The sequence below is a fragment of the Streptomyces sp. NPDC036813 genome (genome assembly GCF_055609245.1).
The window spans coordinates 57,672-230,431 of the sequence record NZ_JBVJPV010000010.1; the positions used below are offsets into that span (position 1 = coordinate 57,672).

The window sequence follows — 172,760 nt, forward strand, 5'->3', positions numbered from 1 at the left end:
CCAGGACCCCGCCGCTGCCACCCCGTCGCCCGACCCCGCGCTGTCCTGGACCACGGGCGGACCGGCGCGGCCGCGGGTGTCGTTCGGGCAGCCCGAGTTCTTCGACGACCGGTCCGCCACCGGACCCGCGCGGATGCGGCGCCACACCGTCGCGGCCGCCGTATGTCTCGTCCTCGGCCTCGGGCTCATCGGCGGGGCCGTCACCGGGGCGTGGCTGACCGGCGACTCCGACGACTCCGGGAAAGCCGGCACGTTCACCGCGGCCGCCGGCCTGTGGCACAACGTGCCCGTCGACCAGCTCTTCCCGCCCGCCGTGTCCGGCCCGGGCGCCGGTCCCGGCGGCGCCGACCGCACCTGGACCCGGATCGCCGTCGCCCCCGACGGCGGCTGCGCCGACGCCTTCGACCCGCTGCTGCGCAAGGCCCTCGCCCCCGTCGGCTGCGCCCGCCTGCTGCGCGCCACGTACACCGACGCCACCCAGAGCTACGTCACCACCGTCGGCCTGCTGTTCACCAAGGCCGACCCGGCCGGCATGCGGGCGCTGAGCACCCGCTTCCGCACCGAGGGCCTCGGCACCCGCCCCGATCTGATGCCCCGCCCCTACGCCACCGCAGGCACCCCGGCCGCCCGCTTCGGCGACCGGCAGCGCGCCGCCTGGACGATCACCGTGCTCACCGACGCCCCCCTCGTCGTCTACGCCGTCTCCGGCTGGGCCGACGGCCGCACCGTGGACGCCCCGCAGCCCGCCCCGGCCACCACGTCCGGCGCCACCACCGCCCCCGTCCAGGCCGGCCTCGGCAACGAGGCGGAGGGCCTGGCCGGCCGCATCGAGAAGAACCTGCGCCGCAGCGCGAACTCGCCCACGGAGACGTCGTCATGAGCCCCCCCACCACCGTTGCGCGCGCGGGCCGCACGGGGCTGCTGGCCTGTCTGCTCGCCGGCTCCCTCGCGCTGCTGCCCGCCGCCCCCGCGCACGCGGACGGCATACGGGGCCAGCAGTGGGCCCTGGACGCCCTGCACGCCCAGCAGATCTGGCGCACCACCCGCGGCGAGGGCGTCACCGTCGCCGTCCTGGACACCGGCGTCGAGGCCGATCACCCCGACCTCGCCGGCAACGTCCTGACCGGCGCCGACCTCGTCGGCTTCGGCGCGAGGGAGGGCCAGCGGCCCTGGGCCCGGCACGGTACGGCGATGGCCTCGATCATCGCGGGGCACGGCCACGGCCCGGGCGGCGCCGACGGCGTCATGGGCATCGCGCCGAAGGCACGGATCCTGCCCGTCCGCGTGATCCTGGAGGACAGCGACCCCGACCGCGACCGGGCCCGCCGCACCCGCGGCAACGCCCTCGCCGACGGCATCCGCTGGGCCGCCGACCACGGCGCCGACGTCATCAACCTCTCCCTCGGCGACGACTCCGCCTCCGCGCACCCCGAGGCCGGTGAGGACGAGGCCGTCCAGTACGCACTGAAGAAGGGCGCCGTCGTCGTCGCCTCGGCCGGCAACGGCGGCGAGAAGGGCGACCACATCTCCTACCCGGCGGCCTATCCCGGCGTCATCGCCGCCACCGCCGTCGACCGCTTCGGCACCCGCGCCTCCTTCTCCACCCGCCGCTGGTACGCCACCGTCAGCGCCCCCGGCGTCGACATCGTCATCGCCGACCCCGACCACCGCTACTACCAGGGCTGGGGCACCTCCGCGGCCTCCGCGTTCGTCTCCGGCTGCGTCGCCCTGATCAAGGCCGCCCACCCGGGCCTCACCCCGGCGCAGATCAAGCAGCTGCTGGAGCAGACCGCCCGCAACGCGCCCGTCGGCGGCCACGACGACTCCCGCGGTTTCGGGTTCATCGACCCGGCCGCCGCGATCAAGGCGGCCGCCCGTCTCGCGCCGCAGGGCCTGCGCTCGGCGGCCTACGGCGAGAAGTACTTCGGCGACGGACCGGAGACCGCCCGCGACGACGACGACACCAGCGACTGGGCGGCCCCGCTCGCGGGCGGCGCCGGCGGAGTGCTGCTGGTCGCGGCCGTCGTCCTGTGGCGGGGGCGGCGCGAGCAGTACCACGGGCGCGGCCGGCGCGAGGAGCACGACGCCCTGTGAACGCCGCCCCGGCCCCACCGCGTAGGGTCGGGACCGTGGCGAACAAGAACATTCCCGACCCCGGCTTCTCCGACGACGACGGCTCCGCCGACCCCCGGCTGAGTGCCGCGCTCGCCGCCTGGGCCGAGGACCGCACGTCCGTCGGGCCCGTCCTGGCCGCACTCAAGGGCGCCCGGCTGCTCGTACCGGTGGTGGCCGTGCTGGGCGAGGTCGAGGAGGACGAGAACGGTCTGCGCCGCGAGAAGACCTCCGACATGGCCGTGCCGACCCTGAAGGCCGGTGACCGGACCGCGCTGCCCGCCTTCACCTCCACCGGCTCCCTGGCCCGCTGGGACCCGGCGGCCCGCCCCGTCGCCGTACCCCTGCACCAGGCGCTGCAGGCCGCCGCGCACGAGAAGGCCGACACGGTCGTGCTCGACCTGGCCGGGCCCGTGCCGTTCGAGCTGACCGGCCCCGCGCTGCTCGCGCTCGCCGAGGGCCGCACCAGCACCGACCCGCTCGCCGACCCGGCGGTGCTCGACGCCGTGCGCACGGCGGTGGCGGCGGAGCCGGCCGTGCTGCGCGCCCACCTCGGCCCCGGCCAGGCCGACGGCACCCTCGCCCTCGTCCTCGATCCGGCCGCCGCGGCCGCCGAGACCGCCCGCGCCGTCGCCGGGCGGCTGGCCGCCGACGAAACGCTGAGGGCCCGCCTGGTGCGCGGCCTCGACCTGGCACTCCTGCCGGCCGAGGTCACGCCTCCGGGCGAGCCCCTGTACGTACGCGAGTGAGCTGCTAGCCGTAGACCGGGCCGGTGTACTTCTCGCCCGGACCCTGGCCCGGCTCGTCCGGGACGATCGACGCCTCGCGGAAGGCCAGCTGCAGCGACTTCAGACCGTCGCGCAGCGGCGCCGCGTGGAAGGAGCTGATCTCGGTCGTGGACGCGTCGAGCAGACCGGCGAGGGCGTGCACCAGCTTGCGGGCCTCGTCCAGGTCCTTGTGCTTGTCACCCTCCTCCGTCAGGCCGAGCTTCACGGCGGCGGCGCTCATCAGGTTGACGGCGACCGTCACGATCACCTCGACGGCGGGGACCTCGGCGATGTCGCGGGTCATGGCGTCGAAGTCGGGAGCCTCGGACGGTTCGGTGGACTCAGGAGGGGTGTCACTCATGTCCCACACGATAGGCCCCGGACCACGGCGGTTCGCACCACCCCCGGGTAGCTGCTAACCTTGTGTGACGACCGGCCGGACACCCCAATGAGCAGCACCGGAGTGTACGGCCCACAAGTGGAGGCTCCGAACTCCCACCCGACCGTCCCCCGGGACGGCGGGTCATCCGGTCAGGCGGCCACCATCGTTCCGTACGGACGATGGAGCCGCCCGATAGTGCGCCCCGCGGTCACCGCGGCGGTGCTCCGGTAGTGCGAGGAGCTCCGCCTGTGATCGTCCGGGGCATTTTTTCTGCTTCGGCGCGGTTAGGTCTCACAAAAAGACATACGCGGCTGTCCGCCAGACCGCCGTGTGGTGCTACCGAGGAGGATCCATCAGCGCCGAGCCCCGCATCAACGACCGGATTCGCGTTCCCGAGGTGCGACTTGTCGGTCCCAGTGGCGAGCAGGTCGGCATCGTGCCGCTCGCGAAGGCACTGGAGCTTGCTCAGGAGTACGACCTCGACCTGGTTGAGGTAGCGGCGAACGCCCGTCCGCCCGTGTGCAAGCTCATGGACTACGGGAAGTTCAAGTACGAGTCGGCCATGAAGGCCCGTGAGGCGCGCAAGAACCAGGCGCACACGGTCATCAAGGAGATGAAGCTCCGGCCGAAGATCGACCCGCACGACTATGACACCAAGAAGGGTCACGTCGTTCGGTTCCTCAAGCAGGGCGACAAGGTCAAGATCACGATCATGTTCCGTGGTCGCGAGCAGTCCCGGCCCGAGCTGGGCTACCGGCTGCTGCAGCGCCTCGCGGAGGACGTCCAGGACCTCGGTTTCGTCGAGTCGAACCCGAAGCAGGACGGCCGCAACATGATCATGGTTCTCGGTCCGCACAAGAAGAAGACCGAGGCGATGGCCGAGGCCCGCCAGGCGCAGGAGGCCCGCAAGGCCGAGGCGAAGGCGAACCCGGGTAAGTCGCAGAATGCCGCGGACCCGGACGCTGTGAACGCCGAGGCCCACGGCGAGGACCTTGACGAGGCCCCTGCCGAGGCTTCCGCCGAGGCGTGATCCCGGGGGACACACGTCCCCGAGGATGTAACCGAAACAAGAGCGACGCTCCACCGTGCCCGGTTTTCGCAACCGGGCACCGGAGCGCCACCGACGAGGAGAGAACGGCGCTATGCCGAAGAACAAGTCGCACAGCGGTGCCAGCAAGCGCTTCAAGGTCACCGGCTCCGGCAAGGTGCTCCGTGAGCGCGCCGGCAAGCGCCACCTGCTCGAGCACAAGTCGTCCCGCGTGACGCGTCGCCTCACCGGCAACGCCGAGATGGCCCCGGGCGACGCCGCGAAGATCAAGAAGCTTCTCGGCAAGTGACGTACGGGCGCCACTGAGCGCCGTACGGCTCAACCGGGACCCAATCGATTCCGGGCCGTGTGAGGACACCCACGGCCCCGCTACAAGGAGTTAAACAAGTGGCACGCGTCAAGCGGGCAGTCAACGCCCACAAGAAGCGCCGGGCGATCCTCGAGCAGGCCTCCGGCTACCGCGGTCAGCGTTCGCGCCTGTACCGCAAGGCCAAGGAGCAGGTCACCCACTCGCTGGTCTACAACTACAACGACCGCAAGAAGCGCAAGGGTGACTTCCGCCAGCTGTGGATCCAGCGCATCAACGCCGCTGCCCGCGCCAACGGCATCACCTACAACCGCTTCATCCAGGGTCTGAAGGCCGCGAACGTCGAGGTCGACCGCAAGATCCTGGCCGAGCTGGCGGTCAACGACGCGAACGCGTTCGCGGCGCTGGTCGAGGTGGCGCAGAAGGCGCTGCCGTCGGACGTCAACGCGCCGAAGGCCGCGTGACGCTGCGCCGGCTTTAGCCGTCGTTCACTGCAGGACCCGCAGGCTGTGCAGCTTGCGGGTCCTGTTGTTGCGGTTCGTCTGCCGTCGTTCGGCTGCGGGCCCGTTGTGGCTGGTCGCGCAGTTCCCGCGCCCCTTTCGGGGGCGCTGCTGTGCCGGCGTTCGCAAGAACCAGACTCTCCTGAAAGCGAAGAAGAGCATGCCTCCCGTCAGCCCTGAGCTGATCTCTGCGCGGTCCCCCCGTGTCGTCGCCGCCCGGCGGTTGGCCAAGCGGAACTTCCGGGGGAAGGAGCGGCTGTTTCTCGCGGAGGGGCCGCAGGCCGTGCGGGAGGCTGCCGGGCACGCGGACACGCTGGTCGAGCTGTTCGCCACCGTCGAGGCCGCGGAACGCTACGCCGACATCATCGGCGAGGCCCGCACCGCCGGCGCCCGCATCCACCTCGCCGCCGAGCAGGTCATCGAGGACATCTCCACCACCGTGACCCCCCAGGGGCTCGTCGGCGTGTGCCGGTTCCTCGACACGCCCTTCGAGGAGATCCTCCGCAGCCGGCCCCGGCTCGTCGCCGTGCTGGCGCACGTGCGCGACCCCGGCAACGCCGGGACCGTGCTGCGCTGCGCCGACGCCGCCGGTGCCGAGGCCGTCGTGCTCACCGACGCCTCCGTCGACCTGTACAACCCCAAGGCCGTGCGCGCCTCCGTCGGCTCCCTCTTCCATCTGCCGGTCGCCGTCGGCGTCCCCGTCGAGCAGGCCATCGACGGGCTGAAGGCGGCCGGGGTGCGGATCCTCGCCGCCGACGGTGCCGGGGACCGCGACCTGGACGAGGAGCTCGACAAGGGCAGCATGGGCGGCCCGACCGCCTGGGTCTTCGGCAACGAGGCCTGGGGCCTGCCGGAGGAGACCCGGGCCCTCGCCGACGCCGTCGTCCGCGTCCCCATCCACGGCAAGGCCGAGAGCCTGAACCTCGCGACCGCCGCCGCCGTATGTCTGTATGCGTCGGCGCGTGCACAGCGCGCCTTCGGAGGGTGCCGCTCCGTCACCGGGAGCTAGTAGGGTGACCAGCTCGAGGGCCTGCTGCCCAGCTGCCTGAGAGGTGGGATACGGGGATGAGCGTCGGCACCAGCAGCGCACCGGGAGCACGGGATGTGCGGCGAGCGCCCGCGCCCCGGCCGCCCGGTGATCCCGCCGCGCCCGGCATCGACCCCGACGACCTGCCCGACGGCCTCGTCGTCGCCGACGAGCACGGCCGTGTCGTCTGCTTCAACGCGGCCGCCGAGCGGATCACGGCCACGCCCGCCGCGCAGGTTCTCGGGCAGACCCTGGAGAAGGCCCTGCCGTTAGAAGACCTGGAGGGGCGGCGCTGGTGGCAGCTGACCGACCCCTACGGCGGTCTCGCCATCCGCACCCGGCAGCCCGAGCGCAACCTGCTCCTGCCCGGCGGCCACGAGGTGCTCGTCACCGTGCGCTACGTGCGCGCCGAGCCCACCGGGCCCGTGCAGCGCGTCGTCGTCCAGCTGCGCGACACCGAGGCCCGCCGCCGTACCGAGCGCAGTCACGCCGAGCTGATCGCCACCGTCGCCCACGAGCTGCGCTCCCCGCTCACCTCGGTCAAGGGCTTCACCGCGACCCTGCTGGCCAAGTGGGAACGCTTCACCGACGACCAGAAGCGGCTGATGCTGGAAACCGTCGACGCCGACGCCGACCGGGTCACCCGCCTGATCGCCGAGCTGCTGGACATCTCCCGGATCGACTCCGGCCGGCTGGAGGTGCGGCGCCAGCCCGTCGACATCGGCGCCGCCGTCGGCCGCCACATCCAGGCGTACGTCGCCGCCGGCCAGCCCGCCGACCGCTTCCTGCTGCGCCTCGAGCAGCCGCTGCCCGCTCTGTGGGCCGACCCCGACAAGATCGACCAGGTGCTGAGCAACCTCATCGAAAATGCCGTGCGCCACGGCGAGGGAACCGTCACCATCGACATCACGGCCACGGAGTCCCCCCGCGAAGGGGAGGAGACCGGCACGTCGGTCACGGTGAGCGACGAGGGGCCCGGCATTCCGGAGGAGTCCATGAACCGCGTCTTCACCCGCTTCTGGCGGGGCAGCAAGCGCGGCGGCACGGGCCTCGGGCTGTACATCGTCAAGGGCATCGTCGAGGCCCACGGCGGCACGATCACGGTCGGCCGCGCCCAGCAGGGCGGCGCGCAATTCCGATTTACGCTGCCCGTGGCGGCGCCGGCGTATCTCGCCTGACGGCCCACGGGCTCTTCGTACACCTCCACCCCGTTAGACTCGGCCTTTGGCACCTTTGCGTCCTCACGTGGCCCACACGAGTCGGTGACGGGGACCTTCAGCCAGCCAACCGGAAGCACGGGAAGAGATGTCGGCACCGAATAAGTCGTACGACCCTGTCGAGGTCGAGGCGTTGAAACCGGAAGAGATCGAGCGCATGCGGGACGAGGCGCTCGCCGCCTTCGCCGCCGCGGACTCCCTCGACGCGCTCCAGGAGGCCAAGGTCGCGCACACCGGCGGCACCTCCCCGCTGGCTCTCGCCAACCGGGAGATCGGGGCGCTGCCCCCGCACGCCAAGGCGGCCGCCGGCAAGCTGGTCGGCCAGGCCCGGGGCGCCGTGAACAAGGCCCTCGCCGCCCGCCAGGTCGAGCTGGAGGCCGAGCGGGACGCGCGCGTACTGGTCGAGGAGGACGTGGACGTCACGCTGCCGTACGACCGCGTGCCGGCCGGTGCCCGCCACCCGCTCACCACGCTCTCGGAGCGCATCGAGGACATCTTCGTGGCCATGGGCTACGAGGTCGCCGAGGGCCCGCAGGCCGAGGCCGAGTGGTTCAACTTCGACGCGCTCAACATCGGCCCGGACCACCCGGCCCGCGGCGAGCACGACACGTTCTTCGTGGCCGGCCCCGAGGGCGGCACCGAGTCCGGCGTGGTGCTGCGCACGCACACCTCGCCCGTGCAGATCCGCTCCCTGCTCGAGCGTGATCTGCCGGTCTACGTGATCTGCCCCGGTGTGGTCTACCGCACCGACGAGCTGGACGCCACGCACACCCCGGTGTTCCGCCAGGTCGAGCTGCTCGCCGTGGACGAGGGCCTGACCATGGCCGACCTCAAGGGCACCCTGGACCACATGGTCCAGTCGCTGTTCGGCGAGGGCATGAAGACGCGGCTGCGGCCGAACTTCTTCCCCTTCACCGAGCCGTCCGCCGAGATGGACATGGTCTGTTACGTCTGCCGTGGCGAGTCCGTCGGCAACCCGGACCGCCCCTGCCGCACCTGCTCCTCCGAGGGCTGGATCGAGCTGGGCGGCTGCGGCATGGTCAACCCGCGGGTGCTGACCGCCTGCGGCGTCGACCCGGAGAAGTACAGCGGCTTCGCCTTCGGGTTCGGCATCGAGCGGATGCTGATGTTCCGCCACAACGTCGAAGACATGCGAGACATGGTCGAGGGTGACGTCCGGTTCACCCGGCCCTTCGGGATGGAGATCTGATGCGGGTCCCGCTTTCTTGGCTGCGGGAGTACGTCGACCTGCCGGCGACGGAAACCGGCCGTGACGTCCAGGAGAAGCTCGTCTCGGCCGGTCTGGAGGTCGAGACCGTCGAGCGGCTCGGCGCCGACCTCAAGGGCCCCCTGGTCGTCGGCCAGGTGCTGACCATCGAGGAGCTGACCGAGTTCAAGAAGCCGATCCGCTTCTGCACCGTCGACGTCGGCCAGGCCAACGGCACCGGCGAGCCGCAGGAGATCATCTGCGGCGCCCGCAACTTCCAGGCCGGCGACAAGGTCGTCGTCGCCCTCCCCGGCGCGGTGCTGCCCGGTGACTTCCAGATCGCCGAGCGCAAGACCTACGGCCGGATCTCCCGCGGCATGATCTGCTCCAGCGACGAGCTGAACATGGGCGACGACGGCACCAAGGGCATCATCGTGCTGCCGCCGGAGACCGAGATCGGCAAGGACGCCGTCGAGCTGCTGGAGCTGGTCGACGAGGTCCTCGACATCGCCGTCACCGCCAACCGTGGCGATTGCCTCTCCATCCGTGGTGTCGCCCGTGAGACCGCCATCGCCTACGGCCTGCCGCTGCGCGACCCGGCCCTGCTCGACGTGCCCGCCCCGAACGCCTTCGGCTACCCGGTGCAGGTCACCGACCCCATCGGCTGCGACCGCTTCACCGCGCGCACCGTCACCGGTCTGACGCCGGAGGCCCGCTCCCCGATCTGGCTGCAGCGCCGCCTGCAGAAGGTCGGCATGCGCCCGATCTCGCTCGCCGTCGACGTCACGAACTACGTGATGATGGAGCTGGGCCAGCCGCTGCACGCCTACGACCGCAACCTGGTCCAGGGCACCATCGGCGTGCGCCGCGCGGAGGCGGGCGAGAAGCTCGTCACCCTCGACGGCGTGACCCGCACCCTCGACGCCGAGGACCTCGTCATCATCGACGAGCGTGGTCCCATCGGCCTCGCCGGTGTGATGGGCGGTGCCAACACCGAGATCGCCGACCACGACGCCACCGAGGACGGGGCGAACGCGACGACCGACGTCGTGATCGAGGCCGCCCACTTCGACGCGGTCTCCATCGCGCGTACGGCACGCCGCCACAAGCTGTCCTCCGAGGCCTCCCGCCGCTTCGAGCGCGGCGTCGACCCGGCGGCCGCCGCCGCTGCCGCACAGCGCACGGTCGACCTGCTGGTGATCCTCGCGGGCGGTACCGCCGAGGCGGGTGTCACCGAGGTCGTCGCGCCCTCGGCGCCGCGCACGATCGCGGTCCCGGCCGACCACCCGGACAAGGTCGCGGGCGTCACCTACGGCCGCGAGACCGTCGTGCGCCGCCTCCAGGAGATCGGCTGCGACGTCTACGGGCAGGACGAGCTGATCGTCACCGTCCCGTCCTGGCGGCCCGACCTCACCGACCCGAACGACCTGGCCGAAGAGGTCATCCGCCTGGAGGGCTACGAGAACCTGCCCTCCACGCTGCCCAAGCCGCCGTCCGGGCGTGGCCTCACCCACCGCCAGCGTCTGCACCGCCGGGTCGGCCGCGCGCTGGCCGGGGCCGGCTACGTCGAGGCGCCGAACTACCCGTTCGTCTCGGAGCAGGTCTTCGACCAGCTCGGCCTGGAGGCCGACGACCCGGCCCGCCGTGTCGTCAAGCTCACCAACCCGCTCAACGACGAGGAGCCCGCCCTCCGCACGTCGCTGCTGCCGGGCCTGCTGAGCGCCCTGCGCCGCAACGACGGCCGGGGCTCGCACGACCTCGCGCTCTTCGAGACCGGCCTGGTCTTCCACCCGCGCGCGGAGCAGAAGACCGCCGCCGCGCTGCCGGTGGACCGGCGCCCCACCGAAGCGGAGATCGCCGAACTCGACGCCGCGCTGCCCGAGCAGCCGCGCCACGTCGCCGCCGTCCTCGCGGGCGCCCGCGAGCAGGCCGGCTGGTGGGGCGCGGGCCGCCCGGCCGGCTGGGCCGACGCGGTCGAGGCCGCACGGGCCGTCGCCCGTGAGGCCGGTGCCGAACTGATCGTCCGCAAGGGCGCGTACGGCCCCTGGCACCCCGGGCGCTGCGCCGAGCTCGCCGTCGTGGCCGACGGCGAGGAGCAGGTCATCGGTCACGCGGGTGAGCTGCACCCGCGCGTGCTGAAGACCCTCGGCCTGCCCGAGCGCACCTGCGCGATGGAGTTGAACCTCGACGCGCTGGAGCAGGTCGGCGACGACACCCCGCAGGCGCCGCGGATCTCCACCTTCCCGGTCGCCACGCAGGACGTCGCCCTCGTCGTCGACAAGCCGGTCCCGGCCGCCGAGGTCGAGGCCGCGCTGCGCGAGGGCGCGGGCGAACTCCTCGAGTACATCCGGCTGTTCGACGTGTACGAGAACGCGGAGCAGCTGGGTGACGGGAAGAAGTCGCTGGCGTATGCGCTCCGCTTCAGGGCGGGGGATCGGACGCTGACCGTCGATGAGGCGTCGGCGGCCCGGGACGCTGCGGTGGCGCTGGCCGCTGAGCGTACGGGGGCCGTGCTGCGCGGCTAGTCGCCGTGCGGGACTGTGTGGTTCGCCGGGCGCGGGTTGTGCCTGGCTGAGGGCGACCACGCGGCGGTAGCCGCGGATCGGCACAGTCCCGCACCCCTTCGGGGCGCGCCGTGGTCGGCCTCACTCATCTGGGTGAGGTATCCGGCGGACCCAGCCCTTCCGGACCATGCGGCGACAGAATCGGACCGGCCTTTCGGGGTCGGTCCGTCTGCGCTGTCAGGGCCTGATTGGGGGGCCAACGACATGTTCCGCATCAGGGTGCCGCTGCGCCGGGCCGCCGCGCTCGGGCTGCCCACGGCCTGGGGCGCCGTGGCGGTCACCTACAAGCTGGCCTGTCCGCTGGCCCAGCAGGACGGGTTCGGCGCGCGGATCGCCACCAGCGCCGTCTTCTTCGCCGTCGGCACGGGGATCGTCGCCCACGTCCGCGGCACACTGCTCAAGGAACTGCGGCAGATACGCCGTATCGCGCGCGCCGCCCAGCGCGTGCTGGTCCGGCCGCTGCCGCCCCGCATCGACGGCCTGCACGTCGCCGCGGCGCAGCTCGCCGCCGAGCGCGGGGCCTGTGTCGGTGGCGATCTGTACGAGGTCGTCGCCACCGAGCACGGCGTCCGTGCCGTCATCGGCGACGTGCGCGGCCACGGGCTCGCGGCGCTCGGCACGGTCGCCGCGGTCCTCGGCAGCTTCCGCGAGGCCGCGCACGACGAGCCCGACCTGGGCGGTGTCCTGCGCCGCCTGGACCGGGCGCTGGCCCGGCACCTGCGCGAGCGCGCCCGCGCCGAGCATCCCTCGGCAGGTCGGACGGCCCCGGACACCCCGGTCGCCGAGGAGTTCGTCACCGTCCTGCTCCTGGAGATCGCCCGCGACGGCCAGGTCCACGCCCTGAACTGCGGCCACCCCTGGCCGTACCGCCTCAGCGGCCCCTACGTCGAACCGCTGGCCCGTTCCGATCCACTGCCACCGCTGGGCCCGTTCCCGCTCCCGGCCGATCTGTCCGCGCTGTCCTGCGGTCCTCTGCGACCCCGCGAGATGCTCGTCCTCTTCACGGACGGCGCGGAGGACGCCCGCGACCGCCGGGGGCGCTTCTTCCCGTTACGGGCAGCTCTGGCCGGAGCGGTCAGGGCATCGCCGATCACCCCGGAGCGAGTCCTCAAGACTCTCCTCACGGCGCTCCTGCGCCACGCAGCGGGCACGCCGATGGACGACATCGCGCTGTTGATCCTGAGAAACGAACGGCTGCAGCAGCCGACCCCCAGGGGCGCGGGGAACTGCGCGACCCGCCACCACGCACCCGCACCCGACGAACCACCGGTGGCCCAGCGCCGCTGAATCGCACCGCCGATCCGCCTGAGGCAGCCGCCGGCCGGGCCACCGCTGAATCGAGGGGGAGCCGGCGGCCCGGCCGGTCCTCTTGCGAGGGGGTCAATTCAAGCCCGCCGGACACGCGCAGCGACACCGCGTGCACACCACGGATTCGCGCACTCCGTTCACACCCCGTGCGAAGCGGGACGCACTACTCTGTCGGGCACCGAGCCACCGGGGGGCCACCCATGCAGCCCAACACACTGCTCGACGCGATCCTCGACGAGGCGGGCATCTCGCACGCCGGTCTGGCCGCGCACGTCAACCAGGCCGGCCGGGCCCGCGGACTCGCCCTGCGCTACGAACACACCGCCGTGGCCCGCTGGTTGAAGGGGCAGCGGCCGCGCGGCCAGGTGCCGGACCTGATCTGCGAGGTGCTCGCCGGCCGTCTGCGGCGTCCCGTCACCCTCGACGACATCGGACTCGGCGTCCCGGGCGACCCCCACACCCCGCAGGGCACCTCCCTGTCCGGCTTCGTTGAGCGGGCCACCGCCCTGTGGCGGTCCGACGAGCAGCAACGCCCGCACCTGCTGGGCGCCCCCGCGGTCACCGGCACGCCTGCCGTGATGCCCGTGTGGGAGTGGGAGAACCCGCCGGAGGACGTCGACGTCTCGCGCGGTGGCCGGCACCGGGTGACCCCGGCCGACATCGAGATGCTGCGCGCCGCCCGCGCGCACTACGAGCAGATGTACCGCAAGACCGGTGGCGTCGCGACCCGCTCGCGGATCGTCGGGTTCCTCAACGCCGAGGCCGCGCCGCTGCTGCGCGGCGGGTACACCGACGCCACGGGCCGCCAACTGCACCGGGCCACCGGCGGGTTGGTGGCCGTCGCGGGCATCTGCGCCTACGACTCCGACGCGCACGGCCTGGCCCAGCGCTACTTCCACCAGGCGTTGCGGCTCGCCAAGGCCAGCGGCGACCGGGGGCTCGGCGCGTACGTGATAGCGCTGCTGGTCAACCAGTCGCTGTTCATGCGGGAGTTCCGGCAGGCCGTCGCCTTCGCCGAGGCCGCGCTGCGGACCGCCGACCGGCACATCACCCCGGCGCTCACCTCCGATCTCTACGCGATGCAGGCGAAGGCGTACGCGCACCTCGGGGACGGCAGCAGCGCGCTGTCCTGCATCCGGCGGGCCGAGCAGGCCGCCGAACGCATCCGGCGCGGTCACGAGCCCGACGAGACCGGCTATGTCCAGCCGGGCCTGGTCAATGTGCAGGTGGCGGAGGCGCTGCTGAGCCTCGGCGAGCTGCGGGCGGCCGCGGAACACGCGGCGGCGGCCGTGGACACCCCTGCCCACGACCGTGGCCGGGTGCACCGGCTGGCCATGCTCAGCACGATCGAGCTGCGTCAGGGCAACGCCGACAAGGCGGTGGCGACGGCCGTTCAGATGGCCGAGCGGGCCCGCGGGATGGAGTCCCAGCGGCTGCGCGACCGGCTCAGAGCGGTGCGCGAGCACCTGGTGAGCAGCGGCTGTGCGGGCACGGCAGAGGCGGCCGAACTGATCGACGGGGCCCTGCGCGTGCCGCTGTGAACCGCGGCGCGCGGTAGGCGGGACTCATCCCTGCTGCGATATTGCCACTTACCCGTCGGAAGGTGGCAGAACCGTGCAGTGGACGAAACAGACCGAACAGACTGTGTACTCGAATCGCTGGTTCAGCGTCAATCTTGCGGACGTCGTGCTGCCGGACGGCCGGCATCTCGACCACTTCCTGATACGGCTGCGGCCGGTCGCCGTCGCGACGGTCGTCAACGAGGCCAACGAGGTGCTGCTGCTCTGGCGCCACCGTTTCATCACCGACAGCTGGGGCTATGAGCTGGCCGCCGGCGTCGTCGAGGACGGCGAGGACATCGCCGCCGCGGCCGCCCGCGAACTTCAGGAGGAGACCGGCTGGCGGCCGGGGCCCCTGCACCACCTGATGAGCGTGGAGCCGTCCAACGGCCTCACCGACGCCCGGCACCACATCTACTGGTCCGAGACAGGCGAGTACGTCGGGCATCCCGTGGACGACTTCGAGTCGGACCGCCGGGAATGGGTCCCCCTCAAACTCGTCCCCGATCTGATCGCCCGTGGGGAGGTCCCGGCCGCCAACATGGCGGCCGCGTTACTCCTGCTGCACCACCTCAGGCTCGCCTGAGCCCGGACTGCGCCACCTCGGCCCGCCAGGACCGGTGGCTAGCGGGCCAGCACCTGCCAGACCGCCACGATCAACGCGCCCAGGGCGGTGACGGCGGCCACCGAGGGCAGCGGCCAGCGGGCGTGTTCCAGGCTGGCGAGACGGCTGTTCAGCTCGTCCAGCTCCTTGGCGGTCTCCTCGGTGCGATGACTGAGCAGGGCCAGCCCGCCCTCGACGCGGGCGTACGCCACGTCGAGCCGGCGTCGTAACTCTGCGAGTTCCCCTGGGGCGACGGGATGGCCGGAGTCGGCGCTCACGTGTCCACTCCTTTCCGTGGTCGAAGGGAGGCGTCGTGCGTCCCTTGCATGCGCATGAAGAGTGAACTCGCCTGGTCGGCGCCTGGGGAGAGTGTGCGACGGGCATATGCGTGCCCGGCGCGCACACGGTGTGTGAAACGGGCGGGCCCGGCACCTCGTGGGTGCCGGGCCCGCCCGGGGGTCGCGCTGCGTAATCAGCCGTAGGTGTAGAACCCGGAGCCGGTCTTGCGGCCGAGCCGGCCCGCCTCGACCATGCGCTGGAGCAGCGGGGGAGCGGCGTACAGCGGCTCCTTGTACTCGGCGTACATCGAGTTCGCGATCGACACGACGGTGTCCAGGCCGATGAGGTCCGCGAGCTTCAGCGGGCCCATGGGGTGGGCGCAGCCCATCTCCATGCCGTTGTCGATGTCCTCGCGCCCGGCGATGCCCGACTCGAACATGCGGATCGCGGAGAGCAGGTAGGGCACCAGCAGCGCGTTGACGATGAAGCCGGAGCGGTCCTGGGCGCGGATGGTGTGCTTGCCGAGCACCTTCTCGGCGAAGATCTGCGCGCGGCTCAGCGTGCCCTCGGACGTGGTCAGCGCCGGGACCAGCTCGACCAGGTTCTGCACCGGGGCCGGGTTGAAGAAGTGGATGCCGACGACGTGGTCGGGGCGCGCGGTGGCGACCGCGAGCTTCACCAGCGGGATCGAGGACGTGTTCGACGCCAGGATCGCGTCCGGGCGGGTCACCACCTGGTCGAGCACCTGGAAGATCTCGGTCTTCACCTGCTCGTTCTCCACGACCGCCTCGATCGTGAGGTCACGGTCGGCGAACTCGCCGAGGTCGGTGGTGAAGCTCAGCCGCGCCTGCGTCGCGTCGCGCTCCTCGTCGGTGATCTTGCCGCGCTCGGCGGCCTTGGCCAGGGAGTTGAACAGCCGGGTACGGCCGATCTCCAGGGCCTCGCCGTTGGTCTCGGCGACCTTCACGTCCAGACCGGCGCGTGCGCACACCTCGGCGATGCCGGCGCCCATCTGGCCGCAGCCCACGATTCCGACGCGCGCAATATCTCCCGTTGGGAAGCCCGTCACATCGATCCCTTCGCTGATCCACGGCACTGGCAGGACCTCCGGGTCGGACGGCCTGCTCCGATCGTGCACGTTACCGCGAAGTATCGATGATCGATCGACGGGGTGCGGCATCCTGAACTTCCGGTGACGGTCCGTGATCGGACGGATCCAGAACGTAGGAGGTTCCGCGATGGGACGACTGACGAGGCGGGCGTTCGCTGCGGCCGCGCTGTCGACGCTGGCGCTCGGCGCCGCACCGGCGCGGGGCCGCACCCGGGCCACCGCCGAGATGCGGGGCATGTGGCTGGCCACCGTGGAGAACCGCGACTGGCCCTCGCAGCCCGGGCTGAGCGCGGCGCGGCAGCGCTCCGAGCTGCTGGCCCACCTGGACGCGGCGGTCGAACGGCGTTTGAACACGGTGATCTTCCAGGTCCGGCCGACGGCCGACGCGCTGTGGCCCTCACCGTACGAACCGTGGTCGCAGTACCTCACCGGGATCCAGGGGAAGGACCCCGGCTGGGACCCGCTCGGCACGGCCGTCACCGAGGCACACGCCCGGGGCCTGCAACTGCACGCCTGGTTCAACCCGTTCCGCATCGCCAACCACACCGATCCGAGCCGGCTCGTGGCCGGGCATCCGGCCCGCAGGCATCCCGACTGGGTCGTGGCCTACGGCGGCAGGCTCTACTACAACCCCGGCCTGCCGGAGGTGCGGACCTTCGTGGAGGACGCGATGCTCGACGCGGTCCGCCGCTACCCGCTCGACGCGGTCCACTTCGACGACTACTTCTACCCGTACCCGGTGGCCGGGGAGACCTTCGACGACGACGAGGCCTACGACGTGTACGGCGGCGGCTTCCCGAGCCGCGCCGCCTGGCGCCGGCACAACATCGACACCCTGATCCGCGAGACGGGCGCCCGCACCCGGCAGGTCCGCCCCGCCACGCAGTTCGGGGTCAGCCCGTTCGGGGTGTGGCGCAACGCGTCCAGCGACCCGGCGGGCTCGGACACCCAGGGCGGTGTGCAGTCGTACGACGATCTGTTCGCGGACACCAGGAGGTGGGTGCGGGAGAACTGGATCGACTACATCGTGCCGCAGCTGTACTGGAACATCGGCCTGGCCGCCGCCGACTACGCCACGCTCGTGCCGTGGTGGGCCGGCGTCGCCAAGGGGACGGCGACGAAGCTGTACGCGGGGGAGGCGCTGTACAAGGTGGGGGACCCCGCCCAGCCCGCCGCCTGGCAGGACCCGGCGGAGCTCTCCCGCCATCTCACGCTCGCGAAGAAGTATCCGCAGGTGCGCGGGCACGTCTTCTTCGCCGCGAAGGAGGTCGCCGCGGACCCGCTCGGCGCGATGACGCGGGTGGTCGCCGACCACTACGGGCAGCCGGCGAGTCCCCCGCGCTGACCTGCGGCATCCGCGCCGCTACGGCATCTTGGGCATCTCGGGCATGCTGGTCGCCCGGTGGCGGATCTCGGTGTCCGGGCCGGGCGAGCACACGCCCTCGTGGCCGTCGTCGAAGCGGACGCGGTAGGGCGGGTTGCCCTCCGGGCCCAGCACCTCGACGATCTCGCCGACCTTGTCGTGTTGACCGACCACCCTGCCGTGCTGGACAAGCTGGTCACCCACGGTTGCGTGCATCGTGTGGGGCCTCCTCACCATGTGCGGGCGCGGCAGCACCGACCACACCAGTGTGGGCAGCGCCCGGGCCGACTGCAACCGGCCCGCCGGGCCCGCCGGAACTCCGTGGTGACCGGCCCTCGGCGTCCGCCGGGACCCCGCCGTGACCGGGCCCTGGCGTCCGCCGAAACTCCGTGGTGGGGTTCCCGGCCGCTCTGCCAGGATCCGGTCATGACCGACACCCCGCCGCTCGCCGACGGCTATGAGATCTCCACCGACCCCGCCCGCCTCGACGTCGCCCGCGTCCACCGCTGGCTGTCCACCGACGCCTACTGGGCGCTCGGCCGCGGGCGCGAGAAGCAGGAGAGCGCCATCGCCGGCTCGCTCAACTTCGGCGTCTACGGCGCCGCGTCGGGCGAACAGGTCGCGTACGCCCGCGTGGTCACCGACCGGTCCACCTTCGCCTGGCTGTGCGACGTGTACGTCGACCGCTCGGTGCGCGGCAAGGGCATCGGTACGGCGCTGGTGGCCGCCGTGCGCGAGCACCTGCGGCCGCACGGGCTGAAGCGGATCCTGCTCGCCACGCACGACGCGCACGGGGTCTACGAGAAGGCCGGTTTCCGGCCGCTGGACCGGCCGGACCAGTGGATGGCGCTCGGCTTCGAGTGACCCCCGGGCCGGCCCCCGCGTGTGTGACCCCGGGCCCCGCGTGCGCGATTCCGGGTCCCCCTCGAGCGCGATCCCGGGGCCCCCGCGCGTGTGATCCCGGGGCGCCCCCTCGCGAGTGTGGCCCCGGCGAACGGCCGCCGCGGGTGCGAGCCCGGTCAGTCCCCGCGGACGTGAGCCCCGGGCAAGGCCCCGCGGGTGTAGTCCGTCGTCAGCACCAGATCCTTGGCCGGGCCCCGCACCCGCCACACCGTCCGCCAGTGGTCGGCGTCGCGGACGGTGAACTCCCCCCGGTACAGGTCGGCCGCGCACGGGTGGTCGGCGATGTGCCGGCCGCCGGTGAGGTCCAGGTCGTGGAAGGGGCGGCCGTCGGCGAAGCACACGTCGGCCGTGCCGGGCGCCTGGCCCGGCAGGAAGCGCAGTGTGCGCTCGGCGGGGCGGGCGACGCCCTGCCAGACGAACGTGCCGGTCTCGGCGTGCAGCAGGCCGCCGCCGTCCAGCGGTTCGAAGGCCGTCGTGCCGGTGAACCGGCCCTCGTCGCCGCTCGCCAGGTCGCGCACCGACCGTTCGACCCGCCAGTCTCCTGCCAGGTAGGCCAGGACGTCCGGAACCGGCCAGAACTCACCCATCACGCCGTTCTGCGTGGTTGCTGCACGAGCCATTGACGCGTACGCGCCCCCTCCCTGTCTTGCCGTTCGAAGTGCTGACCATTGTTCTGGAACAACACCCAGTCCGCCGTCGAGCAGGCCTACGACGGCGGCAAGAGCGCGCTGCTGACCAAGGCCGGGTCGATCGAGACCGGCCGCGCCTACGGCATCGACATCAAGGTGCGCGGCCGCCAGGTCGCTCTCTTCCTGGACGGGCAGCAGTGGGGCGGCTTCACCGACGACAAGCCGGCCGAGCCGTTCCGCCAGGTCGTGACGCGGGACGCGGCCACCGGTGACGTGATCGTCAAGGTGGTCAACGCCCAGGACACGGCCGCACGCACCGCGCTCGACCTGGGCGGCGCGAAGGTCGCCACCCGGGCGAGGGCCGTGACGCCGGCGGCCGCGCCGGACGCGGTGAACAGCGAGACGAACACGCCGGTCACCCCGGTGACGTCGACGGTGACCGGGGTCGCCGCGACGTTCACGTACACCTTCCCGGCGAACTCGGTCACCTTCCTGAGGATCAGGCAGAGGCAGCCGGGGCCCTGGCCGTCACGCCGAGGCGGCAGGGGATTCCTGCGGGGGCTGCTGTCCGACGGGCAGCAGCCCCCGCTCCGCGAACACCTTCTTCGCGACGAACGTGGCGTTAAGGGCCCGGGGGAAGCCGCAGTACCCGGCGGAGTGCAGCATCGCCTCGACGATCTGCTCGGGCGTGAGGCCCACGTTGAGGGCCGCGTTGACGTGCACCTCCAGCTGCGGCTCGCAGCCGCCGAGGGCGGTCAGCATGCCGAGGGTCACCAGCTGGCGGTCACGGGGGGCGAGCTGGGGCCGGGCGTAGATCTCCCCGAACCCCCAGGCGACGATCTGGTGCCCCAGCTCGGGACTGATGTCGCCGAGCGAGTCGATGACCCGCTGCCCGGCCTCGCCGTCGACCTTCCGAAGAACCTCCAGGCCATGGGCGAAACGCTCGTCACGGGTGGTGCTGCGCTGATCGGTCATGACGAGAACCGTAGAAGTTAGAGCACACTCCAGGACAAGCCCCGCCGCATTCCGGTCCGGCCGGCTGATCAACGCTCGCGGTACCAGTCCAGGAGCATCAGGACGACGACGAGGGCGGCCACCGCTGCCACGATCACGGCGGCGGTCACGAGGCCGACGAGAGCGAACAGGCCTCCTACGGGGAGCAGGCCCACTCCGAGGAAGAAGAGCCAGCCCAGGCGGGCCGACTCCTCCTTGCGGCCTATGCGGCGGCAGAAGACCCCCGCGGCGATGACCCACAGGGGCACGAGGACCGGCGACAACCACAACACGGCCAGAATCATGGAGGTGCCTGCTCCTCGGCGGTCGGGACGGTCCTGCTGGGGAGAATAGTGGTCCCCTCCGGGCCTCCCTCCGGGTCCCCCACACGTCGCTGCGTCCCGCCGTCCGCATAGTGATTCATGGCGTTGCATAAACGTGCAGGGCTGCGTATAGTCATGCCATCCACGAGGGAGGATTCCATGGCAGTACGCGCGGCAGTCGCCGGAGCGAGCGGATACGCAGGCGGGGAGCTGCTGCGCCTGCTCCTGGCCCACCCCGAGGTCGAGATCGGTGCCCTCACCGGCAACTCCAACGCGGGCCAGAAGCTGGGCGCCCTGCAGCCGCACCTGCTGCCGCTGGCGGACCGCACCCTCGCCGAGACCAGCGCCGACACCCTCGCCGGTCACGACGTCGTCTTCCTCGCCCTGCCGCACGGCCAGTCCGCCGCCGTCGCCGAGCAGCTCGGTCCGGACGTCCTCGTCGTCGACATGGGCGCCGACTTCCGGCTGAAGGACGCCGCCGACTGGGAGACGTTCTACGGCTCCCCGCACGCCGGCACCTGGCCCTACGGCCTTCCCGAACTTCCGGGCGCCCGCGCCGCGCTGGAGGGGTCCAAGCGCATCGCGGTCCCCGGTTGCTACCCCACCGCCGTCTCCCTCGCCCTCTTCCCGGCCTACGCCGCCCAGCTGGCCGAGCCCGAGGCCGTGATCGTCGCCGCCTCCGGCACCTCCGGCGCGGGCAAGGCGCCCAAGCCGCACCTGCTGGGCAGCGAGGTCATGGGCTCCATGACGCCGTACGGCGTCGGCGGCGGTCACCGGCACACCCCGGAGATGATCCAGAACCTCAGCGGCGTGGCGGGCGAGCGGGTCGGCGTCTCCTTCACGCCGACCCTCGCGCCGATGCCCCGCGGCATCCTCGCCACGTGCAGCGCGAAGGCCGTCGCGGGCGTGACCGCGGAGTCCGTGCGCGCCGCCTACGCCAAGGCCTACGCCGACGAGCCCTTCGTACACCTGCTGCCCGAGGGCCAGTGGCCGGCGACCGCGTCCGTCCACGGCTCCAACGCCGTAGCGGTCCAGGTCGCGTACGACGAGGCCGCCGGGCGGATCATCGCGATCAGCGCCATCGACAACCTGACCAAGGGCACCGCCGGCGGTGCCGTCCAGAGCATGAACATCGCCCTCGGTCTCGACGAGACCACGGGATTGACGACGATCGGAGTTGCGCCGTGAGTGTGACGGCAGCGAAGGGATTCACGGCCGCGGGCATCGCCGCCGGGATCAAGGTGAACGGCAACCCCGACCTGGCCCTCGTGGTCAACACCGGCCCCCGCCGTGCCGCCGCCGGCGTCTTCACCTCCAACCGCGTCAAGGCCGCCCCCGTCCTGTGGTCCGAGCAGGTCCTCAGGAGCGGGCAGCTGACCGCCGTCGTCCTCAACTCCGGCGGCGCCAACGCCTGCACCGGCCCCAAGGGCTTCCAGGACACCCACGCCACCGCCGAGAAGGCCGCCGAGGTCCTCGGCTGCGGTGCCGGCGAGGTGGCCGTCGGCTCCACCGGCCTCATCGGCACGCTGCTGCCCATGGACAAGGTCCTGCCCGGCGTCGAGACCGCCGCCGCCCAGCTCTCCGAGCACGGCGGCGAGAAGGCGGCCATCGCCATCAAGACCACCGACACCGTCCACAAGACGTCCGTCGTGACCAAGGACGGCTGGACGGTGGGCGGCATGGCCAAGGGCGCCGGCATGCTCGCCCCCGGCCTCGCCACCATGCTCGTCGTCGTCACCACCGACGCCGACCTCGACAGCGAGACCCTGGACAACGCGCTGCGCGCCGCCACCAAGGTCACCTTCGACCGGGTCGACTCCGACGGCTGCATGTCCACCAACGACACCGTCCTTCTCCTCGCCTCCGGCGCCTCCGGCATCGCACCGGAGTACGCCGAGTTCGCCGAGGCCGTCCGCACCGTCTGCGACGACCTCGGGCGCCAGCTCATCGGCGACGCGGAGGGAGCCAGCAAGGACATCAAGGTCGAGGTGATCAACGCCGCGACCGAGGACGACGCCGTCGAGGTGGGCCGCTCCATCGCCCGCAACAACCTCCTCAAGTGCGCCATCCACGGCGAGGACCCCAACTGGGGCCGTGTCCTGTCCGCGATCGGCACCACGCAGGCCGCCTTCGAGCCGGACCGGCTCAACGTGGCGATCAACGGCGTCTGGGTCTGCAAGAACGGCTCCGTCGGCGAGGACCGCGAAAAGGTCGACATGCGCTACCGCGAGGTGCACATCGTCGCCGACCTCGCCGCCGGCTCCGAGACCGCGACGATCTGGACCAACGACCTCACCGCCGACTACGTCCACGAGAACAGCGCCTACTCGTCATGACATCCACCCGGAAGCACACCGCGCTGCCCAAGGCGCAGATCCTCATCGAGGCGCTGCCCTGGCTGACCCGGCACAACGGCAAGACCGTCGTCATCAAGTTCGGCGGCAACGCCATGGTCGACGAGGAGCTGAAGGCCGCCTTCGCCCAGGACGTCGTCTTCCTCCACCACGCCGGCCTCAAGCCGGTCGTCGTGCACGGCGGCGGCCCGCAGATCAGCGCCGCCCTCGACCGGCACGGCATCGTCAGCGAGTTCAAGGCCGGCCTGCGCGTCACCACCGAGGACGCCATGGACGTGGTCCGGATGGTGCTCGCCGGGCAGGTGCAGCGCGAGCTGGTCGGGCTGCTCAACCAGCACGGCCCGCTCGCCGTCGGCCTGACCGGCGAGGACGCGCACACCATCACCGCCACCAAGCACACCCCCGAGATCGACGGCGAGCTGGTCGACATCGGCCGTGTCGGCGAGATCACCGGCATCGACACCGGCGCGATCGAGGCGCTGCTCGCCGACGGCCGCATCCCGGTCGTCTCGTCGATCGCCCGCTCCCAGGACGACGGACATGTCTACAACGTCAATGCTGATACGGCGGCTGCGGCACTCGCTGCGGCACTGGGCGCCGAAACCCTCATGGTCCTCACCGACGTCGAGGGCCTCTACGAGGACTGGCCGAACTCCGACGAGGTGATCAGCCGCCTCACCGCTTCCCAACTGGAGAAGCTGCTGCCGGAACTGAGCTCCGGCATGGTCCCGAAGATGGAGGGCTGCCTGCACGCCGTGCGCAACGGCGTGACGACCGCCCGCGTCATCGACGGCCGCGTCCAGCACTCGATCCTGCTGGAGATCTTCACGGACGAGGGCATCGGCACCATGGTCGTGCCCGACCAGGACACCGAGGGGGAGTCATGAGCAACCAGGAGATGACCGCGCGGTGGCAGGGCGCGCTCATGAACAACTACGGCACCCCGCGGCTGCCCCTCGTCCGCGGCGAGGGCACGCAGGTCTGGGACGCCGACGGCAACCGCTACCTCGACTTCGTCGGCGGCATCGCCACCAACGCCCTCGGCCACGCGCACCCCGCGATCGTCGAGGCCGTCAGCCGGCAGATCGGCTCCCTCGGCCACATCTCCAACTTCTTCATGGCCGAGCCCACGCTCGCGCTCGCCGAACGGCTGCTCCAGCTCTTCGGCCGCGAGGGCCGGGTCTTCTTCTGCAACTCCGGCGCCGAGGCCAACGAGGCCGCCTTCAAGATCGGCCGACTGACCGGACGGACCCACGTCGTCGCCACCGACGGCGGCTTCCACGGTCGCACCATGGGCGCGCTGGCCCTCACCGGCCAGCCCGCCAAGCAGGACCCGTTCCGGCCGCTGCCCGGCGACGTCACGCACGTGCCGTACGGCGACGCGCAGGCGCTCGCGGCGGCGGTCACCGAGGAGACGGCCCTCGTCGTCATCGAGCCCATCCAGGGCGAGAACGGCGTCGTCGTGCCGCCCGCCGGTTATCTGAAGGCCGCCCGCGCGATCACGGCGGCCACCGGCGCGCTGCTCGTCCTCGACGAGGTGCAGACCGGCGTCGGCCGCACCGGGCACTGGTTCGCCTACCAGGCCCACGAGGGCGTCCTGCCCGACGTCGTCACCCTCGCCAAGCAGCTCGGCGGCGGCCTGCCGCTGGGCGCGACGGTCGCCTTCGGGCGGGCCGCGGAGCTGCTCCAGCCCGGTCAGCACGGCACGACCTTCGGCGGCAACCCCGTCGCCTGCGCCGCCGGCCTCGCCGTCCTGGACACCATCGCGAACGACGGCCTGCTGGAGAACGTCAAGCGGCAGAGCGAGAAGCTGCGCACCGGAATCGAGGCCCTCGGCCACCCCTTGATCGGCCATGTCCGGGGAGCGGGACTTCTCCTGGGTATCGTGCTCACCGGGCCGCACGCGCAGCAGGTGCAGCAGGCGGCCCAGGAGGCCGGGTTCCTGGTGAACGCGCCCGCCGCCGACGTCGTACGGCTGATGCCCGCGCTGAACCTGGGCGACGACGAGGCGGACGCGTTCCTCGAGGCGCTGCCCGGCATCCTGACGCAGGTGAACGGGGACGGACGAGCCGGAGAATGAGACGACGATGAGTCAGGCGCAGGAGCACGAGAACGGCACCGCGGGGCCTGCCGTGCCGCAGACCCGCACCGCCCGTCACCGCCGGATCGTGGACATCCTCAACCGGCAACCGGTGCGGTCGCAGAGCCAGTTGGCAAAGCTCCTCGCCGACGACGGGCTGAGCGTCACCCAGGCGACGCTCTCCCGGGACCTCGACGAGCTGAACGCGGTGAAGATCCGCAACACCGACGGCGACCTCATCTACGCGGTGCCCAGTGAGGGGGGTTTCCGCACCCCCCGGGCGCCCCTGGGCGGATCCGCCAAGGAGGAGCGGATGCGGAGGTTGTCGCAGGAGCTGCTGATCTCCGCGGAGGCCTCCGCGAATCTCGTGGTCCTGCGCACCCCTCCGGGGGCCGCGCAGTTCCTGGCCTCGGCCATCGACCAGGCCGAGCTGCACGACATCCTCGGCACGATCGCGGGGGACGACACGCTGCTGCTGATCAGCCGCGAACCCACCGGGGGCCAGGCGCTGGCCGACCACCTGCTGCGGCTGGCGCAGAACGGGCACTGATCCTCCTGCACCGCCCGGCCCGGCGACGGAGAATGGGTGTGTGATCTTCCCGGGCGGGAGGGCAATCCCCTGGCGGTCGGCGACCGTATACACAGATGTGTCGGGTTTCCGGTTCCCCCTGGGCCGTCTCCCGGACGAGGCTCTGCTGTCCGGGCTGGCCACCGGTGACCCGGAACTCGCCGTCACCTTCGTACGGAGGTTCCAGCACCGGGTCTTCGGGGTGGCCATGGCCGTCACCGGGGACCGCCAGCTCGCGGAGGACATCGCCCAGCAGACGTTCGAGCGTGCCTGGCGGCACGCACAGATCTACGACTCGCGTCGCGGTTCGGTCACGACCTGGCTGACGACCATCGCGCACAACCTCGCCATCGACGCCGTCCGCGCACGGCGGACGGAGCCGGTGCCACCCGAGGACCTCGACGCCCTCCTCGGCGTTGTCACCGAGACCCCCGAGCGCTGGGCCCTGGCCGACGAGGCCTCCTCCCAGCTCCGGGCCGCCGTGGCACGGCTGCCGCGGGGACAGGCCCGAGCCCTGGTGATGGCGGGCATCTACGGGATGACGGCCCAGCAGATCGCCGAGGCGGAGGCGATCCCGCTCGGCACGGCCAAGACGCGGATCAGAGCAGCGATGGCGAAGCTGCGCACCACACTTGCGTCTCCGGAGCGAGGCGGCCATGGCCAGTGATGTGACCTGCGAGAAGATGCGGGAGTACGGCGCCGAGCTGGCGCTCGGGGTGCTGCCCGGCCGGGAGCGGGCCGAGGCGGTCGGCCACCTGGAGCGGTGCGCGGACTGCCGGGAGTACGTCCGGCAGCTGACCCTCGTCGGCGACCGGCTGGTCGGCCTGCTCCCCGACTGCGAGCCGCCTCTCGGCTTCGAGACCAGGGTGGCGCGCAGGCTGCCCCAGGGCGCTGCGGCGTACGAGGGGCGCCCGAGCGCCCGCGGGCCCTCGCTCGCGCACCACGGTCTGCACGGCCGCGCCCGCCGGGCCCGGCTGCGGCTCGTGGCGGCGGCCGCAGGGCTGGCGGTCACGTTCGGGTTCGCCGGCTGGGCGGTGGGCACGACCGTGTACGGCAGCACGGCCTCGGCCCCGCCCGCCGTGGAGTCAGAGCCCATGCTGGTCGGGGACATGACCTCGCCCGCCGTGGACGGCGGGCAGCCCGTCGGCGAGATCTACGCCCATCCCGGCGCCCCCGGCTGGGTCTTCGTCTCCGTCGATCTCCCGGGTCGCGGCAGCGCCTACAACGGCAGGGTGGACTGCCTCCTCGAGCGCACGGACGGCACGACCGTCAGGGTGGGCGACTTCACCGTGCGGGACGGACACGGACACTGGGGCGTGGCCGCCCGCGTCGACCCCGTGGCGGTCTCGGGCGCCCGCCTGACCTCCCCGGACGGCACTGTCCTCGCCACGGCCCGGCTGCAGACGAGCCGCGTCGTGACCACCGCGGACTGACCACACCCCTGGCGCCCGGGTCCGGCACCCTCCGACGCCGCGGTCAGCCCTGTGCCGCCCCCGAAGCCGTGGTCGGCCCAGTGCCGCCTCCGGCGCCGCCGCAAGAGTCAGCCCGGAGCCGTCTCCGGCGCGGAAGTCAGCCCAGTGCCGCCTCCAGCGCACAAGCCAGCTCGGTGACCGTCGGCCGGGCGGCCGCCTCGTGCCGCAGGCAGGCGTCGACGGCGGCGGCGAGTGCGGCGGGCAGACGCCGCCGGGACCGGACCGGCGGGGCGCTCTGCTCCGCTTGCGGGAACCACTCGTCCGGGCCGTCGGTCCCCTGGTCGTCAGGTGTCTCCGCGGGCCTGCCGCAGTCGAACGGCAACTCACCGCAGGCGACCTCGAACAGCGTGATGCCGATGCCCCATACGTCGGCGGCGGCCGTGAGCGGCCCGCCGCGGGCCTGTTCCGGAGACAGATAGCAGCAGGTGCCCAGCCCGGCGGGGGCCGGCCCGGGCGGCCGGGCCACGCTCAGATCCAGCACCTTGGCGTGGCCGCGTTCCACCACCACGTTGGACGGCTTGAGGTCCAGGTGCAGCAGGTCCCGGCCGTGCAGATAGTGGATCGCCGAGCACAGCTGCACCCCGAGAAGCGCCACGTCGGCGGCGGCCGGCCGGCGCCGCAACCGGTCGAGCAGGTGGGACAGCGTCTCACCGGTCAGCGTCTCCAGGACGACCGTCGGCTCGGGCGACTCGAAGGTGTCGTAGGCGCGGGTCAGATGCGGATGGGTGAACTCCCTGAGCCACCGGCCCTCTTGCAGCAGCCGTGCGCGCAGCCGCTCCTCGCCCCGGCGGTCGGGACGCACCACCTTGATCACACACCGGCAGGCCCGCTCCTCGCTCCATGTGTCGTAGACGTCGAGCCAGCCCGTGCGCGTCAGGTGCGCCAGGATCCGGTAGCCCGGCACCGGCCGGGTGCCCGGAGCCAGGGGAGGGGCCGCCGGGGCCGCGGTGAGGCTCACCACAGCACCCTCCCCGCCGCCGGGGTGCCGGTCACGGTACCGAGCCGGTGCAGCCGTGCGTAGGTGCCGCCCCGGTGGAGGAGATCGTCGTGGCTGCCGTGCTCGACCACCCGGCCGTGGTCGAGCACCACGATGCGGGTGGCGTCGCGGACGGTCAGCAGGTTGTGGGAGATGACGACGGTCGTACGCCCGGCCATGAGCCGGCGCAGCGGGTCCATGATCCGCCGGCCCGAGCCGGCGTCGAGCCCAGTGGTCGGTTCGTCCAGCAGGAGCACGGGCGCGTCCCTGATCATCGCGCGGGCGATCGCCAGACGCTGGCACTGCCCGCCGGAGAGGGTGCGGCCGCGCTGGCCCACCAGCGTGTCGTAGCCCTCCGGGAGCCGCTCGACGAACTCGTGCGCGTCCGCGGCCCGCGCCGCTTCGACGATGTCCGCCTCCGTGGCCCCGGGCCGGCCGTAGGCGATGTTCTCCCGCACGGTGCCGTGGAAGACGAGCGTCTCCTGCAGCACCACCGCGACGCTCTCCCGCACGTCGGACAGGCGCAGTCGGCGCAGGTCCGCGCCGTCGAGGCGGACCGCGCCCCGGTCCGGGTCGTAGAAGCGCAGCTGGAGCTTGGCGATGGTCGACTTGCCGGCGCCGCTGGCCCCGACCAGTGCCAGCGTCTCCCCGGGCGCGACATGGAAGGACACCTCCGAAAGGGCCGGACGGGACGTGCCGGGGTAGCTGAAGCAGACGTCGTCGAACTCCACCTCGCCCCGCGCCCGCCGGATGCGCCGGGCCCCGGCCGCGTCGACGACCTGGGGCTTCTGGTCCAGCAGCTCGATGATCCGCTCGGCCGAGGCGGACGCCGTGTAGAAGGTCGTGCCCAGGCGGGACAGGCCGCGCACCGGGCTGTACATCTTGCCGATCAACGCGAGGAAGACCAGCAGTTCGCCGAGTGTCAGCTGTCCCTGGGCGAGCTTCCAGGTGCCCAGGCCCATGACCGCGAGGCCGCCGGACACCTCGATGATCTCGACCACGGGCCCGTAGACGGCGCGGATGCGTGCCGATGCCATCGCCGCCCGGAACCTGCCGAAGCTCTCCCGCTCGAACCGGTGCTGCTCCCAGCCCTGCCGGTTGTACGCCTGCACCAGGGCCACGTTGCCCAGCGACTCCTCGGCGATCGCGCTGATCGAGCCGGTGCGGCGCCTGCGTTCGCGCGACGCCTTCTTGATCAGCCGGGAGAAGTGCCGGGCCGCGCCCCAGAACAGCGGCACGATGACCAGGGCGAGCAGGGTCAGGTCCCAGCGCAGGTAGAACAGCAGGCCGAGGAATACGCCCAGGCGGATCACGTAGTACAGGGCGTCGGCGACGCCCGAGAGCAGGAAGGTCTCCACCGCGTCGACATCACCGGTGACCCGTGACAGCACGTCGCCGAGCCGCCGCCGTTCGAAGAAGCCGAGCGACAGCCCCTGGACGTGCCGGAAGACGTCGGAGCGCAGCGCGAGCAGGAACCGTTCGCTGACCCAGGTGGAGGTCACGTCGTCGGCGAACCCCAGGATGCCCGAGCAGATGATCAGCCCGAGATAGGCCGGGGCGATCCACAGGAAAGGGCTCAGATCACGCGGGACCAGCACGTCGTCCACGACGATCTTGAACAGCCAGATCTCCGCGGCGTCGACGACCGGGCCGGCCAGGCTGAACAGGACGACGGGCACGAGCCAGCGCCGGCCACCGCGGGTGTAGGGCCAGAACCGCCGGAACACCTCGAGCGGGGGCAGGGGCGGCGCGGCCGCGACCACGGCGTCGGAGGACTCGCTCACCGACAGCAGACGCCGCAGGAGATGCACCATGGCAGGGACACCCGTGGGCTCGAAGGCGGAGCGGACGGGCCCGTCGGGCCTGAGGGTCCGCTCAGCCTTCGTGAAGGATCGCTACTTGTTGCGGCTGTGGCCGTGACGACTGGTGTGGCCGTGGCGGCTGGTGCTGCTGTGACGGTGCCCATGCCGCGTGGAGTCGGTGCTGGATGTGTCCTTCCTGTGCTTGCGGTGCTTCGCCGGCATGAGAGCGGTGAAGATAGCCATACCGTGCCTCCTGAAATGTGCTCAGAGGGGATACGTGGCAGGGCCGCGGACGGATGGCGTTCCACGGTAAAAACGGCGCTCCACGGCAAAAGACGAAAAGAAGTCCGAGGCCGAGGGACGGCCGAGGAGGGGGCCGACGGGGAGCCGAGGAAGGCGCCTCAGCCCAGCCGCGCCGCGAGCCCCCCGGTACACCTGACTTCGTCGCCCGACGTGATCAGCAGCGCTTCCACCCCCGGCAGGGACTCCAGCCAGGGCAGGGCCGTGCGCGACCCCATCGCGAACGCCGCCGTCGCCCAGCAGTCCGCCCAGGTCAGGGAGGGGGCCGTCACCGTCACCGCCACCAGGTCCGTGACCGCGGGACGGCCCGTGCGGGGATCGATGATGTGGGCGCCGCGTTCCGCCGTGCCGGACGTGGCGACGGCCAGTTCGTCGGTGCCGGCCGCGGAGATCACCGCGGCCAGGCCGCCGGGGCGCAACGGGTCCGCGACCCCGACCCGCCAGGGGCGCTCGGGGCCGGGCGAGCCGTACATCTGCACGTCCCCGCCGCCGTTGACGCTCACCCCGCTCGCCCCGGCCTGCGCCAGTACGCGTGCCGCGCGCTCGGCCGCCCAGCCCTTGACGATGCCGGTCGGGTCGAGGCGGCCCCCGTAACGCGGGCTGAACCAGCCGTCGCTGACCAGTTCCGCCTGCGCCGCCAGCTCCAGCACCTCGGCCACCTCGGGATCACAGGCGTCCACGGTCAGTTCGTCGCGGGCCAGCCGGGAGAGCTGGCTGCCCTCGCGGTAGGTGCTGAACACCTCGTCGGCCCGGTGCAGCCCGGCCACGGCCTCGGCGAGCGCGGCCCGGACCGCCCGGGGGTCCCCGCCGCGGACGTCGAAGGAGAAGACCGTCCCCATGACCTCCTCCGTCCGGCGCACCGCGGCGGGAGTCGTCGCGTCCATGTGTTCAGCCACCTGCCTTGTCCAGGGCCGACTGGAGTGACTGCCGGTACCCGGCGCTGGTGTAGGTGGCACCGGAGACCGCGTCGATCCGCGCGCTGCCCGCCGCGACCGCCTCCTGGTCGAGCCGGGGCACGGCCATCGCCGTCTTCTGGTCGCTCAGACCGCCCTTGGGCGCCTGCACGGCCTCCGCCCTGGTGATGCGGCCACCGCTGACCGTGATCCGGACCTGCACCGGGCCGTACTGCGTCCTCGCCACCTCGCCGGTGACGGTCCGCGCCCCGGCGGCGGGGCCGGTCTTGCCGAGCTTGTCCAGGGCCGACTGGAGCGACTGCTTGTACCCGGCGCTCGTGTACGTCGCACCGGACACCGCGTCGATGTCCGCGCTGCCCGCCGCCACCGCCGCCCGGTTCAGCCGCGGCACCGCCATCGCCGTGACCTGGTCGCTGTGGCCGCCCTTGGGCGCCTGAACCGCCTCGGCCCCGGTGATCCGGCCGCCGGCCACGGTGAGGCGGACCTGCACGGCCCCGTACTGGGTGCGGGCCACGTCCCCGGTGACCGTGCCCGCCGCGGTGCCGCCCTGCGCGGACGGCTGCGCGGCGGCCGGCGGCCGGGCGACGGCGCCGGCCTGCGCCGACGCCGGGTCGGAGGCCGGTTTGAGGGTCAGCAGCAGGACGACACCGGACACGGTGGCGGCGGTCGCCAGCACGGCCCGCCGGACGGGGTGGTTCTTCCTCATCTGTGTGCAGCTCCCGCTCACATCTCGAACGACTCGTGGTGGATACGACGGGCGGGCACCCCGGCGCCCCGCAGCGCCTCGTAGACCGACTGCGCGAACCCGGGCGGCCCGCACAGGAAGACGTCGTGAGCGTCGACGTCCGGGATCTTGCGGCGCAGCGACTCGGGCGAGATGTCCGGGCGCTCCCCGTCGGGGCTGTTCACGGCGTACATCAGCCGCGCCCCGCGCTCGTCGGCGATCGTCGCCAGCTCGTCCCACAGGGCCAGGTCGTGCGTGCTGTTGGCCCGGTACAGCAGCGTGAGGTCGCCGGCCGCGCCGGGCAGCGTCTCGAACAGGGCCCGCATCGGCGTGATGCCGACACCGCCCGCCACCAGCAGCACCTTGCCCCGGCTGCGCCGCTGCGCGGTCAGCGCGCCGTACGGGCCCTCCGCCCACACCCGGGTGCCCGGCGTCAGCTCCCGCAGCCGGGAGCTGTGGTCGCCGATCGCCTTCACGGTGATCCGCAGCATGCCGGGGCGCGGCGCCGCCGACAGCGAGTACGGGTGGGAGCTGAACCGCATCCCCGGTGCCAGGAACCGCCAGCGGAAGAACTGCCCGGCCTCCGCGCCGATGCGGTGCAGCTTGGTGCCGCTGATGAGGACCGACACGATGCCCGGCGTCTCCTCGATCACCGCCTCGACCCGCATGCGGTGCCGCAGGTTGAGCCGGACCGGGGTGAGGACGCGGTACCAGAGCACCAGCGCGGTGACCGTGCCGTACAGCCCGTACCAGAAGCTCTTCGCGAGCGGTTCGACGGCGAAGTCGTTGCCGTCGCTGATCTGGTGCCAGAACGTCAGGAACACCGCCGCGTACGTCAGCAGATGGACGTGGTACCAGGTGTCGTAGCCCAGCCGGCGGCGCACGCCCCCCACCGACAGCAGCCCGATGAGCAGCAGCAGACCGGTGCCGATCGCGGCCTTGCCGAGGTCGGGGAGCTGGGTGACCGAGTCGACGGTCTGCCGGACGAGGTCGGTGACCGGCCTGCCCGCCTGGAGGGCGTAGCCCCACATGGTCAGGACGATGTGCGCCAGCACCAGGCTGAGCGTGTAACGGCCGCTCATCGCGTGCCAGCGGGCCACCCGGTCGGAGCCCACCCGCCGCTCCAGCGCGGGCACCCGCGCCATCTGCAGCACGACCAGCGCCATCAGATAGCCGGCGAGCAGGCCGGTGATCCGGCCCGCGCCCAGGATCCGTCCGGTGTCGTCCGCGATGGACGGCGTGTTGCGCCACCACAGCCACAACACGCCCGCCGCGCCCGCGCCTACGGCGAGCAGCAGCGCGGCGGCGGGGGAGCGGCGCGGGCGGATGCGGCGCATCGTCTGGCGGCGGGCGGCACGGCCGCCGGCGAGCGTGGTGCTCACGAATCCTCCGGGGGGACGGGACCCTTGGCCCACACATACGCGCCGTCCCACGGCAGCGTTCAGAGTCCCGCCGAGTCCAGCGCGGACTGCAGCGACTGCTTGTAGCCCGCGCTGGTGTAGGTGGCGCCGGAGACGGAGTCGATGTCCGCGCTCTGCGCGTCCAGTGCCTCACGCCTGAGTTGGGGGATGGCGTAGGTGTTGATCTCCTGGTCGCGGGGGTTCTCCGTCGGGTAGACGACCGCGGTGACGTCGGTCAGCCTGCCGCCGGTGACGGTGACACGCACCTGGACGGGGCCCCACCGGGTGTCGACCGAATCGCCCGTGGCGGTCTTGGTGCCGGTGGTGCCGGGCGCCGCGGTCGAAACCACGGCGGGCGTAGGTGAGTCGGCGGTCGGCAGGGCCGGCGTGGTGTGCGGCTTCAGCGACAGCAGCAGGACCATCCCGGAGACGGTGGCGGCGCTCGCCAGCAGGATCCGGCGCAGCGGACGGTTCTTCCTCAGTGCGTGCACTTTCGCGGGCCTCACAGCTCGAACGACTCGTGGTGGATACGCCGGTCCGGCACCCCGGCGGCGCGCAACTGCTCGTACAGGTAGGAGGCGAAGCCGTGCGGGCCGCACAGGTACACGTCGTACGCGGCCAGGTCCCCGAACGCCGCGCGCAGGGCGGCGGCCGACAGGTCGGGGCGTTCGCCGTGCGGGCCGTTGAGGGCGTACCGCACCCGGGCGCCGCGCCGACGGGCCAGCGCCTCCAGCTCCGCGCCCAGCGCCAGGTCCGCCGCCCGGCGCGCCCGGTACAGCAGGGTCACCTCGCCCGGCAGCGTCTCGAACAGCGCGCGCAGCGGGGTGATGCCCACACCGCCCGCGATCAGCAGCGACTTCGCCGCGGTGCGCCGGTCGGCGGTGAGCGAGCCGTACGGCCCCTCCGCCCACACCCGGGTGCCCGGCCGCAGCACGGCCACGGCGGCGCTGTGGCCGCCGAGCGCCTTGACGGTGATCCGTATCCGGTCCACGCGCGGCGGCGCCGACAGCGAGTACGGCGTCGACGTCCACGCCAGTCCCGGCGCGAGGAACCGCCACCGGAAGAACTGCCCGGGCCGCGCCCTCAGTTCGTCCAGCCGCTGTCCGCGGACGACGACGGAGTACACGCCCGGCGCCTCGGCGTGCACGGACTCCACGCGCAGCCGGTGCCGGGAGTTGAGCCGCCACGGCGTCAGCAGCCGGAACCACACCACCAGGGCGGCGGCCCCCAGGTACAGCGCGTACCAGAAGGCGCTCGCGACTGGCTTGCCGTTGAAGTCGTTGCCGAGGGTCAGCTGGTGGCCGAAGGCGAGGAAGACGGCCGCGTAGGTGAGCAGGTGGATGTAGTACCAGAACTCGTAGCCGGTGCGGCGGCGCACCGCGCGCGCGGAGGTGACGCCCACCGCGAGGAGGATGACCGTGCCGGCGGTGGCCTTCAGCATGTCCGGGTAGTCCAGGACCACCGTCAGCGTCTCGTGCAGCAGTGAGGCGTGGTCCTGCGCGGCGTATCCGGCGAGGATCAGCGCGATGTGCGCGAGCAGCAGGCAGACCGTGTACCGGCCGGCCATGGCGTGCCAGCGGGCCACCCGGTCGGAGCCGATCCGCCGCTCCAGCAGCGGCACCCGGGCCATCAGCGCGACGAGGACCGCGCAGGCGTACCCGCACAGCAGCCCCGCGATCCGGCCGGCCCCGGTCAGCCATCCCGCCGTACCGACCACGGAGGTGGTGTCCGACCACCACAGCGCGATCACCGCCGCGACCCCCACCCATATCGCGGTCAGCACGGCGGCCGCGGGGGAGGGCCGGGCGGGCGGCGCCACGGGTGGGGCGGTCCGCCGCTCGTCCACCGTCGTCATCAGTCGTCGTCCTTTCGCCTGTGGGAACGCCATGGTGCGGGGCGAACCTCTGAGGACCCTCTGAAAAGGCGCCCTCAGCGCGGACTCAAAGGAAACTCAGAGCCTGCGGCGACGCCCGCCGCCCGCGCGAGGGGCGATGCTGGAGGCAGCCATGAACACCACCACCCGCTCCGGCCGCCCCGCGCTCACCCGCCCCGACGGCACGCCCCTGCGCGTCCTCGTCGTCGACGACGACCCCGACCTCGCCGAGGTCCTCTCCGGCGCCCTGCGCTACGAGGGCTGGCGGATCCGCACGGCCGGCGACGGCGCGGCGGCACTGACCGCCGCCCGCGAGCTGCTGCCCGACGCGGTCGTCCTGGACGTGATGCTCCCCGACACCGACGGCTTCGCCGTGCTGCGCGGCCTGCGCACGGTCCGGCCGGACGTGTGCGTGCTGTTCCTCACCGCGCGCGACGCCGTGGAAGACCGCATCGCCGGCATCACCGCGGGCGGCGACGACTACGTCACCAAGCCGTTCAGCCTGGAGGAGGTCGTGGCCCGGCTGCGCGGCCTGCTGCGCCGCGCGGGCATGGCCCGCCAGAGCGAGGAGGGGGACCAGCTGGTCGTCGGCGACCTGGTCATGGACGAGGAGGCCCGCGAGGTCACCCGTGCCGGGCAGCTGGTCGAGCTGTCGCCGACCGAGTTCGAGCTGCTGCGCTTCCTCATGCGCAACCCGCGCCGGGTGCTCAGCAAGGCCCAGATCCTCGACCGGGTCTGGTCCTACGACTTCGGCGGCCGCGCCCATGTCGTCGAGCTGTACATCTCCTACCTGCGCAAGAAGGTCGACGCCGGCCGGGAACCGATGATCCACACCGTGCGCGGCGCCGGATACGTGCTCAAGCCGGTGACACCGTGACGCCGCGGCCGCCCTGGCCTCGACGGATCCGTCTGCCCTGGCCGCGCACCCTGCGGGCCCGGCTGACCGCGGGTCTGGTGGTACTGCTGGCGATCAGCTGCGCCGCGGTCGGCGTGGCCGCCGTCGTCGAACTGGACGGCTTCCTCACCAGCCGGGTCGATCAGCAGCTCACCGACGTCGGCAGCCGCTTCCCGGCCAGCCTGGAGCACGCCGGTCAGAAGCCCGACGATCACGACGGCGACGAGCACGGCGACACCCGCCGCCAGGCCACCGGCACCTTCGGCGCCCGTCTGCTGGACGGCACGGTCACCAACGCGGCCGTGGTCCGCCCCGGCGACGCGACGGCCGGCCTGGGCGTCACCCTCTCAGCCCGCGACGAGCGCATCCTGGCCGCCGTCCCGGTCGACGGCCACGGCCACGGCGTCCACCTGTCCGCGCTGGACGACTACCGGGTCGTGGCGAACCGCGGCCGGGACGGTGACGTGCTGATCACCGGGCTGCCGCTGGAGCCCGTGGAGGCCGCCGTGCACCGGCTGGAGGCGGTCGCCGCGATCGTCTTCGGCGTCGCGCTCGCCGCGACCGGGGTGGCGGGGGCGCTGTGGGTGCGCTGGTCGCTGCGGCCGCTCAGCCGGGTCGCGGCGACCGCCACCCGGGTCAGCGAGCTGCCCCTGGCCAGCGGAGAGGTCGCGCTGCCGCCCAGGGCGCCGGAGTCCGACCCGCGCGGCGAGGTGGGGCGGGTCGCCGCCGCCTTCAACCGCATGCTCGGGCACGTCGAGGACGCGCTGACGAAACGGCACGCCAGTGAGGAGCGGCTGCGCCGCTTCGCCGCCGACGCCAGCCACGAGCTGCGCACCCCCGTCGCCTCGGTGCGCGGGCACGCCGAGCTGGCGCTGCTGCACCCCGGGCCGGTGCCGCCGGAGATCAGCCGCGCCCTGGAGCGCATCGCCGCCGAGTCCTCCCGGATGGGCGAGATGGTCGACGAGATGCTGCTGCTGGCCCGCCTGGACGCGGGCCGCCCGCTGGAGAGCCGGCCGGTCGACCTCACCCGCCTGGTGCTGGACGCGGTCACCGACGCCCGCGCCGCCGGCCCCGGCCACCGTTGGACGCTGGACCTGCCGGAGGAGCCGGTGACGGTCACCGGCGACGCCCACCGGCTGCAGCAGGTGCTGGCGAACCTGCTGGCCAACGCCAGGGGCCACACCCCCGCCGGTACGAGGGTCACGGTGTCCCTGACGTCCGACGGCCCGGACGCGGTCCTCACGGTTCACGACGACGGGCCCGGCATCCCCGCGGCCCTCCAGCCGGACGTCTTCGAACGCTTCACCCGGGCCGACCACCGCCGCACCCGCACTGCCGGCGCAGGCGCGGGCCTGGGCCTGTCGATCGTCTCGGCGGTGGCGAAGGCACACGGGGGGAGCGTGGGCGTGGAGAGCAGGCCGGGCTCGACGGTGTTCCGGGTGCGGATCCCGACGGAAAGGGGCGCGGGGCCGTCTCGAAGTGCGGCTCCGCCGCGTGGGCGCACAGCACGCTAGTACCGCGTAACGGCGGTAACTCCGCCCACTGTCCCCACAGCGATGTGCGGCATCCGACTCGGCACCGCCCACCGCAGGATCTCCCGCATCGCGCCCTCGGGCACAGACACGCAACCAGCCGTTGCCGCAACACCGTTGACATGCAGAAAGATGCCGGCGCCGCGCCCCCGCACCGGCACCCGGTAGTTGAACCCCACGACGAGCGCGTAGGCGTACTGCGTCCGGTAGGACACCAGATGCTCGGCCTGCGAGGACCGGCAGTCGGAGGCGAGCGGCTCGCTCCACCGGTTGTACGCACGGGAGGCGTTGTCCTGACACCACCAGGAGTCCTGCCGAACGGGCCGGTACGGCATCCGCGTACCGCCCGGTGCCGCCTTCACGCCGAAGGCGAACGGCAGCTCGTACAGCCCCGTCGGCGTCGTGTTCGTCCCCTGCCGCCGAGCCGTGCCCTCGACCAGCCCCTTCGCCCCGAACCGGGCCGGCGCGGAGCCTGCCCGCACCCACCGCCCGTCGCGCAGGTCCCACCAGCTGACCGTGCCCGTCGTCGAGGAGGTGCTCGGCGCCTGGGCGACGAGCAGTTGCGTGCCGCCGCCGGTGTCCCGCATCCGCTCGGGCAGCGGGGCCTCGCCGCCGGGCGCGGCACCGAGGACGGGCAGGGCCGCGCAGGCGAGGGCGGTGGCGACGACACGGGAGCGCATGGCTCAGACCGTAGACGGAGGCAGCGGCAGCGGCAGCCCGGGCAGGCCGTCCAGGCTGGTCGCGATGTGCTCCTTCTTGGTGAAGTACGCGCTGAGCGAGGCGTCGTCCTCGCGGGCGAACCGCTTGGCGTGCAGATCGCGCTCGGCGTCGTAGGACATGAACGGCACCGCGTATCCGCAGGTGTCGCGGACGAGTTCGGCGTGCACGACGATGATCGCGCGCAGGCCGTGCGGGGCCGGGTCGATGTCCGGGAAGTGGGCGAGCAGCTCCGGGAAGCGGGGGTCGTCGCGGAAGACGGGCTCGCCGCGGCCGTGCACCCGCACGATGTTCGGCGGGCCCTGGAAGGCGGTCCACATCAGCGTGATGCGGCCGTTCTCCCGCAGGTGGGCGATGGTCTCGGCGTTGGACCCGGCGAAGTCCAGATAGGCCACGGTGTGCTCGTCGAGCACCGCGAAGGACCCCTTGAGCCCTTTGGGGGAGAGGTTGATCGTGCCGTCGCCGGCGAGAGGCGCGGTCGCCGTGAAGAAGAGGGGCTGCTCCTCGATGAAGGTGCGGAGCCTGCCCTCGATGCGCTCGTAAGTCTTTCCCATGTCTAAGGATTATTGATCACATTCGTTCGACTGTCTAAGGAATTCGTGGGTCCGCTTCACCTTTCCGGTGGGGGGTGGATTGACGAACCATGCAGAGTTCTGCATACTCATGCATGTCAGCGAATGCACTGTGAGGAGAAACCCGTGACCGAGCGCGTCGTACTCGCCTACTCAGGCGGTCTGGACACCTCCGTCGCCATCGGCTGGATCGCCGAGGAGACGGGCGCCGAGGTCATCGCCGTTGCGGTCGACGTCGGCCAGGGCGGCGAGGACCTGGACGTCATCCGCAAGCGCGCGCTCGCCTGCGGTGCCGTCGAGGCCGAGGTCGCCGATGCCAAGGACGAGTTCGCCGACGAGTACTGCCTCCCGGCGATCAAGGCCAACGCCCTCTACATGGACCGCTACCCGCTGGTCTCCGCCCTCTCCCGGCCGACGATCGTCAAGCACCTCGTCGCCGCCGCCCAGAAGCACGGCGCCACCACGGTCGCCCACGGCTGCACCGGCAAGGGCAACGACCAGGTCCGCTTCGAGGCCGGCATCGTCGCCCTCGCCCCCGACCTGAAGTGCATCGCCCCGGTCCGTGACTACGCGATGACCCGGGACAAGGCGATCGCGTTCTGCGAGGAGAAGAACCTCCCGATCGCGACCACCAAGAAGTCCCCGTACTCCATCGACCAGAACGTCTTCGGCCGTGCCGTCGAGACCGGCTTCCTCGAGGACATCTGGAACGCCCCGATCGAGGACATCTACGAGTACACCCAGAACCCGGCCGTCGCCCGCGAGGCCGACGAGGTGATCATCTCCTTCAAGGAGGGCGTCCCGGTCGCCATCGACGGCAAGCCCGTCACCGTCCTGCAGGCCATCCAGCAGCTCAACGAGCGCGCCGGCGCCCAGGGCATCGGCCGGATCGACATGGTCGAGGACCGTCTCGTCGGCATCAAGTCCCGCGAGGTCTACGAGGCTCCCGGCGCGATCGCCCTGATCACCGCCCACCAGGAGCTGGAGAACGTCACCGTCGAGCGTGAGCTGGCCCGCTACAAGCGCCAGGTCGAGCAGCGCTGGGGCGAGCTGGTCTACGACGGCCAGTGGTTCTCCCCGCTCAAGCGCGCCCTGGACGGCTTCATCAACGAGGCCAACCAGCACGTCACCGGCGACATCCGGATGACCCTGCACGGCGGCCGCGCGGTGGTCACCGGCCGGCGCTCGGCGGAGTCGCTGTACGACTTCAACCTCGCCACCTACGACACGGGCGACACGTTCGACCAGTCCGCGGCGAAGGGCTTCATCGACATCTACAGCCTGTCGTCGAAGATCGCCGCCAAGCGCGACCTGGCCTGACCCCGTACGGGTTCACCTGACCCGCATCCGGCTGACAGCCGCCTCCCCGCCTGCGAGTGTGGGGAGGCGGTGGCACATCCGTACCTCTCTAGGAGCAACGCAGTGAGCAGCAACAGCGGTGACGTACGGCTCTGGGGCGGCCGTTTCGCCGACGGCCCCGCCGACGCCCTGGCGAAGCTGTCCGCATCCGTCCACTTCGACTGGCGACTCGCGCCGTACGACATCGCCGGCTCGCGTGCCCACGCGCGCGTGCTGCACAAGGCGGGGCTCCTCACCGAGGACGAGCTGACCCGGATGCTCGACGGGCTCGACCGGCTCGAGGCCGACGTGGCCGCCGGCACCTTCGTCGGCACCATCGCCGACGAGGACGTGCACACCGCCCTGGAGCGCGGCCTGCTGGAGCGGCTCGGCCCCGACCTCGGCGGCAAGCTGCGCGCCGGCCGGTCCCGCAACGACCAGGTGGCGACCCTCTTCCGGATGTACCTGCGGGACCACGCCCGGATCATCGGCGGCCTGATCGCCGAGTTGCAGGAGGCGCTGATCGGCCTCGCCGAGGCCCACCCGGACGTGGCCATGCCCGGCCGCACCCACCTCCAGCACGCCCAGCCGGTGCTCTTCGCCCACCACGTCCTCGCGCACGTGCAGTCCCTGTCGAGGGACGCCGAGCGGTTGCGCCAGTGGGACGAGCGCACGGCCGTCTCGCCCTACGGCTCGGGCGCCCTGGCCGGCTCCTCCCTCGGCCTGGACCCGGAGGCGGTCGCCGCGGACCTCGGCTTCGAACACGGCAGCGTCGGCAACTCCATCGACGGCACGGCCTCCCGGGACTTCGTCGCCGAGTTCGCCTTCATCACCGCGATGATCGGCGTGAACCTCTCCCGGATCGCCGAGGAGATCATCATCTGGAACACGAAGGAGTTCTCCTTCGTGACCCTGCACGACGCGTTCTCCACCGGCTCGTCGATCATGCCGCAGAAGAAGAACCCGGACATCGCCGAGCTGGCGCGCGGCAAGTCCGGCCGTCTGATCGGCAACCTGACCGGCCTGATGGCCACCCTGAAGGCCCTCCCGCTCGCGTACAACCGCGACCTGCAGGAGGACAAGGAGCCCGTCTTCGACTCCTGCGACCAGCTGGAGGTGCTCCTCCCGGCCTTCACCGGCATGATCGCCACCCTCACGGTCAACCGCGAGCGGATGGAGGAACTGGCCCCGGCCGGCTTCTCCCTCGCCACCGACATCGCCGAGTGGCTGGTCAAGCAGGGCGTGCCCTTCCGGGTCGCGCACGAGGTCGCCGGCGAGTGCGTCAAGGTCGCCGAGGCCGAGGGCAAGGAACTGGACGGGCTCACGGACGAGCAGTTCGCGAAGATCTCCGCCCACCTCACCCCCGAGGTGCGCTCGGTCCTCAACGTCCCCGGCGCCCTCGCCTCCCGCAACGGCCGCGGCGGTACGGCGCCCAGCGCGGTCGCCGTCCAGCTGGCCGAGGTCAAGGCGGACGTGGCGCGTCAGCACGAGTGGGCGAACGCCAAGAAGTGACCGAGGGGCATCGCGGGTTACGTTGGTCGGCAGCCGCACCGGAGCCGACCGAACGGAGCCCGCGATGCCCTTCGCGCGACTGACCGCAGCAACCACCCCGACCTGCCACATCGGACTCGGTCTCGCCGCCGTCGGCCGCCCCGGTTACATCAACCTCGGCCGCGAAGACGACCTCGGAGAGGACCGCAGCGTCGACGCCCTGCGCGAGCGCACCCACGAACTCCTCGACGCCGCCTACGCCCAGGGCGTGCGCTACATCGACGCGGCCCGCTCCTACGGCCGCTCCGAGGAGTTCCTCGCCGACTGGCTGAAGGCCCGCCCCGGGATCGAGGACGTCGTCGTCGGCAGCAAGTGGGGCTACACCTACACCGCCGACTGGTCCACCGACGCCGCGCAGCACGAGGTCAAGGACCACAGCCTCGCCACCTACGAGCGGCAGCGCGCCGAGAGCGACGCCCTCCTCGGCGACCGGCTCGACCTCTACCAGATCCACTCCGTCACCCCGGACAGCCCGGCCCTGACCGACAAGGACCTGCACGCCCGGCTCGCCGAGGCCGCCGCGCAGGGCGTCACCATCGGGTTCTCCACCAGCGGCCCGGCTCAGGCGGAGGCCGTACGCGCCGCGCTCGCCGTGACCGTCGACGGCGATCCCCTCTTCCGGACCGTCCAGTCCACTTTCAACCTGCTGGAGACCTCCGCCGGCCCCGCCCTCGCCGAGGCGCACGCCGCGGGGCTCACGGTGATCGTCAAGGAGGGCATGGCCAACGGGCGCCTGGCCGATCCGCAGGCCCCGGACGCCCTGCGGGCCGTGGCCGCGTCCACCGGCCTCGGCTGCGACGCCGTGGCCCTGGCGTTCGTGTTGCGCCAGCCGTGGGCGGGCGTCGTCCTGTCCGGCGCGGCGACCACCCGGCAGCTCGCGTCCAACCTGCACGCGGCCGTCGTGGACCTGGACGAGGGGCAGCTCACCCGGCTCGCCACCCTGGCCGAGGACCCGCACGCCTACTGGGAGCAGCGCGGCCGGCTGCCCTGGCACTGAGATCCCCCTGAGACCCCTCCGGTGAGTCACGCACGCATTCAATGAGACATGAATGTCTCATGTGGTCTATTCTTGTCTCATGGCTGTCGATCGTGACCATGTGCTGCGCAGCGCCGCGGCCCTGCTGACCCGGAAATCCACCGCGACCATGGACGAGGTCGCCAAGGCCGCCGGGATCAGCCGCGCCACCCTGCACAGGCAGTTCGCCGGACGCGACGCGCTGGTCCGTGCGCTGGAGGCGCTCGGCATCGCCGAGTGCGAGGCGGCGCTGGAAGCGGCCCGGCTCGACGACGGCCCGGCCGCGGACGCCGTTCACCGGCTGGTGCGGGAGATCGAACCCGCCGCCGGCCTGATCGCCTTCCTCTACACGGAGAACCAGCTGTTCGAGGGCGAGGAGCAGAACGCCGGCTGGGCCCGCATCGACGAGCGCATGACGGCCCTGTTCCGGCGAGGTCAGGAGAGCGGCGAGTTCCGTATCGACCTGACCCCCGTCTGGCTCACCGAGGCGCTGTACGGCCTGCTCGCCTCCGGCGCCTGGGCGGTCACCGAGGGCCGCGTGGCCCCCAACGACTTCACCTACATGATCGTCGAGCTGCTGCTCGGCGGCGTACGACGCAACCACCCGATCACAAGAGAGGAATCATGACCAGCACCCTGCAGCCGGTCGGCACGACGGAGGCGGTGAAGCGTCCGGGCCGCTGGCTCGCGCTGTCCGTCCTCGTCCTGGCCGTGCTGCTGGTGGCCGTGGACGCCACCGTCCTCGGCCTCGCGACCCCCTACATCAGCGAAGACCTGAGGCCGTCCGGCACCCAGCTGCTCTGGATCGGCGACGTCTACTCCTTCGTCATCGCCGGCCTGCTGGTCTCCATGGGCAGCCTCGGCGACCGCATCGGCCGCAAGCGGATCCTGCTCGTCGGCGCCACCGCCTTCGGCGCGGTCTCCGTGCTCAACGCCTACGCCACCACACCCGAGCTGATGATCCTTGCCCGGGCGCTGCTCGGCGTCGCGGGCGCCACCCTGATGCCGGCCACCCTGGCCCTGATCCGCAACATCTTCCACGACCCGCGCGAGCGCAGCCTCGCCATCGGCATCTGGGGCGCCACCGCGTCCGCCGGCACCGCCGTCGGCCCGATCGCGGGCGGCTTCCTGCTGGAGCACTTCTGGTGGGGCTCGGTCTTTCTCATCAACCTGCCGGTGATGGCGGTGCTGGTGCTGGTCGGCGTCAAGATGCTGCCGGAGTCGCGCAACCCGAACCCGGGCCCCTGGGACCTGCGCAGTGTCCTGCTGTCGCTGCTCGGCATGATCGGCGTCGTCTACGCGGTCAAGGAAGCGGCCTCGCACGGCTTCAGCCTGCCCACCCTCGCCGTGGGCCTCCTCGGCGCGGCGGCCCTCTACGGCTTCGTCCACCGCCAGCTGACCATGCCGACCCCGCTGCTGGACATGCGGCTGTTTTGCAACCGCGGCTTCAGCGGCGCCGTGCTGGCCGACCTGCTGACCGTCCTCGGCATGTCGGGGCTGGTGTTCTTCCTGTCCCAGTACCTGCAGTTGGTGCAGGGCAGGCGGCCGTTCGAGGCGGGCCTGGCCGAAGTCCCGGCCGCCGTCGGCGCGGTGGCGGCCGGTCTGATCGCCGGCCGTGCGGCGCGCCGCTTCTCGGTCCGTACGGTGGTCTCCAGCGGTCTCGCCGCGGTCGGCCTCGCGCTGGCGGCGCTGACCCTGCTGGGCCGGTCGACGGGCTACCCCGTCCTCGGCACCGTGCTGCTGGTCGTCGGCATCGGCGCGGGCTTCTCGTTCACGGTGACCGCCGACGTGATCCTCTCCAGCGTCCCCAAGGACCAGGCGGGCGCGGCCTCCGCGGTCTCCGAGACGGCGTACGAACTCGGCGCCGCCCTCGGCATCGCCGTCCTCGGCTCGATCGTGACGGGCGTCTACCGCGACTTCCCGTCCCCGGCCGGCACCCCGGCCGAGGCGCACGAATCACTCGGCGGCGCGGTCGAGGCAGCCCAGGCCCTGCCGGCCGGCACGGCAGGGACGCTGCTGGACGCGGCCCGTCAGTCCTTCGTGGACGGACTCGCCCTGGCCTCGGGCGTCGGCGCAGCGGTGCTGCTGACAGCGGCCGCGGCAGCATGGTTCATGCTGCGAGGCCAACGGCTGGACAGCCAGTCCTGAGGGGCGCGGGAAGCCGCGTGACCGACGGGCCGGACGAGTTCGCCGGTGGACCAGCGGCTGAGGGGTCGTCGTCCTCGACGACCCTGTGAGGGCGGTGCGGGCACGGCGAGCGTGCTTCTTGGCATGTTCGCCGCCATCGCCTGGGAGGATGTGAGGATGCTTTTGGTGACTGGCGCGAGCGGGAACGTCGGAACGGCTCTGCTGACGCGTCTTCGGGACGCCGGCGTGGCCGCGCGGGCGGCTTACCGTGATCCGCACACCACGGCCGACGTCATCAAGTCGGGCGGGCAGGCAGTGACGCTCGATCTGGCCGTGCCGGACACGATCGGTCCCGCGCTCGACGGCATCGAGACCGTGTTCCTGATCGGCGCTACGGGCCCCGCCCAGACGACGCATGAACTCAACCTGCTGGAAGCCGCCCGTGAAGCGGGTGTCCGGGTGGTGAAGCTGTCGGTCTGGAGGGCCGACGAAGGGCTCTCACCGATCGCCCGGCTGCATCAGCCCGTCGAACAGTCGCTGATCACGTCAGGTGTGCCCTGGACGATCCTGCGGCCCAACTTCTACCTGCAGAACTTCCTGCGCCAGCCGTCCATCCGCACGGCCGGGGAGTTCGCCCTCCCCCTGATCACCGCACCCATCAGCTTCATCGACATCGGCGACATCGCCGAGGTCGCGGCGAGGGTGCTCACCACGGACGGCCACGACGGCCGCGTCTACGACCTCACCGGGCCCGAGGCCCTGACCTACACCGAAGCCGCCGAAGAGTTCTCCGACGTGCTGGGCAGGCCGGTGCGGTACGTCGGCCTGCCGGACGACGAAGCGCGCACGGTCATGCTCAGCCGCGGGATGCCGGAGTTCCAGGTCGACGCCCTGATCGGAGTCGCCCGCGCCTACCGCGACGGCGGTGCCGAGACCGTCACGTCGACCGTGGCCGACCTCACCGGCCGTGCAGCCACCGGTTTTGCCGACTTCGTGCGCCAGAACCGCGACGTCTTCGGCTGACCGCCGCGCGGATCGGCCTGCGACCCGGCGGGTGCGGCGCCGCCGGGAAAGTTACGCCGCTTCCTTCGCCTTGCTCGCGTACATGTCCACGTACTCCTGTCCCGACAGCCGCATCACCTCGGCCATCACGGAGTCCGTCACGGCCCGCAGCACGTACCGGTCCCGGTCCATCCCGTCGTACCGCGAGAACTCCATCGGCTCACCGAACCGCACGGTCACCTGCCCGGGCCGGGGCATCCCCGCCCCGCCCGGCTGGACCTTGTCCGTGCCGATCATGGCGAACGGCACCACCGGAGCACCGGTCATCAGCGTCAGCCGCGCGATACCGGTGCGCCCCCGGTACAGGCGTCCGTCGGGCGAGCGGGTGCCCTCGGGGTAGATGCCGAAGACTTTGCCCTCCTCCAGGATCCGGCGGCCGGTCATGAGCGCCGCGACACCGCCGCGGCCGCCGTCGCGGTCGACCGGGATCATGCCGACGCCGGTGAAGAACCAGGCCATCAGCCGGCCCTTGAAGCCCTTGCCGGTGACGTACTCGTCCTTGCCGATGAAGAACACCTGACGGTCGCAGACGAGCGGAAGGATCATCGAGTCGATGAAGGTGAGGTGGTTGCCGGCGAGGATCACCGGGCCGTCGCCCGGGATGTGCTCGGCGCCCTCGACCCGGAAACGGAACATCAGGCGCATGACCGGTCCGAGCACTGCCTTGATGATCGCGAAGCGGGACAACGGGCCCTCCGGTGTCAAGGGGTCGGTATGAGTCTGTGCAGGTGAGGACGATACTCGCGGCCAAGGGGCCGGCGCACATCGGGTTCACCGAGGTCTTACGCACTGTTGACGTCGGTTCACCTGCGGTGCCGCCGTGTGGACGGCGTATGACAGGCGGGTGACGATGTGACCGACGGCTCACCCGGACGCCGCACGGGTACCCCGACGGTGGGTCAGCAGCCGGGGGATGAGACGAAATACGACATCCGCAGTCATCCGTGCGTTCCCGTCAGGGCCTCCCCCTCGTCATGTGCACGCCCCTACGATCGCCGCGCACGGACATCGAGGGGCAGGAGGTCGCACATGGGCACACAGGAGTCGCGGGAGACCGAAGGGACGACGAGCGGGGGGACCGGACGGCGCGCGCTGCTCGGCGCCGCGGTGCTCGGCGCGGGCGCCTCCGTGCTGGGACTCGCCGGCACGGCACGGGCGGCCGACGGAGCCGCGCGGCACGGCGGGGGCCTGAAGAGCCTGCCCGTGCCGACGGTCATCGGGCACCGCGGCGCGAGCGGTTACCGGCCGGAGCACACCTTCGGGTCCTACCAACTGGCCCTCGACCTGGGCGCCGACATCGTCGAGGCCGGTGACCTGGTGCCCACGAGGGACGGCCATCTGGTGTGCCGGCACGAGCCGGAGATCGGCGGCACCACGGACGTCGCCGACCATCCCGAGTTCGCCGACCGCAAGACCACCAAGACGCTCGACGGCGTGCCCACCACGGGCTGGTTCACCGAGGACTTCACGCTCGCCGAGCTGAAGACGCTGCGCGCGATCGAGCGCATCCCGGCCAACCGGCCGCACAACACCCTCTACAACGGCCGCTGGGAGATCCCCACCTTCGAAGAGGTCCTGAAGTGGCAGGACGAGCAGACCCGCAAGCGCGGCAAGCAGGTGTGGATCTACCCCGAGACCAAGCACCCCACCTACTTCCGCAAGCTGGGCCTCGGCCTGGAGGAGCGGGTGGCCAAGCTGCTGCACAAGTACGGCAAGGACAAGCGCACCTCGCCGGTCATCCTGCAGTCCTTCGAACCGACCAGCATCCAGCGGCTGAACAAGCTCGTCGACAATCCGCTGGTCGTGCTGCTGTCGTCCGCGAGCAGCCGCCCGTACGACTTCGTCGACTCCGGTGACCCGCGCACGGTCGCCGACCTGATCACCCCGAAGGGCCTGCGCGAGATCGCCGGCTACGCGCAGGGCATCGGGCCGACCCTGGACCTGGTCATCCCCAAGGACGCGAACGGGAACCTCACCCGGCCCACCACGCTCGTCGCCGACGCGCACAAGGTGGGCCTGGTCCTGCACCCCTACACCATGCGCAACGAGAACCCCTTCCTGCCGGCGAGCTTCCGCAAGGGGACCGACGCCGACGGCTACGGCGACGTGTTCGGCGCCTTCCGGACCTACTTCGCCACCGGCATCGACGGCGTCTTCACCGACAACCCGGACACCGGACTGCTGGCCCGCGAGGCCTTCGTCAACGGCTGACCGACTCGTTGGAGTGACCTCACGGCCGCCCGGGCAACCCACCGCCCGGGCGGCCGCGTCGTGCCGGACATGACGCACGACGCGCCGCACCGGGCACACGACCTGCCGCACGGGGGACATGACCTGCCACACCGGAGACATGACCTTCCACACCGGGGTCACGCCGTTCCGTACAAAGGACACGACCTCCCGCCCAGGGCCGCCCATGACCTGCTCGCCACCCTGCGACCGCTGCTGGCCGCCGAGGCCCGTGCCGAGGCGCACGCCTTCGGGGGCGAGGCCGCGGACCTGGAACAGGCGGTCTGGCTGCGGCTGCTCGAACGCCTCGCCGCCGCCGGCCCGCCGCCCGACCCGCAGGGCTGGCTGCGCCGGGCCGTCCGCGCCGAGGCCCGCCGCACCCGTCGCACACGGCGGCGCGAGGAGCGCTACGACGGTGAGCCGGCCGGCAAGGAGCCCGGCCCGGAAGCGCTCGTGCTGGCCGCCGCGCGCGGGCGGGCCCTGCGGGAGGCGGTGCGCCGGCTGCCGGGCCGGTGCCCGCGATTGCTGGAGGCGCTGCTGTCGCCGCGGGACCTGACATACCGGGAAATCGCGGGGGAGTTGGGTATCTCACAGGGCAGTCTCGGCCCGGAACGCTCCAGATGTCTGGGATGTCTGCGGCGTTTGCTCGTACGGGAGGTTGCGGCGCGCTGACCGCGGGGATAGGAGTGGGGGACAACAGATGATCAGGTGAGCGGGAGGCGTGCGCACATGGGCATGAGCGTGACCATCTCTGCGGCGACCGAGCAGGATGCCGAACAGATCTTCAGGCTGCAGTACCTGTGCTTCCAGAGCGAGGCCGCGCTGTACGGCAACTACCGCATCGACCCGCTCGTCCAGACCCTGGACTCGGTGCGCGAGGAGGTCGCCCGGGACTGTGTCCACGTGGCGCGGCTCGGCGACGAGGTGGTCGGCTCGGTGCGCGGCCACGTCACCGAGGACGGCTCCGCGGCCATCGGCAAGCTCTGTGTCCACCCGCGACTGCAGGGCCACGGCATCGGCGCCCGGCTGCTGCGCACGGCCGAGACGGCGCTCACCGAGGAGCACGGCGTCACCCGGTTCCGGCTCCACACCGGCCACCGCAGCGAGGGCAACCTGCGGCTGTACCGCAAGGTCGGCTACCAGGCGGTCGGCACCGCCGAGGGCACCGACGGCGTCCGGATGATCGTCCTGGAGAAGCCGGCCGGGGCGTACGCGCAGACGGCGTGACTCAGGACCGCTGCTGCCGCGACGTCCGCAGCCAGTAGATCGCCGAGAGCGGCAGCAGCACCGGAATGAAGATGTATCCCATCCCGTAGTCGGACCACACGGTCGCGTCGGGGAACGCCGAAGGCTCGACCAGGGTCCAGGTGCCGACGGTCAGGACGCCCGCGAGTTCGGCGGCGCAGCACCACAGGGCGGCCCGGCGGGCCCTCTCGCCGCCACGCACCAGCGAGTACGTGATGAACCCGTAGACGACGCCGGCCACCGCCGACAGCGAGTAGGCCAGCGGGGCCCGGTCGAACTCGGTCGCGATCTGGTAGACGGACCGCGACACCGCGCCGACCACCATCACGCCGTACAGCCACACCAGCAGCATGCCGGGCCCGCTGATCAGCCGGGCCGGCTTCTCCTGCACCGCCGTCATCTCAGCCTCCCCAGATGTCGTAGAGCCGTACTTCCAGCACGGCGAGCACCACGCCGCCGGCGGCGACGGTCGCCGAACCCCACCGGGTGCGCTCGGCCAGCGACATGAACCCGGCCGCCGGAACGCACGCGAAGGCGCCCAGCAGATACGCCACGAAGATCGCCGTGCCCTGCTCCGGCTTCTCGCCCCGCGCCAGCTGCACGATCCCCACCACCAGCTGGACCACGGCCAGCAGCGAGACCACGCCCATGCCGATGAAGTGCCAGTCCTTCGTCGGCTGGTCACGATAGGCCGCCCAGCCGCACCAGGCGGCCAGCAACAGCGCGGCGACCCCGGTCACCAGCGTCAGGACATCAAGCATGCAGCGACTTTATTACGACCGAATCGTCCCGCCGCCCGCACCCCTGTCGTCGGCGCCCCGGCCCCCACCTGCCCGCCGCCGCGCTCACCGTGGCGTTGGCCACAACCACCGCGGCCACGGGCCCCGCGCCGACCTCGTCGACGTCCGCCCGCCGGCCCTGTCCGTACTGGTCACCGCCGCCGGCGTCGAGACCGGCGTGCGGGCGTGCGCCGCGTCCGGTGCCGTCCCACCACTGTCCACTATCCGGACAGTCCTGACCGGTCAGCACCGTACGTCTGCTTTACTGATCGCATGACCACGACGAGCGACCGCACCCCTGCGACCGAGGCGACCATGACGCCCGGTGCTCGTTGTATGTGTCGTACGCGCCGAATGTGCGCCTGCTAGAGGGCCCCCGCACCACCTGAGCCTCGCGCCCCGAAGCGAGTGCCCGCTCGTGTTCCGCCCTGCGCGGCCGAGCCCCCGCCCCGCGCGCGCACGTTCCACCCCCACGGCCGCACCCCCGCGCCGAAGAACACGCCGCGCCCGGGCGCCTTCGATTCTTCATGCCCCGTGCCCGGCGCCCACGACGTGCCGCGCACTCGACAGTGACGGAAACCCCACGTGATCACCACACAGGGCCTCACCAAGGTCTACCGCTCACGCGGCCGCGAGGTCACCGCCCTGGCCGGCGTCGACCTGCACGTCCGCGAAGGCGAGGTCTACGGCGTCATCGGCCAGTCCGGCGCCGGCAAGTCCTCCCTCATCCGCTGCGTCAACCTGCTGGAGCGCCCCACATCCGGCACCGTGACCGTCGCCGGCCAGGACCTCACCGCCCTCGCCGGGCGCGGCCCGCGCGCCGGCCGCGAGCTGAGGCAGGCCCGCAGCCGTATCGGCATGGTCTTCCAGCACTTCAACCTGCTGTCCTCGCGCACCGTCCAGGACAACGTCGAACTGCCCCTGGAGATCCTCGGCCGCTCCGGCAAGAACCGCTCCCGCAAGGCGCTCGAACTGCTCGAGCTCGTCGGCCTCGCCGACAAGGCGGGCGCCTACCCCGCCCAGCTCTCCGGCGGCCAGAAGCAGCGCGTCGGCATCGCCCGCGCCCTGGCCGGCGACCCCAAGGTGCTGCTGTCCGACGAGGCCACCAGCGCTCTCGACCCGGAGACCACCCGGTCCATCCTGACCCTGCTGCGCGACCTCAACCGCGAACTCGGCCTCACCGTCCTGCTCATCACCCACGAGATGGACGTCGTGAAGACGGTCTGCGACTCCGCCGCGCTGATGGAGAAGGGCCGCATCGTCGAATCGGGCACGGTCAGCGAACTGCTCGCCACCCCCGGAAGCAAGCTCGCCAGCGCGCTGTTCCCGGTCGGCGGCGAGGCCTCCGCGGACGACCGCACCGTCCTCGACGTCACCTTCCACGGCGAGGCCGCCACCCAGCCGGTCATCTCCCAGCTGTCGCGCACCTACAACATCGACATCTCGATCCTCGGCGCCGCCATCGACACCGTCGGCGGGCTGCAGATCGGCCGCATGCGCATCGAGCTGCCCGGCCGCTACGAGGACAACGTCGTGCCCATCGGCTTCCTGCGCGAGCAGGGGCTCCAGATCGACGTCCTGGGCCAGGAGCCCGCGCTGGTGAAGGAAGGTGCCAAGTGACCTGGACTGATTGGTCGACGATGCAGCCCCTGCTGTCGCAAGCGTGTTGGGACACCCTCTACATGGTCGGCTGGTCCACCCTCATCGCCGTCGTCGGGGGTCTGCCGCTCGGCATCCTGCTCGTCCTGACGGACAAGGGCGGGCTGCTGCAGAACGTCGTCGCGAACAAGGTCATCGGCCAGATCGTGAACATCGCCCGCTCGATGCCGTTCATCATCCTGATGGTGGCCCTGATGGGCTTCACCCGCTGGGTCACCGGCACCACCATCGGCCGTGACGCCGCGATCGTGCCGCTCGCGATCGGCGCGATCCCGTTCTTCGCGCGGCTCGTCGAGACGTCCGTCCGCGAAGTGGACGGCGGTCTCGTGGAGGCGGTGCAGGCCATGGGCGGCAGCACCTGGAAGGTCGTGCGCAGCGTCCTCCTCCCCGAGTCGCTCCCCTCGCTGATCTCCGGCACCACCACCACGATCATCGCCCTCATCGGCTACTCCGCCATGGCCGGCACCGTCGGCGCCGGCGGCCTCGGCGACATCGCCATCCGCTACGGCTACCAGCGCTTCGAGACCGGGCTGATGTGGATCACGGTGGCCATCCTGGCCGTCGTCATCTCCCTGCTGCAGTTCGCCGGCGACTACACGGCCCGCACCCTGCACCGCCGTACCGGCAAGACCGGTGGCCTGCTCCTGTTCCGCCCGATGCGCGGCGTCTTCGGCGGCACGGTCGCCGCCGACGCCGTCCGCAAGGGCTGAGCACCCCGAGAACTCCCCGTTCACCTGACAACGGGGTCGCACCACCCATAAGGAAAGGCACTTTTCGTGCGTAACACCGCCAAGATCACCACCGCCGTCCTCGCCGCCGGAGCCCTCACCCTGGGCCTGTCCGCCTGCGGCTCGGACAAGGACTCCGCCAAGGACCCGAACGCCACGCTGACCGTCGCCGCCACGCCCACCCCGCAGGGCGAGATCCTCACCTACATCAAGGACAACCTGGCGCAGAAGGCCGGCCTCAAGCTCGAGGTCAAGGAGTTCACCGACTACGTGACTCCGAACACGGCCGTCCAGCAGGGCGAGGTCGACGCCAACTACTTCCAGCACAAGCCGTACCTCGACGACTTCAACAAGAAGAACGGCACCGACATCGTCCCGGTGCCCGGCGGTACGGTCCACCTGGAGCCGCTCGGCGTCTACTCCAAGAGCCTGAAGAAGCTCGACGACCTCAAGTCGGGCGGCACCGTCGCGCTGCCCAACGACACCACCAACGAGGCCCGCGCGCTCAAGCTCCTCGAGGACAACGGGGTCATCAAGCTCAAGGCCGGTGCCGGGTACTCCGCGACCCCCAAGGACGTCACCTCCAACCCCAAGAACCTGAAGTTCAAGGAGCTGGAGGCCGCCCAGCTGCCGCGCTCCCTCGGTGACGTGGACGCCGCCGTCATCAACGGCAACTACGCGCTGGAGGCCAAGCTCAGCCCCGCGAAGGACGCCCTCGTCGCGGAGAAGGCCCAGAACAACCCGTACGCCAACTTCCTGGCGGTGAAGAAGGGCGACGAGAGCGACCCGCGCGTCAAGAAGCTCGCGAAGCTCCTCACCTCGCCCGAGGTGAAGAAGTTCATCGAGGACAAGTACCAGGGCGCCGTCGTCCCGGCGTTCTGAGCCCGCGCGTGCGCCAACGGGGTCCACTCCTCACGGGGGGTGGACCCCGTTGTGCGGTTCAGTGGTTACATGCTGCATGCTGGGCAGTTCAGTGAGCCCTGACGGTTCCTCAAGAAACTCCCGAAGGTTACGGAGCGTCGCATGACTAGCACCTTCCCCAACATCTCCATCAGCACGGAGCGGTTGGTGCTGCGTCCCCTCGACGACGACGACGTGCCCGCCCTGACCGAGATGATGAACGACGAGCAGGTTGCCGCCTGGACCGACGTGCCCCGGCCGTTCACCGAGGACGCCGCCCGGCAGTGGATCACCGAGTACGCGCGCACCGAGCGCACCACGGGCCGCGGCCTGGACCTCGCGGTCACCGAGTTCCTCACCCAGCGCCTGGTCGGCGTCGTCCAGCTCACCAAGACCAACTGGCACATCCGGTCCACCGAACTGTCGTACATCGTCGCCCCCTGGGCGCGCGGCGAGGGCTATGCCTCCGAGGCCGCGCTCGCCACCGCCCAGTGGCTCTTCAACGACCAGAAGTTCGAACGCATCGAGCTGCGCACCGCCGCCGACAACACCGCCTCCCAGCAGGTCGCCCAGAAGATCGGCTGCATCAGCGAGGGCGTGCTGCGCAACGCCTGCATAGTCCACGTCCGCACCGAAGACGGCACGTGGACCGACGTGCGTACCGACTTCATCGTGTGGAGCCTGCTCCCGGAGGACCTCGAGGGAGCCGACGAGCAGCTCGCAGACACCGGCGGCTTCGCGCCGTACTCCGACTGGAACTGAGCCGCGGCACCCCACCAGGTACGCTCGAAGCCGCCCCCCGGGCCCAGCACCCCTGACGACCTGCGCAAACCTGGAGACTGACGACGATGGCCGACCGGGTCACGGTGATCGGCTGGGACGGCTCGCCGCTGACCGAGGCGGCACGCGCCGCCCTCGGCGCCGCCACACTGGTGGCCGGCGCCGCCCACCACCTGGCACTGCCCGAGGTTCCGCCCGGCGCCGAGCGCATCCGGCTGGGCAGCGTCGCCCTCGCCGCCCGCCGCATCGCCGGCCACCGCGGCACCGCCGTCGTCCTCGCCGACGGCGACCCCGGCTTCTTCGGCGTCGTGCGCACGCTGCGCGCCCCCGAGTTCGGCCTCGAGGTGGAGGTCGTCCCCGCCGTCTCATCCGTCGCCGCCGCCTTCGCCCGCGCCGGCATGCCCTGGGACGACGCCCTGGTGGTCGTCGCCCACCCGCGCACCCTGCGCCGCGCGGTCAACGTGTGCCGTGCCCACACCAAGGTCGCCGTCCTCACCGCACCCGGAGCAGGCCCCGCCGAGCTGGGGCTGCTCCTCGAGGGCGTCCACCGCACCTTCGTCATCTGCGAGGAACTCGGCACCGAACGCGAGCAGGTCTCCGTCGTCACCTCCGACAAGGCCGCCGACCACACCTGGCGCGACCCGAACGTCGTCATCGTCATCGGCGGCCGGGCCGGCGCCGCCGAGGACGGCGGCTGGATCGCCGGCCGCGACCCGGCCACCGCACCCCGCGGCTGGACCCTGCCCGCCGACGCCTACGACGGCGACCTCGGCGAGGGCGAGACCGAACCGCTGCGCGCCGCGCAACTCGCGCGCCTCGGGCCCCGCGTCGGCGACCTCGTGTGGGACATCGGCTGCGGCTCGGGCGCCTTCGCCACCGAGGCCGCCCGCGCCGGCGCCGCCGTCCTCGCCGTCGACCGGGACCCCGACGCCTGCGCCCGCACCGACGCCGTCGCCCGCCGCCACGGCGTCCAGCTGCAGATCGTCCAAGGCGCCGCCCCGCAGGTCCTGGAGGACCTGCCCGAACCCGACGTCGTCCGGGTCGGCGGCGGGGGAGCGGCCGTCGTCTCCGCCGTCGCCGACCGGCGCCCGCAGCGCATCGTCACCCACGCCGGCACCCGCGACGCCGCCGAACTCATCGGCCGCGACCTGACCGAGCACGGCTACCACGTCCAGTGCGCCCTGCTGCAGTCCGTCGAGCTCGACACCCGCGCCTGGTCCGAGACCGAGCGGAGCGTGGCGTTCCTGCTCACCGGGGTGCTCGCGGACCGAACCCCGTGATCGGCTTGTCGTATCGCGGGGTAGGCTGGCCGATCGTCGTACCGCAACCGGTCGCCCGGCGCTCCGCCGGTCAATGTCCGTAAAAACCGGTCCGTTTCGGGGCGGGTGTGGTACGGCAGAACGCGTGGACGCGCAACGTGGCGCAGTCCACAGCGGGCTGTCGCGGATCACGCTGTCGCGACGGCGCAACGGCCGGGACAATGCCACTGAATGGCTTTGTCGCCTTTTCCGGGCGGTCGTTCGTGCCGCTGGGCACGCCCGCTCGTTCTTCACTGCGGGGCGGTCGGTGCGCCGTTCCGGGTGAACTGGTCGTAGAGGCACTAACCGATGGGCGAGGGGTACGCATGACCGACACCGGCCAGGTCCCGGGCGAGGGGCTGCCGGAGAACGCAGGCACGGTGGAGCAGCCGGGCGTCTCCGCGCCCGGTGCGTACGCCTACCTCTCCGAGAGCCCCGCCGAGGACGAAGACCTGCTGCTGCCCGGCTCCCACGGGGCCTGGGGCAACGAGGTGGCGCCGCCCGCGCCCGAGCCGGTCGTCGAGGCCGTGCACGAGCCGGGCCCGCACGAGTTGTCCGGCCGCGACAGCGGCTCCGTCGACCTGAACGGGGTACGGCTCCCGGGCCCGGCGCCGCAGCGTACAGCGCCCACCCGGCCCATCCCGCCGATCACGCCCCGCCGGCCGCTGCACCTCGGCCCGCCGATCCCGGACGCCTCCGCGAGCCCGGTCCGCTCCCTCGCCGACCGCGGCCCCGCTGACGCCCCGGTCCGCCAGGCGGTCCCGTCCCCCAGCGGCCCCGAGTACCTCGACGCCCCGCAGCAGGCCGGCGCGCCGGCGTCCGCGGAGGCCGCGGCGTGGCCCGCGCAGGCCCAGGTGGCCGCCGGGGCGGTCCCTGCCGAAACGGTCAGCCCGGCGGCGGCGCCGCAGCCCGGCCCGGTGGACGCGGCCCAGGCCGCCGTGGCCCGCCTCGCGACGGAAGCGGTCACGGCGACGGGCAGCCACGTGCTGCCGCCGCAGGTTCAGGAAGCGGCGGCGGAGGCGGCGGCCCACGGCGCGGCCGTCGACGCCGGGGCCGACGCACAGGCGCCGACCGAGGCGCAGGCGCCGACCGAGGTGCCGACCCCGCCTGAGGTGCCGGACCAGGTGTCGGCGCAGGTGCCGGCGCCGACCGGACTGCCCGAGACCGTGCAGCCGGAGCAGGCGGCGCCGGCCGCTGCCGAGGCCGCCGCTGTCGAGACGCCGGTGCAGGACGCGGCGGCCGAAGCCGGTGCCGAGGTGGCGCCTGCCGACGGTGCCGTGGCCGCGGGCGCGCAGGCACCGGCCGACGCCCCGGCGCAGCCGGTCGCGGCCAAGACCGCCGAAGCCCCCGGTGCCGAGAACGGGCCGGTGGATGAGCCGGCTGCGGAGGAGCCGGCTGCGGACGGCCCGGCCGTGACGGAGGCGGCCGTGGCGGGGGAGACCGTCGCTGCCCAGCCGGGCGAGGACGCCGCCGCGCAGCCGGTCGAGCCGGTCGCCGCCCAGCACCAGCCCGTCGATGCCGCCCAGCTCGCCGCTCCGGCCGAGGAACCGGCGCAGCCCGCCGCTCCGGTGGCCGAGGCCGCTCCGGTCGCCGAGGCCGCGCCCGCCGCCGAGCCGCTCCCGGCCGAAGCCGTGCCTGCCGCCCAGCCGGACGCTGCCGAGGTGGCTCAGCCCGCCGAGCCCGTGGCGCCCGAGGCGGTCCAGTCGCTCGCCGTCCCGGTCGAGGCGTCGCAGGCCCCCGAGCCGCACGCCCCCGAGGTGCCGCAGGCTTCCGAACCCCCCGCCGAGACGCAGACGCCCGAGCCGTCTGCCGCCGCCGAGGCACCGCAGGCCGAGGAGCCGTCCGCGGCCGCTGCCCAGGCGACCGACGCCCCCGAGACGCAGGGCACCGAGGCCGTCCCGGCGGACGCTCCGACGGCGCCCGGGGCGCCCGCCGCGGCGCAGGCACCCGAGGCGTCCGAGCTCCCCGCGACGCCCGAGGCCCAGCCCGCCGCCGTGGCACCGCAGGCCGAAGCGCCCGCCGCCGCCCCGGCTGAAGCGCCCGCCGTCCCGGCCCCCGAGGCGTCGGAAGCGTCCGCCGCCCCGGCACCGGAGGCAGCGGAGCCTGCTGCCGAGGCTCCGCAGGTTCCCGAGCCGGCCGGCCCCGAGGCTCCGCAGGTTGCCGAGCCGGCCGGCCCCGAGGTTCCGCAGGTTGCCGAGCCGGCCGCCCCCGAGGCTCCGCAGGTTCCCGAGCCGGCCGCCCCCGAGGCTTCGCAGGTTGCCGAGCCCGCCGCTGCCGAGCCCGCACCGGCCGCCGCCGAGCCGACCCCCGCCGAAGCCGACCAGGCCCCGGAGCCCGCCCTCGTGGCAGCCCCCCAGCCCGTCGAGCCCGCCGCCGAGGCCCCGGTGCCCGCCGACGCGAACGCCCCGGCCACCGAGCCGGCCCCCGCCGCGTCCCAGCAGCCCACCGAGGCCCCGGCCGCCGACCCGGGCACCGCCCAGGTCGCCGCCCCGCAGGACGCGTCCGCCGCCGCACACCCCCCGGTGGCTGTCGCCGCAGCCCAGGAGACCCCCCTGCCGACCCCGGACGAAGCGGCGCAGCCCGCGCCCGCCCCGGCCCCCCAGCCGGACACCCAGATCGCCGCCCCGGCTCCCGCCACCATGCCCGTCCAGGGCCCGCAGGTGCCGCAGGCACAGGACGCCCCGCAGCCGCCGGTGGCCGTCGCGGCCCCGCAGCCCGCCGCACCGGAGGCCGCGCAGCCCGCCCCCGCTGCCGTGCCTGCGCCCTCCGACGCGCAGGCGGCCCCGTCCGACTCCGCGGCCCCGCTGCCGATCGGGCAGTTCGTGCCGGTCGACGGCCAGGTGCCGACCACTCCGCACCTCGCACCGACCCCGCCGCACCCCCTCACGCTGCCGGTGGAAGAGCCGGCCGCGCAGCCCGTCGCCCCGGTCCCGGCCCCCCGTGAAGCCGAGGCCGACGCCGGTGTCGTACAGCAGGCGGACGATCTGCGGACGAGGGCAGCGGACCAGGAAGACCTGGAACCGCGGGAAGACCAGGAACAGCCGGAACCCCGGGACGACCGGGACGAAGAGAGCAAGGCCGCCGTGGCAGAGGCACCAGAGTCCACCGGCCCGGCCGCGCCCGGCTACGACGAGGCCGAGCGCGAGGCCGTGCTGAGGGTGATGCGGGAGCGCCGCGACATCCGCAACGGCTTCCGCAGCGACCCCATCCCGCACGAGGTGCTGCTGCGCGTCCTGGAGGCCGCCCACCACGCGCCGTCGGTCGGCCACTCCCAGCCCTGGGACTTCGTCGTCATCCGCTCCGCCGACACCCGCCGCGCCATGCACGAACTGGCGATGCGGCAGCGCGACGCGTACGCCAAGTCGCTGCCCAAGGGCCGGGCGAAGCAGTTCAAGGAACTGAAGATCGAGGCGATCCTCGACACCCCGGTGAACATCGTCGTCACCGCCGACCCGACCCGCGGCGGCCGCCACACCCTCGGCCGCCACACGCAGCCGCAGATGGCGCCGTACTCCGCCGCGCTCGCGGTGGAGAACCTGTGGCTCGCCGCCCGCGCCGAGGGCCTCGGCGTCGGCTGGGTCAGCTTCTTCGACGAGCGCGAGATGGTCCGCGCGCTCGGCCTGCCCGAGCACCTGGAGGTCATCGCGTACCTGTGCGTCGGGTACGTCGACGAGTTCCCGGACGAGCCCGAGCTGATGCAGGCCGGCTGGTCCAAGCGCCGCCCGCTGTCGTGGGTCGTGCACGAGGAGACGTACGGCCGTCGGGCGCTGCCCGGCGAGGAGCCGCACGACCTGCTCGCCGAGACCGTCGCGCAGATCCGCCCGCTGGACGCCAAGGCGCTCGGCGAGGCCTGGGAGCGGCAGAAGCGGATGACCAAGCCGGCCGGAGCGCTCGGCATGCTGGAGATCATCTCCGCGCAGCTGTCCGGGCTGTCCCGGCAGTGCCCGCCGCCGATCCCGGAGCCCGCAGCCGTCGCGATCTTCGCCGGCGACCACGGTGTGCACGCCCAGGGCGTCACCCCCTGGCCGCAGGAGGTCACCGCCCAGATGGTGGCCAACTTCCTGGGCGGCGGAGCGGTCTGCAACGCCTTCGCCAACCAGGTCGGCGCCGAGGTGTGTGTCGTGGACGTCGGTGTCGTTGCCGACCTGCCCGCCACGCCCGGCCTGCTGCCCCGCAAGGTCCGCGGTGGCACGTCCGACATGACCACCGGCCCCGCGATGACCCGCGAAGAGGCCAAGAAGGCCATCGAGGTCGGCATCGAGACCGCCCGCGATCTGGTGGCGGCCGGCAACAAGGCGCTGCTCACCGGCGAGATGGGCATCGCCAACACCACCGCGTCCGCCGCGCTGATCTCCGTCTACACCGGCGCCGACCCGGCCGAGGTCACCGGCCGCGGCACCGGCATCAACGACGAGACGCTGGCCCGCAAGACCGAGGTGGTCCGCCGCGCCCTGGAGCTGCACCAGCCGGACCCGGCCGACCCGATCGGCGTGCTCGCGGCGATCGGCGGCTTCGAGCACGCGGCCATGGTCGGCCTGCTGCTCGGCGGCGCCTCCCTGCGGACGCCGGTGATCCTCGACGGCGTCAGTGCGGGCGCCGCAGCCCTGGTGGCCCGCGCCATCGCGCCCGAGGTCCTCGCCGCGTGCATCGCCGGCCACCGCAGCGCCGAGCCCGGCCATGTCGCCGCGCTCAACAAGCTGGGCCTGCGCCCCCTGGTCGACCTCGACCTGCGCCTCGGTGAGGGCACCGGCGCGCTGCTCGCCCTGCCGCTGGTGCAGTCCACGGCCCGGGCGATGCACGAGGTGGCGACGTTCGACTCGGCCGGCGTCACCGAGAAGTAGGCGACCCACACAGGGCGGTCCGGCGTTCACCTGCCGGACCACCCGTGCGCCCCGCCCCGCCCACCGCCTAAAATCCGCACGTCAGGGCCGCTCCGGAGCCGCAGCGCGCCCCACCGCACCGCTGCACGAGGAGCCGTCCCTCATGGCCGAACACCCCGCCTACCCCGTAGGACTCCGCCTCACCGGCCGTCGCGTGGTCGTCCTCGGCGGCGGCCAGGTCGCCCAGCGCCGCCTGCCCGCCCTCATCGCGGCCGGCGCGGACATCCACCTCGTGTCGCCCGAGGCGAGCCCGTCGGTCGAGGCCATGGCCGACGCGGGCGAGATCACCTGGCACCGGCGCCCCTACCAGGACGGCGACCTCGCCGAGGCCTGGTACGCCCTGATCGCCACCAGCGACGCCGACGCCGCCACCGCCGCCTCCGCCGAGGCCGAGCGGCACCGCGTGTGGTGCGTGCGTTCCGACGACGCCGACGCGGCGACCGCCTGGACGCCGGCCACCGGTCACAGCGAGGGCGTCACCGTCGCCGTACTGACCACGGACGCCCGCGGCCGCGACCCGCGCCACACCGCCGCCATCCGCGACGCGGTGGTCGAGGGCCTGCGCGACGGCACCCTGGTCGCCCCCCACCACCGCACCCGCACCCCGGGTGTCGCCCTGGTCGGCGGCGGCCCCGGCGACCCGGACCTGATCACCGTGCGCGGCCGCCGCCTGCTCGCCGAGGCCGACGTCGTCATCGCCGACCGCCTCGGCCCGCGCGACCTGCTCGCGGAACTCCCGCCGCACGTCGAGGTGATCGACGCGGCGAAGATCCCCTACGGCCGGTTCATGGCCCAGGAGGCCATCAACAACGCGCTCGTCGAGCACGCCAAGCAGGGCAAGTCGGTCGTCCGGCTCAAGGGCGGCGACCCGTACGTCTTCGGCCGCGGCATGGAGGAGCTCCAGGCGCTCGCCGAGGCGGGCATCCCCTGCACGGTCGTGCCCGGCATCTCCAGCTCGATCTCCGTCCCCGGCGCGGCGGGCATCCCGGTCACCCACCGCGGGGTCGCCCACGAGTTCACCGTAGTCAGCGGCCATGTCGCCCCCGACGACGAGCGTTCCCTGGTCGACTGGCCGTCGCTGGCCAAGCTGACCGGCACGCTCGTCGTTCTCATGGGCGTCGACAAGATCGGCAAGATCGCCGAGACGCTCGTCGCCCACGGCAAGTCCCCGGACACCCCGGTCGCCCTCGTCCAGGAGGGCACGACGGCCGCGCAGCGCCGCGTCGACGCCACCCTCGCGACCGTCGCGGAGACGGTCCGCGCCGAGGACGTGAAGCCCCCGGCGGTCATCGTCATCGGCGAGGTCGTGAAGGTCGGCCCGACGCCGTAACCCGGGCATCCCCCTCACCCGCGCCGCCCGCTCCGCACGCACGACAAGGCAGTATCACCCCGTGGCCGAACTCATCATCATCGACGACCCCGACGACCCGCGCCTGACCGACTACACCGGCCTGACCGACGTCGAGCTGCGCCGCAGGCGCGAGCCGGCCGAGGGGCTGTTCATCGCCGAGGGCGAGAAGGTCATCCGGCGGGCCGGCGAAGCCGGCTACGCCATGCGCTCGATGCTGCTGTCGGCCAAGTGGATCGACGCGATGCGCGACGTCATCGACGCGTCGGCGGCACCCGTCTACACGATCGACCCGGAACTCGCCGAACGCGTCACCGGCTACCACGTGCACCGCGGCGCTCTCGCGTCCATGCAGCGCAAGCCCCTGCCCACGGCGGCCGAGCTGCTGGCGAACGCGCGCCACGTCGCGGTCATGGAGTCCGTCAACGACCACACCAACATCGGCGCGATCTTCCGCTCGGCCGCCGCCCTCGGCATGGACGCGGTGCTGCTGTCCCCGGACTGCGCCGACCCCCTCTACCGGCGCAGCGTGAAGGTGTCGATGGGCGCGGTCTTCTCCGTGCCGTACGCCCGCCTGGAGACCTGGCCCAAGGGGCTCGACCCGGTGCGCGAGGCGGGCTTCACGCTGCTCGCCCTCACCCCGGACGCCAAGGCCAAGACCCTCGACGAGTGCGCCCCGCACACCATGGACCGGGTCGCGCTCATGCTGGGCGCGGAGGGCGACGGCCTGTCACGGCAGGCCCTGGCCGCCGCCGACGAGTGGGTCCGCATCCCCATGTCCCACGGCGTGGACTCCCTCAACGTGGGCGCGGCGGCAGCGGTCGCCTTCTACGCGGTGGCGACGGGCCGCCCGCAGCTCTGAGGCCGGGGCGCGCGCAGAGCCCCGCCGGTCTCCGGGGCCGGGATCGCGCTGCCGGTCCGGCCGGTCTCCGGGGCCGGGATCGCGCTGCTGGTCCGGCTGGGCTCCGGGGCCGGGATCGCGCTGCCGGTCCGGCCGGTCTTCGAGGCCGGGATCGCGGTCTCGGGCTGGCCGGGCTCCGAGGCCAGGACCGCGTTGTCGTTCCAGCCGCGCTCCGAGGCACGGGACCTCGTTGTCGCTCCCGGCGCTCCGAGGCACGGGACCGCGCCCGGCGCGCCGCCCGCGCTGCAGCAGGCCGCCGCCCATGGGACAGGGGCCCTCAGTGCCCCGGGCTCCGCAGCAGTGGGTCTCTCAGTCCCGCCACAGCGTGGACTCGTACCGCTGCGACATCAGCTCGTCCTCGGGCAGTGGCGTGAAGCCGGGCCGTGCGCTCTCCAGCGTCCGGCCCGTCTCCAGCATCCGGTCCGTCTGCTGCGTCCGATGAGTCTGCTGCGTCCGATGAGCCTGTCGAACGCCGCTGTCGCCGCCCAGCCCCCGGGCCGGGCCCTCGCAGCCCTGGACGAGGGCGATGCCGAGCGCCACCAGCAACGTCACCACCACGAACACGGTCAGCCGCTGGCGCAGCAGCCGGGGGTTGGCCGGGCGCAGCCGCGTCCCCGTCGTGCGCGGTGCCGGACGTCCGGAGCCGCTGCGCTGCGCGGGCCTGCTGCCGCCGCCCGGCCGCCGGCCGTCGCGCGAGGCCGGCGTCGGCCGGCCGGCGGCCCGGGAACCGGAGCCGCCCCGCGACGCCGGGCCCGCGCCGCGCGCGGCCGCGCTCCCGCCCCGGGAGGGGCTGTCACCGCGGGAGGGCGCCCCGCCCCGGGACGCGCCGGCCCGCGATCCCGCGCTGCCGCGCGGCAGCGGGGTCCCCGGGCTGCTCGCGGGGCCTTGCGGCCGTCGCTGGGTGTGCTCCGGGTACAGCGTGTCGGCGAGCCGCCCCGTGGGCCGGTCGGCCTCGGCGGCGCGCGGCGCGGGCGGACGCACGTCGGCCAGGCCCTGCGCCTCGCGGGCCGCGATCTCCTTCAGCCGCAGCGACAGCTCCAGCGTGCTGGGCCGCTCCTCGGGGTCCTTCGCCAGGCAGGTGCGCACCAGCGGCGCCAGCGCGTCCGGTACGCCGTGCAGCTGCGGCTCCTCGTGCACCACCCGGTACAGCATCACCTCGGAACTGCCGTGCCCGAACGGTGAGTCACCGGTGCATGCGTACGCCAGGGTCGCCCCCAGCGAGAACACGTCCGTGGCCGGCGTGACCGCCGCGCCGCGCACCTGCTCGGGCGCCAGGAAGCCGGGCGAGCCGACGGCCGTGCCGACGTGCGTGAGCGTGGAGGCGCCGGTGGCCCAGGCGATGCCGAAGTCGATGATCCGCGGGCCCTTGGGGGAGAGCAGGATGTTGGACGGCTTCAGGTCCCGGTGCACCACGCCGGCCTCGTGCACGGCGACCAGCCCCTCCGACAGGGCGGCCCCGACCGCGGCGACGTCGGCCGCGATCAGCGGCCCCTCGTCGGCGACCTTGTCGTGCAGCGACGGTCCGGGGACGTACTGCGTCGCGAACCAGGGCCGCTCCGCCTCCAGGTCGGCGGCCACCAGCCGGGCCGTACATCCGCCGCGGATGCGCCGCGCCGCCGAGACCTCGCGCGCGAACCGCGACCGGAACTCCTGGTCCTCCGCAAGATCGGGACGGATCACCTTCAGCGCGACCCGCTGCCCCTTCTTGTCGGAGCCCAGGTAGACCACGCCCATCCCGCCCGCGCCGAGCCGTCGGTGAAGCCTGAACGAGCCGACGACGCGCGGGTCCTCGCGCCTCAGGCGCATCATCGCCATGTTCATCCCCGCTGCCCGGTCCGTGTGACGTGGCACAGCTTACGTTTCCACGGCCGGTTGCGCGCAGAGGCCGCGCCCTCTCGTGCCGATGCGTTGCCGGTCGCAGGGACGGCACTTGAGGCCGGGTCAGAAGCAGTACGGACGACCTGCTTCCGGACCAGGACGGATCCCAACCTCCCACGGGACCAGGGAAGTTGATCTTGGGGTGCGCGGCAGCCGCTGGTCGGCCCCGGCCGTGGGGGACACCCCGGGCCCGGCCGGGACGCCGGCGGGCGGGGGCGGCCGCCGGGCGAGGACGGCGGTACGCCCCAGAGCGGACGAAGTGATCGAAGTCACCCGGCCGGACCCCCTGGGCCGGGCGGAAAGGCCGGGGCAAACCCGCCCGCAGCGGACGCCCCCTCCGGGAAGACCCCGAGACCTGGGTCCGCGTCTCCACCCAGGGGAGTACGTCCCCGGTGGCGGCTCATCCTCCGGGAGGCCCGGCAATCGATACGAAGGCATGACGTCCCCGGCTCGCCGCCCGCCTAGATTTGAAGTCAAGCGGCGGGTGCAGCACTCGTCCCCCGAGGTCACGACACTCGCCGCTGCCAAGGACAACCGAGCACGGTCGGGAGAGGGACCATGGCCCACACGGCACCGCGGACACTGCTCCGCACGCAGGGACGCCTCACGCGTCCCCGCCGCACGGGCCGCCGCCACCCCCTGGTGGCGACGCTGATGGCCCTTCCCCTGGCGGCCCTGCTCCTGCTCGTCTTCGACGGCTGGGAGACGGTGGCCACACAGGCGTCGTCCGTGGGTGTGATGCTGGGGCGCTGAGCGGCGACCCCAGGCCCGGAAGAGCGGTCCGGGCGGGGACATCCATCCATGAAACCCCGTGGGGACGGGGGTGCGGCGGACGGCAAAAATGCCGGCGCAGCTGGGGAGCTGCGCCGGCATTGCTTTTCCCCTTCCGCAGTCCTGACCCCACGCCGACTCCGGTCCGCCGGTCCGCCATCCCCCGCTCAGCCGGACACCGGACCCCCCCCCGACACCGGAAGCCCGGACACCGGACACCGGCGCACACCGGACCCGTCGTACCCTCACCCCCATGCCCACCGCCCTCCTCGCCGACCTCACCCGCCGGGTCAGACAAAGGGCCCACCCCACCGACACCCGCTGCGACGCCTGCGCGGCAAGCACGCTGGCCGACCGCCCCGACGCCACCGTCGTGCGCCACGCCGGCACGGTCGCCAAGGCGCACGCACCGCACACCGACCCCGCGGGTCTCGCCCCCCGCCTCGCCGTCGCCGCCCGGCTGCCCGAGGTCCTCCTGCCCCCGTTGACCGAGGCCCCGCTCACCTTGCACGGACGCCCGGTGACCTTCTGGCCCTACGGCGCCCCCGTGGACCCCGACGACCCGGACGCCGCCCCCTGGGAGGCCGCCGCCACCCTCCTCGCCCGCCTCCACCGCACCCCCGCCCCGCCGGACCTGCCCGTGATGCGCGGTCCGGCCAAGGCGGCGGACGCGGTCACCCGTCTGCGCTCCGCCCTGCAGGCCACCCCCGCCGAAGCCCGCACCACGGCCCCCCTCGCCGAAGGCGCCGGCACCGGCGCCCGCACGCCCACTCTCCCCGCCGAAGGCACGGGCATCCCCACCCTCCCCGCCGAGGCCGGCCCCGTCCTGCGCGCCTGGGCCGCCCTGCCCGCCTGGGCCCGCGCCGAGGCGCCCATGCCCGGCCCTCTTGCCCTCTGCCACGGCGACCTGCACCTCGGTCAGCTCGTCCGGCACCCCGCGCCGGCCGGCGACTGGCGGCTCATCGACGTCGACGATCTCGGTACCGGCGTACCGGCCTGGGATCTGGCCCGTCCGGCCGCCTGGTACGCCTGCGGGCTGCTCCCGCCGCAGGAGTTCTCCCGCTTCCTGGACGCCTACCGCGCCGCCGGCGGCCCCGCGGTGCCTGCGACCGGCGACCCCTGGCCGGCGCTGGACGTCCCGGCGCGCGCCCTGACCGTGCAGACGGCCGCCCGTGCGCTCGTCAAGGCCGACGCGGCGGGCCGTCCGCTGGACGAGGTGGAGCGGGCCGTCGTGGACGCCTGCGCCCGCATGGACGGCGCCCCGGCGCAGACGGCGGCGCAGGTCACACCGTAGGGTGCAACCGACCGCGGCCGGACGGAGTCTGTCCTGGCGATACGCGAAGCAGGACCGAACGGCGAGGAGTTGAGCCGACCATGCAGTGTCCCAAGTGTCATGCGCCCATGCACACCTACAACCGCAACGGCGTGCAGATCGAGCAGTGCAGCGGCTGCCGGGGGATCTTCCTCGACTACGGCGAGCTGGAGGCGCTGACCCGCCTGGAGTCGCAGTGGTCCCAGCCGGCCCCGCCCCCGCCCGCCCCGCAGGCATACCCCGCCCCGCAGGCACCCGCCTGGGGAGCGCCGCAGCACGGCGGTCATCACGGTGGCCACTACGGCCACGGCGGTCACCACCGTCACAAGAGCTTCGGCCACATGCTCTTCTCCAGCTGAGCGCAGACACGAAGAAGCCCCCGGTCGCAGGACCGGGGGCTTCGGTGTGTGGACGATACTGGGATTGAACCAGTGACCTCTTCCGTGTCAGGGAAGCGCTCTCCCGCTGAGCTAATCGTCCGGGATCAGTGACCACCGGGTCACCGACAGTGCGCGATACTGGGATTGAACCAGTGACCTCTTCCGTGTCAGGGAAGCGCTCTCCCGCTGAGCTAATCGCGCGGGGATGCGGATCTTGCGAGAAGATCCTCGGACCTCCGAGGAGATCCAGTGGACGATACTGGGATTGAACCAGTGACCTCTTCCGTGTCAGGGAAGCGCTCTCCCGCTGAGCTAATCGTCCTTGGAGGTGGAGACGGGATTTGAACCCGTGTAGACGGCTTTGCAGGCCGTTGCCTCGCCTCTCGGCCACTCCACCAGGAGTGTAGGGGATCCGGGAAGATCCCTTACGTCCTTCGAGCGGACGACGAGGTTCGAACTCGCGACCTCAACCTTGGCAAGGTTGCGCTCTACCAACTGAGCTACGTCCGCCTGTCGTTTCGGTCCGCTTGCGCGTCCCGGCGACGTGTTGAACTCTAGCGGATTCCTGGGCCAGCACAAAAACGCGTTTGCGCAGCGTGCTGCGGTGCGCCCGGGCAACGACCTGGTCGGGGCCGCTCGTGCCGCCGGCCGGGACCATCGCGCGGACACGCCCGGGCGGGCCGGCGGACACCCGCCATAGACTCGACAGCGTGCTCGAACTGCCCCCGCTCGCCCGGTTCGGCGACCGCCTCGCCACCGGCCTGACCGACGTCACCGACGACCCCGCGGCCCTGGACTCCTCCGGCTTCTGGGCGGTCGCCGCCGACTTCGAGGGCCGGCTGACCTGCGCCCGCTTCTCGGACGTCCGTCACGAGCCGGTGCCCGCGCCCCTGCCGGGAGCCTGGCATGGCCCGGCCGCCGGCGACTGGACGTCCTCCCTCGACCGCGCCGCGTACACCGCGGGCGTGCGGCGGATCCGCGAGTACATCGCGGCCGGCGAGGTCTACCAGGCCAACCTCTGCCGCGTCCTGTCCGCGCCCGTCCCCCCGGACGCCGACGTGGACGCCCTCACGGCCCTGCTGGCCCGCGGCAACCCGGCGCCGTATGCCGGAACGATTCGGCTGCCGGCGCACGGCGTGGAGATCGCCACCGCCTCGCCGGAGCTGTTCCTGCGCCGCGACGGGCGCGTCGTGGAGTCCGGGCCGATCAAGGGCACCGGGCGGACCGAGACGGACCTGCTGGCGAAGGACTACGCCGAGAACGTGATGATCGTGGACCTGGTCCGCAACGACATCGGACGCGTGTGCGCCACCGGCAGCGTCACCGTCCCCGACCTGTGCGTCGTCGAGAAGCACCCTGGCCTGGTCCATCTCGTCTCCACCGTGCGCGGCGAGCTGCGCGAGGGGGACGGCTGGCCCGAGCTGCTCGCCGCCGCCTTCCCGCCCGGCTCCGTCACCGGCGCCCCCAAGTCCAGCGCCCTGCGGATCATCGAGGAGCTGGAGACGGCACGGCGCGGACCCTACTGCGGCGGCATCGGCTGGGTCGACGCCGACCGGGGCGTCGGCGTGCTGGCCGTCGGCATCCGCACCTTCTGGATCGACCGCGGCGACGGCACGCTGCGCTTCGGCACCGGCGCCGGGATCACCTGGGGATCCGACCCGGAGGGGGAGTGGCAGGAGACCGAGCTGAAGGCGTCCCGGCTGCTCGCGGTAGCGTCGGGGACGTACGAGGTGAGTGGAGAGGGACCGACGGCATGACGCACCCGACCCAGGACGGGCGGCGGCGGCCGGGTCCCCGGCCCGAAGTTGCGAGGTAGCGACCAGTGAAGATCTGGCTGGACGGCGCGCTGCAGGACGTCGAGTCCGCCCGCGTCTCCGTCTTCGACCACGGGCTGACCGTGGGCGACGGCATTTTCGAGACGGTGAAGGCGGTGGACGGCACGCCGTTCGCCCTGACCCGCCATCTCGACCGGCTGACCCGCTCCGCTCGCGGCCTCGGCCTGCCCGACCCCGACCACGACGAGGTCCGCCGCGCCTGCGCGGCCGTCCTGGCGGCCAACCCGATGCCCCTCGGCCGGCTGCGCATCACCTACACCGGCGGCCACGGCCCCCTCGGCTCCGACCGCGGCGAGCACGGCCCCACCATGGTCGTCGCCCTGGGCGAGACCACCCGCCGTCCGGACACCACGGCCGTCGTCACCGTCCCCTGGACCCGCAACGAGCGTGGCGCCCTCACCGGACTGAAGACGACCTCCTACGCCGAGAACGTCGTCGCCCTCGCCCGCGCCCACGAACAGGGCGCCTCGGAGGCCCTGTTCGGCAACACCGTCGGGCAGCTGTGCGAGGGCACCGGTTCGAACGTCTTCGTCGTGCTCGACGGCGAGATCCACACCCCGCCGGTCGCCTCCGGCTGCCTCGCCGGCATCACGCGGCAGCTGGTGGTCGAGTGGACCGGCGCCGAGGAGACCGACCTCCCGCTCGACGTGCTCGAGCGCGCCGAGGAGATCTTCCTGACCTCCACCCTGCGCGATGTGCAGGCCGTGCACCGGGTCGACGGCCGCGAACTGCGCGGCGCTCCCGGCCCGGTGACCGCCAAGGCCATGCGGGTCTTCCAGGAGCGTGCCGGGGACGACCTCGACCCGTAGAGCCGCGATATTCGGCTGACTCGGGGCCGTACGGCGGGTAGAACACCCGTGATGACCACGACCCTGCGGCCGACCGAGCCGTTTCAGCAAAACGCCGACGGAACCCGTTCGCGCCGCTTCCAGGTGTGCGTGAACGGCCGACCCGTCGGCGCGGTACACCTCGGCACCCACCCCGTCTTCGGCGACGCCGTCGCCCAGGTCCTGGACCTGCGCATCGAGGAACCCGACCGCCGGCGCGGCCGCGCCACGGTCGCGGCGCTCGCCGCCGAGGAGGTCGTACGCGGCTGGGGCTGCCGGCGGATCGAGGCGACCGTCCCTGCCGACGCCGCCGCCGCGTTCCGCCTTGCCACGGCGCTCGGGTACGTGGTGCGCAACCGGAACATGGCCAAGCCGCTCGGCGACACCCCGCCCGCGCTGCCCGAGGGCAGCGTCGGGCGGCCGATGACGGACGAGGAGTTCGGCCCCTGGCTGGCCCAGAACAAGCTGGACTACGCCCGCAGCTGGACAGCGCGCGGGGTGCCCGAGGCCGAGGCCCGGGCCAAGTCGGAGCGGGACCACGCCACCCTGCTGCCCGAGGGCCGCGCCACGCCCGGCATGCTCGTCAGCGTCCTCGAACACGAGGGGACACCGGTCGGCACGCTGTGGCTGGCGCTGCGCGAGGACGGCGCCTTCGTGTTCGACGTCGAGGCCGACGCCGCCCACCGCGGCCGCGGGCACGGGCGTTCCCTCATGCTGCTGGCCGAGGCCCAGGCCGTCACGGCGGGGCAGCGGAGGATCGGGCTCAACGTCTTCGCCGGCAACACGCCGGCCGAGCGGCTCTACGAGTCCCTCGGCTACGAGACGACGCTGTACGCCGTCTACAAACAACTGGTGTAACCGTGCTCGCGGGGCAGGCACCGGGGCTGCCGGGCTGCCTGGGCCCGCGCCGTCCGCCGGAGGCGCCGGCGCGGTCGGCTCTCCCGGTCGGACGGGGCGGGGGGTCGGCTCTCCCGGCCGGACGGGACCGGGTGGTCAGCTCTCCCGGCCGGACGCCAGCAAGCGGTCGGCGATCTGCTCGACGCGCTCGCGCAGGCCCTGCCGGCTCTTGCCGCCGTCGAGACGCTCACCGCCGATGACGTACGTCGGCGTGCCCGTCACCCCGATCGCCTTGCCCTCGGCCTGGTCGGCGTCCACGATCAGGATGTGCCGGCCGTCGATCAGCGCGGTGTCGAACTCGTCGGCGTCCAGACCGAGTTCGCCGGCCACCTCGACGAGGAACGGCTCTCCCCTGCGGTCCAGCTCCTCGAGGCGGCCGAGCACCGCCTCGACGTACGGCCAGCCCTGCCCCTGCACCGCCGCCTCCTCGGCGGCCTGCGCCGCGGCGAAGGCGTGCTTGTGCTTCTCCAGCGGGAAGTGCCGCAGCCGCACCTCCAGCCGGTCGCCGTAGCGGGCGCGCAGGGCGCGCAGGTCGTCGAGGGCGGTGCGGCAGTCGGGGCACTGCAACTCGCACCACACGTCGAGGACGACGGGGGTGGCGGGGGACGCGGGAGTGGTGGCCGCGGGGGAGGACTCGCTCATGCGCCCAGTCTCCCAGTCCGGCCCGCGCCACCCCAATCCGGACCGGGCAGGAGAGCGCCTGCGGTCCTCAGGGCGCGGCGGGAGGGCATGTCGCCCGGACCTGCGGGGCCCCCGGGGAGGAGGGCGTCTGCTCCCTGGGGTGGAGAGAACCCGGAGTTCCGGGAGGAGGCGACCCGGACATCTCCCTGATGTCGGGCCTCAGGCATGGCCCGCGAGGGATCGGGCGGTGCAGGATGGAAGGGACGAACCGACCGTCCGTCTGCCCGACCGAAGCCCGCTGGAGGACCGGATGATTGCCGAGACCGTCTGCTCAGCCGTCGCCGCGGCCGGCCTGGGCATCGCGGTGGTCACCGCCTACCGCAAGCGCTTCCTCACGGCCGCCCGTATCGCGGCGTACGCCCTCGTGCCGCTCGGCCTGGTCATGACGGGGGTCGTCCAGTGGGCAGCCCACACCGCCTTCAGTCCCACGGCCTGGGCCGGGGTCGTGATCCTCGTCGGTGCCTGGGGCCTCTTCATGACGACCCGCGCGGTCGAACGCCGCCGCGGAGGCACCCGTGCCGAGCGCAAGGCGGCCCGAGCCGCCCAGCCCGACGCCGTCGCCCCGACCGCCTCCGCCGCGTCCCTCGGCCCGGGCACGCGGCCGGCGACCCGGTCCGCGACCGCGCCCAAGCCGAACGCGTCCGACGACTTCTCCGATATCGAGGCCATCCTCAAGAAGCACGGCATATGACGGACGGCCGTCGGCGGAAAGGCCGTGGGCTGAAACGACACAGTGGGTCCGCGCACGCCCCGAAGTGACCACTCAACGATCACGGTTCGCGCAGGTCAGCATGGATTCCGGCGATCTCCCGGACATTACGTGTGTGTTGATCGCCGAGGGCGGCCCGGCTGCGCCATCATCAGCGCGAGATGCTGGACACGACGCAGCTGGACACGACACAGAGCGAGGCCGCGCCGCCGCGGGAAGAGCCGCGCGGCTGCCTCTTCGCCCTTTCCCAGCCACCGCTGATGATCTTCCTTGCGGTGATCGGGTGTCTGCTGCTCATGGCTTCGTTGCACGACCTGCTGTTGCTGTGAGCCGTACCCGTGGAGCCCGGCGTCACCCGCCGGGCCCCGCGACACAGCCATGGGTCAGCCGGCCGCTTCCTTGCGGCGCGCCCGGTAGGCGGCCACGTGCAGACGGTTGCCGCAGGTGCGGCTGTCGCAGTACCGGCGCGAGCGGTTGCGGGACAGGTCGACGAAGGCGCGCCGGCAGTCCGGTGCCTCACAGCGGCGCAGCCGCTCCTGTTCACCGGCCACCACGAAGAACGCCAGAGCCATGCCGCAGTCGGCCGCCAGGTGGTCGGCGACCGACGCACCGGGGGCGAAATAGTGCACATGCCAGTCGTAGCCGTCGTGGTCCGTCAGGCGCGGGGTGGTCCCGGCGGCGGCCACCAGATCGTTGATCAGAACGGCCGCGCTGCGGGGATCCGGCGCGGCGAAGATGCCGGCGAACCGTCCGCGGATCTTGCGCACGGCCGAGAGATCGAACTCCGACAGCACTCCCACATCGCTGATCTGGTGCTTTCGCACGAAATCCTCGAGCGCGGCGACATCCGGCAGCCCGTCGGGCGTCGCGTCGTCCTCCGGCGCGGTGTTCACCAGATCCACCACGGCGTCGAGGGCGCACCGGGTGTCGTGGGTGATCAGCACGTTTCGCTCCCTGGCCTGGGGGTCGGGCGGGCGCCCGCCGATGCTGGCCGATGGTAACGGCTCCCGCCGACCGCGCACCGGTGCGCTCCGGCCTGTGGATGCCGGTAGAACGCGACGAGGCACGCAAGGGTTCCCGAGCGAACGCGAAGAGTGAGGGGGAGCGGGGTGATGAGCGAGACGGAGCGGAGAGCGTCTGCCGACGCGCGCACGCCGACGCCGCCTGGCAGCGAACTGCTCAGACGACGTCGGCGCACGCCCTATGCGGTTGTCCTGGCCCGAGCCGTCTCCCCGAGTGGACGGCGCCGGGCGGCTTGGTGAGGGCCGCGGCCTAGCTCTCCGCCAGGATGTGGGAGAGCTCTTTGTCGAGATCGAAGTGCCGGTGCTCCGTGCCGGGGGGCACGGCGGCGTCCGTCCGCTTCAGAAACGACTCCAGGGCCCGCGCCGGGGCCTCGAGCAGGGCTTCGCCCTCCGGCGAGCTCAGGGCGATGCAGACCACGCCCTGGCCGTGACTGCGCGACGGCCAGACACGGACGTCGCCGGTGCCGGTGGGTCGGTGAAGCCCCTCGGCGAGGAGGTCGCGGGCGAACACCCACTCGACGGTCTCCTCGGCTCCGGTGTGGAAGGTGGCGTGCACGGCGTAGGGGTCGGCCGTGTCGTACCGCAGGCCTGCGGGGACAGGCAGGGAGGACTCGCTCGACACAACGAGGCGCAGGTGCAGCTCGCAGCTGACCGTGGTGTTCATAAGCGCCAGGGCCTTTCGCTCAGTGTGCGCTCGGGGATTCGCACGTCGGCGAAATCGACATGCCACCTACGGTGCCGTTGTAAACCCCTCTGAGGGTTTTGCGTCTCTTTACGTAACTCTTCCGGCCGAGAGATCTTCGCGAACTACGGCCATTCCGGTGACTGGTTTCCTTCGGGTAAAGTTTCTCCGTATGAATACGGGGAGTGACGGTCCGGGCGAGGTTGTCGTGTCGGCAGACGGCGAGAAGCCGGGCGAGGCGGAGACGAACGAGGACGGGCGGGGGCTCGGCTCCCGGGCGCCGGAATTCATCAAGTCCCGCCGGATGCTCCATCTGAGCTGGCAGGTGGGCGTCTTCGTGATCGGCCTCGCGGTCGTGGCGGCCGGCATCGTGATGCTGCCCCTTCCCGGGCCGGGCTGGGTCGTGATCTTCGGCGGCATGGCGATCTGGGCGACGGAGTTCGTGTGGGCACAGCTGGTGCTCCGCTGGACGAAACGGAAGGTCACCGAGGCGGCCCAGAAGGCGCTCGATCCCAAGGTGCGGCGGCGCAACATCATTCTCACGAGCGTCGGTCTCGTCATCGTGGCGGCACTGGTCGGCTTCTACGTGTGGAAGTTCGGTTTCGTGATGCCATGGAAGATCAAGGATCAGTGACACGCACCGGGGCGCGGGCGGCGCCGGTCCCGGCCCGTCCGGCTCCGGGATGGTCACAGGCACCCCCTGACATGGGGTAATGTTCTTCCTGCGCCCGGGCGATTAGCTCAGTGGGAGAGCGCTTCGTTCACACCGAAGAGGTCACTGGTTCGAACCCAGTATCGCCCACCCGGAACACCGGCCCGCCTGCGACAACGCAGGCGGGCCGGCGTTGTTTGCCTTGCGGAACCATCCCGACGGTGCGTGGTCGCCTACGTCCGGTGAGGTACCGCACCCGCGCATGGACGCGTGAGCTGTGCACGGTGGCGTGCCTCCGAGGGGCGCGGCCGATGACGTATCTCCGGCGGCGCGTGCGAGGCCCCGGGCGGCTCGGTCGCGTCGCGGCCGCACCTGGCTTTCCAGGCAGGCAGCCGACGCCGCCGGCCCCACTCGAAGCCCTGATGGTGCGGCCGGGGCGGTCGGCCTCGCCCGCCAAGGGGCCGCCCGCCCCCGCCGAAGCCGCATGCCGGCACCCCCAGCTGCTTCCGGCCATCCCGACCCACCCCCACCCACGCCCCCGTCCGGCCCCTCGAACCACCGCCCCCCCACCTGCGTCATCCCCCGACCGCCGCCACCCCGCACCCCCACCCACAACCGCCTCACAGCCGGCCCCGCAAGAAAATCCTGTCCGAATCATTGACGCACCTCCCACCCCTCCGTACCTTGTGCCAGCAAGCGCTTACTTGAAACGATTCACGAGGCGGCGGGCACGCTGCGGGGAGGGCCCGATCATGGGAACCGGGAATGTTGACAGGCGCACGATCCTCAGGGTGGCCGGCGCTTCCATGGCCACGCTGGGACTGGCCGCCACCACCGGCTGCGGAGGCGGCGACGGTACGGCTGCGGACGGAACGGTGACGATCCGTTACTCGTGGTGGGGAGCCGACGAGCGCGCCAAGAGGATCAACCAGTCGATCGCGCTGTTCGAGAAGAAGTATCCGAAGATCAAGGTGAAGACCGACTTCCAGGACTACGTCTCTTTCTGGGAGAAGTTCCAGACGCAGGCCGCGGGCGGAAATCCACCGGACGTTTTCCAGAACTCCGTCGCATTTCTTAGGAAGTACGACAAGCGTGGGATCCTTCTCGACCTCAAGTCCCAGATGGACGCAGGTAATCTGAGGCTCAGTAACTTCCGAGAGGGCGTCACATCCGTTGGGGAGGTGGACGGTAAGCAGCTCGCCGTCCCCGTCGGCTCCAACACCATGGCCCTGGTCATCGACAAGAAGCTCTTCCGGAAGGCCGGCGTCGAGCCCGAGCCGGGCTGGACCTGGGACGAGTACTTCAAGGCCCTGAAGACCATTCACGACAAGACGAAGGTGCCCGGCGACACCGGCTACTTCGCCATCATGTACCTGTACGACCTCTACCTCCGGCAGCACGGCAAGGCCTTCTTCACCAAGGACGGACTCGGCTTCGAGCAGGCCGACCTGACGGAGTGGTGGACCGACGCCTACAACCGTGTGAAGGCCGGCATCATCACCGACCCGAAGATCGTCGAGCAGGACAAGCCGAAGTCCTCCGTGACCGCCGGCCACGGCGCCTCGGAATTCACCTGGGACAACTTCACCGTCCGCTACACGGCCGAGGGCGACAGCGAGTACGGCCTCGCCCCCATCCCCACCACCGACGGCAAGCAGACCGGGCAGTACCTGGCCTCCCTGATGCTCAGCGCCTCCGCGCGCACCAAGCACCCGAAGGAGGTCGCGCAGTTCATCGACTTCATGGTCCACGACCCCGAGGTCGGCAAGATCATGGGCTACGACCGCGGCATCCTGGCCGGCACCGAGCAGTACCAGGCGTACAAGCCGACCGACCCGGTCAACAAGGAGATCGCCCGGTACGAGGAGGACACCGCGAAGGCCGGCGTTCTCGGCACCATCACCCCGCACCCGTCGGGAGCCGACACCGTCGAGGCCGCGTTCCTGCGCATCGGCGGCGACATGGCCCAGGGCAAGACGAAGGTCCCCGACGCGGTGAAGCAGTTCTTCTCCGAGGCCGAGGCCGCCTTCCAGGCCTGAACCGGACCTCACCCGGAATTCGATGGGAACCCCCGTGACGCTCGTCAAGGACTCACCGCTCGACACCCGGAAGGTCCGCTCGGCCGCCCCCGCCGCCGTCAAGCGGCGGGGCCGCCGGGAGAACCTCGCCGGTTACCTGTTCATGTCCCCGTGGATCGCGGGCTTCCTGCTCCTGACCGCGGGCCCCATGGCCGCCTCGCTGTACTTCGCGTTCACCGACTACAACCTCTTCGCAGCCCCCAAGTGGACCGGCTTCGACAACTTCACCCGGATGTTCGACGACCCGCGGTGGCAGAAGTCGGTGGAGGTCACCGCGAAGTACGTCGTCATCGGCACGCCACTGAAGCTGCTCCTCGCCCTCGGTGTCGCCCTGCTGCTCGCCCAGAGCCGGCGCGGGCAGGCCTTCTACCGGGCCGCCTTCTACGCCCCGTCGCTGATCGGCGCCAGCGTGTCCGTCGGTTTCGTGTGGCGGGCGCTGTTCTCGGACGACGCCGTCGTGGACCGTGGGCTGTCCCTGTTCGGCGTGAACATCGGGGGCTGGGTCGGCAACCCGGACTGGATCCTGTACTGCCTGGTCGCCCTGACGGTCTGGCAGTTCGGCGCGCCGATGGTGATCTTCCTGGCGGGGCTGAAGCAGGTGCCGAGAGAGCTGTACGAGGCGGCGGAGATGGACGGCGCCGGGCGGTTCCGTCAGTTCTGGAGCATCACGCTGCCGATGATCTCACCGGTGCTCTTCTTCAACGTGCTGCTGGAGACCATCCACTCCTTCCAGATCTTCGGTTCCGCCTACGTCGTCTCCAACACGCAGTGCGGTCCGGCCGACGCCACCCTCGTCTACACCTGCTACCTGTACCAGAAGGGCTTCAAGGAGTCCCAGATGGGCTTCGCCTCCGCGATGGCCTGGATGCTGCTGCTCGCCGTGGCGCTGGTGACCGCTGTGCTGTTCTGGTCGCAGAAGAAGTGGGTGCACTACGCGGAGGACTCCCGATGAGCGCCACCTCTCCCACCGTCCCCAAGTCCTCCGGTCCCGGCCGCAAGCGCACCGGATCGCTCGCCTGGCACTTCGGTGCCCTGCTGGTCCTGGCGATCGTGCTGTACCCCGTCGTCTGGGTGATCGGCGCGTCCTTCAAGCCGAGCCGGGACATCATCGGCAGCCTGGAACTGCTGCCCACCAGCCCGATCCTCGACAACTTCGAAGGCCTGGCCGACGGTATCGCCGACATCCCGATCCGGACGTTCTTCCAGAACTCCCTTTTCTACGCACTCGGCTCGGTCGCCGGCATTCTCGTCTCCTGCTCGCTGACCGCCTACGCCTTCGCCAAGATCCGGTTCGCGGGACGGAACCTGCTGTTCGGCCTGATGATCGGGACGCTGCTGCTGCCGTATCACGTGCTGCTCATTCCGCAGTACGTGATGTTCCAGAAGATGGAGCTGATCAATACCTACGTTCCGCTGCTGCTCGGGAAATACCTGGCGACGGAGGCGTTCTTCGTCTTCCTGATGGTGCAGTTCATGCGGAACCTGCCGCGGGAACTGGACGAGGCGGCCCGCATCGACGGCTGCGGCCATCTGCGGATCTACTGGTCGATCGTGCTCCCGCTGTGCCGGCCCGCGCTCATCACCAGCGCGATCTTCACCTTCATCAACGCCTGGAACGACTTCATGGGCCCGCTGATCTACCTCAACGAGCCCGGCAAGTACACCGTCTCGCTGGGCATGATGATGTTCCGCGACCAGGAGAGCGTCGCCAACTACGGCGGCATGATCGCCATGTCCCTCGTCGCGCTGCTGCCGGTGCTGCTGTTCTTCCTCGCCTTCCAGCGGTACCTCATCGACGGCATGGCGACCTCCGGACTGAAGGGCTGAGGGACCACCCATGGCACAGGCCCGCACCGAGGCACTCGGGCACAAGGAGCCCCGCGAGTCTCCCCTCGCCGAGAAGTTCGCCCTCTTCTCGGAGTGTCTGCTGACCGGCGTGTGGATCGCGATCGCCTCGCTCGGTGTCGTCACCTACCCGGCCGCGTTCGCCGCCGGAACCCGGCACCTGCGCCGCCGCATCGCTCATGAGGCGGGCGGCCGAAGGGAGTTCGCCGCCGACTTCCGGGCCGCGCTGCGCGGCGGATGGCTCGCCGGGCTCGCCGGCTGGGTGCTGGCGGCTCTGGTGTGGTTCGACGTGCAGGCCGCGCGCGCCGGGCTGCCCGGCGGGCCGCCGGCCGGGGCCGTCGGACTGGTCGCGCTGATCGGCCTGGCCGTCACCGGTATGCGCGCCGCCGCCTGCTGGACGCCCGGGGCCGGCTGGCGCGCACTGCTCACGGATGCGGGCCGCCGTACCGTGCTCGATCCCGCCGGCTCGTTCCTCCTCGTCGCCGGGTCGGCCGTGGTGGCGCTGTCCGGCTGGTTCGTCGCCCCCCTGGCCGTCCCGGTGCTCGGGGCCGTCGCGGCGGCGGCCGTCGCCGTCGAGACGCGGTACCGGCACCGCCGCTGACCCGCCGTAACCGAGCCCCGCCAGGCGCGGCGCCCCCGACCGTCGTACCACTCTCTGTCATGCCCCTGACTAACTTGTTCGCTCCGCGCACGCCTCCGCACGCCCCCGTACGGAAAGGACCCACGGCACCCCATGTCTTCCATCCCCCGCAGATCCCTTCTGAAGGCCGCCGCCGTCGCCGGAGCCGCCGCCCAGTTCAGCTGGGTGCTCGGCAGCAGGGACGCGCAGGCCGCGCCCACCGCCGGAGCCGCCGACACCGACCCGGTGACCCTGGACTGGCTCGAGGACGGCGGCCTCGGCGCCGCCCCCGGCTCCACCGTCGGGGTGCCCTGGCCCATGGGCGCCCATCGGGAGGACCAGACCTTCACCCTCACCGACGCCGACGGCAGGGCCGTCCCCGTCCAGACCTGGCCGCTCGCGTACTGGCCGGACGGCTCCCTGAAGTGGACCGCGCACGCCGTCAGCTCCGGAAACGGCAAGCTCACCGTGACCGCGGGCACCCCAGCGGCGCCGGAGAAGAAGGTGACCGTCGACAGCGGCGGCTCCACCGTCACCGTCTCCACCGGGGTCATCACCGCGAAGATCGGCAAGAACGGTTCCACCCTCGTCAAGTCCGTCACCCGGGGCTCCACCGAGATCGCCAAGAACGGCAGGCTGGTCCTGATCCGCCAGCCCGAGATCGAGGACGAGGACCAGGGCACGGTCAGGACCGAGCGCTTCGACGGCGCGATCGACAAGGTCACCGTCGAGCAGGGGGGCCCGGTCCGGGCCGTCGTCCGTATCGACGGCAAGCACCGCAAGGGGGAGCGCAGCTGGCTGCCGTTCTCCCTCCGGCTCTACTTCTACGCCGGAGCCGACTCCTTCCGCATGGTGCACACCGTCATCTACGACGGCAGCCAGGAGCCCGGCAAGGCGTCCGGCGACTTCATCCGCGGCCTCGGCGTCCGCTTCACCGTGCCGATGCGCGACGCCGCCTACGACCGGCACATCCGCATCGGCGGCGAGGGCACCGGCCTTCTGCGCGAGGCAGTCCAGGGCATCACCGGCCTGCGCCGCGACCCCGGCGCGGCCGTGCAGAGCGCCCAGTACGCGGGCAGGAAGCTGCCCGATCCCTCCACCTGGGACCAGCGCGTCACCGCGCGCCTGCAATACATCCCCGAGTGGGGCGACTACACCCTCTCCCAGCTCTCCGCCGACGGCTTCAGCGTGCGCAAGCGCACCAAGAAGGGCCACGGCTGGATCACCGCGGGCGGCGGCCGGCGCGCCTCCGGCTTCGGCTACGTCGGCGGCGCGAGTGGCGGCCTCTCCTTCGGCCTGCGCGACTTCTGGGAGAAGTTCCCCGCCCAGCTCGACATCCGCGGCGCCCGGACCGACGAGGCCGAGGTCACCCTGTGGCTCTGGTCGCCCGAGGCCCAGCCCATGGACCTGCGCTTCTACCACGACGGTATGGGCCAGGACACCTACGCCGAGCAGCTCGAGGGCCTCAACATCACCTACGAGGACTACGAGCCCGGCTTCGGCACCCCCTACGGCATCGCCCGCACCTCCGAACTGCTCTTCTGGGCCAACGAGTCGACGCCCGCTCCCGACACCCTCGCCCGGCAGGTGCAGGCCGTACGGACGCTGCCGCAGCTCGCCGCGCCGCCGAAGCAGCTCATCAAGGCCAAGGTCTTCGGCCCCGGCCTGTACTCAGAGCCGGACCGCTCCACCCCGGCCAAGGCGAAGATCGAGGACCACCTGGACTTCCTCTTCACGTACTACAAGGACCAGGTGGAGATGCGCCGCTGGTACGGCTTCTGGGACTACGGCGACATCATGCACACCTACGACTCCGCACGGCACGTGTGGCGGTACGACATCGGCGGCTACGCCTGGGACAACTCCGAACTGTCGCCCGACCTGTGGCTCTGGTACGCCTATCTGCGCTCCGGCCGCGCCGACATCTTCCGCTTCGCCGAGGCGATGACCCGGCACACCGGCGAGGTCGACGTCTACCACATCGGCCAGTGGGCCGGCCTCGGCACCCGGCACGGGGTGCAGCACTACGCCGACAGTGCCAAGCAGCAGCGCATCGCCAACACCACCTACCGCCGCTTCTACTACTTCCTCACCGCCGACGAACGCGTCGGTGACCTCATGGCCGCGAACGTCGACTCCGACGAGACGTTTCTCGTCCTCGACCCGCAGCGCAAGGTCCGCACCGACCCGTACACGCCCGACCGGCACGCCCTGTCCATCGGCTTCGGCACGGACTGGAGCGGGCTGGTGTCGGCCTGGCTGACGGAGTGGGAACGCAAGGGCCCCAAGTGGGAGAAGGCCAAGGCGCGTGTGCTGTCCACGATGGAGGGCATCGCCGCCCAGCCGAACGGATTCGTCCAGGGCAGCGGCCTGTACGACCTGGACACCGGGAAGTTCGCCGTCGCCACGCAGCCCGTCGTCGGTGTCTCGCACCTGTCGGCGGTCTTCGGCCTCAACGAACTGTGCGCCGAACTCATCCACTTGGTCGACATGCCGAGGTTCAAGGAGGCCTACCTCGACTACTGCCGCTACTTCAACGCCACCAAGGCGGAACAGGCGGCGCGCTACGGAACCAACTTCGGCTCGCTGATCCTCTTCCAGGGCCACTCCCGCCTGGACGCCTACGCCGCCGTCCAGACCGGCGACGCGCAGCTGGCCGGCCGGGCCTGGGAGAAGTTCTACAACTCCGACGGCTACAAGGAGTCCGCGCCCTGGAAGACGGAGCGGCTGACCGGCCCGGCGACCCTGGTCGAGGGCAGCGAGGCGAGCTGGGTGTCCAGCAACGACACGGCGCTGTACGGCCTCGCCGCCATCGAGAACCTGGCGCTGCTCGGCGACAGGATGCCGTAGCCGTGGGCCGGGCCCTGCCCTTCGGATCACAGCGGCGTCCGAAGGGCACCCCACCTCGCAGCCGGCCGGTTCCGAAGGGCAGCGCCTAGTTCATCCGCCCCAGGACCTCCCGCATCCGTCGCACGTCCCGCAGGCGCCGTTCATAGGTCGCGCCGACGGCGAGCAGCAGGGTTCCGGCGAGTGCGGGAGGCACCCAGCGGGGGAGGGCGTCGGCGACCTGCACCAGATAGGGGGCCAGCTCGTGCAGCGCGTCCAGCACGAGCACCCCGCCGCCCAGCAGCAGCGGCGCCCGCAGCCGGTGCCGGGCGCCCAGCAGGGTGACCAGCAGCGCCGCCGCGCCCAGCAGCCACGGGCGGGTGGTGTGCGCGTCCGTCCAGGCGGCCAGGAGACTCGGCACCAGCGTCACCGCGAGACCCGGCCCGTACGCCGCCCACGACGACACCTGCGGATCACGGCGCCGGCGCAGGACGCCCAGCGCGAGGGCCGGGACGGACACCGGCAGCGTGTACGCCTCCGGAGCGGTGACGTCCCAGGCCGCGAGGCGCACCCAGGCGGCCAGCGCGAACAGGGCGGTGGCCGCGTAGGCGGCGGGGCGCCGGTCGGCGCGCACCGCCGTCCCGGCGGCGATCACCCCGCACAGGGACAGCACCAGCGCGAGCATGGCCGGTTCGGTGACCGCCAGTGCGATCGCCAGGAGACCGGCGGCCGCGCCCGTCGCCTCGACCGCCACGATCGTCGGCACGTCGGCGATCCGCGCCGCGAGCAGCGCCGCCACGGCCGGGAGCACGAGCACGAGCAGCGCGGTGTGCCACGGCGCCCAGTGCGCCGCCGCGCCCACCGCACAGGCCAGGGCGGCGCCGTACCCGAGCGCCGCAGGGGCCGTGACCAGCGCCAGGCGCGGCCTCAGGGAACCCGTCGCGAAGAGCACCGTCAGGGCGGTGAGCACGCCGAGGGTCGCGGACCGCGCGGGCAGCGCGAGGAACGTCAGCGAGGCCGAGGTGAGCAGGGCGAGCACCAGTGCGGGCAGCGCCTCGGCGCGCCCGGTCGTCCGGTTCCGCGCCGCCACAGCGAGCAGGCCCGCCGTCACCAGCGCCTCCACCAGCAGTGCCACCGGGTACGGAGCGTCCAGCGCCACCGGTACGACCATGACCGCGCCCCACCCCAGCGCCGACGCGCCCGTCAGCGCCCGGGGCCGCCAGGCGAGGTCGCGGACCGTGAGGGCGACGACGACGGCGACGGCGGCCAGGACCAGCGGGGCCGTCTGCAACTGCGGCAGCCACGGCTCACCGGCCGTCACGGCCTCCCGGGCCCCGCCGGGCGCCCCCGACCAGACCCCGGTCACCGAGGTGGCCGGCCCGAGCAGCGTCAGCGCCACCAGGGGCAGCGCCCACAGCACCGCCAGGCCCTGCACGACGGCGGAGGCGACGGCGAGACCGTACCGCACCGGCTCCTTCAGCCGACCGGCCCTTGCCGCGGCCAACAGCGCGACACCGAGGGTGAGATGGACCGGAACCGTCCAGCTGACCGGCAGGCCCGGGCGGGCGATGCCGCCGAGCGCGGTGACCACGAGCAGGCCGGCCGCCACGGACAGCCCGACAGCGTGGCCCTCGGCCCGTTCGTGCCGCGCCGTCACCAGCGCGATGCCGGCCGCGAACAGCAGCAGGGCCGCCGCACGGGCCGCGGCGCCCGGACCTCCGGCCGTCCACGACAGCCCCGTCGCGCCCAGCACGCCCCACGCGCCCATGCCGTACGCGCCGACCATGGCGGTGATCCGCACCGCCCCGGCCGGAGCGCGCAGCGCCACGACCGTGTCGCACGCGGCCGTCACCAGCAGCGCGGCGGTGATCCCGCAGCGCCCGGCGTCGGCCGCCGTCGCCCCCAGCAGCAGCGGCAGCTGCGCCGCGGCCAGCGCCGCCGGACGCGGCAGCCGCAGCGCCGCCGTGCGCGGCAGCAGGCCGTAGCCCGTCCACACGGCCGCCAGCACCGCCGACGCCCCGGCCGAGTACGCCGTCCCGTCCAGCCCGGTGAGAACGGCCTCGTGCAGCGCGTACGCGTCGAGCACCGTCAGCGCCAGTGCGAGCCCCGCCACCGCCTCGGCCGTCGAACGCAGGCCGCGCCCCAGCAGCGGCAGCGGCGCGGCCAGCGCGGCCACCGTGACCGCGCCGAGCACCAGCGAGCGGCCGGTGATCCCCAGGTGTCCCCAGCTGACCAGCGTGAACGCGATCGCCGCGATGGTCAGCAGCAGGCCGCCCAGGAGCAGCAGCAGGTTCTGCACGCGCGGCGCGGTGGCCTCCGGGCGGGGCGGCTGGGACGGCTGCGGCGGCGCGGGGAACGGCGTGGGTGCCGCAGGGGCGGGGAGGCGGGCGACCAGCCAGGCGCGGCGGGCGAGCAACTGGGCCCGGCGGGCGTCCAGTTGCCACAGCTCGGCGTCGATGAGCCGCAGCTCCTCGGCCGGTGGCGGAACGTGTGTCATGGTTCGCAGTGTGGGCCGCGTCACGGCGTACGGCATGAGCGCGCGTACTCAGGAACGTACTCAGGCCGGGGCGGGCAGAGTGGGCGTATGAACTGGACGCACTATCGCTTCCTCAGCGTGTGGCCCGTGCCCGTCCCGCCGGCCACTGTCTACCCCGTGCTGGAACGGGTCGAGGACTACCCCCGCTGGTGGCCCCAGGTGCGCACGGTGACCCGGCTCGACGACACGGCGGCCGTGATCACGATCCGCTCCCTGCTGCCGTACGCCCTCACCGTCACCGCGCGTGAGGTGCGCCGCGACCCTGCGGCCGGCGTCCTGCACAGCGCTTTCTCCGGCGACGTCGAGGGCTGGGCGCGCTGGACCGTCGCAGCAGGCGGCCCCGGCACCCTGGCCCGCTACGAGCAGGTCGTCGATGTGTGCAAGCCGCTGCTGCGGCGGCTGGCCGTGCCCGGACGACCGCTGTTCAGCGCCAACCACGGGCTGATGATGCGGGCCGGACGGCGCGGACTCGTCACGTATCTCGAAGCGGTTTGAAGGAAGCCCGCCGGTCCCTGTATTGTTCAGTGCGTTCCCGGGCGATTAGCTCAGTGGGAGAGCGCTTCGTTCACACCGAAGAGGTCACTGGTTCGAACCCAGTATCGCCCACCGGGAAGGAGCCGGTCCGCCAAGGCGGACCGGCTCTTTTTGCGTTGGGCCTTGGGGGGGCGATGTGAACGACGGGGTGAGCGGCAGAGGCTCCGGGACGAGAAGTCCGGTCCGGCGGCGGAGAATTCGCGGACTGATCGGTGTCTTCGTCGCACTGCTGGCCCTCGGTGTCATCGTGGGGCTCGCCCGGGAGGCGGGGAACGAGGAGCGCGTCACCACGATGTGGGTGCGCGCGGAGATCGCCACGGACGGCAGCGCCCGCATCACCGAGGTGATCGACTACGACCTGGGGTTCGGGTTCACCGCACGGCACGGCATCTACCGCGACCTGCCGGAACTTCCCGATGACGCGGAGCACCCCGTCCTCGCCACCATGGACGGGGTGAGGGTCCCGTACGAGCTCACGTACGGCGACGACTACCGGGACGAGAACGGCAAAGAGGAACTGGCCGACCGGATCAAGGTGGGCGATCCCGAGCGCACGGTCACCGGCCTGCACCGTTATCGCCTGCAGTACACGATCCCGGACGTCGTGAAGGGCGGGAAGCTCTCCTGGGACGCGGCCGGCACGGGCTGGAAGGCCGACCGCGCCGACGTGGAGATCCATGTCGTGGCCCCGTACGAACTCACCGGCACCCGTTGTGTGCACGGCACCTGGGACTCCCGAAAGCCCTGCGCGGCGGAGCACACCGGGCCGGGCCGCCTGGTCGTCAGGGCCGGAGAACTCCGGGGCGGCGAGGGCCTCACGCTGTACGCCACCACCGGGACGAAGGTGTCCGGGGCGGTGACGCCACCACCCGCACCGCCCACGGGCAAGGCCGTCGGCACGACGGTCCAACGGCCGCTGTGGGCGACTCTGTTCGCGGTGGGCGTCGCATTGGCCTGCGCGACGGTGACGGTGGCGGCGCTGCGGCTCGCCGGCCGTGACCGGGTGGCGGACGAGAGGGACGGCGGACCCTCCGGCAGGTACCGGCGCGTCGAGATCGAACGGTTTGCCGCCTCGGTCACCCCGGTGATCACCCCTCCGGAAGGGCTCACTCCGGCGCAGGGCGGGATCCTGCTCGCGGAGAAGGTCGACAGCCGGCACCAGGCCGCCTGGCTGCTCACCGCGGCGCTCGACGGCCATCTCACCATCGAGGGGCCCGATCGGATGCCCACTCTGAAACGGGCCGACTCCGACGAGCCACCGCGGGATGCGATCGCCGGACCCGTGCTGGAGAGGCTGTTCGAACGCGGTGGTGAGGTCACTCTGGGAGTGCGTGACCTCCACGTCCGCGAAGCGCTGTTCGCGCTCGAGGGCTCGTTGTCCCGCTGGCAGGCGGAGAGCGACCTGTGGGACCGGGCCGCCGAGCGCCGCTCGGACCGAGCATGGTGGACCGGTCTCGTCGCCGGCCCGGCCGGGTTCGTCCTCGCCGCGGTCGGAGCCGTCCTGGGCGGCCACCGCAGCATGGCCGGCGGGCCGGTGCTCGCGGTGGGCGCGGCTGTGGCGGGCCTCGGCGTGGCACTACTGGCGCGCGCCTGGGAGCTGAAGGCCCGCAGCCCCCGGGGCACCGCCCTGTGGCTGCGGACGGAGGCCTTCCGGCGCTACTTGGCCGACCCGCCCGGCCCGCCCCCCGACGAGGACCGCACCGAGCTGTACACGGCGTGGGCGGTGGCGCTGGGCGTGGAGTCCGCCTGGGAGCGGGCGGTCGCCGCCTCCACCTCGGCTGTGCGCGCCCGCTCCACCGTGACCGTCCGGTACGGCACCGCGATGGCCCTGGGCATGACCGCCGCGGTGACCGTCACGAGCGGCCTGTCGTCCTCGGGCGGCAGCGCGGGCTCCTCCGGCTCCGGCGGCGGCTTCACCGGCTCCGACGGCGGGGTCGGCGGCGGGGCCGGAGGCGGCGGCGGAGGCTCCTGGTGACGTCGCGGAGACGGTGACGCCCTACGCCGCCGCCGGCAGCTCCGGGCGCAGCGGCCACGCCGGGTCCACTTCCTCCTCCGAACCGCTGCGCGCGAACCACGCCTGCAGGCCGCGGGCCTGTGCCGCGTGCCAGGTCGCCTGCAGAGTATGCAGCTCGGCGGGGGTCAGCCGCTCCAGCCGCGCGGCGAACCGGCGGCCCAGGGCCCGGACGACCTCCAGCGCCGCCAGCGCGTCCGCCGCCGCGTCGTGCGCCTCGTCCAGCGTGACGCCGTAGTGCGCGCACAGGTCGGTCAGCGTGCGGCGGCCCTTGCGGTAGCGGTCCAGATGTTTGTCCAGCACCCGTGGGTCCAGCACGAGCAGCGGGGCCCGCTCGAACCACCGGTCCAGGCTGGAGGCCCGGTGCCGACGCAGCTCACGGTCCAGCAGCGTCAGGTCGAACGGCGCGTTCATCACCACCAGCGGGCGGCGGGCCAGCGCCTGTTCGGCCAGTTGCTCGGCTATCTCGTACATCACCGGCGCCGGCCAGCGGCCGTTGCGCTGCAGGTGATCCTCCGTCAGCCCGTGCACCGCCGTCGCCTCCCCGGGCACCGGCACGCCCGGGTTGACCAGCCAGCGGCTCACCCGCGGCCGGTAGCCCGGACCGTCCTGGACGACGAGGGAGGCCGACACGATCCGGTCGGTCTCCACGTCGACGCCCGTGGTCTCCGTGTCGAAGGCGGCCAGGGGCCCCTCGTACCAGCACGCCATACCCAACAACCCCTCGTTCACCATCGGCAGTTGACGCACCGTCCTCTGCCCGTTCCGGTGATACCCGGGCTGTTTGCGCCGTACGCCGGAAGGAGACAACAGGAGTACGGGTCTTTGCAGTTCAGCGGCCCGCAGCGGGGTATCACTTTGCGTGGAAGGCTGTTCGCCATGGCGATAGCGCAGCCCGAGCGGGGCGGGCTGCTGCCCGATCGCACGGGCCCTCTTCGCGGCTCACTGGCCACCACCGCCTGCATGGAGACACTGCAGGTGGGCTATCTGCACGCGGTCGCGGCGGCCGCGGGGTGCTCGCTGTCCCAGCCCTTCCCGGACAACGGCATCGACTGGCACGTCAGCCATGGCTCGCCCGGCCACACCGTGGACGACGAGGTCACCATCAAGGTGCAGCTCAAGGCCACGTACCAGGTCGCGCCCCATCCGCCGGGCCGCTCCTTCTCCTTCACGCTCGACAACGACCACCTGCGCAAGCTCGCCCGCACGCCGGTCTCCGTGCACAAGATCCTCGTCGTCATGATCGTCCCGCGATCGCGGGACCAGTGGCTGCGCGCCGGCCACGACCGGCTCGACCTGCGGCACTGCTGCTACTGGGTCAACCTCGCCGGGCACCCGATCACCGGGCGGAACCGCACCACCGTGCGGATCCCGACCTCACGCATCTTCGACGACCGGGCGCTGTGCGAGATCATGACGCGGGTCGGGACGGGAGGCAGACCATGACCCACCGCCCACTGCCGGACGCCCCGCGGGCTCACCCCGAGATCTTCCCGGCGCGGCCGCCCGCGCCCGGTGACGTCGACCCGGCCGTCCTCGCCGCCCTGCTGCACCGGCACGGCTGGCAGCGCCGCGGCGGCGCCCCCGGCCGCTACGGCCGCTGGACACCGCCCGGGCCGGGCGCGGCCGGCACCAGCCTGCTCGTGCCGGTCAGCCGTGTCTTCCCCGACAGCGACGACCTGCTCGGCGAGGCGCTCGACGCCCTCGCCCGCAGCGGTACGCCGTCGGCGCGCGAGGTGCTCGTCTCGCTCGCCGTGCCGAGCGACGAGATCCGCTGGTGGCGGGACGCGCCGCCCGGCGGGCCGGCGGGCAGCGCGGCCTGGAGCGCCGACGAGCGGCTGCGCGGTGCCGCCCGGCGGATGCTGCTCGCCGCGGCGCTGGCCACCCGGGCACGGGCCGGGTACCACGGAGCCCGGCACCGCCGGCCGGCCGCGGCGCTGCTGGACCAGGTGCTGGTCGGGACGGGCGGCGACGGCGCCCGCCTGACCGCGTTCGTGCCGGTCGCCTCCGCGCGCCCGCTGGCCGTGCGGTTGCAGCAGGCGCTGTACGCGGCGCGGGAGGCCGTCGACTACCAGCGCGCCACCGGCGCCATGGACGCGTTCGACGGCGCGGTGCAGGCAGGGGTGAGCCGGGAGCTCACCGAGGCGCTGATCGCGCTCGTGGAGGGGACGGAGGGGGCGCGGGTCGCGGTGCAGTGGGCACCGGGGGCGGGGGTCCCGGACGGCTGCGCCGCGGACGGCGAGCCGGTGGAGTTCTCGCCGGGGGACCTGACGGTGCTGCGGGAGGCCGGTGCGCGCTATCTGCACGCCGAGCCCGCGGTGCCGGTCGTGCTGACGGGGACGGTGGTGCGGATGCGCCGCGCAGCCCCGCGCGGCGAGGGGACGATACGGCTGCGTGTGCTCGCCGGCGCGGACGTTCCGCACGTGCGGCTGACCCTGGACGAGGAGGACTACCGCATCGCCGGTCACGCGCATCTCGTCGGGCTGCCGGTGCGCGTCCACGGACGGCTGGAGAGCCGGGGCGGCTTCCGCCGGCTGACGGGGGTCTCCGGGGTGGTGCCCGTCGAGGTGGACGAGGCGGAGCGGGACCGGCTGATCAAGTCGCTCCAGGAGAACCTGGACTTCTTCGAGGAGGCGTGCGGCGGGGATTGAGCGGAGTGGGCCCGTCGTTCGGCTGCCGGTACGTCGTGGCTGGTCGCGCAGTTCCTCGCGCCCCTGGGCCGGCTGCGCTCACCTTGGGTCACGAGCCCACCCTGGACGGCCCAGGCACCGGTTTCGCCTCCGGAGGCATCCGGTCGGTACGATCCTTACTCGTGCGTGCGCTCGGGTATGGCGCCGCATCCCCACCTTCAGTCAGGAGAGACCGGTGTCAGACGTCCGTGTGATCATCCAGCGCGATTCCGAGCGGGAAGAACGCGTGGTGACGACGGGCACTACGGCCGCCGACCTCTTCGCCGGCGAGCGCTCGATCGTGGCCGCCCGTGTCGGCGGTGAGCTCAGGGACCTCGCCTACGAGGTCAAGGACGGCGAGACCGTCGAAGGCGTCGAGATCTCCTCCGAGGACGGTCTCAACATCCTGCGCCACTCCACCGCGCACGTCATGGCGCAGGCCGTGCAGGAGATCTTCCCCGAGGCCAAGCTCGGCATCGGCCCGCCCATCCGCGACGGCTTCTACTACGACTTCGATGTCGCCGAGCCGTTCCACCCCGACGATCTCAAGCGCATCGAGAAGAAGATGCAGGAGATCATCAAGCGCGGCCAGCGCTTCTCCCGTCGCGTCACCACCGACGAGGACGCCCGCGAGGAGCTGGCCGGCGAGCCGTACAAGCTGGAGCTGATCGGTCTCAAGGGCAATGCCGCCCAGGCCGCCGAGGGTGCCGACGCCGAGGTCGGCGGCGGCGAGCTGACGATCTACGACAACCTCGACGCCAAGACCGGTGAACTGTGCTGGAAGGACCTCTGCCGCGGTCCCCACCTGCCCACCACCCGGATCATCCCGGCGTTCAAGCTGATGCGCTCGGCCGCCGCCTACTGGCGCGGCAGCGAGAAGAACCCGCAGCTCCAGCGCATCTACGGCACCGCCTGGCCGACCAAGGACGAGCTGAAGCAGTACCTGGACTTCCTCGCCGAGGCCGAGAAGCGTGATCACCGCAAGCTCGGCGCGGAGCTGGACCTGTTCTCCTTCCCGGAGGAGCTCGGCCCCGGCCTCGCGGTGTTCCACCCCAAGGGCGGCGTGATCCGCAAGGAGATGGAGACCTACTCGCGCAAGCGGCACGAGGTCTCCGGCTACGAGTTCGTGAACACCCCGCACATCTCCAAGGAGCGGCTGTTCGAGATCTCCGGCCACCTGCCGCACTACGCCGACGGCATGTTCCCGGCCATCGAGTTCGACGAGCAGAACTACCGCCTCAAGGCGATGAACTGCCCGATGCACAACCTGATCTTCAAGTCGCGCGGGCGTTCCTACCGTGAACTGCCGCTGCGTCTCTTCGAGTTCGGGACCGTGTACCGGTACGAGAAGTCGGGCGTCGTGCACGGCCTGACCCGCTCGCGCGGCTTCACCCAGGACGACTCGCACATCTACTGCACCAAGGAGCAGATGCCGCAGGAGCTGGACACGCTCCTGACGTTCGTGCTGGACCTGCTGCGCGACTACGGCCTGACCGAGTTCGAGCTGGAGCTGTCCACCCGCGACGACTCCGACAAGTTCATCGGTACGGACGAGGACTGGGCGGAGGCCACCGAGGCTCTCCGCCAGGCCGCCGAGAAGCAGAACCTGCCGCTGGTCCCGGACCCGGGCGGTGCCGCCTACTACGGCCCGAAGATCTCCGTGCAGGCCAAGGACGCCATCGGCCGCTCCTGGCAGATGTCGACCATCCAGGTCGACTTCAACCAGCCCAAGCGGTTCGGCCTGGAGTACACCTCCGCGGACGGCTCCCGCCAGCAGCCGGTGATGATCCACCGCGCGCTGTTCGGCTCCATCGAGCGGTTCTTCGGCGTGCTCCTTGAGCACTACGCGGGCGCCTTCCCGGCGTGGCTCGCGCCGGTGCAGGCCGTCGGCATCCCGATCGGCGACGCCCACGTCGAGTACCTGCAGCGCTGGGCCGAGGCCGCGAAGGAGAAGGGGCTGCGGGTCGAGGTGGACTCCTCCTCCGACCGCATGCAGAAGAAGATCCGCAACGCCCAGAAGCAGAAGGTGCCGTTCATGGTCATCGCGGGCGACGAGGACATGGGTCACGACACCGTGTCCTTCCGCTACCGCGACGGCTCCCAGGAGAACGGGATCCCGTTCGACGAGGCGATCGCGAAGATCGTGAAGGTGGTCGAGGAGCGGGCACAGATCTGACCCCGCTGTGAGCAGGCCCCCGGTGACTCGATCGCGCCGGGGGCCTTGCCCTGTCACCCGGGTGGACGCCATATGCTGCACGCATGACGAGTGAGCCGGAGCAGCAGATCGGAGTGGGGACGCAGGACGCGTTCCAGCGCCTGTGGACGCCCCACCGGATGGCCTACATCCAGGGCGAGAACAAGCCCACCGGCCCGGGGGCCGAGGACGGCTGCCCCTTCTGCTCACTCCCGGCCAAGTCCGACGAGGACGGGCTGATCGTCCGGCGCGGCCGGCAGGTGTACGCGGTGCTCAACCTGTACCCGTACAACGGCGGCCATCTGATGACCGTGCCGTACCGCCACGTCGCCGACTACACCGACCTCACGGAGGCGGAGACCGCCGAGCTGGCGGAGCTCACCAAGCAGGCCATGACCGCGCTGCGTACCGCCTCCGGCGCGCACGGCTTCAACATCGGCATGAACCAGGGGTCGGTGGCCGGCGCGGGCATCGCGGCCCACCTGCACCAGCACATCGTCCCCCGCTGGGGCGGCGACACGAACTTCATGCCGGTCGTCGGCCACACGAAGGTGCTGCCGCAGCTCCTTGCCGACACGAGGAAGATGCTCGCGGAGGCCTGGCCCTCCTGAAGTGCCGGCAGGCGCCCCCGTCGTGCCCGGGGGCACCGCTCACGCGTCGTAGACGTCGGCCTTCTTCGGTGATACGTCCTGGACGGCGGTGCTGAGGAAGGCCGAGCGGGTGCCGAACTTCTCCGTGTCGACGCCGTTCTCCTCCAGCACCTTGATCGCCGCCGCGTGCACCACGCGCAGGACCGGCGTGGCCGCCCGCAGCGCGTCGTCCGCCATGAAGCGGTGCCGCCACGGCTGGTCGGCCCACGCGTGCCGCAGACCGAACGGCTCCGGCAGGCCGATCGTGCCGCCCAGCCACTTCAGCGCCGGGGGATACCAGGTCAGCGGCGCCCGCACCGCGAGCCGGACGACCTCGTTGGTGGTGACCAGGGGGAGATTGATCTTGCGCGTCTCCCACGGCTTGAAGGACTTCGCGACCTCCTTGGTCGGCGCCTCGGGCTTCGTCGTGAACAGCGGGTTCACCGGCCCCAGCGCGTGCCCGGTGACCTCGATGCGCAGCGTCGCGTGCAGTACCGTCACCGTGATCAGCATGGTGATCACCAGCTGGCCGTCCCACAGCGTCCACTGCACGCCCAGGTAGTGCCGGTCACCCGCGCCGAACTGCTGCTTGTTGCAGATGTCCTGTATCGCGTGCGACTTGACCTGGTACGCCTCGACGTCCGTGCCCGACGGGCGGGCCACTTCCTTGGCGTTCTCACCGATCGGCGTGACGATCCAGTGCCGTATCGACGGGGCGGGGAAGCCGCCGGTGTTCAGCGGACCGCGCTCCAGCATGCGCAGCTGGTCGTGGATCGCGCGGATCACGTCCCAGCTGCGGAAGGGGTGGATCTCCCGGCCGGGGTCGGCGGGCACCAGCTCCTCGGCGAGCTGCCAGGAGCCCCAGCGGGTGCCCATGCCGAGGATGCCCTTGGGGCCGGCGTAGAAGACGGAGTTCGACTGCTGCTCGGCGCCGAGCCGGGCCAGGGACTGGCGCAGCTGCTCGGCCGCGGTCTCACGGGGGCCGGTGGGCACCGCCTCGGGCACCTTGGCGCCGACGCTGCTGCCCGACAGCAGGCTGTTCCAGCGCTCCCTGAGGTCCGCGGCGGTGCGCTCGCAGATCCGCCGGGCCCAGAACCAGCCGACCACCGGCATCACCACGGCGGCGCGCGCGTACCAGCCCCAGAAGCCGCTGAACGGCATGCGGAGCAGAAAGACCACGGCGAGCGCGGCCACGGCGACGAGCAGGGTGGTCGCCAGCGCCGAGGCGCGTCTGTTGTCGGTCTTGTCGATGGTGGTGCGGATCTGGAAGACCAGCAGCCAGACCAGGAATCCCGGCAGGAAGAGCAGCCCGCACAGCACGATCGCGGCGGTCAGCCGGTTGTCGCGGTCCCGGCGGATGTTGTTCGCCGCCAGGCAGTGCTCGACGACGGCCTGCGGTTCGGCGCCGAAGGACTGGATGAGCGGCTTGCGGTCCTCACCGATCATGCGGTCCACGACCGCGCGGGCGAACGCCTCGCCCAGGTTCGGCCGGAACAACGCGAGCTTGCCGGGTTTCACCTCCGACTGGTGCCACTCGTTGTCGGCCTTCTTGATCTCCTCCATCGGGTTGTCCCGGTAGGCCGCGGAGGCCAGCGCGAACGTCGCCGTCTGGCCCTCGTCGCCGGTGCGCGGCACCTGTGGCCCGAAGAAGTCCGCGTAACCGCCGTTCACGCTCATCCCCACCCCCGGTCGCCGCATTGCTCGCTTCTGCGGCCTTCCCGACTTGCGTCCTGCGCACACCTGTTGATCAGGTCATCAGCGTATCCGCACGCACCGACATCCGTCGGCGGACGGCCCAAGGAGCCGCCCGCCGAGCCGGAAGAGCTCCGCACGCACGCCGGTTGTGCGCGGGAGGGCGACAACTACGACGCCGCGCGCTCCTGTTCCCGGATCCGCTCGGCGACCTGCGCCGGCATCGGCTCGTGCCGCACGTAGCGTCGGTCGAAGCGCGCGGTGCCGTGGGTCATCGACCGCAGATCGATGGCGTACCGGCCGATCTCGATCTCCGGCACCTCGGCCCGTACGAGCGTGCGCCCGCCGCTGGTCTGCTCGGTGCCCAGGACTCGCCCGCGCCGGCCGGACAGGTCGCTCATCACGGCACCGACGTAGTCGTCGCCGACCAGCACGGACACCTCGGCCACCGGCTCCAGCAGATGGATCTTCGCGTCGGCCGCGGCTTCCCGCAGGGCGAGCGCGCCCGCGGTCTGGAAGGCGGCGTCGGAGGAGTCCACCGAGTGCGCCTTGCCGTCGAGGAGGGTCACCCGCACGTCGATGAGCGGGTGCCCGGCCGCGACGCCCTTGGCCGCCTGGGCCCGCACGCCTTTCTCGACCGACGGGATGAACTGCCGTGGCACGGCCCCGCCGACCACCTTGTCGACGAACTCGACGCCCGAGCCGCCCGGCAGCGGTTCCACCTCGATCTCGCAGATGGCGTACTGCCCGTGCCCGCCGGACTGCTTCACGTGCCGGCCGCGCCCGGCCGACTTGTTCGCGAAGGTCTCCCGCAACGACACCTTGTGCGGTACGACGTCGACCTGGACGCCGTAGCGGGTGCGCAGCCGCTCCAGCGCGACGTCGGCGTGCGCCTCGCCCAGACACCACAGCACCACCTGGTGGGTGTCCTGGTTCTGCTCCAGGCGCATCGTCGGGTCCTCGGCGACCAGCCGGGCCAGGCCCTGGGACAGCTTGTCCTCGTCGGCCTTGCTGTGCGCCTGGATGGCCAGCGGCAGCAGCGGGTCCGGCATCTGCCAGGGCTCCATCAGCAGCGGGTCGTCCTTGGCGGAGAGAGTGTCCCCGGTCTCGGCGCGGCTGAGTCTCGCCACGCACACCAGGTCGCCCGCGACGGCGTGCGTCACCGGCCGCTGCTGCTTGCCGAACGGGGTGGACAGGGCGCCGATCTTCTCGTCGACGTCGTGGTCCTCGTGGCCGCGGTCGGCCAGGCCGTGCCCGGAGACGTGGACGGTCTGGTCGGGGCGCAGGGAGCCGGAGAACACGCGGACCAGGGAGATCCGGCCGACGTAGGGGTCGGAGGAGGTCTTGACGACCTCGGCGACCAGCGGCCCTTCGATGTCGCACGGCTTCAGCTCGCGCGGCGCGCCGTCGATGGTCGTCACCGCGGGCGTGGGGTGCTCGAACGGGGTGGGGAACCCGCCGGTGATCAGCTCCAGCAGCTCCACCGTGCCGATGCCCTGCTTGGCGCCCTCGGCGGCCGGGGCGGCGGCCAGGACGGGGAAGAACGTGCCGCGTGCCACGGCCCGCTCCAGGTCCTGGATCAGCGTCTTCAGTTCGACCTGCTCGCCGCCGAGATAGCGGTCCATGAGGGTCTCGTCCTCGCTCTCGGCGATGATCCCCTCGATCAGCCGGTTGCGGGCCTCGGTGAGGTCCGGCAGCTGGTCCTCGCCGGGCTCCGACTCCTTGCGCTCGCCGGAGGAGTAGTCGAACAGCTTCTGCGTGAGCAGCCCGACCAGACCGGTCACGGGCGCGTGCCCGTCGGGCCCCTGCGCGCCGTGCAGCGGGAGGTACAGAGGCAGCACGGCGTCGGGGTCGTCGCCGCCGAACGCCTCGGCGCAGATCCGGGTCATCTCCTCGAAGTCCGCGCGGGCCGCCTCCAGGTGCGTGACGACGATCGCGCGCGGCATGCCGACGGCCGCGCACTCGTCCCACACCATGCGGGTCGAGCCGTCCACCCCGTCCGAGGCCGAGACGACGAAGAGGGCCGCGTCCGCCGCGCGCAGACCGGCCCGCAGTTCTCCGACGAAGTCGGCGTATCCCGGGGTGTCCAGCAGGTTGATCTTGATGCCGTCCCATTCGACGGGCACCAGGGACAGCTGCACCGAGCGCTGCTGGCGGTGCTCGATGTCGTCGTGGTCGGAGACGGTGCCGCCGTCCTCCACGCGGCCCGCCCGGTTCACCGCTCCCGCGGTCAGCGCGAGAGCCTCCACCAGAGTCGTCTTGCCCGAACCGGAGTGGCCGACCAGCACCACATTCCGAATGGACGCGGGGTGGTCGGCCGCCGTAGCCCTGCCGGCGGCTCCGGGGTGGGATTGTGCCTTGTCGCCCATGATCCTGCCTCCCGTGCACGGTGAGGTCACTGTGGGCGCGGACACGCGGGAGGCCGCGTGTGGGCGGCTCCGGCGACGCCCGCGTCCTTCGAGCTTTCCACTCCCGTAACGCCGCGTCCATACGAGGGACGCGAGCGCGCCGGTGTCCGAGGGCTGTCGATGTGACACGGCTGCGGGTGCCCGGCCCTCGGCCGCACGCGCGCGTGGCTACGATGGGCCAGCCGGTGGCCAGCAGGGGCCGCACGGCGACACCGACCAGTCGGGAAGGCCATGCTGAACAAGTACGCGCGTGCTTTCTTCACGCGTGTTCTCACGCCGTTCGCCGCGTTTCTCATCCGCCGGGGGGTCAGCCCCGACACGGTCACGCTGATCGGCACCGCCGGAGTGATCGCCGGAGCGCTGGTCTTCTACCCCCGGGGCGAGTTCTTCTGGGGCACGGTCGTGATCACGCTGTTCGTCTTCTCCGACCTGGTCGACGGCAACATGGCCCGCCAGCTGGGCCGCTCCAGCCGCTGGGGCGCGTTCCTGGACTCCACCCTCGACCGGGTCGCCGACGGCGCCATCTTCGGCGGCTTCGCGCTCTGGTACGCCGGGCACGGCAACGACAATGTGCTGTGCGCGGTGTCGATCTTCTGCCTGGCCAGCGGCCAGGTGGTGTCGTACACCAAGGCGCGCGGCGAGTCGATCGGGCTGCCCGTCGCCGTCAACGGGCTCGTCGAGCGGGCCGAGCGGCTGGTGATCTCTCTGGTCGCGGCCGGTTTCGCGGGCCTGCACAAGTTCGGGGTGCCCGGCATCCAGTACCTGCTGCCCGTCGCGTTGTGGATCGTCGCCGTCGGCAGCCTGGTCACGCTGATCCAGCGGGTCGTCACCGTGCGCCGCGAGTCGGCGGAGGCGGAGGCCGCGGCCGCCGCTGCACCGGGGGAGCCGCAGGGGAGGGAGACCGCGAAGTGAGCGCCCAGGAGCGGCTGACCGACGCCCTGTACGGCCTCGGCTGGGGCACCGTGAAGAAACTCCCCGAGCCGGCCGCGGTGCGCCTCGGGCGGACGATCGCCGACCTCGCCTGGAAACAGCGCGGCAAAGGCGTCGAGCGGCTGGAGTCCAACTACGCGCGCGTGGTGCCCGGTGCGGGCCCCGAACGGCTCGCCGAGCTGTCCCGCGCGGGCATGCGCTCCTACCTGCGCTACTGGATGGAGTCCTTCCGGCTGCCCGCCTGGAGCACCGAGCGCATCAAGGCGGGCTTCGACCCCAAGGACCTGCACTACCTCACCGAGGGCATGGCCGCCGGCAAGGGCGTCATACTCGCGCTGCCGCACCTGGCCAACTGGGACCTGGCCGGCGCCTGGGTCACCACCAAGCTCGGCATCCCCTTCACCACCGTCGCCGAACGCCTGAAGCCCGAGACGCTGTACGACCGTTTCGTCGCCTACCGCGAGGGCCTCGGCATGGAGGTCCTGCCGCACAGCGGCGGCTCCGCCTTCGGCACGCTCGCCCGGCGGCTGCGCGACGGCGGCCTCGTCTGCCTGGTCGCCGACCGCGACCTGTCCTCCTCCGGGGTGGAGGTCGACTTCTTCGGCGACACGGCCCGCATGCCCGCCGGACCGGCCCTGCTGGCCCAGCAGACCGGTGCCCTGCTGCTGCCGGTCACCCTCTGGTACGACGACTCCCCGGTCATGCAGGGCCGGGTGCATCCCCCGATCGACGTTCCCGAGTCAGGTACGCGCGCCGAGAAGACGTCCTCCATGACACAGGCGCTGGCGGATGCCTTCGCCACGGGGATCGCCGACCATCCGGAGGACTGGCACATGCTGCAGCGGTTGTGGCTCGCCGACCTCGACGCGTCGAAGGGACCGCTGAAGGATCCGTCGGACGATCCGTCGAAGGGGACCGCGTGAGGATCGGCATCGTCTGCCCGTACTCCTGGGACGTGCCCGGCGGCGTCCAGTTCCACATCCGGGACCTCGCCGAGTACTTCATCCGGCTCGGCCACGAGGTGTCCGTGCTCGCCCCGGCCGACGACGACACGCCCCTGCCGCCGTACGTCGTCTCCGCGGGCCGTGCCGTGCCGGTGCCCTACAACGGCTCCGTCGCCCGGCTCAACTTCGGCTTCCTGTCCGCCGCGCGGGTGCGGCGCTGGCTGCACGACGGGGCGTTCGACGTCGTGCACATCCACGAGCCGACCTCGCCGTCGCTGGGCCTGCTGACCTGCTGGGCGGCGCGCGGGCCGATGGTCGCCACCTTCCACACCTCCAACCCGCGCTCCAAGGCGATGATCGCCGCGTACGCCATCCTGCAGGCCGCGCTGGAGAAGATCAGCGCGCGGATCGCGGTCAGCGAGTACGCGCGGCGCACGCTGGTCGAGCACCTCGGCGGGGACGCCGTCGTCATCCCGAACGGCGTGGACGTCGACTTCTTCGCCAAGGCCGAGCCCAACCCCGCGTGGCAGGGCGACACCATCGGCTTCATAGGGCGTATCGACGAGCCCCGCAAGGGCCTGCCGGTGCTGATGAGGGCCCTGCCGAAGATCCTCGCCGCCCGGCCGCAGACCCGGCTGCTGGTCGCCGGGCGCGGCGACGAGGAGGAGGCGGTGGCCTCGCTGCCGGCCGAGCTGCGCTCCCGCGTGGAGTTCCTCGGCATGGTCAGCGACGAGGACAAAGCCCGCTTCCTGCGCTCCGTCGACCTCTACGTCGCCCCCAACACCGGCGGCGAGAGCTTCGGGATCATCCTGGTCGAGGCGATGTCCGCCGGCGCGCCCGTGCTCGCCTCCGACCTCGACGCCTTCGCCCAGGTTCTCGACCAGGGCAAGGCGGGCGAGCTGTTCGCCAACGAGGACGCCGACGCGCTCGCCGAGGCGGCGCTGCGGCTCCTGGAGGACCCGGCGCGCCTGGCGGAACTCGGCGAGCGCGGCAGCGCCCACGTCCGCCGCTTCGACTGGTCCACGGTCGGCGCGGACATCCTGTCGGTGTACGAGACCGTCACGGCCGGCGCTGCCGCGGTGGCCGCGGAGGACACGGGGCCCACGGGGCGGTGGGCCCGGTGGGGCCTGGCGCGGGACTGAGAGCGTCTTGGCGGGGTGGGTCCCCTTCCCGGCGCGGTGAGGAAGACCCGGCGGTGCGTGCCGCAGGCGGTGACGCCGAAGAGGCTGTACGGGCCGGACGTTCGCCGGTGCCGCGCCGGTAAGGTGGCCGCCCGTGACCGCAACCCTCATCTGGACCCTCGTCGTCCTCGTCGCGATCGGCCTGTATCTGAGCTGGACGGCGGGGCGGCTGGACCGGCTGCACGCGCGGATCGACGCCGCCCGCGCCGCCCTGGACGCACAGCTGTTGCGGCGGGCCTCGGTGGCACAGGAGGTCGCGACCTCGGGCGTGCTGGACCCGGCCGCGTCGATCGTGCTGTACGAGGCCGCGCACGCGGCCCGGCAGGCCGAGGAGGAGCAGCGTGAGGTCGCCGAGAGCGAGCTGAGCCAGGCGCTGCGCGCTGTGTTCGCGGAACGGGAGCAGCTGGAGGCGGTCCGCGTGGCGCCCGGGGGAGAGGAGGCGGCCCACGAGCTGACGGAGGCCGTGCGCCGCGTCCCGATGGCCCGCCGCTTCCACAACGACGCGGTCGGCGCCGCCCGCCGGCTGCGCGAGCACCGCAAGGTCCGCTGGTTCCGCCTCGCGGGCCACGCCTCGTTCCCGATGGCCTTCGAAATGGACGACGAGCCCCCCGCACCGCTGGCGGACCGCTCCGCCTGATCTCGGGCAGCTCGGCGCGTGCACGGGCAGGGCGCGCGGTGCCGCCCCCGTGGGGGACTGCTCCGCCCGATCTCGGTCGGCCCCGCCTGCGCACGCGGCAGGGCACGCGGCGCTCAGCCCCGTCGGCGGACCCGTCCGCCTGATCCCGGGGGGCCGGGCCCGCGCGGGCCCGGCGCGCTGCGCCTCGCACCCGTGGGGGGACTGCTCCGCCCGATCTCGGGCGGCGTACAGCTGGGCCGGCGGGAAGTCCTGGCTCACCCCGCCCGCGCCGTGCGGCTCTGGCCTGCACACGGGCAGGGCACGCGGCGCCCCGCCCCGTTGGCGGACCGCTCCGCCCGACCCGGGGCGGCCCGGCCCCTGCACAGGCACGTGCCCCGCACCGGTGGGGGACCGCTCCGCCCGACCAGGGCGGCCCTGGCCCGTGCACGGGCCGGCACGCGGCCCCGCCCCCGTGGGGGACTGTTCCGCATGACCCCGGGCGGCCCGGCCCGCGCACAGGTCCGGCACGCGGCGCCCCGCCCCCGGGGCGGACCGCTCCGCCTGATGCCGGGGGGCCCGGGCCGCGCACGGACGCGGCGCGCGGTGCCCCGCCCGCGTGGGGGGGCCGCTCTGCCTGACCCCGGGCGGCCCGGCCCGCGCAAGGGCCCGGCGCGTGGCCCCGCACCCGTGGCGGACCGCTCCGCCTGACCCCGGGTGGCCCCGGCCTGCGCACAGGCACGGTGCGCAGCCTCCCGCACCCCTCGCAGTCGGTTCCGGACAGGCCGGTTCCGGCCAAAAGAAGCCACCGGGTTTTCATTGGCCCTTGCAGTGGACTGGTCCGGTCACGTTTCCTCAGTGCTGCAGTAACCCCCTCTTTTCCTTCAGTGAGGTCACCCGTGTCCAGCACCGAGAACCAGGCTCCCGAGACCGGTACCGCCCGCGTGAAGCGCGGCATGGCCGAGCAGCTCAAGGGCGGCGTGATCATGGACGTCGTCACGCCGGAGCAGGCGAAGATCGCCGAGGACGCGGGGGCCGTCGCGGTCATGGCCCTCGAGCGGGTCCCGGCCGACATCCGCAAGGACGGCGGCGTGGCCCGTATGTCCGACCCGGACATGATCGAGGGCATCATCGACGCCGTCTCCATCCCGGTCATGGCCAAGTCCCGTATCGGCCACTTCGTCGAGGCCCAGGTCCTGCAGTCCCTCGGCGTCGACTACATCGACGAGTCCGAGGTCCTCACCCCGGCCGACGAGGTCAACCACTCCGACAAGTGGGCCTTCACCACCCCCTTCGTCTGTGGTGCCACCAACCTGGGCGAGGCCCTGCGCCGTATCGCCGAGGGCGCCGCGATGATCCGCTCCAAGGGCGAGGCCGGCACCGGCAACGTCGTCGAGGCCGTCCGCCACCTGCGCCAGATCAAGAACGAGATCGCCAAGCTGCGCGGCTTCGACAACAACGAGCTGTACGCCGCCGCCAAGGAGCTGCGCGCCCCGTACGAGCTGGTCAGGGAGGTCGCCGAGCTGGGCAAGCTCCCGGTGGTCCTCTTCTCCGCCGGTGGCGTCGCCACCCCGGCCGACGCGGCCCTGATGCGTCAGCTCGGCGCCGAGGGCGTGTTCGTCGGCTCCGGCATCTTCAAGTCCGGCGACCCGGCCAAGCGCGCCGCCGCCATCGTGAAGGCCACCACCTTCTACGACGACCCGAAGATCATCGCGGACGCGTCCCGCAACCTCGGCGAGGCCATGGTCGGCATCAACTGCGACACCCTCCCCGAGACCGAGCGCTACGCCAACCGCGGCTGGTAAGCACCCGGTACGCCACTACAGGTAAGCGACTCATGAACACTCCTGTCATCGGCGTCCTGGCTCTCCAGGGCGACGTACGGGAGCACCTCATCGCCCTGGCCGCGGCGGACGCCGTGGCCAGGCCGGTGCGGCGCCCCGAAGAGCTCGCCGAGGTCGACGGTCTCGTCCTCCCCGGCGGCGAGTCCACCACCATCTCCAAGCTGGCCGTCCTGTTCGGACTGATGGAGCCCCTGCGCGCACGCGTGCGTGACGGCATGCCCGTCTACGGCACCTGCGCCGGCATGATCATGCTCGCCGACAAGATCCTCGACCCGCGCTCGGGTCAGGAGACGATCGGCGGCATCGACATGATCGTGCGCCGCAACGCCTTCGGCCGCCAGAACGAGTCCTTCGAGGCGTCGGTCGACGTCCGGGGTGTCGAGGGCGCGCCCGTGGAGGGTGTCTTCATCCGCGCCCCCTGGGTGGAGTCCGTCGGCGCCGGCGCCGAGGTGCTCGCCGAGCACGAGGGCCACATCGTCGCCGTGCGTCAGGGCAACGCCCTCGCCACCTCGTTCCACCCGGAACTGACCGGCGACCACCGCGTGCACTCCCTGTTCGTCGACATGGTGCGCGCGAACGGGACGCCGTAGTCCTTGTAGGATTCCAGGCGTTCGTACAGAGATTGGTTACGCGAAGGAGACAGGCAGATGTCCGGCCACTCTAAATGGGCCACGACGAAGCACAAGAAGGCCGTGATCGATGCCAAGCGCGGCAAGCTCTTCGCGAAGCTGATCAAGAACATCGAGGTCGCGGCGCGCATGGGCGGCGCGGACCCCGAGGGCAACCCGACGCTGTACGACGCCATCCAGAAGGCGAAGAAGTCGTCGGTCCCGAACAAGAACATCGACTCCGCGGTCAAGCGCGGCGCGGGCCTGGAGGCCGGCGGCGCCGACTACGAGACGATCATGTACGAGGGTTACGGCCCCAACGGTGTCGCGGTGCTCATCGAGTGCCTCACCGACAACCGCAACCGCGCCGCCTCCGAGGTCCGCGTCGCCATGACCCGCAACGGCGGTTCCATGGCCGACCCGGGCTCGGTGTCGTACCTGTTCAACCGCAAGGGTGTCGTGATCGTCCCCAAGGGCGAGCTGACCGAGGACGACGTCCTCGACGCCGTCCTGGACGCCGGTGCCGAAGAGGTCAACGACCTCGGTGAGACCTTCGAGGTCATCAGCGAGGCCACCGACCTGGTCGCCGTGCGCACCGCGCTGCAGGACGCCGGCATCGACTACGACTCCGCCGAGGCCAACTTCGTCCCGACCATGCAGGTCGAGCTGGACGAGGAGGGCGCCAAGAAGATCTTCAAGCTGATCGACGCGCTCGAGGACAGCGACGACGTGCAGAACGTCTTCGCCAACTTCGACGTCAGCGACGAGATCATGGAGAAGGTCGACGCGTGACGCTCCGCTGAAACACGCGGAATGTCGGCGGGCCGGTGGGACACGTCCCACCGGCCCGCCGTCATTGTCAGTGGGACCCGATAGCCTGCACAAACAGGTGATCGAGGGATCCGAGGGAGGGGCGCGGTGCGCGTACTGGGGGTGGACCCCGGACTGACCCGGTGCGGTGTCGGCGTGGTCGAGGGGGTCGCGGGCCGCCCGCTCACGATGGTCGGTGTCGGAGTCGTCCGCACTCCCGCGGACGCCGATCTCAGCCACCGGCTGCTCGCCGTCGAGCAGGGCATCGAGCAGTGGCTGGACGAGCACCGGCCGGAATTCGTCGCCGTGGAACGCGTCTTCAGCCAGCACAACGTGCGCACGGTCATGGGCACCGCCCAGGCCAGCGCCGTCGCCATGCTGTGTGCCGCCCGCCGCGGCATCCCGGTCGCCCTGCACACCCCCAGCGAGGTCAAGGCCGCCGTCACCGGCAGTGGCCGCGCCGACAAGGCGCAGGTCGGGGCCATGGTCACCCGGCTGCTCCGGCTCGCCGCGCCCCCCAAGCCCGCCGACGCCGCCGACGCCCTCGCGCTCGCCATCTGCCACATCTGGCGCGCCCCCGCCCAGAACCGGCTCCAGCAGGCCGTCGCCCGGCACACCGCCCCCGTATCGAAAGGCCGTACGGCATGATCGCCTTCGTCAGCGGCACGGTCGCCGCGCTCGCCCCCGACGCCGCGGTGGTGGAGGTCGGCGGGGTCGGCATGGCCGTCCAGTGCACGCCGAACACGCTGTCCACGCTCCGCATGGGCCAGCCCGCCAAGCTGCACACCTCCCTCGTCGTCCGCGAGGACTCCCTCACCCTGTACGGCTTCACCGACGACGACGAGCGCCAGGTCTTCGAGCTGCTGCAGACCGCGAGCGGCGTCGGACCGCGCCTGGCCCAGGCGATGCTCGCCGTGCACAGCCCGGACGCGCTGCGCCGCGCCGTGGCCACCGGCGACGAGAAGGCGCTCACCGCCGTCCCCGGCATCGGCAAGAAGGGTGCCCAGAAGCTGCTGCTGGAGCTGAAGGACCGGCTCGGCGAGCCCGTCGGGGCGCCCGTCGTCGGTGCCCCGGTCACCCAGGGCTGGCGCGACCAGCTGCACGCGGCCCTGATCGGCCTGGGCTACGCGACCCGGGAGGCCGACGAGGCGGTGACCGCCGTCGCGCCCCAGGCCGAGGCCGCGGGCGGCACGCCGCAGGTGGGGCAGCTGCTGAAGGCCGCACTGCAGACGCTGAACCGCGCCCGCTGACCGCACGCGCCCGCTCATCCCCGATAGCCGAAGGCACACCACATGAACTGGGACGACTCCACCGACACCCCCGCCCCCGAGCGGCTGGTGGGCTCTGTCGCCGACCGTGAGGACCAGGCCGTCGAGGCCGCCCTGCGCCCCAAGGACCTGGGCGAGTTCATCGGCCAGGAAAAGGTGCGCGAACAACTCGACCTCGTGCTGCGCGCCGCCCGCGCGCGCGGCGCCACCGCCGACCACGTGCTGCTCTCCGGCGCCCCCGGCCTCGGGAAGACCACCCTGTCGATGATCATCGCGGCCGAGATGGGCGCCCCCATCCGCATCACCTCCGGCCCCGCCATCCAGCACGCCGGCGACCTCGCCGCGATCCTGTCCTCGCTGCAGGAGGGCGAGGTGCTCTTCCTCGACGAGATCCACCGCATGTCGCGGCCCGCCGAGGAGATGCTGTACATGGCCATGGAGGACTTCCGCGTCGACGTGATCGTCGGCAAGGGCCCCGGCGCCACCGCCATCCCGCTCGAGCTGCCCCCCTTCACCCTGGTCGGAGCCACCACCCGGGCCGGCCTGCTGCCTCCGCCGCTGCGCGACCGCTTCGGCTTCACCGCGCACATGGAGTTCTACGAGCCGCACGAGCTGGAGCGCGTCGTGCACCGCTCGGCGCACCTGCTGGACGTCGAGATCGAGCCCGCCGGCGCGGCCGAGATCGCCGGCCGTTCCCGCGGCACGCCCCGCATCGCCAACCGGCTGCTGCGCCGCGTACGCGACTACGCGCAGGTCAAGGCCGACGGCCTGATCACCCGGGACATCGCCGCCGCCGCCCTCGCCGTCTACGAGGTCGACGCGCGGGGCCTGGACCGCCTGGACCGGGCGGTGCTCCAGGCGCTGCTGAAGCTGTTCGGTGGCGGCCCCGTCGGCCTGTCGACCCTCGCCGTCGCGGTGGGGGAGGAGCGCGAGACGGTCGAGGAGGTGGCCGAACCCTTCCTGGTGCGCGAGGGCCTGCTGGCCCGCACCCCGCGCGGACGTGTCGCCACGCCCGCCGCCTGGGCCCATCTCGGTCTCACCCCGCCCCGCTCGGCCACGGCCGGAAACGGACAACCGGGCCTGTTCGGGGCATGACAGCAGGAGACGGTGCATGACGGAGGGACATCGGCGAGGGATTGGCGGGGTCAGGAACCCAGGTGCCATGCTGAGCGTTGTTCCTTGCGCGCGGACTCGCTTAGACTCCGCCGATGCCGCCTGTGACGGCAGCCCCCATACACCCCCAGCCATCAGGCCGCTCACCATCGCGGTCGTGTGAAGGAAGTACCGACCCGTGAGTCTCGTGACCCTCCTCCCGTTCATCGTGCTCATCGGGGCCATGTTCCTGATGACCCGCTCCGCCAAGAAGAAGCAGCAGCAGGCCGCGGACATGCGGAACCACATGCAACCCGGTTCCGGCGTCCGCACCATCGGGGGCATGTACGCGACGGTCAAGGAGGTCAACGAGGAGACGGTCCTCCTTGACGCCGGTCCCGGTGTCGAGCTCCTCTTCGCGAAGAACTCGATCGGTGCCGTCCTGAGCGACGACGAGTACAACCGCATCGTCCACGGCATCGAGCACGACCTGAAGTCCGACGCCGACATCGTCCCCGACGACGCGTCCTCCCTCACCGAAGACGACGAGTCCGCCGCTGCCGCCTCCGAGGGCAAGATCGACCTCGGTAAGCAGGACGCCGCCGAGCGAGGCGACGACGCGATCAAGGCCGCCGAGGACAAGGCCGATGCGGCCGAGGCGAAGGCTCAGGCCGACGAAGAGCCGAAGAAGTCCGAGGGCGACACCGACGCGAAGTAGTCGCGTCTGCCGGGCACGCGCCACCACCGTCGCGCGTGCCCTGAGCGACGTGCGCTTCTCGCAGGGGGTCCCAACCATGTCATGGCCGCCGCAGCGCTGACCCGGCGCGGGGCGGCCCGAGAGGGAGTACGAGAAGGTGGCAGCACCTAGAAAGGGCCGGACCGCGAGCGCCCAGAGCAAGCCGTGGCGCGCGCTGGCCCTGATTCTGATCGCCATCGTGGCGCTCACCGGCGGGATGTTCGCCTCCGGCCACACCACCCCGCGCCTGGGCATCGACCTTGCCGGCGGTACGAGCATCACGCTCCGGGCGGTCCCCGAGGCCGGCCAGGAGTCCGCGATCAACAAGACCAACATGGACACCGCGGTCGAGATCATGGAGCGCCGCGTCAACGGTCTTGGTGTGTCGGAGTCCGAGGTCCAGACCCAGGGCAACCGCAACATCATCGTCAACATCCCCAAGGGCACGAACTCCGAGCAGGCGCGCCAGCAGGTCGGCACCACCGCCAAGCTCTACTTCCGCCCCGTCCTGGCCACCGAGCTCTCCGGCCCCGGCGCGGGAACCCCGACGCCGAGCGGCACCGGCACCCCCTCGGCGTCGCCGAGCGGCAAGGCGAACGGCAAGGCCTCGGACAAGCCGGAGGCGACCGGCAAGGGCTCGTCCTCCCCGTCCGCGAACGCCACCTCCCAGGGCCGCCCGGTGTCCGACGCGCTGAAGGCGGACGCCAAGCCGTCCGCGAGCAGCTCCGGCAGCCCCAAGGCGTCTCCCTCCCCGTCGAGCAGCGCCCCCGGTGACGCCACCTCCAAGCTCCAGGCGCAGTACGCCGCGCTGGACTGCTCCAAGGCGGACCAGCGCGCGGCGGCCGGCAAGGGCACCAAGCCCGACGAGCCCACGCTGGCCTGCGGCAACTCCAGCGGCCAGTGGCAGAAGTACATCCTCGGCCCGGCCGGCGTGGACGGCACCGACGTGAAGAAGGCGCAGGCCGTCTTCAACACGCAGAACGCCTCCGGCTGGACCGTCACCATGGAGTTCACCTCCAAAGGCGCGAAGAAGTTCGCCGACATCACCGGCAAGCTGGCCCAGCAGCAGACCCCGCAGAACCAGTTCGCGATCGTCCTCGACGGCAACGTCGTCTCCGACCCGTTCGTCCGCGAGGCGCTGACCGGCGGCAGCGCCGAGATCACCGGCCACTTCTCGCAGGAGGAGGCACAGAGCCTCTCCAACATGCTGTCCTACGGCGCCCTGCCGCTGACCTTCAAGGAGGACAGCGTCACCACGGTGACCGCGGCGCTCGGCGGTGAGCAGCTCAAGGCCGGTCTGATCGCCGGCGCGATCGGTCTCGCCCTGGTCGTGATCTACCTGGTGGTGTACTACCGCGGCCTGGCGCTGATCGCCTGTGCCTCGCTGCTGGTGTCCGCCGCGCTCACCTACGTGATCATGTCGCTGCTCGGCCCGGCCATCGGCTTCGCGCTGAACCTGCCGGCCGTGTGCGGTGCCATCGTCGCCATCGGTATCACCGCGGACTCGTTCATCGTCTACTTCGAACGCGTCCGCGACGAGATCCGCGAGGGCCGCACGCTGCGTCCCGCCGTGGAGCGCGGCTGGCCGCGTGCCCGGCGCACGATCCTCGTCTCCGACTTCGTCTCCTTCCTCGCCGCCGCGGTGCTGTTCATCGTGACCGTCGGCAAGGTGCAGGGCTTCGCGTTCACGCTCGGTCTGACCACCCTGCTCGACGTCGTCGTGGTGTTCCTGTTCACCAAGCCGCTGCTGACGATCCTGGCCCGCCGGAAGTTCTTCGCGGACGGCCACAAGTGGTCCGGCCTCGACCCCAAGAGCCTGGGCGCCAAGCCGCCGCTGCGCACCACCCGTCGTTCCTCCCGTCCGGCCGCCGGCGGCCCCGTCGACCCGAAGGAGGCGTGAGAGATGTCGAAGCTCGGCAACCTCGGCGCCCGGCTCCACCGTGGCGAAATCGGCTACGACTTCATCGGCAAGCGCAAGATCTGGTACGGCGTCTCGATCCTGATCACCATCACGGCCATCCTGGGCCTGGCGGTGCGCGGCCTGAACATGGGCATCGAGTTCCAGGGCGGCGCCGTCTTCACCACCCCGAAGAACATGTCGGTGTCGGTCACGAGCGCCGAGGGCTACGCGCAGGAGGCCTCCGGCCACGACGCGATCGTCCAGAAGCTCGGTGACGGCAGCCTGCGCATCCAGGTCGCGGGCATCGAGACCAGCGACGCCACCAAGATCAAGAACGAGCTCGCCAAGGACCTCAAGGTCGACGCGGAGAAGATCAACGCCGACCTGGTCGGCCCCAGCTGGGGTGAGCAGATCGCGAACAAGGCGTGGCAGGGCCTGGGCATCTTCATGGTCCTCGTGGTGATCTACCTGGCCATCGCCTTCGAGTGGCGCATGGCCGTCGCGGCGCTCGTCGCCCTGATCCACGACATCACCATCACCACCGGTATCTACGCCCTCGTCGGCTTCGAGGTCACGCCGGGCACGGTGATCGGTCTGCTGACCATCCTCGGTTACTCGCTCTACGACACGGTCGTCGTCTTCGACAGTCTCAAGGAGCAGACGAAGGACATCACCAAGCAGACCCGGTGGACCTACAGCGACATCGCGAACCGTTCCATCAACGGCACCCTGGTCCGCTCCATCAACACCACGGTGGTCGCGCTGCTGCCGGTCGCGGGCCTGCTGTTCATCGGCGGCGGCTTCCTCGGCGCGGGCATGCTCAACGACATCTCGCTGTCGCTGTTCGTCGGCCTCGCGGCCGGTGCGTACTCCTCGATCTTCATCGCGACCCCGCTCGTCGCCGATCTCAAGGAGCGCGAGCCGCAGATGAAGGCCCTGCGCAAGCGCGTCCTGGCCAAGCGGGCCCAGGCCGGCTCCCAGGAGGAGTTCGCCGCCGCCCGCGCCGGCGCGGACGACTCCGACGACGCCGCACCCGCGGTCGTCGGCCCCCGCGACCAGTCCGCCGCCCGCAACCGCGGCCGTGGCCGACCCTCGGGGAAGCGCCGATGACCGAGCTCGCAGACCCCACCGCGCTGCTCCTCAGCCGTATCCGCGACGTGGCCGACTACCCGGAGCCCGGCGTGATGTTCAAGGACATCACCCCGCTGCTCGCGGACCCGGCGGCGTTCACCGCGCTCACCGACGCGTTCGCCGAGATCGCCGAGCGCACCCGCGCCACCAAGATCGTCGGCCTGGAGGCCCGGGGCTTCATCCTCGGCGCACCGGTCGCCGTCCGCGCGGGCCTGGGCTTCATCCCGGTCCGCAAGGCGGGCAAGCTCCCCGGAGCCACGCTCGCCCAGGCCTACGACCTGGAGTACGGCTCGGCCGAGATCGAGGTGCACGCCGAGGACCTCACTGCCGACGACCGTGTGCTGATCGTCGACGACGTCCTCGCCACCGGCGGCACCGCCGAGGCCGCCGTCCAGCTGATCCAGCGGGCCGGCGCCGAGGTCGCGGGCGCCGCGGTGCTGATGGAGCTGAGCTTCCTCGAGGGCCGCCCGCGCCTGCAGGCCGCCCTCGGCGAGGCCCCGCTGGAGGCGCTGCTCACGGTCTGACGAACCAGCCGGTCACACGGCCTGACGAACCAGCCGGTCACACAGGAGGCGGGCCCGGAGGAATCCGGTGCCCGCCCCTTGCGTTTTCGGGGTACACGGGCCGCAGAGTGGCCTGAAGGCGATCCTGGAGCCCAGGCTCGCTACGATGGGGACTCCGGAGCCTGACCGGGGGACCCGGATCGCGCACGAGGAGTCCTCTTGCCAGACGAGGCCCAGCACCTGACCGCCGCCAAGCCCGAGCCAGCCCCGGGATCCGCGGCACAGCCCGCGCCGACCGAGCCGCACGCGAAGAACGACACCCGCGGGCCGGTCCGGCACGCCCAGTCGGCGCCCGTCGACAAGCCGGCCGAGGAGACCCGCCCCAAGCCCGCGCCCCCCGAGCGGCCCGTCAACGCGCCCGTGGTCCGCACGCCCGCGGCCCCGCCCGCCCGCACCGGCTCCTCCAACCGCGTCCGCGCCCGTCTGGCCCGCCTCGGCGTCCAGCGCGCCAACCCCTACAACCCGGTCCTGGAACCGCTGCTGCGGATAGTCCGCAGCAACGACCCGAAGATCGAGAACTCCACGCTGCGCCAGATCGAGCGCGCCTACCAGGTCGCCGAGCGCTGGCACCGCGGCCAGAAGCGCAAGAGCGGCGACCCGTACATCACGCACCCGCTCGCCGTCACCACCATCCTCGCCGAGCTCGGCATGGACCCGGCGACCCTGATGGCCGGCCTGCTGCACGACACCGTCGAGGACACCGAGTACGGCCTGGAGGACCTGCGCCGCGACTTCGGCGACGTGGTCGCCCTGCTCGTCGACGGCGTCACCAAGCTGGACAAGGTCAAGTTCGGTGAGGCCGCGCAGGCCGAGACCGTGCGCAAGATGGTCGTCGCCATGGCCAAGGACCCGCGCGTCCTGGTCATCAAGCTCGCCGACCGCCTGCACAACATGCGCACCATGCGCTACCTCAAGCGCGAGAAGCAGGAGAAGAAGGCGCGCGAGACCCTGGAGATCTACGCGCCGCTCGCCCACCGCCTGGGCATGAACACCATCAAGTGGGAGCTGGAGGACCTCGCCTTCGCGATCCTCTACCCCAAGATGTACGACGAGATCGTGCGCCTCGTCGCCGAGCGCGCCCCCAAGCGCGACGAGTACCTGGCCAAGGTGATCGACGAGGTCCAGGGCGACCTGCGCGCCGCCCGCATCCGCGCCACCGTCACCGGCCGCCCGAAGCACTACTACAGCGTCTACCAGAAGATGATCGTCCGCGGCCGTGACTTCGCGGAGATCTACGACCTGGTCGGCATCCGCGTCCTGGTGGACACCGTCCGCGACTGCTACGCCGCGCTGGGCACCGTCCACGCCCGCTGGAACCCCGTTCCCGGGCGGTTCAAGGACTACATCGCGATGCCCAAGTTCAACATGTACCAGTCGCTGCACACGACGGTCATCGGGCCCAGCGGCAAGCCGGTCGAGCTGCAGATCCGCACCTTCGACATGCACCGCCGCGCCGAGTACGGCATCGCCGCGCACTGGAAGTACAAGCAGGAGGCCGTCGCGGGCGCCTCCAAGGTGCGCACCGACGCGCCCAAGTCGTCCGGCAAGGGCAAGGACGACCACCTCAACGACATGGCGTGGCTGCGCCAGCTGCTGGACTGGCAGAAGGAGACCGAGGACCCGGGCGAGTTCCTGGAGTCCCTACGCTTCGACCTGTCCCGCAACGAGGTCTTCGTCTTCACCCCCAAGGGCGACGTCATCGCGCTGCCGGCGGGCGCCACCCCGGTGGACTTCGCCTACGCCGTGCACACCGAGGTCGGCCACCGCACCATAGGAGCCCGCGTCAACGGCCGGCTCGTCCCGCTGGAGTCGACCCTCGACAACGGCGACCTGGTCGAGGTCTTCACCTCCAAGGCGGCGGGCGCCGGACCCTCCCGGGACTGGCTCGGCTTCGTCAAGTCGCCGCGCGCCCGCAACAAGATCCGGGGCTGGTTCTCCAAGGAGCGCCGCGACGAGGCGATCGAGCAGGGCAAGGACGCCATCGTGCGGGCCATGCGCAAGCAGAACCTGCCGATCCAGCGCATCCTCACCGGCGACTCCCTGGTCACGCTCGCGCACGAGATGCGCTACTCCGACATCTCCGCGCTCTACGCGGCGATCGGCGAGGGCCATGTCTCCGCGCAGCACATCGTGCAGAAGCTGGTGCAGGCCCTCGGCGGCGAGGAGGCCGCCACCGAGGAGATCGACGAGTCGGTCCCGCCCTCCCGCGGCCGCGGCCGCAAGCGTCGCAGCAGCAACGACCCCGGTGTGGTGGTCAAGGGCGTCGACGACGTGTGGGTGAAGCTGGCCCGCTGTTGTACGCCGGTGCCCGGCGACCCCATCATCGGCTTCGTCACGCGCGGTAGTGGCGTATCGGTTCACCGCAGCGACTGCGTCAACGTGGAGTCACTGTCGCGGGAGCCGGAGCGCATCCTCGACGTCGAGTGGGCGCCCACCCAGTCCTCGGTCTTCCTGGTCGCCATCCAGGTCGAGGCCCTGGACCGCTCCCGGCTGCTGTCCGACGTCACGCGCGTCCTGTCCGACCAGCACGTCAACATCCTGTCCGCGGCCGTCCAGACGTCCCGCGACCGGGTGGCGACCTCCCGGTTCACCTTCGAGATGGGCGACCCCAAGCACCTGGGCCATGTCCTGAAGGCCGTACGCGGCGTCGAGGGCGTCTACGACGTCTACCGCGTCACCTCGGCCCGCCGGCCGTCGTAACGCCGCTCCACGGGCCTCCCAGGGCCCGCGTGGCACACGAAAGCCCCCGTAAACACCGTGTACGGGGGCTTTCGGCGGTCACGGGGAGCGGGTGGCTCAGCCGCCGAACTCCTGCAGGCCCTTCAGCGCCTGGTCCAGCAGCGCCTGGCGGCCCTCCAGCTCACGCTCCAGCTTGTCGGCCTTCGCGTTGTTGCCCTGGGCGCGCGCCTGCTCGATCTGGCCCCTGAGCTTGTCGACGGCGGCCTGGAGCTGACCGGTCAGACCCTCGGCACGCGCGCGTGCCTCCGGGTTCGTCCGGCGCCACTCGGCCTCCTCGGCCTCCTGGATCGCCCGCTCGACCGCGTGCATCCGGCCCTCGACCTTCGGCCGGGCGTCCCGCGGCACATGGCCGATGGCCTCCCAGCGCTCGTTGATCGAGCGGAAGCCGGCCCGCGCGGCCCTGAGATCCGTCACCGGCAGGAGCTTCTCGGCCTCTTCGGCCAGCTCCTCCTTCAGCTTCAGGTTCTCCGCCTGCTCGGCGTCCCGCTCCGCGAAGACCGAGCTGCGGGCGGCGAAGAACACGTCCTGGGCGCCGCGGAAGCGGTTCCACAGGTCGTCCTCGTGCTCGCGCTGGGCGCGGCCGGCGGCCTTCCACTCGGCCATCAGCTCGCGGTAGCGGGCCGCGGTCGGACCCCAGTCCGTCGAGCTGGACAGTGCCTCGGCCTCGGCGACCAGGCGCTCCTTGGTCCGGCGGGCCTCCTCGCGCTGCGCGTCCAGCTGCGCGAAGTGCGCCTTGCGGCGCTTGGAGAACGCCGACCGGGCGTGCGAGAACCGGTGCCACAGCTCGTCGTCCGACTTGCGGTCGAGCCGCGGCAGACCCTTCCAGGTGTCCACCAGGGACCGCAGCCGCTCGCCGGCCGCCCGCCACTGGTCGGACTGCGCCAGCTCCTCGGCCTCCGCGACCAGGGACTCCTTGGCGTGCCGGGCCTCGTCCGCCTGCTTCGCCCGCTGCGCCTTGCGCTCCTCGCGGCGCGACTCGACGGTCTGCACGAGCTTGTCCAGGCGCTGCCGCAGCGCGTCCAGGTCACCGACCGCGTGGTGCGCGTCCACCTGCTCGCGCAGGTGGTCGATCGCGGCCATCGCGTCCTTGGCCGACAGATCGGTGGTGCGCACTCGCTTCTCGAGGAGGCCGATCTCGACAACCAGGCCCTCGTACTTGCGCTCGAAGTAGGCCAGCGCCTCCTCGGGGGAGCCGGCCTGCCAGGAACCGACGACCTGCTCGCCGTCGGCCGTCCGCACGTACACGGTCCCCGTCTCGTCGACGCGGCCCCACGGGTCGCTGCTCACAGCGCCTCCTCCACATGATGCCTGCGAGGGGCCTTCGAGCTCCCCCGGGCATCGTCCACAGTTTGTTCACCGCCAACATAGGCGACCAGCGGGTTGCCTGTCCGCATCCAGCGCGACCGAAATTTCCCAGCTGGCCGCACAGGACGCCCAGGTGCCGTCACGACTTCGTGACCGTCGCCTTGTCGATCACCACCGTCGCGTTGGGCGCGGTGTTCTGGGTGGTGGGATCGGCGGGCTGGGCGCCGGCGTCCGCGATCTTCTTCAGCACCTGCATGCCCGCCGGCGACACCGTACCGAACGGTGTGTAGCTGGGCGGAAGCGGGCTGTCCTGGTACACGAGGAAGAACTGGCTGCCGTTGGTGTTCGGACCGGAGTTCGCCATCGCGACCGTGCCCGCCGGGTAGACGTTGCCCTTGAGGCTCTTGTCCTTGAGGTTCTCGTCCTTCATCTTGTAGCCCGGGTCGCCCATGCCGGTGGCCGTCGGGTCGCCGCACTGCAGGACGTAGATGCCCGACGGGGTCAGGCGGTGGCACTTGGTGTGGTCGAAGTAGCCCTTGCCCGCGAGGAAGTTGAACGAGTTCACGGTGTGCGGGGCCGCCGACGCCTTCAGCGCGACGTCGATCTCACCGCACGTGGTGTCCAGCTTCATCGTGTACTTCGCCGACGTGTCGATCGACATCGCCGGCTCCTTGCCGAACTTCAGCTTCTTCACCGAGCCCGGCGCCGGCTTCGCGCACGGGTCCTTCGGCTTGGCCGACGCCGACGCCGACGGCGTCACGTCGGCGCTCGCGTTCGACTTTCCGTCGTCCTTGAACACCCCGGTCGTGTAGACCGCGAGGCCGCCCACCAGGACCACACCGAGCACCGAGGCGATCACGGAATTACGGACCCGCGCCTTGCGCCGCGCGTCGGTGCGCCGCTGCTGCTGCCGCAAGAACTTCTCCCGGGCGAGCTGACGCCGCCGCTGCTCCTGGCTGACCACCGGGGTTACTCCTCTATGCCTCTTGTACGTCGGTTGGGGGCGCGTGCGTCCGATGAACCGATCGCCTGCGTGTGCCCCGTACCGTATATGGGTTCGCTGAGGAATCGGCAGCGCCGGTAGGCTCTGACCGCGGGCGCGAGCGCGAGACGCCGCCCCCATACCGCCCACAACCGCCACAACGAAGGACGATCGTGCTCATTGCCGGGTTCCCCGCCGGGGCCTGGGGGACGAACTGCTATCTCGTCGCCCCCGCCGCCGGTGAGGAGTGCGTGATCATCGACCCGGGCCACCAGGCGGCCCCCGGAGTCGAAGAGGCACTGAAGAAGCATCGGCTCAAGCCCGTCGCCGTCGTCCTCACCCACGGCCACATCGACCACGTGGCCTCCGTCGTCCCCGTGTGCGGCGCGCACGACGTACCGGCCTGGATCCACCCCGAGGACCGGTTCATGATGAGCGACCCCGAGAAGGCGCTCGGCCGGTCCATCGGCATGCCGCTGATGGGCGAGCTGACCGTGGGGGAGCCGGACGACGTCAAGGAGCTGACCGACGGCGCGCATCTGGAGCTGGCGGGACTGTCGATGACCGTCTCGCACGCGCCGGGCCATACCAGGGGGTCGGTGACCTTCGGCCTGCCCGAGGCGGCGGACATCCCGCCCATCCTGTTCTCGGGCGACCTGCTGTTCGCCGGCTCCATCGGACGCACCGACTTCCCCGGTGGCTCCATGGACGACATGCTCGAGTCGCTGACCCGCGTGGTCCTGCCGCTCGACGACTCGACCGTGGTGCTGTCCGGACACGGCCCCCAGACGACCATCGGCCAGGAGCGCGCCACCAACCCGTATCTGCGGCAGGTGGCGGCCGGCCAGGGAGCGCCTACGGCTCCCCGACGAGGAATGTGATCGAGAGACTTCCGTGAGCACCTTCAAGGCCCCCAAGGGCACGTACGACCTCATCCCGCCGGACTCCGCGAAGTACCTGGCGGTGCGCGAGGCGATCGCCGCCCCGCTGCGCGCCTCTGGCTACGGCTACATCGAGACCCCCGGCTTCGAGAACGTCGAGCTGTTCGCGCGCGGTGTCGGCGAGTCCACCGACATCGTGACCAAGGAGATGTACGCCTTCGAGACCAAGGGCGGCGACAAGCTCGCCCTGCGTCCCGAGGGCACCGCCTCCGTGCTGCGCGCCGCGCTGGAGGCCAACCTCCACAAGGCGGGCAACCTCCCCGTCAAGCTGTGGTACTCCGGCTCCTACTACCGCTACGAGCGCCCGCAGAAGGGCCGCTACCGGCACTTCTCCCAGGTCGGCGCCGAGGCGATCGGCGCGGAGGACCCGGCGCTGGACGCCGAGCTGATCATCCTCGCCGACCAGGCGTACCGCTCGCTCGGCCTGCGCGACTTCCGCATCCTGCTGAACTCGCTCGGCGACAAGGAGTGCCGGCCGGTGTACCGGGCCGCGCTGCAGGACTTCCTGCGCGGCCTCGACCTGGACGAGGACACGCTGCGCCGCGCGGAGATCAACCCGCTGCGCGTCCTGGACGACAAGCGCGAGGCGGTGCAGAAGCAGCTCACCGGCGCCCCGCTGCTGCGCGACTACCTGTGCGACGGCTGCAAGGCGTACCACGAGGAGGTCCGCGAGCTGATCACGGCCGCGGGCGTGGCCTTCGAGGACGACCCGAAGCTGGTGCGCGGCCTCGACTACTACACCCGCACCACCTTCGAGTTCGTCCACGACGGCCTCGGCTCGCAGTCCGCGGTGGGCGGCGGCGGCCGCTACGACGGCCTGTCGGAGATGATCGGCGGCCCCGCGCTGCCGTCCGTCGGCTGGGCGCTCGGCGTGGACCGCACGGTGCTCGCGCTCGAGGCGGAGGGCGTCGAGCTCGAACTGCCCTCCGCGACCAGCGTCTTCGCGGTGCCGCTCGGCGACGAGGCCCGCCGCGTGCTCTTCGCCAAGGTCACCGAGTTGCGCAAGGTGGGTGTGGCGGCGGACTTCTCCTACGGGCACAAGGGGCTCAAGGGCGCGATGAAGAACGCCAACCGCAGCGGCGCCCGCTACACGATCGTGGCCGGCGAGCGCGACCTCGCCGAGGGCGTCGTCCAGCTCAAGGACATGGAGTCCGGCGAGCAGACGGCGGTCGGCGTGAACGAGATCGTGGCGGAGCTGGAGGCCCGGCTCGGCGGCTGACGGCCGACCACAGCAAGGGAGGGCGCCGGGGTGATCCCGGCGCCCTTCGTCGTCAACCCGAAGCCCGTGACGTCGCTCAGCGAGGGGATTTTCGAGCCGGAGCGCCGCACGCGCGTGAAGGCGTCCGATCAGCGGCCGGATCCGAACGTCCGGGGCTCCAGGCGCGTACTTCCTTATGCCCATCGAACGGTGGACAGTGGGACCCGTGCGGCACAATGGCCCCTGCCCGAAGAAAGTCCAACTCTCAAGTGACGGAACCGGCGGAATGAGCAAGACGACAGTGAAGGACGTCTCCACCGACCCCGAGCCGCAGCACGCCGGGGCCGCCGCGCCGCGCACCGTGGGCGGCAGCCGCGCTTTCGGAGTGCTGCTGGTGATCACCGGCGCGGCCGGACTGCTCGCCGCCTGGGTCATCACCCTGGACAAGTTCAAGCTGCTCGAGGCCAAGGTCGCGGGCAAGACGTTCACCCCCGGCTGCAGCCTCAACCCGGTCGTCTCCTGCGGCAGCGTGATGGAGTCCAAGCAGGCCGCCGCCTTCGGGTTCCCCAACCCGATGCTCGGCCTGGTCTGCTACGGCATCGTCATCTGCGTCGGCATGAGCCTGCTGGCCCGCGCCCGCTTCCCGCGCTGGTACTGGCTCACCTTCAACTTCGGCACGCTGTTCGGTGTGGGCTTCTGCGGCTGGCTGCAGTTCCAGTCCCTGTACCGGATCAACGCGCTGTGCCTGTGGTGCTGCCTGGCCTGGGTCGCCACGATCATCATGTTCTGGTACGTGACGTCCTTCAACATCCGCAACGACCTGCTGCCGGCCCCGCGCTGGCTCAAGGGCTTCTTCGGCGAGTTCACCTGGGTCATGCCGGTCCTCCACATCGGCATCATCGGCATGCTGATCCTGACCCGCTGGTGGACCTTCTGGACCAGCTGATGCCGACCCCGGCGGTCCGCCGCGCGGGGCGTGAGTCCTGAGGGCCGCCGTACACCGGGGACTCTCCCGTCCGACCTGAGCCGCTCGCGGCCGGCCCGTGCCTCGCGCCCGAAGGGCGGCCCACCGGGGCCCCGCCGGCGGCGGATGCCGTGCCGCCCGCATCCCGGCCCCGGGGGCAGTCCGACGGGATCAGGTCTTGAGTCCCACGCGCGGGCCCACCGGCGCTCGGCCCACGGTCCGGTCTCGGGCCCACCGGGCCCGACCCGCGGTCCGGTCTCGGACTCACCAGGGCTGGGCCCGCAGTCCGGTCTCGGACTCACCAGGGCTCGGCCCCACGGTCCGGTCACGGACTCTCTGCGGCCCAGATTCTCGGGCCGGTCTCGGGCCCGCGGCGTCCCGCCCTGGCCGTCGGGCCGGTCTCGGGCCCGCGGCATCCCGCCCAGGCCGTCGGGCCGGTCTCCTGCCCGCGGCGTCCGGCCCTTGCCCGGCTCTCCCGCCGGTCCCTCCCGTCCGACGCTCCGCCAGGGCATGGCTCCCTCGCCGGCAGGCGCAGCGCGGTGCGACCCCCCGTCTCCAGGCGGGCCCCTGGCGCGGTGGACGCCGACGCGGCCCGCCGCGTTGTCAGTGCGGTGATTTAGGGTTTCTGGCGTGGAGCCCGACCTGTTCACCGCCGCAGCCGAAGAACGCCAGGAGAAGGACCCGACGACCAGCCCCCTCGCGGTCCGGATGCGTCCGCGCACCCTCGACGAGGTCGTCGGGCAGCAGCACCTGCTCAAGCCGGGTTCACCCCTGCGCCGCCTGGTCGGCGAGGGCGCGAAGGGCCCGGCCGGGCCGTCCTCGGTGATCCTGTGGGGTCCGCCCGGCACCGGCAAGACCACCCTCGCCTACGTCGTCTCCAAGGCCACCAACAAGCGCTTCGTGGAGCTGTCCGCGATCACCGCGGGCGTCAAGGAGGTGCGCACGGTCATCGACGGCGCCCGTCGCGCCAGCGGCGGATACGGCCAGGAGACCGTCCTCTTCCTCGACGAGATCCACCGCTTCAGCAAGGCCCAGCAGGACTCCCTGCTCCCAGCCGTCGAGAACCGCTGGGTGACCCTGATCGCGGCCACCACCGAGAACCCGTACTTCTCGGTGATCTCCCCGCTGCTGTCCCGCTCCCTGCTGCTCACTCTCGAATCCCTCACCGATGACGACATCCGCGGCCTGCTGAAGCGTGCCCTCACCGACGAGCGCGGTCTGAAGAGCGCCGTCGCCCTCCCCGAGGACACCGAGGACCACCTGCTGCGCATCGCCGGCGGCGACGCCCGCCGCGCGCTCACCGCCCTGGAGGCCGCCGCCGGGGCCGCCCTCGACAAGGGCGAGGCGGAGATCTCCCTGTCCACGCTGGAGGAGACCGTCGACCGGGCCGCGGTGAAGTACGACCGCGACGGCGACCAGCACTACGACGTCGCCAGCGCCCTGATCAAGTCCATCCGCGGCTCCGACGTCGACGCCGCCCTGCACTACCTGGCCCGCATGATCGAGGCCGGCGAGGACCCCCGCTTCATCGCCCGCCGCCTGATGATCTCCGCCAGCGAGGACATCGGCCTGGCCGACCCGAACGCCCTGCCCATCGCGGTCGCCGCGGCCCAGGCCGTCGCCATGATCGGCTTCCCCGAGGCCGCGCTCACCCTCAGCCACGCCACCATCGCGCTCGCGCTCGCACCCAAGTCCAACTCCGCCACCACCGCGATCGGTGCCGCCCTGGACGACGTACGCAAGGGACTGGCCGGAGCGGTCCCGGCGCATCTGCGCGACAGCCACTACAAGGGCGCGACCAAGCTCGGGCACGGCCAGGGGTACGTCTACCCGCACGACCTGGCCGAGGGCATCGCCGCCCAGCAGTACGCCCCGGACGTCCTCAAGGACCGCGAGTACTACACCCCGACCCGGCACGGCGCGGAGGCGCGCTACGCGGACGCCGTGGAGTGGACCCGCAAGCACCTCGGTCGCAAGCGGTCCTGAGCGCCCTGTAGACTGCCCTGAAGTGCCGAGTTCCGTGCAGTCAGAGCGGGACAGCCGGCCGGAACCCCCCGCGGGTTCCAGGAGCGTCGCGCACCGTCGAACGGTGTCGCGGGCAGCCCACCACCACCCGGAGCTCCGGGAAAGGTCGGTGGGCCACTCGCGTGCTGCACGTATGTGCCCAGACCAGGGGAGCGGCTGCCCGGCAGGTCCCATGTGGACCCGACGGGTTTCCCCGGCTGCGGATGCGACCTCCCGCAACCCTGACAAGCCGGAACAAGGAAAAGAGAAACAGTGGCGAACCAGTCCCGCCCCAAGGTCAAGAAGTCGCGTGCCCTCGGCATCGCGCTGACGCCGAAGGCCGTCAAGTACTTCGAGGCCCGTCCCTACCCGCCGGGTGAGCACGGCCGCGGCCGCAAGCAGAACTCGGACTACAAGGTCCGTCTGCTCGAGAAGCAGCGTCTGCGCGCTCAGTACGACATCTCCGAGCGCCAGCTGGTGCGCGCCTACGAGCGTGCCTCCAAGGTCCAGGGCAAGACCGGTGAGGCCCTGATCGTGGAGCTGGAGAAGCGCCTCGACGCGCTGGTCCTGCGTTCGGGCATCGCCCGCACGATCTACCAGGCCCGCCAGATGGTCGTCCACGGCCACATCCAGGTCAACGGCAAGAAGGTCGACAAGCCGTCCTTCGTCGTGCGTCCCGACGATGTCGTCCAGGTCCGCGACCGCTCCAAGGACAAGACGCTCTTCACGATCGCCCGCGAGGGTGGCTTCGCCCCCGACGGTGAGACCCCGCGCTACCTGCAGGTGAACCTCAAGGCCCTGGCGTTCCGCCTGGACCGCGAGCCGAACCGCAAGGAGATCCCGGTGATCTGCGACGAGCAGCTCGTCGTCGAGTACTACGCCCGCTGATCCTCGGCCACGCGGTAGCACTCCCTCAGCCCGCCGTCTCCCCGCCCTTCCGGGTGGGCGAGGCGGCGGGCTGCCGCGTTCCCCGGCCACCGCCCTGCGCTCTGCGCGGGGGCGGAACGGACGGCAGCGACCGGTCCCGGCCAAGCGCCCGCGCCACCGCCTCGGGCCGCCCGAGCCGCCGCCCCTGCCGTACGCACTCCTCGTACCGCCCGTCCCCGAGCCGCTCCCGGGCCGTCGCCTCGCACAGCTCGTGCGGACCGTTGTAGTAGGCGGACCCGAACAGCGGCAGCCCCACCGACGGCCACATCTGCGCCGCGGCGCCCTGGAGCACCGCCGCCTCCGCCGCGTCCCCCTCCGCCGCGGTGACCAGCGCCAGCAGCTCCATCGACAACACCGAGCCGAGCAGATCGCGAAAGGCGTGCGCGCCGCCCAGGGACTCGGTCAGCAGCGCCCGGGAGCGGGCCGTGTCCCCCTCGGCCCAGGCCGCGTACGCCAGCACGAACAGCGCGTACCCGAGCGCCCACCGCTCGCCGTGGTCCTCGCAGACCTGCCGCACGTCCTCGCACAGCCGCACCGCGTCCGCCAGATCGCCCTGGAACGCCCGGGCCATCGCCAGCTCCACCTGGCCCATCAGCACATTGCTGTTCAGTTCGCCGATCTCCCGGTAGCGCTCCAGCGCCGAGCGCAGCAGCCGCTCCGCACGCGCCATGTCGTCCGTGACCAGCGCCAGACATCCGGTGCGGTGCTCGGCGTAGGCGACACCGGTCGCACTGCCCACCCGCTCCGCCTCCGCCCGGCACTCCGTCAGCGCCGCGAGGGCGGGCACCGGATCACCCTGCAGGATCGCGACATAACCCAGCACCCACAGGGCCTTCAGCCGCGGATGCTCGCCCGCGCTGTGCGCACCGCCCTCCGTCTGAAGCTCCAGGCTGCGCTGCAGCCAGTGGCGCCCCTCCGCCAGCCGCCCGCAGCCCGCCCAGTAGAACCACAGCGAACCGGCCAGATACTGCCCCAGATGCGCCTCGCCCGGTTCCGTCAGACAGTGCTCCAGCGCGCACCGCAGATTCGGCAGCTCGGTCTCGATGCGCTCGGCCACCTCCGCCTGCCGGGGCGAGAACCAGTCCAGCTCGCACCAGGTCGCCAGCCCCATGTACCAGTCGCGGTGGCGGCGCCGCATCCGGTCCGCGTCCCCGGTCGCCGCGAGCCAGTCGGCGCCGTAGGCCCGGATCGTGTCGAGCATGCGGTAGCGCACGCCCGCGGCGGCCTCCTCGCGGGTCACGACCGACTGCGCGATCAGTTCCGTCAGCACGTCCAGCACGTCGTCGGCCGGCAGCCCGTGCCCGCTGCACACGTACTCCACGGCGTCCAGGTCGAACTGCCCGGCGAACACCGTCAGCCGCGCCCACAGCAGCCGCTCGGCCGGGGTGCACAGCTCGTGGCTCCAGCCGATCGCAGTGCGCAGCGTCCGGTGGCGCGGCAACGCGTCGCGCACCTCACCGGTCAGCAGCCGGAACCGGTCGTCCAGCCGCTCCAGCAACTGCCCCGGCGACAGCACCCGCAGCCGTCCCGCCGCCAGCTCCAGGGCCAGCGGGACGCCGTCGAGGCGCCGGCACAGCTCGCGCACCTCGGGGCCGTCCCCGACGGGTACACCCTGGGCGGCGGCGCGTTCGGCGAACAGCTTCACCGCCTCGTCCTCGCCGAGGGGCGCGAGCGGCAGCAGCCGTTCGCCGGCCAGCCGCAGCGGGCACCGGCCGACCGCGAGGATCCGCAGCTGCGGGAGCCGGGCCAGCAGGTCCGCCACCAGCTCGGCGCACCCCTCGGCCAGATGCTCGAAACCGTCGACGACCAGCAGGAGTTCACGGCCGGCGAGATGCGCGAGCAGCGTCTCGCGCGGCGCCCGGGACGTGTGGTCGGTCAGCCCCAGCGCCTCCACGAGCGCGTACGCGACGAGGCCGGCGTCCCGCAGCGGCGCCAGATCCACATGCCACACTCCGTGCGGGGCCACGCAGCGCGCCGCCGCCCGGGCCGCGAGCCGCGACTTGCCGACCCCGCCGGGGCCGGTCACGGTCACCAGCCGCGAGCCGCGCAGGGCCTCGGCCAGGTCGGCCAGTTCGCCGGCCCGGCCGACGAACGCGTTCGTTTCCGCGGGCAGATGGCCGCCCGCGGGAGTACCGGCGCGCTGATGATCTCGCATGGGACACGGAGCGTACTGAACCGTAATCACTGCGTACAATCGCTTCCCGGAACTCCGGCACCCACGCCCCCTAATCCGGTACGGAGCCCGAGCCCCGGCGCGATAGGCTCGGTGCACGACTTTCTCGATGTTCAGGCACGTTTCAGGGAGCGGGTGCGCACAGTGTCCGGTGGAGAGGTGGCCGGGATCCTGGTGGCCGTCTTCTGGGCGATCCTGGTCTCCTTCCTCGCGGTGGCTCTCGCGAGGCTGGCCCAGACGCTCAAGGCGACGACCAAGCTCGTGGCGGACGTGACCGACCAGGCCGTCCCGCTGCTGGCAGACGCCTCCCAGGCGGTGCGCTCCGCGCAGACCCAGATCGACCGGGTCGACGCGATCGCCTCCGACGTCCAGGAGGTCACGTCGAACGCCTCCGCCCTGTCGACCACCGTCGCCTCCACCTTCGGCGGCCCGCTGGTCAAGGTCGCGGCCTTCGGCTACGGCGTCCGCCGGGCGCTGGGCGGGCGCAAGGGTGACGTGCCCGCCGAGGAGGCGAGGCGTACCGTGATCGTGGGCCGCACCGTCCCGGCCTCGCGACGGGGCAAGCGGAAGTAAGGACTGAAACAGAGCGATGTTCCGCCGTACGTTCTGGTTCAGCACGGGCGTCGCCGCCGGTGTGTGGGCCACCACCAAGGTCAACCGCAAGCTGAAGCAGCTGACCCCGGAGAGCCTCGCCGCGACCGCGGCGAACAAGGCGCTCGAGACGGGACAGCGGCTCAAGGACCGCGCCGTGGGCTTCGCGCTCGACGTCCGCGACAACATGGCCCAGCGGGAGGCCGAGCTCGGGGAGGCCCTGGGCATCCACGAGAACCCGGAACTCGCGGCCCCCGGGCGGTACGCCGCCATCGAGAACAACCGCAGCAACCCGAAGTACGCCGAGAACCCGACGTACTCGTACAACCGGAATGAGGACCACTGATGGAGTCGGCTGAGATCCGCCGCCGCTGGCTGAGCTTCTTCGAGGAGCGCGGGCACACCGTCGTCCCTTCGGCGTCGCTCATCGCGGACGACCCGACTCTGCTCCTCGTCCCCGCCGGCATGGTGCCCTTCAAGCCCTACTTCCTGGGCGAGGTCAAGCCGCCGTTCCCGCGCGCCACCAGCGTGCAGAAGTGCGTGCGCACGCCCGACATCGAAGAGGTCGGCAAGACCACGCGGCACGGCACGTTCTTCCAGATGTGCGGCAACTTCTCCTTCGGCGACTACTTCAAGGAAGGCGCCATCAAGTACGCCTGGGAGCTGCTCACCACGCCCCAGGACAAGGGTGGTTACGGCCTGGAGCCGGAGAAGCTCTGGATCACCGTCTACAAGGACGACGACGAGGCCGAGCGCATCTGGCACGAGGTCGTCGGCGTGCCGAAGGAGCGCATCCAGCGCCTCGGCATGAAGGACAACTACTGGTCCATGGGCGTCCCCGGCCCGTGCGGCCCCTGCTCCGAGATCAACTACGACCGCGGCCCCGAGTTCGGCGCCGAGGGCGGCCCCGCCGTCAACGACGAGCGGTACGTGGAGATCTGGAACCTCGTCTTCATGCAGTACGAGCGTGGCGAGGGCATCGGCAAGGACAACTTCGAGATCCTCGGCGAGCTGCCGAGCAAGAACATCGACACGGGCCTCGGCCTGGAGCGACTCGCCATGATTCTGCAGGGCGTGCAGAACATGTACGAGATCGACACCTCCATGGCCGTCATCGACAAGGCCACCGAGCTGACCGGCGTGGCCTACGGCGACGCCCACCACTCGGACGTCTCCCTGCGCGTGGTCACGGACCACATGCGCACCTCGGTGATGCTCATCGGTGACGGCGTGACCCCCGGCAACGAGGGCCGCGGCTACGTGCTGCGCCGCATCATGCGCCGCGCCATCCGCAACATGCGGCTGCTCGGTGCCACCGGTCCGGTCGTCAAGGACCTGATCGACACCGTCATCGAGATGATGGGCCGGCAGTACCCCGAGCTGATCACGGACCGCGAGCGCATCGAGAAGGTCGCCGTCGCCGAGGAGAACGCCTTCCTCAAGACGCTGAAGGCCGGCACCAACATCCTCGACACCGCCGTCACCGAGACCAAGCAGGCCGGCGGCACGGTCCTCTCCGGCGACAAGGCGTTCCTGCTCCACGACACCTGGGGCTTCCCGATCGACCTCACCCTCGAGATGGCCGCCGAGCAGGGCCTGTCGGTGGACGAGGACGGCTTCCGCCGGCTGATGAAGGAGCAGCGGGAGCGCGCCAAGGCCGACGCCCAGGCCAAGAAGACCGGCCACGCCGACATGGGCGCCTACCGGGAGATCGCCGACACCGCCGGCGCCACCGACTTCATCGGCTACACGGACACCGAGGGCGAGTCCACGATCGTCGGCCTGCTCGTCGACGGCGTCTCCTCCCCGGCCGCCACCGAGGGCGACGAGGTCGAGGTCGTCCTGGACCGCACCCCGTTCTACGCCGAGGGCGGCGGTCAGATCGGCGACACCGGCAAGATCAAGGTCGACTCCGGTGCCGTCATCGAGATCCGCGACTGCCAGAAGCCGGTCCCGGGTGTCTACGTGCACAAGGGTGTCGTGCAGGTCGGTGAGGTGACGGTCGGCGCCAAGGCCCACGCCTCCATCGACTCCCGTCGCCGCAAGGCCATCGCCCGCGCCCACTCGGCCACCCACCTGACCCACCAGGCTCTGCGCGACGCCCTCGGCCCGACGGCCGCCCAGGCCGGTTCCGAGAACCAGCCCGGCCGCTTCCGCTTCGACTTCGGCTCCCCGTCCGCCGTTCCGACGGCCGTGATGACCGACGTCGAGCAGAAGATCAACGAGGTGCTCGCCCGTGACCTCGACGTCCGCGCCGACGTCATGGGTATCGACGAGGCCAAGAAGCAGGGCGCCATCGCCGAGTTCGGCGAGAAGTACGGCGAGCGGGTCCGCGTGGTGACCATCGGCGACTTCTCCAAGGAGCTGTGCGGCGGCACGCACGTGCACAACACCGCCCAGCTGGGCCTGGTGAAGCTGCTCGGCGAGTCCTCCATCGGCTCGGGCGTACGCCGTATCGAGGCCCTCGTCGGGGTGGACGCCTACAGCTTCCTCGCCCGCGAGCACACGGTCGTCAACCAGCTCACCGAGCTGCTCAAGGGCCGCGCGGAGGAGCTGCCGGAGAAGGTCTCCGCCATGCTCGGCAAGCTGAAGGACGCCGAGAAGGAGATCGAGAAGTTCCGCGCCGAAAAGGTTCTGCAGGCCGCCGCCGGTCTCGCCGAGTCCGCCAAGGACGTGCGCGGCGTGGCCGTGGTGACCGGCCAGGTCCCGGACGGCACCACCCCCGACGACCTGCGCAAGCTGGTCCTCGACGTGCGGGGCCGTATCCAGGGCGGCCGGGCCGCCGTCGTGGCCCTCTTCACGGTGAACAACGGCAAGCCGCTCACGGTCATCGCCACCAACGAGGCCGCCCGCGAGCTCGGTCTCAAGGCCGGTGACCTGGTCCGCACCGCCGCCAAGACCCTCGGCGGCGGCGGTGGCGGCAAGCCGGACGTCGCCCAGGGCGGCGGTCAGAACCCGGCCGCCGTCGGCGAGGCCGTCGACGCCGTCGAGCGTCTCGTGGCCGAGACGGCCAAGTGACGGTCGAGTAAGGAAACGGTCGGAATCATGCGCAGAGGACGTCGGCTCTCGATCGACGTCGGGGACGCCCGGATCGGGGTCGCCTCGTGCGACCCCGACGGGATCCTCGCCACCCCGGTGGAGACGGTCCCGGGCCGCGACATCCCCGCCGCCCACCGCCGGTTGCGCCAGCTGGTGGAGGAGTACGAGCCGATCGAGGTCGTCGTCGGTCTCCCTCGCTCCCTCAAGGGGGGCGAGGGCCCGGCCGCCGTCAAGGTCCGCGCCTTCGCGCAGGAGCTGGCCCGGGGCATCGAGCCGGTGCCGGTCCGTCTGGTGGACGAGCGGATGACCACGGTCACGGCCAGCCAGGGGCTGCGTGCCTCGGGCGTGAAGGCCAAGAAGGGCCGCTCGGTCATCGACCAGGCGGCGGCCGTCATCATCCTGCAGCAGGCGCTCGAATCCGAACGGGTGTCAGGCAAAGCCCCGGGCGAGGGCGTCGAAGTGGTCATCTGATCGCGATACGGTAACGTTCCGCGCGATGCGGCGGTGTTCGAACAGCCGCCGCACAACAAGAGGCGGGACGGAGCCGGAGCCACCAGCCGCGTGACCGCCGCCTCGCGGCTCTAGGGGATCGATGACTGAGTATGGCCGGGGCCAAGGCTCCGAACCGTGGCATCCGGAGGACCCGTTGTACGGGGACGGCGGATGGGAAGGGCAGCAGCCCCACGTGGGCCATCAGCCTGCCTACGGCGGCCAGCAGCACCACCCGCAGCAGCCGCAGCACCACCAGCAGCACGGGCAGCACCCGCAGCAGCACGGGCAGCACCCGCAGCACGAGGGCTACGGCGACTGGGGGCCCGAGCAGCAGTCCGGGTACGGCCAGCAGCAGTACCAGCGGCACCAGGAGCAGCAGCAGTACCAGCACCAGCAGCAGTACTACGGCGAGCAGCAGTACCCGCAGGACGGTGGCTGGGACACCACGGGCACGCACGGGCACGTGCCGTACCCGCCCGACCCGGCCGACCCCTACGCACAGCAGCCCGCCGCCTACGGCGGTGAGCAGCCCGACTTCTACCAGACCGAGGGCGCCTACCCGCCGCCGGAGCCGCCTGCCCGTCGGCGCGGCGAGCCGGAGCCGCGGCAGGAGACCGACTGGGACCCCGGCCCCGACCAGGGCGAGCACGCCTTCTTCGCGGGCGATGACCCGGACGCGGACCCCGAGGACGACGCCGAGCCCCGCGGGCGCGCGGCCCGGCGCGGCGGCAAAGGGGGCAAAGACGGCAAGGGCGGCAAGAAGAAGAGCCGGAACGGCATCGCCTGCCTGGTGGTCGCGCTCGTGTTCGGCGGCGGACTCGCCGGCGTCGGCTACGTCGGCTACACCTTCTACCAAAATCGTTTCGGCTCGGCCCCGGACTACGCGGGCGACGGAACGGGCGAGAGCGTGACCATCGAGATCCCCAAGGGCGCCGGCGGCTACGACATCGGCCGACGTCTCAAGGCGGCGGGCGTGGTCAAGAGCGTCGACGCGTTCGTCTCCGCCCAGCAGCAGAACCCGCAGGGCAACTCCATCCAGGCCGGCGCCTACATCCTGCGCAAGCAGATGTCGGCCGCCAGCGCCGTCGAGATGATGCTCGACCCCAAGAGCCAGAACAACGTCATGGTCACGCCCGGTGAGCGCAACGCGCACGTCTACGCGGCGATCGACCAGAAGCTGGGCCTCGCCACCGGCACCACCAAGGACACCGCCGAGAAGCAGTACAAGAGCCTCGGCCTGCCCAGCTGGGCGAACAACAACAGCGACATCAAGGACCCGCTGGAGGGCTTCCTCGCCCCGGGCACCTATCCCGCGGCCAAGGGCATGAAGCCGGAGACGGTGCTGAAGGCGATGGTGACCCAGGCCAGCGAGGCCTACGGCCGCTACGACCTCCAGGGCAAGGCCCAGGCCCTGGGCCTGAAGGATCCGCTGCAGCTCGTCACGGTGGCCAGCCTGGTCCAGGCCGAGGGCAAGACCCACGACGACTACCGCAAGATGGCCGAGGTGGTCTACAACCGCCTCAAGCCGACGAACACGGAGACCAACCAGCTCCTGCAGTTCGACTCGACCTTCAACTATCTGAAGGGCGAGAGCAACATCCACATCGCCACGCGCGAGATCTACAAGAACAAGGACCCGTACAACACGTACACGAACAAGGGTCTGCCGCCCGGCCCCATCGGCAACCCCGGTGACGACGCCATGAAGGCGGCGCTGAATCCGACGCACGACGGCTGGATCTACTTCGTGGCGACCGACGGCGTGAGCAACACCGAATTCGCCAGGACGCTGGCCGAGTTCAACAAGCTCAAGGACAAGTTCAATGAAAGCTCGGGCAACTGACGCCCGCCGGGCGGCCGTCCTCGGCTCGCCCATCGCGCACTCCCTGTCCCCGGTGCTGCACCGGGCCGCCTACGCGGAGCTGGGCCTCGACGGCTGGAGCTACGACCGCTTCGAGGTCGACGAGGCCGGGCTGCCCGGTTTCTTCGGCACGCTGGGTGCCGAGTGGGCGGGACTGTCCCTGACCATGCCGCTGAAGCGGGCCGTGATCCCGCTGCTGGACGAGATCAGCGAGACCGCGTCCTCGGTGGAGGCCGTCAACACGGTCGTCCTCACCGAGGACGGCCGCCGGGTCGGGGACAACACCGACATCCCCGGCATGGTCGCCGCGCTGCGCGAGCACGGCATCGAGGAGGTCGACACGGCCGCGGTGCTCGGCGCCGGTGCCACCGCGTCCTCGGCGCTGGCCGCGCTGTCCCGGGTGTGCTCGGGCGAGGTCGTCGTCTATGTGCGCAGCGAGGCCCGCGCCGCCGAGATGCACCAGTGGGGCGAGCGCCTGGACGTCGAGGTGCGCACCGCCGACTGGGCGGACGCGGCCGAGGCCCTGCGCGCGCCCCTGGTCATCGCGACCACACCGGCCGGGACGACCGACTCCCTGGCCGCCGCCGTACCGGAGCGGCCCGCCACGCTCTTCGACGTGCTGTACGACCCCTGGCCGACCGAGCTGGCCGCACGCTGGTCGATGTTCGGCGGTGCCGTGGTCAGCGGGCTGGACCTGCTCGTGCACCAGGCCGTCCTCCAGGTCGAGCAGATGACCGGGCACGCCCCCGCCCCGCTGGAGGCGATGCGCCGGGCGGGCGAGAAGGCCCTGGCCGAACGCTGACGTCCGCCCGGAAGGGCGGCTCGTCCACCCCGGGTGGGCGGCTCCTCGGCAGCGCGGCGAGTGCCGGATGCTGCCTGTACGCCCAGGCCGGAAGCGGCCGCACGTGCGCGTGCGCCGTCCGTGTCGGCGTCCGCCTGCTGGACCGGCGGCCGGGACTGTGGCCGGGACGTGGGAGGATCGGAGGTGGCGGGCCCGGGCCGCGCACCCGGTCGCGCCGTCGCCGTACGCGTGCGTGCGTGTACGCGGAGCAGAACCAGGCGCGAGCACTGAGGAGCATCGTTGAGCAGGCTGCGTTGGCTGACCGCGGGTGAGTCCCATGGTCCCGCACTTGTCGCGACGCTGGAGGGCCTTCCCGCCGGCGTGCCGATCACCACGGAGATGGTGGCGGACCACCTGGCGCGGCGGCGGCTCGGCTACGGCCGCGGTGCGCGGATGAAGTTCGAGCGGGACGAGGTGACCTTCCTGGGTGGTGTCCGGCACGGGCTGACCCTGGGTTCCCCGGTCGCGATCATGGTGGGCAACACCGAGTGGCCGAAGTGGGAGAAGGTCATGGCGGCCGATCCGGTGGACCCGGAGGAGCTGGCCGCGCTGGCCCGCAACGCGCCGCTGACCCGGCCGCGTCCCGGCCATGCCGACCTGGCGGGCATGCAGAAGTACGGCTTCGACGAGGCCCGGCCGATCCTGGAGCGTGCCTCGGCGCGGGAGACGGCGGCGCGGGTGGCGCTGGGCGCGGTGGCCCGCTCCTACCTGAAGGAGACGGCCGGCATCGAGATCGTCAGCCATGTCACCGAGCTGTGCTCGGTGAAGGCGCCGCGCGGGGTGTACCCGACGCCGGCCGACGTCGAGAAGCTGGACGCGGACCCGCTGCGCTGCCTGGACGCGGACACGTCCAAGGCGATGGTGGCCGAGGTCGACCAGGCCCACAAGGACGGTGACACGCTCGGCGGTGTGGTCGAGGTGCTGGCGTACGGGGTGCCGGTGGGCCTGGGCTCGCACGTGCACTGGGACCGCCGGCTGGACGCCCGGCTGGCCGGTGCGCTGATGGGCATCCAGGCGATCAAGGGCGTCGAGGTCGGTGACGGGTTCGACCTGGCCCGGGTGCCCGGTTCGAAGGCGCACGACGAGATCGTGAACACGCCCGAGGGCATCCGCCGTGTCTCCGGCCGGGCCGGTGGCACCGAGGGCGGTCTGTCCACCGGTGAGCTGCTGCGGGTGCGGGCGGCGATGAAGCCGATCGCGACGGTGCCGCGGGCGCTGCAGACGGTGGACGTGACCACCGGCGAGGCCACCCAGGCCCACCACCAGCGCTCCGACGTCTCCGCGGTCCCGGCCGCGGGCATCGTCGCCGAGGCGATGGTGGCCCTGGTGCTGGCGGACGCGGTGGCGGAGAAGTTCGGCGGCGACAGTGTCACCGAGACCCGCCGCAACGTGCGTTCCTACCTCGACAACCTCCACATCCGATGAGCGGGCCGCTGCTGGTCCTGGTCGGCCCGATGGGCGTGGGCAAGTCCACCGTCGGGCGGCTCCTCGCCGAGCGGCTCGGCGTGGGTTACCGGGACACCGACGACGACATCGTCACCGGGCAGGGCCGCACCATCGCCGACATCTTCGTGGAGGACGGCGAGAGCGCCTTCCGTGCCGTGGAGAAGGCCGCGGTGCGCGAGGCGCTGGCCGAGCACGAGGGCGTCCTCGCGCTCGGCGGCGGTGCCGTCCTCGACGCCGACACCCGCGCGCTCCTGGCCGGCCATCAGGTGGTCTACCTCTCGATGGACGTAGAGGAGGCCGTCAAGCGCACCGGCCTCAACGCCGCGCGCCCGCTGCTCGCGGTCAACCCGCGCAAGCAGTGGCGCGAGCTGATGGAGGCCCGCCGGCACCTGTACGAGGAGGTCGCCACCGCGGTGGTGCCGACCGACGGGCGCACCCCCGAAGAGGTCACCCAAGCCGCCCTGGACGCAGTGGAGTTGAAGAAAGCATGAGCGAGTCGGTCACGCGGATCCACGTCGGTGGGACGGCCGGCACCGAGCCCTACGACGTCCTGGTGGGCCGTCAGCTGCTGGGTGAACTCGGCGGGCTGATCGGCGCCAAGGCCAAGCGGGTCGCCGTGATCCACCCCGAGGCGCTCGCCGAGACCGGTGACGCACTGCGCGCCGATCTGGCCGAGCAGGGCTTCGAGGCCGTCGCGATCCAGGTACCGAACGCCGAGGAGGCCAAGACCGCCGAGGTCGCCGCCTACTGCTGGAAGGCGCTCGGCCAGTCCGGGTTCACCCGCACCGACGTCATCGTCGGCGTCGGCGGCGGCGCCACCACCGACCTCGCCGGTTTCGTCGCCGCGACCTGGCTGCGCGGCGTGCGCTGGATCGCCGTCCCCACGACCGTCCTGGCGATGGTGGACGCGGCCGTCGGCGGCAAGACCGGCATCAACACCGCCGAGGGCAAGAACCTGGTGGGCGCCTTCCACCCGCCGGCCGGCGTCCTGTGCGACCTGGCCGCGCTGGACTCCCTCCCGGTCAACGACTACGTCTCCGGCCTGGCCGAGGTCATCAAGGCGGGCTTCATCGCCGACCCGGTCATCCTGGAGCTCATCGAGTCCGACCCCGAGGCCGCGCGCACCCCGGCGGGCCCGCACACGGCCGAGCTGATCGAGCGTTCGATCCGGGTGAAGGCGGAGGTCGTCTCCAGCGACCTGAAGGAGTCGGGTCTGCGGGAGATCCTCAACTACGGCCACACCCTGGGCCACGCCATCGAGAAGAACGAGCGGTACAAGTGGCGGCACGGCGCGGCCGTCGCCGTCGGCATGCACTTCGCGGCCGAACTCGGGCGCCTGGCGGGCCGGTTGGACGATGCCACGGCCGACCGCCACCGCACGGTCCTCGAAGCGGTCGGCCTGCCGCTGCACTACCGTTACGACCAGTGGCCCAAGCTGCTGGAGACGATGAAGGTCGACAAGAAGTCCCGCGGTGACCTGCTGCGCTTCATCGTCCTGGACGGCCTGGCCAAGCCGACCGTCATGGAGGGCCCGGACCCGGCGGTGCTGCTCGCCGCGTACGGGGAAGTGGGACAGTAACTCCCGCGAGGTCCCTTCCGCCCGATTCCGCATGCACAGCGGGCACTTCACACCGCCCCCGGCCGTTCACCAATCAGCGGCCGGGGGCGGTACCGTTCGGTAGGGCGGGGTTCGCCCCCGCCGGCCAGCGTCAATTTCTGTACGAGACGGAGTGGCACCGGATGCAGCATGCAGTGGGTTCTCCGCTGCCGCCGCCCCACCAGCCGGGGCACCGACCGGCCGTCGGCTGGTCACCGGCCGCACATCACCCGGTCGCCCCCCACGGGCCGGCCCCCGCACCCCAGGGCTCCGGCCCCGTGCCCCCGCCGCCCCCGGGCTTCACCGGAGCGCCACCCTCCGGCCCGCTGCCGCCACACCCCGCGCCACCGCCCCAGGGGATGCCGCCGCATCCGGCCGCGCCCCCGCCCCCCGACGCCACCGGCCATGTCGCGCTGCCCCCGGGCGGTCCGGTCGGTGTGCCCGCGGTGCCGCCCGCACCGGTCACCCCCGACCCGGCGACCACCACCCTCGCCGTCCTGCTCATTGGCCCGGCCGGGGCCGGCAAGACCAGCGTCGCCCGCTACTGGGCCGACCACCGCGGGGTGCCCACGGCCCACATCAGCCTCGACGACGTGCGCGAATGGGTGCGCTCGGGCTTCGCCGACCCCCAGTCGGGCTGGAACGACCACTCGGAGGCGCAGTACCGCCTCGCCCGCCGGACCTGCGGCTTCGCCGCGCGCAACTTCCTCGCCAACGGCATCTCCTGCATCCTCGACGACGCCGTCTTCCCCGACCGCCCGGTCGTCGGCCTCGGTGGCTGGAAACGGCATGTCGGCCCCGGCCTGCTCCCGGTCGTGCTGCTGCCGGGACTCGACATCGTGCTGGAGCGCAACGCCGAGCGCAGCGGCAACCGCCGCCTCACGGACGAGGAGGTCGCCCGCATCCACGGCCGTATGGCCGGCTGGTACGGCTCGGGCCTGCCGATCATCGACAACTCCCAGCTGGACGTCCCGGAGACGGCGAAGCTCCTGGACGACGTGCTGGCGAGGGCGATAGCGAGTCCGCCGCAGTGGTAGCCAAGGGGAGCGGGCCGACCTGAGGGGCACGGGGAACCCCGCGCCCGCCACGCCCCTCCCGCACCCGTCAGACGACAGGCCCCCCGGCGCACCTCCTTCGGCCCCTCCCAACCGGCACAAAACGCCCATCGCTCCTACGCTCGTCTCATGTCAGAGGTGTACGCGACCCGCCGAGCCAGGCTGAGGGAACGCTGCAGTGTGGGCGGCAGCCCCTCCGCCCTGGTCACCCGTCCCGCCAACATCCGCTACCTGGCGGGCGCGTCCCCGCACGGCGCCGCACTGCTGCTGAGCAGGGACGACGACGTGCTGGTGTGCGCGGGCCCGCTCGAGGACCGGCCCACCGAGGGCCGTCCCGACGAGGCCCTGCGCGTCCACACCCTGTCCGGTCCCGGCGGCGACGCCGCTGTCGCGGCGGCGGGCCTGGCGCAGGCCGCGGGTCTGGACTCCCTCGCCCTGGAGGAGCACCACCTCACCGTCGCCCGGCACCGGGCCATCCGCTCGGTGGCGCCCCGGCTGCGGCTGAGCGACCTGGGCGGCGCGGTGGAACAGCTCAGGGTGGTCAAGGACGAGGAGGAGATCTCCTGCCTGCGGATCGGCGCGGAGATCGCCGACCAGGCCCTCGGGGAGCTGCTGGAGTCCATCCTCGTCGGGCGCACCGAACGGCACCTCGCCCTGGAGCTGGAGCGCCGCCTGGTCGACCACGGCGCCGACGGGCCCGCCTTCGCCACCTCCGTGGCCACCGGCCCGCACGCGGGGCGGCGCGGGCACCGGCCCACCGACCGCCGCGTGGAGGAGGGCGACTTCCTCTCCGTGTGTTTGGGCGCGACCTACCGCGGCTACCGCTGCGAGATCGGCCGCACCTTCGTCATCGGCACCTCGCCCGCCGACTGGCAGATCGAGCTGTACGACCTGGTCTTCGCCGCACAGCGGGCCGGCCGCGAGAGCCTGATGCCGGGCACCGCGTACCGGGACGTGGACCGCGCGGCGCGCCAGGTACTGGACTCCGCGGGCCACTCCGAGCGCCTTCTGCCGCTCACCGGGCACGGTGTCGGACTCGAAATCGACGAGGACCCTCAGTTGACTCCCTCGGCCATGGGTAAACTGGACGCTTGCGTGCCGGTCACCGTCGAACCGGGGGTCCACCTCCCCGGTCGGGGCGGTGTCAGGATCGATGACACGCTCGTCGTCCGCCCCGAGGCGGACGGCGGACCCGAGCTACTCACCATCACGACCAAGGAGCTGCTCGCCCTCTAGGCAGGTGCGTGCCCCGGGGTCGTCCACGTCAGTCCAGGAGATTCCGCAACCGTGGCTTCCACGAACGACCTCAAGAACGGCATGGTGCTCAAGCTCGAAGGCGGCCAGCTCTGGTCCGTCGTCGAGTTCCAGCACGTCAAGCCCGGCAAGGGCCCGGCCTTCGTGCGCACCAAGCTCAAGAACGTGCTGTCCGGGAAGGTCGTCGACAAGACCTTCAACGCCGGCGTCAAGGTCGAGACGGCCACCGTCGACAAGCGCGACATGCAGTTCTCCTACATGGACGGCGAGTACTTCGTCTTCATGGACATGGAGACCTACGACCAGCTGATGGTCGACCGCAAGGCCGTCGGCGACGCCGCCAACTTCCTGATCGAGGGCTTCACGGCCACCGTCGCGCAGCACGAGGGCGAGGTGCTCTTCGTCGAGCTGCCGGCCGCCGTCGAGCTGACCGTCCAGGAGACCGAGCCGGGCGTCCAGGGCGACCGCTCCACCGGTGGCACCAAGCCCGCCACCCTGGAGACCGGCCACCAGATCCAGGTCCCGCTCTTCATCACCACCGGTGAGAAGATCAAGGTCGACACCCGCACCAGCGACTACCTCGGCCGGGTGAACAGCTAACCGTGGCTGCCCGCAACACGGCCCGCAAGCGCGCCTTCCAGATCCTCTTCGAGGGCGACCAGCGCGACGCCGACGTCCTGACGGTCCTCGCGGACTGGGTCCGGCTCTCCCGCTCCGACACCCGGCAGCCGCCGGTGAGCGAGTACACGATGCAGCTGGTCGAGGGCTACGCCGAGCACGCGAAGCGCATCGACGAGCTGATCGCGCAGTACGCGGTGGGCTGGACGCTGGACCGGATGCCGGTCGTCGACCGCAACATCCTCCGTCTCGGTGCCTACGAGCTGATCTGGGTCGACGAGACGCCGGACGCCGTCGTCCTGGACGAGATGGTGCAGCTGGCGAAGGAGTTCTCCACCGACGAGTCGCCGTCGTTCGTCAACGGCCTGCTCGGCCGGCTGAAGGAGCTCAAGCCGTCCCTGCGCAGGGACCAGGCCTGACGCCCCCTGTTCGTGCCATGCCCAAGGGCCCGCGGATCCGTCCGCGGGCCCTTGGCGTTCACTGCCCACCCGCCGCCTGCGGCAGCGCCCCGGCCGGGCCGCCGGGCAGCGCCGGCCGGGCGATCGACGTCAGATCGATCGTGTGCAGCCGTGGGGGCAGCTCCGCCCGGCTGCGCAGGACCCTCATCCTCCGCAGAGAGGCCGCCACGACGACCTCGGCCACGACAGCGGACCCGGCGGGCGCACACACCGCCACCGTCAGCCAGACGCCGGTCAGCGGATGACCCGGCCGCTCACGCAGCAGCCACTCCGGATTGCTGCTGCCGACGCCGTACGCGGTGATGTACTGCTCCTGTCTCGTTCCGTCCGCCGCGTACTCCACGGACGGCTCCGCCACGCCCAGCGGCACCGACACGGCGACACGGAAGCTGTTCCCGCTCGCGGCGCTCGCCGTGTCGGGCGACAGGGCCAGCGCCACGGGCTGCCGTCCGTCGCCGGGCGACGTGAGCCGGATGCCGATGTGCGCGTCCTTGAAGGGCACGGAATCGCCGTCCGGGTCGGGTCGGAAGGCGCAGCCGAACATCAGCAGGAAGTAGTCGTCGTGCGGCGAGGAGGCCGCGAGCAGGGCCGGGTTCACCCCGCGCTCCCGCAGCTGCTCGAGCGTCTGCCGGACGACGTAGGGCTCGGTGACGGTCAGCCGACGGCGGATGCGCTCCTCGGCGGTGTTCCCCTGGAGCGTCGCCGGCACGATCAGATCGACGTCGTACGTGGTGAGCGGGGGCAGGTCCGAAGGAATCAGCCGGTCCTTCCGTCGGGGCGCGTCCAGCCGCCGTGATACGCAAAGGCCCCCCAGTCGCGGTACTGGGGGAAGCGGGCGCGGGTGACCGTCTGGGCGTGACGGAAGGCGCGCAGGGTGTCGTGGTGAGCGGCAAGATGCCCGTACAGCTCACCGAAGAAGCAGGTGGCCGGGTCGGTCCGCACGGGCCACAGGCAGCCGACCACCGCGCGCGCCCCGGCCAGCAGGAACGCGGCGGGCAGCCCGCGTGGGTTGTCGGCGAGGTCGAAGCGTCCGAGGGCCGATTCACAGGCACCCAGGGTGACCAGATCCACGCCCCGCAGATCACGGGCCAGGACCTCGTGGCCGAACAGCCGGCCGTCCGCTCCCTCGCCGGGCGGGTTGAGGTACAGGCACTGGAACCAGGAGGCGTCCTGGCTGTGTGCGCCGTGTGCCGCCACGTGCACATAGCGGGCGCCCTCGGCGCGGTCCAGGAAGGACGCCGGTGTCGCCTCCGGGCCGACCAGGGCGGCACCGCCCGCGAGCGCGGCCACCGCCGCCGCGTGTCGGTCCAGCACCGGCTCCGGACGCAGGCCCCAGGGCGTGCCGCCCAGCGCCGCACCCAGCGACACGAGCCCCGCCCCGGTGCGCTGCCCGGGATTCCGGGCGCCGGTGACACAGACCGGGCTCGGCACGGTGGTCACGGTCCAGTCGTCTGCCAGCGGACGCTCCGCCGAGCGCAGCAGCGGGAAGGGCAGGAAGTGGAGAGGACCGTGCGCCCAGAAGCACAGATGCCGTTTTCCCTCGCCGTGCAGGCGGCTCAGCACCTCGCCCAGATCGCCGAAGAACCCGCCGAAGTCCAGGGCCTGCGACCCGATCCGCGTGACCTCACCGTGCAGCGGGTCGGTACGGACGACCTCGCGCACCTCGGCCACGTCCCGGGCCAGGGGGTGCATGGTCTGCCGGTAGCCGTCCTTGCTCACCTGGATCACCGCGGCGGGCATGCCGGCGAAGGGCAGTACCCGGATGTCCCGGACACCCTCCGCGGTGATCGTCATCAGATGCAGCGCGGCGGCGGGCTGACCGTCCGGACCGGCCGCCTCCATCCCCCGGGGCTGTTGCGCGATCCACACCGAGACCAGCACCGTCTCCGCGGGTAACGCGGTCACGACATCGCTCAGTTCCGGGTACGCGTCTCCCTCCCGCACCGGTCCCGGGGCGTACAGGCTGCGGGAGAGCTGGCGGTCGAAGGAGCGCCGGAGATTGCCCAGCAGCTCGTGTTCGCCGTGCCCGGGCGCCTGTTCCTGGGGGCCCGCGTAGCAGAGCATCTCCAGGTCCTCGGCGATGTCGTACAGACGTGGCGGCACGGACTCGCCGAGCCTGTTCTCGAGTTCCTCGACCCGGCGCCGGAGCTCCGCGAGCAGGGGGAGCGGGTGGCGGGGGCCGGGCGACAGCAGCGCGCGGGAGAAGTCGAGACCCTTGGCGGTCGTGTGCAGCATCAACAGTGCCCCCGCCGACTGCGGGCCCTCCCTCGTCCGGCTGCCGAGCCGTTGGGCCGCCGCGACGAGGGCGTAGGCCGACTTCTCGTCCAGGCCGGCCTGCAGCCGCGGTGCGACCCCCATCCGGAGGATGACGGCCGCGCGCGTGACCTCGTCCATGCCGCCCGAGTCGGCGCACTGCACCATCAGTCCCAGTTCCCGCAGCGCCTGGCTCTGCAGGCCGAGCACGGCGTAGTGGCGTGCCGCCTGGGCGTGCAGGTCGATGGCGTCCGCCGGCCGGCCGTCCTCCTGATACGCGGTGGCCGCCGCGGCCGAGGCGCTGCCCAGCAGGCATCCCACGGCGTCGCCGGCTCCGGGCCCCGCGTCCGGGAGGTCGTCGCGCAACCCGTCCAGCACGGTCCGGGCGGCCCGGGCGTGTCCGGCCTGGTACAAGTGCGCCGCGAGATGCACCAGCGTGGCGGGGTGGGGACTCGCGTCCGTGATCGTCCCGGCGAACGCGCGCTTGATCCCCGCTTCGGTGTCCTCCGCGGGGCAGGGCGTCGGATCGCCGGGCAGCACATGCACGTGGCTGTGCCACACCTCCCACAGCTGCTCCCGCTCCCGGGGCTCGGGCAGCTCGGTCGGGACGGTCGTCACCAGTTCGCGCAGCAGATCACGTCGGCCGGTCTCCCGCAGCAGATGCAGGGCCTGGTCCAGCACCGCCCAGGTCTCCCGTTCGCCCCGGGCTCTCACCAGCTCGGACAGCGGCAGCGGCAGCAGGTCCCGGAGGCTGGCAGGCGCGGGCTCGCCGTCGTAGTGGGCCAGGACCCGTCGCAGACGGATCGCGTTGACGGGATCGCGTGCCGGGTCGATCAGGGCCGCCGCGGCACGGTAGTTCGCCAGCCACGCGTCCAGCATCCAGTTCCCGGCGTCGGAGTCCCCCATGAGGACGGCCAGCGCCTCGTTCACGGCGTTCAGACAGCGGGCACGCTCGTGCCCGTGGCTGAGACCGACGGCGCCGTAGAGGTAGGGCAGGGCCTCCAGCGACGCGTCCACGGGGTGGGGCAGGGCCTCCAGGACGTCCGGGTCCTCGTCGGCTCCGCCTTCCGCGGCGGGGCCGGAGGTGAACAGGCGACTGTGCACCAGTGCCCGGATCTGCCGTTCCCGGACGGCGAGGGAGTCGTCCAGCACCGGTGCGGCCATGTGCGGATGGACCCGGAGGATCCCCGCCGCGTACATGGTCTCGGCCAGTTCCTCCAGCTCGCCCGCCTTGCGCAGGGTCTCGATCTGCTCGTCGGCGACGGCACAGGCCAGCCGCAACCGCCGGCCGCTGGGCCGCTCCACGAGGTCGAGCCGTACGGCCTCCACCAGGAGGTCGGCGGCCGGCCACCAGGGGGAGGACATGCCGCGCCCCCAGCGCTGCTCGGACAGTGCCATGAGGAGCCGGGCCACCAGATAGCCCGTGGCCGGGGCACCGGCCCGGACCTGGTGCAGGCCGAACGCCACCAGGTGATGCGCCTTCTCCTGGGTCAGCGGCCCGCCCGCGGACCGTATGCGCTGTTCGGCGGCCTCCTCGCTGAGATGACCCGCGTGGATGTCCCGTACGAGGGCCACCAGGGCGTTCAACGCCTCGTCCGGTTGGTCACTCACCGACATGGCCGCCCCCCGGCTCCCTCGACGATTCGTCCGCCAGGATCGTGGCACAGACGCCGAGCGTCCGTACGGGTGATCCGGACGGCCGACGAGAGTGCCGGCAGGGCGGGGGAGAGACCCCGGAAAGGCGTGCCGCGGGGGACGGAAGAACGCACCAGGGGCGGAGCCGTGTGGCTCCGCCCCTGGTAGAGACGTTTCTGCTGAGGGTGCCCGGGGCGCTCAGCTCTCCTCGTGGGCGACCGCGCGACGCGCGTCCGCGTCCAGCACGCCCCAGCTGATCAGCTGCTCGGTGAGGACCGAGGGCGACTGGTCGTAGATGACGGCGAGTGTGCGCAGGTCGTCCTGGCGGATGGAGAGCACCTTGCCGTTGTAGTCACCGCGCTGCGACTGGATGGTGGCCGCGTAGCGCTGCAGCGGGCCCGCCTTCTCCACCGGGACGTGGGCCAGGCGCTCCAGGTCCAGGACCAGCTTCGGCGGGGGCTCGGCGGCGCCGCCGGGGGTCGTGCCCGGGAGCAGCTCCTGCACCGGAACGCCGTAGAAGTCCGCCAGCTCGGCGAGGCGCTGCACGGTCACGGCACGGTCGCCGCGCTCGTACGAACCGACCACGACCGCCTTCCAGCGTCCCTGGCTCTTCTCCTCGACACCGTGGAGGGAAAGGCCCTGCTGGGTGCGGATGGCCCGGAGCTTGGCCCCGAGCTGTTTGGCGTATTCGCTGGACATATAGCTCCCCGGCACTGTGTCGACGCGACTGGCTTCGTCCATGCCGCGCGGCTGGTAACTCACTGTGAGGTTACGCAGCGTGATTCTCCTGCGTCAAGCCGAATGGTCCACACCGACTCTTCCGTGGTAGTGGCGGCCGACTACGCCAAGCGGGTGGTGACAGGGGGCCGAGTGGGTGGCACCCCGGCGCGTCGCGGGCGGTGCGCCGGTCGTCCCGTGGGTGTCGGCCCGGGCTCTGCGAGGGCGGATCGCGCGTGCGGAGCGGGGGTCGTTCCGTGGATGCCGGAGCGGGCCGTGCAGGGGTGGGCAACCGGGCATGGTCGCGGCCTGCTACCGTGGATGGCGCAAACCCGACGTCCTTTAAGGTCCGTCCCGTGAGGCGGAGAAGGAGGTCCTTTTCGTATGGACACGCAAGCGTCCGATGCGAGGCCCGTTCTCGAAGGCCCCGACATCGCGCGGGTAATGACCCGCATCGCCCACGAGATCGTCGAGCGCGCCAAGGGCGCCGACGACGTGGTGCTCCTCGGCATCCCCACCCGGGGCGTCTTCCTCGCCCAGCGGCTCGCCGCCAAGCTCGAGCAGATCACCGAGCGCAAGGTGCCGGTCGGCTCGCTGGACATCACCATGTACCGCGACGACCTGCGCATGCACCCGCCGCGTGCGCTGGCCCGCACCGAGATCCCCGGTGACGGCATCGACGGCAAGCTGGTCGTGCTCGTGGACGACGTGCTGTTCTCCGGCCGCACCATCCGCGCCGCCCTCGACGCCCTGAACGACATCGGGCGCCCCCGCGCGGTGCAGCTCGCGGTCCTCGTGGACCGCGGTCACCGGGAACTGCCGATCCGCGCCGACTACGTCGGCAAGAACCTCCCCACGTCGTTGCGGGAGACGGTCAAGGTCCTTCTCGCCGAGGAGGACGGTCGCGACACCGTGCTGCTCGGTGTGAAGACCGACCAGTAGCACCTCGCGCGCCGGGCGGCTTCGGCATGCCCGCACACGCACCGAAGTGCGCTCATCCTCCCGAATTGAACTGCCCTACGGAGCCTGACAGATGCAGCGTCATCTCATCTCGGCCGCCGACCTCACCCGCGACGACGCCGTCCTGATCCTCGACACCGCCGAGGAGATGGCCCGGGTCGCCGACCGGCCGATCAAGAAGCTGCCGACCCTGCGCGGCCGCACGATCGTCAACCTCTTCTTCGAGGACTCCACCCGCACCCGCATCTCCTTCGAGGCCGCCGAGAAGCGCCTGTCCGCGGACGTCATCAACTTCACCGCCAAGGGCTCCAGCGTGTCCAAGGGCGAGTCCCTGAAGGACACCGCGCAGACCCTGGAGGCCATGGGCGTCGACGCCGTCGTCATCCGGCACGGCGCCTCCGGGGCCCCGTACCGCCTCGCCAACTCCGGCTGGATCGACGCCGCCGTCATCAACGCCGGCGACGGCACCCACCAGCACCCCACCCAGGCACTGCTGGACGCCTTCACCATGCGCCGCCGCCTGGTCGGCCGGGACGCCGGGCTCGGCCAGGACCTGGCCGGCAAGCGGATCACCATCGTCGGCGACGTCCTGCACAGCCGGGTCGCCCGCTCCAACGTCGACCTGCTGCACACGCTCGGCGCCGAGGTCACCCTCATCGCGCCGCCCACCCTGCTGCCGGTCGGCATCGAGACCTGGCCCTGCGAGGTCTCCTACGACCTCGACTCGACGCTGCCCAAGAGCGACGCGGTGATGATGCTGCGCGTCCAGCGCGAGCGGATGAACGCCGCCTTCTTCCCCACCGAGCGCGAGTACTCCCGCCGCTACGGCCTCGACGGCGACCGCATGGCCAAGCTGCCCGAGCACGCCATCGTGATGCACCCCGGCCCGATGGTGCGCGGCATGGAGATCACCGCCGAGGTCGCCGACTCCGGCCGCTGCACCGCCATCGAGCAGGTCGCCAACGGCGTGTCCATCCGGATGGCCGTCCTCTACCTGCTGCTGGGCGGCAACGAGCCCGCCGTCACCCACACCCGTATCGAGGAGAAGTAAGAAGAATGAGCAAGATCCTGATCCGTGGTGCGAAGGTGCTCGGCGGCGAGCCCCAGGACGTCCTGATCGCCGGCGAGGTCATCGAGGCGGTCGGCAGCGGTCTGTCCGCCGACGGCGCCGAGGTCGTCGAGGCGGCCGGCAAGGTGCTGCTCCCGGGCCTGGTCGACCTGCACACCCACCTGCGCGAGCCCGGCCGCGAGGACTCCGAGACCGTCCTCACCGGCACGCGCGCGGCGGCGAGCGGCGGCTACACCTCCGTGTTCGCCATGGCCAACACCTTCCCCGTCGCCGACACCGCCGGCGTGGTCGAGCAGGTATGGCGGCTCGGCAAGGAGCACGGCTACTGCGACGTGCAGCCCATCGGCGCCGTCACCGTCGGCCTGGAGGGCAGGAAGCTCGCCGAGCTGGGCGCCATGCACGAGTCGGCCGCCGGCGTCACCGTCTTCTCCGACGACGGCAAGTGCGTGGACGACGCCGTGATCATGCGCCGCGCGCTGGAGTACGTGAAGGCCTTCGACGGCGTCGTCGCCCAGCACGCGCAGGAGCCCCGGCTGACCGAGGGCGCCCAGATGAACGAGGGCGTCGTCTCCGCCGAGCTGGGCCTGGGCGGCTGGCCGGCCGTCGCCGAGGAGTCGATCATCGCGCGGGACGTGCTGCTCGCCGAGCACGTCGGCTCCCGGGTGCACATCTGCCACCTGTCGACCGCCGGCAGCGTCGAGATCGTCCGCTGGGCCAAGTCCCGCGGCATCCAGGTCACCGCCGAGGTCACCCCGCACCACCTGCTCCTCACCGACGAGCTGGTGCGCACCTACAACCCGGTCTACAAGGTCAACCCGCCGCTGCGCACCGAGCGTGACGTGATGGCGCTGCGCGAGGCCCTCGCCGACGGCACGATCGACATCGTCGCCACCGACCACGCCCCGCACCCGCACGAGGACAAGGACTGCGAGTGGGCCGCCGCCGCCATGGGCATGGTCGGCCTGGAGACCGCGCTGTCAGTGGTCCAGGCGACCATGGTCGACACGGGTCTGCTGGACTGGGCCGGCGTCGCCGACCGGATGTCCGTCAAGCCCGCGCAGATCGGACAGGCCACCGGTCACGGCCGTCCCGTCTCGGCTGGTGAGCCCGCCAACCTCACCCTGGTCGACACGGAATACCGTGGCCAGGTGGACCCCGCGGGCTTCGCCTCGCGCAGCCGCAACACCCCCTACGAGGGGCGTGAGCTGCCGGGCCGTGTGACGCACACGTGGCTGCGGGGCAAGGCCACGCTCGTCGACGGGAAGCTCACGTGACACCTGCACCACTGCTCGCAGCCGCGGAGAAATCGGCACCGGTCACCGACTGGGCCGCACGCCTCGGCTGGGTGATCGGACTCCTCCTCTTCGTCGCACTCGTCTACTGGCTGATGCGCGAGGGCTGGAAGTGGCGCGGCACCCTGCAGGGTGACCTGCCCGAGCTGCCCGGCGCGCCCGCGGAGCCGGGCGAGGCGAAATTGACGATGAGCGGCCGCTACCACGGCTCCACCACCGCCGGACAGTGGCTCGACCGCATCGTGGCGCACGGCCTGGGCACCCGCAGCCGGGCCGAGCTCACCCTGACGGACGCGGGACTGGACGTCGTACGCCCCGGCGCGCGCGACTTCTTCGTCCCGGCCGCGCAGCTGCGCGGGGCCCGGCTGGACAAGGGCATCGCCGGCAAGGTCCTCACCGAGGGCGGACTGCTGGTGGTGACCTGGGCCCACGGCGACAAACTGATCGACTCCGGCTTCCGCTCGGACCACGCGGCCGAGCACACCGAATGGGTCGACACCCTGAACGACATGATCAACAAGACGGAAGGCGCACGATGACGACCTCCACAAGGGGAACCGAGAAGGTTCCCGCCGTACTCGTCCTGGAGGACGGCCGGATCTTCCGCGGCCGCGCCTACGGGGCCGTGGGGGAGACCTTCGGCGAGGCCGTGTTCTCCACCGGCATGACCGGCTACCAGGAGACCCTCACCGACCCGTCGTACGACCGGCAGATCGTCGTCGCGACCGCCCCGCAGATCGGCAACACCGGCTGGAACGACGAGGACGACGAGTCGGGCCGCATCTGGGTCTCCGGCTACGTGGTGCGCGACCCCGCGCGCGTGCCGTCCAACTGGCGCGCCAAGCGCTCCCTGGACGAGGAGCTGGTGAACCAGGGCGTCGTCGGCATCTCCGGCATCGACACCCGCGCCCTCACCCGCCACCTGCGCGAGCGCGGCTCCATGCGTGCCGGCATCTTCTCCGGCGAGGCCGTGAGGTCCGACGACGAACTGCTCGCCCTGGTGCAGGCCCAGCCCCAGATGAAGGGCGCCAGCCTGTACGAGGAGGTCGCCACCAAGGAGGCCTACGTCGTCCCGGCGGTCGGCGAGAAGAAGTTCACCGTCGCCGCGATCGACCTCGGCATCAAGGGCATGACCCCGCACCGCATGGCCGAGCGAGGCATCGAGGTGCACGTCCTGCCCGCGACCGCCACCGCCGACGACGTCTACGCCGTCAGCCCCGACGGGGTGTTCTTCTCCAACGGCCCCGGCGACCCCGCCACCGCCGACGGTCCCGTCGCCCTGATGCAGGCCGTGCTGGAGCGCAAGACCCCGCTCTTCGGCATCTGCTTCGGCAACCAGATCCTCGGCCGCGCCCTCGGCTTCGGCACCTACAAGCTGAAGTACGGCCACCGAGGCATCAACCAGCCGGTCCAGGACCGCACCACCGGCAAGGTCGAGGTCACCGCGCACAACCACGGCTTCGCCGTGGACGCGCCGCTCGACAAGGTCAGCGAGACCCCCTTCGGCCGCGCCGAGGTCTCCCACGTCTGCCTGAACGACAACGTCGTGGAGGGGCTGCAGCTGCTCGACCAGCCGGCCTTCTCCGTCCAGTACCACCCCGAAGCGGCCGCCGGCCCGCACGACGCCGCCTACCTGTTCGACCGCTTCGTTTCCCTGATGGAGGGCCAGCGTGCCTAAGCGCACCGATATCCAGTCCGTCCTGGTCATCGGCTCCGGCCCGATCGTCATCGGCCAGGCCGCCGAGTTCGACTACTCCGGCACCCAGGCGTGCCGTGTGCTGAAGGCCGAGGGCCTTCGGGTGATCCTCGTCAACTCCAACCCGGCGACGATCATGACCGACCCGGAGATCGCCGACGCCACCTACGTCGAGCCGATCACTCCGGAGTTCGTCGAGAAGATCATCGCCAAGGAGCGCCCCGACGCACTGCTGCCCACCCTGGGCGGTCAGACGGCGCTGAACACCGCCATCTCGCTGCACGAGAACGGCGTCCTGGAGAAGTACGGCGTCGAGCTGATCGGCGCCAAGCCCGAGGCGATCCACAAGGGCGAGGACCGCGACCTGTTCAAGGACGTCGTGGAGGAGGTCCGCAAGAAGATCGGGCACGGCGAGTCCGCCCGCTCGGTCATCTGCCACTCCATGGACGACGTCCTGCAGGGCGTGGAGACCCTCGGCGGTTACCCCGTCGTCGTGCGTCCCTCCTTCACCATGGGCGGCGCCGGCTCCGGCTTCGCGCACGACGAGGAGGAGCTGCGCCGCATCGCCGGGCAGGGCCTCACGCTCTCCCCGACCACCGAGGTGCTCCTGGAGGAGTCCATCCTCGGCTGGAAGGAGTACGAGCTGGAGCTGATGCGCGACAAGCACGACAACGTCGTGGTCGTCTGCTCCATCGAGAACTTCGACCCGATGGGCGTGCACACCGGCGACTCGATCACCGTCGCGCCCGCGATGACGCTGACCGACCGCGAGTACCAGGTGCTGCGCGACGTCGGCATCGCGATCATCCGCGAGGTCGGCGTCGACACCGGCGGCTGCAACATCCAGTTCGCGGTGAACCCCGAGGACGGTCGCGTGATCGTCATCGAGATGAACCCGCGCGTGTCCCGCTCCTCGGCGCTCGCCTCCAAGGCCACCGGCTTCCCGATCGCCAAGATCGCCGCCAAGCTGGCCGTCGGCTACACGCTGGACGAGATCCCGAACGACATCACCGCCGAGACCCCGGCCTCCTTCGAGCCGACCCTCGACTACGTCGTCGTCAAGGCCCCGCGGTTCGCCTTCGAGAAGTTCCCGCAGGCCGACTCCACGCTGACCACCACCATGAAGTCGGTCGGCGAGGCCATGGCCATCGGCCGCAACTTCCCCGAGGCCTTCCAGAAGGCACTGCGCTCCCTGGAGAAGAAGGGCAGCCAGTTCACCTTCGTGGGGGACCCCGGCGACAAGACCGCCCTCCTCGAAGAGGCCGTGCGTCCCACGGACGGCCGGATCAACACGGTCATGCAGGCCATCCGCGCCGGTGCCACTCCGCAGGAGGTCTTCGACTACACGAAGATCGACCCGTGGTTCGTCGACCAGCTGTTCCTGATCAAGGAGATCGCGGACGAGCTGGCCGATGCCCCCGAGCTGACCAGCGAGCTGCTCGCCGAGGCCAAGCGGCACGGCTTCTCCGACCAGCAGATCGCCGAGATCCGCGGCCTGCGCGAGGACGTCGTCCGTGAGGTCAGGCACGCCCTCGGCATCCGCCCGGTCTACAAGACGGTCGACACCTGCGCCGCCGAGTTCGCCGCGAAGACGCCGTACTTCTACTCCTCCTACGACGAGGAGACCGAGGTCGCGCGGCGCGAGAAGCCCGCGGTGATCATCCTGGGCTCCGGCCCGAACCGTATCGGCCAGGGCATCGAGTTCGACTACTCCTGTGTCCACGCCTCCTTCGCGCTGAGCGACGCGGGCTACGAGACGGTGATGGTCAACTGCAACCCGGAGACCGTCTCCACCGACTACGACACCTCCGACCGCCTGTACTTCGAGCCGCTGACGCTCGAGGACGTGCTGGAGATCGTCCACGCCGAGTCCCTCGCCGGCCCCCTCGCCGGTGTCATCGTCCAGCTCGGCGGCCAGACCCCGCTGGGCCTCGCGCAGGCGCTGAAGGACAACGGCGTGCCGGTCGTCGGCACCTCGCCCGAGGCCATCCACGCGGCCGAGGACCGGGGCGCCTTCGGCCGGGTGCTGAAGGAGGCCGGCCTGCCGGCTCCCAAGCACGGCACCGCCACCACCTTCGACGAGGCCAAGGCCATCGCCGACGAGATCGGCTACCCGGTCCTGGTCCGCCCGTCGTACGTGCTCGGCGGCCGCGGCATGGAGATCGTCTACGACGAGACCCGCCTGGCCACCTACATCGCCGAGTCCACCGAGATCAGCCCCACCCGTCCGGTGCTGGTCGACCGGTTCCTCGACGACGCGATCGAGATCGACGTCGACGCGCTCTACGACGGCGAAGAGCTGTACCTCGGCGGCGTCATGGAGCACATCGAGGAGGCCGGTATCCACTCCGGCGACTCGGCCTGCGCGCTGCCCCCGATCACGCTGGGCGGCTTCGACATCAAGCGCCTGCGCGCCTCCACCGAGGCGATCGCCAAGGGCGTCGGGGTGCGCGGCCTGATCAACATCCAGTTCGCGATGGCCGGCGACATCCTCTACGTCCTTGAGGCCAACCCGCGCGCCTCCCGGACCGTGCCGTTCACCTCCAAGGCGACCGCGGTGCCGCTCGCCAAGGCCGCCGCCCGCATCTCCCTGGGCGCGACCATCGCCGAGCTGCGCGCCGAGGGCCTGCTGCCGAAGACCGGCGACGGCGGCGAGCTGCCGCTGGACGCGCCGATCTCCGTCAAGGAGGCCGTGATGCCGTGGAGCCGCTTCCGCGACACCTCCGGCCGCGGTGTGGACACCGTCCTCGGCCCGGAGATGCGCTCCACCGGCGAGGTCATGGGCATCGACTCGGTCTTCGGCACGGCGTACGCCAAGTCGCAGGCCGGCGCCTACGGCCCGCTGCCCACCAAGGGCCGCGCGTTCATCTCGGTCGCCAACCGCGACAAGCGCTCGATGATCTTCCCGGCGCGCGAGCTGGTCGCCCACGGCTTCGAGCTGCTGGCCACCTCCGGCACCGCCGAGGTCCTCAAGCGCAACGGCATCAACGCCACGGTCGTGCGCAAGCAGTCCGAGGGCACCGGCCCGAACGGTGAGAAGACCATCGTCCAGCTCATCCACGACGGCGAGGTCGACCTCATCGTCAACACCCCGTACGGCACCGGCGGCCGCCTCGACGGCTACGAGATCCGTACGGCGGCGGTGGCACGCTCCGTGCCCTGCCTGACGACGGTCCAGGCCCTGGCGGCGGCCGTCCAGGGCATCGACGCCCTCAACCACGGCGACGTGGGCGTGCGCTCCCTCCAGGAACACGCCGAACACCTGATCGCGGCCCGCGACTAGCAGCCGACGAGGGGGACACCGGATCAACGGTGTCCCCCTCTTGGTGAGGACACCCATGTCGAGGACACCCATGTCTTCGTGAGGACACGCATGTACAAGATCTTCTTCAAGCTCTTCTTCGCGCGCATGGATCCCGAGCAGGCCCACTACCTGGCCTTCCGCTGGATCCGCCTGGCCGTCCGCATCCCGGTCCTGCGCACCTTCGTCGCCGCCGCGCTCGCCCCCCGCCACAAGGAGCTGCGCACCGAGGCGCTGGGACTGCGCATGCACGGCCCCTTCGGGCTCGCCGCCGGCTTCGACAAGAACGCCGTCGCGATCGACGGGATGGCGATGCTCGGCTTCGACCACGTCGAGATCGGCACGGTCACCGGCGAGCCGCAGCCCGGCAACCCCAAGAAGCGGCTGTTCCGCCTGGTCCCGGACCGGGCGCTGATCAACCGCATGGGCTTCAACAACGACGGCTCGCTGGCCGTCGCGGCCCGCCTGGCCTCCCGCAACCCCGTCTTCAAGACCGTCGTCGGCGTCAACATCGGCAAGACCAAGGTCGTCCCCGAGGAGGAGGCGGTCGCCGACTACGTGAAGTCGGCCGAGCGGCTCGCGCCGTACGCCGACTACCTGGTCGTCAACGTCTCGTCGCCGAACACGCCCGGACTGCGCAACCTCCAGGCCACCGAGGCGCTGCGCCCGCTGCTGACCGCCGTGCGCGAGGCCGCCGACCGCGCGGTCACCGCGCGCCGCGTCCCGCTCCTCGTCAAGATCGCGCCCGACCTGGCCGACGAGGACATCGACGCCGTCGCCGACCTGGCCGTGGAGCTGGGCCTGGACGGCATCATCGCCACCAACACCACCATCGCCCGTGAGGGCCTGGGCCTGCGCTCCGAGCCGACCCTGGTCAAGGAGACCGGCGGTCTGTCCGGCGCCCCGCTCAAGGAGCGCTCCCTGACGGTCCTGCGCCGCCTGTACGCGCGCGTGGGCGACCGCATCACCCTGGTGGGCGTCGGGGGCATCGAGAACGCCGAGGACGCCTGGCAGCGCATCCTGGCCGGCGCCACGCTCGTCCAGGGCTACAGCGCCTTCATCTACGAGGGTCCCTTGTGGATGCGCGCGATCCACAAGGGACTCGCCGCGCGCCTGCGCACCAGCCCGTACGCCACCCTCGCCGACGCGGTCGGCGCCGACGTGAGGAAGTCCGCATGACGTCGCACGAGCCCTTCGGCGCCCGCCTGCGCCGCGCCATGGACGAGCGCGGCCCGCTGTGCATCGGCATCGACCCGCACGCCTCCCTGCTCGCCGAGTGGGGCCTGAACGACGACGTGGCCGGTCTGGAGCGGTTCAGCCGCACGGTCGTCGAGGCCGTGGCGGACCGGGTGGCAGTGCTCAAGCCGCAGGCCGCGTTCTTCGAGCGCTTCGGCTCCCGCGGCGTGGCCGTGCTGGAGAAGGCGGTCGAGGAGGCGCGGGCGGCCGGCGCCCTGGTCGTCATGGACGCCAAGCGCGGCGACATCGGCTCCACCATGGCCGCGTACGCGGAGGCGTTCCTGCACAAGGACTCCCCGCTGTTCTCCGACGCCCTGACCGTCTCGCCCTACCTCGGCTACGGCTCGCTCAGCCCGGCTGTCGCGCTCGCCCGGGAGAGCGGGGCCGGCCTGTTCGTGCTGGCGCTCACGTCCAACCCGGAGGGCGGCGAGGTGCAGCACGCGGTGCGCGCCGACGGCCGCAGCGTGGGGGCGACCATGCTGGCGCACCTGGCGGCCGAGAACGCCGGGGAGGAGCCCCTGGGCTCCTTCGGCGCGGTCGTGGGCGCCACGCTCGGCGACCTGTCGTCGTACGACCTGGACATCAACGGGCCGCTCCTCGCTCCCGGCATCGGCGCCCAGGGGGCGACCCCGGCGGACCTTCCGCGGGTCTTCGGCGCCGTGGTGCGCAACGTGGTGCCGAACGTCAGCCGGGGGGTGCTGCGCCACGGCCCCGATGTCGTCGCTCTGCGTGACGCGGCGCAACGCTTCGCAGACGACGTCCGTGCCGCGGTGACGGCTGCCTGAGGGCCGGAGGTCCTCGTCGGAGCGGTCCGGCGAGGACTTCCGAGGTGATTTGAGTCTGGATACAGACTCAAATCCGGGGCAATATGTCCTAAATGTCCGTCCTGGCGGAGGCTGACCAGGACTTTTCCGCTGTTCTCGCTGACTCTGGCGGACTTGACCGCTAGTCTCCGACGTGTGGGGGCACCACCCACGCCCCCAAGGCTGTGGGGGAGAAACGGGCGAGCGTGTTGCTCGTGGCTCCCCAGGTGTGGGGCGTACTAGGTTCCTCACCGGTCCGTATCCGACAGTTCGACATCCGAGGTGACGTAGGCGTGGCTCTTCCGCCCCTTACCCCCGAACAGCGCGCAGCCGCGCTCGAAAAGGCCGCCGCGGCTCGCCGGGAGCGGGCCGAGGTCAAGAATCGACTGAAGCACTCCGGCGCCTCCCTGCACGAGGTCATCAAGCAGGGTCAGGAGAACGACGTCATCGGCAAGATGAAGGTCTCCGCTCTGCTGGAGTCCCTGCCGGGCGTGGGCAAGGTCCGCGCCAAGCAGATCATGGAGCGACTCGGTATCTCCGAGAGCCGTCGCGTGCGCGGCCTCGGCTCGAACCAGATCGCTTCCCTGGAGCGTGAGTTCGGCAGCACGGGGTCCTGAACCGGGTCCTGCCGGGCAGGGAGTCCCGGGCACTCCGGGATTGCTGGAATAATCGCTGCATGGCTGTAACACCCCGGGGGACGACCCCCGAGCCCCCGGACGTCCGTCCGCGGCTGACCGTGCTCTCCGGCCCCTCGGGGGTCGGCAAGAGCACGGTCGTCGCTCATATGCGCAAGGAACACCCCGAGGTCTGGCTCTCGGTGTCGGCGACGACCCGCAAGCCCCGCCCCGGCGAGCAGCATGGAGTCCACTACTTCTTCGTCACCGACGAGGAGATGGACAAGCTGATCGCCAACGGCGAGCTGCTGGAGTGGGCCGAGTTCGCCGGCAACCGGTACGGCACGCCCCGCGCGGCCGTGCTGGAGCGGCTGGAGAACGGCGAGCCCGTCCTGCTGGAGATCGATCTCCAGGGCGCCCGCCAGGTCAGGGAGTCGATGTCCGACGCCCAGCTGGTGTTCCTGGCCCCTCCCTCCTGGGAGGAGCTCGTACGCAGGCTCACCGGCCGTGGCACCGAGCCGCCCGAGGTCATCGAACGCCGCCTCGGGGTGGCCAGGACCGAGCTGGCGGCCGAGCCGGAGTTCGATACGACCTTGGTCAACACCTCCGTCGAGGACGTGGCGCGCGAGCTGCTAGCCTTGATGGACGTTGTGTGATCAAAACTGGTCACCTCGGTGTGATCAGAACTGAGTGTGATCAGAACTGGTCACCCTGACTGTTTTTTCCCATCCATCGGAAGGTAGAGCGTGTCCTCTTCCATCTCCGCGCCCGAGGGCATCATCAACCCGCCGATCGACGAGCTCCTCGAGGCCACCGACTCGAAGTACAGCCTCGTGATCTACGCGGCCAAGCGGGCCCGCCAGATCAACGCGTACTACTCGCAGCTCGGCGAGGGTCTCCTCGAGTACGTCGGTCCCCTCGTGGACACGCACGTCCACGAGAAGCCGCTCTCGATCGCCCTGCGTGAGATCAACGCGGGTCTGCTGACCTCCGAGGCCGTCGAGGGCCCGGGCCAGTAAGTCATATCTGCACACCGCAGTGGGTTTTTCCACAGGCCCGGCAGTCATGCTGCCGGGCCTGTGGTGTCTCATGGGGTTCAGACGTTATCCGAGGTCCGGGGAGTGACGGTGGACAAGCCGAAGGTCGTTCTGGGGGTCAGCGGCGGCATCGCCGCCTACAAGGCGTGCGAGCTGCTGCGCCGGTTCACCGAGTCGGGGCACGACGTCCGCGTCGTCCCCACCGCCTCCGCGCTGCACTTCGTCGGCGCGGCCACCTGGTCGGCGCTGTCCGGCAACCCCGTCTCCACCGAGGTCTGGGACGCCGTCCACGAGGTCCCGCACGTGCGCATCGGCCAGCGGGCCGACCTGGTGGTCGTCGCCCCGGCCACGGCCGACATGCTCGCCAAGGCGGCCCACGGGCTCGCCGACGACCTGCTGACCAACACCCTGCTCACCGCGCGCTGCCCGGTCGTCTTCGCGCCCGCCATGCACACCGAGATGTGGGAGCACCCCGCCACCCAGGAGAACGTGGCCACGTTGCGCCGGCGCGGCGCCGTCGTCATCGAACCCGCCGTCGGCCGGCTCACCGGCGTCGACACCGGCAAGGGCCGGCTGCCCGATCCGGCCGAGATCTTCGAGGTGTGCCGCCGCGTCCTGGCCCGCGGGGTGCGCGAGCCCGACCTCGCCGGGCGGCACGTCGTGATCAGCGCCGGCGGCACCCGCGAGCCCCTCGACCCGGTCCGCTTCCTCGGCAACCGCTCCTCCGGCAAGCAGGGCTACGCCCTCGCCCGCACCGCCGCCGCCCGCGGTGCCCGGGTCACCCTGGTCGCCGCCAACACCGGCGCGCTGCCCGACCCGGCCGGCGTGGACGTCGTGCCCGTCGGCACCGCCGTACAACTGCGCGAAGCCGTGCTCAAGGCCGCCGCGGACGCCGACGCCGTCGTGATGGCCGCCGCCGTCGCCGACTTCCGGCCGGCCGCCTACGCCTCCGGGAAGATCAAGAAGAAGGACGGCCAGGAGCCCGAGCCGATCGTCCTGGTGCGCAATCCGGACATCCTCGCGGAGATCTCCGCCGACCGCGCCCGGCCCGGCCAGGTGGTCGTCGGCTTCGCCGCCGAGACCGACGACGTGCTGGCCAACGGCCGCACCAAGCTGCGCCGCAAGGGCTGTGACCTGCTCGTGGTGAACGAGGTGGGGGAGCGCAAGACGTTCGGCTCCGAGGAGAACGAGGCGGTCGTGCTCGGCGCCGACGGCAGTGAGACGCCTGTCCCGCACGGCCCCAAGGAGGCACTCGCCGACACCGTCTGGGACCTCGTGGCCGAGCGCCTCGACTGACCCGCGTTCGGCCACTTGGCGTCCGCGACCCACCCCATCGGGTACGGAGCCACCCTGGTCAAGCCCGCTCGCCATTCGGCAGAATGCCCGTGCCGCAGGTCACACGGCTCCCGAGTGGCGAGACACGTGACCCGGCGGCCGAGCCTGACCGATAAACTGTTCACGGACGACGCCGGGCGCAGCCCCCGACCCGTCCGCCACCGATCAGCCAGCAGCCGCTGCAACCCCAGGGAGCGTTGTGTCCCGTCGCCTGTTCACCTCGGAGTCCGTGACCGAGGGTCACCCCGACAAGATCGCTGACCAGATCAGCGACACCATTCTCGATGCGCTCCTGCGCGAGGACCCGTCCTCCCGGGTCGCCGTCGAGACGCTGATCACCACCGGCCTGGTCCACGTGGCCGGAGAGGTCACCACCAAGGCCTACGCGGACATCGCCACCCTGGTCCGCAGCAAGATCCTCGAGATCGGCTACGACTCCTCCAAGAAGGGCTTCGACGGCGCCTCCTGCGGCGTGTCGGTGTCCATCGGCGCGCAGTCCCCGGACATCGCGCAGGGCGTGGACACGGCCTACGAGACCCGGGTCGAGGGCGACGAGGACGAGCTGGACCGGCAGGGCGCGGGCGACCAGGGCCTGATGTTCGGCTACGCGTCCGACGAGACGCCGACCCTGATGCCGCTGCCGATCTTCCTCGCGCACCGCCTGTCCAAGCGCCTCTCGGACGTGCGCAAGAACGGCACGATCCCCTACCTGCGCCCGGACGGCAAGACGCAGGTCACCATCGAGTACGACGGCGAGAAGGCGGTCCGCCTCGACACCGTCGTGGTCTCCTCGCAGCACGCCTCCGACATCGACCTCGAGTCGCTGCTCGCTCCCGACATCCGCGAGTTCGTCGTGGAGCCGGAGCTGAAGGCCCTGCTGGACGAGGGCATCAAGCTGGACACCGAGGGCTACCGCCTGCTGGTCAACCCCACCGGTCGCTTCGAGATCGGCGGCCCGATGGGTGACGCCGGCCTCACCGGCCGCAAGATCATCATCGACACCTACGGCGGCATGGCCCGCCACGGCGGCGGCGCCTTCTCGGGCAAGGACCCGTCCAAGGTGGACCGCTCGGCGGCGTACGCGATGCGCTGGGTCGCGAAGAACGTCGTCGCCGCGGGTCTCGCCTCCCGCTGCGAGGTGCAGGTGGCGTACGCGATCGGCAAGGCCGAGCCGGTGGGTCTGTTCGTGGAGACCTTCGGCACCGAGAAGGTCGACGTCGAGAAGATCGAGCAGGCCATCGACGAGGTCTTCGACCTGCGTCCGGCCGCGATCATCCGCGACCTGGACCTGCTGCGCCCGATCTACGCCCAGACGGCCGCGTACGGTCACTTCGGCCGTGAGCTGGCCGACTTCACGTGGGAGCGCACCGACCGCGTGGACGCGCTGCGCAAGGCCGCCGGCCTGTAAGCGGCGCCCTGCTTCACCGAGGCCCGGTTCCCCCGCGGGGAGCCGGGCCTTCGGCGTCCCCTCCGGTGCGCCCGCCGACGTTTCCTGCGGCGGCGCCCGCCACGGAGCGGGGCTACGCCTGGCGTGGCGGTCGACTCCGGGGGGCTGGCGGCGGAGCTGGATCGTGCCGCGCCTGGCGGGGGCCGCTCCGCGCCCCGCGTCTGGCGGGGGCCGCTCCGCGCCAGGTGGGCGCGGGCGGGCGGGCGCCCGGCGTGCAACGGCCGCGCGGGGGCCTGTATCGGCACGGTGCGCAGCCCGGCTGCGCCTGGCGTTCGGGATCTGCGCGTTGCACGGACCGGCCTGTCTGCGCCCTGCGTGGACCGACCCGTGCCTGGCATTCAGGGCCTGCGGCCGCGGTGGACCGGCCTGAGCCTGGCGTCCCCGGGGCCGCGCCCGGGCGGACCGGCTTGCGCCGGGGGTGGAGGGGGCCGCGCCCGGCATTGCGTGCCTGCGCCCGGTGGGCCGGCCTGGGTCTGGCGTCGCCGGAGCCGCGCCCGGGTGGACCGGCCTGTGCCTGGCATCCCTGGCCTGCGCCTCGCGTCCCCGGGGGCCGCGCCCGGGGTTGTCCGGCTTGTGCCGGGTGTGGAGCGGGCCGTGCCTGGCATTTCGGGCCTGTGCCCGGGGTGGGCCGGCCTGTATCTGGTGTCTCCGGGCCTGCGCCTGCCGAGGACCGGTCTGTGGTCTGTGCGTGGGATCTCCGGGGCCGCGCCCGGTGGGCCGGGGGTGGAGCGGGCTGTGCCCCACTGGTCCCCCCGGCCCGCGCCTGCCGTGGACCGGTCTGTGCCCGGGGCCCCGGGCCCTCGGTCGGTGCGAAGCTGCCGGGGCCGGGGGTGCGGGCCGGCGCCCGGTGTGGAGGGGCCGGTGCCGGGAGGTGGCACGGGTGCGGGTGGGCGTCGCTGTCAGTGGGGTTTGGTAAGAATGCAAGCGTGAGCAGCGAGAACGGGACGGGTGGCGAGGGCGCCGAGGGGGCGCCGCCGGAGCAGCTCGCGCTCATCCGGGAGAGCGTGCGCAAGGCCAAGGAGCCGCGGGCCAAGCCACGGACCTGGCGGGGCGCCGCACTCGCGCCCACGCTGCCGGTCGCCCGGGTGCTCGTCGACAAGGGCGTGCTCCACCTCGACCGGTACTTCGACTACGCCGTGCCCGCCGAGCTGGACGCCGAAGCACAGCCCGGCGTGCGGGTGCGCGTCCGCTTCGGGGCCGGGCGGCACCGGGTCCGCGAGGGGCGCCGCGAGGGCGGCGGACTGATCGACGGGTTCCTGATCGAGCGGCTTCCCGAGTCCGACTACTCAGGACCGCTCGCCGCGCTCGCCCAGGTCGTCTCACCCGAGCCCGTCCTCGGCGCCGAACTGCTCTCCCTCGCCCGGGCCGTCGCCGACCGGTACGCCGGCAGCCTCGCCGACGTCCTGCAGCTCGCCGTACCGCCGCGCAGCGCGCGGGCCGAGCAGCGGCCCTCGCCCGAGCCGCTGCCCCCGCCACAGGCCCCCGAGCCGGGTTCCTGGACCCGTTACGAAAGGGGGGCCGCCTTCCTGGAGGCGCTCGCCGCGGGGAACGCGCCGCGCGCGGTGTGGAACGCGCTGCCGGGACCCGAGTGGAGCGACGAGCTGGCCCGAGCCGTCGCCGCCACGCTGGCCTCCGGACGCGGCGCCCTCGTCGTGCTGCCGGACGGCCGGGCCGTGGCCCGCGTCGACGCCGCCCTGACCGCCCTGCTCGGCGAGGGACGGCACGCGGTCCTCACCGCGGACGCCGGGCCGGAGAAGCGGTACCGGGAGTGGCTCGCCGTGCGCCGCGGGTCCGTGCGGGCCGTGCTCGGCACCCGTGCCGCCATGTTCGCGCCGGTGCGGGACCTGGGCCTGGTCGCACTCTGGGACGACGGCGACGACAGCCACAGCGAACAGCACGCCCCGCAGCCGCACGCCCGCGAGGTGCTGCTGCTGCGCGCCGCCCAGGACAAGTGCGCCTTCCTGCTCGGCGGCTGGAGCTGCACCGTGGAGGCCGCGCAGCTCGTGGAGAGCGGCTGGGCCCGCCCGGTCGTCGCCGTGCGTGAGCAGGTGAGGGCCGCCGCGCCGCTCGTGCGGACCGTCGGCGACAGCGACCTCGCCCGGGACGAGGCCGCACGCGCGGCCCGGCTGCCGACGCTCGCCTGGCAGGTGGCCCGTGAGGGGCTGCGGCACGGGCCGGTGCTGGTGCAGGTGCCCCGCCGCGGATACGTGCCCCGGATGGCCTGCGCGCAGTGCCGTGAGCCCGCGCGCTGCCGGCACTGCGCGGGCCCGCTCGAGGCGCGGGACGCCGCGGGCGGCGGCGGGTCGCTGTGGTGCGGCTGGTGCGGGCGCGAGGAAACGCGCTGGCACTGCCCCGAGTGCGGCTCCTTCCGGCTGCGCGCCCAGGTCGTCGGAGCGCGGCGTACGGCCGAGGAGCTGGGCCGGGCGTTCCCGGCCGTCCCGGTGCGCACCTCGGGCCGCGAGCACGTCCTGGACACCGTGCCGGCCACGCCCGCGCTGGTGGTGAGCACGCCCGGCGCGGAGCCCGTCGCCGAGGGCGGCTACGCGGCGGCGCTGCTGCTGGACGGCTGGGCCATGCTCGGCCGTCCCGACCTGCGTGCGGAGGAGGACGCCCTGCGGCGCTGGATCGCGGCCGCCGCACTGGTGCGGCCGCAGAGCGCCGGCGGGACCGTCGCCGTCGTCGCGGAGGCCACTGCCCGGCCGGTGCAGGCGCTGGTGCGCTGGGACCCCGTCGGGCACGCGGTGCGCGAACTCGCCGAGCGGGCCGAACTGGGCTTCCCCCCGGTGTCGCGGATGGCGGCCGTGTCGGGACCGGTGGCGGCGCTGACGGACTTCCTCGGCGCGGTGGACCTGCCGGAGGAGGCGGAGGTGCTGGGGCCGGTCCCGGTTCCGGTCACCGCACCGGGGCGGCAGCGGCGGCCCGGTGCGCCGCCGCCGGGGGAGCACTGGGAGCGGGCGCTGATCCGGGTGCCGCCGGGCAGCGGGGCGGCGCTGGCCGCGGCACTGAAGGCCGCGCAGGCAGCGCGGATGGCGCGTGGGGGAGGGGAGCCGGTCTGGGTCCGGATCGACCCGCCGGACATCGGGTGACGCTCTGGGCGATCGGTCCGCCGCGCATCGGGTGAGTGGCCCGGTGCGGATGTCGGCCGACATCAGGCCGAGATACGTACGCGGCCCGTGCGTATCGTCCGGCATCGGGTGAGTGGTCGGGTACGGATCGACCCGTCCGGCATCCGGTGGGCGGCTGGGTGCCGGGCCGCCCCGACGACATCGGGCGAGCGGCGCGACCCCGGACGGCCGTCTGCCCTCCCGGAGGCGCCGGAAGGGCAGTTGACGGTGTGTCACCGCACGCGGGCGCTGCGCGGGCGTCAGCCGTTGCGCGGGGCCGGGAACGCCGTCGGCCTGGCGTCGTCCCGCAGGGACGTGCTGCCGGCCGTCGGCTGGGTCGGCATGGAACGGGCGGCCGGGACCGTGGGCACGACCGGGATGCCCGTGCCCACGTTCACCGTGCGGCTGCCCGCCGAATCCGGGGCGCGCTCGGCCTCGGCTGCGGTCTGCGCGGGGGCGCGCCGCGAGCCGTAACGGCGGTGGACCGCCTGCTTGGTGACGCCGAGCGCGGAGCCCACCGCGTCCCACGAGAAACCGAGCGAGCGGTCGAAGTCGACCGCGGCCGTCACCAGGGTCTCGACGCTGTCCCGCAGCTCCTGGGCGAGGCGGACCGTCGGCGCGGGAGCGCGTCCGTAGACGACGAACCCCGTGGAGGGGCCGGAGCGGCGCGGGCGGTAGACGTTGCCCAGCTGAGCGGTGAGCGTGCGCAGGGCGTCCACCTGCCGGCGGACCCGCTCGATGTCCCGCACCAGCAAGTGCAGGCTGGCCCGGGCCTGGGCGTCGTGGGTTGCGTGGTCGGCCATGAACAAGCCTCTCGAACCGGCGATGAAGAGAAGGGGGTCAACTCTTTCTTGACCAACGCGGGATCGCTCCGCGGGTCACGCAGTGGGGGCGTGCGGGCATATGACTGCGCCCCTGGAGGGCGGCCCGGCCTTCCACGCCCGATCCGGCACGGCCCTGGAACGATCGGCCACGGCGGCTTTCCCGGCATGGTCATAGACTGGTGCGCTGCCCGTCGCACGTCTGTCGTCCGAGAGGTCCGAACCCGCCCATGAAGCTCGTCTTCGCCGGTACCCCCGAGGTCGCCGTTCCCGCTCTGGACGCTCTGCTCGCCTCCGGGCGCCACGAGGTGGCCGCCGTCGTCACCCGGCCCGACGCGCCGGCCGGGCGGGGACGCAGGCTGGTGGCGTCACCCGTGGCGGAGCGGGCGGAGGAGGCCGGGATCGAGGTGCTCAAGCCCGCCAAGCCGCGCGATCCGGAGTTCCTGGAGCGGCTGAAGCAGATCGCCCCCGACTGCTGCCCCGTCGTCGCCTACGGCGCGCTGCTGCCCGGGGTCGCGCTCGACATCCCCGCGCACGGCTGGGTCAACCTGCACTTCTCGCTGCTGCCCGCCTGGCGCGGTGCCGCGCCCGTGCAGCACGCCCTCATGGCCGGCGACCAGATCACGGGCGCGTCCACCTTCCTCATCGAGGAGGGACTCGACTCCGGTCCCGTCTACGGCACCGTCACCGAGGAGATCCGGCCCACCGACACCAGCGGCGACCTGCTCACCCGGCTCGCCTTCGCCGGCGCCGGGCTGCTCGCAGCGACCATGGACGGCATCGAGGACGGCACGCTGAAGGCCGTACCGCAGCCCGGTGAGGGCGTCACCCTGGCCCCGAAGATCACGGTCGAGGACGCCCGCGTCGACTGGGCGGCGCCCGCGCTGCGCGTCGACCGGGTCGTGCGCGGCTGCACCCCGGCCCCCGGTGCCTGGACCACCTTCCGCGGCGAGCGGCTGAAGCTCATTCAGGTCGCGCTGCTGACCGACCGCACCGACCTTGCGCCCGGCGCCCTCGACATCGGCAAGAACCACGTCCACGTCGGCACCGGTTCGCACGCCGTGGAGCTGCTGTGGGTGCAGGCCCAGGGCAAGAAGCCGATGCGCGCGGCGGACTGGGCGCGCGGTGTGAGGATCGCCGCGGGGGAGACCCTCGGCGCGTAACGCGGCGACCTGCGGGACGTAGGCTGGACGGACAGCCCGTTCTGACATCCGGAGCACCTTTTTCGTGAGCGACACCCCCGGCACCTCCCGCAGGCCGCGCAAGCCCGCCAAGCCCTACCGCCGTCCCCAGCGGGACCCCGTGCGCATCCTCGCCTTCGAGGCGCTGCGCGCGGTGGACGAGCGCGACGCCTACGCCAACCTCGTGCTGCCCCCGCTGCTGCGCAAGGCGCGGGAGCAGGAGGGACCCGAGAAGTTCGACGCGCGGGACGCCGCTTTGGCGACCGAGCTGGTCTACGGCACACTGCGCCGGCAGGGGACGTACGACGCGGTCATCGCGGCCTGCGTCGACCGGCCCCTGCGCGAGGTGGATCCGCCGGTGCTGGACGTGCTGAGCCTCGGCGCGCACCAGCTGCTCGGCACGCGCATCCCCACGCACGCCGCCGTGTCCTCCACCGTGGAGCTCGCCCGGGTGGTGCTCGGCGACGGCCGGGCCAAATTCGTCAACGCCGTCCTGCGCAAGGTCGCCCAGCGCGACTTCGACGCCTGGCTCGCCGAGGTCGCCCCGCCCTACGACGACGACCCCGAGGACCACCTCGCCGTCGTGCACGCGCACCCGCGCTGGGTCGTCTCCGCACTGTGGGACTCCCTCGGCGGCGGCCGCGAGGGCATCGAGCGGCTGCTGGCGGCCGACAACGAGCGGCCCGAGGTCACCCTGGTCGCCCGGCCCGGCCGGGCCACCGCCGAGGAACTGCTGCGCGAGGAGGCCGCGGTGGCAGGGCGCTGGTCGCCGTACGCCGTACGCCTGACCGAGGGCGGCGAGCCGGGGGCCGTGGAGGCCGTGCGCGAGGGGCGCGCGGGCGTGCAGGACGAGGGCAGCCAGCTCGTCGCACTCGCGCTCGCCAACGCGCCCGTCGAGGGACGCGACCGGCTGTGGCTGGACGGCTGCGCCGGCCCCGGCGGCAAGGCCGCCCTCCTCGGCGCCCTCGCCGCCCAGCGGGGGGCCGCGCTGCTGGCCTCCGAGAAGCAGCCGCACCGCGCCGGACTGGTCGCCAAGGCGCTGGCCGGCAACCCGGGGCCGTACCAGGTCATCGCCGCCGACGGCACCCGGCCTCCCTGGCGTCCCGGCAGCTTCGACCGGGTCCTCGTGGACGTGCCCTGCACCGGCCTCGGCGCCCTGCGCCGCCGCCCCGAGGCCCGCTGGCGCCGCCGCCCCGAGGACCTCGACGCCTTCGCACCCCTGCAGCGCGGCCTGCTGCGCACGGCCCTGGAGTCGGTACGCGTCGGCGGCGTCGTCGGCTACGCCACGTGCTCCCCGCATCTGGCCGAGACGAGGGCCGTCGTGGCCGACCTGCTCAAGCAGTTCCCGGACACGGAGCTGCTCGACGCCCGCCCCCTCCTGCCGGACGTCCCCGACCTCGGCGACGGCCCCGACATCCAGCTCTGGCCGCACATCCACGGCACGGACGCGATGTACCTGGCGCTCATCCGCCGGACCGGCTGACCTCGCTCTCCCTCGGCGCCGGGGTGCCGTCCCGGTGCGCCAAGGGGTGCGGCCACCAGACCTTCCTGCCCACGTCCAGGAACAGGGACGTCACCAGGACCGACCGCACCACGAAGGTGTCCAGCAGGACGCCGAGGGCGACCGCGAAGCCGATCTCCGCGAACCCCACCATGGGCAGGGTGCCGAGAGCGGCGAAGGTGCCCGCGAGAACCAGACCCGCCGAGGTGATCACGGCGCCGGTGGCGGCGAGGGCCGTCACCACGCCCGGCCGGGTGCCGCGCCGGATCGCCTCCTCACGGACGCGGGTGGTCAGGAAGATGTTGTAGTCGATGCCGAGCGCCACCAGGAACACGAAGACGAAGAGCGGAAAGGACACGTCCTCGCCCGCGTAGTGGAAGACGTGCCGGAACGCCAGGGCGCTCAGACCCAGTGCGGTGGCCAGCGACAGCACCACCGTGCCGACCAGCAGCAGCGGGGCCACCAGCGCGCGCAGCAGGACGCCGAGCACGAGCAGGACGACGGCCAGGACGAGCGGGATGACCAGGTAGTTGTCGTGCGTCTGGGCGTTGTCCATGTCCAGCAGGGCCGCTGTGCCGCCGCCCACCCGCGCGTCGGCGCCGGGCACGGCGTGCACGGCGTCACGGACCCGTTCCACGGTCGTCTTGGCGGCAGCGCTGTCGGCCGGGTCCCGCATGGTCGCCTCGAACAGCACCTTGCCGTCGTGTACCGGCGCGGCACCCGGCGGCACGCCGATGCTGGCCGGTACGACGGCCGGGTCCGCGGCGACCGTGCGGCCCACCCGCTCGGCCTGCGCGGCGTTGGAGACGATCACGAGGGGATCGCCGGTGCCGGCCGGGAACCAGCGCGCCGACACCTCCTGGCCGACGATCGAGTCCGGTCTGCCGGTGAAGGCGTCCGCGTTGGGGATGCCCGACGCGCGCAGCTGCAGCAGCCCGAGCGACAGGGCGGCCAGCACCGCGGCCGTCACGCTCCACACCAGGCGCGGGCGGCGCGCGATCCGGCGGCCCATCCGGGCCCACACGCCCCGCTCGGTCGGGTCCGCCGAGCCGTGGTGCGGGATCACCGGCCAGAAGATCCAGCGGCCCAGGCACACCAGCAGCGCCGGGAACAGCGTCAGCATCACCAGCAGCGCCACCAGCACGCCGATCGCCGCCACCGGGCCGAGGCCCCGGGTCGAGTTCATCTCGGCCACCAGCAGCACCAGCATGCTCAGCACGACCGTCGCCCCGGAGGCCAGCACCGCCGGGCCCGCCCGGTTCAGGGCGCGGCGCATCGCCTCGTGCCGGTCCTCGTGGCGCCGCAGCTCCTCCCGGTAGCGGGCGACCAGCAGCAGCGCGTAGTCGGTGCCGGCACCGAAGACGAGCACGGTCAGGATGCCCGCGCTCTGCCCGTTGACGGTCAGGCCGGCGTGCCGGGCCAGCAGGTAGATCAGGGCCTGGGCGGTGAACAGGGAGACGACCACACCGAGCAGCGGCACGAAGAGCAGGACGGGGCTGCGATAGGTCAGCAGCAGCATCACGATCACCACGGCCATCGCCGAGAACAGCAGCGTGGAGTCGATGCCCGCGAACGCCTCGGCGAAGTCCGCCGACGTGCCGCCGGGGCCGGTGATGTGCACGGCGAGACCGGCGCCGCCGTCGCCCACCCGGTCGCGGATCGAGTCGACGGCGGGCGAGATGCGCTGCCAGCCGGAGGCGTCCATCGTGATCGGCACGTAGATCTGGGCGGCCCGGGGGGCGGCGGGCCGGTCGAAGACGGGGCCGCGGGTCTCGAGCCCGCGCACGCCGTGGTCGTGCAGCGTGCGCAGTTGGGCCGTGTCCTCGGCGATCTGCCTGCGGTCCTGGACCGTGAGGCCGCCGTCGCGGGCGTAGACGACGACGGCGGGGATCTGCTCCGGCCGGAAGTCCTCCGAGAGGTTCAGCACCTGCGTGGACTCCGCGGAGCCGGGCAGCCAGGACTGGGCGTCGTTGTCCTGGGCGTCGTTCAGCTTGGCTCCGAAGGGAGCGGCGATCACCAAGGCCACGAGCCACAGCGCCACGACGACCCACTTGGACCGGCGTCCGCACACCAAGCGGATCGCCGACTGCTTCCAGCTTGCGAGCTGCCTCATGGCGCCTCCGGGGGGTCCGGCACCGTGCGGGTCAGTCATCCAGCATGGCACCGCGGGGTCCACCGGACCATTCGGTGCGGTGTCCGGCCATGGGCCGGGGGCGAACAACCGTGCCCGGGCATGGCAGGCTTAGGCCATGGCCGTGCAGATCAACCCCAGCATCCTGTCCGCCGACTTCGCCCGCCTCGCGGACGAGGCGAAGGCGGTGGAGGGAGCCGACTGGCTCCACGTCGACGTCATGGACAACCATTTCGTCCCCAACCTCACGCTCGGCGTGCCGATCGTGGAGTCCCTGGCCCGTGCGACGGACACCCCGCTGGACTGCCATCTGATGATCGAGGACCCCGACCGCTGGGCGCCCCAGTACGTCGAGGCCGGTGCCGGGTCCGTGACGTTCCACGTCGAGGCCGCCGCCGCGCCCGTGCGGCTCGCCCGGGAGATCCGCGCCAAGGGCGCCCGCGCCTCCATGGCTCTGAAGCCGGCGACGCCGATCGAGCCGTACGAGGATCTGCTGCCCGAGCTGGACATGCTGCTGATCATGACGGTCGAGCCGGGCTTCGGGGGGCAGGCCTTCCTGGACATCATGCTGCCGAAGATCCGCCGCACCCGTGAGCTGATCGGCAAGCACGGCCTCCAGCTCTGGCTCCAGGTCGACGGCGGTGTCTCGGCGTCCACGATCGAGCAGTGCGCCGACGCGGGCGCCGACGTCTTCGTCGCCGGGTCCGCGGTCTACGGTGCGAAGGACCCCGCCGACGCGGTCCGTGCCCTGCGCCGGCAGGCGGAGTCGGCCACCGCCAAGGCGAGCTGGGCATGCGACCACTGACCGACGGATACGTGAACGACCGCCATCAGGGCTGATCGACCGCGCCGGATCTGCAAGGATGAACGGCGAATCCAGAATGTGAACAGCAGTGAGGAGAACGCCGTGTCGGGTATGTCGGCGGGCCGGTCAGCCATGCGGATGGGACCCGCTGAGCTGGTGCAGGCGGCGGCCATGGCCCGCCGCTTCTACCTCGAGGGCAAGTCCAAGATCCAGATCGCGGAGGAGTTCGGCGTCAGCCGCTTCAAGGTGGCCCGGGTCCTGGAGACGGCCCTCGAACGGGACCTCGTACGCATCGAGATCCGCGTGCCGGCCGAACTGGACGCCGAGCGCTCCGACGCGCTCCGCGCCCGTTACGGCCTCAGGCACGCCGTAGTGGTCGAGTCCCCGCCCGAGTCGGAGGAGACCCCCGACCCGGAGAACCTGGGCGAGGTCGCCGCCGACCTGCTCGGCGAGCTGGTGAACGAGGGGGACGTGCTGGGCCTGGCCTGGGGCCGGTCCACCATCCACATGGCCGCGGCCCTCGACCGGCTGCCGCCCTGCACGGTCGTGCAGCTGACGGGCGTGTACGACGCCGGGACCGCCGAGCGCGGCTCGGTGGAAGCCGTGCGCCGCGCCGCACAGGTCTCCGGCGGCGACGCCCACCCCATCTACGCGCCGATGCTGCTGCCGGACGCGGCCACCGCGGTGGCGCTGCGCAACCAGACCGGGATCGCCCGGGCCTTCGAGTACTTCGACAAGGTCACGGTCGCCTGCGTCTCCATCGGTTCCTGGGAGCCGGGCATCTCCACCGTGCACGACATGCTCTCCGAGGAGGAGCGCGCCCACTACGCCTCGCTCGGCGTGGCCGCCGAGATGTCCGCGCACCTCTTCGACGCCGAGGGCCGCCGGGTCGGGCGGGACCTGGGGGAGCGGTGCATCACTGTCAAGGCCGACCAGCTGCGCCGTATCCCGGAGGTCGTGGCGATCGCGGGAGGGCAGCGCAAGGCGTCAGCGATCGACGCGGTGCTGCGGTCCGGACTCGTCACCAGCCTGGTCACGGACACCTCGGCCGCCGACTACCTGATGACCGCGGGCCCCACGCCGAAGCCGGCGCTCAACCGGGCGGACCCCGACGGGGTCTGACCGCGCGTGGGACGGGGGCGGCCGTGGCAGCATCGGACGCATGCTGCTGCGGTGCGTCCCCCGGGTGGTGCTGTGCCTCCTCGCCCTGCTGGTCGGGTGCTCCCCGACCCAGGGCGCCTCGACCGGCCCGCCCTGGGCGAAGGGCATGGCCACCGTCAGGGCGGCCGACCTGCCGGCCGAGGCCCGGCGCACGCTCGTCCTCATCGACCGGGGCGGCCCCTTCCCGTACACCAGGGACGGGGTCGTCTTCGGCAACGTCGAGGGGCGGCTGCCGCGGCACCCGCGCGGCTACTACCACGAGTACACCGTCCCGACGCCGGGCTCGCGCGACCGCGGGGCCCGGCGCCTCGTCACCGGACAGGGCGGCGAGACGTACTACACCGACGACCACTACGACTCGTTCAGGGCGGTACTGAGATGACGCAAGCCGTGGTCACCCTGGATCTCGGCGGGGTCACGGACAAGGCGGCCCTGATGGACCGCTGTGCCCGGGACCTGCGGCTGCCGGACTGGTTCGGCCGCAACTGGGACGCCCTCGCCGACGTCCTCTCCGACCCCGGCCTGTGGCCTGCCCACGCCGAGCCGCTGGTCGTCGTGCGGAACTGGGGGCCGTACGCGCAGGCGCGTCCCGACGAGTGGGACACGGCGCGGGAGGTGTTCTCACAGGCCACAGCCGTCACCGTGGCACTCGTTCTCGGATGATCCTCCAAGGGTGCCCCTGACCAGCCTGGACGAACCGACTGTGCCCCGGGATCCAGCCGGCATGGGAGAATGAAGTACGTGCTCTTTCCCCTTGGCACACCTGCCAGGGGGTCACCTCTGAACGACTGGGATGTGCAGCACGTGCGTTTCCTCAACGACATCCAGCCCCCGTACGACCTGACGTACGACGACGTCTTCATGGTGCCGAGCCGCTCCGCGGTCGGCTCGCGTCAGGGCGTGGACCTCAGCTCCCCGGACGGCACGGGCACCACCATCCCGCTCGTCGTCGCCAACATGACCGCCATCGCCGGCCGCCGCATGGCCGAGACGGTGGCCCGCCGCGGCGGCCTCGTGGTGATCCCGCAGGACATCCCGATCGAGGTCGTCACCGAGGTCGTCTCCTGGGTCAAGAGCCGCCACCTCGTGCTGGACACCCCGATCGTGCTGGCCCCCCACCAGACCGTCGCCGACGCCCTCGCCCTGCTGCCCAAGCGGTCGCACAACGCCGGTGTGGTCGTCGACGAGGAGCAGCGGCCCATCGGTGTCGTCACCGACGCCGACCTGTCCGGCGTGGACCGCTTCACGCAGCTCGAGGTCGTCATGTCCAAGGACCTGCTGCTGCTCGACGCGGACATCGACCCGCGCGAGGCCTTCAACACCCTCGACCACCACAACCGGCGCTACGCCCCGGCCGTGGACCAGGACGGCCGCCTCGCCGGCATCCTCACCCGCAAGGGCGCCCTGCGCGCCACCCTGTACACCCCGGCCGTGGACGCGAAGGGCAAGCTGCGCATCGCCGCGGCCGTCGGCATCAACGGTGACGTCGCGGGCAAGGCCAAGCAGCTGCTGGACGCGGGCGTCGACACCCTCGTCATCGACACCGCGCACGGCCACCAGGAGTCGATGATCAGCGCCGTCAAGCTGGTGCGCGCGCTCGACCCGCAGGTGCCGATCGTGGCGGGCAACATCGTCGCCGCCGAGGGCGTCAAGGACCTCGTCGACGCAGGCGCGGACATCATCAAGGTCGGTGTCGGCCCCGGCGCCATGTGCACCACCCGCATGATGACCGGCGTGGGCCGGCCGCAGTTCTCCGCCGTCCTGGAGTGCGCCGCCGAGGCGAAGAAGTACGGCAAGCACGTGTGGGCCGACGGCGGTGTCCGCCACCCCCGCGACGTGGCCATGGCCCTCGCGGCCGGCGCGTCCAACGTCATGATCGGCTCCTGGTTCGCCGGGACCTACGAGTCCCCGGGCGACCTCCAGCACGACGCCCAGGGCCGTGCCTACAAGGAGTCCTTCGGCATGGCCTCCGCGCGGGCCGTGCGCAACCGCACGTCCGAGGAGTCGGCCTACGACCGCGCCCGCAAGGCGCTGTTCGAGGAGGGCATCTCCACCTCCCGCATGTTCCTCGACCCGGCCCGCCCGGGCGTCGAGGACCTGATCGACTCGATCATCGCGGGCGTCCGCTCCTCCTGCACCTACGCCGGCGCCAACAACCTGGAGGAGTTCGCCGACCGCGCGATCGTCGGCATCCAGAGCGCCGCCGGCTACGCCGAGGGCAAGCCGCTGCACGCCAGCTGGAGCTGACCCGCCACCTCCCCGCGCCACCGGCTCCCGTCGAACGACGGGGGCCGTTCGCGTTCCCGGACCGGCCGTCGTCGTCCCTGCGTCGCAGCGGACACCCCGCGCGGTCTTGTACGCACGGCTCCCGACCTGCTGAAACGGGTGCATATGCAATGGTCGAAACCCCTGGCGCAACGAAAACCCGTCTGACCCGGAGCAACGCAACGATCATGCGGATGCACGCAAGGTTGCTGCATTACAGCGGCAACGTCCGGCCTCATAGAGTGTCGCGCTGAACGTGGTGTGGCGGGGACCCCGCTCGGTGGTTCCCGTGGGATGGGGTGCCGCCGGTCTCCGCCCCCTGAACGGCAGCGATAAGGAGCCGCGCGTGCTCGACCAAGGCGCACCCCCGCAGAACAGCACCACCCGGACCGCCCCCGTCTCCCCGCTGGGCGGCCTCATGCGCCGCAAGCCCGTGGAGCGCCTGGTCGCCGAGGGCGGCCACGGCGAAGGAGGCAGCCTCCGCCGCTCCCTCGGGCTGTGGCAGCTGACCATGATCAGCATCGGTGCCACCCTCGGCACCGGCATCTTCGTCGTCCTCGGCGAGGCCGTCCCCAAGGCGGGCCCGGCCGTCACCCTGTCGTTCGTCATAGCCGGCCTCACGGCCCTCTTCTCGGCCCTCTCCTACGCCGAGCTTGCGGGCACCATCCCGGTCGCCGGCTCCTCCTACTCGTACGCCTACGCCACCATGGGCGAGCTGATCGCCTGGGTCTGCGGCTGGTGCCTGCTGCTGGAGTACGGCGTCTCGGTCGCCGCCGTGGCCGTCGGCTGGGGCGAGTACCTGAACGAGCTGCTGGACGGCACCATCGGCGTGACCATCCCGGCCGCCTTCGCCAACCCGCCCGGCGTCGACGGCGGCATCTTCAACCTGCCGGCCCTCATCGTCGTCGTCCTCGCCATGGTGTTCCTGCTCGGCGGCGCCAAGGAGTCCGCGCGGGCCAACACCATCATGGTGTGCGTGAAGATCGCCGCGCTGATCCTGTTCTGCGCCATCGGCTTCATGGGCTTCAAGTCCGGCAACTACTCCCACTTCATGCCGCTCGGCATGGCCGGCGTCAGCGCGGCCGGCGCCACGCTGTTCTTCTCCTACATCGGCTTCGACGCCGCCTCCACAGCCGGTGAGGAGGCCAAGAACGCCCAGCGTGACCTGCCCCGCGCGATCATCCTGTCGCTGGTCATCGTGACCGCGCTGTACGTGCTGGTCGCCGCCGTCGCCGTCGGCGCGAAGCCGTGGCGGAAGTTCAACGACTCCGAGGCCGCGCTCGCCCAGATCATGACGGACGTCACCGGCCAGAGCTTCTGGGGCACCCTGCTGGCGTTCTGCGCGGTGATCGCCATCGCCAGCGTCGTCCTGACCGTGCTCTACGGCCAGACCCGCATCCTGTTCGCCATGTCCCGCGACGGCCTGGTGCCCAAGATCTTCGCCAAGGTCAACCCGAAGACCGGCGCGCCGCGCGCCAACACAGTGATCGTCTCCCTGTTCTGCGGTGTCCTCGCCGCGGCGATCCCGCTCGGCCAGCTCGCCGACGCCACCAGCATCGGAACCCTCTTCGCCTTCGCGCTGGTCAACATCGCCGTAGTGATCCTGCGCCGCACCCGCCCCGAGATGAACCGCACCTTCCGCGTGCCGCTGTCCCCGATCCTGCCCGCCCTCGGCTTCGCCTTCTGCGTCTGGATGATGGGCAGCCTCTCCGCCGTCACCTGGGTGGTCTTCGGTGTCTGGATGGCCGTCGGGCTCGTGTTCTACTTCAGTTACGGCTACCGCCGCTCCCGACTCGCCGTGCCTGACCAGAAGTGAAGTGAACAACCGCCCGTGCTGAACGATCTCGACGAACGCATCGTGCACGCCCTCGCCGAGGACGCCCGCCGCTCCTACGCGGACATCGGGCAGCTCGTAGGCCTGTCCGCGCCCGCCGTCAAGCGGCGCGTGGACAGGCTGCGGGCCACCGGAGCCATCACCGGCTTCACCGTCCGCGTCGACCCGGCGGCCCTCGGCTGGGAGACCGAGGGGTTCGTCGAGATCTACTGCCGCCGCAACACCTCGCCGGACACCATCAAGCGGGGCCTGGAGCGGTACCAGGAGGTCGTGGCCGCGTCGACCGTCACCGGCGACGCGGACGCCGTCGCCCAGGTCTTCGCCTCCGACATGCGCCACTTCGAGCGCGTCCTGGAGCGCATCGCGGGGGAGCCGTTCGTGGAACGCACGAAATCGGTCCTCGTCCTCTCCCCGCTGCTGCGCCGCTTCTCGTCGGGCTCACCGACCTGACGCTCCGCTGGTGGGGGCACGTTCGCCCACCGCCGACAGCAGGTGCCGCACGGCCATCGTGTGCGCGCCCGTGCCGATGACGAACCGCCGGTAGACGGCGCCCGCCGGCCCGGGGAACCGGGCACGCGTGACGGCCCGCACCCGGGTGTGCCGCGGACCGACCGCTTCCAGCCGGAAGAACAGCGCGTACGACGCGAACCGGTGCCGGCCCACCAGAGTCAGCTCCCGCCCCGGGTCCGCGACGGCCACCCGGAAGCCGAGCAGGGTCGACCCCTCGGCCAGCGGCCGGGGCCCGGACGCCGCGCGGTCGGCGCACCCCAGCAGCCGCACCACGCGCCCCCACCGGCCCCCGGACCCCTCCAGTACGTCGCCCAGAGCGCGCCAGACGACGTCCGGCTCCGCGGCGACCAGCGCCGTGTGCTCGTCGACGAACGGCAGGGCGAGAATCTCGGCGTGCTGCATCACGGAGTCCCCTTCACATGGCAGTCGGCTCCGGCCCCGCAGTTTCCCGCGCGGCCCGCACGGACCGCCTCCTCCACCGGAGGGACCTCACCCCCCGCACGGCGGAGACGCGGGCCGGGCGCCTCCTCCCCGAGAACTACCTGTACGACCGCGCCCGCCGGGCCTACCATCGCTGCCATGACCTGGCGACATTGATCCTCCCGCCGCGCCTCCCGAGGGCCGCCTCGGACGCCGCACGTCCGGCGTCCGATCCGTCCCTGCGGGAAGGCCTCATGACTCACTCACGCGCGCAACGGCTCGCGTTCACTCTGTACGCGTACACGTTCCTGGACGACTGCGTCCTGCTCTACCCCGTGTACGCCCTGCTCTTCGCCGACACCGGCCTGTCGGTCGGCGAGATCTCCTCCCTCTTCGCCCTCTGGTCGGCGACCGGCGTCCTGCTGGAGGTCCCCTCCGGGGCCTGGGCCGACGCGGTCTCCCGCCGTCTGCTGCTGTGGCTCGGCCCGCTGCTGACGGCAGCCGGCTTCACCCTCTGGGTGCTGCACCCGGCGTACTGGTCCTTCGCCCTCGGCTTCGTCCTGTGGGGCACCCGCGGTGCCCTGGCCTCCGGGGCCCTGGAGGCCCTGATCCACGACGAACTCGACCGGCTCGGCGCGGCCGACCGCTATCCCCGGCTGATGGGCCGCGCCCGGGCGGCCGGACTGCTCGGCGTGATGACCGCGACGGCAGTGGCCGGGCCCGTGCTGCGGGCCGGCGGCTACCCGGCGGTCGGCGCGGCCAGCGTCCTGGCCTGCCTGCTGACGACCGCCGTCGCCACGGGCTTCCCGGAACACCGGCCCGCGGCCGCCGATCCTTCGGAAGGCTGGTCGGCGACCCTGCGCTCCGGCCTGGCGACGGTCCGCGGTGGCCGCCGGGTCCGGGCGGCGGTGCTGCTGGTCCCGGCCGTGTCGGCGATCTGGGGCGCGCTCGACGAGTACACGCCGCTGCTGGTCCGCGAGACGGGGGTGGCGGAGGTGTCGGTCCCCTTCTTCCTTCTCCTCATCTGGGCCGGCGCCACAGCGGGCGGCCTGCTCGCCGGCCCGTGCGCCCGCCTGCCCTCACGCGGACTGGCTGCGGTGCTGGCAGCGGGGGCGTTGGCCCTGTCCACGGGCGCGCTCGCCCGCACCCCGGCCGGGCTGCCCCTGATCGCCCTCTCCTTCGGTGCCTTCCAGCTGACGACGGTCCTGGCGGACGCCCGCCTCCAGCAACGCCTCGACGACACCACCCGCGCGACGGTGACGTCCCTGGCGGGCCTCGGCACCGACCTGACCACGATCGCGGTCTACGGCACGTACGCGGCCATGACGACCCGCCTGGACCATGCGACGACGTTCACGGCGTTGGCTGCCCCGTACCTGCTCACAGCAGCGCTGCTGCTGTACCGACGACGCTGACATGCGGCCGGCCTGGGGTGGGACGCGCAACCCCCGGCGCTGACGGGGCGCCGCCCGCGCCCCCGCTGCAAAGCGGGTCGAGACGCGCACCACGACGTTGCCGCACTCGCGTACGGCGGTGAGGGGCCGGGGTGGGGGGTGTCCGCCCGCAGCGTCCGGCACCGGGCAAGGGCGCCGTCCTCGGAAACGGCCGGCCGGACCGA

At 72.1% G+C, this 172,760-nt stretch carries 154 protein-coding genes, 7 tRNA genes and 1 pseudogene (1 of these 162 only partly in view); 121 read left to right on the forward strand and 41 right to left on the reverse strand.

Annotation, left to right across the window (positions count from 1 at the left end; genetic code table 11):
- The 3 genes in view from ACZ67Q_RS21330 to ACZ67Q_RS21340 are tightly spaced (at most 35 nt apart) and all read left to right on the forward strand, a layout consistent with a single transcriptional unit that may run on beyond the window.
- Positions 1-880, forward strand: the 3' portion of a protein-coding gene (locus ACZ67Q_RS21330; RefSeq protein ID WP_471184355.1) for a hypothetical protein. Its footprint begins 770 nt before the window's first position; 880 of the gene's 1,650 nt are visible here — the last part of the coding sequence; its start codon lies beyond the left edge, outside the window; its stop codon occupies positions 878-880.
- Complete coding sequence (gene mycP / locus ACZ67Q_RS21335; protein WP_471184357.1) at positions 877-2,094, forward strand: type VII secretion-associated serine protease mycosin; 1,218 nt, start codon at positions 877-879, stop codon at positions 2,092-2,094. The genes ACZ67Q_RS21330 and mycP overlap by 4 nt, the downstream gene beginning before the upstream one ends.
- A 35-nt stretch (positions 2,095-2,129) precedes the next feature.
- A complete protein-coding gene (locus ACZ67Q_RS21340) occupies positions 2,130-2,861 on the forward strand; it encodes an SseB family protein (RefSeq protein ID WP_471184360.1) in 732 nt (243 codons plus the stop codon).
- 4 nt (positions 2,862-2,865) lie between these two features.
- Here the strand turns inward: ACZ67Q_RS21340 and ACZ67Q_RS21345 are convergent, their stop codons facing one another.
- Positions 2,866-3,240, reverse strand: a complete 375-nt coding sequence (locus tag ACZ67Q_RS21345; RefSeq protein WP_361625369.1) for a DUF1844 domain-containing protein — start codon at positions 3,238-3,240, stop codon at positions 2,866-2,868.
- A 349-nt stretch (positions 3,241-3,589) separates the two neighbouring features.
- On the opposite strand from ACZ67Q_RS21345, the gene infC reads away from it, so the two are divergent.
- The 10 genes from infC to ACZ67Q_RS21395 all read left to right on the forward strand — a co-directional run bounded on the left by infC (position 3,590) and on the right by ACZ67Q_RS21395 (position 14,584).
- Positions 3,590-4,291 carry a translation initiation factor IF-3 gene (infC, locus tag ACZ67Q_RS21350; RefSeq protein WP_471184363.1) on the forward strand — a complete coding sequence of 234 codons (702 nt, stop codon included), beginning with the start codon at positions 3,590-3,592 and terminating at the stop codon, positions 4,289-4,291.
- A 112-nt stretch (positions 4,292-4,403) separates the two neighbouring features.
- Entirely contained in the window at positions 4,404-4,598 is a 195-nt protein-coding gene (gene rpmI, locus ACZ67Q_RS21355) for a 50S ribosomal protein L35 (protein WP_004933563.1), read from the forward strand.
- Between the two features lie 98 nt (positions 4,599-4,696).
- The gene (rplT, locus tag ACZ67Q_RS21360) at positions 4,697-5,080 is read left to right on the forward strand and encodes a 50S ribosomal protein L20 (RefSeq protein ID WP_006141703.1); all 384 of its coding nucleotides are present in this window, start codon (positions 4,697-4,699) and stop codon (positions 5,078-5,080) included.
- 196 nt (positions 5,081-5,276) lie between these two features.
- Positions 5,277-6,125 carry a TrmH family RNA methyltransferase gene (locus ACZ67Q_RS21365; protein WP_471184365.1) on the forward strand — a complete coding sequence of 283 codons (849 nt, stop codon included), beginning with the start codon at positions 5,277-5,279 and terminating at the stop codon, positions 6,123-6,125.
- Between the two features lie 56 nt (positions 6,126-6,181).
- On the forward strand, positions 6,182-7,321 hold the full coding sequence (locus tag ACZ67Q_RS21370; RefSeq protein ID WP_471184367.1) for a sensor histidine kinase: 1,140 nt from the start codon (positions 6,182-6,184) through the stop codon (positions 7,319-7,321).
- Between the two features lie 127 nt (positions 7,322-7,448).
- Positions 7,449-8,570, forward strand: coding sequence for a phenylalanine--tRNA ligase subunit alpha (gene pheS / locus ACZ67Q_RS21375; RefSeq protein ID WP_363264936.1), 1,122 nt, complete (start codon positions 7,449-7,451; stop codon positions 8,568-8,570).
- The gene (pheT, locus tag ACZ67Q_RS21380) at positions 8,570-11,092 is read left to right on the forward strand and encodes a phenylalanine--tRNA ligase subunit beta (protein WP_471184371.1); all 2,523 of its coding nucleotides are present in this window, start codon (positions 8,570-8,572) and stop codon (positions 11,090-11,092) included. The genes pheS and pheT overlap by 1 nt, the downstream gene beginning before the upstream one ends.
- A 243-nt stretch (positions 11,093-11,335) precedes the next feature.
- Positions 11,336-12,418: a PP2C family protein-serine/threonine phosphatase gene (locus ACZ67Q_RS21385; RefSeq protein WP_471184374.1), complete on the forward strand. Its 1,083-nt coding sequence runs from the start codon at positions 11,336-11,338 to the stop codon at positions 12,416-12,418.
- A 221-nt stretch (positions 12,419-12,639) separates the two neighbouring features.
- Entirely contained in the window at positions 12,640-13,980 is a 1,341-nt protein-coding gene (locus tag ACZ67Q_RS21390) for a transcriptional regulator (RefSeq protein ID WP_471184376.1), read from the forward strand.
- A gap of 73 nt (positions 13,981-14,053) precedes the next feature.
- Positions 14,054-14,584 (forward strand): NUDIX hydrolase, encoded by a 531-nt coding sequence (locus ACZ67Q_RS21395; protein WP_471184379.1) that lies wholly within the window; start codon positions 14,054-14,056, stop codon positions 14,582-14,584.
- A 38-nt stretch (positions 14,585-14,622) separates the two neighbouring features.
- Here ACZ67Q_RS21395 and ACZ67Q_RS21400 read toward each other — a convergent pair whose 3' ends face one another.
- A complete protein-coding gene (locus tag ACZ67Q_RS21400; protein ID WP_471184381.1) occupies positions 14,623-14,880 on the reverse strand; it encodes a hypothetical protein in 258 nt (85 codons plus the stop codon).
- Between the two features lie 194 nt (positions 14,881-15,074).
- Positions 15,075-15,950 carry a 3-hydroxybutyryl-CoA dehydrogenase gene (locus ACZ67Q_RS21405; RefSeq protein WP_471184384.1) on the reverse strand — a complete coding sequence of 292 codons (876 nt, stop codon included), beginning with the start codon at positions 15,948-15,950 and terminating at the stop codon, positions 15,075-15,077.
- Positions 15,951-16,119: 169 nt separating this feature from the next.
- Between ACZ67Q_RS21405 and ACZ67Q_RS21410 the strand changes: the two genes are divergently transcribed.
- Positions 16,120-17,337, forward strand: a complete 1,218-nt coding sequence (locus tag ACZ67Q_RS21410) for a glycoside hydrolase family 10-like protein (protein WP_471184386.1) — start codon at positions 16,120-16,122, stop codon at positions 17,335-17,337.
- A gap of 18 nt (positions 17,338-17,355) precedes the next feature.
- Here ACZ67Q_RS21410 and ACZ67Q_RS21415 read toward each other — a convergent pair whose 3' ends face one another.
- Positions 17,356-17,571 carry a DUF1918 domain-containing protein gene (locus ACZ67Q_RS21415; protein ID WP_471184388.1) on the reverse strand — a complete coding sequence of 72 codons (216 nt, stop codon included), beginning with the start codon at positions 17,569-17,571 and terminating at the stop codon, positions 17,356-17,358.
- A 210-nt stretch (positions 17,572-17,781) separates the two neighbouring features.
- Between ACZ67Q_RS21415 and ACZ67Q_RS21420 the strand changes: the two genes are divergently transcribed.
- The gene (locus tag ACZ67Q_RS21420; RefSeq protein ID WP_471184391.1) at positions 17,782-18,219 is read left to right on the forward strand and encodes a GNAT family N-acetyltransferase; all 438 of its coding nucleotides are present in this window, start codon (positions 17,782-17,784) and stop codon (positions 18,217-18,219) included.
- Positions 18,220-18,374: 155 nt separating this feature from the next.
- Here ACZ67Q_RS21420 and ACZ67Q_RS21425 read toward each other — a convergent pair whose 3' ends face one another.
- On the reverse strand, positions 18,375-18,845 hold the full coding sequence (locus tag ACZ67Q_RS21425; RefSeq protein ID WP_471184844.1) for a DUF6314 family protein: 471 nt from the start codon (positions 18,843-18,845) through the stop codon (positions 18,375-18,377).
- An 87-nt stretch (positions 18,846-18,932) separates the two neighbouring features.
- Between ACZ67Q_RS21425 and ACZ67Q_RS21430 the strand changes: the two are divergent.
- Positions 18,933-19,397, forward strand: a pseudogene (locus ACZ67Q_RS21430) (alpha-L-arabinofuranosidase C-terminal domain-containing protein); the annotation flags it as partial.
- Between the two features lie 18 nt (positions 19,398-19,415).
- On the opposite strand, the gene ACZ67Q_RS21435 reads toward ACZ67Q_RS21430, so the two are convergent.
- On the reverse strand, positions 19,416-19,862 hold the full coding sequence (locus ACZ67Q_RS21435) for a carboxymuconolactone decarboxylase family protein (protein WP_471184394.1): 447 nt from the start codon (positions 19,860-19,862) through the stop codon (positions 19,416-19,418).
- Between the two features lie 68 nt (positions 19,863-19,930).
- Positions 19,931-20,185: a hypothetical protein gene (locus ACZ67Q_RS21440; protein ID WP_471184396.1), complete on the reverse strand. Its 255-nt coding sequence runs from the start codon at positions 20,183-20,185 to the stop codon at positions 19,931-19,933.
- A 177-nt stretch (positions 20,186-20,362) separates the two neighbouring features.
- On the opposite strand from ACZ67Q_RS21440, the gene argC reads away from it, so the two are divergent.
- From argC to ACZ67Q_RS21475, 7 genes are all read left to right on the forward strand, one after another.
- Positions 20,363-21,391 carry an N-acetyl-gamma-glutamyl-phosphate reductase gene (argC, locus tag ACZ67Q_RS21445; protein WP_471184398.1) on the forward strand — a complete coding sequence of 343 codons (1,029 nt, stop codon included), beginning with the start codon at positions 20,363-20,365 and terminating at the stop codon, positions 21,389-21,391.
- The gene (gene argJ / locus ACZ67Q_RS21450; RefSeq protein ID WP_471184400.1) at positions 21,388-22,539 is read left to right on the forward strand and encodes a bifunctional glutamate N-acetyltransferase/amino-acid acetyltransferase ArgJ; all 1,152 of its coding nucleotides are present in this window, start codon (positions 21,388-21,390) and stop codon (positions 22,537-22,539) included. Before argC ends, argJ begins: the two co-directional genes overlap by 4 nt.
- Positions 22,536-23,444 carry an acetylglutamate kinase gene (gene argB, locus ACZ67Q_RS21455; protein ID WP_363264950.1) on the forward strand — a complete coding sequence of 303 codons (909 nt, stop codon included), beginning with the start codon at positions 22,536-22,538 and terminating at the stop codon, positions 23,442-23,444. Before argJ ends, argB begins: the two co-directional genes overlap by 4 nt.
- The gene (locus ACZ67Q_RS21460; RefSeq protein WP_471184404.1) at positions 23,441-24,637 is read left to right on the forward strand and encodes an acetylornithine transaminase; all 1,197 of its coding nucleotides are present in this window, start codon (positions 23,441-23,443) and stop codon (positions 24,635-24,637) included. Before argB ends, ACZ67Q_RS21460 begins: the two co-directional genes overlap by 4 nt.
- A 7-nt stretch (positions 24,638-24,644) precedes the next feature.
- Complete coding sequence (locus tag ACZ67Q_RS21465; RefSeq protein WP_471184406.1) at positions 24,645-25,187, forward strand: arginine repressor; 543 nt, start codon at positions 24,645-24,647, stop codon at positions 25,185-25,187.
- Positions 25,188-25,284: 97 nt separating this feature from the next.
- Entirely contained in the window at positions 25,285-25,872 is a 588-nt protein-coding gene (locus ACZ67Q_RS21470; RefSeq protein ID WP_471184408.1) for an RNA polymerase sigma factor, read from the forward strand.
- Positions 25,862-26,638, forward strand: coding sequence for a hypothetical protein (locus ACZ67Q_RS21475; RefSeq protein WP_471184410.1), 777 nt, complete (start codon positions 25,862-25,864; stop codon positions 26,636-26,638). Before ACZ67Q_RS21470 ends, ACZ67Q_RS21475 begins: the two co-directional genes overlap by 11 nt.
- Positions 26,639-26,774: 136 nt before the next feature.
- Here the strand turns inward: ACZ67Q_RS21475 and ACZ67Q_RS21480 are convergent, their stop codons facing one another.
- The 7 genes from ACZ67Q_RS21480 to ACZ67Q_RS21510 form a co-directional block, all read right to left on the reverse strand.
- Complete coding sequence (locus tag ACZ67Q_RS21480) at positions 26,775-27,635, reverse strand: serine/threonine-protein kinase (RefSeq protein WP_471184412.1); 861 nt, start codon at positions 27,633-27,635, stop codon at positions 26,775-26,777.
- Complete coding sequence (locus ACZ67Q_RS21485; RefSeq protein WP_471184413.1) at positions 27,632-29,467, reverse strand: ABC transporter ATP-binding protein; 1,836 nt, start codon at positions 29,465-29,467, stop codon at positions 27,632-27,634. Before ACZ67Q_RS21485 ends, ACZ67Q_RS21480 begins: the two co-directional genes overlap by 4 nt.
- A gap of 389 nt (positions 29,468-29,856) precedes the next feature.
- Entirely contained in the window at positions 29,857-30,639 is a 783-nt protein-coding gene (locus ACZ67Q_RS21490) for an FAD:protein FMN transferase (RefSeq protein WP_471184415.1), read from the reverse strand.
- 4 nt (positions 30,640-30,643) lie between these two features.
- On the reverse strand, positions 30,644-31,375 hold the full coding sequence (locus tag ACZ67Q_RS21495; RefSeq protein WP_471184417.1) for an FMN-binding protein: 732 nt from the start codon (positions 31,373-31,375) through the stop codon (positions 30,644-30,646).
- 17 nt (positions 31,376-31,392) lie between these two features.
- Positions 31,393-32,775, reverse strand: a complete 1,383-nt coding sequence (locus ACZ67Q_RS21500) for a ferredoxin reductase family protein (protein WP_471184419.1) — start codon at positions 32,773-32,775, stop codon at positions 31,393-31,395.
- A 59-nt stretch (positions 32,776-32,834) separates the two neighbouring features.
- Positions 32,835-33,284: an FMN-binding protein gene (locus ACZ67Q_RS21505; protein ID WP_471184421.1), complete on the reverse strand. Its 450-nt coding sequence runs from the start codon at positions 33,282-33,284 to the stop codon at positions 32,835-32,837.
- An 11-nt stretch (positions 33,285-33,295) separates the two neighbouring features.
- Positions 33,296-34,648 (reverse strand): ferredoxin reductase family protein, encoded by a 1,353-nt coding sequence (locus tag ACZ67Q_RS21510; RefSeq protein WP_471184422.1) that lies wholly within the window; start codon positions 34,646-34,648, stop codon positions 33,296-33,298.
- Between the two features lie 151 nt (positions 34,649-34,799).
- Between ACZ67Q_RS21510 and ACZ67Q_RS21515 the strand changes: the two genes are divergently transcribed.
- Together ACZ67Q_RS21515 and ACZ67Q_RS21520 are read left to right on the forward strand one after the other, a co-directional pair.
- The gene (locus ACZ67Q_RS21515) at positions 34,800-35,543 is read left to right on the forward strand and encodes a response regulator transcription factor (protein ID WP_471184424.1); all 744 of its coding nucleotides are present in this window, start codon (positions 34,800-34,802) and stop codon (positions 35,541-35,543) included.
- Complete coding sequence (locus ACZ67Q_RS21520; protein WP_471184426.1) at positions 35,540-37,075, forward strand: sensor histidine kinase; 1,536 nt, start codon at positions 35,540-35,542, stop codon at positions 37,073-37,075. Before ACZ67Q_RS21515 ends, ACZ67Q_RS21520 begins: the two co-directional genes overlap by 4 nt.
- Here the strand turns inward: ACZ67Q_RS21520 and ACZ67Q_RS21525 are convergent.
- Positions 37,072-37,773: a L,D-transpeptidase family protein gene (locus ACZ67Q_RS21525; protein ID WP_471184429.1), complete on the reverse strand. Its 702-nt coding sequence runs from the start codon at positions 37,771-37,773 to the stop codon at positions 37,072-37,074. The two genes, ACZ67Q_RS21520 and ACZ67Q_RS21525, sit on opposite strands and share 4 nt — an antisense overlap.
- Before the next feature lie 3 nt (positions 37,774-37,776).
- Positions 37,777-38,364: a pyridoxamine 5'-phosphate oxidase family protein gene (locus ACZ67Q_RS21530; RefSeq protein ID WP_471184432.1), complete on the reverse strand. Its 588-nt coding sequence runs from the start codon at positions 38,362-38,364 to the stop codon at positions 37,777-37,779.
- A gap of 144 nt (positions 38,365-38,508) precedes the next feature.
- Between ACZ67Q_RS21530 and ACZ67Q_RS21535 the strand changes: the two genes are divergently transcribed.
- From ACZ67Q_RS21535 to ACZ67Q_RS21560, 6 genes are all read left to right on the forward strand, one after another.
- Positions 38,509-39,702, forward strand: a complete 1,194-nt coding sequence (locus ACZ67Q_RS21535) for an argininosuccinate synthase (RefSeq protein ID WP_469928075.1) — start codon at positions 38,509-38,511, stop codon at positions 39,700-39,702.
- Positions 39,703-39,804: 102 nt separating this feature from the next.
- On the forward strand, positions 39,805-41,232 hold the full coding sequence (gene argH / locus ACZ67Q_RS21540) for an argininosuccinate lyase (protein WP_471184435.1): 1,428 nt from the start codon (positions 39,805-39,807) through the stop codon (positions 41,230-41,232).
- Positions 41,233-41,296: 64 nt separating this feature from the next.
- Positions 41,297-42,268: an aldo/keto reductase gene (locus ACZ67Q_RS21545; RefSeq protein WP_471184438.1), complete on the forward strand. Its 972-nt coding sequence runs from the start codon at positions 41,297-41,299 to the stop codon at positions 42,266-42,268.
- 79 nt (positions 42,269-42,347) lie between these two features.
- Positions 42,348-42,914 (forward strand): TetR/AcrR family transcriptional regulator, encoded by a 567-nt coding sequence (locus tag ACZ67Q_RS21550; protein WP_471184440.1) that lies wholly within the window; start codon positions 42,348-42,350, stop codon positions 42,912-42,914.
- On the forward strand, positions 42,911-44,434 hold the full coding sequence (locus ACZ67Q_RS21555) for an MFS transporter (RefSeq protein ID WP_471184443.1): 1,524 nt from the start codon (positions 42,911-42,913) through the stop codon (positions 44,432-44,434). Before ACZ67Q_RS21550 ends, ACZ67Q_RS21555 begins: the two co-directional genes overlap by 4 nt.
- A 123-nt stretch (positions 44,435-44,557) precedes the next feature.
- Positions 44,558-45,436, forward strand: coding sequence for an SDR family oxidoreductase (locus ACZ67Q_RS21560; RefSeq protein ID WP_471184445.1), 879 nt, complete (start codon positions 44,558-44,560; stop codon positions 45,434-45,436).
- A gap of 51 nt (positions 45,437-45,487) precedes the next feature.
- On the opposite strand, the gene ACZ67Q_RS21565 is transcribed toward ACZ67Q_RS21560, so the two are convergent.
- On the reverse strand, positions 45,488-46,162 hold the full coding sequence (locus ACZ67Q_RS21565) for a lysophospholipid acyltransferase family protein (RefSeq protein ID WP_471184448.1): 675 nt from the start codon (positions 46,160-46,162) through the stop codon (positions 45,488-45,490).
- A gap of 342 nt (positions 46,163-46,504) precedes the next feature.
- Between ACZ67Q_RS21565 and ACZ67Q_RS21570 the strand changes: the two genes are divergently transcribed.
- The 3 genes from ACZ67Q_RS21570 to ACZ67Q_RS21580 all read left to right on the forward strand — a co-directional run bounded on the left by ACZ67Q_RS21570 (position 46,505) and on the right by ACZ67Q_RS21580 (position 48,931).
- On the forward strand, positions 46,505-47,686 hold the full coding sequence (locus ACZ67Q_RS21570; RefSeq protein ID WP_471184450.1) for a glycerophosphodiester phosphodiesterase: 1,182 nt from the start codon (positions 46,505-46,507) through the stop codon (positions 47,684-47,686).
- 69 nt (positions 47,687-47,755) lie between these two features.
- Positions 47,756-48,376 carry an RNA polymerase sigma factor gene (locus tag ACZ67Q_RS21575; protein WP_471184453.1) on the forward strand — a complete coding sequence of 207 codons (621 nt, stop codon included), beginning with the start codon at positions 47,756-47,758 and terminating at the stop codon, positions 48,374-48,376.
- 57 nt (positions 48,377-48,433) lie between these two features.
- Positions 48,434-48,931, forward strand: coding sequence for a GNAT family N-acetyltransferase (locus tag ACZ67Q_RS21580; protein WP_471184456.1), 498 nt, complete (start codon positions 48,434-48,436; stop codon positions 48,929-48,931).
- Position 48,932: 1 nt separating this feature from the next.
- Here ACZ67Q_RS21580 and ACZ67Q_RS21585 read toward each other — a convergent pair whose 3' ends face one another.
- Both ACZ67Q_RS21585 and ACZ67Q_RS21590 read right to left on the reverse strand, forming a co-directional pair.
- Positions 48,933-49,349 (reverse strand): hypothetical protein, encoded by a 417-nt coding sequence (locus ACZ67Q_RS21585; RefSeq protein ID WP_471184458.1) that lies wholly within the window; start codon positions 49,347-49,349, stop codon positions 48,933-48,935.
- 1 nt (position 49,350) lies between these two features.
- Positions 49,351-49,710 carry a hypothetical protein gene (locus ACZ67Q_RS21590; protein ID WP_471184461.1) on the reverse strand — a complete coding sequence of 120 codons (360 nt, stop codon included), beginning with the start codon at positions 49,708-49,710 and terminating at the stop codon, positions 49,351-49,353.
- A 603-nt stretch (positions 49,711-50,313) separates the two neighbouring features.
- Here ACZ67Q_RS21590 and ACZ67Q_RS21595 point away from each other — a divergent pair.
- The 8 genes from ACZ67Q_RS21595 (at position 50,314) to ACZ67Q_RS21630 (ending at position 62,183) form a co-directional block, all read left to right on the forward strand.
- Complete coding sequence (locus tag ACZ67Q_RS21595; RefSeq protein WP_471184463.1) at positions 50,314-51,348, forward strand: methionine ABC transporter ATP-binding protein; 1,035 nt, start codon at positions 50,314-50,316, stop codon at positions 51,346-51,348.
- A gap of 20 nt (positions 51,349-51,368) precedes the next feature.
- Complete coding sequence (locus ACZ67Q_RS21600; protein WP_471184847.1) at positions 51,369-52,097, forward strand: methionine ABC transporter permease; 729 nt, start codon at positions 51,369-51,371, stop codon at positions 52,095-52,097.
- Between the two features lie 66 nt (positions 52,098-52,163).
- A complete protein-coding gene (locus ACZ67Q_RS21605) occupies positions 52,164-52,997 on the forward strand; it encodes a MetQ/NlpA family ABC transporter substrate-binding protein (protein WP_471184465.1) in 834 nt (277 codons plus the stop codon).
- Positions 52,998-53,138: 141 nt separating this feature from the next.
- On the forward strand, positions 53,139-53,777 hold the full coding sequence (locus ACZ67Q_RS21610) for a GNAT family N-acetyltransferase (protein WP_471184468.1): 639 nt from the start codon (positions 53,139-53,141) through the stop codon (positions 53,775-53,777).
- Between the two features lie 86 nt (positions 53,778-53,863).
- A complete protein-coding gene (gene cbiE / locus ACZ67Q_RS21615) occupies positions 53,864-55,075 on the forward strand; it encodes a precorrin-6y C5,15-methyltransferase (decarboxylating) subunit CbiE (protein ID WP_471184470.1) in 1,212 nt (403 codons plus the stop codon).
- A gap of 344 nt (positions 55,076-55,419) precedes the next feature.
- Positions 55,420-59,934, forward strand: coding sequence for a nicotinate-nucleotide--dimethylbenzimidazole phosphoribosyltransferase (gene cobT, locus ACZ67Q_RS21620; protein WP_471184472.1), 4,515 nt, complete (start codon positions 55,420-55,422; stop codon positions 59,932-59,934).
- 142 nt (positions 59,935-60,076) lie between these two features.
- Positions 60,077-61,303, forward strand: coding sequence for a uroporphyrinogen-III C-methyltransferase (gene cobA, locus ACZ67Q_RS21625; RefSeq protein WP_471184475.1), 1,227 nt, complete (start codon positions 60,077-60,079; stop codon positions 61,301-61,303).
- A gap of 61 nt (positions 61,304-61,364) precedes the next feature.
- Positions 61,365-62,183 (forward strand): TrmH family RNA methyltransferase, encoded by an 819-nt coding sequence (locus tag ACZ67Q_RS21630; protein ID WP_471184477.1) that lies wholly within the window; start codon positions 61,365-61,367, stop codon positions 62,181-62,183.
- A gap of 348 nt (positions 62,184-62,531) precedes the next feature.
- Here the strand turns inward: ACZ67Q_RS21630 and ACZ67Q_RS21635 are convergent, their stop codons facing one another.
- Positions 62,532-64,043: a serine/threonine-protein kinase gene (locus ACZ67Q_RS21635; RefSeq protein WP_471184850.1), complete on the reverse strand. Its 1,512-nt coding sequence runs from the start codon at positions 64,041-64,043 to the stop codon at positions 62,532-62,534.
- Positions 64,044-64,658: 615 nt separating this feature from the next.
- Here ACZ67Q_RS21635 and ACZ67Q_RS21640 point away from each other — a divergent pair.
- The 3 genes from ACZ67Q_RS21640 (at position 64,659) to ACZ67Q_RS21650 (ending at position 66,542) form a co-directional block, all read left to right on the forward strand.
- Complete coding sequence (locus ACZ67Q_RS21640) at positions 64,659-64,853, forward strand: hypothetical protein (protein ID WP_361625205.1); 195 nt, start codon at positions 64,659-64,661, stop codon at positions 64,851-64,853.
- Positions 64,854-65,124: 271 nt separating this feature from the next.
- Complete coding sequence (locus ACZ67Q_RS21645) at positions 65,125-66,165, forward strand: phosphotransferase (RefSeq protein WP_471184480.1); 1,041 nt, start codon at positions 65,125-65,127, stop codon at positions 66,163-66,165.
- A gap of 80 nt (positions 66,166-66,245) precedes the next feature.
- Entirely contained in the window at positions 66,246-66,542 is a 297-nt protein-coding gene (locus tag ACZ67Q_RS21650) for a TFIIB-type zinc ribbon-containing protein (protein ID WP_361625199.1), read from the forward strand.
- A gap of 49 nt (positions 66,543-66,591) precedes the next feature.
- Here ACZ67Q_RS21650 and ACZ67Q_RS21655 read toward each other — a convergent pair.
- The 5 genes from ACZ67Q_RS21655 to ACZ67Q_RS21675 all read right to left on the reverse strand — a co-directional run bounded on the left by ACZ67Q_RS21655 (position 66,592) and on the right by ACZ67Q_RS21675 (position 67,073).
- A tRNA-Val gene (locus ACZ67Q_RS21655) sits at positions 66,592-66,663 on the reverse strand.
- A 29-nt stretch (positions 66,664-66,692) separates the two neighbouring features.
- A tRNA-Val gene (locus tag ACZ67Q_RS21660) sits at positions 66,693-66,764 on the reverse strand.
- A gap of 49 nt (positions 66,765-66,813) precedes the next feature.
- Positions 66,814-66,885: transfer RNA gene (locus tag ACZ67Q_RS21665), tRNA-Val, on the reverse strand.
- A gap of 1 nt (position 66,886) precedes the next feature.
- Positions 66,887-66,960, reverse strand: a tRNA-Cys gene (locus ACZ67Q_RS21670).
- A gap of 40 nt (positions 66,961-67,000) precedes the next feature.
- Positions 67,001-67,073: transfer RNA gene (locus tag ACZ67Q_RS21675), tRNA-Gly, on the reverse strand.
- Positions 67,074-67,273: 200 nt separating this feature from the next.
- On the opposite strand from ACZ67Q_RS21675, the gene ACZ67Q_RS21680 reads away from it, so the two are divergent.
- The 3 genes from ACZ67Q_RS21680 to ACZ67Q_RS21690 all read left to right on the forward strand — a co-directional run bounded on the left by ACZ67Q_RS21680 (position 67,274) and on the right by ACZ67Q_RS21690 (position 70,083).
- Positions 67,274-68,320, forward strand: coding sequence for a chorismate-binding protein (locus ACZ67Q_RS21680; RefSeq protein WP_471184482.1), 1,047 nt, complete (start codon positions 67,274-67,276; stop codon positions 68,318-68,320).
- A gap of 65 nt (positions 68,321-68,385) precedes the next feature.
- Positions 68,386-69,207 (forward strand): aminotransferase class IV, encoded by an 822-nt coding sequence (locus ACZ67Q_RS21685; RefSeq protein ID WP_471184484.1) that lies wholly within the window; start codon positions 68,386-68,388, stop codon positions 69,205-69,207.
- Between the two features lie 51 nt (positions 69,208-69,258).
- Positions 69,259-70,083 carry a GNAT family N-acetyltransferase gene (locus ACZ67Q_RS21690; protein WP_471184486.1) on the forward strand — a complete coding sequence of 275 codons (825 nt, stop codon included), beginning with the start codon at positions 69,259-69,261 and terminating at the stop codon, positions 70,081-70,083.
- 135 nt (positions 70,084-70,218) lie between these two features.
- On the opposite strand, the gene ACZ67Q_RS21695 is transcribed toward ACZ67Q_RS21690, so the two are convergent.
- Positions 70,219-70,764, reverse strand: a complete 546-nt coding sequence (locus ACZ67Q_RS21695) for a DsbA family protein (protein ID WP_471184488.1) — start codon at positions 70,762-70,764, stop codon at positions 70,219-70,221.
- Between the two features lie 289 nt (positions 70,765-71,053).
- On the opposite strand from ACZ67Q_RS21695, the gene ACZ67Q_RS21700 reads away from it, so the two are divergent.
- Positions 71,054-71,494, forward strand: coding sequence for a hypothetical protein (locus tag ACZ67Q_RS21700; protein ID WP_471184491.1), 441 nt, complete (start codon positions 71,054-71,056; stop codon positions 71,492-71,494).
- A 179-nt stretch (positions 71,495-71,673) separates the two neighbouring features.
- Positions 71,674-71,841, forward strand: a complete 168-nt coding sequence (locus ACZ67Q_RS21705) for a hypothetical protein (RefSeq protein WP_471184493.1) — start codon at positions 71,674-71,676, stop codon at positions 71,839-71,841.
- 54 nt (positions 71,842-71,895) lie between these two features.
- Here the strand turns inward: ACZ67Q_RS21705 and ACZ67Q_RS21710 are convergent, their stop codons facing one another.
- Entirely contained in the window at positions 71,896-72,456 is a 561-nt protein-coding gene (locus ACZ67Q_RS21710; protein WP_471184495.1) for a CGNR zinc finger domain-containing protein, read from the reverse strand.
- Positions 72,457-72,784: 328 nt separating this feature from the next.
- Positions 72,785-73,198: an SsgA family sporulation/cell division regulator gene (locus ACZ67Q_RS21715; protein ID WP_030011909.1), complete on the reverse strand. Its 414-nt coding sequence runs from the start codon at positions 73,196-73,198 to the stop codon at positions 72,785-72,787.
- 190 nt (positions 73,199-73,388) lie between these two features.
- Between ACZ67Q_RS21715 and ACZ67Q_RS21720 the strand changes: the two genes are divergently transcribed.
- The 7 genes from ACZ67Q_RS21720 to ACZ67Q_RS21750 all read left to right on the forward strand — a co-directional run bounded on the left by ACZ67Q_RS21720 (position 73,389) and on the right by ACZ67Q_RS21750 (position 81,260).
- Positions 73,389-73,850: a TIGR02611 family protein gene (locus ACZ67Q_RS21720; protein WP_471184498.1), complete on the forward strand. Its 462-nt coding sequence runs from the start codon at positions 73,389-73,391 to the stop codon at positions 73,848-73,850.
- A 96-nt stretch (positions 73,851-73,946) separates the two neighbouring features.
- Positions 73,947-74,018 (forward strand) — tRNA-Val (locus tag ACZ67Q_RS21725).
- 641 nt (positions 74,019-74,659) lie between these two features.
- Positions 74,660-75,907: an ABC transporter substrate-binding protein gene (locus ACZ67Q_RS21730; RefSeq protein WP_471184500.1), complete on the forward strand. Its 1,248-nt coding sequence runs from the start codon at positions 74,660-74,662 to the stop codon at positions 75,905-75,907.
- Positions 75,908-75,929: 22 nt separating this feature from the next.
- Positions 75,930-76,898, forward strand: a complete 969-nt coding sequence (locus ACZ67Q_RS21735) for a carbohydrate ABC transporter permease (protein WP_471184502.1) — start codon at positions 75,930-75,932, stop codon at positions 76,896-76,898.
- Positions 76,895-77,773, forward strand: coding sequence for a carbohydrate ABC transporter permease (locus ACZ67Q_RS21740; RefSeq protein ID WP_471184506.1), 879 nt, complete (start codon positions 76,895-76,897; stop codon positions 77,771-77,773). The genes ACZ67Q_RS21735 and ACZ67Q_RS21740 overlap by 4 nt, the downstream gene beginning before the upstream one ends.
- 10 nt (positions 77,774-77,783) lie before the next feature.
- Positions 77,784-78,392 carry a hypothetical protein gene (locus tag ACZ67Q_RS21745; RefSeq protein ID WP_471184509.1) on the forward strand — a complete coding sequence of 203 codons (609 nt, stop codon included), beginning with the start codon at positions 77,784-77,786 and terminating at the stop codon, positions 78,390-78,392.
- Positions 78,393-78,524: 132 nt separating this feature from the next.
- Entirely contained in the window at positions 78,525-81,260 is a 2,736-nt protein-coding gene (locus tag ACZ67Q_RS21750) for an exo-rhamnogalacturonan lyase family protein (RefSeq protein ID WP_471184512.1), read from the forward strand.
- A gap of 85 nt (positions 81,261-81,345) precedes the next feature.
- On the opposite strand, the gene ACZ67Q_RS21755 is transcribed toward ACZ67Q_RS21750, so the two are convergent.
- On the reverse strand, positions 81,346-83,733 hold the full coding sequence (locus tag ACZ67Q_RS21755; protein WP_471184515.1) for an SCO7613 C-terminal domain-containing membrane protein: 2,388 nt from the start codon (positions 83,731-83,733) through the stop codon (positions 81,346-81,348).
- Positions 83,734-83,820: 87 nt separating this feature from the next.
- Between ACZ67Q_RS21755 and ACZ67Q_RS21760 the strand changes: the two genes are divergently transcribed.
- From ACZ67Q_RS21760 to ACZ67Q_RS21770, 3 genes are all read left to right on the forward strand, one after another.
- Entirely contained in the window at positions 83,821-84,267 is a 447-nt protein-coding gene (locus ACZ67Q_RS21760) for an SRPBCC family protein (RefSeq protein WP_471184518.1), read from the forward strand.
- A 39-nt stretch (positions 84,268-84,306) separates the two neighbouring features.
- A tRNA-Val gene (locus ACZ67Q_RS21765) sits at positions 84,307-84,378 on the forward strand.
- Positions 84,379-84,454: 76 nt separating this feature from the next.
- Entirely contained in the window at positions 84,455-86,281 is a 1,827-nt protein-coding gene (locus ACZ67Q_RS21770) for a DUF2207 domain-containing protein (RefSeq protein WP_471184521.1), read from the forward strand.
- Between the two features lie 21 nt (positions 86,282-86,302).
- Here ACZ67Q_RS21770 and ACZ67Q_RS21775 read toward each other — a convergent pair whose 3' ends face one another.
- Positions 86,303-87,028: an exonuclease domain-containing protein gene (locus tag ACZ67Q_RS21775; RefSeq protein WP_471184523.1), complete on the reverse strand. Its 726-nt coding sequence runs from the start codon at positions 87,026-87,028 to the stop codon at positions 86,303-86,305.
- Between the two features lie 168 nt (positions 87,029-87,196).
- On the opposite strand from ACZ67Q_RS21775, the gene ACZ67Q_RS21780 reads away from it, so the two are divergent.
- The 4 genes from ACZ67Q_RS21780 (at position 87,197) to ACZ67Q_RS21795 (ending at position 91,791) form a co-directional block, all read left to right on the forward strand.
- Positions 87,197-87,763, forward strand: coding sequence for a DUF4365 domain-containing protein (locus ACZ67Q_RS21780; RefSeq protein WP_471184526.1), 567 nt, complete (start codon positions 87,197-87,199; stop codon positions 87,761-87,763).
- A complete protein-coding gene (locus ACZ67Q_RS21785) occupies positions 87,760-88,968 on the forward strand; it encodes a hypothetical protein (RefSeq protein ID WP_471184529.1) in 1,209 nt (402 codons plus the stop codon). Before ACZ67Q_RS21780 ends, ACZ67Q_RS21785 begins: the two co-directional genes overlap by 4 nt.
- Positions 88,969-89,182: 214 nt before the next feature.
- Positions 89,183-91,162: a threonine--tRNA ligase gene (thrS, locus tag ACZ67Q_RS21790; RefSeq protein ID WP_471184531.1), complete on the forward strand. Its 1,980-nt coding sequence runs from the start codon at positions 89,183-89,185 to the stop codon at positions 91,160-91,162.
- 83 nt (positions 91,163-91,245) lie between these two features.
- Positions 91,246-91,791 carry an HIT family protein gene (locus ACZ67Q_RS21795; protein ID WP_471184534.1) on the forward strand — a complete coding sequence of 182 codons (546 nt, stop codon included), beginning with the start codon at positions 91,246-91,248 and terminating at the stop codon, positions 91,789-91,791.
- A 39-nt stretch (positions 91,792-91,830) separates the two neighbouring features.
- Here the strand turns inward: ACZ67Q_RS21795 and ACZ67Q_RS21800 are convergent, their stop codons facing one another.
- Both ACZ67Q_RS21800 and ACZ67Q_RS21805 read right to left on the reverse strand, forming a co-directional pair.
- Complete coding sequence (locus ACZ67Q_RS21800) at positions 91,831-93,486, reverse strand: hypothetical protein (RefSeq protein ID WP_471184537.1); 1,656 nt, start codon at positions 93,484-93,486, stop codon at positions 91,831-91,833.
- 185 nt (positions 93,487-93,671) lie between these two features.
- Entirely contained in the window at positions 93,672-95,870 is a 2,199-nt protein-coding gene (locus tag ACZ67Q_RS21805; protein ID WP_471184540.1) for an elongation factor G-like protein EF-G2, read from the reverse strand.
- A 270-nt stretch (positions 95,871-96,140) separates the two neighbouring features.
- Between ACZ67Q_RS21805 and pgsA the strand changes: the two genes are divergently transcribed.
- The 15 genes from pgsA (at position 96,141) to relA (ending at position 112,229) form a co-directional block, all read left to right on the forward strand.
- Positions 96,141-96,821: a phosphatidylinositol phosphate synthase gene (gene pgsA / locus ACZ67Q_RS21810; RefSeq protein ID WP_471184542.1), complete on the forward strand. Its 681-nt coding sequence runs from the start codon at positions 96,141-96,143 to the stop codon at positions 96,819-96,821.
- Positions 96,818-97,762, forward strand: coding sequence for a phosphatidylinositol mannoside acyltransferase (locus ACZ67Q_RS21815; protein WP_471184545.1), 945 nt, complete (start codon positions 96,818-96,820; stop codon positions 97,760-97,762). Before pgsA ends, ACZ67Q_RS21815 begins: the two co-directional genes overlap by 4 nt.
- Positions 97,759-98,925, forward strand: a complete 1,167-nt coding sequence (locus ACZ67Q_RS21820) for a glycosyltransferase family 4 protein (RefSeq protein WP_471184547.1) — start codon at positions 97,759-97,761, stop codon at positions 98,923-98,925. The genes ACZ67Q_RS21815 and ACZ67Q_RS21820 overlap by 4 nt, the downstream gene beginning before the upstream one ends.
- A 133-nt stretch (positions 98,926-99,058) precedes the next feature.
- Complete coding sequence (locus ACZ67Q_RS21825; RefSeq protein ID WP_471184550.1) at positions 99,059-99,601, forward strand: LemA family protein; 543 nt, start codon at positions 99,059-99,061, stop codon at positions 99,599-99,601.
- 875 nt (positions 99,602-100,476) lie between these two features.
- Positions 100,477-101,382, forward strand: a complete 906-nt coding sequence (pdxS, locus tag ACZ67Q_RS21830) for a pyridoxal 5'-phosphate synthase lyase subunit PdxS (RefSeq protein WP_361638911.1) — start codon at positions 100,477-100,479, stop codon at positions 101,380-101,382.
- 32 nt (positions 101,383-101,414) lie between these two features.
- Positions 101,415-102,011 carry a pyridoxal 5'-phosphate synthase glutaminase subunit PdxT gene (gene pdxT / locus ACZ67Q_RS21835; RefSeq protein ID WP_471184553.1) on the forward strand — a complete coding sequence of 199 codons (597 nt, stop codon included), beginning with the start codon at positions 101,415-101,417 and terminating at the stop codon, positions 102,009-102,011.
- A 57-nt stretch (positions 102,012-102,068) separates the two neighbouring features.
- A complete protein-coding gene (locus tag ACZ67Q_RS21840; protein ID WP_471184556.1) occupies positions 102,069-102,821 on the forward strand; it encodes a YebC/PmpR family DNA-binding transcriptional regulator in 753 nt (250 codons plus the stop codon).
- Positions 102,822-102,947: 126 nt separating this feature from the next.
- Positions 102,948-103,487, forward strand: a complete 540-nt coding sequence (ruvC, locus tag ACZ67Q_RS21845) for a crossover junction endodeoxyribonuclease RuvC (RefSeq protein WP_361635152.1) — start codon at positions 102,948-102,950, stop codon at positions 103,485-103,487.
- Entirely contained in the window at positions 103,484-104,089 is a 606-nt protein-coding gene (gene ruvA / locus ACZ67Q_RS21850) for a Holliday junction branch migration protein RuvA (RefSeq protein ID WP_471184558.1), read from the forward strand. The genes ruvC and ruvA overlap by 4 nt, the downstream gene beginning before the upstream one ends.
- Before the next feature lie 42 nt (positions 104,090-104,131).
- Positions 104,132-105,202 (forward strand): Holliday junction branch migration DNA helicase RuvB, encoded by a 1,071-nt coding sequence (ruvB, locus tag ACZ67Q_RS21855; protein ID WP_471184560.1) that lies wholly within the window; start codon positions 104,132-104,134, stop codon positions 105,200-105,202.
- Positions 105,203-105,398: 196 nt separating this feature from the next.
- Positions 105,399-105,917: a preprotein translocase subunit YajC gene (gene yajC, locus ACZ67Q_RS21860; protein ID WP_471184563.1), complete on the forward strand. Its 519-nt coding sequence runs from the start codon at positions 105,399-105,401 to the stop codon at positions 105,915-105,917.
- A 136-nt stretch (positions 105,918-106,053) separates the two neighbouring features.
- On the forward strand, positions 106,054-107,835 hold the full coding sequence (gene secD / locus ACZ67Q_RS21865) for a protein translocase subunit SecD (protein ID WP_471184566.1): 1,782 nt from the start codon (positions 106,054-106,056) through the stop codon (positions 107,833-107,835).
- 3 nt (positions 107,836-107,838) lie between these two features.
- On the forward strand, positions 107,839-108,945 hold the full coding sequence (secF, locus tag ACZ67Q_RS21870) for a protein translocase subunit SecF (RefSeq protein WP_471184569.1): 1,107 nt from the start codon (positions 107,839-107,841) through the stop codon (positions 108,943-108,945).
- Complete coding sequence (locus tag ACZ67Q_RS21875; protein WP_471184571.1) at positions 108,942-109,490, forward strand: adenine phosphoribosyltransferase; 549 nt, start codon at positions 108,942-108,944, stop codon at positions 109,488-109,490. Before secF ends, ACZ67Q_RS21875 begins: the two co-directional genes overlap by 4 nt.
- Positions 109,491-109,688: 198 nt before the next feature.
- Complete coding sequence (relA, locus tag ACZ67Q_RS21880) at positions 109,689-112,229, forward strand: GTP pyrophosphokinase (RefSeq protein WP_471184574.1); 2,541 nt, start codon at positions 109,689-109,691, stop codon at positions 112,227-112,229.
- Between the two features lie 96 nt (positions 112,230-112,325).
- Here relA and ACZ67Q_RS21885 read toward each other — a convergent pair whose 3' ends face one another.
- Positions 112,326-113,555 carry a DUF349 domain-containing protein gene (locus tag ACZ67Q_RS21885; RefSeq protein ID WP_471184577.1) on the reverse strand — a complete coding sequence of 410 codons (1,230 nt, stop codon included), beginning with the start codon at positions 113,553-113,555 and terminating at the stop codon, positions 112,326-112,328.
- 157 nt (positions 113,556-113,712) lie between these two features.
- The gene (locus ACZ67Q_RS21890; protein ID WP_471184580.1) at positions 113,713-114,537 is read right to left on the reverse strand and encodes a peptidylprolyl isomerase; all 825 of its coding nucleotides are present in this window, start codon (positions 114,535-114,537) and stop codon (positions 113,713-113,715) included.
- 191 nt (positions 114,538-114,728) lie between these two features.
- Between ACZ67Q_RS21890 and ACZ67Q_RS21895 the strand changes: the two genes are divergently transcribed.
- The 5 genes from ACZ67Q_RS21895 to rpsD all read left to right on the forward strand — a co-directional run bounded on the left by ACZ67Q_RS21895 (position 114,729) and on the right by rpsD (position 120,550).
- Positions 114,729-115,436 (forward strand): MBL fold metallo-hydrolase, encoded by a 708-nt coding sequence (locus ACZ67Q_RS21895; protein WP_471184583.1) that lies wholly within the window; start codon positions 114,729-114,731, stop codon positions 115,434-115,436.
- Between the two features lie 13 nt (positions 115,437-115,449).
- A complete protein-coding gene (gene hisS, locus ACZ67Q_RS21900) occupies positions 115,450-116,715 on the forward strand; it encodes a histidine--tRNA ligase (RefSeq protein WP_471184586.1) in 1,266 nt (421 codons plus the stop codon).
- Between the two features lie 265 nt (positions 116,716-116,980).
- Positions 116,981-117,640, forward strand: a complete 660-nt coding sequence (locus ACZ67Q_RS21905; protein WP_471184589.1) for a vitamin K epoxide reductase family protein — start codon at positions 116,981-116,983, stop codon at positions 117,638-117,640.
- A 648-nt stretch (positions 117,641-118,288) separates the two neighbouring features.
- A complete protein-coding gene (locus tag ACZ67Q_RS21910) occupies positions 118,289-119,644 on the forward strand; it encodes a replication-associated recombination protein A (protein WP_471184592.1) in 1,356 nt (451 codons plus the stop codon).
- Between the two features lie 291 nt (positions 119,645-119,935).
- Complete coding sequence (gene rpsD / locus ACZ67Q_RS21915; protein ID WP_279550180.1) at positions 119,936-120,550, forward strand: 30S ribosomal protein S4; 615 nt, start codon at positions 119,936-119,938, stop codon at positions 120,548-120,550.
- Positions 120,551-120,575: 25 nt separating this feature from the next.
- Here rpsD and ACZ67Q_RS21920 read toward each other — a convergent pair whose 3' ends face one another.
- Positions 120,576-122,744, reverse strand: a complete 2,169-nt coding sequence (locus ACZ67Q_RS21920) for an ATP-binding protein (protein WP_471184596.1) — start codon at positions 122,742-122,744, stop codon at positions 120,576-120,578.
- A 153-nt stretch (positions 122,745-122,897) separates the two neighbouring features.
- Here ACZ67Q_RS21920 and ACZ67Q_RS21925 point away from each other — a divergent pair, with 153 nt between their 5' ends.
- The 13 genes from ACZ67Q_RS21925 (at position 122,898) to nusB (ending at position 135,975) form a co-directional block, all read left to right on the forward strand.
- Entirely contained in the window at positions 122,898-123,335 is a 438-nt protein-coding gene (locus ACZ67Q_RS21925; protein ID WP_471184598.1) for a DUF948 domain-containing protein, read from the forward strand.
- Between the two features lie 16 nt (positions 123,336-123,351).
- The gene (locus tag ACZ67Q_RS21930; protein ID WP_471184601.1) at positions 123,352-123,699 is read left to right on the forward strand and encodes a hypothetical protein; all 348 of its coding nucleotides are present in this window, start codon (positions 123,352-123,354) and stop codon (positions 123,697-123,699) included.
- Positions 123,699-126,371, forward strand: coding sequence for an alanine--tRNA ligase (gene alaS, locus ACZ67Q_RS21935; RefSeq protein WP_471184603.1), 2,673 nt, complete (start codon positions 123,699-123,701; stop codon positions 126,369-126,371). The genes ACZ67Q_RS21930 and alaS overlap by 1 nt, the downstream gene beginning before the upstream one ends.
- A gap of 27 nt (positions 126,372-126,398) precedes the next feature.
- Entirely contained in the window at positions 126,399-126,863 is a 465-nt protein-coding gene (ruvX, locus tag ACZ67Q_RS21940; RefSeq protein WP_471184606.1) for a Holliday junction resolvase RuvX, read from the forward strand.
- Positions 126,864-126,984: 121 nt separating this feature from the next.
- A complete protein-coding gene (gene mltG, locus ACZ67Q_RS21945) occupies positions 126,985-128,727 on the forward strand; it encodes an endolytic transglycosylase MltG (RefSeq protein ID WP_471184608.1) in 1,743 nt (580 codons plus the stop codon).
- Positions 128,708-129,547: a shikimate dehydrogenase gene (locus ACZ67Q_RS21950; RefSeq protein WP_471184611.1), complete on the forward strand. Its 840-nt coding sequence runs from the start codon at positions 128,708-128,710 to the stop codon at positions 129,545-129,547. The genes mltG and ACZ67Q_RS21950 overlap by 20 nt, the downstream gene beginning before the upstream one ends.
- A 279-nt stretch (positions 129,548-129,826) precedes the next feature.
- Positions 129,827-131,011 (forward strand): chorismate synthase, encoded by a 1,185-nt coding sequence (gene aroC / locus ACZ67Q_RS21955; protein WP_471184614.1) that lies wholly within the window; start codon positions 129,827-129,829, stop codon positions 131,009-131,011.
- Positions 131,008-131,523, forward strand: coding sequence for a shikimate kinase (locus ACZ67Q_RS21960; RefSeq protein ID WP_471184616.1), 516 nt, complete (start codon positions 131,008-131,010; stop codon positions 131,521-131,523). Before aroC ends, ACZ67Q_RS21960 begins: the two co-directional genes overlap by 4 nt.
- The gene (gene aroB / locus ACZ67Q_RS21965) at positions 131,520-132,611 is read left to right on the forward strand and encodes a 3-dehydroquinate synthase (protein WP_471184618.1); all 1,092 of its coding nucleotides are present in this window, start codon (positions 131,520-131,522) and stop codon (positions 132,609-132,611) included. The genes ACZ67Q_RS21960 and aroB overlap by 4 nt, the downstream gene beginning before the upstream one ends.
- Positions 132,612-132,772: 161 nt before the next feature.
- Positions 132,773-133,666: a Pro-rich N-terminal domain-containing protein gene (locus tag ACZ67Q_RS21970; RefSeq protein ID WP_471184621.1), complete on the forward strand. Its 894-nt coding sequence runs from the start codon at positions 132,773-132,775 to the stop codon at positions 133,664-133,666.
- 147 nt (positions 133,667-133,813) lie between these two features.
- Entirely contained in the window at positions 133,814-134,920 is a 1,107-nt protein-coding gene (locus tag ACZ67Q_RS21975; protein WP_471184624.1) for an aminopeptidase P family protein, read from the forward strand.
- Between the two features lie 51 nt (positions 134,921-134,971).
- Positions 134,972-135,538, forward strand: coding sequence for an elongation factor P (gene efp / locus ACZ67Q_RS21980; protein WP_043498973.1), 567 nt, complete (start codon positions 134,972-134,974; stop codon positions 135,536-135,538).
- A gap of 2 nt (positions 135,539-135,540) precedes the next feature.
- Entirely contained in the window at positions 135,541-135,975 is a 435-nt protein-coding gene (nusB, locus tag ACZ67Q_RS21985; RefSeq protein ID WP_361635074.1) for a transcription antitermination factor NusB, read from the forward strand.
- A 58-nt stretch (positions 135,976-136,033) separates the two neighbouring features.
- Here nusB and ACZ67Q_RS21990 read toward each other — a convergent pair whose 3' ends face one another.
- The 3 genes from ACZ67Q_RS21990 to bldD form a co-directional block, all read right to left on the reverse strand.
- Positions 136,034-136,723, reverse strand: coding sequence for a hypothetical protein (locus ACZ67Q_RS21990; protein WP_471184628.1), 690 nt, complete (start codon positions 136,721-136,723; stop codon positions 136,034-136,036).
- A gap of 47 nt (positions 136,724-136,770) precedes the next feature.
- The gene (locus ACZ67Q_RS21995; RefSeq protein ID WP_471184630.1) at positions 136,771-139,884 is read right to left on the reverse strand and encodes a CHAT domain-containing protein; all 3,114 of its coding nucleotides are present in this window, start codon (positions 139,882-139,884) and stop codon (positions 136,771-136,773) included.
- 216 nt (positions 139,885-140,100) lie between these two features.
- The gene (gene bldD / locus ACZ67Q_RS22000; RefSeq protein WP_110626898.1) at positions 140,101-140,601 is read right to left on the reverse strand and encodes a transcriptional regulator BldD; all 501 of its coding nucleotides are present in this window, start codon (positions 140,599-140,601) and stop codon (positions 140,101-140,103) included.
- 402 nt (positions 140,602-141,003) lie between these two features.
- Here bldD and pyrR point away from each other — a divergent pair, with 402 nt between their 5' ends.
- From pyrR to ACZ67Q_RS22070, 14 genes are all read left to right on the forward strand, one after another.
- Positions 141,004-141,561, forward strand: a complete 558-nt coding sequence (pyrR, locus tag ACZ67Q_RS22005) for a bifunctional pyr operon transcriptional regulator/uracil phosphoribosyltransferase PyrR (protein WP_471184633.1) — start codon at positions 141,004-141,006, stop codon at positions 141,559-141,561.
- A gap of 91 nt (positions 141,562-141,652) precedes the next feature.
- Positions 141,653-142,630 carry an aspartate carbamoyltransferase catalytic subunit gene (locus ACZ67Q_RS22010; RefSeq protein WP_471184635.1) on the forward strand — a complete coding sequence of 326 codons (978 nt, stop codon included), beginning with the start codon at positions 141,653-141,655 and terminating at the stop codon, positions 142,628-142,630.
- 5 nt (positions 142,631-142,635) lie between these two features.
- Complete coding sequence (locus ACZ67Q_RS22015) at positions 142,636-143,922, forward strand: dihydroorotase (RefSeq protein WP_471184638.1); 1,287 nt, start codon at positions 142,636-142,638, stop codon at positions 143,920-143,922.
- Complete coding sequence (locus ACZ67Q_RS22020) at positions 143,919-144,479, forward strand: PH-like domain-containing protein (protein ID WP_471184640.1); 561 nt, start codon at positions 143,919-143,921, stop codon at positions 144,477-144,479. Before ACZ67Q_RS22015 ends, ACZ67Q_RS22020 begins: the two co-directional genes overlap by 4 nt.
- Positions 144,476-145,618, forward strand: coding sequence for a glutamine-hydrolyzing carbamoyl-phosphate synthase small subunit (carA, locus tag ACZ67Q_RS22025; protein WP_471184642.1), 1,143 nt, complete (start codon positions 144,476-144,478; stop codon positions 145,616-145,618). The genes ACZ67Q_RS22020 and carA overlap by 4 nt, the downstream gene beginning before the upstream one ends.
- Positions 145,611-148,919, forward strand: coding sequence for a carbamoyl-phosphate synthase large subunit (gene carB / locus ACZ67Q_RS22030; RefSeq protein WP_471184645.1), 3,309 nt, complete (start codon positions 145,611-145,613; stop codon positions 148,917-148,919). The genes carA and carB overlap by 8 nt, the downstream gene beginning before the upstream one ends.
- 90 nt (positions 148,920-149,009) lie before the next feature.
- Positions 149,010-150,116 carry a quinone-dependent dihydroorotate dehydrogenase gene (locus tag ACZ67Q_RS22035; RefSeq protein ID WP_471184852.1) on the forward strand — a complete coding sequence of 369 codons (1,107 nt, stop codon included), beginning with the start codon at positions 149,010-149,012 and terminating at the stop codon, positions 150,114-150,116.
- Positions 150,113-150,958 (forward strand): orotidine-5'-phosphate decarboxylase, encoded by an 846-nt coding sequence (gene pyrF, locus ACZ67Q_RS22040; protein WP_471184647.1) that lies wholly within the window; start codon positions 150,113-150,115, stop codon positions 150,956-150,958. Before ACZ67Q_RS22035 ends, pyrF begins: the two co-directional genes overlap by 4 nt.
- 311 nt (positions 150,959-151,269) lie before the next feature.
- The gene (locus tag ACZ67Q_RS22045) at positions 151,270-151,593 is read left to right on the forward strand and encodes an integration host factor (protein ID WP_003977346.1); all 324 of its coding nucleotides are present in this window, start codon (positions 151,270-151,272) and stop codon (positions 151,591-151,593) included.
- A gap of 59 nt (positions 151,594-151,652) precedes the next feature.
- On the forward strand, positions 151,653-152,246 hold the full coding sequence (gmk, locus tag ACZ67Q_RS22050) for a guanylate kinase (RefSeq protein ID WP_361635051.1): 594 nt from the start codon (positions 151,653-151,655) through the stop codon (positions 152,244-152,246).
- A 90-nt stretch (positions 152,247-152,336) separates the two neighbouring features.
- A complete protein-coding gene (rpoZ, locus tag ACZ67Q_RS22055; RefSeq protein ID WP_004933985.1) occupies positions 152,337-152,609 on the forward strand; it encodes a DNA-directed RNA polymerase subunit omega in 273 nt (90 codons plus the stop codon).
- 108 nt (positions 152,610-152,717) lie between these two features.
- Positions 152,718-153,923: a bifunctional phosphopantothenoylcysteine decarboxylase/phosphopantothenate--cysteine ligase CoaBC gene (gene coaBC, locus ACZ67Q_RS22060; RefSeq protein WP_471184651.1), complete on the forward strand. Its 1,206-nt coding sequence runs from the start codon at positions 152,718-152,720 to the stop codon at positions 153,921-153,923.
- Between the two features lie 238 nt (positions 153,924-154,161).
- The gene (gene metK, locus ACZ67Q_RS22065) at positions 154,162-155,370 is read left to right on the forward strand and encodes a methionine adenosyltransferase (protein WP_363265057.1); all 1,209 of its coding nucleotides are present in this window, start codon (positions 154,162-154,164) and stop codon (positions 155,368-155,370) included.
- 965 nt (positions 155,371-156,335) lie between these two features.
- On the forward strand, positions 156,336-158,495 hold the full coding sequence (locus ACZ67Q_RS22070) for a primosomal protein N' (protein ID WP_471184653.1): 2,160 nt from the start codon (positions 156,336-156,338) through the stop codon (positions 158,493-158,495).
- Between the two features lie 278 nt (positions 158,496-158,773).
- Here ACZ67Q_RS22070 and ACZ67Q_RS22075 read toward each other — a convergent pair whose 3' ends face one another.
- Positions 158,774-159,316 (reverse strand): hypothetical protein, encoded by a 543-nt coding sequence (locus ACZ67Q_RS22075; protein WP_471184656.1) that lies wholly within the window; start codon positions 159,314-159,316, stop codon positions 158,774-158,776.
- A 248-nt stretch (positions 159,317-159,564) separates the two neighbouring features.
- Here ACZ67Q_RS22075 and fmt point away from each other — a divergent pair, with 248 nt between their 5' ends.
- Both fmt and ACZ67Q_RS22085 read left to right on the forward strand, forming a co-directional pair.
- Positions 159,565-160,497 (forward strand): methionyl-tRNA formyltransferase, encoded by a 933-nt coding sequence (gene fmt, locus ACZ67Q_RS22080; RefSeq protein ID WP_471184658.1) that lies wholly within the window; start codon positions 159,565-159,567, stop codon positions 160,495-160,497.
- Positions 160,498-160,561: 64 nt separating this feature from the next.
- Positions 160,562-161,998 carry an RsmB/NOP family class I SAM-dependent RNA methyltransferase gene (locus tag ACZ67Q_RS22085; protein WP_471184660.1) on the forward strand — a complete coding sequence of 479 codons (1,437 nt, stop codon included), beginning with the start codon at positions 160,562-160,564 and terminating at the stop codon, positions 161,996-161,998.
- On the opposite strand, the gene ACZ67Q_RS22090 is transcribed toward ACZ67Q_RS22085, so the two are convergent.
- Positions 161,979-164,129: an MMPL family transporter gene (locus ACZ67Q_RS22090; protein WP_471184663.1), complete on the reverse strand. Its 2,151-nt coding sequence runs from the start codon at positions 164,127-164,129 to the stop codon at positions 161,979-161,981. The two genes, ACZ67Q_RS22085 and ACZ67Q_RS22090, sit on opposite strands and share 20 nt — an antisense overlap.
- Positions 164,130-164,265: 136 nt before the next feature.
- On the opposite strand from ACZ67Q_RS22090, the gene rpe reads away from it, so the two are divergent.
- The 7 genes from rpe to ACZ67Q_RS22125 all read left to right on the forward strand — a co-directional run bounded on the left by rpe (position 164,266) and on the right by ACZ67Q_RS22125 (position 170,662).
- Positions 164,266-164,952 carry a ribulose-phosphate 3-epimerase gene (gene rpe / locus ACZ67Q_RS22095; protein ID WP_471184665.1) on the forward strand — a complete coding sequence of 229 codons (687 nt, stop codon included), beginning with the start codon at positions 164,266-164,268 and terminating at the stop codon, positions 164,950-164,952.
- A gap of 78 nt (positions 164,953-165,030) precedes the next feature.
- Entirely contained in the window at positions 165,031-166,074 is a 1,044-nt protein-coding gene (locus tag ACZ67Q_RS22100; protein WP_469816008.1) for a sugar-binding transcriptional regulator, read from the forward strand.
- Between the two features lie 40 nt (positions 166,075-166,114).
- On the forward strand, positions 166,115-166,495 hold the full coding sequence (locus tag ACZ67Q_RS22105) for a guanyl-specific ribonuclease (RefSeq protein WP_471184669.1): 381 nt from the start codon (positions 166,115-166,117) through the stop codon (positions 166,493-166,495).
- On the forward strand, positions 166,492-166,776 hold the full coding sequence (locus tag ACZ67Q_RS22110; RefSeq protein ID WP_471184672.1) for a barstar family protein: 285 nt from the start codon (positions 166,492-166,494) through the stop codon (positions 166,774-166,776). The genes ACZ67Q_RS22105 and ACZ67Q_RS22110 overlap by 4 nt, the downstream gene beginning before the upstream one ends.
- A 141-nt stretch (positions 166,777-166,917) precedes the next feature.
- Positions 166,918-168,360, forward strand: coding sequence for a GuaB1 family IMP dehydrogenase-related protein (locus ACZ67Q_RS22115; RefSeq protein WP_471184855.1), 1,443 nt, complete (start codon positions 166,918-166,920; stop codon positions 168,358-168,360).
- A 364-nt stretch (positions 168,361-168,724) separates the two neighbouring features.
- Positions 168,725-170,194 (forward strand): amino acid permease, encoded by a 1,470-nt coding sequence (locus ACZ67Q_RS22120; protein ID WP_471184675.1) that lies wholly within the window; start codon positions 168,725-168,727, stop codon positions 170,192-170,194.
- Positions 170,195-170,209: 15 nt separating this feature from the next.
- Positions 170,210-170,662, forward strand: a complete 453-nt coding sequence (locus ACZ67Q_RS22125) for an Lrp/AsnC family transcriptional regulator (RefSeq protein ID WP_361635011.1) — start codon at positions 170,210-170,212, stop codon at positions 170,660-170,662.
- On the opposite strand, the gene ACZ67Q_RS22130 is transcribed toward ACZ67Q_RS22125, so the two are convergent.
- Positions 170,651-171,124, reverse strand: a complete 474-nt coding sequence (locus ACZ67Q_RS22130; RefSeq protein ID WP_471184857.1) for a hypothetical protein — start codon at positions 171,122-171,124, stop codon at positions 170,651-170,653. The two genes, ACZ67Q_RS22125 and ACZ67Q_RS22130, sit on opposite strands and share 12 nt — an antisense overlap.
- A 272-nt stretch (positions 171,125-171,396) precedes the next feature.
- On the opposite strand from ACZ67Q_RS22130, the gene ACZ67Q_RS22135 reads away from it, so the two are divergent.
- Entirely contained in the window at positions 171,397-172,557 is a 1,161-nt protein-coding gene (locus tag ACZ67Q_RS22135; protein ID WP_471184677.1) for an MFS transporter, read from the forward strand.
- Positions 172,558-172,760: the final 203 nt, after the last annotated feature.

Coding starts and splice junctions, on each gene's coding strand:
- ACZ67Q_RS21950 (WP_471184611.1), top strand. CDS start 128,708: ATGAAAGCTCGGGCAACTGACGCCCGCCGGGCGGCCGTCCTCGGCTCG.
- cbiE (WP_471184470.1), top strand. CDS start 53,864: ATGGCCGACCGGGTCACGGTGATCGGCTGGGACGGCTCGCCGCTGACC.
- ACZ67Q_RS21475 (WP_471184410.1), top strand. CDS start 25,862: ATGGCCAGTGATGTGACCTGCGAGAAGATGCGGGAGTACGGCGCCGAG.
- ACZ67Q_RS21780 (WP_471184526.1), top strand. CDS start 87,197: ATGGCGATAGCGCAGCCCGAGCGGGGCGGGCTGCTGCCCGATCGCACG.
- ACZ67Q_RS21460 (WP_471184404.1), top strand. CDS start 23,441: ATGAGCAACCAGGAGATGACCGCGCGGTGGCAGGGCGCGCTCATGAAC.
- ACZ67Q_RS21415 (WP_471184388.1), bottom strand. CDS start 17,571: ATGCACGCAACCGTGGGTGACCAGCTTGTCCAGCACGGCAGGGTGGTC.
- ACZ67Q_RS21440 (WP_471184396.1), bottom strand. CDS start 20,185: ATGATTCTGGCCGTGTTGTGGTTGTCGCCGGTCCTCGTGCCCCTGTGG.
- ACZ67Q_RS21530 (WP_471184432.1), bottom strand. CDS start 38,364: ATGGGAAAGACTTACGAGCGCATCGAGGGCAGGCTCCGCACCTTCATC.
- ACZ67Q_RS21800 (WP_471184537.1), bottom strand. CDS start 93,486: ATGAGCGTGAACGGCGGTTACGCGGACTTCTTCGGGCCACAGGTGCCG.
- ACZ67Q_RS21745 (WP_471184509.1), top strand. CDS start 77,784: ATGGCACAGGCCCGCACCGAGGCACTCGGGCACAAGGAGCCCCGCGAG.
- pyrR (WP_471184633.1), top strand. CDS start 141,004: ATGGACACGCAAGCGTCCGATGCGAGGCCCGTTCTCGAAGGCCCCGAC.
- bldD (WP_110626898.1), bottom strand. CDS start 140,601: ATGTCCAGCGAATACGCCAAACAGCTCGGGGCCAAGCTCCGGGCCATC.
- ACZ67Q_RS21495 (WP_471184417.1), bottom strand. CDS start 31,375: ATGAGGAAGAACCACCCCGTCCGGCGGGCCGTGCTGGCGACCGCCGCC.
- ACZ67Q_RS21650 (WP_361625199.1), top strand. CDS start 66,246: ATGCAGTGTCCCAAGTGTCATGCGCCCATGCACACCTACAACCGCAAC.
- ACZ67Q_RS21695 (WP_471184488.1), bottom strand. CDS start 70,764: ATGAGCGAGTCCTCCCCCGCGGCCACCACTCCCGCGTCCCCCGCCACC.
- ACZ67Q_RS21345 (WP_361625369.1), bottom strand. CDS start 3,240: ATGAGTGACACCCCTCCTGAGTCCACCGAACCGTCCGAGGCTCCCGAC.
- ACZ67Q_RS21960 (WP_471184616.1), top strand. CDS start 131,008: ATGAGCGGGCCGCTGCTGGTCCTGGTCGGCCCGATGGGCGTGGGCAAG.
- ACZ67Q_RS22010 (WP_471184635.1), top strand. CDS start 141,653: ATGCAGCGTCATCTCATCTCGGCCGCCGACCTCACCCGCGACGACGCC.
- ruvX (WP_471184606.1), top strand. CDS start 126,399: ATGCGCAGAGGACGTCGGCTCTCGATCGACGTCGGGGACGCCCGGATC.
- ruvB (WP_471184560.1), top strand. CDS start 104,132: ATGAACTGGGACGACTCCACCGACACCCCCGCCCCCGAGCGGCTGGTG.
- ACZ67Q_RS22135 (WP_471184677.1), top strand. CDS start 171,397: ATGACTCACTCACGCGCGCAACGGCTCGCGTTCACTCTGTACGCGTAC.
- ACZ67Q_RS21525 (WP_471184429.1), bottom strand. CDS start 37,773: ATGCGCTCCCGTGTCGTCGCCACCGCCCTCGCCTGCGCGGCCCTGCCC.
- ACZ67Q_RS22075 (WP_471184656.1), bottom strand. CDS start 159,316: ATGGCCGACCACGCAACCCACGACGCCCAGGCCCGGGCCAGCCTGCAC.
- ACZ67Q_RS21705 (WP_471184493.1), top strand. CDS start 71,674: ATGCTGGACACGACGCAGCTGGACACGACACAGAGCGAGGCCGCGCCG.
- aroB (WP_471184618.1), top strand. CDS start 131,520: ATGAGCGAGTCGGTCACGCGGATCCACGTCGGTGGGACGGCCGGCACC.
- ACZ67Q_RS21640 (WP_361625205.1), top strand. CDS start 64,659: ATGGCCCACACGGCACCGCGGACACTGCTCCGCACGCAGGGACGCCTC.
- ACZ67Q_RS21775 (WP_471184523.1), bottom strand. CDS start 87,028: ATGGCGTGCTGGTACGAGGGGCCCCTGGCCGCCTTCGACACGGAGACC.
- ACZ67Q_RS22035 (WP_471184852.1), top strand. CDS start 149,010: ATGTACAAGATCTTCTTCAAGCTCTTCTTCGCGCGCATGGATCCCGAG.
- ACZ67Q_RS21840 (WP_471184556.1), top strand. CDS start 102,069: ATGTCCGGCCACTCTAAATGGGCCACGACGAAGCACAAGAAGGCCGTG.
- ACZ67Q_RS21435 (WP_471184394.1), bottom strand. CDS start 19,862: ATGACCGATCAGCGCAGCACCACCCGTGACGAGCGTTTCGCCCATGGC.
- ACZ67Q_RS21875 (WP_471184571.1), top strand. CDS start 108,942: ATGACCGAGCTCGCAGACCCCACCGCGCTGCTCCTCAGCCGTATCCGC.
- ACZ67Q_RS21600 (WP_471184847.1), top strand. CDS start 51,369: ATGCAGCCCCTGCTGTCGCAAGCGTGTTGGGACACCCTCTACATGGTC.
- ACZ67Q_RS21735 (WP_471184502.1), top strand. CDS start 75,930: ATGGGAACCCCCGTGACGCTCGTCAAGGACTCACCGCTCGACACCCGG.
- ACZ67Q_RS21785 (WP_471184529.1), top strand. CDS start 87,760: ATGACCCACCGCCCACTGCCGGACGCCCCGCGGGCTCACCCCGAGATC.
- ACZ67Q_RS21700 (WP_471184491.1), top strand. CDS start 71,054: ATGATTGCCGAGACCGTCTGCTCAGCCGTCGCCGCGGCCGGCCTGGGC.
- ACZ67Q_RS21590 (WP_471184461.1), bottom strand. CDS start 49,710: ATGCTTGATGTCCTGACGCTGGTGACCGGGGTCGCCGCGCTGTTGCTG.
- ruvA (WP_471184558.1), top strand. CDS start 103,484: ATGATCGCCTTCGTCAGCGGCACGGTCGCCGCGCTCGCCCCCGACGCC.
- ACZ67Q_RS21410 (WP_471184386.1), top strand. CDS start 16,120: ATGGGACGACTGACGAGGCGGGCGTTCGCTGCGGCCGCGCTGTCGACG.
- ACZ67Q_RS21635 (WP_471184850.1), bottom strand. CDS start 64,043: ATGAACATGGCGATGATGCGCCTGAGGCGCGAGGACCCGCGCGTCGTC.
- ACZ67Q_RS21555 (WP_471184443.1), top strand. CDS start 42,911: ATGACCAGCACCCTGCAGCCGGTCGGCACGACGGAGGCGGTGAAGCGT.
- ACZ67Q_RS21930 (WP_471184601.1), top strand. CDS start 123,352: ATGTTCCGCCGTACGTTCTGGTTCAGCACGGGCGTCGCCGCCGGTGTG.
- ACZ67Q_RS22130 (WP_471184857.1), bottom strand. CDS start 171,124: ATGCAGCACGCCGAGATTCTCGCCCTGCCGTTCGTCGACGAGCACACG.
- ACZ67Q_RS21485 (WP_471184413.1), bottom strand. CDS start 29,467: ATGGTGCATCTCCTGCGGCGTCTGCTGTCGGTGAGCGAGTCCTCCGAC.
- ACZ67Q_RS21390 (WP_471184376.1), top strand. CDS start 12,640: ATGCAGCCCAACACACTGCTCGACGCGATCCTCGACGAGGCGGGCATC.
- ACZ67Q_RS21550 (WP_471184440.1), top strand. CDS start 42,348: ATGGCTGTCGATCGTGACCATGTGCTGCGCAGCGCCGCGGCCCTGCTG.
- ACZ67Q_RS21515 (WP_471184424.1), top strand. CDS start 34,800: ATGAACACCACCACCCGCTCCGGCCGCCCCGCGCTCACCCGCCCCGAC.
- argC (WP_471184398.1), top strand. CDS start 20,363: ATGGCAGTACGCGCGGCAGTCGCCGGAGCGAGCGGATACGCAGGCGGG.
- ACZ67Q_RS21420 (WP_471184391.1), top strand. CDS start 17,782: ATGACCGACACCCCGCCGCTCGCCGACGGCTATGAGATCTCCACCGAC.
- ACZ67Q_RS21490 (WP_471184415.1), bottom strand. CDS start 30,639: ATGGACGCGACGACTCCCGCCGCGGTGCGCCGGACGGAGGAGGTCATG.
- ACZ67Q_RS21995 (WP_471184630.1), bottom strand. CDS start 139,884: ATGTCGGTGAGTGACCAACCGGACGAGGCGTTGAACGCCCTGGTGGCC.
- fmt (WP_471184658.1), top strand. CDS start 159,565: ATGAAGCTCGTCTTCGCCGGTACCCCCGAGGTCGCCGTTCCCGCTCTG.
- ACZ67Q_RS21720 (WP_471184498.1), top strand. CDS start 73,389: ATGAATACGGGGAGTGACGGTCCGGGCGAGGTTGTCGTGTCGGCAGAC.
- pyrF (WP_471184647.1), top strand. CDS start 150,113: ATGACGTCGCACGAGCCCTTCGGCGCCCGCCTGCGCCGCGCCATGGAC.
- carA (WP_471184642.1), top strand. CDS start 144,476: ATGACGACCTCCACAAGGGGAACCGAGAAGGTTCCCGCCGTACTCGTC.
- ACZ67Q_RS21920 (WP_471184596.1), bottom strand. CDS start 122,744: ATGCGAGATCATCAGCGCGCCGGTACTCCCGCGGGCGGCCATCTGCCC.
- ACZ67Q_RS22015 (WP_471184638.1), top strand. CDS start 142,636: ATGAGCAAGATCCTGATCCGTGGTGCGAAGGTGCTCGGCGGCGAGCCC.
- ACZ67Q_RS21570 (WP_471184450.1), top strand. CDS start 46,505: ATGGGCACACAGGAGTCGCGGGAGACCGAAGGGACGACGAGCGGGGGG.
- gmk (WP_361635051.1), top strand. CDS start 151,653: ATGGCTGTAACACCCCGGGGGACGACCCCCGAGCCCCCGGACGTCCGT.
- ACZ67Q_RS21755 (WP_471184515.1), bottom strand. CDS start 83,733: ATGACACACGTTCCGCCACCGGCCGAGGAGCTGCGGCTCATCGACGCC.
- ACZ67Q_RS21560 (WP_471184445.1), top strand. CDS start 44,558: ATGTTCGCCGCCATCGCCTGGGAGGATGTGAGGATGCTTTTGGTGACT.
- ACZ67Q_RS21575 (WP_471184453.1), top strand. CDS start 47,756: ATGACGCACGACGCGCCGCACCGGGCACACGACCTGCCGCACGGGGGA.
- ACZ67Q_RS21580 (WP_471184456.1), top strand. CDS start 48,434: ATGGGCATGAGCGTGACCATCTCTGCGGCGACCGAGCAGGATGCCGAA.
- ACZ67Q_RS21465 (WP_471184406.1), top strand. CDS start 24,645: ATGAGTCAGGCGCAGGAGCACGAGAACGGCACCGCGGGGCCTGCCGTG.
- ACZ67Q_RS21715 (WP_030011909.1), bottom strand. CDS start 73,198: ATGAACACCACGGTCAGCTGCGAGCTGCACCTGCGCCTCGTTGTGTCG.
- rpmI (WP_004933563.1), top strand. CDS start 4,404: ATGCCGAAGAACAAGTCGCACAGCGGTGCCAGCAAGCGCTTCAAGGTC.
- argB (WP_363264950.1), top strand. CDS start 22,536: ATGACATCCACCCGGAAGCACACCGCGCTGCCCAAGGCGCAGATCCTC.
- ACZ67Q_RS22105 (WP_471184669.1), top strand. CDS start 166,115: ATGCTGCTGCGGTGCGTCCCCCGGGTGGTGCTGTGCCTCCTCGCCCTG.
- mycP (WP_471184357.1), top strand. CDS start 877: ATGAGCCCCCCCACCACCGTTGCGCGCGCGGGCCGCACGGGGCTGCTG.
- mltG (WP_471184608.1), top strand. CDS start 126,985: ATGACTGAGTATGGCCGGGGCCAAGGCTCCGAACCGTGGCATCCGGAG.
- ACZ67Q_RS21760 (WP_471184518.1), top strand. CDS start 83,821: ATGAACTGGACGCACTATCGCTTCCTCAGCGTGTGGCCCGTGCCCGTC.
- pgsA (WP_471184542.1), top strand. CDS start 96,141: ATGCTGAACAAGTACGCGCGTGCTTTCTTCACGCGTGTTCTCACGCCG.
- rpe (WP_471184665.1), top strand. CDS start 164,266: ATGGCCGTGCAGATCAACCCCAGCATCCTGTCCGCCGACTTCGCCCGC.
- pheT (WP_471184371.1), top strand. CDS start 8,570: ATGCGGGTCCCGCTTTCTTGGCTGCGGGAGTACGTCGACCTGCCGGCG.
- cobT (WP_471184472.1), top strand. CDS start 55,420: ATGACCGACACCGGCCAGGTCCCGGGCGAGGGGCTGCCGGAGAACGCA.
- ACZ67Q_RS21370 (WP_471184367.1), top strand. CDS start 6,182: ATGAGCGTCGGCACCAGCAGCGCACCGGGAGCACGGGATGTGCGGCGA.
- ACZ67Q_RS21750 (WP_471184512.1), top strand. CDS start 78,525: ATGTCTTCCATCCCCCGCAGATCCCTTCTGAAGGCCGCCGCCGTCGCC.
- pdxT (WP_471184553.1), top strand. CDS start 101,415: ATGAACACTCCTGTCATCGGCGTCCTGGCTCTCCAGGGCGACGTACGG.
- ACZ67Q_RS21975 (WP_471184624.1), top strand. CDS start 133,814: ATGTCAGAGGTGTACGCGACCCGCCGAGCCAGGCTGAGGGAACGCTGC.
- ACZ67Q_RS22110 (WP_471184672.1), top strand. CDS start 166,492: ATGACGCAAGCCGTGGTCACCCTGGATCTCGGCGGGGTCACGGACAAG.
- cobA (WP_471184475.1), top strand. CDS start 60,077: ATGGCCGAACACCCCGCCTACCCCGTAGGACTCCGCCTCACCGGCCGT.
- ACZ67Q_RS21545 (WP_471184438.1), top strand. CDS start 41,297: ATGCCCTTCGCGCGACTGACCGCAGCAACCACCCCGACCTGCCACATC.
- ACZ67Q_RS21690 (WP_471184486.1), top strand. CDS start 69,259: ATGACCACGACCCTGCGGCCGACCGAGCCGTTTCAGCAAAACGCCGAC.
- secF (WP_471184569.1), top strand. CDS start 107,839: ATGTCGAAGCTCGGCAACCTCGGCGCCCGGCTCCACCGTGGCGAAATC.
- ACZ67Q_RS21510 (WP_471184422.1), bottom strand. CDS start 34,648: ATGACGACGGTGGACGAGCGGCGGACCGCCCCACCCGTGGCGCCGCCC.
- ACZ67Q_RS22090 (WP_471184663.1), bottom strand. CDS start 164,129: ATGAGGCAGCTCGCAAGCTGGAAGCAGTCGGCGATCCGCTTGGTGTGC.
- ACZ67Q_RS21425 (WP_471184844.1), bottom strand. CDS start 18,845: ATGGGTGAGTTCTGGCCGGTTCCGGACGTCCTGGCCTACCTGGCAGGA.
- pheS (WP_363264936.1), top strand. CDS start 7,449: ATGTCGGCACCGAATAAGTCGTACGACCCTGTCGAGGTCGAGGCGTTG.
- alaS (WP_471184603.1), top strand. CDS start 123,699: ATGGAGTCGGCTGAGATCCGCCGCCGCTGGCTGAGCTTCTTCGAGGAG.
- ACZ67Q_RS21645 (WP_471184480.1), top strand. CDS start 65,125: ATGCCCACCGCCCTCCTCGCCGACCTCACCCGCCGGGTCAGACAAAGG.
- ACZ67Q_RS21970 (WP_471184621.1), top strand. CDS start 132,773: ATGCAGCATGCAGTGGGTTCTCCGCTGCCGCCGCCCCACCAGCCGGGG.
- ACZ67Q_RS21795 (WP_471184534.1), top strand. CDS start 91,246: ATGACGAGTGAGCCGGAGCAGCAGATCGGAGTGGGGACGCAGGACGCG.
- ACZ67Q_RS21805 (WP_471184540.1), bottom strand. CDS start 95,870: ATGGGCGACAAGGCACAATCCCACCCCGGAGCCGCCGGCAGGGCTACG.
- ACZ67Q_RS21585 (WP_471184458.1), bottom strand. CDS start 49,349: ATGACGGCGGTGCAGGAGAAGCCGGCCCGGCTGATCAGCGGGCCCGGC.
- ACZ67Q_RS21365 (WP_471184365.1), top strand. CDS start 5,277: ATGCCTCCCGTCAGCCCTGAGCTGATCTCTGCGCGGTCCCCCCGTGTC.
- ACZ67Q_RS21740 (WP_471184506.1), top strand. CDS start 76,895: ATGAGCGCCACCTCTCCCACCGTCCCCAAGTCCTCCGGTCCCGGCCGC.
- ACZ67Q_RS21385 (WP_471184374.1), top strand. CDS start 11,336: ATGTTCCGCATCAGGGTGCCGCTGCGCCGGGCCGCCGCGCTCGGGCTG.
- ACZ67Q_RS21610 (WP_471184468.1), top strand. CDS start 53,139: ATGACTAGCACCTTCCCCAACATCTCCATCAGCACGGAGCGGTTGGTG.
- ACZ67Q_RS21905 (WP_471184589.1), top strand. CDS start 116,981: ATGAGCAAGACGACAGTGAAGGACGTCTCCACCGACCCCGAGCCGCAG.